Annotated in this window: 177 protein-coding genes and 1 tRNA gene (2 of these 178 cut by a window edge); 64 read left to right on the top strand and 114 right to left on the bottom strand. The window is 57.6% G+C overall.

The window, feature by feature from the left end:
* The 3 genes from nuoK to IPM61_07445 all read left to right on the top strand — a co-directional run.
* Positions 1-209 carry the 3' portion of an NADH-quinone oxidoreductase subunit NuoK gene (gene nuoK / locus IPM61_07455; protein MBK8911152.1) on the top strand. Its footprint begins 100 nt before the window's first position, so the window shows 209 of its 309 coding nt (coding positions 101-309); its start codon lies off the left edge, out of view; the stop codon is at positions 207-209.
* Between the two features lie 118 nt (positions 210-327).
* A complete protein-coding gene (locus tag IPM61_07450) occupies positions 328-1,368 on the top strand; it encodes a flippase-like domain-containing protein (GenBank protein ID MBK8911151.1) in 1,041 nt (346 codons plus the stop codon).
* Positions 1,369-1,386: 18 nt separating this feature from the next.
* Positions 1,387-1,875 (top strand): GAF domain-containing protein, encoded by a 489-nt coding sequence (locus tag IPM61_07445; protein MBK8911150.1) that lies wholly within the window; start codon positions 1,387-1,389, stop codon positions 1,873-1,875.
* Between the two features lie 5 nt (positions 1,876-1,880).
* On the opposite strand, the gene IPM61_07440 is transcribed toward IPM61_07445, so the two are convergent.
* From IPM61_07440 to IPM61_07430, 3 genes are all read right to left on the bottom strand, one after another.
* A complete protein-coding gene (locus IPM61_07440; protein MBK8911149.1) occupies positions 1,881-2,246 on the bottom strand; it encodes a hypothetical protein in 366 nt (121 codons plus the stop codon).
* A 61-nt stretch (positions 2,247-2,307) separates the two neighbouring features.
* On the bottom strand, positions 2,308-2,754 hold the full coding sequence (locus IPM61_07435; GenBank protein ID MBK8911148.1) for a hypothetical protein: 447 nt from the start codon (positions 2,752-2,754) through the stop codon (positions 2,308-2,310).
* A complete protein-coding gene (locus IPM61_07430) occupies positions 2,738-3,517 on the bottom strand; it encodes a TIGR04255 family protein (protein MBK8911147.1) in 780 nt (259 codons plus the stop codon). The genes IPM61_07435 and IPM61_07430 overlap by 17 nt, the downstream gene beginning before the upstream one ends.
* 83 nt (positions 3,518-3,600) lie before the next feature.
* Here IPM61_07430 and IPM61_07425 point away from each other — a divergent pair, with 83 nt between their 5' ends.
* Positions 3,601-4,410: a metallophosphoesterase family protein gene (locus IPM61_07425; protein ID MBK8911146.1), complete on the top strand. Its 810-nt coding sequence runs from the start codon at positions 3,601-3,603 to the stop codon at positions 4,408-4,410.
* Between the two features lie 151 nt (positions 4,411-4,561).
* Positions 4,562-5,371 carry a hypothetical protein gene (locus IPM61_07420; GenBank protein ID MBK8911145.1) on the top strand — a complete coding sequence of 270 codons (810 nt, stop codon included), beginning with the start codon at positions 4,562-4,564 and terminating at the stop codon, positions 5,369-5,371.
* Positions 5,372-5,470: 99 nt separating this feature from the next.
* Here the strand turns inward: IPM61_07420 and IPM61_07415 are convergent, their stop codons facing one another.
* From IPM61_07415 to IPM61_07400, 4 genes are all read right to left on the bottom strand, one after another.
* Complete coding sequence (locus IPM61_07415) at positions 5,471-6,442, bottom strand: hypothetical protein (protein MBK8911144.1); 972 nt, start codon at positions 6,440-6,442, stop codon at positions 5,471-5,473.
* Positions 6,443-6,486: 44 nt separating this feature from the next.
* Positions 6,487-8,130 (bottom strand): glucose-6-phosphate isomerase, encoded by a 1,644-nt coding sequence (gene pgi / locus IPM61_07410; GenBank protein MBK8911143.1) that lies wholly within the window; start codon positions 8,128-8,130, stop codon positions 6,487-6,489.
* 136 nt (positions 8,131-8,266) lie between these two features.
* Positions 8,267-8,998, bottom strand: coding sequence for a hypothetical protein (locus IPM61_07405; protein MBK8911142.1), 732 nt, complete (start codon positions 8,996-8,998; stop codon positions 8,267-8,269).
* Positions 8,999-9,062: 64 nt separating this feature from the next.
* Positions 9,063-11,219 carry a peptidylprolyl isomerase gene (locus tag IPM61_07400; GenBank protein ID MBK8911141.1) on the bottom strand — a complete coding sequence of 719 codons (2,157 nt, stop codon included), beginning with the start codon at positions 11,217-11,219 and terminating at the stop codon, positions 9,063-9,065.
* Positions 11,220-11,304: 85 nt separating this feature from the next.
* Here IPM61_07400 and IPM61_07395 point away from each other — a divergent pair, with 85 nt between their 5' ends.
* On the top strand, positions 11,305-11,442 hold the full coding sequence (locus tag IPM61_07395; protein ID MBK8911140.1) for a hypothetical protein: 138 nt from the start codon (positions 11,305-11,307) through the stop codon (positions 11,440-11,442).
* 16 nt (positions 11,443-11,458) lie between these two features.
* On the opposite strand, the gene IPM61_07390 is transcribed toward IPM61_07395, so the two are convergent.
* Complete coding sequence (locus IPM61_07390) at positions 11,459-12,823, bottom strand: lytic transglycosylase domain-containing protein (protein ID MBK8911139.1); 1,365 nt, start codon at positions 12,821-12,823, stop codon at positions 11,459-11,461.
* Between the two features lie 363 nt (positions 12,824-13,186).
* Here IPM61_07390 and IPM61_07385 point away from each other — a divergent pair, with 363 nt between their 5' ends.
* Positions 13,187-13,639 carry a hypothetical protein gene (locus tag IPM61_07385; protein ID MBK8911138.1) on the top strand — a complete coding sequence of 151 codons (453 nt, stop codon included), beginning with the start codon at positions 13,187-13,189 and terminating at the stop codon, positions 13,637-13,639.
* Positions 13,636-14,787 (top strand): phospholipase, encoded by a 1,152-nt coding sequence (locus IPM61_07380; protein MBK8911137.1) that lies wholly within the window; start codon positions 13,636-13,638, stop codon positions 14,785-14,787. The genes IPM61_07385 and IPM61_07380 overlap by 4 nt, the downstream gene beginning before the upstream one ends.
* A gap of 97 nt (positions 14,788-14,884) precedes the next feature.
* Here IPM61_07380 and IPM61_07375 read toward each other — a convergent pair whose 3' ends face one another.
* The 8 genes from IPM61_07375 to IPM61_07340 all read right to left on the bottom strand — a co-directional run bounded on the left by IPM61_07375 (position 14,885) and on the right by IPM61_07340 (position 22,735).
* Positions 14,885-15,382: a histidine phosphatase family protein gene (locus tag IPM61_07375; protein ID MBK8911136.1), complete on the bottom strand. Its 498-nt coding sequence runs from the start codon at positions 15,380-15,382 to the stop codon at positions 14,885-14,887.
* A gap of 72 nt (positions 15,383-15,454) precedes the next feature.
* Positions 15,455-16,537, bottom strand: coding sequence for a hypothetical protein (locus tag IPM61_07370; GenBank protein MBK8911135.1), 1,083 nt, complete (start codon positions 16,535-16,537; stop codon positions 15,455-15,457).
* Complete coding sequence (locus IPM61_07365) at positions 16,534-17,100, bottom strand: sigma-70 family RNA polymerase sigma factor (protein ID MBK8911134.1); 567 nt, start codon at positions 17,098-17,100, stop codon at positions 16,534-16,536. Before IPM61_07365 ends, IPM61_07370 begins: the two co-directional genes overlap by 4 nt.
* Before the next feature lie 127 nt (positions 17,101-17,227).
* Complete coding sequence (locus IPM61_07360; GenBank protein MBK8911133.1) at positions 17,228-18,064, bottom strand: hypothetical protein; 837 nt, start codon at positions 18,062-18,064, stop codon at positions 17,228-17,230.
* Between the two features lie 61 nt (positions 18,065-18,125).
* Complete coding sequence (locus tag IPM61_07355; protein MBK8911132.1) at positions 18,126-18,824, bottom strand: DM13 domain-containing protein; 699 nt, start codon at positions 18,822-18,824, stop codon at positions 18,126-18,128.
* Between the two features lie 43 nt (positions 18,825-18,867).
* Positions 18,868-19,071 (bottom strand): hypothetical protein, encoded by a 204-nt coding sequence (locus tag IPM61_07350; GenBank protein MBK8911131.1) that lies wholly within the window; start codon positions 19,069-19,071, stop codon positions 18,868-18,870.
* Positions 19,072-19,247: 176 nt separating this feature from the next.
* Positions 19,248-20,651, bottom strand: coding sequence for an HD domain-containing protein (locus tag IPM61_07345; GenBank protein ID MBK8911130.1), 1,404 nt, complete (start codon positions 20,649-20,651; stop codon positions 19,248-19,250).
* Positions 20,652-20,794: 143 nt separating this feature from the next.
* A complete protein-coding gene (locus IPM61_07340; protein ID MBK8911129.1) occupies positions 20,795-22,735 on the bottom strand; it encodes a CocE/NonD family hydrolase in 1,941 nt (646 codons plus the stop codon).
* Positions 22,736-23,125: 390 nt separating this feature from the next.
* On the opposite strand from IPM61_07340, the gene IPM61_07335 reads away from it, so the two are divergent.
* From IPM61_07335 to IPM61_07315, 5 genes are all read left to right on the top strand, one after another.
* Entirely contained in the window at positions 23,126-26,398 is a 3,273-nt protein-coding gene (locus IPM61_07335; protein MBK8911128.1) for a choice-of-anchor D domain-containing protein, read from the top strand.
* A gap of 202 nt (positions 26,399-26,600) precedes the next feature.
* A complete protein-coding gene (locus tag IPM61_07330) occupies positions 26,601-27,374 on the top strand; it encodes a lamin tail domain-containing protein (GenBank protein MBK8911127.1) in 774 nt (257 codons plus the stop codon).
* Positions 27,375-27,394: 20 nt separating this feature from the next.
* Positions 27,395-27,913 (top strand): hypothetical protein, encoded by a 519-nt coding sequence (locus tag IPM61_07325; GenBank protein MBK8911126.1) that lies wholly within the window; start codon positions 27,395-27,397, stop codon positions 27,911-27,913.
* A gap of 134 nt (positions 27,914-28,047) precedes the next feature.
* The gene (locus IPM61_07320; GenBank protein ID MBK8911125.1) at positions 28,048-29,577 is read left to right on the top strand and encodes a peptidase S10; all 1,530 of its coding nucleotides are present in this window, start codon (positions 28,048-28,050) and stop codon (positions 29,575-29,577) included.
* 110 nt (positions 29,578-29,687) lie between these two features.
* Complete coding sequence (locus IPM61_07315) at positions 29,688-32,441, top strand: TonB-dependent receptor (GenBank protein ID MBK8911124.1); 2,754 nt, start codon at positions 29,688-29,690, stop codon at positions 32,439-32,441.
* Positions 32,442-32,618: 177 nt separating this feature from the next.
* Here the strand turns inward: IPM61_07315 and IPM61_07310 are convergent, their stop codons facing one another.
* Entirely contained in the window at positions 32,619-34,490 is a 1,872-nt protein-coding gene (locus tag IPM61_07310; protein MBK8911123.1) for a chloride channel protein, read from the bottom strand.
* A 157-nt stretch (positions 34,491-34,647) separates the two neighbouring features.
* On the opposite strand from IPM61_07310, the gene IPM61_07305 reads away from it, so the two are divergent.
* Positions 34,648-35,301 (top strand): TetR/AcrR family transcriptional regulator, encoded by a 654-nt coding sequence (locus IPM61_07305; GenBank protein ID MBK8911122.1) that lies wholly within the window; start codon positions 34,648-34,650, stop codon positions 35,299-35,301.
* A gap of 190 nt (positions 35,302-35,491) precedes the next feature.
* Here the strand turns inward: IPM61_07305 and IPM61_07300 are convergent, their stop codons facing one another.
* From IPM61_07300 to IPM61_07245, 12 genes are all read right to left on the bottom strand, one after another.
* On the bottom strand, positions 35,492-35,809 hold the full coding sequence (locus tag IPM61_07300) for a cytochrome C oxidase subunit IV family protein (protein ID MBK8911121.1): 318 nt from the start codon (positions 35,807-35,809) through the stop codon (positions 35,492-35,494).
* Positions 35,810-35,909: 100 nt separating this feature from the next.
* The gene (locus IPM61_07295) at positions 35,910-36,491 is read right to left on the bottom strand and encodes a cytochrome c oxidase subunit 3 family protein (GenBank protein ID MBK8911120.1); all 582 of its coding nucleotides are present in this window, start codon (positions 36,489-36,491) and stop codon (positions 35,910-35,912) included.
* Between the two features lie 97 nt (positions 36,492-36,588).
* Positions 36,589-38,250: a cbb3-type cytochrome c oxidase subunit I gene (locus tag IPM61_07290; protein ID MBK8911119.1), complete on the bottom strand. Its 1,662-nt coding sequence runs from the start codon at positions 38,248-38,250 to the stop codon at positions 36,589-36,591.
* A gap of 45 nt (positions 38,251-38,295) precedes the next feature.
* A complete protein-coding gene (gene coxB / locus IPM61_07285; protein ID MBK8911118.1) occupies positions 38,296-39,294 on the bottom strand; it encodes a cytochrome c oxidase subunit II in 999 nt (332 codons plus the stop codon).
* A gap of 148 nt (positions 39,295-39,442) precedes the next feature.
* On the bottom strand, positions 39,443-40,309 hold the full coding sequence (locus IPM61_07280; protein MBK8911117.1) for an SCO family protein: 867 nt from the start codon (positions 40,307-40,309) through the stop codon (positions 39,443-39,445).
* A gap of 65 nt (positions 40,310-40,374) precedes the next feature.
* On the bottom strand, positions 40,375-40,824 hold the full coding sequence (locus tag IPM61_07275) for a hypothetical protein (protein ID MBK8911116.1): 450 nt from the start codon (positions 40,822-40,824) through the stop codon (positions 40,375-40,377).
* Entirely contained in the window at positions 40,817-42,079 is a 1,263-nt protein-coding gene (locus IPM61_07270; GenBank protein ID MBK8911115.1) for a hypothetical protein, read from the bottom strand. Before IPM61_07270 ends, IPM61_07275 begins: the two co-directional genes overlap by 8 nt.
* 1 nt (position 42,080) lies before the next feature.
* Complete coding sequence (locus tag IPM61_07265; GenBank protein ID MBK8911114.1) at positions 42,081-42,719, bottom strand: cytochrome c; 639 nt, start codon at positions 42,717-42,719, stop codon at positions 42,081-42,083.
* A gap of 11 nt (positions 42,720-42,730) precedes the next feature.
* Complete coding sequence (locus tag IPM61_07260) at positions 42,731-43,237, bottom strand: DUF3341 domain-containing protein (GenBank protein MBK8911113.1); 507 nt, start codon at positions 43,235-43,237, stop codon at positions 42,731-42,733.
* Positions 43,238-43,364: 127 nt separating this feature from the next.
* Positions 43,365-44,816: a polysulfide reductase NrfD gene (nrfD, locus tag IPM61_07255; protein MBK8911112.1), complete on the bottom strand. Its 1,452-nt coding sequence runs from the start codon at positions 44,814-44,816 to the stop codon at positions 43,365-43,367.
* Complete coding sequence (locus IPM61_07250; protein MBK8911111.1) at positions 44,809-47,943, bottom strand: TAT-variant-translocated molybdopterin oxidoreductase; 3,135 nt, start codon at positions 47,941-47,943, stop codon at positions 44,809-44,811. The genes nrfD and IPM61_07250 overlap by 8 nt, the downstream gene beginning before the upstream one ends.
* Before the next feature lie 146 nt (positions 47,944-48,089).
* A complete protein-coding gene (locus IPM61_07245; GenBank protein MBK8911110.1) occupies positions 48,090-48,752 on the bottom strand; it encodes a cytochrome c3 family protein in 663 nt (220 codons plus the stop codon).
* A gap of 403 nt (positions 48,753-49,155) precedes the next feature.
* Between IPM61_07245 and IPM61_07240 the strand changes: the two genes are divergently transcribed.
* Entirely contained in the window at positions 49,156-49,995 is an 840-nt protein-coding gene (locus IPM61_07240) for a hypothetical protein (GenBank protein MBK8911109.1), read from the top strand.
* Between the two features lie 78 nt (positions 49,996-50,073).
* On the opposite strand, the gene IPM61_07235 is transcribed toward IPM61_07240, so the two are convergent.
* The gene (locus IPM61_07235; protein ID MBK8911108.1) at positions 50,074-51,648 is read right to left on the bottom strand and encodes a methylmalonyl-CoA mutase; all 1,575 of its coding nucleotides are present in this window, start codon (positions 51,646-51,648) and stop codon (positions 50,074-50,076) included.
* Between the two features lie 58 nt (positions 51,649-51,706).
* Here IPM61_07235 and IPM61_07230 point away from each other — a divergent pair, with 58 nt between their 5' ends.
* The gene (locus IPM61_07230; GenBank protein MBK8911107.1) at positions 51,707-52,219 is read left to right on the top strand and encodes a cupin domain-containing protein; all 513 of its coding nucleotides are present in this window, start codon (positions 51,707-51,709) and stop codon (positions 52,217-52,219) included.
* Positions 52,220-52,243: 24 nt separating this feature from the next.
* On the opposite strand, the gene msrA is transcribed toward IPM61_07230, so the two are convergent.
* Positions 52,244-52,831: a peptide-methionine (S)-S-oxide reductase MsrA gene (msrA, locus tag IPM61_07225; protein ID MBK8911106.1), complete on the bottom strand. Its 588-nt coding sequence runs from the start codon at positions 52,829-52,831 to the stop codon at positions 52,244-52,246.
* Between the two features lie 415 nt (positions 52,832-53,246).
* Here msrA and IPM61_07220 point away from each other — a divergent pair, with 415 nt between their 5' ends.
* The 3 genes from IPM61_07220 to IPM61_07210 all read left to right on the top strand — a co-directional run bounded on the left by IPM61_07220 (position 53,247) and on the right by IPM61_07210 (position 56,268).
* The gene (locus tag IPM61_07220) at positions 53,247-54,659 is read left to right on the top strand and encodes a hypothetical protein (protein ID MBK8911105.1); all 1,413 of its coding nucleotides are present in this window, start codon (positions 53,247-53,249) and stop codon (positions 54,657-54,659) included.
* 35 nt (positions 54,660-54,694) lie between these two features.
* Complete coding sequence (locus IPM61_07215; protein ID MBK8911104.1) at positions 54,695-55,198, top strand: HAD-IIIA family hydrolase; 504 nt, start codon at positions 54,695-54,697, stop codon at positions 55,196-55,198.
* A 122-nt stretch (positions 55,199-55,320) separates the two neighbouring features.
* Complete coding sequence (locus IPM61_07210) at positions 55,321-56,268, top strand: hypothetical protein (protein ID MBK8911103.1); 948 nt, start codon at positions 55,321-55,323, stop codon at positions 56,266-56,268.
* A 49-nt stretch (positions 56,269-56,317) separates the two neighbouring features.
* On the opposite strand, the gene IPM61_07205 is transcribed toward IPM61_07210, so the two are convergent.
* From IPM61_07205 to IPM61_07195, 3 genes are all read right to left on the bottom strand, one after another.
* Positions 56,318-57,424: a VWA domain-containing protein gene (locus tag IPM61_07205; protein ID MBK8911102.1), complete on the bottom strand. Its 1,107-nt coding sequence runs from the start codon at positions 57,422-57,424 to the stop codon at positions 56,318-56,320.
* 172 nt (positions 57,425-57,596) lie between these two features.
* Positions 57,597-58,211 (bottom strand): hypothetical protein, encoded by a 615-nt coding sequence (locus IPM61_07200; protein MBK8911101.1) that lies wholly within the window; start codon positions 58,209-58,211, stop codon positions 57,597-57,599.
* A 22-nt stretch (positions 58,212-58,233) separates the two neighbouring features.
* Positions 58,234-59,706 (bottom strand): rhomboid family intramembrane serine protease, encoded by a 1,473-nt coding sequence (locus IPM61_07195; GenBank protein ID MBK8911100.1) that lies wholly within the window; start codon positions 59,704-59,706, stop codon positions 58,234-58,236.
* A 244-nt stretch (positions 59,707-59,950) separates the two neighbouring features.
* Between IPM61_07195 and IPM61_07190 the strand changes: the two genes are divergently transcribed.
* Both IPM61_07190 and ppk1 read left to right on the top strand, forming a co-directional pair.
* Positions 59,951-61,438, top strand: a complete 1,488-nt coding sequence (locus IPM61_07190) for a CHRD domain-containing protein (protein MBK8911099.1) — start codon at positions 59,951-59,953, stop codon at positions 61,436-61,438.
* Between the two features lie 219 nt (positions 61,439-61,657).
* On the top strand, positions 61,658-63,742 hold the full coding sequence (gene ppk1 / locus IPM61_07185) for a polyphosphate kinase 1 (GenBank protein MBK8911098.1): 2,085 nt from the start codon (positions 61,658-61,660) through the stop codon (positions 63,740-63,742).
* Here ppk1 and IPM61_07180 read toward each other — a convergent pair.
* The 4 genes from IPM61_07180 to IPM61_07165 form a co-directional block, all read right to left on the bottom strand.
* A complete protein-coding gene (locus IPM61_07180) occupies positions 63,739-64,818 on the bottom strand; it encodes an adenylate/guanylate cyclase domain-containing protein (GenBank protein MBK8911097.1) in 1,080 nt (359 codons plus the stop codon). The two genes, ppk1 and IPM61_07180, sit on opposite strands and share 4 nt — an antisense overlap.
* A gap of 39 nt (positions 64,819-64,857) precedes the next feature.
* Positions 64,858-67,482, bottom strand: coding sequence for a BamA/TamA family outer membrane protein (locus IPM61_07175; GenBank protein MBK8911096.1), 2,625 nt, complete (start codon positions 67,480-67,482; stop codon positions 64,858-64,860).
* 163 nt (positions 67,483-67,645) lie between these two features.
* Positions 67,646-68,560, bottom strand: a complete 915-nt coding sequence (locus IPM61_07170; protein ID MBK8911095.1) for an SdiA-regulated domain-containing protein — start codon at positions 68,558-68,560, stop codon at positions 67,646-67,648.
* Between the two features lie 135 nt (positions 68,561-68,695).
* Positions 68,696-74,200 (bottom strand): hypothetical protein, encoded by a 5,505-nt coding sequence (locus IPM61_07165; protein MBK8911094.1) that lies wholly within the window; start codon positions 74,198-74,200, stop codon positions 68,696-68,698.
* A gap of 76 nt (positions 74,201-74,276) precedes the next feature.
* On the opposite strand from IPM61_07165, the gene IPM61_07160 reads away from it, so the two are divergent.
* On the top strand, positions 74,277-74,420 hold the full coding sequence (locus tag IPM61_07160) for a hypothetical protein (protein MBK8911093.1): 144 nt from the start codon (positions 74,277-74,279) through the stop codon (positions 74,418-74,420).
* 201 nt (positions 74,421-74,621) lie between these two features.
* Here the strand turns inward: IPM61_07160 and IPM61_07155 are convergent, their stop codons facing one another.
* From IPM61_07155 to hpnC, 12 genes are all read right to left on the bottom strand, one after another.
* Entirely contained in the window at positions 74,622-81,512 is a 6,891-nt protein-coding gene (locus tag IPM61_07155; GenBank protein MBK8911092.1) for a hypothetical protein, read from the bottom strand.
* Between the two features lie 70 nt (positions 81,513-81,582).
* Positions 81,583-82,158, bottom strand: coding sequence for a T9SS type A sorting domain-containing protein (locus tag IPM61_07150; GenBank protein MBK8911091.1), 576 nt, complete (start codon positions 82,156-82,158; stop codon positions 81,583-81,585).
* 770 nt (positions 82,159-82,928) lie between these two features.
* Positions 82,929-83,567 carry a peroxiredoxin gene (locus tag IPM61_07145; protein MBK8911090.1) on the bottom strand — a complete coding sequence of 213 codons (639 nt, stop codon included), beginning with the start codon at positions 83,565-83,567 and terminating at the stop codon, positions 82,929-82,931.
* Between the two features lie 94 nt (positions 83,568-83,661).
* Positions 83,662-84,135 carry a hypothetical protein gene (locus IPM61_07140; protein MBK8911089.1) on the bottom strand — a complete coding sequence of 158 codons (474 nt, stop codon included), beginning with the start codon at positions 84,133-84,135 and terminating at the stop codon, positions 83,662-83,664.
* 129 nt (positions 84,136-84,264) lie between these two features.
* Positions 84,265-85,581: a hypothetical protein gene (locus IPM61_07135; GenBank protein ID MBK8911088.1), complete on the bottom strand. Its 1,317-nt coding sequence runs from the start codon at positions 85,579-85,581 to the stop codon at positions 84,265-84,267.
* Positions 85,582-85,754: 173 nt separating this feature from the next.
* A complete protein-coding gene (locus IPM61_07130; GenBank protein MBK8911087.1) occupies positions 85,755-86,894 on the bottom strand; it encodes a glycosyltransferase family 4 protein in 1,140 nt (379 codons plus the stop codon).
* A gap of 43 nt (positions 86,895-86,937) precedes the next feature.
* Positions 86,938-87,360 (bottom strand): acyl-CoA thioesterase, encoded by a 423-nt coding sequence (locus tag IPM61_07125; protein MBK8911086.1) that lies wholly within the window; start codon positions 87,358-87,360, stop codon positions 86,938-86,940.
* A 2-nt stretch (positions 87,361-87,362) separates the two neighbouring features.
* The gene (locus IPM61_07120; GenBank protein ID MBK8911085.1) at positions 87,363-88,298 is read right to left on the bottom strand and encodes a methyltransferase domain-containing protein; all 936 of its coding nucleotides are present in this window, start codon (positions 88,296-88,298) and stop codon (positions 87,363-87,365) included.
* Positions 88,299-88,308: 10 nt separating this feature from the next.
* Positions 88,309-89,409, bottom strand: a complete 1,101-nt coding sequence (locus IPM61_07115; protein MBK8911084.1) for a hypothetical protein — start codon at positions 89,407-89,409, stop codon at positions 88,309-88,311.
* A 141-nt stretch (positions 89,410-89,550) separates the two neighbouring features.
* Positions 89,551-90,918: a glycosyltransferase family 39 protein gene (locus IPM61_07110; GenBank protein ID MBK8911083.1), complete on the bottom strand. Its 1,368-nt coding sequence runs from the start codon at positions 90,916-90,918 to the stop codon at positions 89,551-89,553.
* A gap of 38 nt (positions 90,919-90,956) precedes the next feature.
* Complete coding sequence (hpnD, locus tag IPM61_07105) at positions 90,957-91,877, bottom strand: presqualene diphosphate synthase HpnD (GenBank protein MBK8911082.1); 921 nt, start codon at positions 91,875-91,877, stop codon at positions 90,957-90,959.
* A gap of 150 nt (positions 91,878-92,027) precedes the next feature.
* Positions 92,028-92,906 carry a squalene synthase HpnC gene (hpnC, locus tag IPM61_07100; GenBank protein ID MBK8911081.1) on the bottom strand — a complete coding sequence of 293 codons (879 nt, stop codon included), beginning with the start codon at positions 92,904-92,906 and terminating at the stop codon, positions 92,028-92,030.
* A 159-nt stretch (positions 92,907-93,065) separates the two neighbouring features.
* Here hpnC and IPM61_07095 point away from each other — a divergent pair, with 159 nt between their 5' ends.
* Positions 93,066-96,647, top strand: coding sequence for a TraB/GumN family protein (locus IPM61_07095; protein ID MBK8911080.1), 3,582 nt, complete (start codon positions 93,066-93,068; stop codon positions 96,645-96,647).
* A 57-nt stretch (positions 96,648-96,704) separates the two neighbouring features.
* Here the strand turns inward: IPM61_07095 and IPM61_07090 are convergent, their stop codons facing one another.
* From IPM61_07090 to IPM61_07070, 5 genes are all read right to left on the bottom strand, one after another.
* Positions 96,705-98,129 carry a hypothetical protein gene (locus tag IPM61_07090; protein ID MBK8911079.1) on the bottom strand — a complete coding sequence of 475 codons (1,425 nt, stop codon included), beginning with the start codon at positions 98,127-98,129 and terminating at the stop codon, positions 96,705-96,707.
* A gap of 832 nt (positions 98,130-98,961) precedes the next feature.
* Positions 98,962-99,495 carry a dTDP-4-dehydrorhamnose 3,5-epimerase family protein gene (locus IPM61_07085; protein MBK8911078.1) on the bottom strand — a complete coding sequence of 178 codons (534 nt, stop codon included), beginning with the start codon at positions 99,493-99,495 and terminating at the stop codon, positions 98,962-98,964.
* Positions 99,496-99,520: 25 nt separating this feature from the next.
* Positions 99,521-99,943: a hypothetical protein gene (locus tag IPM61_07080; GenBank protein MBK8911077.1), complete on the bottom strand. Its 423-nt coding sequence runs from the start codon at positions 99,941-99,943 to the stop codon at positions 99,521-99,523.
* 17 nt (positions 99,944-99,960) lie between these two features.
* Positions 99,961-100,779: a 3-methyl-2-oxobutanoate hydroxymethyltransferase gene (gene panB / locus IPM61_07075; protein ID MBK8911076.1), complete on the bottom strand. Its 819-nt coding sequence runs from the start codon at positions 100,777-100,779 to the stop codon at positions 99,961-99,963.
* Positions 100,780-100,893: 114 nt separating this feature from the next.
* Complete coding sequence (locus tag IPM61_07070; GenBank protein MBK8911075.1) at positions 100,894-101,661, bottom strand: hypothetical protein; 768 nt, start codon at positions 101,659-101,661, stop codon at positions 100,894-100,896.
* A gap of 147 nt (positions 101,662-101,808) precedes the next feature.
* Here IPM61_07070 and IPM61_07065 point away from each other — a divergent pair, with 147 nt between their 5' ends.
* Positions 101,809-102,501, top strand: coding sequence for a cyclase family protein (locus IPM61_07065; GenBank protein ID MBK8911074.1), 693 nt, complete (start codon positions 101,809-101,811; stop codon positions 102,499-102,501).
* Positions 102,502-102,607: 106 nt separating this feature from the next.
* Here IPM61_07065 and IPM61_07060 read toward each other — a convergent pair whose 3' ends face one another.
* From IPM61_07060 to IPM61_07030, 7 genes are all read right to left on the bottom strand, one after another.
* A complete protein-coding gene (locus IPM61_07060) occupies positions 102,608-103,066 on the bottom strand; it encodes a 50S ribosomal protein L9 (protein MBK8911073.1) in 459 nt (152 codons plus the stop codon).
* A gap of 117 nt (positions 103,067-103,183) precedes the next feature.
* Entirely contained in the window at positions 103,184-103,660 is a 477-nt protein-coding gene (locus IPM61_07055) for a single-stranded DNA-binding protein (protein MBK8911072.1), read from the bottom strand.
* A gap of 214 nt (positions 103,661-103,874) precedes the next feature.
* Entirely contained in the window at positions 103,875-104,285 is a 411-nt protein-coding gene (rpsF, locus tag IPM61_07050) for a 30S ribosomal protein S6 (protein ID MBK8911071.1), read from the bottom strand.
* 128 nt (positions 104,286-104,413) lie between these two features.
* A complete protein-coding gene (locus IPM61_07045; GenBank protein MBK8911070.1) occupies positions 104,414-105,013 on the bottom strand; it encodes an aminoacyl-tRNA hydrolase in 600 nt (199 codons plus the stop codon).
* Between the two features lie 63 nt (positions 105,014-105,076).
* Positions 105,077-105,688, bottom strand: coding sequence for a 50S ribosomal protein L25 (locus IPM61_07040; protein ID MBK8911069.1), 612 nt, complete (start codon positions 105,686-105,688; stop codon positions 105,077-105,079).
* Positions 105,689-105,780: 92 nt separating this feature from the next.
* Complete coding sequence (locus IPM61_07035; protein ID MBK8911068.1) at positions 105,781-106,713, bottom strand: ribose-phosphate pyrophosphokinase; 933 nt, start codon at positions 106,711-106,713, stop codon at positions 105,781-105,783.
* Between the two features lie 105 nt (positions 106,714-106,818).
* A tRNA-Gln gene (locus IPM61_07030) sits at positions 106,819-106,890 on the bottom strand.
* Between the two features lie 193 nt (positions 106,891-107,083).
* On the opposite strand from IPM61_07030, the gene IPM61_07025 reads away from it, so the two are divergent.
* Positions 107,084-109,015, top strand: coding sequence for an ABC transporter ATP-binding protein (locus IPM61_07025; protein ID MBK8911067.1), 1,932 nt, complete (start codon positions 107,084-107,086; stop codon positions 109,013-109,015).
* A gap of 840 nt (positions 109,016-109,855) precedes the next feature.
* On the opposite strand, the gene IPM61_07020 is transcribed toward IPM61_07025, so the two are convergent.
* The gene (locus IPM61_07020; GenBank protein MBK8911066.1) at positions 109,856-112,081 is read right to left on the bottom strand and encodes a hypothetical protein; all 2,226 of its coding nucleotides are present in this window, start codon (positions 112,079-112,081) and stop codon (positions 109,856-109,858) included.
* Between the two features lie 85 nt (positions 112,082-112,166).
* On the opposite strand from IPM61_07020, the gene IPM61_07015 reads away from it, so the two are divergent.
* Positions 112,167-112,469, top strand: a complete 303-nt coding sequence (locus tag IPM61_07015; GenBank protein ID MBK8911065.1) for a hypothetical protein — start codon at positions 112,167-112,169, stop codon at positions 112,467-112,469.
* 219 nt (positions 112,470-112,688) lie between these two features.
* Here the strand turns inward: IPM61_07015 and IPM61_07010 are convergent, their stop codons facing one another.
* The gene (locus IPM61_07010; protein MBK8911064.1) at positions 112,689-114,578 is read right to left on the bottom strand and encodes an ABC-F family ATP-binding cassette domain-containing protein; all 1,890 of its coding nucleotides are present in this window, start codon (positions 114,576-114,578) and stop codon (positions 112,689-112,691) included.
* An 834-nt stretch (positions 114,579-115,412) separates the two neighbouring features.
* Between IPM61_07010 and IPM61_07005 the strand changes: the two genes are divergently transcribed.
* From IPM61_07005 to IPM61_06995, 3 genes are all read left to right on the top strand, one after another.
* The gene (locus IPM61_07005) at positions 115,413-118,010 is read left to right on the top strand and encodes an AAA family ATPase (protein ID MBK8911063.1); all 2,598 of its coding nucleotides are present in this window, start codon (positions 115,413-115,415) and stop codon (positions 118,008-118,010) included.
* Between the two features lie 198 nt (positions 118,011-118,208).
* The gene (locus IPM61_07000; GenBank protein MBK8911062.1) at positions 118,209-118,706 is read left to right on the top strand and encodes a hypothetical protein; all 498 of its coding nucleotides are present in this window, start codon (positions 118,209-118,211) and stop codon (positions 118,704-118,706) included.
* A 200-nt stretch (positions 118,707-118,906) separates the two neighbouring features.
* Positions 118,907-119,728: a hypothetical protein gene (locus IPM61_06995; protein MBK8911061.1), complete on the top strand. Its 822-nt coding sequence runs from the start codon at positions 118,907-118,909 to the stop codon at positions 119,726-119,728.
* 112 nt (positions 119,729-119,840) lie between these two features.
* On the opposite strand, the gene lexA is transcribed toward IPM61_06995, so the two are convergent.
* The 3 genes from lexA to IPM61_06980 are packed head-to-tail and all read right to left on the bottom strand — an operon-like array spanning position 119,841 to position 121,847.
* Positions 119,841-120,482 (bottom strand): repressor LexA, encoded by a 642-nt coding sequence (lexA, locus tag IPM61_06990; GenBank protein ID MBK8911060.1) that lies wholly within the window; start codon positions 120,480-120,482, stop codon positions 119,841-119,843.
* Positions 120,483-120,535: 53 nt separating this feature from the next.
* Positions 120,536-121,060 (bottom strand): DoxX family membrane protein, encoded by a 525-nt coding sequence (locus tag IPM61_06985; protein MBK8911059.1) that lies wholly within the window; start codon positions 121,058-121,060, stop codon positions 120,536-120,538.
* Between the two features lie 49 nt (positions 121,061-121,109).
* A complete protein-coding gene (locus IPM61_06980) occupies positions 121,110-121,847 on the bottom strand; it encodes a rhodanese-like domain-containing protein (protein MBK8911058.1) in 738 nt (245 codons plus the stop codon).
* A 181-nt stretch (positions 121,848-122,028) separates the two neighbouring features.
* Between IPM61_06980 and IPM61_06975 the strand changes: the two genes are divergently transcribed.
* Together IPM61_06975 and IPM61_06970 are read left to right on the top strand one after the other, a co-directional pair.
* The gene (locus IPM61_06975) at positions 122,029-122,424 is read left to right on the top strand and encodes a cytochrome c5 family protein (protein ID MBK8911057.1); all 396 of its coding nucleotides are present in this window, start codon (positions 122,029-122,031) and stop codon (positions 122,422-122,424) included.
* A gap of 46 nt (positions 122,425-122,470) precedes the next feature.
* Complete coding sequence (locus IPM61_06970) at positions 122,471-124,114, top strand: VCBS repeat-containing protein (protein ID MBK8911056.1); 1,644 nt, start codon at positions 122,471-122,473, stop codon at positions 124,112-124,114.
* 34 nt (positions 124,115-124,148) lie between these two features.
* On the opposite strand, the gene IPM61_06965 is transcribed toward IPM61_06970, so the two are convergent.
* On the bottom strand, positions 124,149-125,162 hold the full coding sequence (locus IPM61_06965) for a D-alanine--D-alanine ligase (GenBank protein ID MBK8911055.1): 1,014 nt from the start codon (positions 125,160-125,162) through the stop codon (positions 124,149-124,151).
* A gap of 250 nt (positions 125,163-125,412) precedes the next feature.
* On the opposite strand from IPM61_06965, the gene IPM61_06960 reads away from it, so the two are divergent.
* Positions 125,413-126,345: a CoA transferase gene (locus IPM61_06960; GenBank protein ID MBK8911054.1), complete on the top strand. Its 933-nt coding sequence runs from the start codon at positions 125,413-125,415 to the stop codon at positions 126,343-126,345.
* Between the two features lie 73 nt (positions 126,346-126,418).
* Here the strand turns inward: IPM61_06960 and IPM61_06955 are convergent, their stop codons facing one another.
* Both IPM61_06955 and IPM61_06950 read right to left on the bottom strand, forming a co-directional pair.
* Complete coding sequence (locus tag IPM61_06955) at positions 126,419-127,963, bottom strand: hypothetical protein (protein ID MBK8911053.1); 1,545 nt, start codon at positions 127,961-127,963, stop codon at positions 126,419-126,421.
* Positions 127,964-128,120: 157 nt separating this feature from the next.
* Positions 128,121-131,699, bottom strand: coding sequence for an SBBP repeat-containing protein (locus IPM61_06950; protein MBK8911052.1), 3,579 nt, complete (start codon positions 131,697-131,699; stop codon positions 128,121-128,123).
* 722 nt (positions 131,700-132,421) lie between these two features.
* Here IPM61_06950 and queA point away from each other — a divergent pair.
* Positions 132,422-133,459: a tRNA preQ1(34) S-adenosylmethionine ribosyltransferase-isomerase QueA gene (gene queA, locus IPM61_06945; GenBank protein ID MBK8911051.1), complete on the top strand. Its 1,038-nt coding sequence runs from the start codon at positions 132,422-132,424 to the stop codon at positions 133,457-133,459.
* Between the two features lie 27 nt (positions 133,460-133,486).
* On the opposite strand, the gene IPM61_06940 is transcribed toward queA, so the two are convergent.
* Positions 133,487-133,942, bottom strand: coding sequence for a GTP pyrophosphokinase (locus IPM61_06940; protein ID MBK8911050.1), 456 nt, complete (start codon positions 133,940-133,942; stop codon positions 133,487-133,489).
* Positions 133,943-134,122: 180 nt separating this feature from the next.
* Positions 134,123-134,557, bottom strand: a complete 435-nt coding sequence (locus IPM61_06935; GenBank protein MBK8911049.1) for an OsmC family protein — start codon at positions 134,555-134,557, stop codon at positions 134,123-134,125.
* Between the two features lie 113 nt (positions 134,558-134,670).
* Between IPM61_06935 and rnhA the strand changes: the two genes are divergently transcribed.
* Both rnhA and IPM61_06925 read left to right on the top strand, forming a co-directional pair.
* Positions 134,671-135,159 (top strand): ribonuclease HI, encoded by a 489-nt coding sequence (gene rnhA / locus IPM61_06930; protein MBK8911048.1) that lies wholly within the window; start codon positions 134,671-134,673, stop codon positions 135,157-135,159.
* 114 nt (positions 135,160-135,273) lie between these two features.
* A complete protein-coding gene (locus tag IPM61_06925) occupies positions 135,274-136,092 on the top strand; it encodes an FKBP-type peptidyl-prolyl cis-trans isomerase (GenBank protein MBK8911047.1) in 819 nt (272 codons plus the stop codon).
* A gap of 99 nt (positions 136,093-136,191) precedes the next feature.
* Here IPM61_06925 and IPM61_06920 read toward each other — a convergent pair whose 3' ends face one another.
* The gene (locus IPM61_06920) at positions 136,192-136,623 is read right to left on the bottom strand and encodes an OsmC family peroxiredoxin (protein MBK8911046.1); all 432 of its coding nucleotides are present in this window, start codon (positions 136,621-136,623) and stop codon (positions 136,192-136,194) included.
* 21 nt (positions 136,624-136,644) lie between these two features.
* Positions 136,645-136,974 (bottom strand): hypothetical protein, encoded by a 330-nt coding sequence (locus tag IPM61_06915; protein ID MBK8911045.1) that lies wholly within the window; start codon positions 136,972-136,974, stop codon positions 136,645-136,647.
* A gap of 36 nt (positions 136,975-137,010) precedes the next feature.
* Between IPM61_06915 and IPM61_06910 the strand changes: the two genes are divergently transcribed.
* The 5 genes from IPM61_06910 (at position 137,011) to IPM61_06890 (ending at position 143,384) form a co-directional block, all read left to right on the top strand.
* Positions 137,011-137,157, top strand: coding sequence for a hypothetical protein (locus tag IPM61_06910; protein ID MBK8911044.1), 147 nt, complete (start codon positions 137,011-137,013; stop codon positions 137,155-137,157).
* A gap of 70 nt (positions 137,158-137,227) precedes the next feature.
* On the top strand, positions 137,228-140,401 hold the full coding sequence (locus IPM61_06905; protein ID MBK8911043.1) for a hypothetical protein: 3,174 nt from the start codon (positions 137,228-137,230) through the stop codon (positions 140,399-140,401).
* A gap of 257 nt (positions 140,402-140,658) precedes the next feature.
* Positions 140,659-142,044 carry a cytochrome P450 gene (locus IPM61_06900; GenBank protein MBK8911042.1) on the top strand — a complete coding sequence of 462 codons (1,386 nt, stop codon included), beginning with the start codon at positions 140,659-140,661 and terminating at the stop codon, positions 142,042-142,044.
* A gap of 307 nt (positions 142,045-142,351) precedes the next feature.
* Positions 142,352-143,065, top strand: coding sequence for a hypothetical protein (locus tag IPM61_06895; protein MBK8911041.1), 714 nt, complete (start codon positions 142,352-142,354; stop codon positions 143,063-143,065).
* Between the two features lie 34 nt (positions 143,066-143,099).
* Positions 143,100-143,384: a hypothetical protein gene (locus tag IPM61_06890; GenBank protein ID MBK8911040.1), complete on the top strand. Its 285-nt coding sequence runs from the start codon at positions 143,100-143,102 to the stop codon at positions 143,382-143,384.
* 105 nt (positions 143,385-143,489) lie between these two features.
* On the opposite strand, the gene IPM61_06885 is transcribed toward IPM61_06890, so the two are convergent.
* From IPM61_06885 to IPM61_06835, 11 genes are all read right to left on the bottom strand, one after another.
* Positions 143,490-143,753, bottom strand: coding sequence for a GlsB/YeaQ/YmgE family stress response membrane protein (locus tag IPM61_06885; GenBank protein ID MBK8911039.1), 264 nt, complete (start codon positions 143,751-143,753; stop codon positions 143,490-143,492).
* Between the two features lie 3 nt (positions 143,754-143,756).
* Positions 143,757-144,365, bottom strand: a complete 609-nt coding sequence (locus tag IPM61_06880) for a DUF4126 domain-containing protein (protein MBK8911038.1) — start codon at positions 144,363-144,365, stop codon at positions 143,757-143,759.
* 69 nt (positions 144,366-144,434) lie between these two features.
* Entirely contained in the window at positions 144,435-144,812 is a 378-nt protein-coding gene (locus tag IPM61_06875) for a LysM peptidoglycan-binding domain-containing protein (GenBank protein MBK8911037.1), read from the bottom strand.
* A gap of 288 nt (positions 144,813-145,100) precedes the next feature.
* Positions 145,101-147,362: a polyribonucleotide nucleotidyltransferase gene (locus IPM61_06870; GenBank protein ID MBK8911036.1), complete on the bottom strand. Its 2,262-nt coding sequence runs from the start codon at positions 147,360-147,362 to the stop codon at positions 145,101-145,103.
* 249 nt (positions 147,363-147,611) lie between these two features.
* Positions 147,612-147,881, bottom strand: coding sequence for a 30S ribosomal protein S15 (rpsO, locus tag IPM61_06865; protein MBK8911035.1), 270 nt, complete (start codon positions 147,879-147,881; stop codon positions 147,612-147,614).
* 93 nt (positions 147,882-147,974) lie between these two features.
* Positions 147,975-148,898: a bifunctional riboflavin kinase/FAD synthetase gene (locus tag IPM61_06860; protein ID MBK8911034.1), complete on the bottom strand. Its 924-nt coding sequence runs from the start codon at positions 148,896-148,898 to the stop codon at positions 147,975-147,977.
* Positions 148,899-148,931: 33 nt separating this feature from the next.
* A complete protein-coding gene (gene truB, locus IPM61_06855; GenBank protein MBK8911033.1) occupies positions 148,932-149,633 on the bottom strand; it encodes a tRNA pseudouridine(55) synthase TruB in 702 nt (233 codons plus the stop codon).
* 86 nt (positions 149,634-149,719) lie between these two features.
* Positions 149,720-150,118: a 30S ribosome-binding factor RbfA gene (gene rbfA / locus IPM61_06850; protein MBK8911032.1), complete on the bottom strand. Its 399-nt coding sequence runs from the start codon at positions 150,116-150,118 to the stop codon at positions 149,720-149,722.
* 159 nt (positions 150,119-150,277) lie between these two features.
* Positions 150,278-153,328 carry a translation initiation factor IF-2 gene (gene infB / locus IPM61_06845; protein ID MBK8911031.1) on the bottom strand — a complete coding sequence of 1,017 codons (3,051 nt, stop codon included), beginning with the start codon at positions 153,326-153,328 and terminating at the stop codon, positions 150,278-150,280.
* 213 nt (positions 153,329-153,541) lie between these two features.
* Positions 153,542-154,885, bottom strand: coding sequence for a transcription termination factor NusA (gene nusA, locus IPM61_06840; GenBank protein MBK8911030.1), 1,344 nt, complete (start codon positions 154,883-154,885; stop codon positions 153,542-153,544).
* A 135-nt stretch (positions 154,886-155,020) separates the two neighbouring features.
* On the bottom strand, positions 155,021-155,497 hold the full coding sequence (locus IPM61_06835; protein ID MBK8911029.1) for a hypothetical protein: 477 nt from the start codon (positions 155,495-155,497) through the stop codon (positions 155,021-155,023).
* 481 nt (positions 155,498-155,978) lie between these two features.
* On the opposite strand from IPM61_06835, the gene IPM61_06830 reads away from it, so the two are divergent.
* Both IPM61_06830 and IPM61_06825 read left to right on the top strand, forming a co-directional pair.
* Positions 155,979-159,038 (top strand): T9SS type A sorting domain-containing protein, encoded by a 3,060-nt coding sequence (locus tag IPM61_06830; GenBank protein MBK8911028.1) that lies wholly within the window; start codon positions 155,979-155,981, stop codon positions 159,036-159,038.
* A 158-nt stretch (positions 159,039-159,196) separates the two neighbouring features.
* The gene (locus tag IPM61_06825; GenBank protein MBK8911027.1) at positions 159,197-163,204 is read left to right on the top strand and encodes a PAS domain S-box protein; all 4,008 of its coding nucleotides are present in this window, start codon (positions 159,197-159,199) and stop codon (positions 163,202-163,204) included.
* A 34-nt stretch (positions 163,205-163,238) separates the two neighbouring features.
* On the opposite strand, the gene IPM61_06820 is transcribed toward IPM61_06825, so the two are convergent.
* A complete protein-coding gene (locus IPM61_06820; GenBank protein ID MBK8911026.1) occupies positions 163,239-166,745 on the bottom strand; it encodes a hypothetical protein in 3,507 nt (1,168 codons plus the stop codon).
* 82 nt (positions 166,746-166,827) lie between these two features.
* Positions 166,828-167,349 carry a GrpB family protein gene (locus IPM61_06815; GenBank protein ID MBK8911025.1) on the bottom strand — a complete coding sequence of 174 codons (522 nt, stop codon included), beginning with the start codon at positions 167,347-167,349 and terminating at the stop codon, positions 166,828-166,830.
* A gap of 126 nt (positions 167,350-167,475) precedes the next feature.
* Here IPM61_06815 and IPM61_06810 point away from each other — a divergent pair, with 126 nt between their 5' ends.
* The 6 genes from IPM61_06810 to IPM61_06785 all read left to right on the top strand — a co-directional run bounded on the left by IPM61_06810 (position 167,476) and on the right by IPM61_06785 (position 173,770).
* Entirely contained in the window at positions 167,476-167,829 is a 354-nt protein-coding gene (locus IPM61_06810) for a hypothetical protein (GenBank protein ID MBK8911024.1), read from the top strand.
* The gene (locus IPM61_06805) at positions 167,750-168,778 is read left to right on the top strand and encodes a hypothetical protein (GenBank protein MBK8911023.1); all 1,029 of its coding nucleotides are present in this window, start codon (positions 167,750-167,752) and stop codon (positions 168,776-168,778) included. Before IPM61_06810 ends, IPM61_06805 begins: the two co-directional genes overlap by 80 nt.
* Before the next feature lie 248 nt (positions 168,779-169,026).
* Entirely contained in the window at positions 169,027-169,314 is a 288-nt protein-coding gene (groES, locus tag IPM61_06800; protein ID MBK8911022.1) for a co-chaperone GroES, read from the top strand.
* A 129-nt stretch (positions 169,315-169,443) separates the two neighbouring features.
* On the top strand, positions 169,444-171,072 hold the full coding sequence (gene groL / locus IPM61_06795) for a chaperonin GroEL (protein ID MBK8911021.1): 1,629 nt from the start codon (positions 169,444-169,446) through the stop codon (positions 171,070-171,072).
* Between the two features lie 259 nt (positions 171,073-171,331).
* Complete coding sequence (locus IPM61_06790; protein MBK8911020.1) at positions 171,332-172,804, top strand: T9SS type A sorting domain-containing protein; 1,473 nt, start codon at positions 171,332-171,334, stop codon at positions 172,802-172,804.
* A 234-nt stretch (positions 172,805-173,038) separates the two neighbouring features.
* Positions 173,039-173,770: a hypothetical protein gene (locus IPM61_06785; protein ID MBK8911019.1), complete on the top strand. Its 732-nt coding sequence runs from the start codon at positions 173,039-173,041 to the stop codon at positions 173,768-173,770.
* Positions 173,771-173,897: 127 nt separating this feature from the next.
* Here the strand turns inward: IPM61_06785 and IPM61_06780 are convergent, their stop codons facing one another.
* The 3 genes from IPM61_06780 to IPM61_06770 form a co-directional block, all read right to left on the bottom strand.
* Positions 173,898-175,748 (bottom strand): S9 family peptidase, encoded by a 1,851-nt coding sequence (locus tag IPM61_06780; GenBank protein ID MBK8911018.1) that lies wholly within the window; start codon positions 175,746-175,748, stop codon positions 173,898-173,900.
* A gap of 65 nt (positions 175,749-175,813) precedes the next feature.
* Complete coding sequence (locus tag IPM61_06775; GenBank protein MBK8911017.1) at positions 175,814-176,719, bottom strand: tetratricopeptide repeat protein; 906 nt, start codon at positions 176,717-176,719, stop codon at positions 175,814-175,816.
* A 73-nt stretch (positions 176,720-176,792) separates the two neighbouring features.
* The gene (locus IPM61_06770) at positions 176,793-177,431 is read right to left on the bottom strand and encodes a glycosyltransferase (GenBank protein MBK8911016.1); all 639 of its coding nucleotides are present in this window, start codon (positions 177,429-177,431) and stop codon (positions 176,793-176,795) included.
* 1,037 nt (positions 177,432-178,468) lie between these two features.
* Here IPM61_06770 and IPM61_06765 point away from each other — a divergent pair.
* From IPM61_06765 to IPM61_06755, 3 genes are all read left to right on the top strand, one after another.
* Positions 178,469-178,699: a hypothetical protein gene (locus tag IPM61_06765; GenBank protein ID MBK8911015.1), complete on the top strand. Its 231-nt coding sequence runs from the start codon at positions 178,469-178,471 to the stop codon at positions 178,697-178,699.
* A gap of 186 nt (positions 178,700-178,885) precedes the next feature.
* Positions 178,886-179,920: a hypothetical protein gene (locus IPM61_06760; protein MBK8911014.1), complete on the top strand. Its 1,035-nt coding sequence runs from the start codon at positions 178,886-178,888 to the stop codon at positions 179,918-179,920.
* An 87-nt stretch (positions 179,921-180,007) separates the two neighbouring features.
* Positions 180,008-181,543: a hypothetical protein gene (locus tag IPM61_06755; protein MBK8911013.1), complete on the top strand. Its 1,536-nt coding sequence runs from the start codon at positions 180,008-180,010 to the stop codon at positions 181,541-181,543.
* 94 nt (positions 181,544-181,637) lie between these two features.
* On the opposite strand, the gene hutU is transcribed toward IPM61_06755, so the two are convergent.
* The 5 genes from hutU to IPM61_06730 all read right to left on the bottom strand — a co-directional run bounded on the left by hutU (position 181,638) and on the right by IPM61_06730 (position 189,574).
* Positions 181,638-183,332, bottom strand: coding sequence for a urocanate hydratase (hutU, locus tag IPM61_06750; protein ID MBK8911012.1), 1,695 nt, complete (start codon positions 183,330-183,332; stop codon positions 181,638-181,640).
* 111 nt (positions 183,333-183,443) lie between these two features.
* Positions 183,444-185,423, bottom strand: a complete 1,980-nt coding sequence (locus IPM61_06745; GenBank protein MBK8911011.1) for a hypothetical protein — start codon at positions 185,421-185,423, stop codon at positions 183,444-183,446.
* A 205-nt stretch (positions 185,424-185,628) separates the two neighbouring features.
* Positions 185,629-187,734, bottom strand: a complete 2,106-nt coding sequence (locus IPM61_06740; GenBank protein ID MBK8911010.1) for a T9SS type A sorting domain-containing protein — start codon at positions 187,732-187,734, stop codon at positions 185,629-185,631.
* Between the two features lie 210 nt (positions 187,735-187,944).
* Positions 187,945-188,610 carry a diheme cytochrome c-553 gene (locus IPM61_06735; protein MBK8911009.1) on the bottom strand — a complete coding sequence of 222 codons (666 nt, stop codon included), beginning with the start codon at positions 188,608-188,610 and terminating at the stop codon, positions 187,945-187,947.
* A 352-nt stretch (positions 188,611-188,962) separates the two neighbouring features.
* On the bottom strand, positions 188,963-189,574 hold the full coding sequence (locus tag IPM61_06730; protein ID MBK8911008.1) for a hypothetical protein: 612 nt from the start codon (positions 189,572-189,574) through the stop codon (positions 188,963-188,965).
* 111 nt (positions 189,575-189,685) lie between these two features.
* Between IPM61_06730 and IPM61_06725 the strand changes: the two genes are divergently transcribed.
* Positions 189,686-190,123 (top strand): transposase family protein, encoded by a 438-nt coding sequence (locus tag IPM61_06725; GenBank protein MBK8911007.1) that lies wholly within the window; start codon positions 189,686-189,688, stop codon positions 190,121-190,123.
* Entirely contained in the window at positions 190,108-190,512 is a 405-nt protein-coding gene (locus tag IPM61_06720) for a transposase (protein MBK8911006.1), read from the top strand. The genes IPM61_06725 and IPM61_06720 overlap by 16 nt, the downstream gene beginning before the upstream one ends.
* Here the strand turns inward: IPM61_06720 and IPM61_06715 are convergent.
* Entirely contained in the window at positions 190,478-192,133 is a 1,656-nt protein-coding gene (locus tag IPM61_06715; protein ID MBK8911005.1) for a DUF4071 domain-containing protein, read from the bottom strand. The genes IPM61_06720 and IPM61_06715 overlap by 35 nt on opposite strands.
* Before the next feature lie 186 nt (positions 192,134-192,319).
* On the opposite strand from IPM61_06715, the gene IPM61_06710 reads away from it, so the two are divergent.
* Positions 192,320-194,074, top strand: coding sequence for a cation:proton antiporter (locus IPM61_06710; protein MBK8911004.1), 1,755 nt, complete (start codon positions 192,320-192,322; stop codon positions 194,072-194,074).
* A gap of 27 nt (positions 194,075-194,101) precedes the next feature.
* Here IPM61_06710 and IPM61_06705 read toward each other — a convergent pair whose 3' ends face one another.
* From IPM61_06705 to IPM61_06665, 9 genes are all read right to left on the bottom strand, one after another.
* Positions 194,102-194,473, bottom strand: coding sequence for a hypothetical protein (locus IPM61_06705; GenBank protein MBK8911003.1), 372 nt, complete (start codon positions 194,471-194,473; stop codon positions 194,102-194,104).
* Between the two features lie 110 nt (positions 194,474-194,583).
* Entirely contained in the window at positions 194,584-195,078 is a 495-nt protein-coding gene (nusB, locus tag IPM61_06700) for a transcription antitermination factor NusB (GenBank protein MBK8911002.1), read from the bottom strand.
* Between the two features lie 109 nt (positions 195,079-195,187).
* Positions 195,188-196,252, bottom strand: a complete 1,065-nt coding sequence (locus IPM61_06695; protein ID MBK8911001.1) for a Glu/Leu/Phe/Val dehydrogenase — start codon at positions 196,250-196,252, stop codon at positions 195,188-195,190.
* Between the two features lie 159 nt (positions 196,253-196,411).
* Positions 196,412-197,332: a YdcF family protein gene (locus tag IPM61_06690; GenBank protein ID MBK8911000.1), complete on the bottom strand. Its 921-nt coding sequence runs from the start codon at positions 197,330-197,332 to the stop codon at positions 196,412-196,414.
* On the bottom strand, positions 197,298-197,465 hold the full coding sequence (locus IPM61_06685; GenBank protein MBK8910999.1) for a hypothetical protein: 168 nt from the start codon (positions 197,463-197,465) through the stop codon (positions 197,298-197,300). Before IPM61_06685 ends, IPM61_06690 begins: the two co-directional genes overlap by 35 nt.
* Positions 197,466-197,490: 25 nt before the next feature.
* Complete coding sequence (locus IPM61_06680) at positions 197,491-198,297, bottom strand: ABC transporter ATP-binding protein (protein ID MBK8910998.1); 807 nt, start codon at positions 198,295-198,297, stop codon at positions 197,491-197,493.
* Positions 198,298-198,434: 137 nt separating this feature from the next.
* Positions 198,435-199,757: a TolC family protein gene (locus IPM61_06675; protein MBK8910997.1), complete on the bottom strand. Its 1,323-nt coding sequence runs from the start codon at positions 199,755-199,757 to the stop codon at positions 198,435-198,437.
* Positions 199,750-202,911 (bottom strand): efflux RND transporter permease subunit, encoded by a 3,162-nt coding sequence (locus IPM61_06670; GenBank protein MBK8910996.1) that lies wholly within the window; start codon positions 202,909-202,911, stop codon positions 199,750-199,752. Before IPM61_06670 ends, IPM61_06675 begins: the two co-directional genes overlap by 8 nt.
* Positions 202,908-204,020 carry an efflux RND transporter periplasmic adaptor subunit gene (locus IPM61_06665; GenBank protein ID MBK8910995.1) on the bottom strand — a complete coding sequence of 371 codons (1,113 nt, stop codon included), beginning with the start codon at positions 204,018-204,020 and terminating at the stop codon, positions 202,908-202,910. Before IPM61_06665 ends, IPM61_06670 begins: the two co-directional genes overlap by 4 nt.
* Before the next feature lie 363 nt (positions 204,021-204,383).
* On the opposite strand from IPM61_06665, the gene IPM61_06660 reads away from it, so the two are divergent.
* The 3 genes from IPM61_06660 (at position 204,384) to IPM61_06650 (ending at position 209,667) form a co-directional block, all read left to right on the top strand.
* Positions 204,384-207,254 carry a TonB-dependent receptor gene (locus IPM61_06660; GenBank protein ID MBK8910994.1) on the top strand — a complete coding sequence of 957 codons (2,871 nt, stop codon included), beginning with the start codon at positions 204,384-204,386 and terminating at the stop codon, positions 207,252-207,254.
* A gap of 72 nt (positions 207,255-207,326) precedes the next feature.
* A complete protein-coding gene (locus tag IPM61_06655; protein ID MBK8910993.1) occupies positions 207,327-208,910 on the top strand; it encodes a fibronectin type III domain-containing protein in 1,584 nt (527 codons plus the stop codon).
* Between the two features lie 178 nt (positions 208,911-209,088).
* Entirely contained in the window at positions 209,089-209,667 is a 579-nt protein-coding gene (locus tag IPM61_06650) for a hypothetical protein (protein ID MBK8910992.1), read from the top strand.
* On the opposite strand, the gene IPM61_06645 is transcribed toward IPM61_06650, so the two are convergent.
* Positions 209,643-210,092, bottom strand: coding sequence for a low affinity iron permease family protein (locus IPM61_06645; GenBank protein MBK8910991.1), 450 nt, complete (start codon positions 210,090-210,092; stop codon positions 209,643-209,645). The two genes, IPM61_06650 and IPM61_06645, sit on opposite strands and share 25 nt — an antisense overlap.
* 111 nt (positions 210,093-210,203) lie before the next feature.
* Here IPM61_06645 and queC point away from each other — a divergent pair, with 111 nt between their 5' ends.
* Positions 210,204-210,890 (top strand): 7-cyano-7-deazaguanine synthase QueC, encoded by a 687-nt coding sequence (queC, locus tag IPM61_06640; GenBank protein ID MBK8910990.1) that lies wholly within the window; start codon positions 210,204-210,206, stop codon positions 210,888-210,890.
* 31 nt (positions 210,891-210,921) lie between these two features.
* Here queC and prmC read toward each other — a convergent pair whose 3' ends face one another.
* The 7 genes from prmC to IPM61_06605 all read right to left on the bottom strand — a co-directional run bounded on the left by prmC (position 210,922) and on the right by IPM61_06605 (position 222,243).
* A complete protein-coding gene (gene prmC / locus IPM61_06635; protein ID MBK8910989.1) occupies positions 210,922-211,848 on the bottom strand; it encodes a peptide chain release factor N(5)-glutamine methyltransferase in 927 nt (308 codons plus the stop codon).
* Between the two features lie 24 nt (positions 211,849-211,872).
* A complete protein-coding gene (locus IPM61_06630; protein MBK8910988.1) occupies positions 211,873-212,361 on the bottom strand; it encodes a DUF488 domain-containing protein in 489 nt (162 codons plus the stop codon).
* Positions 212,362-212,404: 43 nt separating this feature from the next.
* Positions 212,405-213,304: a DNA adenine methylase gene (locus tag IPM61_06625; GenBank protein ID MBK8910987.1), complete on the bottom strand. Its 900-nt coding sequence runs from the start codon at positions 213,302-213,304 to the stop codon at positions 212,405-212,407.
* Positions 213,305-213,307: 3 nt separating this feature from the next.
* The gene (locus tag IPM61_06620; GenBank protein ID MBK8910986.1) at positions 213,308-214,210 is read right to left on the bottom strand and encodes a hypothetical protein; all 903 of its coding nucleotides are present in this window, start codon (positions 214,208-214,210) and stop codon (positions 213,308-213,310) included.
* A 122-nt stretch (positions 214,211-214,332) separates the two neighbouring features.
* A complete protein-coding gene (locus IPM61_06615; GenBank protein ID MBK8910985.1) occupies positions 214,333-217,608 on the bottom strand; it encodes an ATP-binding protein in 3,276 nt (1,091 codons plus the stop codon).
* Between the two features lie 78 nt (positions 217,609-217,686).
* Positions 217,687-220,806 carry a hypothetical protein gene (locus tag IPM61_06610; GenBank protein ID MBK8910984.1) on the bottom strand — a complete coding sequence of 1,040 codons (3,120 nt, stop codon included), beginning with the start codon at positions 220,804-220,806 and terminating at the stop codon, positions 217,687-217,689.
* A gap of 150 nt (positions 220,807-220,956) precedes the next feature.
* On the bottom strand, positions 220,957-222,243 hold the full coding sequence (locus IPM61_06605) for a T9SS type A sorting domain-containing protein (GenBank protein MBK8910983.1): 1,287 nt from the start codon (positions 222,241-222,243) through the stop codon (positions 220,957-220,959).
* Positions 222,244-222,599: 356 nt separating this feature from the next.
* On the opposite strand from IPM61_06605, the gene IPM61_06600 reads away from it, so the two are divergent.
* The 6 genes from IPM61_06600 to IPM61_06575 all read left to right on the top strand — a co-directional run bounded on the left by IPM61_06600 (position 222,600) and on the right by IPM61_06575 (position 230,500).
* Positions 222,600-224,417: a T9SS type A sorting domain-containing protein gene (locus IPM61_06600; protein ID MBK8910982.1), complete on the top strand. Its 1,818-nt coding sequence runs from the start codon at positions 222,600-222,602 to the stop codon at positions 224,415-224,417.
* A 153-nt stretch (positions 224,418-224,570) separates the two neighbouring features.
* The gene (locus IPM61_06595) at positions 224,571-226,400 is read left to right on the top strand and encodes a M61 family metallopeptidase (GenBank protein MBK8910981.1); all 1,830 of its coding nucleotides are present in this window, start codon (positions 224,571-224,573) and stop codon (positions 226,398-226,400) included.
* Positions 226,401-226,443: 43 nt separating this feature from the next.
* Positions 226,444-227,235 (top strand): E3 ubiquitin ligase family protein, encoded by a 792-nt coding sequence (locus IPM61_06590; protein MBK8910980.1) that lies wholly within the window; start codon positions 226,444-226,446, stop codon positions 227,233-227,235.
* 56 nt (positions 227,236-227,291) lie between these two features.
* Positions 227,292-228,206, top strand: a complete 915-nt coding sequence (locus IPM61_06585) for a hypothetical protein (protein MBK8910979.1) — start codon at positions 227,292-227,294, stop codon at positions 228,204-228,206.
* 195 nt (positions 228,207-228,401) lie between these two features.
* Complete coding sequence (locus IPM61_06580) at positions 228,402-229,073, top strand: TIGR04283 family arsenosugar biosynthesis glycosyltransferase (GenBank protein MBK8910978.1); 672 nt, start codon at positions 228,402-228,404, stop codon at positions 229,071-229,073.
* A 119-nt stretch (positions 229,074-229,192) separates the two neighbouring features.
* Entirely contained in the window at positions 229,193-230,500 is a 1,308-nt protein-coding gene (locus IPM61_06575) for a radical SAM protein (protein ID MBK8910977.1), read from the top strand.
* A gap of 143 nt (positions 230,501-230,643) precedes the next feature.
* Here the strand turns inward: IPM61_06575 and IPM61_06570 are convergent, their stop codons facing one another.
* A protein-coding gene (locus IPM61_06570) for a T9SS type A sorting domain-containing protein (GenBank protein ID MBK8910976.1) crosses the window boundary here: on the bottom strand, positions 230,644-230,686 show its 3' end. It continues 2,309 nt past the right edge of the window; 43 of the gene's 2,352 nt are visible here — the last part of the coding sequence; the start codon falls outside the window, past its right edge; it ends in the stop codon at positions 230,644-230,646.

Raw genomic sequence — 230,686 nt, 5'->3', positions numbered from 1 at the left:
TCATGTGCATCGAGCTGATGCTGAACTCCGTCAACCTGACGCTGGTGGCGTTCAGCCAACACATGGGGGATATGGCCGGGCAGATCATGGTGCTGCTGGTGATGACCGTGGCCGCTGCCGAGGCCGCCGTTGGCTTGGCGATTGTGCTTGCGCTGTTCCGCAACAAACAGACGGTGTACGTTGATGAAGTCAACGTGCTGAAGTGGTGATCGCTTCGGCCGCCGCCGCAAGCCCTGCGCCACGCCGCACACCTTGAACAATGCAAAAGGGGATCAGACCTACCGTCTTCCCCTTTTTTGCGTTTTACTATCCGACTCCAACAACCACATGGCTTCCTCCACCAAAACCCGACATCTGCTGAACCTTGCTGTTGTTCTGGCAATCCTTGCTGCGTCGCTTTGGTTCGCGCTGCGGGGGGTGGAGTGGGGGGAACTGTGGGGGAACATCGCCCGCATCAACCTTCTGTGGATTCTTGTTAGCGTTGCCGTCACCATCAGCTCCCATTTCATCCGTGCCGAACGTTGGCGGATTCTGATTCCTGAAGGGAACACGGTGGGAAGATTCAACGCCTTCTCGGCAACGGTGATCGGCTACATGATGAACAACATCATTCCGCGCTCCGGCGAAGTGATTCGCCCCTGGGTGCTGGCACGGCGCGAGCAACGCCCCTTCAGCCGGCTGCTTGCAACGGTGCTGGTGGAACGCATCCTTGACGGGCTTGCGCTGCTGCTGATCTTCCTGCTGCTGCTGGTTGTTTCCCGCCAACAGTTGGAGAATCTGCTTCCCGGCTACACCGCCACCGGAATCCTTCTCACCCTTTCCATCCCGATTCTTGGGCTGATTATCCTGGTGGCGCTGGCGGTGAAGACCACGCTGGGGACAACCATGGTTGCATGGCTGTGCCGCCGGTTCCCCGGCAAACTGACGGCGAAGCTGCAGGAGATATTCCAGGAGTTCCGTTCCGGCGTGAACTTCAGCGGCGCGCGCGGCGGGATCATGATCTTGTTGTGGTCGCTTCTGCTTTGGGTCTTCTATGCGTTCTCCATCTACTTTGGCTTCCTTGCTTTTGGCTACGACCAACGCTACGGGCTGGGAATGGGGGCAATGGTGACAACGTTGGCCATCACCACGGTGGGCATCACGATTGCCCCAACACCCGGGGCGTTTGGGGTCTATCACCTGTTTTGCCGCACCGCGCTGGTGACGCTCTATGCCGTGGGTGAGTCGGACGCGGTCTCCTTTGCCTTGGTGATGCACGCCGCGCCATATTTGGGGACGATTCTGATCGGCGCGCTGCTGATGCTGCGCGAAGGGATCAGCTTTGGGGAAGCCACCCAACACACCAGCCGCGACACAGCCAACGGATAACCGACTAAGCAAACAATCATGGTGGAATTACACGCTATCCACGCCGAATCCAAAACGGAGTTGTACACCCTGCTTGCCCAGCAGCTGCGGGCATTGCTTGAGGGGGAGCGGAACCTTGTGGCGAACGCCGCAAACGCCGCCGCGCTTCTGTTCCACACGCTGCCGGATCTGAACTGGGCAGGATTCTATTTTCTTGATGATGGCGAGTTAGTGCTGGGGCCGTTCCAGGGGAAGCCGGCGTGCGTTCGCATCCCGCTTGGGCGGGGCGTTTGCGGAACCGCTGCCGCCGAACAGAGAAGCCAAGTGGTGGCGGATGTTTATCAATTCCCGGGCCACATTGCTTGCGATGCCGATAGCCGTTCGGAGCTTGTGGTTCCGGTCATCAACCATGGGGAACTGCTTGGGGTGCTTGATCTGGACAGCCCCCACACCGGGCGATTCGACGACGACGACCGCGCCGGGCTGGAGCAGATTGTTGGGGTGTTTGTTGCGGCGTTATCGTCGTAGGGGGCTTATCGCCGATTTGGCGAGCCGGGGTCGGGGACAGGCGTGGCGGATTGCGCCAATTGCCGCGATATCCCGTCGGTGAAGTTCCCCGTTATCAGCGCATGGGCGGCGTTGTCGGGAAGGGGATCGGGAAGGCAGTGAAGCCCCAGGTTTCGGGGGCACGAAGCGGGCAGGCTGTACAAGCGGAATCGGGACCGATCCAGCACCGAGGCCTCATACGTCGTAAGCCGTTCAACATCTACCGACAACCCGTTCTCCCCTTTCCGCAGCTTGAATGCAAACGAAGTAATTGACCCATCGGCTTTGATGTAGCTGGGGTTGGTAAACGGGACGCGGCGCAGCAGGTTGTCGGTATCGTCAATGGCATTCAACAGAAAATATCTGGCAAGAGAGTCTCGATTCAGAATGATGCCGACGAATGGTTAGCGGCCCTTACGTCCGAAGCAGTTCATGCACCCCATGCAGGGTAGCGGATTCATAGTCAAGTTCCCCGTTCTTGAACCTTTTGTATTCCCCCCGCCCCTCCTCATCAAAGTAGATTTCAACCGAGCATTCGCCAAGCCGTAGCTCCACAACAATTTCGCCGTTGGGTCCCGGCGCAACGAAGTACACACCCCTTCCGGCTTTGTCCAATTGCTTCACAAGATTGATTGCCTTGCTGATAGCTTTTTCGGAAGGTTTGGCGGCTCCGTAGCTATCCCAATTTTCTTCCAGTTGGCGGAACGAATGGAGGGATTCGATCACCTTCCATGCGTTGCCGGAAATCGTTTCTTTATGGATGGTGGCGCTATCCATCCAGCCCTGCCGCACTTGGCCGTGATAGGCCGAAGAAACCGAGTGAGGATTGCGCAACTCCCCGATGCTAAAGGAAGGATTCATAAAGTTCTCCCTGGGTCATATTCTTGAAAAGATTGCTTGCTGTGGCGTGGGCGTACTGGCACCATTCCATCACGGAATCCACAACGTGCGGCGTCCCCTCCCAGGATTCGCATTGGTTTCGGTGGACGGCGGTGTGCCACATCAATGCAGGGTTTCCGGTACGGTTGTTGGTCGCGCTTTGGATGGAGCAACGGAGCGTTGAATCGTGATCGAGCTGGTATCCAAAATCCACCTTAACGTCGGCAAGCTCCTGCTGATCGTGTATTCCAAATTGAAGGTTCACCCGCAGCTTCTGCAAGTGGTGTAAAAAATCCGCAGCATCGGGGAGGTCAATCGCATCAATGTACAGGAGCTTCACCTCCGCCAACGTTGGCGTGTTCTTGTAGCTTTCCATCAGCTGATCCAACGTTTGCCGGATCAGCGGGCAAAAACTCCGTTCCCATTCATACCCCTTTCCATCCTCGTTTACGGTGATGATGCACGGACCGAACTGAACAAGCGGGAACTCATCCTGGGCGTGCCAGAACTGATGGACAATTTGATCGGTAAGGAAGGAGGTCGGTACTTGATCCGGCACGATGCGGCGGTGGAAATGGAAACCATGCCGCTCCAATCGCTCCGATAATCTTCCCTGGGCCAGCTCAAATCCTGTGTCGTAGGAAGGGCGCGATTGCTTGCTGACATCAGGCTTCCAACGCGCCTCGAACACCACCTCCTGCAACGGAGGTTTCTGAAGTTTTGAAGGATGTTGGCTGTTGTTCATTGCGGGCAAATATAGCCACAAACCAAGCTGTTGCACCAGGATAACGCAGGTCCCTTTCTGTGCCAATACGGCTGTGGCCAGCAATGCCGCCCACAAGGCTTCCGGCAAGTTCGCCCGGCGCGGTGAACGCTCGCCGAACCAAGCATCGAACATATTTTCGCGCCCATGAAACTCATCATCTTCACCGATACCCACGCCAACTTGCCGGCTACCTGCAGGCGGTGCTGGGGGTGGCCGCGCGTGAGGGGTACGACGAGATCATCCACACCGGCGACGCGCTCTGCATTGGTCCGCAGCCCTCCGAATGCCTGGACCTTCTGTTGCGCACCCCGCGACTTACCTGCCTGATGGGAAACCACGATTACTACTTCGCCCACGGCATCCCCACCCCACCGCCGGCGTGGATGAGCTTGCCGGAGCTTCAGCACAAGCAATGGACCTACGCCCAGATTTCCCCCACGCTGCGCCGCGACGTTGCCGCCTGGCAATGGACCGCCCACCGCGAAGTTGCAGGGGAGCGGCTTGCATTCCTTCATTACGCTTTGCGGCGTAACGGAATCGGCTTCCGAAGGATCATACACCAACCAACGGCTGATGAACTGGACCGGTTGTTCGAAGGGGTGCAGGGTGAGGTGGTCTTCTACGGCCACCACCATCCCAGCGACGACCAACGCGGGCGGGCGCGGTATATCAACCCCGGGTCGTTGGGTTGCCACCGCCATGCCGTTGCGCGGTTTGCCGTGGCGGAAGCCGTTGGCGGGACCTGCCGGATCACGCTTCGCCAGGTTCCTTACGACGACACTTCCCTGTTCCAAGCCTTCGGCCAGCGCAACATTCCCGAAGCGGCCTTCATGCAAAAGGTCTTTTTCGGCGGGCGCAACGGCGGCGGGTGATGTTTCCGCAAGGGGTGACGTTATCAAGCTGTGCTGAATGGTGCTTCGGCAAAAGGTGCAAGCGTATATTTGCCCCTTCGTTGGTTAGCCTTCCCGCATCCGCAAGCAAGCGCAAGCCCTCTTTTCCCAAACTCTTCCAACAACCTTACCGATGACCGATCGCTTTTTTACACGACTTGCCGGGGCAACGGCGGGGATCATTTTGGCCGCCACGCCGTGCGCGTTTGGCCAGTCCTCCGACCCATCGGAGTTCATCACCGAGTTCCCACGAATGGGGATTGAGGTTGGCTTGCCGATCGCCTCGCAAAGCGGAACCTACGCGGTGGGATGCGGCGTGTTCAACGAAGGGTCGGACCTGGGGTTGTTCCTTGCCGGAGCCTACGATTACCCCCTTACCCGGCGCGAGGGGTTTCGGCTGGAAGGGCTTGCGGGCTTCCATTTGCGGACGCTGAACAGCAGCTACGACTCGGCCGAGGCCACCACAATCCGCACCGGGGCCAATCAGTTCATCGCCCGGGATGTCACCTACTCCAATTTGGGGGATGCCAGTTTTATTCAGTTCTCGTTGCTTCCTTCGGTCAAATACTATCCCTTCCGTGCCTTCTACGTTGGGGCGGGGATTGGCCTGAACCTTACCTTCAGCGCCAGCACTTCCTACTCCAAGCAGATCGTCACGAAGGTCGTGACCGACAACACTGGGAAAGCCACCGAGGTCTTCTATCCCCAAGGAGAAACGGACGACCCCTACACGAAGGAATATCCATCGGAAGACCCCGAGAACGTTGCCGGAGTGGTGTTCGATGGAATGGTCTATGCGGGCTACGAATTCACCATCTACAAACGCCTGAAGGTTGGTCCACGCGTGGCATATCTGCTGCCGCTAACCGCAACCATCACCGACCCAGAACTGAAACTGAGCGCGATTGTCGCGACCCTGGGGGTGCGCTACTCGCTGCAGTAGCAGGCGCGCCGAAATAGAAACGAAAAAGGGAGCCAATCGCTGCGTTGCGATCGGCTCCCTTTCTGTTTGTACTCCATTGCCATCCCTCTATCGCCAGCGTTATGGGCGATTTCTTGCGGGGTAGTTGTGCCGTTGCTCCTCCGGTATTCCGTCGAACGGATCCGGCGGCGGGTCCATCACCACGTTGGGGAAAAGTTTGGTTTCGTAGCCGTCGAAATCGCGCGCCCACTCCTTGTGGTGATAGACGCAAACCGGCAAACAGGCCGAGCAGTAGTAATGCTTGGCGAAGTACGGGAAACAGCGCCCGGTGTCAACCTTATAGCGATCGTTCCCCAAGTGATCTTTCCCCGCTTCGGGGCTGCGGTGGTCGGGGATTGCGTTGGCGGGGCAGTAGATGCGGCAGGCGCGGCACTTGTCGCAGAATGCCGCAATGCCGGCATCAATCGGGCTGTCGGTGGCCATCGGAAGCGTGGTGGCGATGCTCCCCATGCGGAACAGCGGCCCAAGCCTGGGGTGAATCACCGAGCCATGCCTTCCAAGCTCACCAAACCCGGCCTTTAAGGCTATCGGGATATGGAGCAAATTGCTGTCGCCGATTGGATGCTCCACGTTGCAACCGTAGCCGATGCTTCGGATATACTCCGCCAGCTGGATCACCGTTTCCCCCAGGTCGTAGTAAATCCGCATGCACTCAATCGCGGCCTCGCGGGAAGGGACCGTCTGGAATGCGCGCCACCGCATCCGTTTGGCCAACGCAATGGCGTGCGTTTCGCTGATGCTGCGACCACGGTATAAATCGCTTGGCTCAATCAAGCAAACCCCAACAGCGTCGGCCCCGAACTCCGTTGCCTTCTCCTTGATATGCGCCGCGGCCTCCTCCGGCGAACCAAATTCCTGGCGAACCGCGGCCACCGGCCCCTCGCAACGCGGGTACTGCTCGGTCTGGATTTTGTGCAGATACTCCTGCACCTCCGGCACGTGAATCGTCCGCCCGCCAACGCCAGCATACCATTCATCCCAGCGGAATGCCGGGGGGGAATCGGAAGCGGAAAGGATAGGAAGTTCAAGCATAGAAATTGAAGATGGAGTTGGAAATGGAGTTGCCCGTTTGTTGCTTACCACGTGCCGTTGATGACCAGCTCAATCAGCCCGTTGGTGGAAGCGTCGTGGGCGGCGGAAGGCGCGGCGGACCGCAGCTCGCGAAGGATTGTTCCGGCAAGCTGCTTCCCAAGCTCCACCCCCCATTGGTCAAAGGAGTTGATGTTCCAGATAATCCCCTGCGTGAAAATTTTGTGCTCGTACATCGCCACCAGCATCCCCAACGTGTGGGGCGTTAGGCGGCGTATCAGGATGCTGTTGGTGGGGCGGTTCCCCGGGAAAACTTTGTGCGGCAGCAATTCCTCAATCCGCTGGGCCGGGGTTCCGCTGGCCTGCAACTCTGCGCGCGCTTCTTCGGCTGTTTTCCCCCGCATCAGTGCCTCGGTCTGTGCCAAAAAATTGGCCATCAGCATCTGGTGATGCTCCCCCGCTGGGTTCAGCGTCTGGATAGCAGCGATAAAATCCGCCGGAATCAACTTGGTCCCCTGGTGGATCAGTTGGTAGAATGCGTGCTGCCCGTTGGTGCCTGGCTCACCCCAAATAATTGGGCCGGTGGAGTACTCCACGCGGTTCCCTTCGCGGTCCACCCCCTTGCCGTTGCTCTCCATATCCCCTTGCTGGAAATATGCCGGGAAGCGGTGCAGATATTGGTCGTACGGCAGAATCGCGTGCGACTCGGCCCCGAAAAAATTGTTGTACCACACCCCCAGCAATCCCAGCACCACGGGAATATTCTGGTGGAGCGGCGCGGTGCGGAAATGCTCGTCCATCTGGTGCGCCCCCTCCAGAAGCTGCGTGAACCCATCCATCCCAACCGACAAGGCGATGGATAATCCAATCGCCGACCAGAGTGAGTACCGCCCGCCAACCCAATCCCAGAATTCGAACATATTGGCAACATCAATCCCGAATTTTTCCACCTCGGCTCCGTTGGTGGAAAGGGCCACGAAATGCCGCGCCACCGCAGCCCGGTCCCCCGCCGATTGCAGGAACCAATCGCGCGCCGTGTGGGCGTTGGCCAGCGTCTCCTGCGTGGTGAAGGTCTTGCTGGCAATGATGAACAACGTCCGCTCTGGGCGCAACTGCTTCAGCGTCTCGGCAATGTGGGTCCCGTCCACGTTGCTGACAAAATGGAGGCGAAGGCTTGGCAATGCGTAATGCTTCAGTGCCTCGGTCACCATCACCGGCCCAAGGTCGGACCCCCCAATTCCGATGTTCACCACGTCGGTGATGGTTTCGCCGGTCCACCCTTTCCACTGGCCGCTCCGCACCGATTCGGTGAAACTGCGCATCTGCTCCAGCACGCGGTTCACCTGTGGCATCACATCGGCTCCGTCCACCATGATTGGGCGGTTGGAGCGGTTGCGAAGCGCAGTGTGGAGCACCGCCCGCCCTTCGGTGATGTTGATCTTTTGGCCGGTGAACATCCGCTCAATCCATTCGGGAAGGTCGCGCTGGCGGGCAAGCTCCAGCAGCAACTCCATCGTCCGCTGGGTGATGCGGTTTTTGGAGTAATCCAAAAAGAGATCGCCATGGGAAAGGGTGAATCGGGGGAACCGCGACGGGTCCTCCGCAAACAGTTGGCGCATGGGAACGTCGCGCAGTTCGGCATGGTGGCTGGCAAGCGCCTGCCAAGCAGCGGAAGAGGATGGCGTGGACATAACGATTGGAGCCTTAGCAGAAAGCAATGGAAGGGGAAATCTTCCTGGCAAACGGTCCTGAGGCTTCGGGCCGTTTGCCAGGAAGGATGGAAAGGATCAAGCACCAGCAAGCGATGGAGTTCAGCGGAAGCCGGAACTATTTATCGCCCTCATCATCATCGCCCAACGAACGGCTGCCGAACAAAATGGCAGCGCCCACTTGAAGGTAGCGCATCCCTTGCTCGCCATCATCCTGGGTGAACAGGTTTGCAAGGTTGTAGCGTGCGCCAACATCAATCGTCACCTCGCCCAGGGCAATGTCAATGCCTGCGCTCAATGCCGCGCCGAACTCGTTCTCCCCCGCCGCAGCGTTGTTGATGGTGACGCTGTTGAGCTTGTCGGACCCGCTCACGAAGGCGTAGGTCCGGTTGACAAAGGTGTAGGAAAGCTGCGCGCCGGCATAGGGGATAATGACTTTGGACGGGAAGGTAAACTGCACCCCGGCATTCAGCGGAACAAGGGTGGTGCCAACCTCGAACGTCGCCTGGGCAGTGCTGTCGGGGTTTACGGCAAGGTCGGTCAGGACAACATCTTTGTTTTGGAAGTAGGTGTAGCTAAGGTCCCCCGTAATCTGCATCACCTTCCCCACCGGAAGGCGGCCACGGACCGTGCCGTACACTCCAATCGTTCCGGAAACATCGCCCACGGCGATGCTATCCTTCGCAAGCAAATCAGCCAACGAACCTCTGGCTTGCTGGACGTTGTCGCCAACCGCGGCCAGGCCGGCCCCAAGCCCAATCTGGGCCGATGCTGCCGAAGCGGTCACGGCAATTCCAACGGCGGTTCCCATCAGGCGTGCGAAAACGTTGCTCATGTTCATCATCATCATGTGAATCTCTGGTTTGTTCAAGGTTGTTCAACGGAAACGTTCATCACGAACAGTGCCGCCCGCGCTACGGTTGCTGCTGCAACACCATCTGCATGGAGGGACGAAGGTCCCTGATTTCCGCCATTGCGCGGGCGCGGTTCAGCACCTCGGTTGCGCGGCTTTGCTGGTATTCCTGCCGATAATGTTCGGCGAACTCCGGCCCGTCGCGGCGGTAATCGGCTTCGCTGGGGGCACTTTTGTACTCGGCCCTAACGAAGTAGTAGCCCCATTTCCCCCGAACCGGACCGGCCACCCCACCCCCTTGCACCGTTGCAACCAACGAATCCAAAATTGCTGGATCCTCATCGGGTGGCGCGTCAACGGTTTTGTCTTGAACAAGGAAGATTTCGGCCATTGGCGCGATCTCACGAATTGGACCAATCAAAGTATTCCATTTCAAGGAGTCTTTCAGCTGCTCCACCCGGGGCCGAAGCATCTCCATTTTTTTATCCAGCTTGGCAAATGCCGTGACGTAGCGTGGGAATTTCTCGAAAGGGGGAAGCCCCGGCTGGCGAGCCTCGACCACTTGCACAACGGCAACCCGATCGAACGGGAGCGCGAAGATACGCACATCCCCCACCGCCGCACCGAAGGCAAACTCACCAACGGCCAAGATATCGCCGTACTTCTGCATCCGCTCAATCGTGGAGGTGTCGGTGACAACGCCGCGATACCGTGAGCGCAACTCCAACTGGATTGAATCAACCCCGCTGCGGGAGCGGAGCGCGTTGGCATAGCGGCGTGCATCGGCAAGGGACCGCTCCATTGCTGCCGCCGAAATGGGCAAGGGGAAGCGGAGTTCACGAATGCGATACCCTTTGTTCGAGCGTTCGGAAACGCGAAGAAGGTGATACCCAAACGACGTTCGCACCGGCCCGGCAACCTTGCCCGGCTTGGCTAAAAAGCAAACGCTGTCGAACTCATGGATCATCTTCCCCCGCCCGAACCATCCCAAATCCCCCCCAATTTTCGCGCTTCCGTCCTGGCCGTAGATTCGGGCGGCTTGGGCGAACACCGAGTCCTCGGTGATCTTCTCCTTCAGCTTCATCATCAGCGAAAGGATTTCGCTGGTTCCGGTGGTGTCGGTTCCGGCGTTGGCGCGAAACAAGATGTGGCGCGCTTTCAGCACGGTGTCCCGCTTCGGCTCAATCCCTTCAATGAAGAGCATCACAATCTCTCCATTCCGCTCGAACGGTCCCAACAGCTGGCCAACAGATGAACCAGCAACGGTATCGGCAAACTCTGGCGGAATCTGCGCAAGGCTGATGGCTTCGTTGGGATAGCGCCCCGGCAGTAACCCCGCAGCAATCGAACGCACCACTGCCGAACGGCGTGCCGGCGTTGCCTTCCGAATTGCCTGCACCACCGAATCCACCGTTTTGCGGCGCGTTGCGGTGTCGGCGGCTAACGGCTCCACCGGAAGAATCAACGTCCCGATGGAACGCGCCGCAGGGAAGGTTAGCTCCGGTTGATGCGCCCCGTACCACGCACGCGCTTCGGCCTCGGTAAGGGAAACAGCACTGTCGGAAATGGTGGAGTGATAGACCCGAACGAACGATCCGTTCAGCAAGGTTTTGCTGGCAAAGTAATGGTTCTTGATCTGCGTTTCCGTCAGCGGTTGTTCCTTGTAAATGGCCTGGACCAGCAGTTCGCGGGTGCGGGTGTTCTGCACGTAGCGGATCACTTTCTCAAGGTCCCGTTTCCAGTTGGCGATCATCTGCTGGCGGTTTTGGCCGGGCTGCGCAAACTCGGTGATCTTCTCGGGGTTCATGGCCACCTTGCGGAACCGCTCTTTTTGGTACACCCCTTGTTCATCCACAAAAGCAGTGCGGATAAAATCGGGGGGGGATTCGATCATCCGTTGGATTGCTTCGCTGCGGGCCACAACAACGCCCCGTTTCTCGGCTTCCTGGCGAACAAGTTCTTCATCAATCAGGCTAAGGAAATACGCGTCGTCGGTCACTTGGTCAATGTTTTCTGGCTGACCTTGTTCGCGCTGGGCCATGGCGTGATCGTTCAGCAGATCAAGGTACCAGTCGGCAGAAATTTCCTTTCCGTTGACGATTGCAATTGCACGATTGGCGTTCGGTTCCCCCTCCGCCCCATTCCCGTCGCGCTGTTGTGCTGCGGCGGGGATGGATAGGGAAATGGCAAACAAGAAGCAGAGCAGATATCGAGCCATCGGGCTGTTGTTTGGTAAAAGATTTCGTGATCGCGTGCCGGCAAACGCCGCCACCATTCTAACACAGGAAACTGAAGGAAAGTTAGTGAAAACAGAGAAGGGAAGGGGAAGGGAAAACAATGGAGCCGAAACGGAGCAAGATGCTCCCCTTCGGCTCCATTTCAACTCCATTGCAATCGGCGGGAGCAATCCCCTGCTTGGCCTTGCTGAATCGTGGCGATAGGGGGTCCAACGTGGATTCACCCTTTCCCCGCTTTCTCCTTGTAGCGGTCCATGATCCTGCGGACGTAGGTGCGAGTTTCGGGGAAAGGGGGGATTCCGCGGTACTTCATCACGTTGCCGGGGCCGGCGTTGTAGGCGGCCAGCGCCAGCATCACATTTCCGTTGAACTGCCGCAGCATCAGCTTCAGATACCGCACGCCCCCTTCCAATGATTGGTGCGGATCGGCGGGGTCGGTAACGCCCATTGCTTCGGCGGTGGTGGGGATCATCTGGGTTAGCCCCATCGCGCTATCCACCGAGATTGCCCCCGCGTTGAAGTTCGATTCCTGTTGCACCAGCGCGGCAATCAGGAATGGGTCAATCTCATATTTCCGGCTCATGCGTTGGATTGCATCGCCGTAGGGAACCTGCCACGTTAGCTCGACCACGGCATCGGGACCCTCGGCCACCAAAAAATCGCGCGAGCGGAAGGCCCGCTCCTGCACGGCGATGCTGGTTTTTTGCAGGTAGTTGGTGCGCTTGCTTCCGCGCTTTCCGCCATGGCCAACCGTTGGGTTCCAGATCATCACCGACACGATGGTGTTGCCAATGCGGTGCACGCCCCGCGCAATCGTTAGCCGCCCCCCCGTGGCCGAGTCGGCAAGCGCCACGGTCCGCACGGTGAACGGAATCCCGTACGTTCCCCGATACCACTCCACCAACGACTCCAGCGTGGAATCGCTGGCATATTGCCGCCCGATTGTGGGATCATCAATCCCTTGCCATGCCACCCGAACGGTCCCGTTTTTCCCTTTCAATCCAAATGGTGCAGCAAGCAACGGAGCGCGGTTGGGGGAGTTTAGGATGCGGTGATATTCCGTGCCGGGCATCATCCCGCGCCACGCAGCGGTGACAACGCCCAGGGCTTGGGTTTCCTTATCAATGGCTGTTGAAAAACGAAGCGGCGCGGGGGATGAAGGTTTGCGTACTGGGTGGGTTTCTTCGGCCAGCGGAGCGGAGCGGGAACCACCAGTTACCGGGGCCGAAGCAGAATTCTTCATTACCTCAAGCCATAAGTTCCCAAACTCCTGCGGGACGTGCTGGGCCGCAACCTTGCCAACGGAAAGCAGCGGCAACAGCAGGCCGCAGCACAACAAGCGATAGATCGGAAAAGTCATCTGGTTCGTGTTCATCATGTTCATCGGTGCCGGGGGGCCTTTATGCTCCGGCGCAGCTTGGCGGGCTTGACGGCAATCAGGCTCCGTGGGTTTCCTGCCGAAGCCGTTCGTTGCATTCCCTTTTCCCGTGCGAACGCCGCAGCGGAATCGGCTACGTAACTGAAAGGACACCCGGCATCTCCACATCCTGACGATTGCCAGCCCGTGGCACTTCCCCACCTCCATTCAATTGCCCCCTTCCAATAGGTCAGGCAAACGGTGCAACCAACAACGCGCTTGCGCCAATTGGTATTGCAAAAAACGGCTCCCAAACTACTAGCCGTTACGAAATTTGGAAAGGGGGTGAATCTGACGGTTTGTGAGCGGAGCTGGGCCGGCACGGGCGTGGTTGCCATGCCGTTATCCATCATCGCCAGCAGGGTTGGTAGGATAGTTGGCAATCGCCCATGAAACTCTATTTTCGGCACGGCTGGTTGCTGCCCGGGGGTGTGCTTGCCGCGCAAACATTCCAACATCCATTTCCGTTGTGGTGTGGCGGCTGAGTGTTGTTATGCCAGCTGCGCCAAACGCACCGAACAATCCATTGCTATGAACACCGACATCTGGGTAGATCGCCTGTACGCCGACCCCTCACTGACCGACAACCTGCAGGACAACGATGCCGAACGCCTGCTCAGTTGGACCGAATCGCAACTCATGGAGTGCGACAGCGACGGAGCCGCACGGCAACGGATAGAAGCCATCCGGCTGCTGAACCATTACGTGGGCCAGGGGCGACCCTTCGACGAGCTATTTCTTGCGCTGAAAGCGAACACTCCCGAACTGCACCCAGCGACCACAGCCGAGCCATTGCAGAGTGCCGACCCCAACCTGCTGGAGCAGTACCCCATTGCCAATGAAGCCCCCAGCGAGGCAGTAGAGATCACCGGGGAGGACGGCTCCACCGGCGATCAACCTGCAGGTAAATCCAACAGCCGCAACGCATCGAATCCAACGGACGGTTCTTCCGCCGCCGACTTCATCACACCCACAGATCAATGACCTCTTCACGACGGAAAATCATCACGATCATCGGCCTTCTGCTGCTGGCAGTAAGCGTGCTCACGTTTATGGAACGCCGCCGCCGCGCTGCCCAGAACCAACTTGGCGGAAACAGCAAGGAGGCAAGCGGAACCAAGACATCGCCCACCAAACCGAACCCACCCGGCGACGCAACCGGGCCGTTGCTCCCCGATGGTGATCTTGCCATTTTCTTCAGCGACACCTACGCCAACGACCCCACCGTTGGCCAGGACGATCCGAACAACATTGATCGCCACCTTGCCGCGCTGTTCGGCACGGCGCGCAAGACCATTGATGGAGCGTTTTTCGAACTTGAGTCCAAGCGGATTGCCGACGCGCTGATTGCTGCGCACCGGCGCGGCGTGAAGGTTCGGCTGGTGACCGATAGCGATTACGAAAACAACGAGGAGATGCGGGCGGTGGTGGCCGCCGGAATCCCGGTGATCTTCGACGGGCGGTCCGCACTGATGCACAATAAGTTTGCGGTCATTGACGGCGCAACGGTGTGGACCGGGTCCTACAACATCACCGACAACTGCGCCTTCCGCAACAACAACAACGGGTTGATGATCCGCTCGGAGGAGCTTGCCGAGAATTACGCAACGGAGTTCAAGGAGATGTTCGTGGCGAACTCCTTTGGCGCACGCTCCCCATCGGAAACGCCGCACACACAGGTGAAGGTGGGAAGTGCCACCATCTACAACTACTTCTCCCCGGAGGATGACATCCCCCCAAAGATTCTCCGCTACCTCAGCATCGCAAAAAAAAGCATCCATTTTATGGCCTTCAACTTCACCGATGGAACCATTGCCGAGGCGATGATCGAGAAGGAGAAAGCAGGGGTCCAGGTGGAAGGGGTGATTGAACGGCGCGGCGCGGAACGCTCGGTGATGGAGCAGTTGCAAGACGCAGGAATCACGGTGCTGAAGGATGGGAACAAGTATGTGATGCATCACAAAGTCATCATCATTGATGGCGAGTGGACCATCACCGGCAGCTACAATTTCACAGGGTCGGCAGCGACGCAGAACGACGAGAACATCTTGATTATCCGCGACCCATCGGTTGCGAAAAAATTTGAGGAAGAATATCAGCGGGTGAAGCAAATGGCGGAAGTCCCAAGCTAAACTGGGGGTCCACGCAACCTGTATCCACCAAAGCACCGATGCCGCTGGGAACGTGGCATCGGTGCTTTGGTGAAGAAGCGGCAAGAATCGCGAAGGATCAGGCCAGATATTTTTTGGGGAACTCGAACGCCGCAAACCGTGTGGTTGCTGCGGCAAGCTGGTTCCACTGCTCGGCGGTGGATTCCAGCCGCACGATTCCGCAAGTCGGGATGTTCTCAATCTGCGGCGCGCCAAGCTGGTTGGCCAGCAACGTCATGCCCGGGTTGTGCCCAAACAGCATCGCCACCGACACGGTTTCGGGCAAGGTTGCGGCCACTTGCAAGATTTCCCCGCTGCTGGCATCGTACAGCCGTTCGGTAATCATCAGGTCGTGCAAGGGGTATCCAATTCCTGCGGCAATCATCCGTGCGGTGGTTAGTGCACGGGCGGCGGGGCTTGCCACCATCAGGTCGGGGCGCAGGCGTTGCTGGGCAAGAACCTTCGCCATAAACTCCGCATCCCGATGCCCGCGCGCATTCAGCGGGCGCTCGAAATCGCTAAGCTCTGGATATTCCCAACTTGATTTAGCATGGCGGCACAGGAACAGCGTTTTCATGGTTCGGGAATCGTGGAAATGGCTGGCTTGGCGATTCGGCAACGGTTGCTTATCGGGGAAGCTCCATGGCTTCTACACGTTGATTCCATCAAGCATTTTTTGGATGTCGGGCGCAATGGCGGAAGCGATGTTCATGCTTTGCTCGGTTGATAGCTGGCCCACAATAAACGCAAGGTATTTCGCGGTTTGGAAGCCGGTGACTTCGTAGTCTTCCAGGTTTTGCAACCGCGCTTGGAACAGCAGAATGCCTTGTATCGAGCGGGTGTTCTGGCCCGGGTCTTCCGGCAATGTGTCGCCTGGGAGTTTTGGGGTAATCGCCAGCGAGATGATCTGATCGTTTTGCCGCAAAATAAGGTGAACAAACTTGCGTGTTCCGGCGTGGCACCGGTGCCCCACCACAACCTCCCAATCCTTGACATGGCTCCGCAGAATTGGGAGCAGCTCTGCGTAGGGACCAAGCCGTTCGATCATCTCCTCGGTGGTGTAGCGGCGGCTGCCATACTTATTCTGAACGGCGCAGAAGATGTGGTCATCCAACCCCATGTTCAAAACTTTCCGGAGCTGAGCCGAATGCTGGGCCGGTGGCGTTACGGCAATTTCTGGCGCGGTGGGGCCAAGCCGCAACAGCCCCCAAATCCCGAATGCCACCACCACGGCTGCCGCTGCGGCGTAGGTCCACCGTTGCCATCGGTTCCCAATCCTGATGATCTTGCTAGGCTGCGGTTGCGCCAGGCCTGCTGCCGGTTGGTCCGCTTCCCCTTCCTGGCGCAATGCTTGATGAATGCCGGAGCGAAGCCCCGAAGGAACCGGTTGTTGCAGCACCGCATCCTTCAGTCGGCGATGCAGCGGATCGGGCAACGGTTCAATTTCTTGATCGCCCATTTTTTGATTGCCCGCGGCTTGATCGCTTGCGGGCAATTCTTCCCGCAGCCGTGCTTGCAGCCTTGTGGAAAATCCCGCCGGTACGCCAACCCCCTTCACCGCCGTTGCAACCCGCGCCCGAAGTTGCCGCGTTTGTTGAACGTACTCCTTCCATTCCGCAGCTTCGGCCATCAGTTGTTCGGCCTGCTGGCGTTGCTGGTCGGTGGCTTCGTTGGCAACGTAGGCATCCAGCAGAAGGATGATCTCCTGCGGCGATAATGGTTGCTGGTTCATGCTTCCCCCCTGCCGGGCGGCATCGCGCTGTTGGCCACACGTATTCCGTACTCCTTTGCCACGTCCGCCAGCCCCGTGCGCAGCAATCCGCGCGCGCGGCTAAGCCGCGACATCACGGTCCCGATTGGGATTTCTAAAATCTCGGCAATCTCGCGGTAGGCAAATTCTTGAACATCGGCAAGCAGGATCACTTCGCGGTATCCCACGGGGATTTTTTCCAACGCTGCAAGGATGTCTTCATCGCGGATATGCTCGGCAGATACGGCTTCGGGGGTGGGAACTTGTGCAAGGATTTCATCATCCACCGCAACAACTTTTGCGGTGGACCGGGCGCGGTGGTAGTGGCGGATTTTGTTGAACAGAATGGCGAACAACCAAGCCCGACAATTGGTCCCTTGCTGGAATTTATGGAACGACTTCCACGCTTGCAGGTAGGTCTCCTGCACCACGTCCTCGGCATCGGAAACGGACCCAACCATGCGCGATGCGGTTCTGAACAGATCGTTCAGATGGGGTATCGCTTCGGCCTCGAAATGCTCAATGCTGTCATTTGGCTTTGCCACGTAACGGACTCTCCCAGTTGATAAGTTGGGCAAAGGTATGGCAATGCCGCCAAAAGAGTGATATGAGTATTCAACACTCCGCACAGGCGTTGTTCCGGTGGTGGTGGTTGGCACCATGGCCAAAGGGCTAGAGTTTCAGGAATATGCTGGCCGAGAATATTGGCGCGGCAAGGGTGTTCCGCGCCCACGTTGCCGATTCGACCCCGATAGCAATCCCTGCCGATTCTGTCAGCTGCAGGTTTGCCTCGGCACCGTAGGAAAGGTATCGCTGGTTGCTTGCAAAGGCGATGCTGGGTTCGGTGCTTGCGGCGTTATCCCCCAACGAACCAACGCCCTGCACCCGCCCAATCAGAAGGAGGTTGTTAAGAACGTTCCAACCAAGCTCTGCGCCAAAGGTCCATTGCTCGGCAAAACCTTCCGTGCGGTGGTTGACCCCAACATCCGCAGCGGCATACAGGGGGGCGGGGTAGAACGAATGCCCGGCTTGCAGCGATAACGACTGGTTGAACTCACCATCGCCCGTCACGGTTCCATCGGTTGCGGTGGCGTTGCCGGTGGGAAGCCCAAGCGTTAGCTGCGCGGCCAGCACCGTGCTTCCTTCCTGAAGGATGCCGAACCGTGCTCCCAGATTGATATCGCCAATGTCTGTGCGTTCGTGTCCGGGCGCAAGCTCCAGCCCGGTTCGGTTGCTGACTTGGCGGTTGATGGTGACGCGCTTCACCACCGGCACCGAAGCCACCCCTGTCAACCAGCTGGTGAAGCCATACTCACCGTAGATGCTGGCGGTGAAATCTCCATACGTGGGGATGTTGACCGGCGTTCCCGTGGAATCGTATCGCTGCGGGGCGCGAAGCAATCGCCCGCCAAGTTTGAAGTAGCCGTGGTCGGTCTGCTGGGTCCATCCGCCGGCAACGGCAAGCGCAGGAATCAGCATCCACAACAGAATCTGCACAACAGCACGCATGATGACACCATCAGTGATTAGTGAACGATAGATACCAGCCATGACCTCACCATGACCCCGGCTACGACTTGCTCAACATCCCGGCACCAAACACCACTTTGAACGGCACGCAATAGACGATCACGTAATCGTAGGTGGACAAGGTTATTCCCGCCGGAACATCGTAGCGTTGCGCGCCGCTGGTTGATTGCAGCTTGCCAAGCGAAATGCCTGTTTTGGGATCGAGCGATTGCGCAAGGAACACCTCCAACTGTGGCCCTCCCTGGCTGCGGAAATCATCGGCAAACATCAGTGTGGGCTTTCCTTCGGCGTTCTCCTCCAAGATCACCGTTCCGCGAGCGGTGTCGGCGGCGATGGGGCCAGGGATCAGCGTGGTTGTCCGCCGCCTTGTTTGGGTTGGGTCCGCCACCACGCGAACCTGGGCACTGTTGCTTGCAATGCCATTAGCGGTGGCCACCACCGTGGCGGTTCCCACCCCGTTGGCCGTTGCCAGCCCATCGCTGCTCACCGAAACGATTGCCGTGTCGGAACTGTGCCACGCCACCAGAGCATTGGCAACCGCCGCGCCGGTGGTGTCGTGGAAGGTGGCGGTGAATTTCAGCGTTTGGCCGGTTTGCATCAGCACGTCGGCAGGAAGAAGCACCCCCCGCTGGGCAACCGCCGGCAAAGGATCGTTCACAATATCCGTTCCCACACAGCTCTGCATCAGCAGGGCCGCATGGAACAGCATCGAGAGCGCAAAAACTTGTGCAACGTTCATGGTGAGAATCAGAGAAATGGATGGAGTAATAGATGGAGTAAGGCTATCGGGTGGCCGTTCCGGTGGGCATCGTGGAAGATTTATTTTCCAGCGAATAGACCACATGGTCGGAAGCCGCAGCGGGAATCGTTGATAACAACGGCTTCAAGCCAAACGGAGCGGGACCGTTATCGGGAACCGGCTCGATACTGAAGCAGCCACCAACCAGAAGCGCGGCAGGTGATGGAAGTACAATCAGTCGTCTCATGGAATATCCTCCAGTGAATGATGAGTTGGAAGGCCTCGCCCTGTGTATCGCTCCATCGGCTAGCCATTGGCGGCCAGCCGATAAAGAAGAGGCCCAACAATTCCATTCCAACTGCCGAAGGAATTATTCCTGAACTGCTTGTTTTTTTTTAGAGGTAGGAAGATTTTTTCGCGGCATTATGCCAGCGCGTTGATAACAAACGCAAGCGCAAACGCCACCACCGAAATGATAATTCCATAGAGGAAGATGGTGTAGCCCTGGCGCAGCAGCTTGTACTTCGCCCCCAACACGCGACCCAGGTAGTAGATGTCTTTAATCATCGTGCCGTACAAGTAGTCGCGGTCGTTCATCATCTCCCGCACGCCGTAATCGAAATCGCCGAGCTGGACGTTGTAGAAGTTGCCGAAGAAGAGCAGGTTCACCCGCCGCTGGTGAACATCATCGGTGGTGAACGTCCCCGAACTCACCTGCGGGCGTGTGGAAAGCACCGCAAACACAATCGTCGTCACGGATGATGCCAGCAACATCAGCGTGGGGATAATCAGGTACACGTTGTTCTCCAGCTTCGCCGCCAGCACCGAAAGCACGATTGAGATAATCAGCGTGTTGATGCTGATAAGGACGCTGGCCTTGTCGTCGGCCATTTTGCTCAGGTTCATGTGATTCTGCGAAGTGATCCTGAACATCGTCTCGATCCCACGCTCTGGGCGTTTTGACTTCTCTTCTTTCAGCCGCAACTTCTCCTGCTCAATCCGCAATTTCTCTTCATCGCTCAGTTTGGCCGGCGGCGCAACGGCGGTTTTTTGGGCGTGATCTTTGGCGTGATGTTTATGCGGTTTTTCGGCGGCGATTACCCCAGGCTCCGCTCCGGATTGGTTCCCGGATTGAACGCTCGGCTGGGCAACTGGGGGATGCGGATACGCCGCATCAAGCGCGGCAACAAGGCTTTCCGGAAGCGTGGTCCCGGGCTCCGTTTCCAACGCTTTGTGGATTCGCTTCTGCACTTTTTCCACGTTCGCCTTCTTCCGTTCCTCGAACTGGGTGCGGGCGTAGTGGGTATAGAAATGATGGCCGGCAAGAAACTCCAGATTGTTCTTCAGCCACTCAAATTCCGTGTACGTTTTTTGCAGATGCACCCCCCACTCGGCCCGAAGCCGGTCGGCGGAGTCCATGTAGCCTTTTCGGCCAACGTGGCTAAGGTCCGCATCGCACAGCACCGACTCCATCAGCGTTTGCGGGTGCGATGGATACTTGGTGGCCAAGATGCACCGCTCAACAAGGGCGATGTTTTGCTCCGGGTAGCCGCGCTGGGCCAAGAACTCACGCGCCATGTTCGCCCCGGCCGCTTCGTGGTCGTTGTACACCTGGGTGTAGCCGGCATCGTGGAACCACGCGGCAACGGCAAGAATCTCCCGGTCCTCCTCGTTCAATCCCTCACCAATGGCAATCTCCGAAGCCGCCGCCACCACGTCCAACGTGTGCTGCGGGTTATGGTAGGTAAGGGTGATGGGAAGGCGCTCGGCAAACAGCTGCTGGATATGCTCTGCGGCCTGCGCAACAATCGGCGAAGTAGTAGCCATGGGAGGTTTCTCAAGAAGCTCGTGCAACACACACTACGTGAAGTAGCTGACAAGAGATTGCGCTGAAGATAACCAGACAAACGGAGTTACCGGCCACCGGCCCCGCCGCAATGCTCCGCTTGCCGCTTCCGTTGTTTACTCCATCACTCCACCGCCAGTTGGCGCACGGTGTATTGGCCGCCAACCACCAGCACGCAGTACCAACTTCCCGAAGGCAATCCCTCGGTGTTCAGCTCCTGCCGATGCTCCCCTGCCTCCATCTCCTTATCAAGAACCGTTGCCTGCGTTTTGCCCGCGGCATCAACAAGCATCAGCTTCACGCGGTCGCGATGTTTCAGGGCGAAGCTGACGGAAGCCTTGCTGGCGGCCGGGTTGGGAAACACCACCATTTCGTTCCCCTGCTCCGCCGCCGCCGGTTCGGCTCCAACGCCCGAGGCCAGCAGCCGCCCGGGAATTTTTAGGGAGGATGGAGTTGTGGGGTGATGGCCCACGCTGATTTCTGCAACCAGCGTATCCCCCGGCTGATACAGCGGGCCGCCCGTGTTTGGGTTAAGATCGTAGCGGGGGAAGTTGCTTCCGGTGATGACAACCCGCAGCTGGTGCCCTTTCAGGAATGTTGTGGCAAGGTTCTGCAGCTGGACCGTTACCGGATAGGCCTGTCCCGGCTTGATGGCCGATGTATCCGCCGGGCGGTATCCATCGCGGAACCGCATCCGGCGGATGGTTTGCACAAGCAGCACCGAACGCCCGTCGGGATACACATCCGTCAACCGGATTGCCAGATCGGTATCGGTGCGGTCCGCCACCACATAGGCTTGCAAGGTGATTGCCCCGGTAACTTCCAGGTTCCGCTCCAGCGTTGGGGTGCTGAAGGTGAGCGCGTCCCCCCGCAGCTCCACCGGGCGTTGATCCTGCGGTCCTTTCAGCCCCTGCACGCCAGGCAACAGCAGCCGCGCCCCGCCCCATGTTGGCGATGGGTCGCGTGGGTTGTAGTCGAAGCTGGACGACGCTGTATTGGCCCCGCCACCGCTTGGAGGATCGGGGCGAAGCGTCCGGTCCGGGTGGAAGAAGAGTTCGATGGTATCAGCATTTTGAGCCAACGCCTGCCAGCTTTCAATGGCGTGCCATTTGTTCTCCCCCATCTGGTAGTAGCTCACGGGCGGGGAAGCGGTTTGGCCGTTTTCAATGCCGCGCAAGTAGTGGTCGAAGAACCGCAGCGCGGCGGCATTGGCAACGCCGGTAGCATCGGGGAAGGTGAGGATGCCTTGCTCGGATTTATCAACGCCATCGTGGGCCCATGGCCCCATGATAAGCCGGTGGGCATTGCGGACCGCCGGCGCGCCACGCTGGCGCAAATCGGCAAACGCCCGCAAGATGTCGTCGGGGAAATGGTCGAACCACCCGCTGACAAGCAGCATCGGCACCGTGAAGGAATCGGGTTCATCGCTGCCGCGCTCGACTGTGGTCCAAGTAAGGTCGTTGGTGGGGTGCGCCAGAATCAGCGACGTTGGCGTGAAGCCCAGTTTCTCCAACGTCTCCGAATGCTCCTTTCGGTACACCCCACCCTCGTAGAAATCCCCGTACTTCGTCTTGAAATCTTTCACCAACGGAACCGCACAAAGAAGGTGTGGCGGGTGATGTTTTGCGGTCATAAACTGAATGGCTCCCAATGCCGATGGCCCCCAGGTCCCGACCTTGCCGTTGCACCAGGGTTGGGCGGCAATCCATTCCACCGCGTCGTAGCCGTCAAGCCCGCGATCGTAGCCGGTGACGGCAGCGTCCTTGCTTCCGTAGAAGCCGCGCCAATCCAGCGTGACGTAGTTGTAATTGGCACTGTCGTAAGGGAACGATGCCCCACCAGCCTGGGAAGGAATCCCCACAGAAAGCCGGTAAAAAAATTTGTTGTAGGGGGTTTGAATCAGGATCACCGGCTTTGGCGTGGTGGCGTTGCTGGCGTACAAATCGGCGGCCAGCATCTTGCCGTCGCGTGTGGGGATTTGGATGGGGGTGTAGGGGCGTTCAGTTTGGGCAATAAGGGTTGTCGCCGAAATCAGCAACAACAGGGCTGGAAGCAAAGCGTTCATCATCTCACCTTCCTAATTGGTTTGTTTGATAGTGCGGTAAAAGTAGGAAGAAGATGGAGGCAAAAAGGGATGCGTCGGTTCCCGTGCATTTTCAGCCTTCAGCATGAAGGCAGCAAGTTTTTTTTGATTCATTGATAAATGATGCTTGCCCACCACAACCACGATGCGGCAAATTGATATATTGCACTTCGACTACTCCTATTTTTACTTTTTCTGGATGGTCGGCGGTTGCATTGTTTTTTCCTTCCCTTGCCTTCCGGTTTGCCGAACTCCGAAGGCTTCGCGCTCTCACAATTCCGAATTGAACACATCATGGCATCCATGCTACTGAAAGGCAGTGGGTGGGTGCTGTACTTTTCACATTAATAGATCTGTAGGAGAAAGCCCCCCATGAGCAGACATTACCGCTGTTTGTTTGGCGTATTGGCCGTGCTGTTGCTGCTGCCGTGCGCCACGTTGTTCGCAACAATGAAAGATTACTCATTCGCATCGGGCACAGGGACCGATACCGACATGGGCAAAGGGACAACGATTCTAAAAGCCGGAAGCAGCAACACGTCGTCGGCAGTAACCGACATTGGCTTCAAGTTTGAACTTGATGGAGTTGTGTATTCCCAATTCTCCGCAAACGCTAACGGCGTGCTGGGGTTGGGGAAATCTGCCGTGACTTCGGCAAGCGATGAGATTTTTGAAAAAGCCAGCACCTACCCACTGCTTGCTCCGTTCTGGGATGCTGGGACGTTGGTGAACACAGGGGTGACGTATCTGCTAACAGGTTCCCCTGGCAAGTATGTGCTGACGGTTCAGTGGGAGATTCGACCAAACGGGGTTCTTACCAAAGCGGATATGATCCGTTATCAGATCCGCTTGTACGAAACCACCAACCGCATCGAGTTCTACTATGCTTCCATGACGATGAAGCAGGTTCCAACAACCGCTGCGCGTATCGGCATTGCCGGGGCAAGCAACAACTTCTTCAGCCTTTATTTTGATAAGGGCGGCAACCCGGCGTTGGATTACTCCGCATCGCAGAAGGTGAATATTGCCAACACTTCCATCAGCAACGGCACATTATACACGTTTGACCCCACCTACTGCGGAACCGTCGTGACGGGCGATGTTGCCCAGGGGGGGACCAGCGGGATGAAAAATGGTGACATCCTGATGTCGGCAATTAGCCTTCAGCGTGGGGTGTCCAAAGCGTATCTCCCGTTTGAGATTCGCACGGCAACCAAGTGCTCGCAAACCACATTCACCTTTGCCGTCACCGGTGCCAATGCTTCCGATTATGTGGTGTCGCCCTCGTCCATCTCTCTATCACCCGGTAGCGGTGTTTCGCCAACAATCACCTTTACCCCCGGGTGTGTTGGAACACGCACCGCCACCATCACAGTAACCGGAACGAACGGATTTAAGGCCGCCTACACCTTGAATGGAACAGGGAACTCCCGAATTACCTGGACCGGTAATGTTGCCAGCGGTGGCGTGTCGCCGTTAGGTGATGGCGCGAAGCTGCTTGTGGGGCAGGGAACCCCGTACGGAACCACGCGAACCTTCACCCCGTTCACTATCCAGAACACAGGAACAGTGGTTGGCGCGAAGTCTGCGGTTGTCACCTACACGCTGACCGATCCAACCAAGCAATACTCGCTGAACGTTGCGGCGGTTTCCTTGGGGAACAACGGGATCAACACGCCAATCATCACCTTTAAGCCCAATGGGTTTGGCGTGCAGACCGCACAGCTGACGGTGAACGCCGATTGCGAAGTCCGGACGTTCACCCTTAACGCCACCTCAACCGGCGCAGGAGGTGAATTCCGGATCAACGGCGAAGTGATCAACGAGAAGTCGGACCTGTTCGTGAAGACGTTCGCCTGTTCCGGCGAATCGGTGAACTCCTTCCAGGTAACGGTGCGGAGCTTGGGGAACGACCCCTTGGTGGTGAACGGCATGCAATTCTTCCAGACAGATTCGTTGTATGGGCAAGGGATGCCGGCTAACCCACTGCTCCGCACATCACAAGGCGCGCCAATCGCAATGGCCGATTATTTCGTCACCGATGCTGCTGGCGTGGCACCGGCATCAAGCAATGTCCCCATGCAGTTCCCGATGGTTCTGAACCCTGGGGAGTCGCAGACCTTCTACCTCAACTTTGTCCCGCAACGCCCCGGGAAGCGCCTTGCACGTGCATTTATCGCCACCAATGCGGTGAACTTCGTTGGGAAATCAACGGCCAACGTTACCACCAATGGCTTGCTAACAGTTGATATGTTCGGCAAGGGAATTGGAGCGTGGCTGGCAGCCGATGAAGAAGGGAAGCCGCTTACCACGGTGGCGTTCGGCAACACGATGATTGGGAAATGGCGCGACACCACGTTGACCATTGCCAACGCCGGCGTGTGCGACCTTCGCATCAGCCGCAACGCCTTCCGCATTGCCAGCGGCGACACACGCGACTTCCAAATTATCGAAGGCCTTACCGGCGCAACCATTGATCCCAATGAAGACAAGTATGTGCTGGCTCCGGGCGAATCGGCAACGCTGTCGGTTCGATTTACCCCTTCCCGCTCTGGGGCACGCAGGGCAACCATACTGCTGCAATCCAACGACTCCACGCTTCGGATTCCCGGGCTTATTGAAGGCGGGGCCTTCTACTGGGACCTGAAAGGAACCGGAGCAACGGGAATCGAAGCTCGCGACATTACGATTGCCCCGGCAGTCATTGATGGGCCAGCAGCCGAGATGCCAACCGGCACAGTGATGTTTGAAAACACCAGCACCGAGTTCCTGACGATTACGGGCATAACCATCGCGGGAGCCGATGCAGCCGAATTTGCCATGGATCCAAACGCCCCGTGGCCTGCGGTTCCGTTCCAGATGATGCCTGGTGAGGCACTGAACCTTTCGGTGGTTCATACACCGATTGCGGGAAGCACCCCCGGCCCCCGCTCGGCGCAGATAGAAGCAACCACTGCCAGCGGTGATAACATCATTGTGGCCATTATCGGCCAGGCCGTCACGCGCCAGCTTTCTGCCGGCCCGGCCACGTTGTTCGATAACATCTCCGTTGCTGTTGGCAAAGCAGTGCGGCGCAGCGTGATGATTACCAACATGGGAACCAGCCCCGTGAAGTTGGGAACCACCACCATCACCGGCCCAACCGCCACCGATTACACTCTGGGGCGATTGCCGCGAACCATACTTGCACCTGGGCAATCGGAGTATTTGGAGGTGACCTACCGCCCGTTGAACAAAGGCACCAGCAATGCCGTGCTGACCATCAACAATAATGGCACCGGCGGGGCAGTAACCGTGCAGCTTGGCGGAACCGCAACCCAGATTGCCCCATTTGTGGAACCCGCCACCGGAACCAGCGGAGCCGACGAACCGATGACGCTGGGGGGAGCAATGCTTTGGCAAAGCACACCCAACCCCGCACGCGATGTTGTGGAACTCCACTATCGGACCGCCGCCGCTGGCGATGTGGTAATCACACTGTACGATGCCAATGGCCGCCAGGCAATGACCATTGCCCAAGGCATGCGCGACGCCGGCCAGCACGTGGCCCAATTCTCCGTTAGCAACCTTGCAAACGGGGTGTACCGCTACTCACTTACAACCAATGGCCAGACGCTGACCGGCGCATTGAGCGTGGTGAAGTAAGCGGAAACGCCAAACAACCCCGGGGCACAGAGTTCGCAAGGAAGAAGGGCATTCCTTTTCCCACTGCGGCACTCTGTGCCCCTGCTATTTCCCCCCGTTGGGTCATTGTAATTTCTTGCCGATACCCGCTGGCGTTCTGGTCCTTGGTTCGTAACATTGCACGGCAAGCCCTGGATCCATCAATCGCAGCAAGCATTCTTCCATGCGAACCTTCTTCTGCTCCGCCTTGTTGGCATTGCTGGCATACACCGGCAATGCTCAGGTGATCGTAAACGAATTCATGTTCAACCCCACCGACCCCGCGAACGAATGGGTGGAACTGTACAACCCAACGGCCACCGCAATCAGCGTGAACGGTTGGACGATCGAGGATTCCGGGGGAACCCCAGCAACGTTATCGGGAAGCATTGCGGCGGGGGGATACCTTGTTGTTGCCCGCAATCGTTCCACATTCCTTGCCGAATACCAGAACGTTGATGCGGCCTGCGTTATCGAAGCAACATTCCGGCAGCTCAATGATGGCGGCGGGGACCGGATCACCCTTCGCGGCGGGACAACCGATGAAGAGGTTAGCTACCGAAGCAAATGGGGGGAAGAAAAAGGGAGGTCCTTGGAGAGGAGAGGGGTAGATTTTCCCGCAAGCGATTCCGCAAGCTGGTATCCATCAACGGCAGCCGAACGCGCCACGCCATGCCGCGCCAACAGCACTCCATCCGGTGCTTCGTTCGATCCCCCAACACTCCCCTTCCTGCTTCGCTACGACCGCAGCAACCACAGTATCACGGTGGCGTGGGAAGCGGGAACATCCCCCCTTGCGATTGCCACGTTTACGCTAACTGGGGAAAGGAAATCGGTGGTGCGACCAAGCATCGGAAGCAGCCTGGCCCAGATTCCTGTGGCCGAACCAGGGCTGCGGATTGTGGTGGCAACGTGGCAGCGCGGCCAGCAGCAAACCCAGCTGGTTCCTTGCTTTTAGAACAACATCCAACAACAACCATGACTGAATCTTCCAACCCAACTCCTATCACCCCTGCCGCATCGGAATCATATCTTACCGAGGGTCCGTGGCAGCGGAATCGCCCATCGGTGCTGGTGGTTGCCTGCAGCGACGGACGATTGCAGCAGAACTTAGATGACTTCCTCCATAACTCACTTGGCATCATGGACTACGACCGCCTGTATGCCCCTGGCGGCGGCGGTGCGTTGGCCGCCAACGGTCCCGACTTGCTCCGCAGCGATGCGCTTCGCCACGAGTGCCAACTGTTGCTGGAGGCGCACGACATCAGCGACATCTACTTCATGTTCCATGGCCCATCGGAAGATGGACCCGAGGAATCCCTTTGCGCCGGGTATCGCCTGAAATTTCCTTCGGCAACGGCGCAGGAGGTTCGGGAGCAACAGCAACGGGATGCCGATGAGCTTGGCGCCCTTGATTGGGGGGCGGATGTGCGGCTTCATGCCTACCGCTGCGAAGTCCGCCCCGACGACCGCGTGCAGTTTGTGCGGCTCCTGTAAGAAGCCATTCTGATAGGAACAACGTTCCACCGCCGCTTGCCGGGCCGCTTGCCAGCAGCTGCGCCATTTGCGCCCATAGTTTTTCCAACCGAACATCACACAGAAACATCACTTATCCGAACGGGGAACCGACCATGCCGGAAACAGAACAATCAACCACACCACAACCGCCAACGCCCGCTGCCCAATCCGCCGCTGTATCGGAACCAACCGACCGACTTGTCACCACCCACCACACCATCCAGATTAACGGCCAGCCGGTCCGCTACTCCGTCACCGCCGGCACGATGGTGCTGAAAGATGAGGTGGAGGAGGAGAAAAAGGAGGGGCAAACGCCCAGCAACCAAAAAGCCAAAGCGGAGGTGTTTTTCATTGCCTACACCCGCAGCGACATTGCCGACACAACGGCCCGCCCGGTGACGTTTTCCTTCAACGGAGGCCCCGGGTCCTCCTCGGTTTGGCTCCATCTGGGGGTGCTTGGTCCGCGGCGCGTGGTGCTGGATCCCGATGGCCGCCCCCTGCCCCCGCCATACCGCCTAACCGACAACGAGTACTCCTTGCTTGATTGCAGCGACCTTGTGTTCATTGACCCCGTCAGCACCGGCTACAGCCGCCCAATGCCTGGGGAAAAATCGCGGGAGTTCCATGGGTTCAAACGTGACATCGAGTCGGTGGGGGATTTTATTCGGTTGTACGTTACCCGCTACCAGCGGTGGGGTTCGCCAAAATTTCTGGCGGGGGAAAGCTACGGGACGCTGCGGGCTTCCGGGCTTGCCGGGTATCTTCAGGAGCGGTACGGGATGTATCTGAACGGGCTGATGCTGATCTCCTCCATCCTTGATTTCCAGACGGTTGCGTTTGGGGCAACGAACGATCTTCCCTACCTGTTGTACCTGCCGACCTACGCCGCCACGGCATGGTATCACGGCAAGCTGGGCGATGAACTCCAAAACCGCACGGTGGATGATCTGCTGCGCGAGGTTGAGGAGTTCGCCATTGGGAAGTATGCCCTGGCGTTGCTGCGCGGGTCCACGATCCCCCCCGATGAAGAAGCAGAGATTGCTGCACGGCTGGCGGCCTACACCGGGCTTAGCCAAGAATATATCCGCCGAAGCAACCTGCGGATTGACATCTTCCGGTTTGCAAAGGAGCTGATGCGCGCCGAAGGCCGAACGGTGGGAAGGCTGGACAGCCGGTTCACCGGGATTGACCGCGACGGCGTTGGGGAACGCCCCGAGTACGACCCCAGCATGGCCGACACCACCGGCCCGTTCACCGCAACCATGAACGATTACCTTCGGCGCGAGCTGGAGTTCCACAGCGACCTTCCTTACGAGATACTGAACCCGAGGGTCTGGCCCTGGGACTACTCCGATTTTGAAAATCGCTACGTGAACACTGCCGAGACTTTGCGCCGCTCGATGACCATCAACCCGCATCTGAAAGTGTTTGTGGCCAGCGGATATTACGACCTGGGAACCCCCCATTTCGCCGCCGATTACACCTTCCACCATCTGGGCCTGAACCCCGCGCTGCGGAACAACATCACCATGAAGTACTACGAAAGTGGCCACATGATGTATATCCACCAACCTTCGCTTGTGGCAATGAAGCAGGACCTGTTGGAGTTTGTGCAATCGGGGACCGGCGGCGGGGGCAACTAAGCCCCCGGCCGCTTCCGGGGCGTTGCCCGCCACGCACGCAGAATCTATCTGGGCCAATCGCCATTTCTTCCCGAACTATCAACCGTCACGTCAATCAGCAGGAGTTTTGCATGAAGCCTTCCATTCGCCATGCCTTTCTTCTTTCCTTCTTCGCGCTTTGCTGCTGCGCCCAACTGGCCGCGCAAACGGGATCGCTTACCGGGCGCATCACCGATGCCGAATCGGGGAAACCGCTGTCGGGCGCAACCATCCGCCTTTCCCGAAGCGACGCGGCGGCGCGGCAAATCGGCGCAATCAGCGGGCCGGATGGATATTTCACCGTGAAGTCGGTGGCGGCGGGAACGTACAAGGTGGTGATCACCTTCCTGAGCTATGCCGCGTTCGAGCAGACGGTGGAGGTGAAGCCTGGCCAGGCAACACTGCTGAACGCCGCGCTGGCGCAAAACATCATCAGCAATAACGAGGTGGTGGTCTCGGCATCGCGCCGCCCGGAGAAAGCGACCGCGGCCCCGGCATCGGTCTCGGTGGTGGGTGCGCGGCAAATTCAGGAGCGCCCTTCGCTGACCTCAATCGAGCATATCAAAGGGGTTCCCGGGGTGGACATCGTGCAGTCGGGGTTGGTGCAAAGCAACACGGTGCTTCGCGGATTTAACAACGCCTTCAGCGGCGCGCTGACGGTGTTGACCGATAACCGCATTGCCGGGGTCCCATCGCTTCGGGTAAACGCCTACAACTTCATCCCGCTGGTGAACGACGACATCCAGCAGTTGGAGATCATCCGGGGCCCGGCCTCGGCACTCTACGGTCCCAACGCGGCGAACGGGGTGTTCCACACCATCACCCGCTCCCCGTTTTCATCGGCTGGGACCTCCATCTCGCTTACCGCTGGCGAGCGGAACGTGCTGCAAGGGACGGTGCGCCACGCGGGGACGTTGGGGGATAATTTCGGTTATAAAATTTCTGGGCAATACATGCGGGGGGATGATTGGGGATACACCGACACCGCCGAGACCTCCGCACGCGCCGCCTTCCTTGCCGACACGAACAACCGCGGGGTGAACCCCGACACGCTAAAGATTGGATTGCGCGACAGCACGATTGAACGAATCGGCGGCGAGCTTCGGCTGGATTATATGCCGATTGAGGACCTGACACTGATCTTCGCCACCGGACTGAATCAAGCGGTCAACAATACCGACATGACCGGCGTTGGCGCGGTCCAAGCAAAGAATTGGCAATACAGCTACTACCAGCTGCGAACCCTGTACAAGGACCTGTTCTTCCAAGCATTTCTGAACAAAAGTGATGCGGGCCAGACCTATCTGCTCCGCACCGGCGCGCCGATTGTTGACCGCTCCACCATGTTCGTCACGCAGCTGCAACATTCCTATCAGTTGGCTCAGGCCGAGCGGCTTACGTACGGAGCCGATCTTCAGCTTACCAACCCGATTACCGATTCCACGGTGAACGGGCGGAACGAGGGGGACGACGACATCAGCGAGTTCGGCATCTACCTGCAATCGGAAACAAAGCTGATACCGGAGATGCTGGACCTGACGGTGGCCGGGCGGTTCGATAAACACAGCCGTTTGGACGACCCCGTTATCTCACCCCGTGCGGCGTTGGTGTTTGCTCCGCTGAAGGATCACACCTTCCGGCTGACGTACAACCAGGCCTACTCGGCACCAACCACCAGCGAGTTATTTCTGGACATCATCGCCGCCAGGACGGAGCTGTTCAACGTGCGTGCGGCGGGGGTTCCGCAGTCGGGGTACAACTTCAGTTTTGATGCATCGGGGCAACCAATCATGCACTCCTTTCTTGCGGATCCATCCCAGCCACTTTCCGCAAACGATGTTGGCGCAATCTGGGAAGGGTTGAAGCAAGTGTTGATTGCCAACTTCCCCGACACTGCGGTGCAGTCGGTAATCCGCCAGATTCCGGTCCCGCCGGCGGGGGCGGTGAAAACGGAGCTTCGGGCGGTGAACCCGGCCAACGGAACGTTCGTCAGCTTCGACCCCGCAAGCATCGCAAACCGGGTTCCCACCAAACCAACGCTGACCTCCACCATCGAGCTTGGCTACAACGGAATCGTGGCCGATCGTGTGGCCATTAGCTTGGACCTGTACCGCTCCCACTACACCGATTTTGTTGGGCCATTGCAGGTGATTACCCCCTCGGTTTTTCTGGAGCAGCAATCGCTGGAAGGGTATCTGACGCAGGTGTTCATGGGGGCCGGGCTTCCCGAAGGTCAGGCGAAGTTGTTGGCGGGATCGTTTGCCCCGCAAGTCTCGGGCATTCCTGGCGATACGCTGTTGCGAGGGGTTCCGGTGGGGACCGTTACTCCAAACGAAGTGAACGACCCCACGGCGGTCTATCTCACCTACCGGAACTACGGGGACATCACGTTGTACGGCTATGATCTGGGGCTGCAGGTTGCGGTGGCCGAAGGGTTGGAGGTGAAAGGGAGCGTCTCCTACGTTGACAAGAATTTTTTCCGCAACCTTGATGGCGTGGCCGATTTGTCGTTGAACGCACCGAAGTTCAAATTCTCGGTCGGGGCCGAGTACCGCAACGCCGATCTTGGGTTAAGCGTCCGGTCCTTGTTCCGCCATGTGGATGGATTCCAAGTCAACAGCGGCGTCTATTTGGGGGAGGTTCCAGGATATTCCGTGGTGGACCTGAATGTTGATTATGAGCTTCCCTGGGTGGAAGGCTTAAAAGCAACCGTCACCGCCCAGAACCTGCTCACCTTTGTTGAAGGAAGCGACGCAAGCCCGTTCAGCCAACGCCACAGCGAGTTTATCGGCACCCCAGGGCTTGGGCGGTTGGTGCTTGGGCGGTTGTCGTATTCGTTCCGGTGAGGTTCCCCCCGTCCATTCTTGGATAGGAACCATCCGAAAGCCCGCCAACGGAGCCGCGCCCCCTCCCCGCCTCCCCCAATTCTGGGGGAGGAGCTGACACAGAATGACCCGGGCAGCAGAGAACAACGAATCTTTCTAAAGCCCATTTTCCCCCAGCATTGGGAGGAGTGGCAGCCATCATTTTTTTGGCTTGATAAATGATATGAGTTTCTGCCCTTGGACAAGCATTTTCAGCCGCCGCCTGTTAAGGGAGATATGGGCTTGCTTCTTCTCATTTTCATCAACGCCATTCCGGTACACCGACAGGATATGCTGGTAGGATAAAATGCCGCTAATTTCTTTGCCGGAGATTACTGGAAGGATATCCACATTTTCTTTGGCCATTGTTTCCACAGCAATTTTCAGCGTGTCCTCGGGGTGGACGCAAAGGTTTCTCCGTTTTACCAGTTCACCCACTTCTTTGTCGGCATGGTGATGCAACCCGAACAGCGTGGTTGAGCTTAGCAGCCCTCGATACTCCCCATCCGTATCGGCAATGATAAAATAATTGGTTTGCAGTTCGGTTTCTTGCTCAAGCCAGCTTCGCACTTCGCCGATTTTCATCTGGCTGCTAATAATTAAGCCGCTATCGTTCACAAGTTCTCCGACCCTTGTTTTTTCAAGGATATCAGGTTCGTAGGAGTGTGGGGTGAAGACACCGCGACGGGCTATTTTCTCGGTCATAATGGTGTTATCCATTAAAAAATAGGAGACAAAATATGCCGAGGTGCAGGTGGCCAGCAATGGCAATAATGCGTTCACCTGGCCAGTGGTTTCCAGGGCGAACACAATGGAGGTAAGGAACGCTCGGGATGCCCCGGCAAACATTGCCGACATCCCAACCACAGCCGATAGCGGGATTGAAATACCGATCTCAGGAAACCACGAAGCTCCTACGCTGCCAGCCAACGCACCTACCGCACCACCAATGGTCAGCAGCGGAGCCAGCGTTCCCCCTGAGGTTCCGCTTCCCAACGAAATAGACCACGACAAAAATTTAAAAATGCAGAGTGATAGCATCACCTGGATCGGCAAACTACCGGATAGGATTCCTGTGATGTTATCGTATCCAACACCTAACGTTCTTGGCTCGTAAAATCCGATTACTCCAACGGCAATCCCCCCAATCGCGGGCCACCATGCCCAATGGATAGGGAGTTTTTCAAACAGGTCTTCAATCCAATAGACTATTTTGGTTGCGCCAATGGCAAGCAGCCCAATGCCAAGCCCCATGATGCTGTAAAATAGAAGCGCAAAATTGGAGGCCGCTTCTACATTCACATTCATGGGGAACACAACGCCTTCTTCAAATAGAAAATGGTGGCCAGCTGCGCCGGTAATGCAGGCCAATGCAACTGGAATAAATGAGCGTGGCGAAAATTCAAACAGGAGTAATTCAATCGCTAAAAATATTGCCGCAACTGGGCTGCCAAAAATGGCCGCCATCCCTGCCGTTGCGCCGGAAGCCAGCAAAATTTTCCGTTCGTTTGGGGTAATCTCCAAGATTTGGCCAAGCGTAGAACCAAGCGCGCCCCCTGTTGCGATAATCGGCCCTTCCGCGCCAAATGGCCCTCCCGTTCCAATGGAAATAGCTGATGAAATCGGCTTCAGGAACGTGATGGAAGGCTTTATTCTACTTTGGTTCGTAAGGATCTGCTCCATTGCTTCCGGGATGCCATGCCCACGAATTCCTGCTGACCCATAAAAAGCCATTAAGCCAACAATAATGCCGCCAATCACCGGAATAATCACCACAAGCCAGCCATAATTATTCTGGGCAGGGCTAACGGATTCAATGGAAAAATTTCCGTAGAAAGAGATGTTGGTGATAAGGTCAATTAAATGAACAAGAACCTTTGCAATAAGGCTGATGCAGGCGGCTATCACTACGGCAAAGAACGACAGCCTGAATAATTTTCTTTTATCATATTTCTTCTTTGACGAAACGTTTTCCCTTTGCAGCGTGGAGTCTAAGGAGGTGGATACTGGTATTCCCTTGTTGAGAGTCATGTTGTTTATCGGTGTAAAGCAAGGATCAAGAACGTTTGCAGGAGAGGGGTGATATTCTATCCAAAAAGAAATTTTACTCAACAGAATCAGGCTGCTGCGGGATTAGCACGCACGGCTGCTGAGCAACACACAAGCAGATTTGTCATTGACAAAAATAATGAGCATCTTTGTCATTGACAAGTTATTTTTGCAAAAAAGTATGAGCACACAACAACGCATTGTCGCCAAAGCCCTTGAGCTTTTTAACGAGAAAGGGATAGAGTACGTAGGGATGCGGGAGCTTGCCGCCGCCCTTGATACCAAGCTGGGAAACATCACCTACTATTTTCCCACAAAGGAGGATTTGATTTTGCAGGTCACCATGGATCTATCCGAAGCGAATGCTGCGATTTTACAGGAGGATGAGAAGATGACAATCCAATCGTACCTGCAGATGAGCCAGCGGCATTATGAATGCCAATATCAATACCGGTGTATTTTTTTAAGTTTTGTCCATTTACGCAAGCAGTATGAAAAGCTATCCGATATCTATCGGCGGGGGGAGGATTTGCGCAGGAAAACTGTCTTGAAAAATCTTGGATACCTGACCCAGAATAAATATCTACGGGGGCTGACTGCTTCCGAAAGCACGTTCTTAACATCGGCAATATTACTGCTATCCCGCTTTTGGATTTCCGAGGCAGCCATCTCCTACGGCAATTTGAAGCCGGCGGAACAAATCCGGCACTATATTGGAATTTTGGCCAACATCCTTTCCCCCTATTGCTCAGCGAAAGGCAAAGGCCAGTTAGCAGAATTTCTTGATGGATAGAGTCTGGTTCAAAGCACCGCAAAAAAAACCAGTTATTCTTGCTTATTGGGGAGCAATCGAACAACCCGACAGGCGACTTTCGCCGCCAGAGCCATAAAAAATGCCGCCTTGCTGAACAATGTTGTCCAGCAAGGCGGCATTTGTTTTGCGTTGGTTGGGGGCGGGCTATCTATCTCTACTTATTCGTGCTCTACTTATTCGTGAACATCACCCAGCCACGGCTGAAATAATCGGCAAGGGTGATTACCAGCATCAGAACCAGCCACAGGATGCTGGCCCCGCCAAAAATCCACGTTAGTTTACTGCTCCATTTCATGTGCATGAAGTAGAGCACCACCAGCATCATTTTGGTGAAGGCGATGGAAAGGGCCACAATAATGTTCAACCCTCCAATCCCTGTTGCGTGGTCCAGATCAAGGTACGCAATCAGCACCGTGACCGCTAACAGAACCATCAGCAGCAGGAAGATGGTGTAGTATGTTTTTTTGGGTACAATATGACCGGACATAGCTCTTTCTCTCGGTTCGGCTTGGTAGAGTTCTTCGGTAGTTAGTTCGCGTCTGCTTCTATCGGGATTGTTGCATGGCTGTGCTTAGCACGGTTCCGCATCAATGATGAGGTGGTTGAATCAGATAGAGCAATGGATAAAGGAAAATCCAGACGATATCCACAAAGTGCCAGTATAACCCGGTGATTTCCACTGGGATGTTGTATTCCGGCGTGAAATCCCCCCGATTTGCTCGTTTAATAATCCAAGCCACCAAGCCAATCCCCACCACCATGTGCAGCCCGTGCAGGCCGGTCATCACAAAGTAGAGGAACAGGAACATCTCGGCCCCGCCGGCATAACCTGGGTTTTCCGTCCAGTGGAAATTGAACCCTGGGAACAAGCCATCGTGCCACTTGTGTGAGTATTCAAAGGCTTTCACGCCCAGGAAGACCGCACCAAGAATCATGGTGAGGATCAGGAAATTCACTGTTGCTTTCCGCTTCCCTTCCTGGGCCGCATGAACGGCCATTGCCATGGTGAGGGAGCTAATCAGCAGCACTCCGGTGTTCACGCCGCCAAGAATCCAATCCAAATGGCCACTTGCGGCAACCACTGCATCGTGGTATTTCCAACGGAGGAAGGTGTAGGCCAAGAACAAGCCGCCGAAGAACATCACTTCGGTGACCAAGAACGCCCACATACCCAGCGAAGCGGACTCGTGCTGCTGGTTCAGATCATCGAACTGGTGAGCCAGACCGTGGGGATGGCTATGACTGTGCGCCACGTTCTATTTCTCCTTATTTAGCGTGTTTTGCTTGTTGAAGTGCGGCTTGATACGCCGATTCTTCCGCTTCGGCATCGTAAGCGTAGGCTTCTTCGGTGACAATCGGCGTTGCGTCGAAATTGAGGGTTGGCGGCGGCGATGCCGTCTCCCACTCAAGCCCCTTGGCTCCCCAAGGATTTGGTCCGGCAACTGGACCAAATTTCAGCGACCAAAGCAGATAGAAAACCGGCATCATAAACCCAATCGCCAGCACCGATGCGCCTGCGGTTGACAGAACATTCAGCACCTGATACTCAGGCGGATAGACATGATACCGGCGCGGCATTCCCAGATAACCAAGGATGAACTGCGGGAAGAACGTCAGGTTAAAGCCAACATAAATCAGCATGGCCGATAGCTTCCCCCAAAACTCTGGATATGTTCGCCCGGTCATCTTTGGCCACCAGTAGTGGATTCCGCCTAGGTAGGCAATCACTGTGGCGCCAACCATCACGTAATGGAAGTGGGCAATGATGAAATAGGTGTCGGTGATATGAACATCCAAGCCAAGCGCGGCGCAGAACAGCCCCGTTAGCCCGCCGATTGCGAACAAGCCGATAAACGCCAACGCGTAGAGCATCGGGGTTTCGTAGCTGATGGAGCCTTTGTAGAGGGTTGTGGTCCAGTTGAACACCTTCACTGCCGAAGGGATCGCCACAATGAAGCTGAGTAGCGAAAAGATGATACCCGCATATGCCGACTGCCCGCTCACGAACAAGTGGTGGCCCCACACAAGGAAGCCAAAAATTGCGATGGCCAAGCTACTGAAGGCAACGAACGAATACCCGAACACCCGCCGCCGCGAGAATGCCGCGATCAGCTCGCTGATAACGCCCATGGCAGGAAGAACCATGATGTACACCGCTGGGTGGCTGTAGAACCAGAACAGATGCTGGAATAACACAGGGTCACCACCCAAATTTGGATTGAAGACCCCTACACCAAACACCCGTTCGGCAGCCAACAGCACCACGGTGATAGCAATCACCGGTGTGCCAAGCAGCATCACCAAGCTGGTGGCATATTGCGACCACACAAACAGCGGAAGGCGCGACCACGTCATCCCGGGCGCACGCATCTTGTGGGTGGTAATCACAAAGTTCAGGCCCGTTGTGATGGAGCTAAACCCCATGATAAAAATCCCCAATCCGGTCAGGAAGACGTAGGATTGAGAGTAGCTGGTGCTGTATGGCGTGTAGAAGGTCCAACCAGTGTCCACCCCACCCATCAGCATTGCCGATAGCGTCAGCAAGCCACCGATCATATAGAGGTACCAGCTTAGCAAGTTGACTTTGGGGAAGGCAAGATCCCTGGCACCTATCATAATCGGCAACAGGAAGTTCCCAAGCACCGCTGGAATTGCGGGGATCAGGAACATGAAAACCATCACAATCCCGTGCGCGGTGAAGGCACGGTTGTACATCTCCGCCTCCAAATCGGGACCCGGGGTTAGAAGCTCGATGCGAATAAGCGCAGCGAAAATGCCCCCAAGAGCAAAGAAGATCGAGATGGAGATCAGGTAAAGGATAGCGATCCGCTTGTGGTCGCCAGTGAGTAACCACGACTTAATGCCTTCCTGGGCATTGATGTAGGTGGTCTTCGGCATTTCGAAGACACCATTGGTCGCGCCGGGCATTGCGGTTGGGGTTGTTGTTGATATTGTGCTTGCCGTTTCCATGGGTTATCGCTTGCCGGTTGGTGTCAGGTTCTGTGCGGTTGCGCCGCTTCCTTGCTGTGCCTTGATGTAGGCGATAAGGTTCATCACCTCCTCCTCCGAAATCTGCCCTTTGAAGTTCGGCATTACCGCCTGATATCCCTTCACAATTTTCGCTGATGAATTAAGGATGGACTCCCGCATGTAATCATCATCAGCCTTGACTTTCTCGCCGTTTTGCAATTCAACTTCCGACCCGTACACCCCAGCCAACGACGGGCCAAGCGTCCCGGACGCACCTTGATGGCAGGTCTGGCAGCCATATTGTGTGAAGAGCCGTTCCCCGGCTTGTGCTGGTGTCTCGCTGGCATCGGCGGTGGCTTGGCCTGCGGTTCCGCTGGCGGCACTGGTCAGCCAGCGTTCGTACTCGTCGGGTTCCATCACAATCACCTTGCCGATCATCAGCGAATGCTGCATCCCGCAGTATTCAGCACAGAAAATGTGGAATGTCCCGGTTTTTGTGGCGTTGAACCAGACGTTGGTGTATCGCCCGGGAAGCACGTCGGCTTTGGTGCGGAAGGCGGGGAAGAACAGGTCGTGCAGAACATCCTCGCTGGTCATTGTCACCTTGATATTCCGCCCTTTGGGGACGTGAAGCTCGTTCACTTCGCGTTTCCCTTCGGGGCTTTGGAATTTCCACATCCATTGCTTGCCGGTGGCAAAGTACTCCACAGCATCGGCCGGTGGCCGCACCTGTTCAAAGAAGATGCTGGTTGCCCAGCCGAAGATAACCAGCGAGATAGCCAGCGGAACAACAATCCACACAGCCTCTAGCTTGTGATCGGTGTCGGGGGCGTTGCTGCGGTCGGCCACCTTTCCACGCTTGTATTTCACAGCGAATACAAGGATGAGCACGAAGATCAGCAGGGTAAAAAACGCCGTAAGCCCCCAGAGGAACAGGTAAAGCGCATCCACTTTTTCAGCAATCGTGGAGGCCTGTTGCGGCATTAAGGGAAGTTCCCACAGCATAATTTGGTGTATTAGTCAGTTGTCAGTTGCAAGTGAAAATCCTTCGTCGTTGGCCATTAGCAAAGGAACCCTTACTAATCGCCAGTTATACCAACCACCAATCTCTTCTTCGCGGTGCTCTGCGCTTCTTTCAACCCCTTCTTCATCAATTTTTCATGGTTGATCCTGTTTTCATTGCCCGCAGCAATGCCGGATCATCTATTCGTGTTTTGCGTTCGCGGCGTTTTAGGATCACCACCATTGTGGCCACCCCGATCGCCATCAAGATGGAGCCGCTTTGCAATGCCTTCCGTATCGAGAAGCCATACTTGGCTGTCAGCGGATCGTATTCAAAGCAGAGCCAGATCAATGGCTCAATCGGCTTGCCAATTTTTTCCTTCAGGGCATCGGCAAGGGTGCGCTGCAATTCGTTTGGCGCGAACTCCACGGTGTACTGGTAGCCAGCAACTTTTCCGGCAGGCGTTAGCACCATGATCCCCGCAGCGTGGGCGTATTGGCCAGAGGCTGTGTCGTACAGATACCGGAAGCCCACCGAATCGGCAACGCTACGGATTGCGGCTTCATCTCCGGTCAAGAAGTGCCAGTTTGCCGCGGCCCCCGCACGCTCGTACTCCGTCAGGTACGCCCCTTTTTTCTGCAAGGCCAGTGCCGGCGTTTCTTTGGGGTCAATGCTGATCGTCACCAAGTCGAAATCTACCCCAGGCTCCTCCTTCATCACTTTCAGCGATTTCACCAGCCCGTTCAGCACCTGGGTGCAGAGCATCGGGCATTGGTAGTAGACCAGCGTGAGGATAACCGGACGCTTCCCCAGATACTCCCCCAACGTTACGCTCTTTCCGTTTTCATCACGGAAGGTGAGATCGGGGCGAACCTGCGCGCCCAAGCGTTGCTCGATATTCACCTGCTTGGCGTACTTGTTCCCGGGCTGCGGCGGCGAGCCTTGCGCAAGCGTGCGCCCAACGCCAACCAACAGCAAAAGCCAAAGAACTGCTATGCGAAACACCGTCTTCATGATATCACCATCGTCTCTAAAATGGCCTAATTCATAATTAGGCTTTGGTGTGTTGGACGGTGTTCTTACCGTCCGCCGTTGCTCTCGCCAGGTTCGTAGGTTGCGGCATGTTTCTTTGCCGCAGCACTATCCACCGGAACGGAGGGAAGGCCTTTGGCGGCCAGTTGTTCAATGGCCACCTCAATGGGAACATGGGCTTTGTTGCTGGCTTTATCCACCCAACCATAGCCGTTCACCAGGGAGTCTTCGTGGGAGCGGAATGCTTTCAGGTCGTCGTAGGCATGGGTTTGCAGGCGTGGTTCTTTCATCACGCGCACGGTATCGTACACCGGCGAGCGTGCCACGTCGGCTTTGGCGGCGCGCATCTCCAACAACTCCATAATTCCCCACATCAGCACCATAACGATCCCCACGCCGATAAACAGAATCGCCATGAACTTGGCAACAGGCTTAACTTCGATATCCGACGACTCGTGGATATGCTCGTCGGTGGAGTGGTCGTGATGATTAGCCATGGATTCCCTCCTTTGCCATCGGTGTGTCCTCAAATCGTGCGGCGTCGGCTGCGTCGGCGTGTTCGATGCGATGCCATGCGTCCTCCAAGCGTGGATCCCACACGGTCATCAGCGTTTTTCCTTTCAGTTGTTGGCAGTAGTAGGTCAGCCAAATTCCGCCGATTGCCAGCGGCGCGGCAAGGTCCAGCCAGTGGAAGGAAAACGTTGAGCGGAGATGGGCCGGGGCAATCAACCAGAACAGGTCAACGAACCGCATGAACAGCATCCACAAAGCAACCCCGAACAAGAGTTTCGGGCTTCGCTTCACTTTTTTCGAGAGGAGGATAACCCAGGGAAGGGCAAAGTGAAAGAAGACCAACCCCCAGCCGATTGTTCCCCATTCGTTGGCCATGCGGACAGCATACCACGGGGTTTCCTCGGCCACGTTGCCGGACCAGATAATGATGAACTGCGAGAAGGAGATGTACGCCCAGAACATCGTCATGGTGAACATCAACGTTCCGTAGTCATGGAAAATGCGTGGAGCAAGGAAGTTGCTAAGTGGACGAGTGGCGCGGAACTTCACCACTAAGCCGATGGTAACGGCCAACGCCGACAAGGCCGCGCTGCCAGCGAACAATATGCCGTAGATGGTGCTGAACCAATGCGGCTCCAGCGACATCATCCAGTCCACCGCAGCAAATGTTCCTGTTAGAATAATCAGCAGCAACGTTACTGCGCTCAGTTTCTGGACTTTGCCAAGGTTCTTCGGGTCGCGGTTCTCTTCGATCTGGCGATTCAGCTTGATCAAGTAGAAACCGAGGCCTGACCAGAGCGCGAAGTAGAACACCAACCGAATAATGAAGAACGTTTCGTTCAGGTATGGGGCTTTCTGCTGAAGGATATGATCTTTGGCAACCACATCGGCATGGGTCCATTCATACAAACTGTGCATCCCAAAAATGATTGGCACAAACAGCACCAACATCAGTGGAAGCGTCCGCACGCCGGTCTCAAGGAAACGGCGAATGGTGAACCCCCACGCGCCGGAGACAGTGTTGTGGAGGGCATACAGGGTGAACATCCCTACCGAGATAAGCACCCAATAGATATAGCCCAGCAGATAGGAGCGATAGAACTGGTCGGCATCACTAATGGCACCCACCACCAGCAACGCCACCCCAACCGCCGCCGCCGCAATGGCTTTTTTCTGCAAGCCATTGATGCCCGGCTGGACGTTCTCGTCGTTTGCGATTGCGTTAAAATTACGAGCCATGTTATTTCTTTCCCTCCAGTGCCGCTTGTTGCTCGGCGGTCAATTGGGAGGCATCCATGTTTTGGCTGAGCTGCAGTGCCTTGATATAGGCAGCGATTGCCCAGCGATCCTTCACCGGCACGCGCGAGGCGTAGCTGTACATCACGCCGAAGCCGTTGGTGATAACGTTGAACACATACCCCGGCGGAGCGGTCCGCAGGCGTTCTTCGTGGAACGATGGCGGGGCCTTGAAGCCGCGCTGCACAATCATCCCCTTCCCATCGCCAAGCCTGCCGTGGCAGGGGGAGCAGAAGACGTTGAACTGCTCATGGCCGCGAACCAGGACTTCACGCGTGACGGGCATTGGGAAGGTCCAGGAAAGATCGCTGGTGGCCCATTGGGCCGGAACGCCGGACGCAGCACCCGACGCGCCACTATCGCCAGCAGGTTTTGCTGCGCTGGCGGGGGCTTTGCCGGTGTAGAGTTGGTCGTCCAGCTTCATGTGGCCGCGTGCAACGGTTCCAGCAATCGGCTGGCGCGCGCCAAGCGCATCGTCGAAGAAATCGCTTTTTGAAAGCGGCTTCACTTTTGGCTGATCGTACATCTCCTGGCAACCCGTAGCAATCAGGGCCAACAGGAGAAATGGTAGAAGGTGTCGCATGGTTGCGTTCATTAGTGAGGCACCTCCGCAAGGCTTTCTGGCTTCAAGGATTCCAAGAACTCCCAGGTCCGTTGGCGGTCGAATTTGGGGTCGGTTGATTCGATAGCAAGGAAGAACCGGTCGGTGCTGGCGCGGGCAAAGCCTTCAACGTTGAAGACCGGATGGTACGGCATCGGGAGCTTGTTCAGAATAATCATCCCGAAGACCGCTGTCAGCACCGAAAACAGCACCGTGGTCTCGAAGGTGACAGGGATGAACGACGGGATACTGAACATGGGCCGCCCACCGATGTTCATCGGATAGTAGATTACCGCAGCCCAATACTGCAGTCCCATCCCGAACACTGCTCCGGCTAACCCTCCGCAGAAAATCCCCCATGGCAACTTGGTTTTGAACCCAATAGCCTCGGTAACTCCTTCCACAGGAATTGGTGAGTAGGCATCCATCTGGCGGTAGCCCGCTTTGTTTGCCCGTTGCGTTGCATTAAGCAGTGCCTCGGAGGTCGCGAACTCCGCCATCAGCCCGTAGATCGGGGGTTGTGTTGCTGGCTCCATGATTAAAAATGTAGTACTCAGTTGTCGGTTATCACGCTTTCTCCGCCGCAGCAACGCCGTTGCAGCCTTGCTGATGGACCATTTTCTTGTTTTAGTGCTTCCCGTGTTTGGAGTGTTCGATGTGAACAAGCTCGCGAATCTCGGAAACAGCAATCACCGGCAAGAAGCGAACGAACAAGAAGAAGAGCGTTAGGAACAAGCCGATGGTGCCAATGTACGTGGCCCAGTCATAGAACGACGGGTTGTAGTAGCCCCATGCCGACGGCATGAAGTCCCGATGGAGGCTGATCACCACAATCACGTAGCGCTCCAGCCACATTCCAACGTTCACCACGATGGAGATGCACCACAGCCAGACCGTGTTGGTGCGGAATTTCCGCATCCAGAGAAGTTGCGGGACGATGCCGTTGCAGAAGATCAGTGCCCAATATGCCGGCGCATACGGTCCGGTCATCCGGTTCCAGATCATGTACTTCTCATAATCCGCCGCGCTGTACCACCCCATAAACGCTTCTTGGGAGTATCCATACACCACAATCAAGCCGGTGGCCAACATCACTTTTGCCATGTTGTTCATGTGGCGCGGGGTGATGTAATCCTCCAGCCCGTAGTATTTCCGAAGCGGTATGCCAAGCGTCAGCACCATTGCAAAGCCGCTGAAGATTGCGCCGGCAACGAAGTACGGCGGGAAGATTGTGGCGTGCCAGCCTGGGATCTGCGACACAGCAAAGTCAAAACTCACGACGGTATGGACCGACAACACCAGCGGCGTTGAAATGCCGGCAAGGATCATGTAGATGGTGGTGTAGCGTTTCCAGTGAACCGCCGAACCGCGCCAGCCAAGCGATAACGCGCCGTAGATCATCTGCTTGCCCCGCGTGGTTGCGCGGTCGCGCAGCGAAGCAAGGTCAGGAATAAGCCCCACAAACCAGAACAGCAGCGACACCGTCCCGTAGGTGGAAACCGCGAACACGTCCCACAACAACGGCGAACGGAACTGCGGCAGCAAGGCCATTGTGTTCGGGAAGTACGGAAGCAGCCAGTAGAACAACTGCGGGCGACCCAAGTGGAGAATGGGGAACAGTCCCGCGCAAGCCACTGCGAACAGGGTCATTGCCTCGGCAAAGCGGTTGATCGAGGTTCGCCAGTCCTGGCGTAGCAGCAGAAGAATGGCAGAAATCAACGTACCAGCGTGGCCGATACCGATCCACCACACAAAGTTGACAATAGCAAAGCCCCACCCAACCGGGATGTTGATACCCCAAACCCCAATCCCCTTCACCAGCAGTACCGTCACTGCGTACAGGAAGAGCATCAGGAGCATGAAGGCAATGCCGAAGCCGACAACCCAGCCCTTGCTGAACCCTTTGCGGAGCACCAAGTTGCTGATCTTGCCAGTGACGGACTCGTAGTCCTTCGCCCCCGGTCCCAAGACTGGGAAGTTGGTTTGGTCTATCGTGGCGGGGACTTCGTTGACCGTCACAAGCTGTGCGCCCCGCTGCGTCGGCAGTGTTGTTTGTTCTGTCTGGGTATCGTTAAGCATGGCTGTTCTCGGTCTTCACAGGCTCGGCCAATTCAGGATTCGGGTTACGGATGCTTGCCAGATAGCTGGTGCGTGGCTCGGTGTTCAATTCTTCCAGCATACGGTAGTTCAGCTTCGACTTCTTCATCTCAACCACTCGACTCTTCGGGTCGTTCAAGTTGCCGAAGGTGATCGCGCCGGTTGGGCAAGCGATTTCGCAAGCGGTCTTGATCTCACCATCGTAAATGGAACGCCCTTCCCGCTTGGCATCAATGCGGGCATGGTTGATCCGCTGTACGCAGTAGGTGCATTTCTCCATCACACCACGGTTCCGAACCGTCACGTCGGGGTTCCGCCCCAACTTGACCACCGGGGTCTTCTCATCGGAATATTGGAAGAAGTTATAGCGGCGAACTTTATACGGGCAGTTGTTGGAGCAATACCGCGTGCCAACGCAACGGTTATAGACCATGTCGTTCAACCCTTCGTCGCTGTGGACGGTGGCCCCCACCGGGCACACCACCTCGCACGAGGCGCGCTCGCACTGCATACATGGCACGGGCTGATAGTGAACCATCGGGTTGTCCAGCCCGCCTTCAAAGTAGCGGTCAACGCGGATCCAGTGCATCTCGCGCCCCATGAAGACTTGATCCTTCCCAGCTACCGGAATGTTGTTTTCGGCTTGGCAGGCAATCGTGCAAACGTTGCAGCCGATGCAGGCCGTAAGGTCAATCGCCATTCCCCATGCATATCCCCTGTACTCGTATGGCTTGTAGAGGGAGATTGGGTCCTTGACGTGCTCCATCTCCTTCACAAAATCTGGCTGCTTCTGGAACTGGTCGTTGGTTCCGTAGCGATAAAGATTCCGCCCTTCGATGCTGGAGTGATCTTGCGTGGTGACAAGCTGGTAGAACTCCCCCGTCTTCCGAAGCTCCAACCCAAGCCCAAACCATGGGGCGTTGGAGGTCCGGAGCTTGTAGGCATTGAACCCTTGGTTGGTTCCAACGCGCCCGGCACGCTCGCGGCCATAGCCCAGATAGACCGTCACGCTTTTATCGGGATGGCCCGGCAGCACCCATACCGGACCGGTGACGATGCGCCCTTGATACGCTAAATCAACAACGTCAAAATTCTTCAGCCCTTGCTCCTCGGCTGTTTTGGGGCCGATAAGAACTGCGTTATCCCACGTCAGCAGGCTTAGCGGTTTTGGAAGCTCCTGCAACCAACCGTTGTTGGCATACTGGCCATCGCGGATGTTCGGGTCGGGGCGGAAGTTCAGCTCCATCCCAGCCGATGTGTACGGAGTTGGCGGGGGGATTTGAACCGCACCAGTTCCAGCGATTGTCGAAGATGTCGGCGCGGGCGTGCTTGCCGGTGCCGCTGGCGCGGGGGCAGCCGTATCAGCTGCCGGCGTTGCAGGCGCGGACGGTGCGGGTGCTGGTGTTGCTGCCGGTGTGGTAACTCCAGATTTCATCATCTCTGGCTTCACCAGCCCATCGTTCAGCACAATCTGCCAGCTTTTCTCGAAGTCACCGGTAAGCCGTTCTTTCCAGAAGTTGCGGACGATTTCGTAGCCGTTGGGGCTGGCATCCATCATCATCGCCAGCAGTTCATGGACCGATTTGGAATCGTACAACGGCGCGATCAGCGGCTGGACAATCGTTGTTGTTCCGTCGAAGGCGCGGGCATCGCCCCAGGATTCCAGCGCGTGCGACATCGGCAAGTGCCAATGCGACAGCCACGAGGTCTCGTCCTGGTACAAGCCCAAGTGAATCCGCAGCCCCACTTTCTCCATTTTTTTGGCGAAGTCAAGATCCGCCGGAGCATCATAGACGGGATTGGCACCGATGACAATCAGCATCCCCACATTCCCAGCATCCATATCGGCGGCTAATTGGCGCATTGCCTCAAGCTGGTCGCCCTGGACGTTTTCAACAGGCTCGATGTAGTTGACGGTGGTGCCAATGTTCCCCAGTGCCTGGTTGATGGCGTGGGCAACCACGTGAACCGCCGCTGGTTGCGATTCGCCAGCAACAACAAGGCTGGCTCCGCGATTGGCTTGCAGGTCCTTGACGGCTGCGTCAATCCATTTTTGCCATTCTGGTTTTCCGTTGGTTGCGGCCGCGCCGGCAACGCCAAGTTTGCTGGCGATAATCCGCGCCACGCTTTCAATCTCGCTGGCCATAGTTGGCAAGCGGTGATCGGCTTTTGCGCCGGTTAGCGTTGGCGAGCTTTCGGCAACGTACAAGCGATTCATCGGATCCCCCGGCTTGCGGACACGGCGGCCATCGGCAAAATGCCGGGCATAGCGGACACTTCCGGGCATTGCCGTCAAGAAGTCGCCATCCAGCGAAAGGATAATTTTGGCTTTGTCGAAGCTGTAGTTAGCGGCGGCATCGCGACCCAAGGCCATGCGCAATCCGGCACGGGTGTTGTGCTGGCCGGCGGCATCGTACTGGATCCATTTGGCTTGTGGGTATTGCGCCATTAGTTGGCGCATCTGCTCCCCTAATGTTGGCGATGCGGTAGTTTCGCTAAGGATGCGCAGCCCCGCTCCCCCTTTTGCCTTTTGGACTCCGAGCTTTGCGGAGAACTCATCGGCAAATGTTTTCCACGTGGAGATTTCGCCACGATTGATGACCGTTTGGGAGCGGTCGGGGTCGTACATCCGCAGGATTTCCGCCTGTGTGAAGGCATCGGTTGCCCCCAGGCTTGCGGGGTGGTCCGGGTTGCCTTCAACTTTTGTTGGGCGGCCAAGATGGCTTTCCACCAAAACGCCGGTGGCATATCCCCCCAGGGTTAAGGCCGTTGCGTAGTAGAGCGGCTTGCCGGGGATGATCTGTTCCGGAGCTTTCACAAACGGCACGATCTTCTCATCCGGTTGCTTGAAGCAGGCACTTACCCCGGCCAGTGCCACCGAAGCCCCCATCACTTTCAGGAAGCTGCGGCGGGTAACGGGGTCCAGCATCTGGTCCGCACCCGACGGGAACTCATGCTTGATGTGATCCTGGAATTCCTTGGTTTCGGCCAGTTGCTCCAAGCTTTTCCAATACTGTGGGCCGCGATTTTGCGTCAGTTTCTCGCGGATTTCGGCAAGGTCAACCGTGGATTTTATCCCGACCTCCGTGTGGTCATCTGCCTCTGGCATGTGGTCCTGGGCATTGATGACCGGCAAGGAGAGTCCGTTGAACTCGTGGTTATGGTCGGCGCTCATGGGCTGGTGTTGCTGGAAGTTTGCATGGTCAGCATCGGCGGAATTGCTTCCGTTGTGATGCGTTGAACCGGTCCTCAAAGTTATCGGTGGCAGATGGAGCAGTTGGTAAGCTGGGCAACGTTCACGTTGTACTGTTTCACCAGCTTCTTCCCCAGTTCAATCTGATCTTCGCCGGGTGCTGGTTTCCAATTCATATCGAAAACGTGCTCGCGCGGGCGCAGGTATTGTTCTGGGTTACGGTGGCAGTTCAAGCACCAATCCATCTGCAAGGTGTTGGTTTTCCAAACCATGGGCATTTTATCAATCTGCCCGTGGCAGGTTGCGCAGCCAACCCCTTTGGCAACGTGGATGCTGTGGTTGAAATAGACGAAGTCGGGAAGGTCGTGAACGCGGGTCCACTCAATCGGCTTACCAGTGCGGTAGCTTGCGCGAACCGGCTCCAGCATTGGAGCATCGGGAAGCACTTGCGAGTGGCAGGTCATGCAGGTTTCGGTTGGGGGAATCCCGGCAAAATGGGATTCCGTCACCGAGGTGTGGCAGTAGCGGCAGTCAATGCCGTTTTGCCCCACGTGGCGAGCATGGCTGAAGGGGACCGGTTGCTCGCGAGCAACGTGGACGTTCGTGAAGTAATCCGAACGATTGTACGCAAACAGGAAGAACACCAAGCCAATGACTAATCCACCCACGACAAGGATAGAAAGCCGGGCCATCATGTTGCTGCTGCGATGGAAGATCTGCGACATCTCGTGCCTACATGCAGTTGTTGAGTGCGACGGTTCTGAGTATCGGACAGAGCCGGAGATTCCCCTGCACAGGGTCAATAACCAACCGCCCTGCTTTTTAGCGGGGGCGATTATACGGAACCCGATTGGTCTGAACCCTGACGCAGGTCATGTTTTTGAAATCATCACCCCCTAACTTGCGGTTGCCCGCCCCCTGCGGCTTTGATGATGATGGTAGGAATGGGGCGCAAGATTACAACATCTTCATGTTGTTTTGCAAGCAATAAGTTCTCTTTTCCGTAAAAAAACTTTGTTGAGCGTACCTCTGTTCAAAGAAAGGCCGATTTTAGCCGCACTACAAGGGCCCTGCCGAACCGCAGAAACTTTCGGCGCAACCGCGCCAATCTCCAACGAATAAACAACCATGAGCAACACCGAACCGACCTCAAAAACAGGCGTAACCTACTGGGATTACATCCAACTGGATCAGCTCCTTTCGCTGCAAGCCCCACGCACCACCGCCCACGATGAACCGATGTTTATCATGGTTCACCAAGCATTCGAACTCTGGTTCCGGTTGGCGATTTATGAGCTGCGCGGCGCGATTGCCGCGCTGGAATCGGGGAACACCCAGCAAGGGATTGCACTGCTGAAACGGGTTTCGGTGATCCTTCGCACCGCCCACGCAGGGTTCGACCCGTTGATGACCATGACGCAGCAGGGCTATGCCGAATTCCGCGACGCGCTCCGCCCGGCAAGCGGCTTCCAGTCATCGCAGTTCCGGGTGATGGAGATTCTGTTGGGCATCCGCCAGGTTCCATCGGCTGATGATGCGGCAAAAGAGCAATTCCATTGGGAAGTTGTGGCGGCGCAAGCGGGGGAGACGTTCGTGAACTTCATGGCGCGGTATCACCAGGAGCTGCTGGACATTTACAACGAGTCGCGCAGCAACAACCTGCGCGCCCTGATGCTGCGGCTAACCGAAGAGGGGACGGGAAAAACAGGGGTGGAGGCCTATCGCTACTTGGGAGCCCACCGCGCCCAGTTGCCAGAACTTGCCGCACTTGCCGATGCCGGGCGCGACCTGCAAACGGCGTTGCTTGACTTCCGCCTAAGCCACCACAAAGTGACGGTGTTCACCATCGGCGACGCTGCCGGCACCAGCGATGCCCACAACCCAGTCCACTCCAGCTGCGCCGGATACCTGCTGAACGTCATCAAGGAGCAATCCACCATCTTCCCGGAGTTGGAAGCTGGGATGTAGCCGTTGTAAGTGCTTCAGCAACGATTCTGAAGATTAAGGTTTGGGGGGATTCAGCAATGATCCTGGGGATTGCTTTCTCTATTCCTCATACTCCCCCCAAACCTTCCGCAAGGTGTCGGAAATTTCCCCAAGCGTGGCGTAGGATTCCACGGCGGCAAGGATGTTCGGCATCAGGTTTTGGCCGCCATCGGTGGCCGCCGCGCGAATTGCGGACAACGATTGCTCAACCTGGGCCGCGTTGCGCGATGACTTTGTTCGATGGAGCCGCTCGATTTGCTTGGTCCGTAGCGCGTCGTCAACGTGCAGGATGTCGGTGAAGGGCGGCTCTTCCATTTGGAATTTATTCACCCCAACCACCACATCTTCGCCACGCTCCACCCGCAGCTGGGCCTCGTATGCCGATCGCGCAATTTCATCCTGGATAAACCCCGACTCGATGGCCCGCACCGCACCGCCAAGCCGCTCAATTCGCTCCATGTACTCCGTTGCTTTTTCCTCAACTTGGTCGGTCAGATACTCCACGAAATAACTTCCCGCCAACGGATCCACCGTGTCGGCAATGCCCGACTCGTAGCCAACCACTTGCTGGGTCCGCAGGGCAAGGCGTGCGGCGTTTTCGGTGGGCAATCCCAACGCTTCGTCGAAGCCGTTTGTGTGCAGCGATTGCGTGCCGCCAAGCACCGCAGCGGTGGCTTGCAACGCCACCCGCACGATGTTGCTTTCCACCTGCTGGGCCGTTAGCGTGGACCCCGCCGTTTGCGAATGGAACCGCAGCATCATGCTTCGCGGGTCCTTGGCGTTGAACCGCTCCTTCATAATCCGCGCCCACATCCTGCGTGCGGCGCGCAGCTTGGCCACTTCCTCAAAAAAGTTGTTGTGGATGTTGAAAAAAAAGCTGAGCCGCGACGCGAACTGGTCCACATCCAACCCAGCATCCACCGCGGCTTGGGTGTAGGCCACGGCGTTGGAAAGCGTGAACGCCACCTCCTGCACGGCGGTCGAGCCGGCCTCGCGGATGTGGTATCCGCTGATGGAAATCGTGTTCCAGCTTGGAAGCTCGCGCGAGCACCACGCGAACATATCGGTGATTAACCGCATCGAGGGGGCCGGGGGATAGATGTACGTTCCCCGCGCCGCGTACTCCTTCAAGATGTCGTTCTGCACGGTCCCGCTCAGCTTGGATAGGTCCGCCCCCTGCCGCTTGGCCAGTGCCACGTAGAACGCCAGCAAAATGGATGCGGTGGAGTTGATGGTCATCGAAGTCGAGACGTTCTGCAGCGTGATCCCATCGAACAACGTCTCGATGTCGGCCAGCGAATCAATCGCCACGCCAACCTTCCCCACCTCACCTTCGGCCAGCGCGTGGTCCGAATCGTACCCGATTTGGGTTGGCAAGTCGAACGCCACCGACAACCCCGTTACCCCTTGCGAAAGAAGGTAGCGGTAACGCTGGTTCGATTCCTCGGCAGTGCCGAACCCGGCGTACATCCGCATTGTCCACAGCCGCGAGCGGTACATCGTGGGATAGACCCCGCGAGTGAACGGATACTCCCCCGGCCCCGGTTGCCCACCGCATTCCGGGGAGGAAGCAAGGTATGGGGGGATGATAATTCCTGAGTCGGTTGCGAATTGCGGCTTGCGTTCTTGTGCCATGATTGCTTAGTTGCAGGACATCGTTTTGGAAAAACCGTCAACAGATACCACAGCCCAGATGACCACTGCTGAAGATTGGATTGCCCACCTGCAGCTTGCCCCCCACCCCGAAGGTGGATACTTCCGCGAGACGTACCGCTCCCAGGAGCTTGTGACCCCAGCGGCCAGCCGATACGCCGGCCCGCGGGCAGCCTCCACGGCCATCTACTTTCTGCTTCGTAGCGGGGAAATCTCGCGGCTGCATCGGCTTCGGTCCGATGAGGTTTGGCATTTCTACGCCGGGTCATCGCTGACGCTGCATCTGTTGTTTGCTTCGGGAAAATACGAGACGATCCGGCTTGGTGATGCTGTGGCGAACGGTGAGCAATTGCAGGCGGTGATTCCGGCGGGGTGCTGGTTTGGCGCAACCGTCAGCCGCCCCGGCAGCTTCACGTTGGTTGGCTGCACCGTTGCCCCGGGGTTCGATTTCCAGGACTTTGAGATGGGCAGCCGCGCAGCCTTAACACAACAATTCCCCCAGCATCAAGAGCTTGTTGCGTTGCTCACCGATGCTGGGGGAATGGGAAGCTGAACCTAAATCTGGCGGGCGATTAGATTATTGCGCCGTCGCGTTTTCCTTCTTCAACTTCTCCCCAAACACCTTCCTGAACTTCTCCACCTTCGGCTTGATGACGAAGTTGCAGTAGGGTTGGCTGCCGTTCAGGTTGTAGTAATCCTGGTGGTAGTTTTCGGCGGCATAGAAGGTGCTGAATGGTGCGATCTCCGTCACAATCGGCGACTTGAACGCGCCGGATTCGTCCAACTTCTTCTTGTACTCCTCGGCCAACTCCTTTTGCTGATTGCTGTGGTAGAAGATTGCCGAGCGGTACTGCGTCCCAACGTCGTTCCCCTGGCGGTTCAGCGTTGTGGGGTCGTGCGTGGACCAGAAGACTTCCAGAAGATCCTTGAAGCTCAGCTTCTGGGGGTCGAACACGATCTGGCAAACTTCGGCGTGCCCGGTGGTTCCGTCGCACACTTGCTTGTAGGTGGGGTTCTTCACCATTCCACCACTGTAGCCACTGGTGACGGAGACCACGCCATCAAGCTGTTGGAACACTGCTTCCACACACCAGAAGCATCCGGCACCAAGCGTTGCGGTGTCAAGCCCTTGCGGCGCGGGGGGATTGTTCTGTTGTTCGTTCATCGTTGTTGTTACGGTTCGGATTGTCTGCATGGTTTGCTGGTTCCCGTGGTTGCTTGGGGCGCACCCCAGCAGCAGCATTGCTACCAGCGGAAGGATTGAGTAAAACATAGCGTTTGTTGATTGTTCTGCATGACGCGGGCGGATACGGGTTTCGTGTTGGCGGATTGCCCCCTTGCTGTTGTGGCCCGGCCTGCACTGGCATGATCTACGCGCCAGCCCGCCCATCCGGTTTTTCACCACACGGTTTGCAACCCGCCCACCCATATTCCACACGTGCCGGCGTTCTATTCCAACACAGGGATTCCGTCGGGAATATTGTCCATCCCTGTGCCCCGCCGTTCCTGGCTTGGAGGACGGCAGTGCGGCCTTATCCAACCGCGTTGTTGCTCCTTGAGAATCCCTATTTTAGGCCACCATGAAACACACCGTCTCCGAACAAGCGCTGGCGTTGGTGGAAAAACGGCTTCCCACGTTGGGGGGCAAACTCACCCCACAGGACGCAGCAACCGCCACCGGTGTCACCGTTGACGAAGCCCGCGACGCGCTGGCGCGATTGATGGAACTGTACGTCACCCGCGTCACCCACGACGACCAGGGGAACTTGCAATTTGCCTTCGAGATGCCGCTGCGCCAGCGGGGCACCAAAACCGCAAAAGAACGCTGGGCCGCAATCCGTGAACGCCTGTGGCGCGGGTTCAAAATCTTCTTCAAGATTTGGATTGGCCTGATGGTGATCGTCTATTTCGTGGTGATGCTGGTGGCACTGCTGGCGTTGCTGATTGCCCAAAGCTCAGCATCTAGCAGCGACGACCGCGACGACAACCGCAGCAGCAGTGGGATGATTGGCGGATTGTTCCGCGTGCTGTTCGAAGGGTTAGCTTGGTCCACGTGGGCGCGGGCCACCCCTGCGGGCTATGACTTCGACGAACATGGATACCGCTACCGCACCGTGCAAACGCCACGCGGCGCAAAGGACCCCAAGAAGAAATCGTTCATCATTGCCATTTACGACCTTGCCCTTGGGCCGGAGCGTGCGCCGTCGGATCCGTTGGAGAACGAACGTGAAGTTGCGGCGTTCCTCCGGGCCGAGCGTGGTGTGCTGACCCCCGCAGAAGTCGTTGCCCTTTCCGGTGGAACCATCGCCGATGCCGAGGAACGGATGGCCGACTATCTGGTCCGGTTCGATGGCGAACCAACCATCACCGACGAAGGCGCGGTGGTGGGGGAGTTCGACAGCTTCATTAGCGGGACAGCCGCGAAGGATGCCGACGTGAAAGTGGTCAATTACTGGGATGAATTCGAGGCTCCATACGAGCACAGCGGGAACACCCCGGGCCGGAACGGGATCATCATCGCGATGGTGCTGTTCACCCTGGCGATGGGTGGATATTTTCTGGCCGCTGGCCTTGCTGCGTTCGGCGGCTCCATCCCTTTTTTCCGAACCGGTGCGGCCAGGTTTTTACTGGGCTATCTGCCAGTGGCGTTCTCGGTGATCTATCTGCTGGTGGCGCTGCTTCGGCTGCCCGGCGTGCGCCGCCGCCAGGCCGAGCGGCTGGAGCGGAACCGGAAGAAAAAAGTGATGCGGGCAATCTTCCAGGGAAGGCTTTGGAACGCCACTGCGGATCAGGTCTATTTCACACTGGTCTCGCTGGGGGATAAGGAACTAAACCGCGACACCGTGGCAACAATCCTGGGAACGTTGGTGTTAGAGCTTGGCGGCAGCGTTGAACTTGGGGAGAATGGGGAAGGAATCTACAGCTTCCAACGGCTTCAGCGGGAGTTCGAGGCGGCGGAGAAGATGAGGGCCAGCAGAAGGTTGGGGAGCTGAGGTACGTTCCATTGACCGACAACCGAATATTCCCGATGACTTCTTTGAACCAACGCGCTTCCGCAATCAAGCTGCTGCTAACCGACGTTGACGGTGTGCTGACCGATGGCGGCGTTTTTTACGGCTCAGAAGGTGAAGTGATGAAGCAATTCAATATCCGCGACGGAATGGCGGTGGAGCGATTGCGCGCGGTGGGGATTGACGTGGGGATCATCACCGGGGAACTCTCCCCATCGGTGGCGCGCCGTGCCGAGAAGCTGGCCATTGACCTGCTCTATCTGGGCTGCAAGGATAAACCGGCTGCGTTGCGGCAAGTCATGGCGCAGCGCGGGCTTGGGGCGCAGCAGATTGCCTTCATTGGGGACGATGTCAACGATCAGAAGATCATGGAGATGGTTGGAATAACCGCAGCCCCAAGCGACGCGCTTCCGCAGATTCTTGCCATTGCCGATTACGTCTGCCACCGCCCCGGGGGGCATGGCGCATTCCGTGAGTTTGCGGAGCTTCTGATTGCCGCACAACACTCCGGGGCAGGGTAGCCAGCACACGCCCTGCTTCGCAAAGGGAATCTCCTGTTCCTGCTGTTCGTCATTGTGCGTGGCGCGTACTATCCACGCACCCAAATATCAACAAGCGTTTCCGACATTCTTCTTCCAGAACCATGACCGTTCGCCATTGCATTGTTCCCCTTCTCTTCTCCATTCTTTGGATTGGGGCGTTGGCCGCACCATCATCGCTTGTTGCGCAAGAGATCGAGCAGGACCCGCCAGCTCAGCCCGACACCGGATTCACCCCCGATTGGGATTGGTCGGCGGAGAAGTTCATGGCGAATGAGGTGATCTACGCTTTCGGCGGGCAAAAAAAATGGAAGGATAAAAGCTGGAACATTGCGTTCGATGTGGTGGCGATTGTGAACAAGAAGGAAGTGGAGCGGTACAGCTACCAGTGGAATCGCTCCACCGGCCAATGCATCGCCAGCGGAAAGATCCCCGATGGCCGCCCCTGGCAGGTGAACTTCAGCGATGTGACCGCACGCACCGGAACCGCCACCGTTGGCGGGAAACCAGTGCTGCAGAGGGAGCTTCCAGGAATTCTTCAGATGACCGCCAACCGATTTAACGATCACCTTCGCAGCATTCTCCTCCCCTTCTTCCTGCTTGATTCCGGGGTGGTGCTGATGATGGGGTCCGACACAACATTGCCCAGCGAACATTCATCGCCAGGAGAACTTGGCGCAGGAATGCCAAGCGGCGGAACGATGCAAGGGGGAGGAATGCCAGATGGAGGAATGCCAGGTGGAGGGATGCCGGGTGGAGGAGGAATGCCGGGTGGAGGCAGGCAAGGCAAGATCACGGCGCTGATCGCCGAGTTCACACAAGACTCCCTTCAGCCTTCACTCTACACACTCTACCTTGACAACAACCGAGAGGTGAAAGCGGTGAAATCGGAGCGAGGGGATCAGAAGCTGTTTTTATGGTGGGATAAGACCAAGCGGTTTGGCGACATCCGATTGCTTATTCCCATCCGCCAACAAACTCTGGACCGCAGCGTGACCTTCCAGTATGAGAATATCAACGTGGGGAAATTTGAAATCAAGGCTGATGGATAGGCCGATAGGGTGCATTTCAAGCAGACTCGGCCCCGGTGCACCGGAACCGCTACCGCGAGGTGAATTTCTTCCGGCGGTTGCGGATGTAGTCCACAAACACCGTCTCCCCAAGTTGATTCAATCCTGAGTAATAGGCCCGGCCACGATTGGCTTTGGTAAGCTCCTCCACGAAGTTCACCAGATAGGGGTCGCGGGCAACCATGAAGGTGCTGATGGTGATCCCTTCGCGGCGGCAGGCCACCGCTTCGTCCAACGTTTTGTTGACAATCCGGGAATCCAAGCCGAACGAATTTTTGTAGAGCCTTCCCGACTCCTCGAACATCGCCGATGGCTTCCCGTCGGTCACCATAAAAATCTGCCGATTGCCGCTCCCCTTCCGTTTCAGCAACTGGCGTGCAAGCTGCAACCCTGCGCGGGTGTTGGTGTGGAACGGCCCAACGGTAACGAACGGCAGTTCATGGGGGCTTACCTCGCGAGCCTCATCGCCAAACAGCACCACGTGCAGGCGGTCCTTGGGGTAGCGTGTCATCACCAACTCACTTAACGCCAACGCCACCTGCTTCGCCGGGGTGATCCGGTCCTCGCCATACAGCACCATCGAGTGGGAAATGTCCAACATCAGCACGGTGCTGACGCTGGTGGTGTGCTCCATCTCATGCACCCTGATGTCCTCCTCCTCCAACCGGAATTGCTCCAAATCGCTCTCCCGCTTCAAGGCATTGCTCAGCGTGCTGGTGGGGTCAATCTGGCTGGTGTGGTCGCCGAACAGGTAGTTCCGCAAGTCCCCCGCTGGCTCAACGCCGGAGCCGATGTGCGGGGTGTTGTGTTCCCCCGGGCTGGTCTTTTTCAGCGAGGTGAAAATCTCCTGCAACGCATCTTGGCGGATCCGTTGCGCGCCGCGTGCGGTCAGGTCAAAATCGTTGTTCCCCTCCCCTTCGCGGATCAAGCCTTGATCTTTCAGGTGGTCAATGAATTCCTGCATCGTCATCTTCCCCAGGATGCCGTATTGCTCGTCAAGCTGGCTCATCCAATTCAAGGCCTCGTCAACGTCTCCGCCGGTTTGCATCAGCAGGTAGCTGAACAGGCGAAGCAGTTGCTCAAGGCGATCCTCGTGTTCCTCTTGTTGGGCAATCCATTGGGAATAGCGAATCAGCATGGTGGGTCGGTTGGTAAAACGGTGGCAGCCAAGAAGCCGATGGATGGATAGAAACCGCCACCATCGCCGGTGGCCAACCGTGGGAACGAATGAGGTGGGGGGATTATTGAACTGGCCACGCAGCCCCGGCGTGGAGGGGGAAGCGATTTCCCCCCGCGAACGACATCCATATCTACCACATCGCCGATGCCAACACCAACCGCAAAATTTCCTCCATCGCCTTGGGGTCGGCTGGGTCGTTATCGCTGAAGGTTAGGTTGGCAATGGCGCACTCGTACAGGCGCGTTGCGGTGAAGAAGACGGCAACGCGAGTAAGGGTTGCCCCGCCGTCGGTGGTGTAGGAGTAGGCAGCAAAGCGGCGTTTCCCAAGCTCGAATTCCTCCACCAGCCCCTCCATCCGCGCCCGCGATTGGCTCCCTTTCCAACGCCGTTGGAAACTGATCTCGGCAAGCCCTTTCAGCCCGCTGGCATCGTAGGCGGCGCGGACGTTGTTGTCCATCGGGATTTCGCCGACCACCAGCGACATGGTGTAGCTGGGGTCGCACGCCACGCTGAACACTTGCGGGGTTTGCAACTGCTCAATATCCATCGTCACCCATCCCACCGGTATCTTGACGGTCATGTCCCCCGCTGGCGAATGCACAGCATCGGCAGAAAGCTGCACAAGCGGCGGAGCAACAACAACGGTATCCACTGGCTTCACCGTTTGCTGCGGCGAAGGGCATCCACCAAAGGCCAGCGAACAAGCAAGCAGAAGAAGAAGGAAGAAGCGATGGAACAACGGCATAGCAAAGTAATGTGAGTACGGCTCAATGAGCTTCAGCTTCGGAAACCCGCTCCCCGGCGCGGATTGGAACGGCAAGGAAATTCTCGCGCGGGACCACCGGGCAGGAGTACTCTGGGTTGTAGGCACAGTAAGGGTTGTAGGCAAGGTTGAAATCAATCACGTAGTTGGCCGCCGCTGCGGGCTGGGCAGTTAGGTCAATGTAGCGTCCGGCCGCGTAGGTTTCCGTTCCGTTGGTTGCGTCCTTGAACGGAAGGAACAGGTGTTCCGGGTGCTCCGCCGACTGATACGCCGTCAGCACACACTCCTTTCCATCAACCACAAAATGGAATTGGCCATATCGCAGCATTGGCCGCGGCTCCCCGGTGGTGGTCATCAGGTTCACCGGCTCTGGGTTTGGGAACTTCTCCAAGCGCGCAGCTACCGAGAAATCAGCAGCGGCGGGATAGTACTCTAACCCCTGGAATCGCGCCCGAACCCGCTCGGTAAGTGGCGAACCACGCTGCCGGAATCCGCTATCTTTTTCGGCGCGGTAGCGTTCCAGCCCCGGAACGTCGTACTGGCCACGCGGCGTTTGGCCGGGTTGCGAATGGGTTTGGGAATCTGCCATCACGACCTCTCCTTTTTTGGATGTGGAGGCTTCCTTCTGGCATCCCACAACCATCCCCAGAGCAATGGCAACGCCGCACCCGCGCAGCACCACACGCCCGATGAACCGATATGCAAAACTGAGTTGATTCACTAATGATTCCCGTGGAAGAAGGGGAGCCAACTTACTGAAAGTTCCCCAGCTAATTTCCCTGCGGCCACGCACGTTTACCAACCCGCGCCGCGTGGCCGCCAGGGGTTGGCGTTGGTGTTCGCCCGCAGTGCCGCCAAGCAGGAAGGCAAGGATGATCCCAGCCACGAATCCGCCCGCGTGGGCGGCGTAGGCAACGCCGCCGGTTTCTTGGGTGGCGGAGATGGTGGCGAACGTGGCAAGGAACTGCTGCAACGCCCAGAACCCAATCATTGCCCAAGCGGGAAGGGTGATAACAAAGAAACCGATCAGCACGTTCACGCGGTTCCTTCCGAACATCACGATGTACGCCCCAAGCACGCCGGAAATTGCCCCCGAAGCCCCAACTGTGGGAATGCCGGACCCAGCATTGAACGCAAAATGTGCCGCGTGCGCCGCCAAGCCGGTAAGCAGATAAAGCAGAACAAACCGCCCGCGCCCCATCCGGTCCTCCACGTTGTCGCCAAACACTTTCAGGAAGAGCATATTCCCGATGATGTGCATCCATCCGCCGTGCAGGAACATGGAGGTCAGCAGCGTCTCGATCCGTTTCCCATCCAGCACAAGCTCCGGAACTGCCCCCCAGCGGTTGATAAACGCTTGGAGTTGCGCCCCCTGCAGAAGCTCGAACAGAAAAACGATGACGTTCAGGAAGATCAGCAGGTAGGTGATAACCGGAGCCGAACGGATGCTGCTGTTGTCGTCGCCAATGGGAAGCATGGGCTGTTTGAAAAAATTGAGTTCACCGCGTGGCCACACGCCGCACGCCGCACGCCGCAAACATAACGAAGCAACAGGGGCGAACCGAAGCGGAAAAGAAAAAGCACGGAACGGCAAGGATGAGCTTGGGCTTGATTTGCCGCAGCACTCAGGTTCCGCAACCTCCCGGCAAGGGAATGTGTTATTTTCCCCCCGCTTTTTCCCCGGCCATATTCTACAACCAAACTTCTTGGAGAGTCTCCACATGATTCAACCTACCATCTGCACAAACTGGCCATGCCGCACGCTCGCGCTGCTGTTGTTGCTGTGTGGCCTTGCGCTGACAGCATCCGCGCAGCAAGCCTTTGTGATTACCCACAAGGCAATCCTATCAGGGGAGAACGAGGTTCCCGCCACCACCAGCAAAGGGTATGGCATTGCCAATATGAAGGTGGATTATGCCACCATGAAAATGGAGTATCGAATCACCATCACCAATCTTGGCGAACCAGTGACCGGGGCGCATTTCCATCTGGGTGAAGCCGATTCCACTGGGCCGATAATACACCCAATCACGTGGCCTTCCGATGCCCAAACCGTTACCGGAACTTGGCAGATGACCGAGGAGCAGGTTTCGGAGATTGAATGGGGAGGAATCTACCTGAACATTCACACCGCCACCCATCCTGCCGGGGCAATCCGCGGTCAAGCGGGTAGGTTTGCGAACGGCCAGTGCCTGATGTTCGGAGCATACGAAGTTCCACAGGTAGCTACCAACGCAATGGGTAATGCCGCACTGATTATTGACCCAGCAGCCCGCACCGCCGTGTACGCAGTCTTTTGGCAAGACTTAAGCGGCCCAGTAACCATGGCGCATTTCCACCGCGGCCCAGTGGGGCAGAACGGTCCGGTTATCACACCAATGACCGTGTTTGAAGGGAGCGTAGCTGCCGGAATATGGGCGGACCTCACCGACCAAGACTTGAACGACTTGGCCAACGGCAAAATCTACATGAACGTCCATACCGAGGCCAACCCCGACGGCGAGATTCGCGGACAGGTGCAGGTGGTTGAGAGCTACGGCGTTGCGCTTTCGCCGCAGAACGAATCCCCCGCCGTCACCGGATCGAACGCCATGGGAACCGGAGTTGTTGGAGTGACGCACCAGGTGAATGGCAGCTACAGCGTTGAGGGGGATTTTGTTGTTCATGGAACCACTGGTCCAATCACCATGGCGCATTTCCACCGTGGCGGCGAGGGGAACAACGGGCAGGTTATCAGCCCCTTGGTGAAGAACGACACCACGCCAGAACATTGGGAAGCACCAGCAGGCCTGACCCTTGAGGCCGCCGATATGGAGCGGCTACGCACTGGGCGCGTCTATGCGAACTTCCACACGGAAGCAAACGGCGGGGGCGAAGTTCGCGGGCAGTTGATTGCAGCAATCAATAACTTCTTCCCAACGGCCCCCACCGCTGCCCCCCAGGAAATCAGCATTGCCATGGGGTCAACGCTGGCGGCGATTGTTGACCGCAGCAGCAACCAGCTCCGGTTCCGCATCGCCAGCGGCCAACGCACCGATGGCGCAACCATCACGCTGTTCAACGCGCTGGGCCAGCGGATTGCGGCAACCACTGTTGATGGCGACGTTGCGGCCATCCCACTCCATCAGCTTCCCGGCGGGGCGTACTTCGCACGGCTGGAGCGCGCCAACCAAGTTTTGGGCATCTGCAACGTGGCGGTGGTGCGGTAAATCTTTGCCAGATTTTTGAGTTCGGAAGCCTGCTGAAGTTCGCTTCGGCAGGCTTCGCTGTTTCTTGCCAGCAAGATTGGCAAGATTCTTTGCCGGTGAGCAATCTGCGCCGTGATGGTTCCCGTATTTTGTGCGGTCCACACCGGGTTGCTCGCAGGCCAAACGCCAGCGCGTTCTCCGGCCATCCATTCTTCATCTTCTTCACGCTGAGCTTCTGCAATGGCAACGCCATCAACCTTTCTCAATCGTGACCGCAGCTGGTTATCGTTCAACCAGCGGGTGCTGCAGGAGGCCGCCGACCCCACCGTCCCGCTGTACGAACGGCTCCGTTTCCTTGCCATCTTCTCCAGCAATCTTGATGAATTTTTCCGCGTTCGGGTTGCCTCCATCCAAGCCCTGACGCACCTGAAGCATGGCGGCACCAAAACGCTTGGCGATGACCCGTCGGAGCTTCTTCGCCGAATCCACAAAACTGTGGACCGCCAGCAGGAGGAGTTCGGGGCGATTTTCCACGGCCAGCTCCTTCCCGCGCTTGCCGAGCATGGGATCACCTTCCCTCGGGCGGAGGAATTGTGGGATGAAGCACGCGCCCAGGTCCACGCCTATTTCCAGCAAAGCGTTCTTCCGCATATCCAGACGCTGCCGATGGAGTTGGGGGAAGCCGCGCCGTTTCTTCACAATAAGGGGATCTACTTTGCGGTGCAGCTTGCCCCGCCCGATTCCACCCCTCACGATTCCGCGCCGTTGTGCTGCGTGCTGGTCTCCATCCCTTCCCCGCCGCTTCCCCGTTTTGTTCCGCTTACTTCGGCGGATGGGAACGCCCACCCGTTCATTGTGCTGGATGACGTTGTGCGGCTGGGGCTGCCGGAGCTGTTCCCGCAGCAGCAGATCGTTGGGGCTTGGTCGGTAAAGCTCACACGCGATGCGGAGCTGCACATTGATGATGAATTTGAAGGCGACCTGGTGGAAAAAATCCGGAAAGGCTTGCGCCGGCGCGCCACCGGAACCCCGGCCCGATTTCTGTTCGATGCGGCAATGCCGAAGCCAGTCCGGCAGGCCCTCCGGCAGCGGCTGCAGCTTGGGAAGGAGGAGATGATTCGCGGCGGGCGATACCACAACTTCAACGACTTTTTTACGCTGCCGAATCCAATCGGCCCGGCGTTGGAGTATCCTCCGCTTCCGCCATTGCCATCGGCAGCGTTGGACCGGGCACAGGCGATGTACGACGCGATTGCACAGCGGGACCATATCCTCCATTTCCCTTATCACTCCTACCACTACGTTGTGCGGTTTCTTCAGGAGGCCGCGGTGGACCCCAGCACGCAAGCGATCTTCATCACCCTGTACCGTGTTGCCAGCAACTCCGGAGTGGTGGCCGCGCTGGTTGCTGCGGCAAAAGCAGGGAAACGGGTGGCGGTGTTCGTGGAGGTGAAAGCCCGATTCGACGAGGAAGCAAACCTGCAATGGGCCGAAGAACTTACCGAGGCCGGGGCGGAAGTAATCTGCAGCATGCCCGGCATCAAGGTCCACAGCAAACTGCTGCTGGCCGAGCGGATGGAGGCAGGGGAGACAAAGCGGTATGCGTATCTGAGCAGCGGCAATTTTAACGAGAAGACGGCGCGGGTTTACACCGACCACGGGTTGTTCACTTCCGCTACGGAGATCACTGCCGAGGTGCGCCAGGTTTTCGCCTTCTTGATGGGGGAATTGCCGCAGCCAACGTTCCGGCGGCTGCTTGTTGCCCCCTTCACCATGCAGAAACGATGCAAGGAATTGGTGGACCGGGAGATTGCGGCGGCGCGGCGGGGGGAATCGGGGAAGATTGTGCTGAAGCTGAACAGCCTTGAGGAGCCATCCATGATCCAGAAACTCTACGAGGCGGCAATGGCCGGGGTGGAGATTGACCTGATTGTGCGGGGCATCTGCTGCTTGAACCCTTCGCTTCCCGAACTCAGGGGAAGGATTCGGGTTATCAGCATCGTGGACCGTTTTTTGGAGCACGCCCGTATCTACATTTTCGGGAGCGGTGCGCGGCAACTGCTGTTTGTTAGCTCCGCCGACTGGATGACGCGGAACCTACGCCGCCGCGTTGAGGTTGCCTTCCCGATAGATGACGAGGCCATCCGCCAACAGCTGTTGGCGATGATTGAGTTGCAGCTATCCGACACCCAAAAAGCACGCCGCCTTGACGGGAAGCTCCAAAGCCATTACGCCAACAACGCCGCCGCTGCTCTCCGCTCGCAAGCCGAGGCCTACGCGATGGTGGAAAGGGCGGAACAGCCCCCGGGCACCGGAAGCAATTAGGGATTTGGCTCACGCCGCATCGTGAACAACTCCACCGGATGCTCCTTCCCCCGAAGCTGGATGCTGCCGATTGCGTGAGGCTTCAACTCGGGAACGGAGGGGAGCCGCTCCAGCAGGTCCCCGGACAGAAGGATGTTGACCCCGAACCCGTTGCACTCCGCCTGGATGCGTGCGGTGGTGTTCACCGGGTCGCCGTGGAAGGCGATCTCCTTTTTCACATCGCCAATCTCCCCAATAATCACCGTGCCGTAGTGGTACCCGGCCTTGAACTCCGGCACAAACCCATACTTGGCGATGTAGGTTTCGCGCAGTTCCTCCATCTGGTCGGCAATGGCAAAGAAGCAGCGGATGCAGTTGGCATCGTGCAGGCCTTTGGCCATTGGCCACGTCACCACAATCTCATCGCCAACGTACTGGTAAATCTCCCCTTTGGCCTCGATGATCGGCTCGGTCAGGTCAAAGAAGCAATCGTTGATAAGCTGATGGAACGGAAGGTGGCCAATCCGCTCGGCGATGGTGGTGCTGGAACGCATATCCAAGAAGAGGAAAATCCGCTCCTCTTCAATCGGCTTGTGGTAACGCCCGGTGAGGTAATTCAGCAGAACGTTTTGGCCAAGCAGGCGGTTGATTTGGCGCATGAAGTTGATGATGAAACTCCCCACCACCGCAAACGCCAGAATCGCCCAGAACTCACCATCCACCAGGAACTCCATGAAGCCAGGGTCGCCAGAAATTTCGGTGAGGGGAATGCCGTAGCGGACCAACCGGTACGCCTTGATCTCCAGAATCACCGTCACGCTGACCAGCGTTGCGTAGAAGAGCGACCGGAACAGCAGCACCGAAAGGAAATTGAGCTTGCGGAAGCGAACTTGGAAGACGTAGTTCTCGAACATCGCCCCCACGCCGCCAATCACCATGCCGTTGATACAGCCATTGAGCAACGGGCCAAGATGCAGCCCTTGCAGCAGCAGCGCAAACAGCAGGCCAAGCGTGGCCCCAACCCCGCCGCCAATGGCAACGCTACGGGCCTTCCGCAGCTGCCGCGCACGGCGGTTGACAGCGATCATCTGCGACATGGAATTTGCCTTGGATAGGTTGATTGATCTGCAGAGAGCTTAGAACATAAACCCTGCGGTGAAATAGATACCGCCATCTTCCGATTCCGACTTGGCATAGCCCACGCTGAAAACGTTCTCCGGCGAGACCGGGGCAACCCACAACCCGCCGCCAACCGCCCGGTGGAACGTGTCGGATTTTTCCCCCGTGACAAACACCTTCCCCCCATCGGCACTCAGGAAGAAGCCGACGTAATGGGGAACCAGCAGCTTCAGTTGGAACAGGTAGGCCCGCAACTCGGCATTGGCAAAGGCCGATGCGTTCCCGGCAAAACGGTTTTTATCGAACCCGCGCAACGTTGAGGTTCCCCCCAAAAACGCAGCCTCAAAAAATGGATACTCACCCCAGATATGCTCGCCGCCAGCACGCAACGCCAGCGTCATCGGCATAAGCAGTTTGGCCGATAGATAGAGCCGCGCATCCCCCTGAATGCGGACCATGTCATCGCGCAGCTTCCCAATCTTTGGGCTGTAGGAGCCTTGCAAGTTCAGAAACAGGCCGCGGGTGGGGAAGGCCTGGCTGTTGCGGGTGTCAATGCTCAATCCGGCGTACAGTTTGGGGATGCTGATATCCTCGGTTCCGTACACCGGCACGGGCTGCGTGCTCAGGAATGTGGAGTCGTTCTGGTCATCCTTGTCGGTAAGCTCCGTGCGGATGGACCGATACTCGGCTCCAAGATAGCTCTCCGTTGTTGTGGCCAACGGAACCCGAAGCTCCGGGCGGAACGAATACTGCACCTGGCGGAGCTTGTAGAATCCGTCATCGGCAAGCTGGCGGTTGAACGGTGTCTCGTTCCCAATCCCAAAAAACTTCAGGACCTCTAGCTCCGAGGCCCGTGCGTTCATGCTGAAATGCGTGCCCGGGATCAGCGTGTAGAAATCGCTGGTGAACTCCGCGGTGAAGCGGTTCACCGTGGCATATCCAGCACGCAGGTCCAGCCGATAGACGTACGGGTCGGCATCGAATCCGAACTTATACAAGATTGGGCCGCCGCCAGCAATCACCCCCTCGTCGCTGTTGTAGCCGTAAACGGGGCCAAATCGCCAGTCGTGCCCGCGGTCCTCAACGGGCGGCTCGTACTTCAAGGTGTCGTTGGCGGGGGCGGAGCGTGCGCGGCTGGTGTAGCAGGTGCTGCTTCCTTCCACCACGGTTGTTTTCTTCCCTTCGTCGTAGAAGTAGGTTTTGATTTCCGCATCGGGGATTGGGGTGATGCTGAGGAAGTAGCCGTTCACCTGCGAGCTGTCAATCAGCTCATCTTGGCCGTCGCCGGCCACCACCCGAACGATTGGACCGCAGTTCGCTTCGCCGCGGACCACGGATTTGTCGTCGCCATCAAACAGGAAGATGCGAAGCTCGCGGGTCTCGCTGTTGTTGAACAGGCGGTGGAAGAAGGCTTCCCCCTCCTTCTTCTCCCCCGTGGCCTTGTCCCTCTTGAACATCCAAACCTCGGTGGCGGTGTCGCCGTGGCGTGCCACCTGCAAATATTCCCCTTTATCGCTTCCACGAATCTCCACCACCTTCGCCATGTTCACGTAGAACTCGGTTGCGGCTGCGCGGAACCCGTCGCGCCGTGCGCGCAGGGTGGCGGCAAGGGTTGCGCCCTCCTTCGCGTACATCTCCGGCGGCATTTGGCGGACGGCGTTGTCAAGCACTTGGTCGGTCAGCTTGCTGGCAACATCGTTGGCGATGGAATCCCAGGTTGGGCGATCAATGGCGGAAAGGAACTTGCGGTCCAGGTAGCGTCCGGACCAGGTGAGGTCCGTGATTTTGGGATACTCATCTTCGCACCCTTCTAACTGCGCCACCGCCATTTCGGCCACCGAAGGGATAAGCCCATCGTAGCGGCAGAAGGCTTGGTCGCGGTCGCGTGGGATTGGCCGCCAAAGTTTCTCGCCACGCTCGCGGAAGCGTGCCCACTGCCACTGGTCCACGTGGCGGTCCCAATCGCCCATGAAGATATCCAGCAACCGCGCACGAAGGAAGGCGCGGGAATCCACTTGGTTGTCGTTGTCCTCCTCCAAACGGCGGAAGAATTTGTAGGTGGTGACGATTTTATCGGCACCGGCAAAGCCTTCTTCATCATCTTCGGCGGTGGGGTTTTCCTCCAGCATTCCCAGCAGCCCGCCGAAGTCGGCGCGGAACTCTCCAAGCCGTTCATCATCGGGAAGCACAACGATTTTTGGGGAAGTGTTCAGCACTCCTTCGGCATCAAGAATTGGCGCGGCAACAAGCGGGGAAACCGGGTTCGAGGTGCTGATAAGGTCCTGCACGATGTCGGCCACGATGGACTCCTGCAATTCCTCCGGCAGCACTTTTTTGGGATTTTTGTTCAGCGAGCGGAACTTGTACTCGCGCCCATTGGCGGCAGCAAAGCGGAGCGATTTTGTCTGGAATCCCCCGCCACGTTTTGTTGGTTTCAATCCGCCGGCAAAGGTGGATAGATCAAGGACATCCACCTCGATCTCGGTTGCCCAAAGGTTCCGCCACAAGTCTCCAAAAAAGAAGCGATGGGCACCGCCAGCGGCGTACTCGGGGCCGGGGATTAATCGCACAGTTTTTTTGGCGGGGGCTGCTGGTTGCTCGGTTTGGGCCGTGGCAACGCTTGCCGCAATAAGCCAGCACATCAGCCGGGGAAAGGAACGGAGCGGAGAGCGTGATTGAAGCCACATGAGCTGTTCCAAAGGATATGATAACGCCAGGGAAAGGACGGGGGAAGGATGCCGAAAGGAGTACGAAGAAGGGACCGGGGAAGATTGCGCGGAAGCGAACCGAAGCACCCGCCGTTCCCTACGGAGCGGAGCGTGACGGATAGAGGGCGATGGTGGGTTGCTGGCCGCGAGCCTCGTCGCTAATCAGCAGCGTGCCATCGGCAGCGAAGGTGATTCCTTCGGCTTGGCGGTGAAATTTATCGAGCTTCACCTGGCCCAGAATCGTCCCTTCCGGCGAAACCTCCACCACCGATTTCCCTTCGGCAGCAACAATGCAGAACGTGCGCGAGCGGGGATTGAACTCAATGCCAGAGGGATTGAATTCGCCGCCGCGCGCGCCATCCAGCAGTTGAGCAATTGGAAGGAGGAAGCGGGGCTGGAGGATCAACTTCATGGAGTCGAGCGAGAAGGCATAGACGGCTTTCATCTGGTCCAAGCCTTTGCCAGCGCGCTCCTTGCAGGCCAGTAGAAGGGAGTTGGTGGCGGGATCGTAGCAGAGTCCCTCAACATCGTTTTTGGTGGATAGTTCGGTTGGGTATTCCGTGACGGGAACTGTTTCGTCGGGCTTTCCTTCGGCAAACTCAAAAACGGCACCGGCACTGGTGGTGATAAAGAACCGTTTTCCCACAATCGCAATCCCCTCAAAATCTTTATCTGCCCCCTTCCCGCCCAGCTGAAACTGTTTACGGATCGCCCCGGTGGCCATGTCTATTTCGGCAATGGATCCATTTTCGTCGTTGTGGGTAAACAGGCGGTTATCGGGGGTGATGGCCAGCCCCGAGATTTCGTCCAACTCCGCCGGAAGCGTGAGAACGGTGGCGGGGGCATTGAAATCATACATCGCCAATGCCGGCGAAGTGACCGCCGAAGGGGATGAAGACCGCGATGACGAAGCAGGAATCTGTTTGGGTTGCTTGTCGCCATTGCCGCCACCGCAGCCAGCAAGCAAACAGAGCGTGAAAAGGGGCGTGTGGAAAAAGCGGATTGCGTTCATGCTGCGAGTATAGCGAAGCGTAGGGGAGCAGACAAGCAATCCACCAGCGGAAAAGCAAAAAAGCAGGGGATGAAGAGAAATTCTCTCCATCCCCTGCTGAGCATCGCTGCGCGGGAAAGCGCAGGAATTGTCGGATTACAGGTTGCTCATCGGCACCCAGCCACCAAGTGCTGAGATATAGACGAACTGGCAACCGCGCCACGGGCTGATGTTGAAGCCAACGAACGGTGCGCCCGTGCCGTTGACCACACCAAGCAGACCACCAACACCTTGAGCCAGAGCATCAACGTCGCCGTTATAGACCCAGATGGTTTGGCCATCCTGCAAGCCTGCTGGCAAGGTGACGGAGAAGGTGCTGGCCGCGACACCGTTATCCTGAACGCGGATGTAGGCATCATCAAGCTGGACGGTGTAGTTGGCGTTGACCGAGCGATATGGCATCACGATACCACCGCGATTGACCCACAAACCACCTTTGTTTGCGGCATCGTTCGTGGTGATATAGACACCGCTACCGTTTCCGGTGGCTTCGAAGCGGCCAGCCAAACCAGTTCCTGCTTGCGTTGATTGAACCGCAGCACCAGTGGCAGCTGGGTTTGTCAAGGCAACATCAAGGCCTGCGTTTCCGATTGGGAACGGGAAGGCATCTTGGCCAGCAACACTGCCGGTGTTTCCAGCCGACTGAACACGGACGATCGTGTTGGCGTTTGTTGGCTGCGTGTTATCGAAATGACCCGAACGACCCGCGCCAGTGTTGGAGGCTATCACCGTGGTGCTGCCTGCCGCGCCATTTGCCGAAGCAACAACCGCATTCCCCAATCCACCGGTAGCATCCACTTGCAAGGCATTGCCAGCATTTGCGTTGCTGTTGACCCATACCGTTGAAGCAGTGTTCGCAGGGTTGTTATTCTGGAACATGCCCGAACGACCCGTGCCATTGGTTGCAACGTTGACACCGGTGCCGGTTCCATTCATCGTCAGGTTCACCCCATCTCCACTTCCCGTAACCGTGCCTGCGAACGCATGGCCGTTACCCGTGCTCGAGGTAACACCTGCACCCGTTCCGCTGTTCACCGCTGCAATCGCTGGGGCACCATCCGTGTTCGTTGACAAAATCGTCGGCGCTGCGCCGTTCGACGTTGCCTCCAACGCATTCCCCAGACCACCCAGAGTGTTGTACACGAAGTTCGTCACATCCCCTGCACCTCCCAACTGCGTCAAGCTAAACAACGCTGCTGCGTTCGTTGCCGTCTGGCTGAACGGTATCACCAACTGATCGGCCGTTGGATACCCCCATGCCACCGTCATCGGAACTCCCGCTACCGAAATCAAGGCTTGATCCGGTGCCGTCGCCAATGCCCCCTTGATGTCTATCGGCTCGATCGTTGCATCCACGATGTGCGACGTGTTCACGCTGTTCGGACCCATGTCCGCCAACGAGATCGTCCCATCGATGATGTTCGTGCTTGCGATGCTGTTTGCTGCCATGTCAACGTTCGCAACCGTCCCATTCTGGATGTCTGCGCTCGTCACGCTGTTGTCCATAATGTCCGCTGCCGTGATCGTCTCGTTCATAATCTCCGTCGTCGTCACCGCATCCGGCGCGATCTCGCTCGTGCCGACTTGATCGGCTCCGATCTCGCTAGCACCCACCGCATCTGCTGCGATCTCCGCGCTGCCTACCGCATCCGTCGCGATCTCGCTCGAGCCAACGGCATCTGCCGCAATCTCCGCTGCCGTCACCGCATCCGTTGCGATCTCGCTGGTGCCGACTGCATCGGCGGCGATCTCGCTGGAACCAACTGCGTCAGCAGCGATGTCTGCTGCGGTGATCGTCTCGTTCAAAATCTCGGTCGTCGTCACTGCATCCGGCGCGATCTCGCTGGTGCCAACGGCATCGGCTGCGATGTCCACGCCCAAGATCGTCTCGTTCAAGATATCCGCACTGCTTACCGAGTTGTCAGCGATCTCACCTATGCCAACGGAGTTGTCACCCATGTCGGCCAGCGTGATTGTGTTGTCCAAGATGTCAATGCTTGCGACGCTGTTGTTCACGATCTCATCCGAGGCTACCGCGCCCGTGCCGATGTCGGCCAACGCGATTGTCTCGTTCAAGATTTCAACCGTCGTCACTGCGTCCGGTGCGATCTCGCTGGTGCCGACCGCATCCGCGGCGATCTCGCTGGAACCCACCGCATCTGCTGCGATCTCCGCGCTGCCTACCGCATCCGTCGCGATCTCGCTCGAGCCAACTGCGTCGGCGGCGATTTCGCTCGAGGTAACTGCATCGGCAGCAATCTCGCTGGTGCCTACGGCATCAGTGGCAATCTCACTCGATCCGACTGCGTCAGCTGCGATGTCTGCTGCGGTGATCGTCTCGTTCAAAATCTCGGTCGTCGTCACTGCATCCGGGGCGATCTCGCTCGTGCCAACGGCATCGGCGGCGATGTCCACGCCCAAGATCGTCTCGTTCAAGATATCCGCACTGCTTACCGAGTTGTCAGCGATCTCATCAGGCGCAACGGAGTTGTCACCCATGTCGGCCAGCGTGATTGTGTTGTCCAAGATGTCAATGCTTGCGACGCTGTTGTTCACGATCTCATCCGATGCTACCGCGCCCGTGCCGATGTCGGCCAACGCGATCGTCTCGTTCAAGATTTCAACCGTCGTCACTGCGTCCGGTGCGATCTCGCTGGTGCCGACCGCATCCGCGGCGATCTCGGCTGATTGCACCGCATCCGTTGCGATCTCCGCGCTGCCAACCGCATCCGTCGCGATCTCGCTCGAGCCAACGGCATCGGCGGCGATTTCGCTCGAGGTAACTGCATCGGCAGCAATCTCGCTGGTGCCTACGGCATCAGTGGCAATCTCACTCGATCCGACTGCGTCGGCAGCGATGTCTGCTGCGGTGATCGTCTCGTTCAAGATTTCAACCGTCGTCACTGCGTCCGGGGCGATCTCGCTGGTGCCGACTGCATCGGCGGCGATGTCAATCGCGAGAATCGTCTCGTTCTCAATGTCTAGGCTCGTGACGGAGTTATCAGCAATCTCGGCGGTGCCAACGGAGTTATCACCCATGTCAGCTGCGCCGATCGTGTTGTCCATGATGTCATCGGTCGTCACGCTGTTGTTCACGATCTCGTCCGATGCCACCGCACCCGTCCCGATGTCAACCAAACCGATTGTCTCGTTAGTGATGTCAACCCCAGCCACCGTGTTGTCTGCAATCTCGTCCGAGGCGACTGCGCCTGTTCCGATGTCGGCAGTGGTCAGAGTGTTATCCATGACATCCAAACTCGTCACGGAGTTGTCCACGATCTCTGTCGAACCGACCGAGTTGTCACCCATGTCGGCCAACGTGATCGTGTTGTCCATGATGTCAATCGTCTCGATCGTCTCGTTCATGATGTCAATACCCTGGATCGTGTTGTCCATGATATCGGCACTCGTGATCGTGTTGTCCTGAATGTCGTCCGTCGTGATCGAGTTGTTCAGAATATCAATCCCGCTAATACTATTATCAGCAAGGTCTTCGCTGGTAATCGTATTGTTCATGATATCAATACTCTGAATCGAATTATCCAGAATATCCTCGCTGTTGACCGTGTTGTCAATGATCTCATTCGTGCCGATTGAGTTATCGGCCATGTCATCAAAGCTCACCGTGTTGTCGGCGATGTCAATCGAGAGAATCGTGTTGTTCTGGATGTCCAGACTCGTGATATTGTTGTCCACGATCTCGGTGGTGCCAACGGAGTTGTCACCCATGTCAGCCAGCGTGATCGTGTTGTCCAGAATCTCGGTGGTCGTCACCGCACCGGTGGCGATGTCGCCGGCAAGGATCGTCTCATCCAAGATGTCCGCACTGGCAACGCTGTTATCGGTGATGTCGGCACTGCCAACCGTGTTGTCGAGAATATCAGCCGTCGAGACCGTGTTATCAGCGATGTCTTCCGACAAAATCGTGTTGTTCAGAATGTCGTTCGTCGCAACGCTGTTGTCGGTGATGTCCGCGCTGTTGACCGAGCCATCAATGATCTGCGATGTGCCAACCGAATTAGCAGCAAGGTCTGCTTGGCTAACGGTGCCATCCATGATGTCAATCGAGGCAACGCCGTTGTCCTGAAGATCAAGACTGGTGATGCTGTTATCCACGATCTCAACGGTGCCAACGGAGTTGTCCCCCATGTCGGCAAAGGTGATCGTGTTGTCTTGGATGTCCTGCGTTTGGATGGTGTTGTCTAGGATGTCCTGACCTTGGATGGTGTTATCCAAGATGTCGGCACTAGCAACGGTGTTATCCAGAATGTCAATGGACTGAATTGTATTGTTCTGGATGTCGGCGGAAGTGACATCGTTGTCAATGATCTGCACGGTTCCGACGGAGTTCGGTCCCATGTCAATCAAGGCAATCGTGTTGTCCAAGATGTCAATCGAGGCAACAGTGTTGTCGCGAATATCAATGGATTCAATGGTGTTATCCATGATGTCCACCGACTGGATGGTGTTATCCTGGATGTCCACCGACTGAATGGTGTTATCCTGGATGTCCACCGAAGCAACCGAATTGTTCAGGATGTCAACCGAGGCAACGGTGTTGTCCTGGATGTCAGCACTGTTTACGGTGTTGTTAATGATCTGCTCGGTCCCGATGGAGTTGTCGGCCATATCCTCTTGCTGGATCGTGCCGTTCAAAATGTCCACCGATGCCACGCTGTTGTCCGCCAACTCCGGCGAGCCTACCACCCCCTCATCGATCTCAGGAAATGGATACAATCCCGTCAAGTCTCCACCGGCCGGGCCGCCAGGCGTTGGGTTCCCCCAAATCAACTGAATCCCATCATACACCAGCGTCTGTCCCGTCGAAACTCCCGCCGTGTTGAACTTCACCGTCGTGATCGAACCATCGGCGATCAGGTCGTTGTTGATCGCACCGGCTGCAATCTGGCTTGTTCCCACTGCCCCGTTTGCGATCTTCGACGTTGTCACCGCGCCGTCGGCGATCATTGATGTCTTGATCCCCTGATTCGCTACTTCCAACACCACGTTCCCGGTTGCGCCACCACCGGAAAGACCCGGTCCTGCGGTTACGCCGGTGATCGTGCCACCACCCGCTGCGCTGTTCGCCCACGTCACGTTCCCGCCAGCATCCAGCGTCAGAACCTGACCCGATGCACCACCCGCGCCGCTCAGCTTCTGTAGCGTCACTGCGCCGTTGGCCAGCTTCTCGGTCGTCACTTGACCATCAGCCAGCTGATCCACAAACCGCGAACGGAATGCGTACGGCGAGCTGGTCAGCTCTGTCCGCGATACCGTCGTCCCGTTCACCTCGATCTCCAGCCAATATGGCTTATCGAACGGCAACGTCAACGGTGTCGTGCTTCCGATCAGCACGTTGAACAACTGTAGACCGCCACCGGCGGCCGTCAACCCAACACCGGTGTGGGCTTCTTCATACAAACACGTCCCACCGGTGGCCACATCGAAAATGCGAAACTTGAAGTTCGCGCTTGTCGGGTTGCCGGGAATCGTAATCATCCCTTGATAGGACATCTTCTCCGGTATCTGCGCCAGAGCCGCATTCGTCAACAGCAACGCGCCTACCGCTGCTGCCGGGACTAGTCCGAAACGATTGTGCATGTGTTCTCCTGATCGGATAGTAACGGTTTAGTGTTTATCTCTATGTTGTTTGTGCTATTCGTACGCAAACGTGGGAATGGAAATGCTTGAGCAAAGATTCAAGCAACGGCAAGTAACGTCAAAAACCGTGCCGCCAGGAGATTTGAATCCCCTGAAAGACGGTAAAAACGCCGAAAGCATGGCAAACTGGGGTATCAATGAAGCATTACTGGAAGAATGAACGAAATGGAATCGTGATATTCATTCCCATAACGTGAATTTTTGCCACATCAAACAATGTGGCTCAGCAAAGCGGGCGCAATATGAAGGTTTTTGTTGGTTTGGGCAAGCGTTCACAACAAGAATAGGCCAAGAATTTTATGTAAAAAAAATGGGGTGCAGTAGAACTGCACCCCATTTGTATTACCCTGATATTGGGTTATTAGTTAAGCGAGAACCAAGCTGTGCCATTCCAGACGTAGGTTATGCCTTGGCCTTGGCTTGGTGTGTTATCCGCAGTTCCAGCTACTGGACCGCCAACAACTGCGCCATCAGGATCGGATGTGATCACTGTGATCGTTTGGCCTGGAACAAGGCCAATTGCGCCACCAGGAAGGGTGACATTAACAGGATCGGCAGCTACTCCATTATCCCCTGCATCCCAGATCATGTACTCAGCAACCAATGCGTGTGGCTCGGCTCCAGCATTCACTGGGGTACGTGCATATGATTGCACATAACCACCGGCGACAACTTGGATGGCTTGACGCACCGTTGGGAAGATACCTGGTGCAGGCGGAACCTCGTTGGTAAAGCCAGCATTGCGGAACGTTGGCGCAGTATGCGTTGGTGTTGTTGCGCTAACTTGGCCAGCAACCGAAATCAACAAGCCGTTTGCAAGGTTATCAGCACGCATCACACCAGCCCAACCGCCAACTGGACCATTAAAGCCGGTATTACCAAGGTTGTACCCCATGATACCTTTACCGTTCTGGTTCAAGCCGCTTGGCATTCCGGCTCCACCGGTCAGCACAGCACCCAATACACCAGCAGTAGAAACCGACAACTGTGAGTTGACACCCGTTGCAGATACATCCTGCGGGCTGTATTGATTACCGCGCACACCGTTGTTATTTGTTCCGGCCGGAAGACGGCTTGCAGCATCGCCCTCGATAGCATGGCCACCACCTAAGGTAGATACCATCAAGGTTGATTTGTTGTTGGCCGTAGTAGATATGAAGTTGTTGTTTGCATTCTCAATGTAAACAACATGGCCGCGACCATAGGAGCGAGCATAAATTGCCGAACTATCATTGCCATACTGGAAGCCAGCTGGGTTATTGCGTCCATCAATTTCTGCGCGGATAGCATTCGCACCTTGAACTTGGAACAGGAACGGAGCCGTGTTGTTTTCATTATAGCCACCATTCTGCGTTACCTGAAGTACCGATCCTTTGTAAGGATGTGCCGGTACTCCTGGCGCGCCTGGTGCAGCTGCTGCAAACCCAGTGCTGCTCCGCATGACGACTGTCGTGTCGGTATAGGCATCAGCAGAGTTTGTTGTGCTGAAGAAGCCAGCACCACCCATGGATGGATGAACAGCGTGAACCATGTTACCAGTGTTGGTAGCATTGGTCGTGGTTGCAAACAACCCGTTGCCAGTATTGCTGTTCGTTGTCACGTTGACAACGTTTGCACCGTTGGTTGGCTGAGTGACCTCAAAGATACCAGCACTTGTTGCCAAGCCATTCCCTGCGTTCACGTTACGAGCGCGGATGCCGTTGCTCGTTCCTTGTTGCTCCACGTACACAGCGTCATCGTTATGTGTGTTGCCACCCACAACGGCCCGTGCCACAAAACGTCCGGCATTGCCGGTTGTTCCGAAGTGCTCGCCAAACACTGCATTACCGGTGTTTGTTGAGTTGGTTGTGGCATAGACACCATTGCCGCGGTTTGTCGGTGTCAGGATCGTGAAGCGTCCGGCGTTGCCAGTGTCGGCACTGACGGTACGCGAATCCAGACCGTCCATGTCGTTCAGCGTGTTGCTCATGAAGATGTTCACCCCATCGCCACCGTCGTCAGTGGTGCCGTTGTTGTTCATCACATCAACAGCATTGCGGATGTTGTTCGGGTTAAAAATCTCGAAGTGACCAGCGCGACCACCACGGCCGCGGTTGATACCTTCAATAGCATCGCCTTCGTAGGAACCAGCAACCAGTTCATCACCGGCATTTGGTGCAATGTTGCCACCAGCGATGTCAATGCTGTTCAGTTGTCCCAGAACCGCACGCACACCGTCGCCGTCCTCGGCACCGTTGATCAACTTCACGTCAACACCTGCGCTGTCTGGACGAACGTTGCCGTCGCTCTGGACATACACAACTGTGTTGGAATTCGTTGTCTGGCTGTTGTAGAACTGTCCACTGCGACCTGCGCCACTTTGCAGAACGTTGATGCCGCGGCTGGATGCATCACCATTGGTATTGACATCAATGCCGTTGCCCGAAGCTCCAGTGGATGTCACCGCAAGCGCTGCTGTGTTGGCAGCATTGCTGGCAATTTCAACCGTGTTGTTTGGGTTGGCAGCGTTGTTGTTGGTAAACGCACCCGAACGACCCGTGCCTGTTGGAGTTGTTGTAACGTTGACACCAGTGCCAGATCCGTTCATCGTCAGGTTCACCCCATCTCCAATTCCTGCAACCGTGCCTGCGAACGCATGGCCGTTACCCGTGCTCGAGGTAACACCTGCACCCGTTCCGTTGTTCACCGCTGCAATCGCTGGGGCACCATCCGTGTTCGTTGACAAAATCGTCGGTGCTGCGCCGTTCGACGTTGCCTCCAACGCATTCCCCAGACCACCCAGAGTGTTGTACACGAAGTTCGTCACATCCCCTGCACCTCCCAACTGCGTCAAGCTAAACAACGCTGCTGCGTTCGTTGCCGTCTGGCTGAACGGTATCACCAACTGATCGGCCGTTGGATACCCCCATGCCACCGTCATCGGAACTCCCGCTACCGAAATCAAGGCTTGATCCGGTGCCGTCGCCAATGCCCCCTTGATGTCTATCGGCCCGATCGTTGCATCCACGATGTGCGACGTGTTCACGCTGTTCAGATCCATGTCCGCCAACGAGATCGTCCCATCGATGATGTTCGTGCTTGCGATGCTGTTTGCTGCCATGTCAACGTTCGCAACCGTCCCATTCTGGATGTCTGCGCTCGTCACGCTGTTGTCCATAATGTCCGCTGCCGTGATCGTCTCGTTCATAATCTCCGTCGTCGTCACCGCATCCGGCGCGATCTCGCTCGTGCCGACTTGATCGGCTCCGATCTCGCTAGCACCCACCGCATCTGCTGCGATCTCCGCGCTGCCTACCGCATCCGTCGCGATCTCGCTCGAGCCAACGGCATCTGCCGCAATCTCCGCTGCCGTCACCGCATCCGTTGCGATCTCGCTGGTGCCGACAGCATCGGCAGCGATCTCGCTCGAACCCACGGCATCAGCAGCGATGTCTGCTGCGGTGATCGTCTCGTTCAAAATCTCGGTCGTCGTCACTGCATCCGGGGCGATCTCGCTCGTGCCAACGGCATCGGCGGCGATGTCCACGCCCAAGATCGTCTCGTTCAAGATATCCGCACTGCTTACCGAGTTGTCAGCGATCTCATCGGTGCCAACGGAGTTGTCACCCATGTCGGCCAGCGTGATTGTGTTGTCCAAGATGTCAATGCTTGCGACGCTGTTGTTCACGATCTCATCCGAGGCTACCGCGCCCGTGCCGATGTCGGCCAACGCGATTGTCTCGTTCAAGATTTCAACCGTCGTCACCGCATCCGGCGCGATCTCGCTCGTGCCGACTTGATCGGCTCCGATCTCGCTAGCACCCACCGCATCTGCTGCGATCTCCGCGCTGCCTACCGCATCCGTCGCGATCTCGCTCGAGCCAACGGCATCTGCCGCAATCTCCGCTGCCGTCACCGCATCCGTTGCGATCTCGCTGGTGCCGACAGCATCGGCTGCGATCTCGCTCGAACCCACGGCATCAGCAGCGATGTCTGCTGCGGTGATCGTCTCGTTCAAAATCTCGGTCGTCGTCACTGCATCCGGGGCGATCTCGCTCGTGCCGACCGCATCCGCTGCGATGTCAATTGCCAGAATCGTCTCGTTTTGGATGTCGAGGCTTGTGATCGAGTTATCGGCGATCTCGGCGGTGCTAACGGAGTTATCACCCATGTCGGCTGCGCCGATCGTGTTGTCCAAGATGTCAATGCTTGCGACGCTGTTGTCAACGATCTCATCCGATGCTACCGCGCCCGTGCCGATGTCGGCCAACGCGATCGTCTCGTTCAAGATTTCAACCGTCGTCACTGCGTCCGGTGCGATCTCACTTGTCCCAACCGCATCTGCTGCGATCTCGCTCGTGCCTACTGCATCAGCAGCAATCTCCGCGCTGCCTACCGCATCCGTTGCGATCTCGCTTGAGCCAACTGCGTCGGCGGCGATTTCGCTCGAGGTAACTGCATCGGCAGCAATCTCGCTGGTGCCTACGGCGTTATCAGCAATTTCAGCTGAAGTAACTGCATCGGTAGCGATGTCGGCTGCGGTGATCGTCTCGTTCAAAATCTCCACTGTCGTCACTGCGTCCGGTGCGATCTCGCTGGTGCCTACCGCATCTGCGGCAATGTCAATCGCGAGAATCGTCTCGTTGGCAATATCCAAACTGGTCACGGAGCCATCAGTGATCTCAGTCGAACCGACTGAGTTATCACCCATGTCGGCTGCGCCGATCGTGTTGTCCATGATGTCATCGGTCGTCACGCTGTTGTTCACGATCTCGTCCGATGCCACCGCACCCGTCCCGATGTCAACCAAACCGATTGTCTCGTTGGTGATGTCAACCCCAGCCACCGTGTTGTCTGCAATCTCGTCCGAGGCGACTGCGCCTGTTCCGATGTCGGCGGCTGCAATCGTCTCATCTTGAATGTCGAGGCTGGTCACGGAGTTGTCCACGATCTCTGTCGAACCGACCGAGTTATCACCCATGTCGGCCAACGTGATCGTGTTGTCCATGATGTCGATCGTCTGGATTGTCTCGTTCATGATGTCAATACCCTGGATCGTGTTGTCCATGATATCGGCACTCGTGATCGTGTTGTCCTCAATGTCAACACTCGTGATCGAGTTGTTCAGAATATCAATCCCGCTAATACTATTATCAGCAAGGTCTTCGCTGGTAATCGTATTGTTCATGATATCAATACTCTGAACCGAATTATCCAGAATATCCTCGCTGTTGACCGTGTTGTCAATGATCTCATTCGTGCCGATTGAGTTATCGGCCATGTCATCAAAGCTCACCGTGTTGTCGGCGATGTCAATCGAGAGAATCGTGTTGTTCTGGATGTCCAAGCTGGTGACATCGTTGTCAATAATCTCGGTGGTGCCAACGGAGTTGTCACCCATGTCGGCCAGCGTGATCGTGTTGTCCAGAATCTCGGTGGTCGTCACTGCACCGGTGGCGATGTCGCCGGCAAGGATCGTCTCATCCAAGATGTCCGCACTGGCAACGCTGTTGTCAGTGATGTCGGCACTGCCAACTGTGTTGTCAAGGATGTCGGCGGTCGAGACCGTGTTATCAGCGATGTCTTCCGACAAAATCGTGTTGTTCAGAATGTCGTTCGTCGCAACGCTGTTGTCGGTGATGTCCGCGCTGTTGACCTCATTGTCAATGATTTGAGCACTACCGATAGAGTTGGCAGCCATGTCCACCTGAGCGATCGTGCCGTTCATGATGTCAATGGAAGCAACCGAATTATCGGTGATGTCAAGCGTGGAGACGGATCCGTCAATGATCTCGTTCGTGCCGACGGCGTTGTCGCCCATGTCGTCGAACGTGATCGTGTTGTTTTGAATATCCTGGCTCTGGATCGTCTCATTTTGGATATCAATGCCTTGGATGGTGTTATCCAAAATGTCGGCACTAGCAACCGTGTTGTCCATAATGTCAATGGACTGGATCGTTTCGTTCAGGATATCGAAGGAGGAGACCGTGTTGTCAATGATCTGCACGGTTCCGACGGAGTTCGGTCCCATGTCAATCAAGGCAATCGTGTTGTCTTGGATGTCAATCGAGGCAACGGTGTTGTCCAAGATGTCAATCGAGGCAACCGAGTTATTCAGGATGTCAATCGAGGCAACCGTATTGTCCATGATGTCAATGGACTGAATCGTGTTGTCTTGAATGTCAACAGACTGAATGGTGTTGTCTTGAATGTCCTCGGAGAGAATGGTCTCGTTCTCAATATCAGCCGAGGAGACAGTGTTGTCAATGATCTGCGGCGAACCGATGGAGTTGTCGGCCATATCCACCTGCTGGATCGTGCCGTTCAAAATGTCCACCGATGCCACGCTGTTGTCCGCCAACTCCGGCGAGCCTACCACCCCCTCATCGATCTCAGGAAATGGATACAATCCCGTCAAGTCTCCACCGGCCGGACCGCCAGGCGTTGGGTTCCCCCAAATCAACTGAATCCCATCATACACCAGCGTCTGTCCCGTCGAAACTCCCGCCGTGTTGAACTTCACCGTCGTGATCGAACCATCCGCGATCAGATCGTTGTTGATCGCACCGGCTGCAATCTGGCTTGTTCCCACTGCCCCGTTTGCGATCTTCGACGTTGTCACCGCACCGTCGGCGATCATTGACGTCTTGATCCCTTGATTCGCTACCTCCAACACCACGTTCCCAGTCGTCCCGCCACCGGAAAGACCCGGCCCTGCGGTTACACCTGTGATCGTTCCACCGCCCGCTGCGCTGTTCGCCCACGTCACGTTCCCGCCAGCATCCAGCGTCAGAACCTGACCCGATGCACCACCCGCGCCGCTCAGCTTCTGCAGCGTCACTGCGCCGTTGGCCAGCTTCTCGGTCGTCACTTGACCATCGGCCAGCTGATCCACAAACCGCGAACGGAATGCATATGGCGAGCTGGTCAGCTCCGTCCGCGATACCGTCGTCCCGTTCACCTCGATCTCCAGCCAATATGGCTTATCGAACGGCAACGTCAACGGTGTCGTGCTTCCGATCAGCACGTTGAACAGCTGTAGACCGCCACCGGCGGCCGTCAACCCAACACCGGTGTGGGCTTCTTCATACAAAAACGTCCCACCGGTGGCCACATCGAAAATGCGAAACTTGAAGTTCGCGCTTGTCGGGTTGCCGGGAATCGTAATCATCCCTTGATAGGACATCTTCTCCGGTATCTGCGCCAGAGCCGCATTCGTCAACAGCAACGCGCCTACCGCTGCTGCGGAAACGGGGAACAATTTTCTTTGCATTCGTTTGTCTCCTTCGAGTGTTCTCTAACTATACTTTTTTCAGAATCTTTCTTCGGTAGTATTGCGCGGATTAGCGCATCAGTGTCATTACGCCACTCTGCTTCATGCCAACGTTGATGGCAGTGCCATCGGTTGGCTGCAGTTCAAGCGTGTAGATGTAGGTGCCAGAGGCAGCTTCTTGATCGCTAATGGTCATGCCATTCCAAGTTACCTCTTGCGAACCAGGCTCCACCGTAGCGTCCATTAGGTCGCTAACAAGTTGGCCTGACATATCAAAAATGCGAAGCCGTGCTTGGCTGCGCTGTTTGACATCGAAGTAAATGGTGGTGGTTGTGTTAAAAGGGTTGGGGTAGTTGCGAAGCCCGGCAACACCCGCTTTTGGCTCATCTGGAGCGGCACTTGGGCCGTTTTGGGGGAACGGAACCCAGAAGCCGAGATATGCTGTTTTACCGCTGCCTTCGATCGTACCGACGGCAGTTTGGCCAATGGTACCGAACAGCGTCACGGGTCCCGTGCTTACTGTGGCGCCTGAACCGATCACGGACCAGCGGATTTGCGGCTGTTGCGCGTTCGCTTGTCCACCAACCAGCGTTAGAACTGCCATCAGCAATCCCAACGTCAGCGATCCTTTAAGGATACGTGTCATGGTGCTAACCTCTGTTTTGGTGTGTTTTTATTGTTTTTACTTAGGCCCTTTCTATTGCTCTGTTAATCTGGTAAGGATACCGGCTACGGGTGCTGGCCTTACCATGTGGGGCGCAAATATGAATGATTTTCTTCTTCCCTGCAACCTTTCTTGCCGAAAATTCATGTCCCGTACGGCCAAGAATTCGGTGAATCGTTCCATTGCAAAGGTTACAATATCCGGGAAGCACTGCGCTTTAGATAAGAGTTATCGCGGTTACGCCCGTGAGCTGCACACCAGCAATACCTTCAATTGGCAGGAGCTATGGATGGTAGGAAGTAGGTTGTTCTTTGCGGCAATCCAATGATTGGTGATTGTTTATTGAGCCATATCCCGGAACGGCAATGCCTTGCCAAATACCAAGAAAGGTTCTTTTCCCCGCTTTGGGACACCAAAAGCTATGCCACCACAGGAAATAGCCAAGATAACAGCGATTTCATCCCTCTCTCCTTTTTTACAGCGTGAATCTTTGTCACGCCACGTGAAGACATTGCATGGGAAAGTGGTTGTAATCTTGTACAATGATCGGGTAGGAGTAAGGCTTTCAGTGAAAAAACAATGTCAGTTCAAGTGTTTTATCAAATGAGATAGGATAGGTAGGGGATAACAGCACATAGTGGCAGATTCTACTGTACCACCCCTAATAAGAACGTGGCAAGCACGGCCGCTTGCCACGTTCTTATTAGCAATCACTTCGGCTGAGACCCGAGAATTACTCACGCCATTGCTACCTACTTATTCGGCTGTGGGGTAACGCGCAGGTATGGCTTTAGCTCGGTGTAGCCTTTGGGGAATTTTTCGGCAAGAACTTCCGGATCGGTCAGTTTTGGAGAGATAATCACATCGTTGCCATCCTGCCAGTTCGCTGGGGTGGCAACGCTGTAGCGGTCGGTGAGCTGCAAGCTGTCAATCACCCGCAGGATTTCAGCGAAGTTCCGCCCGGTGCTGGCTGGGTAGGTTAGCATCAGTCGCAGCTTTTTGCTGGGATCAATGATAAACACCGAGCGCACGGTTTGCGTGTCGTTTGCGTTTGGGTGGATCATGTCGTACAAGTCGGCCACGCGGCGATCGCTGTCGGCCAGCATCGGGAAGTTCACCGCTTGCCCCTGCGTTTCTTCAATATCACTCATCCATCCTTTATGATCTTCTAGGCTATCCACGCTAAGCCCTATGGGTTTCACGTTGCGTTCGGCAAACTGGCTTTGCAGTTTTGCAACTTGCCCAAGCTCGGTGGTGCACACCGGGGTGTAATCGGCAGGGTGCGAGAAAAGCACCACCCAATTATCGCCTGCCCAGTCGTAGAAACTGATGGTGCCTTCCGTTGAATCCTGCGTGAAGTCGGGAACGAAATCCCCAAGTCGTAATGCCATGTGCAAGCTCCGTTAGTTGATATGGGAAAAAGTAGAGTTCGCAGGAAAATTACAAGCCTGCCGCTCTGTGTGCTGTAAAGATTTGGCAGCACTCCTACTCTGCCTCCGATTCTTTGCTATGCCCCGCCGCCCAAGCACTCACCTTGCGGTGGAATTCCGCAATTGCTCCCGCCGGCGGCGAAGTACTCCATTGCACTCTGTGGCTTTGCTCCCCTTGCTGAAGTTCCACATACCAGTTCATATTTCCCGGATCGTTGTAGTCCACTTGTTGGAACTTCATCTCATCTATCACCCTGAAGAACCCCTCCACTGAATCAGCATCAGTGAACAGGATGATTCCAGTATCGCGCCCCCCTGCCGGAGCCGACCAAGCATACACTCGGCCATCGGAGCATATCCGATAGCCACGATAAATCCCGGTGAAGCCCCCACCAGAACCGATAATCAGCGTGCGCACTATCGCAGAAGCAGTATCGGCCTTGCGGCCACTCGTCTGCTGAACATCAGAGTTAGCACTGCACGCAACCAATATGGCCATCAGCAAAGCAAGCATTGCAAGCATCTTCATAGCGTTGAAAAATTTGCGGCAAAATAGCGAAGCCCTGCTCTGGAACGAACAAGGCCTCGCTATTGATAGAACGACTCTCATGGAACAACTGGGCAGTTGCCAGCCCTCCCCCTTCAACAACTATCTTCTTTAGCGCGGAATTGTCCGGCGCACCGACGAACCTTGCCCTTCCTGCTCGGCAGGCATTACCATCATCACTGGCATAGTAGATGCAGGATCGCCCACAACTTCCTCAGTTTTGTATTTCTGCACCGAGGGGCTATCTATTTCTACTTCCACCTGTTTTTTGCCACGGACAGTGGATTCCACCGGAGCTTGCCCGACGACGACAGCTGGCGCTGCAGGCTCGGTTGCAACCGTCGGCGCAACTATTATACGACGTGGCTTGGAGAGTTCGTTTGAAGCTGGTTTCGCTTCTATCTGAACAGTTGACTGCCGAGCAGGCATCCGATCTTCGCTTTGCTGGAAACGGCGCGGCTCCGACGTTGTTGGCCCAGTCACCACCGTTGGGTTCCCTGGCTGCTGCATAGTCTGCTGTGGCGAATGTTCCACCACAGGAACCGTCCGCCGTGGTTCCGATTGAACTCCATCATTCGCCGTCGGCAAAACCACTGGCCGCTCGGGACGGTACACTGGCTCCTCCGTCCGCCGCGGCTTCGATTGAACTCCATCGTTCGCCGTCGGCAAAACCACTGGCCGCTCGGGACGGTACACTGGCTCCTCCGTCCGCCGCGGCTTCGATTGAACTCCATCATTCGCCGTCGGCAAAACCACTGGCCGCTCGGGACGGTACACTGGCTCCTCCGTCCGCCGCGGCTTCGATTGAACTCCATCGTTCGCCGTCGGCAAAACCACTGGCCGCTCGGGACGGTACACTGGCTCCTCCGTCCGCCGCGGCTTCGATTGAACTCCATCATTCGCCGTTGGCAGAACCACCGGGCGTTCGGGACGGTACACCGGCTCTTCCGTCCGCCGCGGCTTCGATTGAACTCCGTCGCGCTGCGTATCCGCTCCATTTCCTCCAGCATCGGTGCGTCGCGCCGGCTCGTCATTGCGATTCGGTTGTGGGGCTGTTGGGACGTAGATCACGTAGGGATCATGCGAACCATACCGCCACGGATAATTCGCAGGGTAGTCGGTGGATCGGTAGTCGCATTCATCACGGTACATAGGGGAGGTGGGATGATGCTCAACCCTGTAATTATCACTCTGCTGGCAATGCTCAATCGCGGCATTACTGTAGCTGGTGCTGTGATAGTGGTTGCAGCTACCATCGGCAACGTGATGCGCCGTTTGATTGCTGGAAGCAGCACGGATCGTAGCCGAGGTAGCGGTTGGGTCTTCGGCGTAATGGTTATGGGTGGTGAGCGTTACACAACCGCCAAGCGTAAGCGCAAAGGCAGCCCCCAACGGGAGCACAAAGTGCGGAACGAGATGCTTGTTCATGACGCAGTCTCCAAAAAATCATACGTGGACGAATGGTTAGTTTAACAAGCAGCCGTGCGTAAAAAAATGCCGGTTTTCCAAAGCAGGCAGCAGGAATGCACCGGATGACAGGGGGAGGGAATCAGAGGTTGAATGGGTCGAAGAAATTATCTGAGAAATTATCTAAAGGCATTTCACTCAAACTTTTTTCTTCTTTGGATTGCCTTCTGCAAAGCGTTCTCAAATGCGGAGTATTGCCGGCCAGCATCGTAGGCCGAAAGCACAAATTGGCGGGAATTTTTTGCCAGCTTCTGGCGCAGCAATGGGTTGCGAAACAGCCGCAGAATAGCGTCGGCAATCGCTTGAGGATTCTGTGGTGGGATCAGCAATCCGCGCTCTTCATGGACAATAATTTCCGGCACCCCGCCAGCATCGGTTCCGATGCAAGCCACCTCCATCGCCATTGCCTCCTGCAACACCATCCCGAACGTTTCGGAGTGGGAAGCAAGAACGAACAGATCAAGGGCAGCATACACCGTGCGTGGATCGTTGAGGAATGGAGAAAAAATAACACGCTCGCGGAAAGGAAGTGAATCCCGCAAGGCACGTAGCTCAACCGTATATTCACCAACATCACCAAGACGCTCGCCCACCACAATCGCCCATAGGTTCTCACGAATGTTCGGCTCTGCATCCCATGCAAGCCGTAGCCCATCAAGAAATTCCCGTTGCCCTTTCCCCCGATTAAAACCGCCAACAATTCCTACTAAAAACGCACTCTCAGGAATGCCAAATTCTGCACGTGCATTTGATGCAGAAAAAATATTTGGAGAAAAATGATTCGCATCTATTCCGTATGGGATAATTGAAATTTTTGCCGGATCAAGTTTTGTTAATCGGATAAATTGATCGCGCTGACGCTGGGTGATTCCAATGCATCCATCCAAACGACGATACACCCAATTGTGAAATGGATCTTTTTTTCTTTGCCCAAATTGCATTTGCTGATAAAGCACCACCGCACGTTGCCCGCCTGCCGCAAGCATTGCGGTGCTAAGGTCGCGTGTGCGGGCAACCAACAGCACTTCTATCCGCTCGCGGTTTAGAATCTTGCGGAGTGCTTGAGCGGCAAAAAAATCAAGGTAGGAGAATCGTGGTGTTATGTCCGCAACAGGAAGGCTCAATCGCTTTGCTTGCTCAAGGATTGCAGGGGAATTCGGCAGGATGGAAATTACATGGTGGCCATGCTTCTGCAGCTCCGCAGCACGCCGAAGCGTTGCCAGCTCAAGCCCGCCAACCGTTGCCGAAAAACAGATAGTAGCAAGACGCAGCAAAATGCTATTCGCAAGTGGTGAATAATGGGTAAAATTCGTTCTATCAATCCCCGTCGCCGGAATATCGCGCCAAACGCTCGCGAAGCAGGTCGGGGATAGGCATCTTTTTCTTGTCGTGGATTCCGACGGTGACTAAACGGCAGTATCCTTCCGCCAACAGAACGTCGGTCCCAGCACGCATAAATCGGAAGGAAATCGTGAAAGAAGTCGTTCCCCAATGGCTGACCCAAATAGAAATTTCCATAAAGTCATCTAACAACGCAGGGGTTTTATAATTGCAATGATATTCCGCACGAATTGGGAAGCATTGCAAAGTCTCGAATGCAGCCGAGTAAGGGAGATCAACCGAGCGGTACATTTCTGTCTCGGCAATTTCAAAAAACCGGATGTACGCGCCGTAGTAGATAATTTTTGCAGCATCGCAATCAATCCAACGGACACGCTCGGTAATACGAAATGAAGGCATTATCAAGTTCGGTTAGTATCTACGTTATTTTTCCGGAGCACCACGCGTAGCTCAACCACTCCAAGATCTTCTACGGAATATTTTTGAAATCGTGGAGCAAGATGAAGTTGCTTTAATTCCGATAACTCGGACGCTGTGGCCGCAATTATTTTCTCCTCATCCACTCTTAATCCGGCTTCATGGAATAGCCTGATATAATCAGAATAACGGAGCCTGTTTTGGTACACTTGGCTGTTGTTCACAACCGTCCACATGGGATCGGAAAATTTCAAGAAATTGAACATGGTGATGGACTTATCAAAAAACCAATAATGATCTTTTGGATCAATGATAAAGCTGATAATTCCAGTAGGTTTTACCACACGACTGCTTTCGGAAAGGATTGCAGGAATATCCGCTGCGGGAATATGCTCAAATACTGATGTTGTGGTCAGCACGTCAATGCTGTTGGAATCCAGCCCCGTGGCGCGGGCATCCATTGGGGCGCGGTACGTAATGCCAAAACGGGAACGGAGATCGGCGGTGCTGGTGATTGGCGTGGGGTTTATCGGCTGCAATGCTCGCCCTGCCATCTGCTCCAAGGTGTCATGGTGCTTTGCAAGGCGTTGCAGCGTGTGGTTGATTAACTCCGGCTTAAGATTAAGGCGAATATCCGCAATCACCTGCTCCCTTACGCCGTGCATCACGTACATCAGCGGTGTCAGCATATCCCACCCCGCCCCGAACTCATAAAAAGAGAGATCACCAAGCTCCCGGCCCGCCATGTGGTGCTTCAGCACAGCGCAGTGATGGAGCGCGATGGTGATCTTATCAAAGAAATCTTGATCGGAAGAAGGAAGGGTTCGGGTAACATGGCGCTGGAACGCATAGTTAAGCCGATGCCCACCCGGAATGCCGCTAAACATTTTCTGCAAAGCAGCTTTTGCAATCCACTTCATGAAGAGGGGGTTATTGAACTGAGTTAGCATTAACGAACTGAACCGCGCGCACCACTCCCCCTGGAGAAAGTGGCGCATACTCGGTGGCATCCGCCAGCAATCGGCGCAGGGTTCCCGACGCGGGGTCGTAAACATACACCATGCTGCTGTAATAGTCGGCACCAAGCACGCGAAAATCCCCCGCCAACCATAATGGATAGACCCCACGGCCAGCCGTTTCGGCCAAAGAAATTCCGATAGGAGTGGCAATGTAGAGAAGGTAATCCTTTGTGCGTGCCGCAAAGTTCGGTTCCTTGCCGATGTACTGATCGAGCGATGGGACCTCGATGCTGACCACACCATCCACCGCCATTGTGGAGAGAAGGATGTAGTGGAGCTCAGGGTGAACGTCGTCATCGGGAATGGTCGGGTCCGTGCCGGGGTTGCCCGATGTTAGCACCACCATCTGCTGGCCATCGGGGTTGCCAAAAATGTAGATTGGCGCGGTGGGCATATCCAGAAGATGCTCAATTGGATACTCCCCTCCGTTGCTGCTAAGCACCGCAATTTTTGCCGTGCCATCGGGCATCACCATCCCCACAAACACCTTGTTTTTTACCGTGCCCACCGCCGTTGGATTCCCCGGAAGCGGGATTGTGCGGGCAATGCTGTGGTTGACGGCATCTATCAAGTAGAGGTTGTTGGATCCATAGCAGATCCCCCATGCCTGCGAGACGTTGCTGAAAGCCATGCCGCACAACGCCCCCGCCGCGCCGTTCGGGAATCCGGTGATTGTGGCAATCAACTTGCGAGTTTTCAGCTCCAGCACCGTGATTTCCCCCAACGAACGGTGGTGCAGATACAGCCGCTCGTTTGCCTCGAACACAGCATCAATCGGTTTGCCGAGGGGCGCGCCATTGACCGCAGAATATTCCCCAGGAGTGGAGGTTTGGTTGGCTTCGTTGTATCGGGTAAGATCATCGCCGCCGCTGCTTTCTACGGCCACCACTGCCATCTCATTTCGGTCCCCACTTTGGGGATCAATCACATCGCTCCCTTTGCCGGAGCAGGAGGCAACCAGCAGCGTAACAGCAGCAAGCAACAGCAATCGGGCGGCAAGGATTGTGGGCATTGGAATCGTTGGTATAAGTACGTAAGTGTTCAGCGTTTGGCACGAAGTATAACCCGCGCCATTGATTCAGCCAACACATGGGCAAGGGGATCGTTTCAGAAAGCACCGGAAGAACCACTGAACGTTCGGATGGCTCCGATGCTACCGCAGCGCAATCGCCCAGTAGCCATACTCAATCTGAACCAAGGCAAACAAGGCAACCGCAGCCCAGAACCACCGCCGCTGAGCAATCTGCGGCCACCGCATCCGCCATGATTGCAACGCCCATCCCCAACCCACACAGGCAATCGGCAACAACAGGAACACGACAGGGAAGTGATACGTCCCCGCAGCAAACGCCAACATGTAGGGAACCTGGTAGCTGATGGCCATCACAAGAAGCAAAGGGAGTGCGGGGGATGCGAACTGATCCCGCGCAAAGAACAGGCCAAGCAAGACCCCTATCATCACAATCACATACCCACCCGCTTCCAGCGATAGCGGAACCAAGAGCTGGAGGTTCGACAGCTGATACTGGTTCTGTATCTCGCGCGAGAGCATGTAATCGAATCCCCAGAAGGCACGAATGCGGCTTAAGGTTCGCCATGCGGTGATGCCCGGATGATCTATCACATAGTTCACCGCTTCCCTCATCATTGCGTTCCGTGCATCGGGAAGCTCGCGCATACGGATTAAATACTCACGCACCTCCGGTTCCATCAGTGCAAAATCATCGGAGGCTAAGTGGCTTGTCTTGTAGTGGTGGGTGTACTTGCAGTTCCCAACCAGCACGTTACTCTCATCTTTCGTTGAGATGCTCCACCCGGCACCGTGCTGCACGTTGTGGTACATTGCCGGCATCACCAGCAGCCCCGTCCCGACCAAAAAGAGTGCAGCCCCGGGCATCAAGGATTTCCGCGTAGCAATTGCCGCAGGCGTTTGCTGGTCACGAAGCCGCCAATACGCCACCGCAGCCACTATCGCCAACGCCGGAAGCAGGCTCATCGGCGAGGCTCGCGTCACCGCTGCAACCCCCAATGCTATGCCCGCTAACAAGTACCACACCAACGCTCCACGCCGGTACGCCAACATCAGCCAGTAGGCAGCGAACAGCAATCCCACCGCCGTTAGGTGCTGGCTGTAGGTCTGCCCAGCCATCAGAAACGATGCCGGATAGAGCGCCGCCATCCACCCCGCTATCCTCCCTTTTCGCTCATCGTTCGTGGCCTGGGTTGCCACCAGTATCACCCCGTACACCATCAGCACCAGCAGCAGGATATTCGTCACCCTGGCAACCGCCAAGCTCTGGCCAAACAGCGTGTAGGCCGCGGCCAAAATGGAGGGCAAGGCCGGGGGCCAGTAGAAGGGTTCGGTGCCGGGGAAGTTCGCGGACATGGCAATCGCCTGTTTGGAATATCCGGCGGCATCGGAGCGCAACGGCATATCGGCAAACAGCACAAAGGCAATCAGCATGTACCCCACAAGCGTACAGCCAAGGATTAGCAGGGTCTGTTGATGATGAGATTTCAAGAGGCCAAACGTTGATGAAGAAGCAGGTGGGCCGGGCGTTACGTCGCGGCTGATTTCCGGTTGGTCAGCACGCGAGTTACCAGCCAGAGTTTGAAGGCAATCCAAAGTTTGTGCGGCGTACGGACCGAGATTTTCCGGCGGTAGATATCGAACTCATTCAACTCAATCTTCTCCAGCATCCGGTAGTAAATCGCGTCCATAATTTCGGCGGCGAACATTGTGCGGCGTTCATCGGGGCGAAGCGCGGCGCGGGCGCGGCCATAATATTCGCGGGCGCGGCGGGTCTGGAATCGCATCAGCTCGATAAACGGCAAGGTGTAGCGGTTTTCCAGCAGGTCGCTTTCGCTGTATCCAAACGCCCGAAGGTCCTCCAACGGCAGGTAGATACGCCCACGCTCGGCATCCGATTTCACATCGCGCAGGATGTTCGTCAGCTGCAAGGCAATCCCAAGATTGACGGCATACTCCTTGGTCTCTTCGTACTTGTAGCCAAAAATCTCGATGCAAATCAGCCCCACCACCGAAGCAACGCCGTAGCAGTATTCCCGCAACTCCTCGAACGTCTCATAGCGGTTCTTCACTAAATCCATCTCCACTCCATCAAGTAACGTCAGGAAGTACTGCTTCGGAATCTTGAACCGCTTGACCGCTGCCGAAAGCGAACGGGTGATGGGGTGGCGCGACTCCCCGTTGTAGCATCGCTCAACCTCTGCACGCAGGCGGTTCAGCCGCTCCCGTTTCCGCGCAATCCGTTGTTCGGGCGCGGCCACTGGGGTCCCTTCTTCGGCAACGTCATCTTCATCAATAATGTCATCGGCGTAGCGGCAGAAGGCATAGACCGAGTGCATCGCCTGCCGCTCGTCGCGCGGTAGCAATGAGAAGGAGTAGTAGAAGCTGGTCCGCGATTGCTGCGTGACCATTGCTGCATACTCATTATCAATCACTGCAAGGTTGCCCATTGTCTGCTGCCCAAAAGAAATGCTTGGCGCGAAGATACAGGATTTATTGAGGATGGGAAGCCGCCCCACCGAACCGCAAACGTGGCGGGGTATCTGCGCCACCACCGTTTGCCGGGGCAAACATTTGCGGATCGGATCACTTATGGGGGATCACCTTCCCACAAGCAGCCTTGCCGCATCCATTTTGCCCAGCGTAGGACGCACGGCCACGGTGTTGTAGTTTGCCAGCCGAATCTTCCTTGCGATTGCCAACCCGCCGCGCACCGTCAGCGTAAGTTCCCAGCGCAACCGGCGGTGGGGAATCAGCGGCAGCAATGCGCGACCCTCCCGTAACAACCGCCCTGCGTCTTCGGTTAGCTGTTTTATCATTTGTTGGCAATTGGGGGCGCAGCATCCGCGCCGCAGGTGGTCCGGCAAGCAGCCGAACGATTGCAAGATTTCGCGCGGGATATTCAGGCGCCCCCGGGGAATATCCACCGAAAGGTCCTGCCAAAAATTCACCAACTGCAGACCCGTGCAGATCATGTCGGAAAGCCGAACCCGTTCCGGGGTGGCCAAACCAAACAGGTGAAGCACCAGCCGCCCAATCGGGTTGGCGGAGTGGCGGCAGTAGAACAGCAGGTCCGCCATTGTGGCGTAGCCATCGTTGCGCGCATCCATCCGAAACGCCGCCAGCAAATCGCGCAGCAGCTGCACCGGAATGGAGTGCTGGCGGATGGTGGCCGCAAGTGCCGTGAACACCGGGCCACTGGGGTTTCCGTTACACGCATCGTCAAGGTTTTGCTCCCATTCATCAAGCTGCCGCAGCCGCTGCTCGGGCGGGGCATCCCCTTCGTCGGCAACGTCATCTGCCGCACGGCTGAAGGCGTAAATGGCGCAAACGTGAGGCCGCAATCGCTTGGGGATCAGAACCGAGGCCACGGGGAAATTCTCGTAATGCCCACGCGCTATCTGTTGGCAGTGGGCAAAGGCTTCGTCCGTTCCCCATTGCTTTGCCTGGGGCGGCGTTGTGTGGTTGGTCGGTTCCATTGTTGCGGCAAACTACTGCGGCGAAGTACCGCAGCAAACTGCAAAGGGCAACCGTGCCCAGAGTGCGGCACGCGCAGCCGCTGCGATTGCAGCCCTTCCGTTTTGGTGTAAGTTTTACAAGGCACGCTCCGCCATAGATATTCCCGAACAGCAACTCCTATGCGACTCTACCATTCCTCCCTTCTTCTTGCAGGCCTGCTTTTTGTTTTCTCCGTTACTATTTCCCAGCCGGGAAATCGGGCAGCCGATGTGACGCAATCCAACAACACCTTGCTGTGGCGCATCAGCGGCAATGGGGTGCGCCAGCATTCATATTTGTTCGGAACCTACCATACCCGTGACCCCCGCGCCTTCCAGTTTACCGACTCTATGGTGGCGGCATTCAACCATTGCACCGCGTTTTTTGGCGAGCTTCACCTTGATTCCGCCGTGCGCGATTTCTACCAACACTATTGGTCCGAAACCCTGCTGGATATCGCCGCATTGTTCACCTCGGCCACCTCTGGAACCCACCGCTTGGCCGCACGGGATTCCACGTGGGAAATGACGCTGTTTAGCAAGGAGGTTGAGCTTGCTGCCGGGGCATATCCGGTCTTCCTTGATGCGTGGCTGTTCCGCCATGCCGAGTTGCAAGGGAAGCGGGTGGGAGGATTGGAGGATTTAGCAACGCAGTTGAAAGAGTTTATCCCCGACTCGATAGCGGCTTGGCGCAGAAGCGATTTGGCGGAAGAAAGCGCAAACGGGGGAAAGAGCAGAAAAAATCACAGAGGATTGGCCATTCGATTCCTGAGGTATATGCAGGAAGGGCAGATAGCGTTTTACCAAGATCAAGACATTGAGAGCATCGAGCAGACATTCAATTGGGCAAGGGAAGCGCACGGGCGCAAGGCGGTGGAGGTAATGTTAGACGACCGCAGCCTGGGCATGGCCAACCGGATTGACTCGCTTGTTCAGATTGCCCCCAGCTTTGTGGCCGTGGGGTGCGCGCATCTGCTGGGGGAGAAGGGGATCATTGCCATCCTGCGGAAAAAGGGCTACACCGTCACCCCGGTTCACTCGCAAAAATCTGGGGCAACCATTGCCCACGACACCGCACGGTTGGTTCGGGCCGATTGGCAGGCCTACCCCGTGTTTCACCAATCGGCCACGGTGGAGCTTCCGCTGGAGCCGGTGGAGCTTCCGCCCGCCGCAAGAAGTTCCGGCGGATGGGGCGGGCGGCTTGCCATTGCCTCCGATGCCGGAACAGGCGTGAACTACTTTTTGGCCCAGCTGACCCTTCCTCCCCACCGGATTATCACCGATTGGCCGGCGCTGATGCAGGCTTCCCTTGCCGGTTTTGCCGACAGCAGCACCCAGCTTACTATCACCCAAGTCCAGCCCGACACCGCCGCCGGACCGAACGCCCTTGCCGTGGCCGCAACCAGCAACAGGCTTCGCGCCCGGCTGATGATGCGCGACGGCCAACTCTATCTGCTCCTTGCCATCACCGATACGAACCTGGCGCAGAAAGGGGATGCCGAGCGGTTCTTCCGTTCTTTCCGGTTTGCCCCAACGCCGGCAAGCCGTTGGGAGCCGTTAGCGTTCGACACCGGGCGTTGCCACCTGCAGTTCCCAAGCAATCGCCAAATCTTCTTGACTTCGTCCGACGAGTCAAACCTACCCCAGCAAGGAGCCGTGGCCGTGGAGAACGGAACCACCTTCACGATCACGGTGGAGCAGGTGCCAAGCTACCAGTACTTCCAAAGCGATTCGGCGCGAATGGTGAGTAAGATTTTTGCGATTCGGTCCCAGAACCGCGCTTCCTTTCCCACCATCACTGCTGACTCCGCAGCGCTTGTTTCCGGTTTCTTGCAGCTTCGCTTTGCCATGCAAGCGGACGGAGGGGGAATGCGGGGAAGCATCCTGCGGAAGGGGACTTTTGAATATCTGCTGACGGCCAGCAACCCCAGCGCAATGCCGTCGCAAGCCAGTGTTGATAGTTTCCTTGCGTCGTTCCAATTGCTCCCCCCGGCTCCGATTCAGTGGGAATCGTTCTCCAGCGAGGTGCTTGGGTTCAGCGTGGATTTTCCAGGGGAGCCGGAGATTGCCGAGCAGACCAACAATGCCCGGCGGTATGGCTCGCCCAATGATGAAGCAACCGCTGTTACGTTCCACGATATGCGAAACGGCGGCAAGTACACCGTGGGGGCTCTGCTGCTGAACCAGTACGCCCGCTTCCTTTCGACGGACACGCTGTTCCGCAGCGAAGTTCAGGGTTTTTACAGCAAGGACTCCATCCTCTCCAGCATGGAGATTGCCAGCAGCAATGGGAACGTTCGTGAGTATATCTACGGGCAACCACAGAACGTTGTGGCCACCCGCTACCGGCTGGTGCAGCAGGGGCGGCACGTGTTTCTGATTTCCTACTTCGGCAGCAAAAACCAGCTGCACGACTCAGCGGTTGATCGTTTCTTTGCCTCCTTTCAAGCGCATCCAACCAGCACCGAACAATGGGAGATGGCAGCCGACAAAGTCCCACAATTTTTCGGCGATCTTCTTGAAGAAGAATACAGCGGACCCGCCAGCACATTGGCCGAAAGAAGCGACGTAACGGAGTTGTTGAGAATGGAGCCACACCATACGCCCATTATCTATTCCACGATTGATTCTTTGCTGGCTGCCGGCTGGGCCAGCGAAGCCGAGGAAGCGGTGGCGGCAAACATCATCACGTGGTTGGAGGAGGTGAACGATACCGCAACCACGCAGTTTTTACGGGAGCGATACAGCGATTTCCCGAGCGAGCCGCTGCGGGAAGCTGTGCTTAACACGCTGATTGCCCTTGGCTCAAGGCAATCGCTGCAAGCTCTTTCCGAACTGCTGCAACAATACCAGCCCGATGGCAATCGCCTGCGGTGGCTTGCACGGGCAGGCATTGACAGCGGAACCACCGGGGTGATGTATCCCGGCATTCTAAGCCTTGCGGAACTTGAACCTTACCAAGAAGCCCTGTACTGGCTAACCTTGAGGGCGTTGGATAGCAATTTGATCTCCCTCGCCACGCTGGCCCCGCACCGCACGTTGCTGCTGCGGAACTTCCGCAACCACCTTGCAGAGTTTGTTCGATTGAACAACACGCAATCGAGCGAGAATAGCAGCGCTGGCGATGAAGCAGAACTGAATGAGGCGCGTTGGAACGTTCGATGGAAACTGCTGAACTTGGCCAATTACCTGAGCCGCCTTCCTGCGGTGGCGGATGTTGATTCGTTGCTGCGGGAGTGCGCGGCGGTAAGCGATCCCCAGATTGCGGCGGCGGCGGCAATCGCGCTGTTGCAGCACGGGGTGGAAGTGGATACCGGGGTGCTGCAACGCTACGCCACCCCACTGGAAAACCGCACGTGGCTGTACCGTTGGATGCTGGGCAGCGGGGTTGCCGAACATTTCCCCGCCGAATTCAAGAACCCGACTTCGTTTGCCACAAGTAGCCTTGCGGAGTGGTTCGAGGCGGAGGATGGAGTTCCCGCCATTATTGAATTGATTGCCGAACGAAGCATCCGCTGGAAAGGGGTGGTATCCGTTGGATACTTGTTCCGATTCACATGGGACAGCACCGCAGCCAGGGCAAACTGGAGCCGCGGGCTGGTGGTCGCAAACGCCGCAACGCAGCCCGACACCAACCCCACCATCCTTACCGACTATGATGCATTGGAGGGGCTAAGCGTGGATGAGCAGTTCCGGTATTTTATAGAGGTGATAGGAGAGTAGCTGTTGTATTTTCCCCAGCGATAGGTTGCGCTGGGAAATGGGTTGGCCAGATAGGGGTTATTCTTTCTCCATATCAATCCCAATCCCCCGTTCCCGTGGCGAGCGGATAAACAGCCAGTGGGTGTTGTCGGCTGGTTTGCGCGCCCAGGGGATCGCATTACTGTTCGCCTCGTGAAGCTGATAAATATCCTTTCCGCCAGTATCCAGGAAGATGCCATACGATTGGATGTCATCGCGGAAGGTGTAGAATGGGGGGTAGCCGCTGGCCCCTCCTAATGGTGGGGTGTCGCTCCAGCCATCGGTAGCCCCCACTTTCAGCGTGTCCATCATGTACAGATCGTTCCCGGCGGCATCCCACAACAGGGCAAGGCTGCCTAAATCGGCAGAGCCGCCGGAGTGAGTTTTCAGGTAATACTGGTCGTTGCCAGTGCCATTGATTGCAATCCCGATGCTTCCATCGCGGGCGTGGCCCAGATATTGATTTACCGCCTGGGTGTAGCCAACGGCGTACGCGTCATCCCCTTCGGCATCCACGTTGCAGCCAATGGCAAAATGGGCAGCGGCACCAATGGAGTACTTGCCGCTGCGCCACGTATCGTTCCCGCGCCGATCCTCGCAAATTCCTACGCCCCACCAGTAGCCGCAACCTTGCGCCCATACCGGAGCCGAGTAGTAATCATCCCCGTCGCCATCGGCCAACGCGCCAACGCCGCCGGCCAGACTGTGGCCATCCCCCAAATCGGCGCGGCGGCCATACCCGCACCCCTGCGACATCGCCACCGATTGGTTCAGATAGATTGGCGTTGGGTTCCCATCGTCGCGGGCAATGTAGCGGTCGTTCCCGGCAGCATCCACCAGCAGCGCGGCCCCCAACGTTGACCCCATCCCTTGCGATTGCTGGGCGCAGATATACTCATCATCCCCTGACCAATCCGAGAGCACCGCCGCGCCAACGTGGGCAGCGGCTTCCCCCCAGGACCTATCCGTTACGTAGCGGTCGTTCCCGGCCATATCCATCAGCATCCCCGACCCGTACCACGCGCAAGCAATGCCCGACTCGCCCACGCGATAGCTATCATTCCCCGAAACATCCGTTAGCATGGCTACGCCAAACAAGCCGCAGGCTAACGATAGGGTCGTGTCGCTATCGTACACGTCGTTTCCGGCAAGGTCCACCAGCAGTGCCGCCGGTTCGCGGAAAGGGATGGACACGGCTTGGCGGCCCAGATAACGATCATCGCCGCCGCAATCCACCGTAAGGAAGCACGGGGTTCGCACCGTGTCGGCGTTGCTGCCCAGGATGCGAATCACCCCCAGCGACGTAGCGATCTCCATCCCTTCTACCTCCCGCATCGGCTGCGATGAATCACTTTTTTGGAACTCGGCAATGGCATTGCCAAGATGCGTGGCAAGCAATGCCGAACCAAATGCCAGATACCGCCGGTCGGTAGCGCGTAAGGCTTGGAAGGTGCCGCTGCGCAAGGTGGCAAGCTGGCCCAATCGGTCCTCGGCCCAGGGGGCGCAGCAAAGGCGTACCAGTCATCTACGGAGGAAGCGGAGTCCAGCCCCGAATATCCAAACCATTGCTGGCGATTGAACGCTGCGGAAATCCACGGCTCCGACTCGCGGATGCCAAGCAGCAACCGGACCAGCAGTTTCTGTAGATGCGGGGGATACTGGCCAAAGGCAGCCACCGAGGCGATCCCGTGGTACTGCTCCATCAATCGCTCCCAAACCGCAGCAGCAGGAAGCGAGTCGGGGAAACCGGCAACGCCCCACGATTCTGCCGGAGCCATTGGCAGCATCCGCGCCGCAGAAACGTCGGTTACGCCGTATGCCGTGCGCAGCAACGATGCCGCATCCTTGTGATTATCCAGCATATTTTTCGACAACGCTCCGGAGAACCGGGGGACGGTGCGGCCATTACGGAACAACGACCACACACTCCGCAGGACAAATTCATCGGGGCCATACCCGCGCATTTCATCCTCCGAAAAACCGAACGGCTTGGCGTGCCCCGCAGTGGTTGTTATCAGGTTCCAGATGGAATCGGGAATCACCAACTGCTCACGGCTGCTTTGGCTGCGTGCCGGTTCGGGCATCGAAGCCATGATGAGCAGGAAGAAGAACATGGCGGCGGCAAACGGCATGGATGCGTGCGGTTGTGGTTTGTGGATCCCGTGCGCGGCAAGCGATTCTGCACGTGCGCGCAATCGCTTGCCGGCGGATGATCGGCTTGTTGTGGAAGAAGAATGAAAGAACGGCAGGAACAATCTGGAGGAAATTTTGCGCGGCGCAACGGCTCGCTTCTTACTCACCCATTCCTCGGCTCCCACACCTCAGGGAGCACGCAATCCCACGGGAACTTGAACTCGTCGGCGGGGTCGTAGGGAAGGGTTTGGAAGTTCACCACAATGGTTTCTGGTTGGCTTAGGGCTTTCCAGCCGTGCATCACCCCGGGCGGGATAAGGATCAGCGCGGGGCGTTGGATGCCGATGATGAAGCTGTTCACTTCCCCAAACGTGGGCGAATCGGCGCGGACGTCGGCGCACACCACTTGCATCTTCCCCCGCGTCACGGTGAACTGGTCCGTGTGAAGCTCATGCAGGTGCCAGCATTTCACCACGCCGTAATCGGTTGCCGACTGGTAGGCGTGTTGCGGAACCGCCAGCCCTTCTGGCTCCACCCAGGGCAAGCTCCATAACTCAATCACGTCGCCGCGCCCATCCACTATTGTTTTCAGCGGCTTGAATTTCACCCCATCAATCGTTGGGCCGTGGAAGGTGGATTTTTGGCGAAAAGGTATGTGGAGCAGGTCCTCCACCGTAATCTCCGATGGTCGTTTCATGGCGGCAATATAAACCGTCCGGCTGTCAATTATTGCTTGCCCCTTCCTGAATCCAAATCGCGATCCCCCGGGCTTGGTTCTCCGTCAACGGAGGCTCGATGCGGGGATGGAGCACGGTGACACCACGAATCGCCAACCGAAGGGTGCTGCGGGTGGAGTCGTTCGGGCGGACCATTCCCGGTTTTTGGAACAGATCGGCGTAGGTTTCCAGCCGCAATCCGCCGGCTTGCGTGTAGCCGTCGTGGCAGCCGCTGCTGGTGCAGCTAAGGTCGAACAACGGCTGCACGTGCTGGCTGTAGCTAACGTTTGATTCCGGGAAGACGATGTCGCGCGGGTCGGTAATCACTCCGTTATCGCCACACCCAACCACGCCCGCAGCAATCGCCACGGCAAGCGCGGCAAGCAGCAACCGAACGGTTGTTTTGGGGAGCGCAGGGTTGTTCGTCATGCCTGAATAACTCTCAATTAATAGCTCTCATTTTCATTCGGGAAGGTGCCGGCGCGGATGTCGTCGGCATACTGGCGTGCGGCATCGCGGGCGCGGTCGGCAAACTGCTCGTAGCGGCGGACAAAGCGCGGGTTGAAATCAACGGTTAGCCCCAGCATATCGGCGTACACCAGTATCTGGCCGTCGCAGCCGGCGCCGGCGCCGATTCCAATCGTTGGGATTGTTAGCCCGCTGGTGACGCGCTGCGCAAGCTCGGCAGGGATTTTTTCCAGCACAATGCTAAACGCCCCGGCCTGTTCCAGCGCGTGGGCATCGCTGATGATTTTCTCGGCTTCTTCTGGAGTGGTTCCGCGCGGGCGGTATCCGCCGTACTGGTGGATAGATTGCGGCTGCAATCCCAAATGCCCCATCACCGGAATTCCGGAAGCGGTCATCCGGCTGACGGTTTCGGCGTACTCAATTCCCCCTTCCAACTTCACCGCGCTGGCATCGGTTTCCTTCATAATCCGCCCCGCGTTGCGGAACGCTTCGTCCACCCGAACTTGGTAGCTCATGAAGGGCATATCGGTGACCACCATTGCCCGCTGCACGCCACGTGTGGTGGCTTTGGTGTGGTAGATGATCTCATCCAACGTCACCGGAAGCGTGGTCTGGTGACCCTGGACCACGTTGGCAACGGAGTCGCCAACCAGCAGCACATCAATCCCTGCCTCATCAAAAATTCTGGCGATAAGCGCGTCGTAGGCGGTTAATGCCGCAATGCGCGTCCCGTTCCGCTTCATTTCCTGAAGCGATCGGGTGGTGACGCGTTTGATTGCCGATGGAGACGATGTCATGGGAAAACGATTTATGGTCAGTAGTGTGTGTGTGGACAGGCCATGGCGGAAGCAACCGGGATAGGAAGCGGCCAGCGTGCGTTATCCTGCCGCCTACTTTCGCTTGTTCTCTTTTTATCGGAACACCTCCGCAAAGCCTTGTTGAAGCCCGTGGGCAAGCTCGGTAAACGTGGGGACCGCACCGCCGAACACCTCCGATAACGTCGCCGTTCGTTGGCGAAGGATTTCGCGCATCCGTTGCTGGCGGGGCGCGTCGGTGGCGGCGGTTAGCAGCTCAACAATTTCAAGATGAGCATCGCCAATCAGGATGGACCCATGTTGCAGCAGAACATCGCCATAGCGACGCTGGGCCGAACCCGCCAGTTTCCGCCCTTGCCACATCAGCTCGCTTAACGCCGATGCGCTGAAGCAACTGGCCGATTCATCGGTGGCGTAATGCTCACGGAAATCGGGCTGCAAGCGGTTGAACTGAACCCCTTCGGCCCCCAATATCTGGAATCCACGGAGCAGCGCCCGGTTGATTGCGGCGTAGGTGTCGTGCACCCCTCTTCCCTTCCCCATCATCGCCACGGCATAGGTGATCTCCTGGGCATGGAACACCGCGCGCCCGCCGGTTGGGCGGCGCACAATCCCATATCCACGGCGTTCCACCTGGGGAACGTTGATTTGGTCCAGGCGTTGGTTGTAGCCCAACGAAAGGGTCCACGGGGAGGAGTAGCAACGCAATCGCGGAACTCCATCGGCGGCGCAATCGGCGGCAATCTGTTCGTCGCGGTCCATGTTCCATTGGCCGCCCCCCTCAGGTTCAACCAGCCAGATCCACTCCTCCGCAGGCTTGGCGGCGGCGGGGATATCGGCAGGCGTTGTTGCGGTCTCTTCCATTGGCGAACAAGTTAGCCCAACAATGCGGCATCGGCAAGGGGGGCAAAGGGCGGGAAGCCATCAGCATTCATTTTGGAACGGCCAATGGCCTTCAGTTTTTAGCTTCGCACTCCAACTCTCTCTCGTGCGGTCTCCAACAGCAATGCCATGAATCCTTCAGCCAGAACAATTCTTGATCTAACACAAACGCTTGCCCCCGGTATTCCAATTTGGCCGGGCGACCCTTCGGTGGCGATTGATCCGGTGGCAACCATTCCCGATTCTGGATACTTGCTCCACCAACTTCAGCTTGGCGAGGCCAGCGGGACGCACTTCGCTTGCAGCGCGCATTTCGCCACGGATGGAGTGACGATGGAGGCCTTCCCAGCCGAGCAACTGATCGTGCCCGGGGTCTGCATTGATGTCCGCCAGGCGGTTCTGCACGATTCAGATTTTGAGCTTACGGTGGATTGGATTCAGCAATGGGAGAAGGCGAATGGAAGCATCCCTGAGCGTTCGGCGGTACTGCTTTGCACGGGGTGGAGCCGCCACTGGCATTCCCCCGAACGCTACCTTGCACCGCCCACCCCGGGCTACGGCCTTGCCGCCGCGCAGATGCTGGCCCAGCAGCGCGGCGTTGTTGGATTGGGGATTGACACCCACGGCATTGACCGCGGAAGCGATACCACTTTCAGCGTCAACAACTACTGGCTGCACGGGGGGCGGTTCCATCTGGAGAATCTGACGAATTTGGAATCGCTTCCGGCGGCGGGGTTCATGTTGTTTGTGGGGGCGTTGAACATTGCCGGCGGAGCGGGAAGCCCGGCGCGAGTGCTGGCGATGGTGGGAAGCAATTGGTAGAACGATCGGTGGCGGAAGAAGGAAGGAAAAAAAAGCCGCCCTGAACAGAGGGGGAAATCTCTGCTCAGGGCGGCAAAACATCGGTGCCGAATCGGCACACTATGGCTTACTGAACTTCTGCATCCTTATCCACCACAAACACCTTCAAGGTGGCGGTGACGTTGGTGTGCATTTTCACCGGAACGTCGAACATTCCAAGCTGTTTGATTGGCTCTTCCAGCTGGATAGCGCGGCGGTCCACGGTGTGGCCCTGGCGGCCAAGTTCATCGGCAATCATGATTGCGGTAACGGAGCCGAACAAGCGATCCCCTTCCCCAACGCGCATTGGGATGGTGATGGAGACCGACTCCAAGCGTTCGGCTTGGGTGCGTGCTTCGGCTTCCAGTTTGGCTTGCTGTGCGTCGTAGCGTTTCTTCTCCGACTCGATGGCACGCATCGCGCCTGGCGTGGCGCGGTAGGCAATCTGGCGTGGGATCAGGAAGTTGCGGGCAAAGCCGTCTTTCACTTCCACCAATTCCCCGATGGTTCCCAGATTTTCATAGTTCTGACGAAGTATAACTTTCATATCTCTCTTGCACTGCGTAGTTGATAGTTGCTTGGTAACGGTGTGGAAGGAAGGTTCCGCCGGGAATCGGCGGGGCGAGCATTCTCGCCAGGGATCTTCCTTGCCACGGTATCGTTGTTATGGTTCCCGTTCGGGGGAGCCGTTAAGGTTGCTGCGGGGCGTAAACTGCTCGTCGTAATCGGCTTCGAAGACGCTGAATTCTTCTTCGCTGTCGTCGTACTCGCTTCCGTCGCCAACATCGCTTAGGCGGCGTTTGTTCAGGAATTGGATACGCCGCGCTTTGATCTCGACGGTTGAGCGTGTGTTCCCTTCTTCGCTGGTCCAGGTGCGGCTTTGCAGCTCCCCTTCCACCAGCACCGCGCTTCCTTTGCGGAGTTTATCGGCGCAGCTTTCGGCCAGCCGGTTCCATGCAACAATGCCAACGTAGCAGACATCTTCCTGCCACTGGTTATCGCCGCTGCGGAATTTGCGGTTGCTGGCTATCGAAAAATTTGCCACCGGAGTGCCGTTGCGCGTGTGACGAATCACCGGGTCCTTGGTGAGGTTGCCCGCAATCAGCACCGAGTTCAATTCTGGCATTCTCATGTCGGCCATACAGCGTGGTCTCTCCTTGCTCTTCAAAGATTCGTGCATCAATTCAGGACTGAACAACCGCTCTAGCGTGGCTGTACTGCTTTGGCGTACAAGAACCCATGGCGCGGTCTATGGGTCGGTGGCAATCGTGGCAACGCCCGGAAGGATCAACAAGCAGTGGGGCAAAGATAGGAAGTTTACCGCCAGCCGCTTCGTTGTTTTCCCGATGCTTTTTTTAGTCTTCGTCATCAACATCGCCAGCTGCGGCGGCTTCCTCGGCGGCGCGTGCGGCGGCTTCGGCAGCGGCGGCTGCGGCGTGTTTCTCCTTGGCTTCCTCGCGCCGCTGCAAGTCGCGCTGGCTGAATTGCAGAATCAAATGGCGCATCACGTTCTCCTCAATGTGGAAGAACCGCTCCAAATGGTGCACCATCTCCCCCGGTGCCTCGACGGCAAATTGGATATAGTAGCCGTTGTTCTTCTTGTCAATTGGGTAAGCCAAACGGCGGCGGCCCCAAACGTCGGTGTTTTTGATGGTTCCACCGTGGCGGCTAATCATCTCCACGGTTTGGTCCACGTACGGCTTCACCTGGTCATCTTCCAACATTCCGTTGTAGATCACCGTGATTTCATAATGGTTGTTGTTCACCTGATACTCCTATGGTTAACGTTTCGCTTGTTTTTTGTGTACGCTAGCCCGGCAGAATTGCTGCCGGGCAGGAGAGAGAGAGCAAAAGGGGGCGGAGAATCGCAGGCTGGCAAACTCTCTGTTGATTGCTACCCGGCCACCGTCCCTCGATTGTTGTGCAGCACCATTGCCCGCTGGGTTCCTTCGGCAGCCCAGTCCAGCATTGCGTCGCGGGCCTGAAGGATCATTTGCTGCACCGCTTCTTGCTGCTCGGGGGGGAAGGGAGAAAGGACGTAATCGGCCATTTGCCCCGGCCCGAATTCCCTTCCGATACCGCACCGCAACCGCGGGAAGTCACGCGTTCCTAACTGATAGATCAGCGATTCCAACCCGTTGTGCCCCCCCGACGACCCCGACGGCTTTATCTGAATTTTCCCGACTGCGAATTGGAATTCATCAACAATCACCAGCATATCGGCTGGGAGAAGGTTGTAGCGTTCCAGCAGTTGGGCTGCGGCTTGCCCGCTATTGTTCATGTACGTTGTTGGCTTTGCCAGCAGGCAACGCTGGCCGCGCCAATCGCCAACGGCTTCCCAGTAATCGCCGCGCCCGGGCTTCCATTCCAACTTCATCCGCTCGGCCACTGCCTCCAGTGCCATCCATCCGATGTTGTGGCGCGTGGCCGCGTATCGGCTGCCGGGGTTGCCAAGTCCAAGCAGAATGCGGGTTGGGGCTTGCGGCGTAGGCATCGCGCGGGGGGAAAAGAGTTTGAGTGTTCAATCGCCACGCCCACGAAGGGCGCGAAGCCTGAATTATGCTTTCTCTTTTCCCTTGGTGATCACTTCCGGCTCGGCTGGTCCCGCACTGGCTTCGGTTTCGGTGCGTGGCGCGGCAATTGCCACCACCGCAACATCGCCGCCGGTGACAAAGGTCCCTTTTTCCAACGTCATGTCGCTAACGTGGATAGATTCGCCAATGCCAAGGTTGGTGATGTCAACGTTGATGTGATCCGGCAAATCCTGCGGCAAGCACTTGACCTCGACCTTGTGAAGCAGGAACTCCACAATGCCGCCGTCGCGCTGGCCGATAGACTGGCCAACGATGTTAACGGGAACTTCAACGATGATTGCTTCGTCGGCGGAAACGCCCTGAAGATCGAAGTGGACCGGACGGTCGGTGATGGGATCGAAGGAGATGTCTTTCAGGATGCAGGTTTTCTCAACGCCGTCGTCAAGGCGCATCCGTACAAGGTGCGATTCGCTGGTGCGGATCAGTGGGCGCAGCGCAAGCTCGTGCGCGGCAACGGCGATTGGTTCTTCGCCATGGAAGTAAAAAATGCCCGGGACAATGCTTTTACGGCGCATTGCGCGTGCTTCGCTTCGGCCCGGCGTGCGGCGCTGGGCTTGCAGAAGAATTTCGTTCATGCTTCGGTTCCTTGATTGGTCAAGTACGTGATTACTGAACGAACAGAAGGATCGTGTTCCCACCAACGGATCGCTGGTGCGTTCCCCCTGTTCTAATCAATGTCAAATAGCTTGGAGATGGATTGATTTTCGTGGGTCCGGATAATTGCTTCGGCAAAGAGCTTGGCAGCGGACTTCACGACGATTTTTGAGGACCCCTGCCGTATCGGCAGCGTGTCGGTAACGATCAATTGTTCCAATGGTGCGGCTTCTATCAGCTCGTAGGCTTTTCCGCTTAGCACCGGGTGGGTGCATGCCCCATAAATTTTCTTTGCGCCGAACTTTTTCAGCGCGTGGACGGCGTTGGTGAAGGTCCCGCCGGTGTCAATCATGTCATCCAGAATCAGGATGTTTTTCCCTTCCACCTCGCCCACCACGTTCATCACTTCGGCAATGTTTGGGCGGGGGCGGCGTTTGTCAATAAACACCAATCCGGCGTGAAGCCGTTTGGCGTAGGCCCGCGCAAGTTTCAGCCCGCCAACATCGGGCGAGGCAACCACAAGGTCGGGAAGTTCCAGCTTGCGGAAATGCCGCGCAAAAATTGGCGCGGCGTACAAGTGGTCCAACAGAAGGTCAAAGAACCCTTGGATCTGCGGGGCGTGCAAGTCCATTGTTATCACGCGATCCGCACCGGCTTCGCTGATAAGGTTGGCGATCAATTTTGCGGTAATCGCCACCCGTGGCTGGTCCTTGCGGTCCTGCCGGGCGTAGCCGAAGTACGGGATCACCGCCGTGATGCGCTTTGCCGATGCCCGCTTTGCAGCGTCAATCAGCATCAGCAATTCCATCAGATTATCGGAAGGCGGCTGGGTGGGCTGCACGATGAACAGGTCTTCGCCCCGAATATTCTCATCATACTTCACCCAAATTTCCCCGTCGGAGAAATTGCGGATTTGAACCTTACCAAGCGATGTTCCCGCGGCTTTGGCAATGCGTGCCGCCAACGCAGGGTTGGACCGTCCGCTAACGATTTTGAATCCGGGCATTGAAGAACTAGTTCGCGTTGATGCGGTTGGAGATCAATCGCTCCGTCGCCACTGGAGATTCCCCCACAAGCAGAAGTTCAAACAGATTGCAATGACGCAGTAGAGTTGAGGCGGAAGGATTCGAACCTTCGAATGGCGGCTCCAAAGGCCGCTGCCTTACCACTTGGCGACGCCTCAATACACACACCCGCTTGGGGCATGCTTCCCAAAAAGGAACGGCAAATATACACGCCCGCACCAACGTAGAAACGTGACGAGGTGCAAAAATTTGGAGTTGAGGCTGCGGCACGCGTGTTGGCCGCCGCCACACGGCAACACGCAACCGCCCGGTTGGCCGTCATTGGGGGCGTTCAATAACTGCCTGACCTCCATGATCCGACCCAACCGACCCGCCTTCGTTCCCCCTTCGGCACACCAGCAACAAGCCAAAGAAAAACCTGGCTGGCGCGAACGCCGCCGCGCACTTCGGTACGTCCCGGCGTTGCTCCGCATGGTGTGGCAAACCCACCGTGGCTACACCACCACGATGCTGCTGCTGCGGGTTGTCCGCGCATTCGTTCCGCTTGCCACGCTTTGGGTTGGCAAGCTGATTATTGATGCCGTCCTGCAGATGACCAAGTCGCCAAACCCCGATTGGGCATACCTGTGGGAGCTGGTGGCGTTGGAGCTTGGGATTGTTGTTGTTGGGGAATGGCTTGCCAGGGCATCATCGCTGGTGGAAAGCCTTTTGGGGGATTTGTTCAGCAACCACACCAGCATTCGGCTGATGGAGCACGCCGCCACGCTGGACCTTTATCACTTCGAGGACCCCGAATTCTACGACCGGATGGAGCGCGCACGCCGCCAAACCGTTGGGCGCATCGGCCTTGTTGGGCAGATTCTTTCCATGGGGCAAAACGCCATCACGCTGGTTTCGCTTAGCGCGGCAATCGTCAGCTACAACCCGCTGCTTCTGCTGTTGCTGGCGGTGGCGGTGGTCCCCAGTTTCCTTGGGGAAACGCATTTCGCTTCGTTGGAGTACTCACTCCTCTACCGTTGGACCCCGGAACGCCGCCAGCTTGACTACCTCCGCTACGTTGGCGCAAGCGATGAGACCGCGAAAGAGGTCCAAATTTTCGGCATTGCCCCCTGGCTGATTGAACGCTACCGAACGCTTGCCGACACCTTCTACGACCAGAACAAACGGCTCTCCATTCGCAAAGCAATGGTGGCTTCGCTCCTTTCCCTGTTCAGCACGATTGGCTACTACGGCGCGTACGTGCTGATTCTGGTGAGGGCCGCCGAAGGCCTTATCACCATCGGCACGCTGACGTTTTTGGCCTCGTCGTTTGCGCGCAGCCGCGACCTGATTGGCGGGCTGCTGATGGGGTTCAGCGGCATTGTGGAGCAGAGCATGTACCTGAAAGATCTGTTCGAATTTTTCGAGGTGAAGCCAACCATCACCGCGCCAAGCAACGCCCCGCCGGTCCCGCAGCCAATCCGCGAAGGGTTCACCTTCCAGGACGTAGGATTCCGCTATCCCGACAGCGAACGTTGGGCGGTGCGCCATCTCAACTTCTCGCTGAAGCCAGGCGAACGGATTGCGTTGGTTGGGGAAAACGGAGCGGGGAAAACCACCATCACCAAGCTGCTGGCGCGATTGTACGACCCCACCGAAGGGCGAATCCTGCTGGATGGACGCGACTTGCGGGAATACGACGTTGCTTCGGTTCGCCGCGCAATCAGCGTCATCTTCCAAGATTTTGTCCGCTACGATTTCCGGTTCGATGAGAACATTGGCGTTGGCGAGATTGAGCAGGCAAAACCTTATTTCTCGCAGCAATCATCCGCAGGGAATGGGCACGCAACCGGGGTGGCAGCAAGCGCAACGGCAAACGGGAATCCAATCCCCGAGGCCGCACGCAAATCGCTGGCCGACACCTTGCTGCCGCGCTTTGCCGAAGGCTACGGGCAGATGTTGGGAAGGCGGTTCAAGGATGGAGTGGAGCTTTCCGGCGGCGAGTGGCAGAAGGTGGCGTTAGCGCGGTCGTACATGCGCCAGTCGCAAGCCTTGATTTTGGACGAACCAACCGCCGCCCTTGATGCCCGCGCAGAGTATGAGGTGTTCCTCCGGTTCTCCGAGCTGGTGGCTGGGCGAATGGCCATCATCATCTCGCACCGTTTCTCCACCGTCCGCATGGCCGACCGGATCATCGTGTTGCAGAAAGGGGAGCTGATGGAAGAAGGCTCCCACGCGGAATTGATTCAACGCAACGGGCTGTATGCCGAGCTGTTCCATCTGCAGGCCGAGGGGTATCGGTAGCCGGGTGAGTTGGGGTTGATAGCCGCCCCGACTAAGTCGGGTTGCTAAAAAATAGGGTAGCCGAAGGTCTTTAGCCTTCGGCGGCTAACTTTCCTCTGCCGATCCCTACTCACCTCCACCCTCACTCGGCAGGCTAAAGACCTGCCGCTACCGGCGAAGCCGCCGCTCCGTGACTCGACTTCGAACAACGCCAAAGCAACTGACGGAGAGGGGGGGAGCAAGAAGGAGGTAGCCGAAGGTCTTTAGCCTTCGGCGTCTAACTCTCCTCTGCCGATCCCTACTCACCTCCACCCTCACTCGGCAGGCTAAAGACCTGCCGCTACCGGCGAAGCCGCCGCTCCGTGACTTCCTTCCCGAGCAGGGTAGCCGCCCCGACATCCGTCGGGGTTGGTAAAAGGTCTTTAGCCTTCGGCGGCTATCCATCCTCCGCCCGTTCCTACTCAACCTCACCCCCAACCCCTCTCCGTGACTTCGTTCCCGAGCAACGCCAAAGCAACTGACGGAGAGGGGAGCAAGAGAAAGAAGAAGGCGAAGCCTTCGCCGCGAAAGCCCTCCCCTGCCCAGCGGGGGAGGGTTGGGTGGGGGTGATACGAGGAACGGTGAGACCTACTAACCCGCCACCGCAGCAAGCCCCCTCCCCGCCTCCCCCAATTCTGGGGGAGGAGCCGGCAGTGGTGGCGTGAGGTCCAGAGAGAAAAAGATCAATAGTAGAAACCCTTTTCCCCCCAGCATTGGGGGGACGCGTAGCCGCTTGCGGCGAAGCAGGGGGGCGCGACGGAATCAGGGCGAAGCCGCCCGCTCCTACTCAACCTCCCTCGGCCCCGACAGAGGTCGGGGCCGCTACCGCTGGATGACCAACGGCAGCAACCGTGGCGGTTCGTTCCCGCCAAACTGAACTTCGATCAGATACCGCCCGCTTGCAAGGCCCGAGACTTCTATCGGCAAGGTGTGTTCGCCCGCTTCCAGATGTTGCTCGCCAAGCAGCGGCTGTTCTTCCCCTGCCATTGTCACCGCCGCCACACGCACCTTTGATGCCGATGCAAGACGCAACCGCAACACCGTTCCCTCACCCTTCAGAATGTTTTCCCCCAGCCGAACCGATTCCACTACCGTCGGAGCCATCGCCACGCCGGTGGTTGGTTCTCCCCCAATCCGCCACCGGCCAGCTTTGAGGTCATCCAGCGACACGAAGTAGATGTAGTTGTCATCGCGTTGGAATCCCCCGTACGCAATCGAGCGCACCGACACGAACGATTGACCCGAATCGGTGGAGTACCCCAAACGCCCTCCTGCACGCATGTACGCCCGCGCTGGCGATAACCAAAGGACGCTTCCCCATTCGCGAATCGGCGAGTGGGATTGGGCCGTTTCCCACGTCCCACCGTTGTTCCCCGAGTAGTAGAGCGTCCATTTGTCGTTGCTGGCAAGTTGGTCCGGCGCAACCGCAACAACATGGCCGTTGCCAAGCACGGCAAGGGTTGTGGGGGTTGTTCGGGTTGGCTCGGTTAGGTCCTGGGTTGTCAGCCATGATGCCCCGCCATCGGTGCTTCGCAGCAGCTCCCCTTTTCGGCCAGCAACGCCAATCTGGTTATCAATCATTTGGGTGATGAGCATCGGTTCTTCCGAGCGGAGTTCCCACGTTCTCAGCGTGTCGGTGCTTCGGTAGAAACGGTTGTTCATGGAGATGTAGGCCGTCAGCCGCTCGCTGTTTTCAATGAACTGAATGCGGCTGTTGAGAAGGGATGCCGAATCGTAGGTTCTTGTCACCTGCCACGTTTGCCCGGTGTCGCGGCTTTCGATCATGCAGACGCGTTGCGGGCTGGTTGGGCTGGTTTGCGTGGCAATGGCCATCACCCACTCTGGGTTGCGGGTTCCGTTTGGCCAAGCAATGTGAGAGATGTTGACGACTCCGTTCGGCAAGGCACCGGGAATATCCCGCAGGTCGCTCCATGTCTGCGCCGAATCGCTGCTCCGCAGAAAGTGACCCGTTTCTGTCCCTTGCAACAGAACCCCATCGTGAACACCGCCGCCGGTGTAGAAGCCGAAGATACCGTTGTCCTTCCAGGAATATCCTCCATCCGATGTCCGAGCAAAGGAGGTTTGTGGTGTTGGCCAGCTTCCAGCAAAAGTGAACCAATGGAGCGTATCAACCGGCCAAAACGCGCCAACGCCATAGGGGATGGAGGATGGTTTCCACGTGCGCCCTGCGTCGGTGGTTTGGGCGTTGCTGCCGATAGCATAGCCATTCGGGAAAAACCGAACCGTCCCCCAATGCACCCATTTCAGCCCTTCTGTCCGGTCCCACGTTTTCCCGCTGTCGCTGCTTCGCAATGCCACCCCAGCATTGGCATCCCACGCCACCATCAGGTCATGCCGCAGCAGCGTGAGGTTTGGATAGAGCGGAATCCGGTGCACCGTTCCCGAACGCTTCGCAAGGTCCATGACCCATAGATAGCCGTTGTCCCGCTCATCGGTCAGCGTGACGTACAAGGTGCTGTCAACAATTCCCAAGAGTTTTTTCCAAACGATGGAGTTCGGCGAGCTTGCCACCGGAACCGCTCCAAATAGTGTTGTGTCGCTGACAAGGTTGTAGCGGAACACATTGTTCGAGTCGTTAGGATCAACCTCTTTTCGTTCCTCCAAAGTATCGGTGAATATCCAGGTGGCTCCGCCATCGAGAGTAAACGCCAATCGTGTTGGGCGGTAGGCGTACAAAGCAGCCATCACCTTTGGCAGCCCCGCGTTGCTAAACGAGCCGTAGGCGATCGTCTGCGCCGAGTCCGTTCCCCGAACTCCAATTCGTTCCCACGTCCTTCCGCTGTCGCTTGATCGAAACCCTGATTTGCCAATGGCCCATGCCCCCTTCTGTTCATGGGGGAAGGGAGTTTTATCTGCCCAGCGATGCCATGTTGCTCCGGCATCTTTTGTTCGATAGACCCCTTGCCCTGCGGTGTCGGGGTACTTTCGGCGGCTGTACAACAACCAATATCCCGTCAACGAATCGCTAAAAAACAGTGGACCAAAACCGTAGTAGCGGACGTAGAATGTGTCAACGGCAAATGGCATTGAGAACTCTTTCCATCGCCCCGTGGTGTCCATGGGTTGCGCACGGAGGGTTGTGGTTAATAGCAGGATTCCCAATACTGCGGTGATGATTACTCCGCTCTTCAATACTTGGGTGTGTATGGGTAGCTTCAAAAACTTTGGCTGGATACCTCTGGCATTTGGTGATCTCTGTTCCATAGTGAGGGAGAATAAGTGGGAGGAAGATATTGCGTGGCGCAATCAACTGCGCATCATCAGCAACGGCAAGCTACGCCATGCTGTTTTTTCAATCAAGGGGATATTCCGAGGGTTCAGCAAAAAGTGTGCGGTTATCACCAACCCGCCAACGCAGCAAGCCCCCTCCCCGCCTCCCCCAATTCTGGGGGAGGGGCTGGCAGTGGTGGAGTGAGGTTCAGAGAGAAAAAGATCAATAGTAGAAACCCATTTCCCCCCAGCATTGGGGGGACGCGCAGCCGCTTGCGGCGAAGCAGGGGGGCGCAAGGCAGCGGCAGGCTAAAGACCTGTTATCAATCCCGACAAAGGTCGGGGCCGCTACCGGCGAAGCCGCCGCTACCGTGCGGCTCCAACTAAGCCAGAGTTGATATAAAGGCCTTCGGTCTCCATTCCCCTATGCCAGTTCTGCCAGTTGGCTCCATCGCTCCATGCGTTCCTCAAGTTGGGCGGTTAGCTGGGCCAGTGCTTGGGCCAATGCTTGGGCTTGGGTGTAGTCGGCGGTGGAAAGTTGCTGCTCGATCTCGCGCTTCTGTTGCTCCCCTTGCTCAATCTCCTGCTCCAATCGGTCCAGCTCCTTCCGCTCCTTGTAGCTGAGTTTGCGCGGGGCATTTTGGGGGATCGCGGCTTGCGGCTCTTCGGTTCGCGGTTTCGGTTGGGGAGTGGTTTCGGCGGCGGCAGCAGCGGCTTCGCGTTCCTGAATCTCCAAGAAGGCCGTGTAATTCCCCGGGTACTCCCGAATCGTCCCATCTCCTTCAAATCGGAACAAGTGGTCCACGGTGCGGTCAAGGAAGTAGCGGTCGTGGCTTACCACAATCAGCGTTCCGCCAAATCCATCTAGATAGCTTTCTAAGGTTTGCAGGGTGGGAATATCCAAGTCATTCGTTGGCTCATCCAGAATCAGCACGTTCGGGACCGACATCAGGATGCGGAGCAGATAAAGCCGCCGCCGCTCCCCTCCGGAAAGTTTCCCAATCGGCGAGTACTGCATCCCGGGCGGGAAAAGGAATCGCTCCAACATCTGGCTTGCGGTGATGATGCTTCCATCGGCAGTGGTGATGTTATCGGCCACCTCGCGGATATATTCAATCACCCGTTGCTCATCGTTCAAGGCGCGGCTCTCTTGGTCGTAGTAGCCAATAACCACCGTCTCCCCAACGGTGATCGTCCCTTCGTCCGGCGTTGTCCTTCCGCTGATGATCTCCATCAACGTGGTCTTTCCGGTTCCGTTCGGGCCGATAATTCCAACAGACTCGCCAGGCTGAAGGATGTGGGTGAAATCGCGCAGCAACCAACGCCCGCCGTACTGCTTCCCAACGCCGTGAAGCTCCACCACTTTGCTCCCCAGCCGCCGCGAACCAACGGCAATCTCCAGCTCCTCCTGTTTCCGTTCGCGTGGGGCGGCCATCAGTTCGTTGGCGCGGTCAATGCGGGCTTTCTGTTTGGTGGTGCGGGCTTTTGCGCCGCGCCGCAGCCATGCCAGCTCTTGGCGGATCAGCATATCCCGCTTGTGGCCCTCAACTTCGCGCCGCGCCGCTTCCTCCTCTTTTTGGGCAAGGTAGTATCCGTAGTTCCCGGCATAGGCCTGGACCTTTCCGCCATCAAGCTCGATGATGCGGCGGGTGACGCGGTCCAGGAAGTAGCGGTCGTGCGTCACCAGCAGCAACGCGCCGGCGAACCGGTCAAGGTAGCGTTCCAGCCAGTTGATGGTGTCGGCATCAAGGTGGTTGGTGGGTTCGTCAAGGATCAGAAGGTCGGGGCGTTCAATCAGGGCGTGGGCAAGCGCCACCCGCTTCCGCTCCCCCCCCGAAAGCGTCCCCATCAAGGCCGCCGTGTTGGTGATTCCAAGCCGGTCCAGGATGATCTTCGCCTCGGTCTCCAAGCTCCATCCCCCCGATGCTTCCAACTGCGCTGCAAGGTCGGCCACGCGTGCCAGCAGTGTTGGGTCATCCCCGTTGGCGGCAAGTTGTTGGCAGGCGGCTTCGTACTGGTGCAGCTGTTGCATCACCGCAGTGCTGGCGGCGAAGATCGTGTCCAGCACGGTGGCTTCGGGGTTGAACGGGGGGTTTTGGGAAAGGTACCCCACCACGGGGTTTCCGCTGAACATCACCCGCCCGGTTTCGGGGGGTTCCTGGCCGGCAATCACCCGCAGCAGGGTGGTTTTGCCGGACCCGTTCGCGCCAATCAGCCCCACCCGCTCGCCAGCTTCTATCGAGAAGGTGACACCGCTAAACAGCGGCTTAATGCCGAAATCTTTTCCGATGTTTTCTAGCCCAAGAATAGTCATGGCGGCAATCTACATTCCCTCCCCCAATTCAGCGGCTGCTGCGGAAGTCTGTTACGTGGCGGGGGGGCCGATTTCTCCGGTGCATGCAAGTAGGGTAGCCGGTGTTAGATTACAAAAGGCAGAACCATTGGCAGAGCAGATGAACCGATAGCTTCATCTGCCCAACCAAGGAGAGCTTCGCCATGAAATAGAGCAACCACTGAGGAAGGCAGGCGAAGAATGAGGCTCAAATTCAAAGGAAATGGAGGATTGGGCAGTGGATGGCTTAGCAGTTTGCAGAGAAAAAATAGACCCTTGCAGAGAGATTGCAGAGAGATGACTCTCATATTCAAAGCCCAAACCTACCACACTGCTGCCATAGAGGTCATAGAGATAGTGGTTGCCTGTTTCAAAAGCAGATGCTCTTGCCGGTGAAAGAATTGAAGAGGCTGAGTTCCCCTAATTCTGGTTTGGCATTGCGCAAAGCAAGTGAATACACCGTATGCCTATCCCCCCCATTTTTTTCTAAAACTCCAGCAGTGCTTGGCTGTATATTGAGGCGCGGAGGGGGGGAGCAGTGGCAGAAAGATTTTTTGGGGGATGGTGTTACCAAGCTCTGCGGGCCGTGTCCCTGCCCCAGAGTGTGATGTTTCGAGAGAAAGAGGTCCCGAACGTCACTGCTGAAAAGAGGAACAGGGGGAGGCATCCGGGGTACGCGGCTGCACTGAATTTCCGGTTCAAACGTTAATCAGGGTGCATTGAGGGGAAGAACAACCACAAACTTCACGCCATCGCCTGCCACGCCGCCAATCAACCAACATTGCGGAACGGGCGAGGAAGGATCAAGAGAGAGCAATGGATCAAGGCAATTTTTCCAACCGAGTCAACGATGTTATCCGGCTTAGCCGCGAGGAAGCATTGCGCCTGTGCCACGATTACATCGGCACCGAGCATCTGCTGTTAGGCATCATCCGCGAAGGGGAAGGGATTGCCGTCAAGATTCTCCGTAATCTTGGCGGGGACCTTTTCAAAATCAAAAAAGCTATCGAAGACACCGTCCGCTCAACCGGCGGGACGCTCACCATCGGCAATATTCCACTAACCAAACAAGCCGAGAAGGTGCTGAAAATCACCTACTTGGAAGCGAAGCTCTACAAAAGCGACGTGATCGGCACCGAGCATCTGCTGCTGTCGCTGCTTCGCGACGACGACAACATCGCCGCGCAGATTCTTAGCCAGTTCGGCATCACCTACGATGCGGTCCGGCAGGAGCTTGAGAATATCCATTCCGGCAAAACCCCGGGCAGCCCAGAGAAAGGGGCCAGCAGCGAAAAAGGACGCGGCGGGAAAGAACGCCAAGAACGGGTGAAAACCCCGGTGCTGGACAACTTCGGTCGCGACCTTACGAAGCTGGCCGGGGAGGAGAAACTGGACCCGGTGATTGGCCGCGAGAAGGAGATTGAACGGGTGGCGCAAATCCTTTCGCGCCGTAAAAAGAACAATCCCGTGCTGATTGGCGAACCTGGTGTTGGCAAAACCGCCATTGCCGAAGGACTAGCACTCCGGATCGTCCAGAAAAAAGTCAGCCGGGTGCTGCACGACAAACGAATCGTCACGCTGGACCTTGCCGCGTTGGTGGCCGGAACCAAATACCGCGGCCAGTTTGAGGAACGGATGAAAGCGGTGATGAACGAGTTAGAGAAAGCAAAAGATGTGATCCTGTTCATTGACGAGCTTCACACGATTGTTGGCGCGGGGGGGGCAAGCGGATCGCTGGATGCCTCCAATATGTTCAAGCCGGCGCTTGCCCGTGGCGACATCCAGTGCATCGGCGCGACGACGCTGGACGAGTACCGCCAGTACATCGAGAAGGATGGCGCGTTGGATCGCCGGTTCCAGAAAATCATGGTGAACCCGCCATCGGTGGATGAAACCATCCAAATCCTTTCGAACATCCGGCAGAAGTACGAGGAGCATCACAACGTCCGCTACTCCGACGAAGCAATCAAGGCGTGCGTCCACCTTTCCGAACGCTACATCACCGACCGGTTCCTTCCCGACAAAGCGTTGGATGTGCTGGACGAAGTTGGGTCCCGCGTGCATCTTGGGTCCATCGTCGTCCCCAAACATATCCTTGACCTTGAAGGGAAGATTGAGGACGTGAAGCAGCAAAAAAACCAGGTGGTGAAAAGCCAGAACTACGAAGAAGCCGCGCGCCTTCGCGATCTGGAGAAGAAGCTGCAAGCCGAGCTGGAATCGGCAAAGGAGGATTGGGAGTTGACCGCAAGCGAGCGGGTGGTGGACGTGAACGAGGAGAACGTGGCCGAGGTGGTGGCGATGATGACCGGAATCCCCGTGACGAAAATCGCCCAAGAAGAATCCGCCAAACTGCTTCGCATGGCCGATTCGCTGAAGCAGCAAGTGGTGGGCCAGGACCAAGCAATCGAGCAGTTGGCAAAGGCAATCCGCCGCGCCCGCGCAGGGCTGAAAGATCCAAACCGCCCAATCGGTTCCTTCATCTTCTTGGGGCCAACCGGCGTTGGCAAAACCGAGCTGGTGAAAGCCCTTGCCCGCTACCTGTTCGACAGCGAGGAGGCACTGATCCGCATTGACATGTCCGAGTACATGGAGAAGTTCTCCGTAAGCCGCCTTGTGGGCGCGCCGCCGGGATATGTGGGCTACGAAGAAGGGGGCCAGCTTACCGAGAAGGTTCGCCGCAAACCATACTCCGTGGTTCTGTTGGATGAGATCGAGAAGGCTCACCCGGATGTGTTCAACATCCTGCTGCAAGTGCTGGACGACGGCATCCTGACCGACAGCTTAGGCCGCCGCGTTGATTTCAAAAACACGATCATTGTGATGACCTCCAACGTTGGCGTGCGCGACATCAAAGCCGGTGGGCCAATGGGCTTCACACTGGCGCAGGAACGCGACAAGTACGACGAGATGCGCTCCACCATCGAGGAGTCCATGAAGCGGTTGTTCAACCCAGAGTTCCTGAACCGTGTTGACGATGCCATCGTCTTCCGCCAGCTTACGCGTGAGGATATTTTCAAGATCATTGACATCCAGACGCGGCAGCTTCTGAAGCGGCTGAACTCCATGAACCTGACCGTGGACATTGATGACCACGCCAAGCTCTTCCTTGCCGAAAAAGGGTACGATGAGAAGTACGGAGCACGCCCGCTGCGCCGCGTAATCCAGCGGTATATCGAGGACGAATTGGCCGAGCTGGTGCTGCGCGGGGAATTCACCGAAGGTGGCCACGTCCGCATCGGCTTCGACGTTGAGCATGGCACGCTGACATTCAACAAAGCTGCCGAGGCCCAGCTGGCCGCACCGGAAGCCACGCCCGAGCCGGAACCAGTTGCCGAGCCAACCCCCACGGAGCCAACGGCGGAGGAACCCCCGCCAACCAAACCAACCCGCCGCCGCAAAGGGAACACCGAATAAGCGGAAAACGTGGTTGAATCGAAATCAAAAACCTGGGCGCGCATGGCACACGCGCCCAGGTTTTTTGTTAGCTTGCGCCCCGCTACCATGTGAGATACCTGCCCGCAACACCGATGAAGTAAGGACACCGCGCCGCTGCCCAGCCATCAACATCAACGAACTTCAGCAAACCATCCAATAACTGTCCACACTCTCCGCATGAAACTGCACCGCATTCTTCCTCTCCTGCTCCTGTTGGGGTTTCTCACCGTCGCCGCACCCTCGGCATTTGGCCAAGTACAGGGATATGGGCTTGGTCCCAAAATCGGGTTGTATCTGGATCAAGGGCGATTGATGGTTGGGGGCTTAGGAGAATTCCCCGTTGCCGCAAATACCTTTTTCGAGCCTGGGGTCGAGATCGTTTTCGGGATTAAAAACACCACGCGCCTTGTTGCGGATCTGAATGGCCGCTACACCTTTCTTGTGAAAGGAGCTTCCATCGAGCCGTTCATCTTAGCAGGCATTGCTGGCCGCATTGATCTTTACGAAGCAACAGGGCAAACCTTTACCGACACCGGCTTCCGGCTGAATCTTGGCGGCGGCGTGACGGTAAACCCGCGGTCGCTGATGCAACCCTGGGCCGGCGTTAAAATCTTCCTCCTTGATGACACCGGCACCGACTTAGCATTGCAGGGCGGGGTGAATTTCTACTTCTAACCCCACCCCCACCGATACCAGAAAAAAGAGGAGCGGACACTTTTCTAGGGTGTCCGCTCTTTTTTTTTTCGCGTTACCGCCCGAGCAGGTTTTCGTGACCGCGTGCCATTACCTTGTTCCCCACGTTACAACAACGGCATCCCGAAAGCGGATGCCACAATGAAACCAATGACCACAACCACGAAAAGGAGAACACGAGAATGAACGTCTGGAAAACCATCCGCACTGCGTCCCGCGTCACGCCGCACCTTGCTTGCTTTCTTGCACTGTGGGGGCTAAGCGGAACCGCCGCACAGTCGCAGTTTGCCGTAACCGGGGCCGCGCTTTCTGCCGATCCCACAAGCTACAACGGACCTTGCCCCGGGGTTATCAAGTTCAACGGGAAGATTGCCGCAAACGGGCAGGGAACTGTGAAATATCAGTTTATCCGGAGTGATGGCGGGGTGGGGGCGGTGCAGACGCTGGTCTTCACCGGCCCGGGGTCGAAGCCGGTCAGCACCACATGGACGTTGGGGGGGCCGTCGCTGCCGGAGTTTGCTGGCTGGGAAGCAATCAAAATCCTTTCCCCCAACCCAATGGAATCCAACCACGCGGACTTCAAACTGGTTTGCGCAAACACCACCAAGCCGCAGCGGACAAAGCAGGCCGACATCACCAGCAAGCGCGGAATAAAAGTGGGGAACAAGTTCGCTGCATGGGGTGGCACGCTAAAACTGGACAAGACCGACGTGTACTTGGAGTCGAACGGCAATTATGCTTTCAACATCTCCTACGATGTCGTCAACGCTGGAAGCGTGAATGCTGGCCCGTTCGCCAACCGGTTCCGCTCCGACATGGGAACACTGATAACCCAGCAAACTGCCGTCAGCGTCAACGCCAGCTCAGCCGAGCAGATCAACACGCAGGGGTATCTGCCACAAGGGGATCACATGTATAAAATGTCCCTGGACGACGGCAACGTGGTGGCCGAAAGCAACGAAGGGAACAACACCTTTTCGGTGAGGATCATCTTCAACCCATAAGCCGATTGGGTACGGAGTAGGATTTCTGAGAGGGGAACAGCAAGGTCCCGCATTTTGAGGAGGTGCGGGACCTTGTTCTATTTTTTGCTCCGCCCGATTTGCCCTGCCCGATTTACGGGGATGATGATCGCTTCACCACCCGCAGCACCCCTGTCACCTCACCCATAATCTGCACATCCTCCATCTCCGCCATCCCCAATTTTGGATAGTAGCGGTTGGCCGATAGAAGGTGGTGGCCATCGGGGCTGCGGCGGCGCACAACTTGGTCGCTTCCAACAAGGGCAAACACTAACGCACCGCTTGGCGGGTTCGGGTTTTGCTGAACCACCACGTAATCCCCTTTCAGGATTCCCTCCTTGTCCATTCCGTCGTCGGCCACCACGGCAAGGAAGGCGTTGCCGGTGGGAACAAGCTGCGGGTCCAAGGCCAGCACCCCTTGCGGATTCAGGAAGATGGAGAAGGGATTGGAGGCTTCCCCTTCGCCAACAATCGGAAGTTTCTTCACCCCTTTGCTTTTGGGGTCGGCTGGGGGGGCTTGGTCCGTTAGGGCAATTCCGCGAGCGGTCCCGCGGCGGCGGATGATGTAGCCTTTCCGCTCCAACACGTTCAACAGATCGTTCACCCCGTTGGTGGATTTCATCCCGAACTTCGCCCCAATCTCAGGAATCGTCGGCGGCGCGCCTTGCTGCTGGATGCAGGCGCGGATGAACTCGTAAATCTCATTTTGCCGAGGCGTTAACGATATGCGAACCACAGAAATGAAGCCTGAAATATGGACGATACAGAAGCCAACGCGGCGGCCCCCCCTTAGGATTGCCAGTTTCGGTTGAGCGTGCGGTCAAGGCTGAAGTAGGAGCGGGGGAAGTAGATCAGGAAGATGGAGGCCGCAAGCAGCCCCAAATTTTCCAGCACTTTTGGCCAGCCGACTTTCACCCCACCCTCGCCGTTGGCGTTGCCGAAGCAGCCGCAATCAATCTCCAACCCCTGCGCCATTGCCCAAAGCACCGCGCCGATAAACAGCAAAAGCAGCGCACTGCTCAGCAACGCGCTTCCCCGCACCGCCACGCCAACAATCAGCATGATGCCGATGGTGATCTCCACCCAAATAAACAGGAGCGCGGCAATGTTCACCAGCGAGAGCGGGAGCAATCCGTAGTTGTAGATATTGTGGCCGAACTGCTCGATGGCCCCTAACTTCCCCGCCCCCGCAATCAGCATCACAAACCCCACCAGCAACCGCGCAGCAAGGGAAACGGCTTGCGCCCACGCGGCATCTTCCGGCCTGGGTTCTACCGCAAGTGGATCGGTGCCGGCGGATAGGTAATCGTTCATTGGTTCTTGTTGTTTTCGTGCTTGGATTGCTTGTTCAATGGCTGCTTGATTATTTCGTGACCAGCGGGTAGCCACGCTCGCGCCACTCGGCTTCGCCGCCGGTATAAACCACCACGCGGGTGAAGCCCATGGCCACCAAGTTGTTGGCAAGCTCGTGGCTTAGCTCGCACAAGCCGCCGTTGCAATAAACCACGATCAGGGTGTTCAGATCGCTGGCGGGAAGGTCGTTGATATGATGGCGAAGCTCTTCAGGGAAAATATTAATGGCCCGTGGGATATGCCCTTTGGCGTACAGATCCGCCGGGCGTGCATCTATCCAGAACCCTTTCTTCCGGTCGAACAGCATCTTGGCTTGGTCGGTGGTGATCTCCTTCACCGTCCCTTTCTGCACGCTCTCCACCTCTTTCACCTGCGCTTCGGCGGCTTGCTTGGTGCTGTCGGCAATGGCTTTGCGCACAGCCGACACGGAGTCTTCAATCCGTTTTTTCTCCAGGGCTGCAAGTGCGGCCAAGCTATCTTGATGGCGCTGGGCCGTGCTGTCGTGGATGGCCGTGTCGCTGGGAACGGTGGAAGAAGTGGACGGAGCAAGGGGCGCGCCCAGCGTGGTGTCCCCGCCAAGAAGCTCCTCGTTGCTGATTGCCGGCCCCTGCGGCATGGTCCGGACCCAGGGCACGCCAGTGGCGGAAAACCAATTGAACCCAATGGCAATGATAACCGCCGCAAGCAGCAGGCCACGTGCTTCGCGCACGGCCTTGAGCCACGGATTGGTGGGAATGTTTTGCGTCATCTGGAGAGTTGATGAGAAGTTGATACCGGTGTGCGCCGGGAACCGCTGGCTGAAGAAAGGCCGCTGCATGGACGCAAAACCCCGTTGGGACATTGCCTGCCAGAATCCATACCAGCCAAAGCAGCCGCGGAAAACTTACGCAGGCCGGTAATTTTTGCGATCCCTTATTCGTTTCTTTGGCATGAAGATACTGCGTCCTACTCTGTTGGTGGCATTTGCGGCCGCAATCGTTGGGCTGGCGGCGATTGCCGCCAGCCCAATGGTTCGCCCCGGTCCCGTAAGTGAAGCTACGGACACGATGGTTACGCCGCCAACACCACGGCCCACGCAGCAGCCAAGCAAAGGGGAAGAAATCTACCTGCTTACCTGCCGTATGTGCCACGAAACTGGAACGCAAGGCGCGCCCCGATTGGGAAATCAGGAGGAATGGAAGGAGCGATTGCCCAAAGGGCGCAAAACCTTGCTGAAGCATTCGCTGGAAGGGTTCGGCGCGATGCCGGCCAAAGGGGGCCACGTGACCTTGACGAAAAAGGAGGTCTCGCTTGCGCTCAACTTCATGCTTGCGAAACTGCGGTAAGAACCACACACGCACACACACGAACATCACACCGAACGCCTCACTCATGCCAATTCTACCTCCTGCCGCCTACCCTGTTCGTTCGGTCATCGCAGCCGGTGCGTTGCTTGCCGTGATTCTGTTGGCTGCGGTTGGGATGCCCGCCCCTGCAACCCAGACAGAGCCTGCGGCCGCCACGCCGCGCACCCCTTGCAATGCCTGCCACGAAGAAGCCACCGCCACCCGCGTTGGCGATGATCCCAAAAACTACCTGAACGCCAAAGCAGCTTTAAGCAAACAAGCGTGGGCAAAAAATATCCACCTATCGCTCCGCTGCGGCGGATGCCACCTTGTTCCCGAGCCAGAGTTGCTGGAGCGGGAGAGTTGGTCCGAGGCGATGCAGCACATGATGACCGTCCTTCGCGATCGCAAAATGGCTAACTACAGCGACAGCGTCTGGTTAGAGGTGCTTCACTACTACTACACCTTCAGCCCCCAGCACCAGCCGCAGCTTGCTCCCGATCCGAAGGCATCGCCGATAGCGTTTTCCGCGCAGCCAATGGGCCAAGCGATTGACACTTCCAGCCGCCCAGCTATCGGCCATGTTCAGGTGGTTGATCTGGACCGCAATGGCCAGAACGACGTGCTGGTGTGCGATGCCGGTGGCGAGCTGCTTTCATGGATTCACCGCGTTGGAACGGCCTGGCGCGAGGACACCATTGCCCAGCTGCCGCACCCGGGCCACGCCACGGTGTTCGATTTTAACGGCGATGGCGCGTTGGACATCGCCGTTGGCTGCATCGGCAGTATGTCGCCAACGGATGCCCCGGTTGGCACGGTTGGATTGCTGATCAACGACGGCGCGATGAACTTCAAAGGGAAGGTAATTCTTGACTCCGTTGGCCGGATTGCCGACGTGCAGCCGGGGGACCTTGACGGCGACGGCGACACCGATTTCTCGGTTGCCGATTTTGGATATCTGAACCGCGGCGGCATTGGCTGGCTTGAGCAAACGAAACCTGGGGAATTCCGGTACCATTCCCTCACAAGAAAGGCCGGGGCCATTAACGTTCCGCTGGCCGATTTGAACAGGGATGGCCGGCTGGACATCGTGGCGGTGACGGCCCAGGAGCACGAGGAAGTAGCGGTGTTCCTGAATGGGAAGAAAGGGTTCAAAGAGACGATCATCGCAAAAGCTCCAACGCCCAGCTACGGATCATCGGGCATTCAACTGGTGGATATGGATCGCGATGGCGATCTGGACATCCTGTACTCCAACGGCGACAATCTGGACCTTCCCACAATTGTGGTCCGCCCGTATCACGGGGTGCAATGGCTGGAGAACAAGGGGAAACTGAAGTTCGTTGCCCACGATCTTCTTCGATACTACGGAGCCTACCGCGCCGAAGCCACGGACCTTGATGGCGACGGCGACACCGACGTGGTGGCCAGCAGCCTGTTCAACGATTGGAGCGACCCCCACCGCGCAAGCCTGATCTGGCTGGAGAACAACGGCAAGCAGAAGTTCACCGGCCACGGCATTGCCACCGCGCCAACCCATCTTCTAACAATCGCCATTGGCGACCTGAACAATGATCGCCTTCCCGACATCGTTGGCGGGGGGATGCACCTGTTCCCCCCGTACGACCGGCTGGGCCGCGTCACCCTTTGGCGGAATGCTGGCTACAACAGCAGGCCCGGAAAGCGATAAAGGCTTTCGCGCCATGCCGCGCCCCTTCGATTCTTCACCCCTCCCTTTTCGACAGCTGGATAATCCGCTCGCACAGTTCTTGGTAGCTCATCCCTGCCGCCGCCGCCGCTTTGGGAACAAGGCTGGTGGCGGTCATTCCCGGAAGCGTGTTCACCTCCAAGCAGAACGCCTGGCCGTTGTTATCCAATCGGAAATCCACACGGCTGTAGCCGCTGCAACCCAACGCAGCGTGGGCACGCCGCGCAAGCTCCTGGACCTCCTCGGTCAAGCTGCGGGGCAGGTCCGCTGGGCAGAAATATTCCGTGCGTCCGGCGGTGTACTTGTTCGCGTAATCGTAGATGCCGCTCTTGGGGCGAATCTCCACAATCGGCAACGCCTCCTCCCCCAAAATCGCCACCGTCAGCTCGCGCCCGGGGATGAACTCCTCGAACATCACCGTTGCTGAATAATGCCCCGCTAACTGGAACGCAGGCTCCAACCCGTCGGCATCGGCAACGATGGAAAGACCCACCGTCGAGCCGCCATCGTTTGGCTTCACAACCACGGGGAAATCGGTGTACTGCTCAACGCGGTCCCGAAGCATCGCCGCATCTAACTGGCCCCGGGTGGCCTGGAACCAGCGTGGCGTGGGGATGTCGTAATGCTCCATCACCCGCTTGGCCATTGCCTTATCCATCGCCAGCGCGCTTGCCAAAACGTTGGACCCGGTGTAGGGGATTCCGCGAAGCTCCAGCAAGCCCTGCACGGTTCCGTCCTCCCCCGGCGCGCCGTGCAACGCCAAAAACGCAACGTCAATATCCTGCGGCAACGATTGCACCGCGGTGATAATCGCGTTGTTGTTGAAGCTGGCCAGCTCCGCGTCGTCAGGGGCCAGTTCGGTGGGGAGATGGAGGTTGCTGAAGGAGGTTAAAGCATCGGCTCCACGGGCGATATCATACAGGCGGACGGTGTGGCCGGCGGCAATCAAGGCCTCGGCAACGCCTTTGCCGCTGGCCATGGAAACATGACGCTCGGGCGAAGTGCCGCCAAGCAAAACAGCAATGTTCATGCGTGTGTGTGCGTGTGATTGAATGGAAGGTGTGCGTAAAGCTACAAACTTGCCTAACTCTCGCGCTGCCGCCGCAAGCGTTACCGGCCTGCTGGCTTCGCACGCGCTCCTCACCACCGATTGTGCCAAGCAGGGAACCCGAACAAGCCCGCAAAGCAACGATCCAGAAGGCTCTCCGGTTTTTTGTACTTTCGCCCGCAGCCAATCCAGAGGGCTTGGCGATTGAACGTATCAGCATTCCCCGCTTGGCATGACGATTATTGACCTAACGTGGCGGCTTCCCGGCCCGCTGGCAACTTACTACCTGGCGCAACAAGGGATGGAGGTGGTGAAATATGAGGACCACCACCACCGCGACCCGTTTCTGAAATGGGGATGGGACCCCGCTTTTGCCGAGGTCTATCGCGCCTTCCAGGCCCCGAAACAGCTTCGGCTGATTGACTTCGGCACCGCCGCCGACGTTGCCCAACTGCACGAAGCAATCCACCAGGCCGATGCCGTGGTGATGGGGTTCCCTCCGCGAGTGGAGGAGAAGTTGGGGCTAAGCCCCCAAGCGATTGCGGCAAACTTCAGCGGAGTCTGCTTCACACGCTTGGGTTTCCGCCCGGGCGATGACCACTCGGCCCATGACCTTAACACGCTGGCGCAAAGCAACCTGCTGAAGATGCACATCCTTGACCGCACCGATGACATCATCGCGCCGCCATTGCTTCCCGTTACGGGGATGTTCTTCAGCTACCATATCGCCGTCACCGTGCTGGCAACGGTGATTCGCCAAAAGGGCCAGCAGGAGCCAATCCAGAACTGGTGCTACTTGCAAGACGCGGTGGATCAATCTACCAATGCCTACTACCCCGCTCCCCTGCAAGCACGCACCCCGGCAACCTTCCTCCACAACGGGCGATTCCCCTGCTACAACATCTACCGAACTGCCGATGGCGGATACCTTGCGGTGGCAGCGGTGGAGCCAAAATTTTGGGAACGTTTCCGCAGCTTAACCGGGCTGACGATGCTGGGGGATGACGATGGATTATCGCACGGGGAGCGCGCCGCCCACGTGAAGCAACTGATTCTGGAGGTGGTGAAAAGCCGCACCACCCAGCAGTGGCAAGAAATCTTTGCCGGACACGACACCTGCGTTGATTTGGTGGAACCGTGGGGGAGCGAAACCAACGGCGATTAGCTTCCAACCAACGCCCGCTTACTCACTCACCCGGTTCTCCACCTCACGTTTGCGCGTGCGGCCCGCATGCTGATTATCGAGCCACCACCAGCGGGAGCATCTTCTGTTCCTTTCCAACACGGACAACACAGGTGAACGCGCCGGAAGGGAGGTCCTTCGGCAGCGCGATGGCGTGATCCCCGGCGGGAAGAAGCGTTGCAGCCAGCGGGACGGCAAGGATCGTTCCGGTTGGGTCGGCAACCAGAACCTGGACCGCAGCGGGGGCGGGAAGCCGCAACGCAAGGGAAGCGGAGCCGTGGGAAGGATTGGGGGAAATCGCCGCAGCAAAGGAGCGGAGTTCGGCAAGCTCTTCCACCGCCGTTGTGGGGTCCTTGATGATTCGCAGCCGCGCCGGCCGGGTGGTGTCGGCTCCGCACTGGTTGCGGAACACAACGCGGTACAAGGCTCCGCTATCGGTGGCAGCAATGGCGGATGTTTTCAGGCTGGTTTCCACCCGCCCGTTTGCTTCGGTACGCGTGCTGTTGGCAAACGGGACCCAGGTTTTCCCATCGTCCACGCTCCCTTGCCACTCCACTTCCGGCAACGGCAGCCCATACGATGCGGCGCTGAAGGAGACCAATCGCCCCTGGTTGGCGGCGGTGTCGCGTGGGTTGGCGGCCACGGTTGGCTGGGCATACAGAACGAACGTGGTGTCGGTGGTGTCGCTCACGATTGGGTTGTTCGTCAGCTGCACCCGCACGCGGTAGTTCTGGCTGGGAGCTTGTTGCAGCGTGGTGTTCCACGTGTAGGTTTCGCTTTGCAGCACGGTGGCCAACGACTTCCACGTTCTGCCGCTGTCGGGGGTGTACGTCAGGGCGTACTGCGGTTGCCCGGTGAACCCTTGCAGCTTCCAGCGGATGGTGATTGGCTGGCCGGCGCAAGTAACTTCGCCGCCGTTTGGTGTGGTAATCTCCAACCACGTCACGGTCAGCTTTGCGGATTTGCTGGTGTCGGTTCCGCATTGGTTGGTGAATCGGGCGCGGTAGAGGTTTCCATCCATTTTGGCATCAACGTAGTAGAGCGTCAACTGCTCGGTCTCCACCCCCACGGCCTGATTTCCCGTCACCCGTTTCCATGACTTCCCGGTGTCGGCGCTTACCTGCCACTCCACTGCCGGCTTTGGCCACCCGCTGGTTTGCGCGGTGAACACAGCGTGGTTGTTAACAGGGATGGAAACGTCAATCGGCTGCTGCGTTGGCGTTGGTGGGCGGTTGATGCGGAAGCTGCTGCTGGTGTCGGCAAGCCCGCCGCCGTTGCGCCGGACGATAATGCGGTACATCGAATCGGCCTTGATGTTGACCGGCACTATCCATTGGTAAGAAGTCCCAGTCACCCCCGGAGCAATCACGTTGTAGATCACCCCGCCATCGCTGGATAGCAGAATATCGAACGTCTGGCCAGCGTTTACCGTGTCCCACGTAATCGTCTGGAAGGCACCGGCGCACCATTGCGTGCCAGGGCTGGGAGCGGTGATGGTAATCGTAGAATCTTCTTGGGCAGATACCGCTACGGAAGAGAGAAGCAGAAGGAGAAGCAGAAGGAAGCATTGCCGGAAATGGAGCATGGTATGTTGCAGCACAGAAATGATTGATTGGTTGAAATACTGACCTTCCAAAATAACCCGCCAGAGCGGTCGTGCGGAAGTCACGGAACGTTGCGTAACCAGAACACAACAAAGAGCCAAGCCGTTACCGGCTTGGCTCTTTTGCTGTCAACAAGGATTTCGAACTCTATCGCTACTTCACGATCTGCACCTTCACCGTGCGGCGTTGGTTGCCGAACAGCAGGGTGCAGGTGTAGGTTCCGTTTGGCAGCCCGGCTCCATCAACCGTGAACTGATGCGCGCCGGCATTCAGCTCCCCTTCGGCAATGCGGCGGACAAGGCGGCCGTTCACGTCGTTCAGCAGCACGCGGACTTTTCCGCTGCGTGGAAGGTTCATCGCCACCACCAGATCGCCCGCCGCTGGGTTTGGCGAGGCGGAGATGGTAAGGCCGCTTGTGCCAGCATCCATATCATCAACCCCCGATGGATTGAACGAATAGACAATCAGCGTTGCCGGGGCGGTGGTGTCGCTTCCGCACTCGTTGATAAAGATTGCCCGATACATGGTTCCGCTGTCGGCAGAGTTTGCGCGTGCCAAATCGAATTGCGAACGGACGCGACCCAAGTCGGTGATTGTGCGTGCGCCGCCATTAACGTTCGTCCACGTCTGCCCCTTGTTGGTGCTGATCTGCCACTGCACTTGCGGTTCCGGCAATCCACCGGCTTCGGCAATGAAGGAGGCTTTCTCAAAAAGCTCAACCGATGTGTTGCTTGGGTTGCGCGTCACCACTGCTTGACCGTTAACGGTGAAGTTGGAGTCGCTGATGTCAATCACCGCGCCGCTGGTCAGCGTGACGCGAATGCGGTATTCGGTGCTTGGTGCAAGGGCACGCGGCAGCGTCCACTTGTAGTCGTTGGCAAGGATGCCGTTGACGATGGTTGCCCACGTCTTGCCGCCATCGCTGGATGCCGCAAGGTTATAGACCGGCGAGCCGGTGTAGTTGGCAAGCCCCCAACGGATATTCATCGTGCTTCCGGTGCAGAATTTCTCCCCACCATTTGGTTCCAACAGCGTCAAGCCAACCACCGTCAGCGATGCGCTTGTCGTGGTGTCCGATCCGCAAAGGTTGCTGAAGACCGCACGGTAGATCGTTCCGTTCTGGCTCACTTGCAGGTTGTGCAGCGTCAGCGTTGGGCCGGTTCCGTTCGGGACATCGGTCCAGGTTTGGCCGCCGTCGCCGCTTACTTGCCACAGGGCCGTTGGCGCAGGAATGCTTGCCGAGCCAGCAAGGAAGGTTGCCGTTCCGCCAGCGGGTTGCACGGTGTTCCCGGGCTGCAACGTGATTTGTGGAAGGGAGCTGATCGTGAACGTCATATCCCCCAAGTCGCTGTAGGAACCCAGCACTGGGTCGCCACTTTCTTCCACCCGCACGCGGTATGCAATGCCCGCCTTTTGGGTTTTGGGAATCGGCCATTCGTAGAAATGGTCACGCACTTGCGAGGCCAGCAAGTTGTACGTCTGCCCGCTGTCGCTGGAGATATACACGTCGAATGCTGGGATGCCGGAGCTTTCCCATGTGATCTGCTGGGTGGTTCCGGCGCACCATTGCTCAAGCCCGTTCGGCGAAGTCACCAGCACGCCCGGGAGCTTTGTGATGAACACATCTTTCTTGTCGCCGAAGGTGGTTTGGTAGGCTCCTTCGGTGGTGGGATATGCCGTCGAGCGGGTGTGGCCCGTCACGTAAATGTCCCCCATTTTGCTGACGATGATTGCGGTTGCGGTGTCCGCTTCCTCGCCCCCCAAGAACGTGCTGTACAGAAGCCCACTTCCATCCTGGGTCAGCTTCGTGTAGAAGGCATCGCCTTGATAGTTGAGCGGGTCCTCGCCGGTGGTTTCAAACTCGCTATCGTAATCGCCGATGCGCACCGGGAAGTTCACCGATCCGGTGAATCCGGTGATGTAGGCATATCCACGGCGGTCCACGTAGATTCCGGTTCCGCCGTCGCCGGTAACGCCGCCCAAGTAGGTGCTGTAGGCAATGGCCGTTCCGGTGGGATTGAACTTGGTCACGAAGGCATCGCCGTAGGTGTTGTTCGGATCGTTGCCAGCTTGGTTATCCTGGAACGCTTTCTGGGAGGTTGGATAGTTCAGCGAAACCGTCGAGCCGGTGATGTACGCGCTGCCGTTGATGTCAACCGCGATGTCTTCCACCATATCGTTGGCCGTGCCGCCGATTAACGTGGAGAACTCCATGCCGGTGCCGGCTCCGTTCAGCTTCGTGACGAACACGTCGCGCGCGCCGCTCACGGTGTTGCGGTAGGCTCCCGCAGCCGAAGGGAAGCTGCTGCTGTCGGTGGTTCCGGTGATGTAGGCGTTGTTGCTGGCATCCAGCGCGATTGCCACACCGCGGTCGCTTCCGGTTCCCCCGATGAACGTGGCATACGCGCGGGTTCCGCCAGCGGTCTCCAACTTCAAGGCAAAGGCATCGGTTGCGCCGCCGCCATACGTTGGTTTCCAGAATCCCGTGGTGTTTGCAAACCCTGCGGTGCAGCTTCCGGTGATGTAGGCGTTGCCAAATTGGTCAAGAGCGATGTCGCTTGGCGTGGCGCTCAGAAGGTAGGTGCTGTAGGCCGGGGCAGTTCCGTTTGCGTTCAGTTTCAGCACAAAGCCGTGTGTTCCCGACGTTGGCGGTGTGGTCTGGTACGCACCGCCGGTTGTTGGGAAGTTCGTTGAGCTTGTGGTTCCGGTGATGTACGCATTGCCGCCGCCATCAACTTCAATTCCGTAGGCGATATCCTGGCCGGAAGCACCGATAAAAGTGGAGTAGAGGAGCGTGTCCCCCGCGGCACTGATTTTTGTGACGAACGCATCGCGCGAGCCGCCACCATACACCGCCGAATAAGCCCCAACCGATGTGGGATAGGTGGTGGATTGGGTCATGCCGGTGATGTAGGCATTCCCCGCCGCGTCGGTCTTGATGTCCCACGGCGTTTCCATCTCGCTGGTGGCGATGTAGGTGCTGTACAGCAACGGGTCAATCACCAGTGGTTTGGTGCGGTCGTAGCTGCCAAGCTGGAAGCCGAGCGTGCCGTCGTCGTTCTGGCGGAAGGAGCAAGCAACTGGCTGCTTCACGTCGCCCACCATCTGGTAAGCGAACAGCCCACCCTGGTGGATATTGATTCCAACCGAGGTCTGATAGACCGCTTCGCCAGCGCGATTTACCGTGACATTTCCGCTTCCTTCGTAGGCGATTTTCACAACCGATGGGTCGCCACCCGCGCCAACAATCAGGTCGTAGCGGGGCTTCCCTTCGTCCAAGTAGAAAATGGCTTGAACCTTCTCATACAGGCGGCCAATGGCCATTGCGCTGAAGCGGCGGACGTTGGTTGCCCATGCCGCAGGGTCATTCCCCAAAAGGTAGTTGAACGTTCCCGGAAGCGGCCCCATGCCAACGGCTTGCGCACGGTTGCCCGCCCCCACAAACTTCATCTTCACCACTTCCCCCTCCACCTCTGTTTGGGCTGCTGGGTTGACGCGATAGGCATCGTAGGTGATGCCGTCGTTGTGGATCCAATAGTTCAGCCCCGGGGTTTGCATCAGATAGCGTGCTTCGGCGGGCCATTGACCCCGGTTCTCGATGTAAGAAAGCCGTGCCGATTGGGCAATCAGTTGCGGCGTGTGGGCGGTTGCCCCGCCCTGCTGTGCGGTTGCCGATGCCGACACCATGACGGCAAGAAGCAATCCAAGAAGAGAAAGTCTCCGTGAGTTCATCAGATGTAGTCCTCGCGTTGTGTGCTATGTGTCTCTGCGTTCGTTGTACAGTTCATGGCAGCGAATCATCGTAAGTTCAGATCGGGAGCGTGTGCTTGCCAACGCCGTTTGCAGGCCGGCACGATAGTAGGCAGAATTTGCTGCGCGTACAATATCCGGCGAATTTCCTAATTCATTACCGTATGTGCAAGGATAGGAGCAAATGAATTGCACGCTGCACAGTTCGTTGCGGTTCGGAAACCAACAACCTAACACCAAACTTCCCATGCTTCAACGCCTTCTTCTACTTCTGATGATAATGCCGGCCACCGCCATTGCGCAGCCCACCGACCCCTTGTTACGCCGTGCCGACGATGTCCAGAAATGACTAGTGCAAGCCATCAGCTACAGCAAAAAGGTGTTCGCATGAATAGTAAAAACGGAAGAGGGAAGGATTTCATTATGAGGAATTTTATAGAAGGGTTGGGGATGAAATAGAGATTTTTTTGAAAGTATCCCCGTTTTTACTTTGCAACGTGCGCGAATGCACACCATTTTCAGCGGCCTCTCCGTTGCGTTCCCCCTATCTGATTTTGTAACTTCGCACGTTCGTTCCTACCAAAAGGCGTTGGTGGGGTCGTAACGCTGCTACGAGCCGAACCATAACAGTCGCTCAGAAGCGTCCCACAGTACCGGCCAAACCTGCACGCCTTGTTCTACCTACGTTTACGGATCGCGCTTCCATGAAATTATCCGACTTCCGTTTCACTGCCCCAAAGTCTGCAACCGCAAAGTACCCCGCCGACCCCCGCGACACCTCCAAACTGCTTGCTCTGGACCGAAAGACCGGTGAGATGAGCGACCACAGCTTTGCCGACATCGTGAGTTTTTTCAAGAAAGGTGATTGCCTGGTGGTGAACGAATCGCGGGTGTTCCCGGCACGGCTGATTGGAAAGAAGGAGAAGACGAACGCGCAGATTGAGGTGATGCTGCTGCGGGAGCTTTCGCAGAAAGATGCCCTGTGGGATGTGGTGGTTGACCCGGCGCGGAAGGTCCGCATCGGCAACAAAATCTACTTCGACGACAACAAGCTCTACTGCGAAGTGATTGACAACACCACCTCGCGCGGGCGCACCGTTCGGTTCAACCACACGGGCGATCTGTTCAAAACGATTGAGCGGATTGGGCTGATGCCGCTTCCCCCGTACATCGGGCGGGAAACCGTGGAGGACGACCGCGAATACTACCAGACGATCTTCGCCAAAACAAACGGGTCGGTTGCCGCCCCAACCGCTGGGCTTCACTTCACCAAAAAATTGATTGCCCGATTGGAACGCAAAGGGGTTCGCGTTGCCAAGATCACGCTGCACATTAACCGCTCAACGTTCGATCCGGTGGAGGTGGAGGATTTGACCAAACACAAGATGCACTCGGAGTTCTATGAGATTACCCCAACCGCTGCCGAGACGATCAACAAAACCATTAAGGCCAAGGGGAAGGTGTTCGCCGTGGGGGCTTCGGTGGTGCGGGCGTTGGAAAGCTCGGTGCTGACATCGGGGACCGTGAAGCCGAACCGTTCCTGGACCGATAAGTTCATCTATCCCCCATACGACTTCAAGGTTGTCAACCGCCTTATCACCAATTTCCACCAGCCGGAAAGCACCGTGCTGATGATGGTCTGCGCCTTTGGCGGGCGGGAGAAAGTGCTGAAAGCCTACAAGTACGCTGTCAAAGGGGGATACCGTTTTTACAGCTATGGCGATGCCATGCTGATCTTGTAAAAGCGGCAACGTCTGCGCCCCGGGTATCTATCGGCTATCCATCGTCTCATTGTCCATGCCGCCGTGCAAGCGTGCCAAACGCTGCCAAGCACGGCGGTATTTTTCCATCCTTTCGGCATCCTTCTGGCCCATCGCCCGATTGCTTCGGCGAACATCCATGTTGTCCTCAAGGTCGGCCAGCTTCACCGCACGCGCCAACGGGTCCGGCGCAATCCGCTCCACAAAGTCATCATAACGCTCCCCAGCGTGGCGGGTAAGGCGTGCCACAGCTTCCACAATCTGCTCGGAGAATCCTTTGCGGCGCAGCGCGGCAAAAGTGGTGTGGCCATCCTCGACAACGTCGTGGAGCAGTGCCACGGTTTTTTCTTCAATCGTCCGGCAGCGGCCCATCACCCCAAGCACATGAAGGATGTAAGGCTGGCGGTATTTATCGGTTTGCCCCCGATGCCCCTTTGCGGCAATCTCCACCGCCAATTCAATCATCTGCGCCGGGGTTAGCTGCTTGCGTTTTGGTTTTGCAGCTTTTGCTGGTTTCGCTTTGGCCGTGCTGGAAGCGGTTGCCACGGCAGCGGCAGGTTCTTTCTTTTTTTTCACGGTGCGATTGGCCATTGCTCTCTCTTCCTCTTTCTGTCTCCGGAAAACTCTTTCAATAACAGTGGCGGCTTAACCGGTGAAGCCTGGCAATGCCGGCTCGCCAAAGCTGACGGTATCCACCATCTCCACCCCGCTCTCCAGGGTGCGATGCACGGGGCAGCGGGCCGCAATCTGCCGCAGCCGCTGGCGTTGAAGTTCATCGAACGTGCCGCCGATGGTGATCTGCGAAACAATCCGCTCCACCTTCGGGGAACCTTCTTCCGTTTGATGCCGTCCAAACTGATATTCTGCTTTCACCCAATCTATGGCGATCCCTTTGTGCTGGGCGTACATCCGCAGGGTGATCAGCGTGCAGGCGGCAAGGCTTCCCAGCAGGAGTTCGTAGGGGGACGGTGCTGTGTCGGCCCCGCCAACGCTGGGGGGTTCGTCGGCAAACCACTGATGCCGCTGGTTGCTGACCTCAACCCTGTATCCGCTGCCAAGTGTGGCTGTGACTGATGCCATGCAATAATCGTGATATTCTGGATGAGTTTTGGGAACTGCTGTTGGGCTGCAATGATACGAAATGGGACGGCCTTGATGCGATGCGGTTCGGCGATTGGGCTAATTTTGCGGGCATGAGCAAACCTTCCCACGTCATCATCTACACCGATGGCGCGTGTTCGGGGAACCCCGGCCCCGGCGGCTACGGCATTGTGATGATGCATGGCGACCACCGCCGCGAGCTTTCGGCCGGATACCGCCAAACAACCAACAACCGAATGGAACTGCTTGCGGTGATTACCGCACTGCAAACCTTAAAACGCCCGTGCGCGGTGACGCTGTACAGCGATTCGAAATATGTGATTGATGCCATCACCCAACGCTGGGTGTATGGGTGGCAGCAACGCGGCTGGCGCAAGTCCGATAAATCGCCTGCGCTGAATGTTGACCTGTGGGAACAACTCCTCCCGTTGCTGAAACGCCACACCGTCACCTTCCAATGGGTGCGTGGCCACAACGCCAACGTGGAGAACGAACGCTGCGATTACCTTGCCGTGCAAGCCGCAAAACAACCGGAGCAGCACCTGCTTCCCGACGAAGGCTTCCGCAAAGAACCAGCGTAGCCGTTGCCCCGCGTGGCTTCCGGCGCAGAATAATTTCAGAATAGAAAGAACCGAACGACCGTTCAACAACAAGAACACCGAACACCAATCGCATCAACCATGAAAAAAAATTGGATGGCACTGCCAGCACTGCTTCTGCTGCTGGCAACCGCGCCAGCAACCGCCCAGAAAGGGGGGACGCCAGCCGCAAAAACTGCCCCGCCGCTTCAGCTGAAAACCATTGCCGACAGCGTGAACTACGCGCTGGGAATCAGCTTCCTGACGAACCTTCGGCAGCAGGGGGTCAATGCCCAACCCAATTTCATCATTGCCGGCATTAACGATGCCGCCAACGGCAAAACCGCGTTGACCACAGAACAGGTTCAACTCCTGATTGCACAGCTGCAACAAGCACTTGCCCAGCAGCAGCAAGCAAAACAGCAAGCCCAACAGCAGGGAGGAACCGCACAACAGACCCAGCAAGGGGGCGGGCAATCCACTGTTGGGCAATCGGCGCAGCCGGCAGCACCGAAGCAACAGCTAACGCCGGAGCAGATTGCGGCAAATAACAAAAAGCAGGGCGAGGCATTCCTTGCCGAAAACGGAACCCGCCAGGGAATTATCACCCGCCCCAGCGGACTTCAATATGGAGTAATCACCCAGGGGACCGGCGCAACTCCAAAAGGCACCGACAAAGTGACGGTCCACTACACCGGAATGCTGCTGGATGGGACCGTCTTCGACAGCTCGGTAAAACGCGGGCAACCGTTCAGCACCTATCTGGGGAATGTGATTGCCGGATGGCAGGAAGGGGTGCAGCTGATGAAGGTTGGCTCCAAATACCGATTCTTCATTCCCCCACAGCTTGCGTACGGAGCCAACGGAGCCGGCGGAGTAATTGGCCCGAACGCAACGTTGGTGTTCGACGTGGAGCTGCTGGGGATTAACCAGTAACCACATTCGCCACGGACTTTCAGCACACTGCCGGAGTCGGGATCGAACGATCTCGGCTCCGGCAGTGCTGTTTTCCGGTGCGGGCTTTTTCCTGCACGATTATCCCACCAGCGTCACCGTCAGCTCCCAATTGGGAATTGCGGCAAGCGCGCGAGAGACCGGACAGTTTTTCTTGGTTCCGTTGGCGATCTCCTCCAACTGCTCCTGGGTGATTCCGGGAACGTTTGCTTCGGCCCGCAGCCGCACGGTGGTGATGCTGAAGCCGCCATCCACTTTCTCCACAGTGACGTTGGCCACCGTTGCCACGCTGACCGGGGCATATCCCGCGTTCCCCAAGTCGGCAGAAAGGGCCATCGAGAAGCAGGCAGCTTCGGCGGCGGCCAGAAGTTCTTCTGGGTTTGTTCCCACTCCTTCCTGGAAGCGTGAAGTGAAGTTGTACTGCCCCTCGAACGCCCCTCCGTCCAGTGCCACCTTCCCATTTCCCTCTAGAAGATTGCCGTTCCAAGCGGCTTGTGCTGTGCGTGTTGGCATTGCTCTGGTGCTCCTGTCTGATTAGCTGGTTTGTAGATGATGGTTGCTGAAGTGGCTTGCGTGCCAGCAACTGGCCATAATATACACGAACAACCCCACCACCCGCCAAGGGGTACGAAGATTCACCGCTCCCCTCCATCCATCGGCGTCCTTGCCTTCCGCTCCCTGTTGTTTTTGCACATCGGTGATTCGTCCATTTTTTTGAAAAAATCCCCATTTCTGCTCTTTACTTGCTCTGCTTCCAAAAAAATCTTTCCCCCTTCCCCCTCTCTTTAAGCCCTTTTTAAGTCCGGCGGATAGCGTGAAAGGTGTTGATGATCTGCTGCCCAACAACGCGCTGGTCATCGCCAACAGAACCTGCAAACGCAACTCAACAACAAACCAAATATGAACGCCGAACTGAACCTCCCAACGCTGTTCCGAATGCTTCTTGGCCTTGCGCTTTGCGTGGCCGTAGCGGGATTGGGCTTGTATCCCTTCGCCCAACAAGCCGATGACTCATCGGAAGACCTTGACAACTCCATCGCCGGATAACGAACAACGACAGCAGTCCATACACACAAACGCTTGCATCAACTAACCGCACACACAGGAGAACTGCACCATGAGAACGAACCGAAACCACAACGCACTGGGGCGGCCAATTGCCCTGACGCTGCTGATACTGGCAGCGCTGCTCTGTTGTTTTACCCCAACATTCGCGCAGGCGAACAACTGCTTCACCGACACGATTCGGGTGAACACCGGATGGAACCACGCCACCAACTCGCTGGACCCGGTTGGCGCGCAGACAGCGTATTGGACCGTGGTCTCGGACCCATCGGCCAGCACCACCGAACCGCGCCCTGCATCGGTTATCACCAAGTACTCGTCATGGTGCAACCCGCTGGCGAACTCCCAATGGCTTAGCTCCTACCCATCGGCCAGCAACGATGCCAACGGAACCTACATTTTTGACGACACCCTCTGCATCTCGCCGGAAGTTCAGAAAGCCCAGGTTCATCTGGAACTGTTCGCCGACGACTACGCACGGGTCTATTTCAACGGCGTGCAGATTGGGACATCGGCCCCCAGCTACGGGTTCCTGTGTGGCAACAAAGCCATCATCAACGTCTCCGTTCCAATCACCACGTACAAAAACGTTCTTCGTGTGGAGGTGCTGAACACCAGCAGCGTGGCAATGGGGTTTGATCTTTCCGGCTACATCACCGCCCCCGGCTTCTCGGTGGGATTAACCAATCCAAACTGCTGCTTGGAGAAAGGGAGCATTATCGGAACCAAGTTCTTGGACAAAAACTGCAATGGCAAGTGGGATGCCGGCGAACAAGGGCTTCCAGGATGGACGATTACCGCCACCAACGGCACCAACACCTACACCGCCGTCACCGACGTGTTTGGCAACTACTACCTGAACGGCCTTCCCCCGGGCAGCTACACCGTCAGCGAAATCCAGCAATCGGGCTACACCCAAACCTATCCGGTTCCCAACAACTACACCATCACCGTTGCCAACGGCCAAGTTGTCAACCACATTGATTTTGGCAACTGCCCCAAGCCATCGGAACCATGCTTCCAGATTACTGAGCAGCAGGTGAAATGCACCACGATTCAAGGAAGCACCATCCCCGCCTACTCCTGGTCCTTCTACATCCGTAGCCTGCGGAACTGCTCGGCAACGCAATCGGCCAGCGTGTCGGTGGTTAGCCCTGCGGGGGTCAGCTTCTTCCCAGGCAGCTTCAGCGTCACCAACTCCTTCACGCCGCAATCGCTTACCCTGCATGGCCCCGGCGCAGTGGCTGGCGCAACCGTCACCTTCGCAATCAAGATTTGCTGCCCAAGTGCCGACGGCACGGTGCAATGCTGCGAGGACACCATCAGCATCAAGCTGCCCGAGTGCCCGCCGCAACGCTGCGCCATTGTGGAAGCCGACTCCGTGAAATGCATCACCGACCCAGCAACCGGAACGCAGCAATACGTTGCTTGGCTGACCGTGACCAACTTGGGCATTGCGCCAAACGCCGAATGGCTTACGCTGAACGCATCGGGCGTGACCTTTGTGCCGAACCCAGTGAACCTAAGCGCGCTCCCGATTGGTGGCTCAACCAGCGTTGCCGTCAACTTCACCGGCGCAACGCCAGGACCGCTGACCATCTACGCTACGCTGTGCGACAAAACGCGCCAGTACTGCTGCCGCGACTCGTTCCAGATTAAAGTGCCGCAGTGCGAAATCCCAATCCCTGATTGCTGCAACGAGTTCCAGAAAAAATTCTGGAAGCTTTCAAGCTCGGCATCGGCAAACGGTTTTGCAACCATCAACGGATTCCTTGCCGCAGGGCCGGCTCCAATCGTGAAAGTCTCGGCAACGTTGGTTGACGCTCGCATCAACGGTGTGCCGGTGGTTGGGCAGTTCATCAACCCGGGCAACCATATCAACTTTGTTGGCGGGACCATCCCCTTCATGCACGAGTTCCTTTGGGTGAACAGCCCGTACACGAACCTTGGGGTCCCAACGCCGTTCCAGTTCCGCTTGCGTTTCCCGGCCAAGCCGTGGTACCAACGTCGCGACGTTATCAGCTACTGCGTTCGGGTTCGCTACACCGACATCAACTGCGTCACGTGCGACACGGTGATCTGCTTCAAGCGGACACGCTACGGATGGATTATTGCCGACCCAACATTGACCCACGGCCTAAGCAATCAGAAAAACAGCAGCAGCTTCTTGGGAAGCAACCAGCCCACCGTGGCCGGCCAGCTTACCGGCGACAACAGCGGATCGTTGAACATCAACTTCCCGCAGGCCCCGGCCGAACTTGGCGGAATCACGTACACCGGAATCAGCATTTCGGCGAACGACCTGACGATCAGCAGCGCAACCGAAACGGAACGGAGCATTGTTGGAACGCAAGAGTTCGACGGCACGCAACGCTTCAACTTTGTGGCAACCCCGGGCCAGACCGCAGCGTTCACGATGGACTACGCCAACTTGAACGGCGCAACCAGCGCGCCGCACCGGGTGACGTTCCACTACGTGCTGGCCGACAGCCCAGAAGACACCTTGCAAGAAGAGATTGACCTCACCTTGCGCCGTGGCCAGCTAAGCGGTGGGGACGTTGTGGAATCGGCATCGGTTGGCCTTAGCGACCTGAAGACCTACGCCATCCACCTTACCAATGCCAACGGTTCCAAGGAGCCAATCGCACGGGTGGTGATCGAGTCGGTGGAGGGTGCGGAGATTGTGGCTGTTGGCCCAACCGCCAACCCAACGCACGCCACGCTCAGCTTTGGCACCAACGATGGACGGAACTTCGTGGCCGAGACGATGACCAGTGGCGAGGAGCTTGCCAGCGGCGAATCGCACAAGCCGATCTACCTGACGCTTGCGAACGTTGCCGAGGGTGCAACCATCCGGTTCACCACCTACAACGCCGATGGGGCGGTGATCAGCAATGGTGAGTTGAGCTTGCAAGGGGGCGCAACATCGGGGATTGAGGCAACCGGCGACGACGCACACACAACGCTGCTCCGCACGGCCTACCCGAACCCCACCAGCGGCGAAGCAACCATCGAGTTTGCGTTGCCACGCAGTGCCGACAACGTGACGATGGTGCTAAGCGACGCAGCCGGGCGCGAAATCTCACGCCCAATCAACAACCAAAACCTGAGTGCCGGAACGCACGTTGTGGGGCTTGACCTATCGGACCTGCCAAGCGGAACGTACCGCTACACACTGCGGGTGGGAACAACCATCGAGACAGGAGCTGTGCAAGTGGTGAAGTAAGGAGTGGAAGGGATGGAAAGAAAGGAAGGGGAAGAGAGGGAGGGAAGGAGCAACACCTGTTGGATTGAACTCCTGCAAGAGAACCAGGCAAAAGGTGGCCCGCAAAGAATCCCCTTTCTAACAACGCCAAGCCTTCTTCAGCGAAATGCTGAGGGAGGTTTGGTGTTTTTTATTGGTGGTGATAGATACTGGGCAGGGGGGTAGCACGCCGTGATCTGGCAGGTCTTATATTTCCACACCATGTTGTGAACTCTCTTATGCCTAATTCCACTACTCAATCCCGCCCCCTGCCTCGCGGTCCGAAAGGGCGGCCGTTGGTGGGGATGCTGCCGCAGATGCGCCGCCGCCCGCTTCAGTTTATGGCCGAGCTGGCGCGGACCCACGGCGATGCCGTCCAGGTGAAGATTGCCCACCTGCAAGCCTGCTTGCTTAGCCACCCCGACCTTGTGGAGGAGGTGCTGGTGACGCAGAACCGGAAGTTCATCAAACCGCTGTTGCTGAAGCAGGCGGCCCAGGTGCTGGGGAATGGATTGCTGACCAGCGATGGTGAGTTCTGGCTGCGCCAACGCCGCCTTGCCCAACCCGCTTTCCACCGCGACCGCATTGCCGGCTATGCCGAACTGATGGCCACCTTCAGCGACCAGATGACCGACCGCTGGCGCAGCGGCCAAGCAATGGATATCCACGAGGAGATGATGGGGCTGACCTTGCAGGTTGTTGCCCGCGCACTGTTCGGCGCCGATGTCTCGGGGCAAACGGAGGCGGTTGGGCGGGCGCTTGATTTGGCGATGCAGCGGTTCACCGAACGGCTGAGTTTGATGCGGCTGTTCGACCAGTTTCCGCTCCCCAGGAACATCCGATTTCGGCAACGGCAGCGGGAGCTGGATGCGATCATCTACGGCATGATTGAAGCCCGGCGCAAAAGCCAGGCGGAAGGTGATGATCTTCTTTCGATGCTGCTTCACGCTCAGGACACCGACGGCAGCCAGATGACCGACCAGCAACTTCACGATGAGGTCATCACCCTGTTTTTGGCTGGGCATGAGACCACGGCAATCGCTTTAAGCTGGACCTGGATGCTGCTGGCCAACCACCCGGAAGCGGAAGCGCGGCTTCACAAGGAGCTGGACCGCGTGCTTGGCAGCCGCCCACCAACCTTTGCCGACATTCCGAACCTTCCGTGGACCGAGATGGTGGTGAAAGAATCTATGCGGCTGTATCCGCCGGCGTGGCGCGTGGGTCGGCAGGCGTTGGAGGATTGCACGATTGGCGGCTATCACATCCCCAAAGGGATGCAGGTGGTGGCAAGCCAGTGGGTGATCCACCGCGACCCGCGCTGGTACGCACGCCCGGACGATTTTTTACCGGAGCGTTGGCAGGGGGACCTTGCGCGGCAGCTGCCGAAGTTTGCCTACTTCCCATTTGGTGGCGGGCCGCGCCGCTGCATCGGCGATGAGTTCGCGAAAATGGAGGCCGTGCTGATCCTTGCCGCCGTGGCGCGAAGGTTCCGGATAGCGCTGGCCCCGAATCAGCAGATTGACTACTTCCCCAGCATCACCCTCCGCCCGAAGCATGGGATTCAAGTTCGCGTGGAGCCGAGGATAGCGGCCCCGACCTCTGTCGAGGTAGCGGCAGGTCTTTAGCCTGCCGAGTAGGTTCGGGGCAACCACCGAACACGCGGCGGTTGCGATGGCACGGGAAGTTTCTGATCCTGAGATTCGGAAAGCAACGCCCGGTTCGCGAGCGTCCCCACGTCCCGACAGAGGTCGGGGCGACTACCCCAATTCTCACCTCCCCCCCGAAGCCTCCCAAGAGGGGGAGCCGCGCACATGGATTCTTGAAAGACTTGTTGCTCCATCATTTCAGTTTTTTTGATACATCACCAACGCCGTGGCGCGGTGTATCTTGCGACCCTTGTTCCGTGGCCTTTAGCACTTTCCCGTTTTGACCATGCCATACACGATTGACCAGTTAGTGGACGACCGCAATCGCGCACTGTACAACGAAGTAAACGCCCGGCTTCCGCTGCGGCTGGAAACCAGCACCATTCCCTACTGGGGGTCCCAGTTCGGCGAGGGCACGGCCACCATTGCGATGGTCCCAACCGAGCATCCGGTTGCCAGTTTCACCCACGAACTCCTCCATCTAAAACTCCGCTTGGATGGCTTGATCCGCCCAACCGCGTTTACCGCTCGGCAGATTGAGATGGATACGGTGAACTTTTTCTACAATGAGTTGGCGCACCACAAGATGTTCCCACTCTTTTTGGACATGGGGTTCCAGCCCAGCGAGTTCTACAGCCAGTTGGACACGGCCCAAAGCCATGACCTTCTTTCGATTGACCTTGCCCGACTGCGGATGCGCCGCAGGGCCGAGCGTTCGCTTCTGGCCGGGTTGGATGTTGCCCGCCCGTACATGCTGATCTACGCCCCGGCAGAGCTTCGCGCCAGCATGGTTCGCTACGCCCAGCAGCTTGACGAGCTTGCCGACCGCCGGTTCCTGCGGATGCTGGACGAGACGTTGATTGAGTGGATAGAGACCGACACGTTGGATATGCGCCGCACCCTGGCCCGCATCTACCACGCCTGCGGCATTGCCGATGTTGGCTTCGGCTTCGATGCCCAGGGGGCCGACATGGTGCTGGCTCGCGAAGTGATGGCGTAGCAATCTTTGTACTCTCCGGGTCCAATTCTCTGCCATGATGCAGGTCAATTTCAACGGGCGCAACGTACGCAACCCCATTGCTCGGATGGTGATGGGGGCGGTGGTGGTTGTGGTGGTGGTTCTGCTGCTGCTGTTGTTGCTTTCGGTGGCGGGGGTGGCGTTGGTGGCTGGCGGCGTGCTGCTGCTTGGGCTTGGAGTTCGCCGGCTTTTGCTTGGGGGAAGATGGCAAGGGAGGAAGCAGGCCAAGATTGAAGAAGCGGAGGTGATAGAGTCCATCCAGAAAACACCGCAGGAGAAGGAGCAGAGGTTGTTGAGGTGATGGAACGGGACGCGGAGCGGGGAATCGAATAGTTCGCAAAAAGGAGATCGGTGCCGGAACCTGTGATGTTCCGGCACCGATCTTTTTTTGGGAGGGGAAGCCTTGCTACGCCGTGGTTTGCGCGCTCTTCCCCTTAACCAGCCGATAGATCCACAGCAGCAGCAATGCCCCAAGGATAGAGGCAATGAACCCGGCAGAATCGCCTTCTGGGTACAGCCCCAGCAATCTTCCCAAGAATGTTGCCGCCACCGATCCCGCAATGCCCAGAAGGATGGTGACGACAATGCCACCCGGGTCCTTCCCCGGCATGATGAGCTTTGCGACCGAACCGGCAACCAAGCCGATGATGATCGTCCAGAGAATCCACATTGTTTACCTCCGAATGGTGTTGTGTGATATGCTGTTGACCTCTGTTGCTGGTTTCCGGCGGAAGAGCAATCGGCCAGCAGCACGGATAAGAAGCACGATAAGAAGAACCACCAGAAGCAGCGTCACCACCGGAACAATCAGTGCCATTGTTGAAATGGTGACGGCCCCGGCAAGCTCGGCAGTGGCAAGGAACGGATTCCCCACCCCCGCCGTTGTTGCCGATGATTTTGCCCGCAACGCCACGGTGGTTCCCTGCACCACGGTTGCCGCCCCGCCCCCGGCCACCACGGCCAATCCCCACCGGATAAATTCGGGCAGATCCACCATTGCCCCGGCAGAAGCCACCACCCCGGCAACCATTGCCGCCGGGGTTGCGATGGTGTCCAGAAGGTTATCAAACCACGGGATGTAGTAGGCCAGCACCTCGGCAGCGGTTGCTGTTGCCAACGCAATAAGCGCTGGCGTGGTTCCCACCCACGCAAAACCGCTCCCCAACGATAGCTGCCCCGTGGCCGCAGCAATGCTCATGGCCAGCAGCGGCAGAAACACCCGGAAGCCACACGCCGCGCTAAGCCCCAAGCCAAGCGCAATGCTGATAACCGATTCTGGCATAGATGGGAATGGATAGATGTGAAAAGCAAGGAGCGTTGCCCCGCAGGTAGTGCGCCCGCCCCAGAACGGCTACTTGCTGGGGATTTTCAGTTGCTGCCCAACGCGGATCACATCGGGGTCGGAAAGCTGGTCGGTGTTGGCGTTGAAAATCTCCATGTAGCGATTGGGATCGCCGTAATGGGCTTTCGAGAGTTTGGAGAGTGTGTCGCCCGGGCGGACAACATACACACCGTACAGATCCGTGTTCGCCACGGCGATGTCCGCCTCCACTTCGTTCTCCCAGTTCTCGTAGGTTTTAATCTTATCCCACAAACGGTCCTTGTCGTACTGGTACGCAGCGGTTCCGCTGATGCGCAGTTTCCCCCCTTCCTCCTTCCAATTACCGTTCTGTACGTTCAGTTCAACCCCTAAGTCAAGGAGCGATTGGTACTTTTCTTGTAGCATGATGATGCCTCCTGAATGAGTGTCTTGGCTCCGTTCTCCTTCGGCTGCTGCCTATGCAAGCCGACGGCGTTACCACAACGCAGCCTTCGGGGAACTTAGTTCCCTTCCCCCAGAAAACAAAGCAATGGAGCACGGGAATAAAGGAGGGTGATAAAAAAAACGCAGACCAATGGGACAAGGGCGCGGGATGGTATCACACCAAACTAAAGTGTTCCGGCATCACAAAAACAGAACGCCCGGCAACATTGCTGCCGGGCGTTCTGCGTTTCATGGTTTGGGTTTGCCTGCGGTTTATCGGCGGCGGTCGCCACGGTCGCCGCCGCGGTTGCCGCGATCATCACGGTTGCCGCCACGGTATCCACCGCGGTCGCCACCGCGACCACCACGGTCGCCGTCGCGGCGTTCGCTCCGCTCGCGTGGTTGCTCTTCTTCCATTCCCTCTGGCCGCGGCAGCAATGCTTTGCGGCTTAGGCGGAACTTCCCGTCGTCCTGAATCTCCACCAGCTTCACCTCCACGCGGTCGCCAACGGAAAGGACATCTTCCACATTCTCCACGCGGTGATGGTCAATTTGGGAGATATGGAGCAGCCCGGTTTTGCGCGGCAAGAACTCGATGATTGCCCCCAAGCCTTCGCGAACCTGGGTCACCTTTCCGCGATAGACCTTCCCCGGCTCCGGCTGCTCGGTCAAGGCGCGGATCATCTCCACCGCCTTCTGCGATGACTCGCCACTGACGGCGGCAATCACCACGGTTCCATCTTCCTCGATGCTGATCTCGGCCCCAGACTCGGCCACGATTCCGCGGATCGTCTCGCCGCCGCTTCCAATCACCGCGCCGATCATCTCCACAGGAATTTGGATGGTGGTAAGCCGTGGCGCAAATGGCGACAGGTCCTCGCGGACTTCGCTAATCGCCTCGGTCATCTTCCCCAGGATGTGCAGGCGGCCATCGCGGGCTTGGTCCAGCGCGCCACGCATCACCTCAAGGGAGATTCCTTGAATCTTGATATCCATCTGGCAGGCGGTGATGCCGTCGGCGGTTCCGGTCACTTTGAAGTCCATGTCGCCCAGGTGGTCCTCATCCCCCAAAATGTCGGAAAGGATCGCCACGCGGTCGCTGTTCTCATCTTTAATCAGCCCCATGGCAATGCCAGCAACTGGCTTCTTGATCGGCACGCCGCCGGCCATCAGCGATAACGTTCCGGCGCAGACGGTGGCCATCGAGGAGGAGCCGTTCGACTCCAAAATGTCGGAGACGATGCGGATGGTGTAGGGGAATTCGGTTTCCTCAGGGAGCATCACTTTCAGCGCGCGTTCGGCAAGGTTGCCGTGGCCGATTTCGCGGCGCGAGGTGCTGCCGAACCGTCCCGTTTCGCCGGTGCTGAAGGGGGGGAAGTTGTAGTGGAGCATGAACCGCTTTTCATACTTGGGGAGCAGTCCATCAATCAGCTGGCGGTCGTTCTTGGTGCCAAGCGTCATCGAGGTGAGCGATTGGGTTTCGCCGCGTGTGAACAGTGCCGACCCGTGGGCGCGCGGAAGGATGTCAATCTCGCAGGTGATGCCACGGATTTCGTTGGTGGCGCGCCCGTCCAGCCGCTTGCCGTCGGTCAGGATCATCTCCCGCATCACCTCCGACTCCAGATCGTGCAGGACGCTTCCAACGATTTTATCCACCTCCAATCCGGCATAGTCTTCGCCGCTGAACTGCGCGGCGACGGCTTCGGCGACTTCTTGGCGCAGGGTGCGGTAGCGTTCTTGGCGGCCTTCCTTGCTGGTGGCCTCGCGGGCGAACGTTTCCAGAGTGGTGGTGGAGCGTGTGCGGATAAATTCTTCAACGTCGGCAAAGGTTGTTTTCTCCGGCATTGGCAGCGGGGTGACTTCGCATTGGGCAACAAGCTGCCGCTGCAAGTCGTTCAGCTGGCGGATATGCTCGTGGCCGAACTCCAACGCCTGGACGAACAGGTCCTCGCTAATCTCCTGGCATTCCCCTTCCACCATGACGATGGAGGAATCGGTCCCGGAAAGGGTGATGTCCATCATGGAGTTTTCAAGTTGGGCAAAGGTGGGATTGATGATGAACTCACCATCCACATAGCCCACGCGGACGTTGCTGACCGGGCCGTTGAACGGCATTCCGGTAAGCATCAGCGCGCAGCTTGCGCCCACGGCGGCCACCACATCGGAATCGTTCTCTTGGTCGAACGAATAGACGGTGCAGATCACCTGTGTTTCGTAGGTCCACCCTTTGGTGAACATCGGGCGGATGGGGCGGTCAATCAGGCGTGCGCTTAAAATTTCCTTTTCGCTGGGCCGGGCTTCCCGTTTGAAGAACCCACCCGGCACTTTTCCGGCAGCGGCGAATTTCTCGCGGAACTCCACCTGCAACGGCAGGAAGTCAATTCCTTCGCGGGGGGTTCCCGCAGCAACGGCAACGGCCAGCACCATCGTGTCGCCGTAGCGGGCCATTACGGCCCCGTTGGCAAGTTTGGCAAAGCGGCCCGTCTCAAGGGAGAAGTTTTTCCCCCCGAACTCGATCTCGACAGATTTCATCATGGCAACATCCAGAAAGAGAAAATGGGTCTGCGGCACTCATCACCGCAGTCGGTACGTATGTGTTGGTTGTGTTATGCGTTCTACACGATTCAGCCTTTTGGGCGGCGGTGCAGCAAGCGTGCTGGCGGGGAATGGCCGTTTGGGATCGGCCCCACAATAGCTTCCCCTGAAAAGCGCACAAGGGTGGTTCCTCTTTTGGGACACCACCCTATTTGTGTGCATTGATCTTGCAGACTCTGCCCGGCTGGATTACCGGCGGATGCCTAACTCGGCAATGATTGCGCGGTAGCGGTTGATGTCAACTTTCATCAGATAGTCCAGCAGCGAGCGGCGCTTGCCCACCATTTTCATCAGCCCACGCAGGGAGTGTTTGTCCTTGCGGTTCTTCTCGAAATGGGGGTTCAAGCCGGAGATGCGTGCGGTCAGCAAAGCAATCTGAACTTCTGGTTTGCCGGAATCGCCGGCATGGTCGCCGTATTTCGCTACGATCTCGGCGGTGCGCTCTTTGGTCAAAGGCATGGTTGCTACGTCGTTTGAATTGTTAGATCTATGTTGTTGTTGAACTCTTGCTACGTTCTGCCCGGGTTGATACCGAAGCGTTGTTGATCGGCCTCAGGCCGCTGCTTGGCAGGTTGCGCGGTCGCGCTCCAACTGCTGTAAGAACTCATCTACCGAACTGAACTTTTGTTCAGAGCGGGCAAACTTACATAATTCGACCGTCACAATTTGGTTATAAATCTCTTCAGCGAAGTTGAACAGGTTCACCTCAATCGTTCGCTGGGTGGCATCGGTGAATGTTGGCCGCACCCCAATGTTCCCCATGCCGCGATGCCACACGCCGCCAACCTCCATCCGAACGCAGTACACTCCGTTGGCCGGGATCAGTTTGTTGGGGTTGATTGGGCTGATGTTCGCTGTGGGGATTCCCAGCTTCCGCCCCCGCCCGTCGCCCCGGACAACCGTACCGGAAAGGGAGTAGTTGCGCCCCAGATACTCCGCGGCTTTTCCCAAATCCCCCTCGGCCAATGCGCGCCGGATTTTTGTGGAGCTGATCGTTTCCCCGGCAACCACCAGCGGGCCAATCTCCGTCACCCCGAACCCATGTTCCGCGCCATATCCCCGCAGCGATTCCGCATTCCCTTTGCGATCCTTTCCAAATGCGTGATCGTGGCCAACAATCATGTGGGCAATGCCAATCTGCGATTCTAACTGCTCCACAAATTCCTCCCACGGTGTGGCCGCGAACTCCCGCGTGAATGGGATCACCACCACCGCATCCACCCCCAAGCGGCGGAATTGCTCCTGGCGTTCCTCGATCGTTGTCAAGATGTCCACCGTGGTCCCATGCCGGCGGATCACCTCCTGCGGGTGCGGGTCGAACGTGATGACCACGCTGCGCCCGCCACGCTCCTTTGCCGCTTGGGTCAATGCCCCAATCACCTGTTGATGCCCACGGTGGACCCCGTCGAACGTCCCAATCGTGAGGACGCTCAAAGGGTTGTGCGGTATTTCGGCAAGCGAACGGTAAACGGTCATGCTGTCATCACAAAACGGTAAGAGCAATGCGGGCTATTCCTGGGGGCTTTGCGGCTTGGTGTCCGCCAAAAGGTTCCTCAGTTCCTCCATCGTCAAGGCATCCTCAACGTGGAAGTTGCCGCTTCTGGTGCGGCGCAGCGCGGTCAGATGCGCGCCCGATTCCAACCCCCGCCCCAAGTCCCGTGCCAACGCACGGATGTAGGTCCCTTTGGAGCAGACGATGCGGAACTCAACTTCAGGAAGATTCACCCCGGTAATCTGGAACTCCCGCACGGTGATGCTGCGGGGTGGGGCCTCCACCGCAACCCCTTTTCGCGCCAGCTTGTACATCCGCTGCCCGCCGATTTTCCGCGCCGAGTAGCTTGGCGGCGATTGAAGCTGCTGGCCAATCATCCGTTCGGCACCTTCGCGGACCAACGCCTCGGTTAGGTGGGCGGTGGGGCTGGTCTGCGTCACCATCCCCTCGGCATCGTCGGTGTCGGTTTCTGCGCCAAACAGGATTGCGCCGGTGTACTCTTTCTCCTCGGCTTGAATCTGGTCGGCAAGGCGCGTGGCTTTCCCCACACAGATTGCCAGCAATCCGGTGGCCATTGGGTCCAGCGTGCCGGTGTGGCCCACCTTCTTGATGTTCAGCATCCCACGGGTTTTTGCCACCACGTCGAACGAGGTCCACGTTGCCGGTTTGTCAATCAGCACAATCGCTCCGGTGGCCTCCCATGCCTCCCGTTCGTTCAGCAGCGCGGCGGTTGCGCGGGCGATAATCGGAACGCCAAACGGTGGTGGCGTTGGTTCGGCAGCCGCAGCGTTCTTGAAAGATTCGCTCACGGGGTGGGTTCGTCCGGGTTATTCTGGGAAGCCGGGGCACTTGATGCACCATTCGATGCTGGGCGGACGGAGTTCAGCAACTCGGTGATTCGCTCAACCGCCTCGAACGTATCGTCGCGGTAAAAACGGAGTTCGGGGATAGCTTTCATGCTTACCAGCCCGGTCAGTTTTTTCCGGAACTCCGGCATATGTGTGTTCATCCGCTTCACCAGCACATCAGGGTCGGTGGTGTTGCGGTAGATGCTGACATAGACTTTGGCGATTGAAAGGTCCGGGGTCATCTTCACCGATACCACGGTAATCATGCCGTCCAGATATTCCGGAAGGTTCCGTTGGAAGACTGTGGCCAGTGCCTCGCGGAGCATTGCTCCAACACGTTCGGTGCGTATTGACATCGGGAATCGGTTATCGTCTTGGGGAAGTTGGTTCAATTGCGAATGGTGATGCCGCAGTGCGGGGAGCCATGCTTGGCAAGGAGCAGCATCCGGTTCTGAACAAATCCGACCAGGCGGCAGCGCTTTCCGCCTGGTCGGATTGTTTTTTTGATTTGGGGATTATGCCGTTCCGGCAGTTTCCAATTTCCGTTTGACTTCCACCATCTTGAATGCTTCGATCACGTCGCCTTGCTTGATGTCGTTCATGCCATCAAGGGTGATGCCACACTCGTAGCCTTGCTCCACTTCGCGAACGTCATCTTTCAGGCGGCGTAGCGATGAGATGGTTCCGGCGAAGACCTCCAGCCCATCGCGCAGCAATCGCACTTTGTCGCTTCGGATAATCTTGCCATCCTGCACGTAGCATCCGGCAATGGTTCCAACGCGGGAGATTTTGAAGATGTCGCGGACCTCCACGGTGGCCGTCACCACTTCCTTGAACTCCGGTTTCAGCATCCCCTCCAACGCGGCGCGGACCTCGTTGACGGTGTCGTAGATGATCTGGTAGGTGCGGATTTCCACCCCTTCGCGCTCGGCCAACTTGCGGGCCTTCAGGTTCGGGCGAACATGGAAGCCGATGATAATGGCGTTCGAGGCGGTGGCCAACAGAACGTCCGATTCGGAAATTTCGCCCACTGATTTCATAATCACCGTCACCTGGACCTCTGGCGTGGAAAGGCGGAGCAATGCGTCGGCAAGTGCCTCCACCGATCCGTCCACGTCGCCCTTGATAATCAGCGGCAGGTTCTGCACGCCGCCACGGGCTATCTGGTCCGAAAGCTCGTCCAGCGTTAGGTGGCGACCCTGCTTGAACTCCTGCTCGCGGCGCACTTGTTGGCGGCGAGTAGCGATCTCGCGCGCGTCGCGGTCGTTTTCCGTCACCACAATTACGTCGCCAGCGGTTGGCGGGCCGTCGAAGCCCAGAATCTGCGCTGGCTCCGAGGGGCCAACTTGATGCAAGCGGTTGCCGCGCTCATCCATCATGGCGCGGACGCGCCCGTAATGGTGGCCGGCAACGAAGGCATCCCCAACTTTCAGCGTTCCTTTCTGCACCAGGACGGTTGCCACCACACCTTTGCCACGGTCAATCTCCGATTCAATCACCACACCGCGCGCTTGGCGGTCGGGGTTGGCTTTCAGGTCCAGAACCTCGGCTTCCAGAAGGATTGCGTCGAGCAGTTTATCAACGTTCAGCCCCTGGCGTGCGGAGATTTCGACGCACTGATATTTCCCGCCCCATTGCTCCACCAACACCCCGCGGTCGGCAAGCTGTTGCTTAATGCGATCGGGGTTGGCATCGGGCTTGTCAATTTTGTTGATGGTGATAATCATCGGCACGTTGGCGGCTTGCGCGTGCGAGATAGCCTCCAACGTTTGGGGCATCACTGCGTCGTCGGCAGCCACAATCAACACCACGATGTCGGTCACCTGGGCACCGCGGGCGCGCATGGCCGTGAAGGCTTCGTGGCCCGGGGTGTCAAGGAAGGTGATCTTCCGTTTGTCAGGAAGCGTCACGCTGTAGGCACCGATATGCTGGGTGATGCCGCCGGCTTCGCCCGCCACCACGTTCGCGCTACGGATATGATCCAGCAAGGAGGTCTTGCCGTGGTCAACGTGGCCCATGATGGTAACGATTGGGGCGCGTTGCTTCAGCGTTTCCGGGGCATCTTCGGTGTCGGCAAGGGAGTCCTCGGCAAACTCCTCGGTGAACTCCACGGTGAAGCCAAACTCATCGGAAACCAGCTGGATGGTGTCGCGGTCCAGGCGTTGATTGATGGAGACCATCAGCCCAAGCCCGATACACTTGCCGATCACCTGGCTAACATCCACGTTCATCAGGTTGGCAAGCTCGGCCACGGTGACGAACTCTGTCACGCGCAGGATTGTTGCTTCGGCACTTTCGCGATCGCGGCGTGCTTGCTCGCGTGCTTCATGGGCAGCGCGTTTGTTCTTGCTATGCTGCTGCCGTCCGGAGCGCGTGTTATCCCCCATGCGTGAGAACGTCTGGCGCAACTGCTTGTTGACCTGGTCGCGATCAACCTCAACGCTGGCCCCTTTGCGTCCGCGTTTGCTTCCGGCTCGGTTTTCGGGTTGGCTTGTGTTGGTCCGGGGGGTTGTTCCGGTTGCAGTTTCTGTGCTGCTTGTGTTCCGCGCACGCGCAGCTTCGGCGTTGATATCAATCGCCTTGCCGCGGGTACGGGTGCGGGTGCGTTTCTTGTCCTTGTCCTTGTCTTTCTCTTTTTCCTTCTTTCCGCCGATATCAATTTTCCCAAGCACCGTCAAGCCTTGCAGCTTTGGGGGGGCCGAAACAAACCGGGCCCCTTGCTCACCTTCCTCGGAAACAACCGGTGGTTCGGGTTGAGGGGTTGGTTCGGGTTCGGGTTCTGGCTCGGGAGCCGGGGGTTCTTCGGTTTCGCGGCCACGCATGGCAATGCGGCGAAGCTCCTCAATCCGGGAGCGGCGAGCATCTTCCAGTTGGGCTGCACGCTCTTCCGCGCTGATCGTTGGGGCGGCTGGCTCGGCATCAGGAACAGCCTCCACGGACGGCGCAGCTGCTGGCGGTGTGGACGAAGATGGAGGTGCGGGAACTGGTGCAGCCGGTGCTTCCGGCGCAGGGGTGGCCGTTGCTGCTGCTGGGGCATCGTCGGCCTGAGCAGGCGAAGCAGTTGCCACCGTTGGCGGCACGGCGGGGGCTGTGGTTTCGGCCACGGGGGGAACGGCCACCGGTTTGGGAGCTGGGGCTGCTGTCGGGACCTGCGTTACCACGGGGGTTGGTGGCTCGGGCTGGGGCAATGGCTCCGCTGTTTCGGCGGGCTGCGGTGCGGCAGCAACAATCGCTTCAGCCGGTTCTTCGACCCCGGTACCCTGAGCCTCCTCTTTTTCTTTGCCTTCCTTTTTCTTTGAAGCCGTGGTTTCGTCTTTTGGGCGCACACGCTTTTCGTGGTAGGCATCCACTTTTTTGCGTTGCTTCTCAATCTGCCGATGCTCTTTCTCGAATTTATCCATGACAAGGTCGTACATCTCCTGCGACAGTTGTTCTGTCGGTTTTGGGGAGATGTCGAACCCTTTGGCGCGTAGGAATTCCGAGATGGTTTCCTTACCGATATTCAGTTCGGCAGCCACCTTGAAAAGCCTATAGGTTGCGCTCTTTGCTGTTGTTGTTGCAGGCATTCAGTTGTTGATAATTCGGAAAGAGCTAACAAATGCCGTGGGGGCATCTGCTTCTTCGGGTCCGCTTGCACAACCCGCACAGTTTCGTGGCATTGATACGCCTTTGGCCACCGAGGCCTTTGAACTGTGGGAAGCCGCTTGCAGCCATGCGGCCTGGTAAGACGACCCATGATAAGGAATCGTGCCAAGTGCCAGCGGTTGCTGGCACTGCGGTTATTGCTCTGTTGATCCCCCTTGCTCCGGAGCTTCGGCAACGGGAACTGGGCGGATGTCAATGTCGCGCAGTTCATCTTCTTCGAACTCTGCCATCATGATTCGGCGCAGTTCTTCCAGCTTCTCGGGCGTCATTCCTTCTAGCGATAGCAGCGTTGCTGGGTCGGCTTTCAGGAATTCTTTGGCCGTCTCAATCTCGGCCTCGATCAGCAGCTTGAACAGGTCGTCGCCAACTTCCTCGCGGAACTCCACCAGCTCGATATCCTCGCCACCTTCTTTCACCAGCGAGATGGAGTAGCCGGTCAGCTTCATGGCCAGGCGGACGTTCTGGCCATTTTTGCCAATGGCCAGCGAGACCTGGTCATCAGGGACCACCACGGTTGCGGTGCGGGTTTCGGTGTCAATGGCAATCTCCTTCACTTTTGCCGGCTGCAGTGCCCGCGTGACGAACTGCTTGACATCGCTGGACCACGGGATCACGTCAATATTCTCGTTGGCAAGCTCGCGGACGATGGAGTGGATGCGCACCCCTTTCATGCCAACGCAGGCACCCACCGGATCAACGCGCTCGTCAAGGGACATGACGGCCACTTTTGCGCGCTCGCCTGGTTCGCGGGCAATGCCTTTAATCTCGATGATGCCATCGTAGATTTCTGGGATTTCAATCTCGAACAACCGCTGCAGGAATTGTGGGTCGCTGCGGCTGATAACAATCTCCGGCTGCCCCTGCCCTTCGTGAACCCGAACCTCTTTCAGCAAAGCGCGGATGGACTCACCTTTCTTGTATCGTTCGCGCCAGATCTGCTCGTTGCGGGGCATCCGCATCTCCACCTTGTTGTGCATCACATACACATCATTGCGGCGGACCTGATAGACCTCGGTGACGATAATCTCCCCCACTTTTTGGCTGTACTCGGCCACCACGTTATCGCGCTCAACTTCCCGGACGCGCTGGCTTAAGGTTTGCGCAGCCATCAAGATCATCCGGCGGCCAAAGAACTCGGAAAGGTTCTCAAGGTTCAGCTCGGTTAGGTGTTCGTCGCCAATCTCGTACTCCTCCTTCTCTGGGTTGGCTTCCTCAAGGGAGATTTGGAGGTTGGGGTCCTCAACCTCCGCAACAACTTCGCGCAGAAGGTAGATTTCGATATCCCCTTTGTCCATGTTGACGATGATGTCGAAGTTGGAATCTTGGCCATACTTCTTGCGCACCATCTGGCTGAAGGTGTCCTCGATGATTCCCTGCAACAGGTCGCGATCAATGTTTTTCTGGCGCGCCATTTCGGCGAACGCTTCAATGATCAGCTGCTTATTGATGCTTGATTTGGCTGATTTTCTCTTGGCCATGACGTTAGACGTTAATCGTAAACGCTTTGCGGGATTGATTCGGTTGCCAGCCTGCCGATAGTAGGCTGCCAGCGCAGTTGGCCCGATTGGCCCACGCTGAGTGATATGAAGTATTCTTGCAGGCTGCGCAGCTTGCTACAGTTCCGGCTCAACAATTGCTTGCTTCACGTCGGCAAGGGGGATTGCCAATTGCTCGGCGGTGTCGCGGCGGCCGGCGCGGCGGGTCAGGATTAGCCCGGCGGCGCTTGCTTCAGCAAGCCGGAAAATTTCGGTGCGGATGACCCCTTCGGCATCTGCATACTGAAGTTTTAGCAGCCGACCAACGTTTTTCCGATACTGCCAATCGAACTGCAACGGGCGATCCAGCCCGGCGGAGGAGACCTCCAAACGGTAACGCCCGGCGATTGCGTCTTCGTGCTGGTCCAGCAAATCGCCAACCCAACGGCTAAGCTCAGTAAGGTTATCCAGCAGCACACCTTGCTCGGAGTCCACAATCACCTCCACCACTGCAGTGTTCCGCTGCCCGCGCCTGCGAAGCTCCAGCAGCACCATTCCGCGCTGCTCGGCCTCTTGCCGGATCATCTCTTCGATATGGTGCGGGAATCCGCTCATTGCTTCGGGTTATTCCAAGCCGTGAAGGGCCTGCGGCATACGCCCCCAGACCCGTTGGCAATGGTTTTTGCATTGCCTTCCCCCCGTGGCCTTGATGCCTTCCCGCCGAAGGGAAACCACCAAGCCGCCGTCCTTCCTTTACTGACGGGGGAAAAAAAAGTGGGCACGCGTTTCCGCCCTTGCCCACTGCGAAAGGAGTGCTGCAAAGATACGCCTGTGCCGCGAACGGATGCAAGAGGGGAAGGGGGAAAAGAAGGAACGTTACGGGTTGAGAACATTGGTTGGGCATGGCAGAAGTTGCCGTAACTTTGCGCTTCCTTCGGTGGTTGTATGTTCCGGCAGTTCCCTTCCGTTACGTCCGCTTAGCACCGCAGCACGATAGCCCATCCGGCAACTGGCCGCCGCCAACAACCGGCCCTACGCGGCTATCACACACACAAGGCTCATTACTCAGTTTAACTATACCGCAACAGGTTCTTCCATGCGCAGATTTCTACAACTCCATTTTGGCTGCTTGCTGCTGCTACTGCTCGCCGTTTCGCACGATGGAGCGGCGCAAGGGCGGCGTATCAGCACCTTCCCGTACAACCAATCCTTTGGGTTCGTTACCGCTGGCGTTACGCAATTCCCCACCACCGATGTGGATGGAGGTGAGTTCGTGGCCGATGACTCGACTGCCACAACGTGGACGACTACACTCAGTGCAGCAGGGCTGTACAACGCTGGCGGGAAATTGAGGATCCAAACCGTAAAGGCTAACCAACAGCAAGGGTTTGTCTGGCATGGCGACTTCAGCAATGCCAATGCCGATAGCATTAGCATTGGTTGGAATAAGGTGGTGAACGGCTCAGTCGGAACCCGAACAAGCGAATTGAGGATTGCCACAAATGGAGGGAGCGGGGGAACGTTCACTGATGTTCCCGGAATAACGTGGCCAACGTTCGACAACTCCATCACTTCGCAAGCGGGTATTCTAAAAATCAAACTCCCGTCGTCGCTTCATGGAAGCTCCGATCCCCGGATTCGCATCTACGTTTACCACGGCGGAAGCGGAAGCGGAAACCAACCACGGCTTGAGGTTGATGACCTAAAAATCACCACCACCTGCTTGGGGCCTGCGGCGGCGGCGTTCGATTCGGCGGGGGCACTTGGCACGCAAAACCTGTGGCTCTATTTCAAAGCCGGGCTCCGCACCGACTCGATGCTGGTGATTAAACGGCAAGGAACTTCCGCGCCAACCGCTCTCCCCGCCGATGGCACACGCTACGCCGCCGGGCAGGGGCTGAATGGGACCGACACGGTGGCCTTCTGGGGCCCGGCAAGCAAAGCGCGGATTTACGTTGCTGGGCTGAAGGACTCCACCACGTACCGGTTCACCATCTACGGCTGGCGCGAATGCTCGGCCACGTATTCGGTGGGGGACACGATTGCCGCAACAACGCTATCGGGGTGCACCGGAACGCCAGATAAAATCACGAACATCACCGCGCCTCACGTTGATTCCACAACTGTTCGCTTCGACTTCACCACCGGCACGCGCACCGATACCGTGCTGATTATCCGCCGTAAAAATGCCCCCCCGGGCTTGGGTCCTTCCCCCAACAAACGGTACTTCGTTGGGCAGATTATCGGGCTGGATAACATCGTCGTCTATTTCGGTCCGCCAACCACTCCGGTAACGGTCATCGGCCAGCAATCGGACTCGACGTATGTGTATTCATTCTACGGGTTCCAATCGTGCAATGCCACCTACAACGGCATTGGGTCGTTGGATACCGTGCGGATGCGCTGCACCGGGCGCCCGCTGAATGTCTCGTCGCTTAGCAGCCGCTACAAAAGCTCCAACAGCGTTGGGCTGCAGATTTCACTGACCGGATTTGCCGACCACTACGTTGTGTTCCGCGACGGCGGCAATGGGCTTCCGCCAACGCTGACCAATGGAACCGAATACCCCGTGGGAGCAATTGTTGGCGACGACACCGTGAAATACTACGGCACAAGCCGCCGCCCAGCAATCACCGGATTGCCGCCGGCAACTGCGGTGAAATTTTACGCCTACGGCGTGCGCCAGTGCAACTACACCTACTCAGCCACCGGCGGAACCGTTGCCGACACAACAAAAGCCGCCTGCGCATCCACCCCCGACCTGCTGAATGTGCAAGGCTTGGAGATCGTTAAAAACGTCACCGACACCTTGCAGCTGCGTTGGCGGAAACTGAGCGGGGTGGATAGCTTCGTGGTGGTTGCCCGCATTGACTCCACCCCAGGCTACGCGCCGCGCAATGGCTGGCTGTACGGCAAGACCGACGAGTTCGGCGGGGCCTACGTTTTGGCAACGGTCCCGGCAACCGATACGCAGGCAACAATCCTCCGATTGCCAAGCAACACCGCGTACTTCCTGCAGATTTACGGAATGCGCGCCTGCGACCTGGGCTACAGTTTCAGCTCGGCCACGTTGGCGTTTGCCACGCCGGGCACACAGGTCTCGCAGCGGTTTGCCGTGCGGGCCAAAACCTTGCCAAGCCTGAACTTCGGATATGCCACCATCACCTTCACCAAAGCTCCGCTTGCCGATGGCAGCCTGCTTATCACCCGCCGCAGTGGTCCTCCCGGCCCGGGAACCCGCGGCCTGCCCTTTTTCCGTGCGGGGAAATCGCCGGTGAATGTGGTGAGCGATTACCGCTGGTGGAGCTTTAACCGGGTGGGGCTGGATAGCTTCCTCTATGATATGCGGCTGGATATCAGCGGAATCCCAGGGGTGAAAGACCCGAATGATTTGGAGATTCTCTACCGCCCGCATCCCGATAGCGTCTGGCTGGACATTGTGACATCGGCCCGGGAGATTGGCGACAGCACGCTGGTTCTGCGCTCCAACAATCGCTACTTCTTCAGCGATTATGCGATTGGTGCCAACAGCAAAAACAACGTGCTTCCCGTGAAGCTGATCTCCTTCACCGGATACGCCCGCCCGGGCCAAGCCACGCTCCGTTGGCGCACCGCCGGGGAACTGAACACGCTGGGCTTCCGGGTCCACCGCGCTCGGGTGGGGGCAAACGGGAACGCTGCCAACGAAGCCCTTGTTGCCGATTACATGACCGATAACCGCTTGCGCAGCCTGGGCAACACCAACGCCGAACGGGAGTACGCACTGCTTGACAGCGACGATGCCTTGTTCACCCCGGGCAACTACCGCTACCGATTGGAGGAAGTGACGGTGGACGGGACAATCGAAGACGTTGGCGAGGTGATGGTGGAGGTTCGGGAAGGGGCGATCGGCACGCTGCGGCTTGCCCCGATAACGCCAAACCCAACCAACGGAGCAATCACCCTGCGCTTTGCTTTGCCGGAGCCGAGCAACGTCCGCGCAGCGTTGTATGACCTAACCGGGCGTCAGGTTCGGACGTTGGTGGCCGAAGAGCAAATGGGGGAAGGGATGCATACCGTTGCAGTGGTTGCCGATGGCCTTCCGGCAGGAACCTACTACTGCCGATTGGTGTGCAACGGCCAAACAAGAATCCAACCAGTGGTGGTTACGCGATAGCGCACCGCTGGGCAGCTTCAACGCCGCCGTTCGGGAGTTCCCCCGGACGGCGGCATTTTTTGTTGATGCTGGGAACCATGCTGCGATACCGAACCAACGATTCCGTTACTTTTGCGCGTTCGACAATCCCATCTGTCCGGTAGCCTACTCCCTTGCCAATGAAGGTCCCTTTCCCAGCCAACGAAGCCGAACGCCTTGCCGCACTGCTCCGCTACGGTATCCTGGATACCGAAGCCGAACAGGTGTTTGATGACTTGGCCGCCCTTGCGGCGCAGGTCTGCCAAACGCCAATCGCATTGCTGGCCCTGGTTGATGCCGAACGGCAATGGTTCAAATCGAACATTGGCTTGGACGGGATCAGCGAAACCAGCCGCGATGCTGCTTTTTGCGCCCACACAATCCTTGACCCCAACCAGCCACTTGTTGTTCCCGATGCGTTGCTGGATGAGCGGTTTGCCAACAACCCATTGGTGGCAGGGCCGCCAAGCATCCGGTTTTATGCCGGCGTGCCGCTTCTTACCCCAGATGGTTTCCCATTGGGAAGCCTTTGCGTGATGGATCGCTCCCCCCGAACCCTTACCCAGGAACAGATTCATGCCGTGGGGATGCTCAGCCGTCAAATAATCAGCCAGCTTGAGCTTCGGCGGGAGCTTACACGGCTTGGCCGCAGCGAGCAACGCTACCGGATGATGGCCGATTTGTCGGCAGATATGATTACCCGCCTGAACCTTGATGGGACCTACACCTATGCTTCGCCAGCTGCCGTTGCTGTGGTGGGATATCAGCCGGAAGAGATCATCGGGAAATCGGCAATCACCTTCATCCACCCCGACGACATTCAGCACCTTATTGAGGTCTATCAGCGGGGGGAAGGAAGCGAGGATTTGGTGCAAACCTACAGCTACCGTTTCCGCCACCGCGAAGGGCATTGGGTATGGCTGGAAACCGCCAGCCGAGTGGTGCTTCACCTTCCCAGCCGCCGCCGCGAGATTATCGCCACCTCACGCGATATCACCTCGGGCATTGAAGCCGAGCAGACCTTGCGCGAAAGCGAGGAACGCTACCGGCTGTTGGCTGAAAACAGCTTGGATATGATAAGCCGCCATGCGTCCGATGGAACCTATCTGTATGCCTCGCCAGCAAGCGAAAAACTGCTGGGATACCCTCCGGATCAACTGGTCGGAACTTCCCCGTACGACCGCATCCACCCCGATGACATCGCCATGGTGGCAACCGCCCATGCCAGGGCTTTCGAACAACGCGAAATCGTTACCGTTACCTATCGGAAGCGGCGCAACGATGGGGAATACATTTGGGTGGAATCTTCCGGCAGCATCCTTAACGATCCACATTCGGGAGCAGTGAAGGAATTCATTTGCACCACGCGTGACATCACCGAACGGAGGCAGGCCGAGCAAGTGCTTCGCGCAAGCGAAGAACGCTACCGCTCGGTGGTTGCGGTCCTGAACGAAGGGGTGATGGTGATTACCGCCACAGGCGAAATCACGGCGTGCAACGAGGGTGCCCAAGCAATTCTTGAAACCCCAGCCAACCAGCTGATTGGCGACAATATTTTTGTGAGAAATCACGGAGCCATCCATGAGGATGGCTCCGAGTTTCGGAATGAAGAATATCCGGCCTACCTCACCGCAACCACAGGGGAGCCCTGCACCAATGTTTTGATGGGACTCCGGCGCCCGAACAACAGGGCGATCTGGATTATCCTTAACTCCCAACCGATCTTCGATGAGAACGGAACCACCCCTTCCGCCGTTGTGGTCTCGTTCATTGATGTCACCGAACGGAAACGGGCCGAGGACGAGCTTCGCGCAAGCGAGGAACGCTACAAATACCTTGTGGATCATGCCAACGACGTTATCTACCGCGCCAACAGCGAAGGGCGGTTCACGTTTGCGAACCCAACGGCTGCGCGGGTTTTGGGATTCCAGCTTGATGAGTTGATTGGGAAGCATTACCTGGACCTTGTTGCACCCACCCACCGCGACGCTGCCAAACGCTTCTACCTGAAGCAATTCATCTCCCGGACGGTCAACACCTATTACGAGTTCCCCTGCTTGATGCAGGACGGCAGAACCACCTGGTTTGGCCAGAATGTTCATTTGATTCTTCACCAGGGGAAGGTGGCAGGGTTCCAGGCGGTGGCCCGCGACATCACCGAGCGGAAACACGTGGAGGAAGCATTGCGCGAAAGCGAGGAACTGTTCCACACGGCATTCGACTCCGCGCCGATTGGCATCGCGCTGGTTTCCATCGAGGGGCATTGGCTGCAAGTGAACCACGCACTGTGCAAGATTGTTGGCTACAGCGAGGAGGAACTGCTCCGCACAAACTTCCAAAGCATCACCCACAACGACGACTTGGAAGCGGATATTGATTTGATTTACCGAACCTTGGTTGGCGAAATCCCCGGCTATCAAGTTGAGAAGCGGTACACCCACAAACAGGGGTATCCCATTTGGGTTCTGCTCAACGTTTCCCTTGTTCGGGATCCGCAAGGCAAGCCCCTTTACATCATCTGCCAAATCCAGGACATCACCCCCCAAAAGCAGACGCTGACGGAGCTTGCCGAAGCCCGCGATGCGGCACTGGAATCCACCCGGCTGAAGTCGCAGTTTTTGGCCAACATGAGCCACGAAATCCGCACCCCCATGAACGGCATCATCGGCATGACCGATCTGCTGATGGCCACCACGTTGGGGCCAGAGCAACGGCAGTTTGCCAGCACCATCCAAGCCTCGGCATTGGACCTTCTGACCATCCTGAACGACATCTTGGACTTCTCCAAAATTGAAGCCGGAAAGGTCAGCTTTGAGAATATCCCATTCTCGATTCGCGGGGCTTTATCCAATATCACCGACCTGCTGTGGCAGCGCGCACGCACCAAAGGGATTCGGCTTATCACCAGCGTCGCACCAGAAACCCCCGACAACGTTCTGGGGGACCCCGTGCGGCTGCGCCAGGTGCTGAACAACCTGCTGAGCAACGCCATTAAGTTCACGGCATTTGGCGAGGTGGTTGTTCGGGTTGGGGTGCAGGATCGGCAGCCGGGGGTGGCCACCATACGGTTCGAGGTTTCCGATACTGGAATCGGAATTTCCAGCGACGCGCTTCCGCATCTGTTCACCCCATTTAGCCAAGCCGACAACTCCACCACCCGCAAGTATGGCGGAACCGGTTTGGGGTTGGCCATTTGCCAACAGTTGGTGGAGTTAATGGGGGGGACCATTGGGGTGCAAAGCCAAAGCGGAACCGGTTCCACCTTCTGGTTCCTGCTAACGTTTCCGCTGGCATCGGAGGAACGGATTGGGGCGAACGGGGTGGCAGCTGCAGAAATTGGGCAACCTGCGGTTGCAGGGGAACCGCTACCCACCGTTGCCCCCGGCGTGCGGGTTCTTGTGGCCGAGGATAACCCGATCAATCAGCGGGTGACGCTGGGGCAGCTTGCGAAACTTGGGATCCGTGCCGACCTGGCAAACAACGGCGTGGAGGCATTGGACGCGCTGGCACGAACCCCCTACGACCTTGTGTTTATGGATTGCCAGATGCCGGAGATGGATGGCTACCAAGCCGCGCGCGAAATCCGCCTCCGCGAAGGTTCCCGCCATGCGATTATCATTGCCCTTACCGCCGATGCCATGTCCAGCGCACGCCAGGAATGCCTTGATGCCGGAATGGATGACTACATCGCCAAGCCGATCCAGATGGACAAGCTGCGGATTATCCTGGACCGGTGGATTGGCCAAGCCCCCGTTTCCATGGCCCCCAACGCCGCCGACAATTCCAACGGCGACCTTCAGCCGTTGGACAAGGACGTGATCGAGAGCCTTCGCGCATTGGGGGGGGAGGACAACAAGGGGATTTTGGGAGAGTTGATTGACCTGTTCCGCGCCGACATCCCGATTGCCCTTGCCGAGCTTCGCGACGCGCTGCAAAACCACGACACCCTTGTTGCCGCCGGGCGCATCAGCCACCGGATGAAGGGGAGCAGCGCAATACTTGGAGCCGTCCCCCTCTCCGAAGCGTTGCAAAGCATGGAGGAAGCGTGCCGCCGCGGCGAGCGTGCCACCGCACTGCTGATACTTCCCAAGATTGAAGAGCAGATTGCAACCGTAATCCAGGCACTGCGGGTCGAGCAGCAGCGGTGAGATTTTCATGCTGCCATTTGCGGCGTGGGGTGGGCTATCCGCCGGCCAGCATCACCAACGCCCGCCCGATGATAGCGCCCCCGTTGGACCGCAGCGCCACCACGTAGTTTCCGGCGGGCAATCCCGCCGTTGGCCAGCGGTCGGTATAACTGCTGGCTTCGCAGTGCCGGTTGGCAACTGGCATGGCAATCTTCCGCCCGATCATATCCCACAACTCCAGCGTCACGGTGCCGGGCGTGCGTAGCTGCCAGCGCACCACAATCTGGCCAGCTTGGCTCCATGCTTTCACTTCGGCCTGATACTCACGTTCGGCAGCAACGCCGGTTGCCACTTCTGCTGTTGTAAAGTTCCACGTTGGGGACCACTGGCTTCCCCCCAAGCGATTGCTTCCCATCACGCGCCAATAATATTTCTGGTTGGTTTGCAATCCGCCGTAGCCCAGCTGCGGAACCAGAACGGTATCGGCATCAATCAGCGTGGTGGAAAAATCGGCGGCGGTGGAAAGCTGCACCCGATACCATGCCGCGCCGGGAAGGTCGTTCCAATAAAGTTTCCGCGTGGTGGGAACCGCAAGCGAATCGTCCGCTGGCGAAAGGAGCGCAGGGCCAGCCGAAAGTTGCGGCGTTGCAACCTCCACCGAATCCATCACCCCTGTTCCAAGATTCCAATACGTCCCCGTTGCCGATTGCTGAAGTCGCAGCGGGCGCACCAGATAAACATTCCGCCCATCGGGCGCGGCAAGGTCGTAAAACGGAGGGCCGGAGATGGGGGATTCCGTCAGCCGGACGAACGGGCTATCAATGGAAACCGCACGGTAGATATGCCACCCCTGAACGCTGTCCTGAATGCCACCGCCCGGCACGGTCCACTCCAACCCCACCAACGGACGCAGTGCGGGGGTGGAAGCCAAGCATCCCACCGCCGATGGCACCACGTGCAGCCGCAGCGTTGGATCCCCCATTAAGGCGATATGAACGCCGCGAGCGTACAGGGCGTTCCCCGGGATGTACCCGCTGCTGTTGTTCTGGGTGCGCCGCACGCTTTCGCCGATTGTTCCCCCCATTCCCATCGGGTGAAAGAACCAGTTCGGGGCGTTGCCGGCCCAGCAGACCGCCAGCGAAGGAGCAATCCCCCCCAACGGCATCCGAAGCAACGTGTTCTGCGCCCGATTCCAATCGTAGAAATTGTTCCCGTACAGCAGCGTGAAGGTGCTGCGGAACGGCTGCGAAGCCCAAAGGCTGCTGGTCAGCCGGTTGATCCCGATCACGGTATCGCTGCCCCGCCCGCCGGCGTAGCTGAACAGATAGGCACTGTCCTGAAGCTCGCGCAGATACTCCCAATTTCTTCCCGACTTCACGCGATTGCTTCCGAACAACGCCCCCATGTTGCGGAGCGCATTGGCCGAGACTTCCGGCTGGATATTGTCGAACGAAGTCTCCACATATCCCCGCTCCGGAATCTTCCCCGATGCCCCGGTGCGGAACTGGTGGTTTGCGGCAAAGTACCGTTTCAGCAAAGCGGCCTCGGTTGCTTCAAACGCCGGAAGATTCCCCAGCGAAAGCCGCCCCACCTGCAACTCCACATCCGACGGGAGTTCCGATTGGTCGAACTTCCCGTCGCCGGTGATGTTCGGGGTTTGCACGCCATTCCCTTTGGCATCATAGACGATGGAGTCGGTCCAGCCCCCGTCCATCTCGCCGAAATAGACATCGGCGGGCTGCGCGCCAATCCGCTCGGCAACGCCATCGGGGGCAAAATCGCCGGAGTAGGCGGGAAGGAAATTGCCAACGAACAGCACCGCTTTCAGGGTTGCTGAATCGGCGCGGTAACGGGCAATGATGGTGTCGCGCATGGCCGCCGGGGGAAGATCCGCACGCTGGAGCGTGGTGGAAACCTGCCACCCATCGCCAACAAGGTCCGCACGGAATTGCTGCAGTTCAGCGGCAAGTTGCGGCGCAAGGCTTTCCTCAACAATCACCAAAATCTTCCCGCGCCGCTCCACCGCCGGAAGCTGAATGCCCGCGCTGGCATAGCCGTGGCCCGTTAGCACCGGCGTGGTTTTCAGGATGCGATACTCATACTGCTTCCCAACCTGGACCGGCGCGTGTTCCCACGATGTTGCCCCGCCAGGAAGCTGAGCAAGCTGGCTCCACGGCTGGTCCGGCGCGGTCCGCACCGCCACGCTGAACCCCGTTGCCAGCGAATCGCCAGGCCAATGGAGGGTGATGGAAGGGGGATTGCTGCTGACGGTTGCCGTGGGCATCACGGCAAAATCGCGGCCAACGGAGCGGTCAATAATCGTGAAGTTGGCGGCACTGCTGTCGGCATTGGCTGGGTTGGCCACGTCGGTAATCCGAATCCGGCATTGCTTCGATGGAGTGTTCGGAATGCTCCAGGCGTAGCTTCCGTTGGCGGCGGGCGTGTTGCCAACCAGGGTGGACCATTTGCTTCCTCCATCGGTCGAAAATTCAATGCGGATATCCGACACCCCTTTGGCCCCCCACGTGATTGCCCGCTGCGACCCCACGTCCCAAATCTGGCCGCCATTGGGACCGAACAGCAGCAGCGGTTGCGGGGCATCGTAGCGTTGGTAGCGGATGATTGTCCCGCTATCGCCAACGGCAACGCCAACGGTATCGGTGAAGAAGCTGACGGAGTAGAGGTTGCGCGGGGTGGTGGAGTATTCGGCGTTCCACTGCGCGCCGTTGTAGCGGATCACCGTGCCGTGGTCGCCCACGGCCCAGCCGTTGCTGGGGGAAGTGAAACACAGGCTCCATAAGTCGAACCCGGTTCCGGAATTTATGCTGCGCCATGGGGTTGCGCCGCGGTCGCGGGTGGTTCGGATAATTCCTTTTGCCCCGGCAATCCATCCGGTGTCGGATCCGGTGAACCAGACGGCATAAAAGTTTGTGCCGATTGGGGCGGTGGTGTTGGTTTGGGGAATCCATTCGTCCGCCAGGTTCACATTCTTCATCAAGGCTCCGGTTCCGGGGTTGGCGGTGGTCCCAACGGCCCAGCCGGAAACAGGAGTTTGAAAATGGAGATTGGTGACCGTTGGGGCGGTGACGTTGGTCATTGGCTGCCAAAGCACGCCGCCGGTATTCGTGCGGAGGATGGTGTAGTTTGCGCCGCCAACCCAGCCGGTGGTGGGGCTGCTAAAAAAGATTGTGTGGAAAGCCTGCGTTGTTCCAGTAACCTGCCGGTTCCATGTTGCGCCGCCGTTGGCCGTTGCCAGCACCGTGCCGGAATCCCCCGCGGCCCACCCCTTGATGGAGTCGGCAAAAAAGACCGCACGGAGCTTCACGGTGGTGGTGCTGTTTTGCTGGGACCAGGTTCGCCCGCCGTCGGTGGTTTTCAGGATTGCGCCGTTATCGCCAACGCACCAACCGGACCAGCGGGTGGCCATGAACACCCCATTCAACGAAGCGGTTGTTCCGCTTGGCTGCAAGGTCCATTGCTGCGCGTAGGCGTGGCCGAAACACCCCCAAAGCAGGGCAACAAACGGCAGCAGGAAGCGGAGAGAACTGTGTGAAGGGGACATGAGCGGAACTTCTGATTGAGAGAGTGTGCGACTGAGAGAGAGAAGAATGCACGTGCAACCACGCCGCCGCCGGCATAGCCATCTACCGGCTTAGAGATTCCTGACGCAGCACGGCTTGGATGAATTTAGCTTTGCCGTCGGTGTAGGCGGCGCGGTCATGGGGGAATTGGGCGGCAAGGTCTTCTTTCAGCTGCTGGTATTCGGCCAGCAGCGTTGGGTTGCGCCGAAGGTGGTCACGGAAGGGAACCAACGTATTCCATTGGTACTGGCCCATCACCACCAGATGAAGGTGATGCGTCCGGAGCGGCACTCCACGGGTGAAGTAATGCCGCTCTGGCAGTCCGTTCTCCCCTTTGTACTCATACCCCAAACCCGCCAGCGGGGCCACGCACGCCGGCACAAGGTCCAACGCCGCCACGCCAATTGCGATGTCAAGAATGGGTTTGGCCGCAAGGTTCGGCACTGCCGTGCTGCCAACGTGCTCAATGGCCAGCACGTAGCTGCCAATGGCCGCAGCGATACGCTCCCGTTCGGCGGCGAACAAGGTTTCCCAGGCGGGATCATAGGGGACGATCTGCACAATTCCGGTTTTAAGGCCAAGCATGGCGCAATTTAGCAAGAACAGAGAAGCACCACCGAGCAACTATTTCGTCAAGATAGCAGTAGGCTTTTCACAAGTAGCACAAATGCTTCAACGGTCTGCACCCGCAACCTTATTCAGGAAGCCATTATGCACACTTTACCTTGCCGGACTGCCATTGCCAGCGCATTGCGTGGTTACTCCATTGCTGGCATTCTTGCTTGTTGCTTGGGGGCAACAGCCAACGTGGCCACTGCCCAGTGGCAAACCATTCCTTTCCCCCAAACGGATATTCATGGACAAGTGCTAGACCTCACCACAATCTCCCTTAGCACCCCCGATGTGCTGTACATTGGTGGGGGTGCGGCCAATAACGGCGTTGTGGTGGCTACCCACGATGGCGGCAAAAGCTGGGGCTACATTGATGCTGGGCCATTGGTCCTCCAGAATTATCCTTGGCCAAAACGGGACAGGCTACCTTTGTGGCCGCCGCACCGATGCTGAAGTCGGGTTCATCGGGAAAATTTTGGACGGGGAAGAGGATAAGTGGGAATTCTGGTACACAGCCCCACCGGTGTATGTGGCGGACATTGCCACCCCCGCGCCCAACACCATCGTTGCCGTTGGCGACAGCGGCTATGTGATTGCCAGCAGCGATGCCGGGAAAAATTGGGCAATCCTTTCCACTGGGCGCTCCGAATCGGTGCAACGGATCGTCTTCCCCGATGCTGCCACCGGGTATGCACTTGCGGGAACACCCGGAACCGTGGTGCAGCCAAACCTTGTGATGAAATGCGGCGCAGGGGGAACGGGATGGTCGCTGCTGCATGAGTTCCCCGAAACCACCGTGCTGCACGGCTTGGCGTTTATCAACCCCGAAATCGGCGTGGTGGTTGGCAAGGATGCCACCGGAGCGGTGATTTTAAGAACCACCAACGGCGGGGTCAACTGGGAACAAGTGCATCACAATAAGTGGGGGCAGCTCACCGATGTCCTGTTCGTAAACCAAACGGAAGGCTACGCGGTGGGAACCGATGGCCTCATTTTCCGAACAGTGAATGCTGGCGCGACGTGGACGGCCGAAGAAGCGGGAAGCACCAACGACCTTTCTGCAATCAGCAGTGCCGGAAGCACGTTGTGGGTGGTGGGGGAAAACGGAACCGTGCTGCGGCGTGCGCTCCCCTCGGCAGCTCCGTTTGCCGACCGTACGACTCCATCACTCAGCATTGCCCCCCACCCGGTGGAATCGGTTTCCAAAATTCAGCTTGGTGTGGCCATGCCGGAAGGGGCGCAGCTCACGTTGATGGATATGCTGGGTCGCGCCGTCGCCCAATTCCCGGTGGATGCCGAAGGGAACGCCTTTATTGATCGCAGCGGGCTGCCGGCTGGGGTCTATCAGTTCGTTGCCGGCGCAGGGGAACGGTCCCGAACCGGAACAGTGGTTATGCGGTAAAGCCCGGCATCAGCAGTGAACACTTTCGCGGGGGCATGAGCAATCATGCCCCTTTTTCGTATCACTCCGCCCAGAACTCCCCTTTCTGGCTCCCTCTATTAACATCTCCTAACCTCACCTTGCTTGACATCCCTTTGGCAAGGGGGCTATCTTTGCAGCCGTCTTAGCACTCTCCTATCAAGAGTGCTAACACCACAGCTATCGAATCATCAACGCACAATCCTTGTTTAATCTTAGGAGACAAGACCATGGAACTGACACCGCTTAGCGATCGCGTTCTTGTGAAGCCCTCGGCAGCCGAGGAAGTCACCAAGGGTGGATTAATCATCCCCGACACCGCAAAAGAGAAACCACAGCGTGGCGAAATTGTAGCTGTTGGAACCGGCAAAACGCTGGAGAACGGCAGCATTGTTCCCCTTAGCGTGAAGGTTGGCGACAGCGTCCTATATGGCAAGTATGCCGGCACCGAAATCAGCGTTGAAGGGGTGGATTACCTCATCATGCGCGAGTCGGACATCTTCGCTATCTGCAAATAATCGCGCCGATTCAGCAGGGTGGTTGGATTGGCCAGCCACCGGAATCACTGGCGCACGCCAGCCCCCAGCGTTGCTGGCGCACGAACAACCGTTTTTTCAACATCAACACTATCCACAGAGATAACCACAATGGCTAAACTCATCGAATTTGAGAGCGAAGCCCGTGCCGCGCTGAAGCGTGGCGTGGACCAGCTTGCTAACGCCGTGAAAGTCACGCTTGGCCCAAAAGGGCGCAACGTTGTGATTGACAAAAAATTTGGCGCGCCAACCGTCACCAAGGACGGCGTTACCGTTGCCAAGGAAATTGAGCTTGAGGACCCCATCGAGAACATGGGTGCTCAGATGGTTCGCGAAGTTGCCAGCAAAACCAGCGACGTTGCCGGCGACGGAACCACCACCGCCACCGTGTTGGCCCAAGCCCTGATCCGCGAAGGCCTGAAGAACGTCACCGCCGGTGCCAACCCAATGGACCTGAAGCGTGGCATTGACCTTGCCGTTAGCAAAATCGTTGGCGGATTGAAGGAGATTTCACGCGAGGTTGGTGGCCGTAAGGAGATCACCAACGTCGGCACCATCTCCGCCAACAACGATTCCACCATCGGCGAACTGATTGCCGAGGCAATGGACAAGGTTGGAAAGGATGGCGTTATCACCGTTGAGGAAGCTCGCGGAACCGAAACCACCATGGATGTGGTGGAAGGTATGCAGTTCGACCGCGGCTACCTTTCCCCATACTTCGTCACCGATGCCGACACGATGGAAGCCGTGATGGAGGATCCGCTGATCCTGATTCACGACAAGAAGATCAGCTCGATGAAGGACCTTCTCCCAATCCTGGAGAAAGTTGCTCAGTCGGGCCGCTCAATCCTGATCATCGCCGAAGACATCGAGGGTGAGGCATTGGCGACGTTGGTGGTAAACAAGCTGCGCGGCACGCTTCGCGTTTGTGCGGTGAAAGCCCCAGGCTTCGGCGACCGCCGCAAGGCCATGCTGGAGGACATCGCAGTCCTGACCGGCGGAACCGTCATCAGCGAGGAGAAAGGCTACAAGCTGGAGAACACCACGTTGGAGTACTTGGGTCGCGCCAAACGCGTTGCCATTGACAAGGACAACACCACCGTGATCGAGGGTGCCGGCGAAGGTGATGAGATCAAGCGTCGCATCAACGAAATCCGCGCCCAGGTTGAGAAGACCACCAGCGACTACGATCGCGAGAAGCTGCAAGAGCGCCTTGCGAAGCTCTCCGGCGGCGTTGCCGTCATCAAGATTGGCGCAGCAACGGAAGTGGAGATGAAGGAGAAGAAAGCACGCGTGGAAGATGCCCTGCACGCAACCCGTGCCGCAGTTGAGGAAGGCATTGTTCCTGGTGGCGGCGTTGCCTACTTGCGCACGCTTTCGAAGCTGGACGGCGTAACCGGCGAGAACGAGGACCAAAACATCGGCATCCAGATTGTGCGCCGCGCCGTGGAAGAGCCGATCCGCCAGATTGTTGCCAACGCCGGCCTGGAAGGCTCGGTGATCGTTGCCAAAATCAAAGAAGGAAGCAACGACTTTGGCTACAACGCCTACAACGACGAGTACACCAACTTGATCGAGGCTGGCGTGATTGACCCAACGAAGGTTGCCCGCGTTGCCTTGGAGAACGCCGCATCGGTTGCTGCACTGCTGATCACAACCGAGACGACGATTGTTGACAAGAAGGACGACAAGGCCCCGGCAATGCCGCCGCACGGTGGCGGAATGGGCGACATGTACTAAACTCTACTACTCCAATATGGAGTATTTACCGCAGGGGCGCGACGTTTCGCGCCCCTGTTGTGTTTCTTGGGTTGTGCACACGGTGTGGTTGGGGCTATCTTATAAGCCGTCTGGCAAGCAACATTCCCCCACTCCTTGCAAGGATTCACGTAACTTCTGGGGCTAACGGCGGGTCTTTATCGCACACTTCCCTGCTCTAAGGCTCCCTTGCTTCCATCCTAACTGGCAATCCGTACAACTCATCATTCAGAGGTTCATCATGGCCACATGGCTCCGTTCTGCACAACTGTTTTTGCTTCTGCTGCTTGTTGCCGCAGCGGCTCCTTCGCTACTATTCGCCCAGGGGGGCGAGACTCCAATCCGCATCCCCCCGGCCGTAGCTGGCCGCGATGGCAAAGTATTGATTGGCATCGGTCGCGGGGTAATCTACAAGTCAACGGTGAAGCCAGATAAAAGCATGGTGCTGGAAGATTCGTTGAAAGCCGGCCAAGCAGGGCTGCCCGATAGCTTGGATGGAGTTTGGTACTTCGATATGCCCCGCCCAGGCGATAAAAACTATGTGATTGGCCTTGCCAGCTACAACGACAACGGCGCAAAAAAATACTGCCTAATCCACAGCAGCGACTTCGGAACCTCATGGACGGTAACGAAGCCCGCCGCACTTGCCGACGAACAGTTCACCGTCACCAGCAATTTCTGGCTGCAAGGCTTGGCCAAGATGTTTTGGTTGAAGGATGGCATGCACGGCTGGATCTACGGCAAAAAAGGGATTGTGGCCACCACCGATGGCGGCGCAACATGGCAAGTCCAACTGAAGACCGCAGCGGATCCACGCGAAGGGTTCAACGAAGGCGTCTGGGCACTCTGCTTCCGCGACGCACAGAATGGGGTGGCAGCCATTGGCATCCCGGCATCCATGAAATTCAAACGGAGCGTCAACGGCGGAGCGTCGTGGGACAATGCCGCTGGAAGCGCCCCCGAATTGCTGCGCGTAAACCAGATTGATTGGGTGGATAACTACGAGTTCCGCGCCTTCTGTTTTGACCGCAACCAGCTTTCGAACAATGGCTTCTGGTACTTCTCTGCCGACGGGACGCAATGGGGAGCCTCCAAACGGATTTACAACATCGTTCGCGAGCAATCCTACATGAGCGAGATGTTCTGGTTGGGTCGGCATCACGGATTCATGGTGCTACGCAGCGGCGACATCTTCCGCACCAACTACAGCAGCGATGTCACCTACTACCCTGGCCGGAATTGGACAAAGGAGCAAGCTGCTGATTCCGTTGCCTATCCCATCCCTGCAAGCGGCGGATCGGGTTGGGGACAGAAGACCATTTTGATGAAAGATCAAGCCGGGAACGACATCTTCGTTCATGCCAGCACCCTCCGCCCCGATGGCAATATCTATCGCCTGCTGGCGTGGGGTATCCAAGTGCTGGCCAGCACCCCAATTGACCCGGCATTCACCAGCGAACTTGGCCTAAGCACCTATCCAAACCCAACATCGGGAACAAGCCAACTCCAATTCCACCTTGCCGCGCCGCAAGCCGGAACAGTGGTTGTGGTGGACCCGTTAGGACGCGAAGTCCTGCGCCGCCAGCTTGGCGTAATGGATGCAGGAGAGCAACGTGTGGAGTTGGATGTGGCCACGCTTCCTGCCGGAATGTACCGCTACATCCTTCAGCTTGGCGAGCGCCGCGCCGGTGGTGCGGTGGTGGTGGCGCGGTAAAAAAACCTCATCCCTTCTATCGGTCTTCAAGCCGCACCCTGCGTGTTCACGCGCACGGTGCGGCTTTTTGTTTCCGCACAACACCCCGTTACCTGTCGCCCCGCAGTTGGCGCGATTTGTACGGGAACGGCACGCAGCGCAAGGCCACTAAGCCCCCACGCGATAGCACACAAGAGAGGGCGCACGTCAAATAGCAGCCCACATTTTTAACAACGTGAACAACGGAGAACACCGATGAGAACAGGACGAACGATTGTGGCGGCACTGGCCGCGCTGGCCGTAGGGATCGGTTCGGTGGCGATTGCCCAGCCCAAGCCAACCCACAAACCCGACCCCAAACGCCAAGAAGCACGCCAACAACTGCGGCAAACAATGCTGGATTGGACCCGCACCGCCATCATCCCCACCCTCAACCAATGGAAAAGCCAGCTTGACGCGGCGATGTCGGCAGAAGATTTGGCAACGCTGAACGGCCTTCGCAGCCGGGCCGCCGCACTTCGTAAACAGGCGATGACCCACCGAAGCGGAATGCACCAAGCATGGCAGCAAGAAGATTACACCGCCCTGAAAACCCATCGGGATGCATTGCGGGGGATGCGCGAACAACGCCACACACTGCTTGGCGAACTGAAGCCGCTGGCAATCAAATACCGCACAACCCTGCAGCAGATTGGGGAAACCGCACGGCCACAAGCAGAGCAATGGAGGAACGAAGGGAAGCAAAAATTGGAAGAATGGATGGCCGCCCACGGCGAGGAACTTGGCGACCATCCGTTGGGCAGGGGAAGATTCCAACACGGCATGCCGTGGAAAGGATGGGGGAAGATGTTTGGAATGGGTGGTGAGATGCGCAAAAAAGTAGCAGCCGCACGATTCATGCTCTGGAATGGCGATGATTTCACCCGCGACATTGAACAGGTTATGCCGCACGAAAAGGGAGCAGAAGATGACTTCAATTTGAAGTGAGCAGCGTTGCTCAACAGAGAGAGAGAAGAGAGAGAAAGAACAGGAAGAGGAATACCGGCAAAGCCAGTATTCCTCTCTCCGTAAAAAAAGCCATCCGATATTCGCGGTGACGGCTTCTGCTTTTGGCTTACTCCTCGAACCTTCCCCCCAAATGCTCGGCCAGGAATTTCTCGGCAGCAGCGTAGAACCGCAGGCGGTTTTCCGGGCGGACAAACCCGTGCCCTTCGTCGGGGAACAGCATGTACTGATGCGGAATTCCTTTTTCCACCATTGCCGCCACAATCTGCTCCGATTCGGCCTGCTTCACTCGGGGGTCGTTGGCCCCGTGTGCAATCAGCATCGGGATGCGGATCTGGTCAACCCGGAACAACGGCGAACGGGAGCGAAGGAACTCCGCCTCCGTTTCTGGATCCCCAACCCGCTCGTGCATCTGCTTAATCATCGGCTGCCAGTATGGTGGGGTAGATTCGATGAAGGAGATCAAGTTCGATGGGCCAACAATTGCCACGGCACAGTGGAAGAAATCGGGGGTGAACGTTGCCCCCACCAGCGAAGCATATCCGCCGTAGGAGCCGCCATAAATCGCCAGCCGCGACGGGTCCACCCAGCCTTGATCTATGGCCCAACGAACCGCATCAATAAGGTCGTTGTGCATCTTCCCACCCCATTCTTTGTTCCCCGCGTTTAGGTAGGCTTTTCCGAATCCGTTGGAGCCACGGTAGTTCACCTGCATGCAGATGTAGCCACGGTTTGCCATCCACTGCGCCTCGGGGTGGAATCCCCAATCGTCGCGAACCCACGGGCCGCCGTGGACGTTCAGCACCAGCGGCAATCCCTTCCGGTCCTGCCCCGGCGGAAAGCTGATATATCCATGGATCACCATCCCATCGCGTGCGGTGAATCGGAACGGCTCCATTGTGGCCAACGGATAGCTGCTCAGCTCTGGTCGTGGCTGGAACAGCAGCGTTGTGGTTCGGGTCGAGCGGTCGTACAGGTAATACCCTCCCGATCCATCGTCGGCATCATAGCCCACAACCCACAGCCGGTTTGCGCTGTCGCGGGATAGGATGCTCAGCTCCCCCCGGTGCTGCGCTTGCAGCGTTGCAAGGTCCTCCCGAACAGCCTCATCCAGCACCTCCCATTCCAGCCGTTCCCGCAAAAATGCAGCCGCCTCAACCACGTTAGTTTCAGGGTTGATCAACTCAGAACGGATATCATATTCAGGGTCTTCGGCCAACACTTCCCGCTCCCCCGTGGCAAGGTTTATCACCACTAATCGGGAGGCATTTGCTTCGCGGGGATCGTTCAGATATAAGGACTGGTTATCGTTGGTGAAGCCAACCATGCCGGAGGACCAAGCCTCCTCCATCGTCCAAGTTAGCAGCGTGCGCCACGGGTCGTTTGGGGTGTCGCGAACCAGCAGTTCTTGCCCTCCATCAGCGGCGGCAGCAACGGCGGCACGGATAACAAACTCATTGTCGGCCAGCCACCCCAGTACGTTGCCGGGGTTCCGCGCAGCAAGCTCTAACGCTCCGGTGCGAACGTCCAGATACCAAGCATCGTGAAGCTGGGGGTTATCGCGGTTCATAGTGATCAGCAAACGATCGGGGAACAGCTTGTTTCTATCCAATGGGTGCGCCTGAACGCCCTGGAATGGAGTAAGCTCGCGGACCTCGTCGGTATGGATGTCCACGGCAAAGATGTGCCAGTTTTCATCGCCGTTGCTATCCTGCAAGTAGATCAGATACTCACTGTTCTGCGCCCAAAGGAACGCGCTGATTCCCCGCCCCGTGTCGCGGGTTAGGGGGCGCATTTCCTCCCCCAACAGCCCTGTCCAAAGGTTCATCACCCCGTCAACCGGCGCAACCCACGCAAGCCGAGTTCCATCGGGCGAGATTTGCGGGCTTCGTTTTTCGGGATTGCCGAACAGCAGTTCGCGCGGGATAATTTGGGTGATGGTTTCTGATGGCTGGTCCATAACGCTGTTATGATAGATTAGTTGGTCTGTGTGTGTGTGCCTGTTTCTTACCCCTTCCCGCCTCTCTATTTCCCTTCCCCCAGTTGCTGAAGCCGCTGCAATCGCGCCCCCTCGTTTGCCTGCATCCACGAGTCTTCCGATAAAAGCTCATAGGCCCCCGCAAAGTATTCGCGGGCTTCTTCTTTGCGGTCCAACGCCAGCAAGCATTCGCCCAATTCTTCAAAGACGTATCCATCGGCGGCAAACCCACGCTCGGCGCGTTCCCGCTGCACCTGTTGCTGCATCGCCAACGCTTCTTCCACACGCCCCAACGAGCGGAGGGTGCGGGCAACGCACCATTGGGCAATCATCAGCCCTTCTCCGCTCCCCATCTGGTTGTGCCACTCCACGTTCCGCTGGAAGTAGCGGAGTGCTTGGTCGTAGTCGCCCAGGGTGTGCCACGTCCAGCCGATGTTGTTTGTTAGCGAGCCAATCCAGCGGCGGGCGGTGGGGTGGTTGCTTTGTTCGGCAAGCTGGTAGGCTTTCTCATTCCAGGCCAACGCTTCTTCCGGCTTCTCAACAATGGCCACCATGTGGGCAGCATCCACGGCAAGGTCATCTTCCCCGGCGGCATTCCCTTCCTCCCACGCTTGCACAAACAACGGGCGTGCCTCGGCTGGGGTTCCCGATGAATTGAACACCCGCCCGCGCTCCAGCAAATAGCGAAGCCGAGGGCGGGCTGGGGCATCGGCAAGCAATGGAGCAACGATATCTAAGGTGTCGTGGGCATCGGCAAACCGGCGTTGCAGCCCCTCGCAACGGGCAATTTGGGTCAGCAACTCCAATCGGTAGGATTCGTTCCCGGCAGCCTCCACTTGGGGCAGAAGTTTACGGAACCGCTGCTCGGTGTCGGCAGGGCGATTGTAATTCCACAACTGCTCAATTTCGGGGAATGGGGATGATGGTGACGATGATGATGATGATGAATCCATAGGTATGAATCGAATGCTGTGAACGGAAGCAGAACGGGGGGCTAACGCCGCAAACATAGGGAAAGGATGCGGGCTATTCTACTCTGCTGACTTCTTTGTACAGATTCAAGAAGTCGGCACCAATCTTCCCAACGCTAAACTGCTGGCGAACAAGTTCTGGTCCCGCGTGCAAGGCCTGCACGGCGTGCGCGTCGGAAGAAAAGGACTGCACCAACGCCGCCGCCATTTGTTCGGCGTTCCCTGGATGGACCTGGCGCACAAGGTTTGGGGGAAGTTCCGCAGCGATTCCAACCGAAGTGGCCACCACTGGCATTCCGGTGGCAAGGGCTTCCAGCACCACCATCCCCTGGGCTTCGTAGTGGGAGCCATGCAGCAGAAGGTCGCAGCGTTGGAAGACGCGCGGCATTTCGTCGTCGGGAACAAACCCCAAGAAGTTTGTGGAATCGGCCAGCCCTGCATCGAAGGCCATTCTGCGCACGCGCTCCATTTCCGTTCCGGCCCCGGCAACCTCCAGCTGAAGTTCCGGCAACCGCACGCGAGCAATGGCCACCGCACGCAGCATTGTTGGATAATCTTTCAGGGGGATCATCGAGGAAGCAACCAGCACGCGATTCCCCGTGCGAAGCGATGCCGGGGCAAACGCCCCAAGCTCCACCCCCAGCGGCATCGGCAGGATGCGGCGGCGGTGGGGGGGATGGGGCAAGTTCAGCAACCCAGCGCGAGCCTGCGGTCACGGCGGTTGCGCGGCGCAACGTGGCGGCCACGATCCACCTTCCCCGGCGGGTCCGCTGCGCCCCGTAGCCGAACTGGCCAAACGCAGAGAACTCCCCCCCCAGCCACGGAAACAATCGAAGGGATTCCCAACTGCTGGGCAATGCGGCTTGCAAGAAACCCCGGCTCGGTTGCCCAAAAAGCATGAACCAGCTGGAACGGGCGGGCCGCCGAGCCGGGCCGTGGAGCTTCCGGTTGCTTAGCCCAACCACCGTTGCCCCCGCCGCGCGCCAGACTCCACGCCGGAAAGGATAATGGCAACGCGTGGCATAGGCAGGGGGAACAAATTAGCACCGCAATCGGCTTCCGCTAACATTTCCGCTGTTTCCTGTGTTAGCAGAGTACGGGGAACGGCGATAGGTGAGAGGAAGAGGAGGCAGGATTCTTTTTTATCGGGCGATGTAACAAACGGCGGCGCGGCTGTGTCTTTATGGCACGCAGTACTCCTCCAATCCAATTCAACACAAGGCAACAGCGATTATCGAATCCTGATTACTCGGTTACAACACTACGGTCTATCCGTCCCAACGGCGGCGCGTTTGCGGGAGCAAGGGTGCAGCCAGTAACCAGCAGATCAGCATTCGGGAACGCCTTGTGGGCAATGTCTCAGCCGAATGCAATCCATTCGGCTTTTTTCATGCCCAATTTCAAACAGCTGGGCTTGAAAAGGCGATCAATCAATAACAGTTCAGAGAAAAGAAACGGGAGAGGAAGGAAATGGATACCCTGCTTTGCACAGCAATCGTACGCAACCAGATGGAGCAGAACACCGGAGCACGCGCATAGGCCAACCGATACCATGAGCACACACGTGGGTGTGAAGCAATCACTCAACTGCACACATTGAACAGGAGGATCAATCCAATGTCAGCAACAACAGTTCGTTCACGAATTAGGATGGCACAAATGGCACTGAAAGAACAGAAGGAAGCCCCGGAAGAAATCCGTGCCGATGATGGGTTCACCAGCACCCCGGAAGTGCGGCTGAATCCATTGGGGGATTTTATTGATGATGACACGTTCGCGCTGCTGCAGCAGCATCGGCTGTTCGATGCCAAATCGGTTCGCGATTTCCAGATTCGGAAAACCTACCGCGAGATGCGCAAAAAGATGACCGCCAGCGACGCGTTAGATAAGCTGCAAGAACTGCATCCCTACCTGCAGTACGACACGATCCGCAAGATCGTGTACATGAGCAAGGCTTCCTGAATCCGTTGTAACGGTTCAGACACGCCGATGCCCCGTCCGCCTAACGGGGCATCGGCTTTTTTTTAGTTGGATGAAAAAATCTCTCTCTTTGCCTTGTTTCTCCCCCACGCGATTCCCTATTTTGCTCCCCGTCTGCCCCCCCTAACATCCACCACATCTGCGTAGTGGTGTCTTATTTGTTCATCATTGCTTGCAACCACTGCAGGCAGCTTTTCCACATTTATCCATTATCACGGAGTTCACCATGAACAGCGTCCACATCCTGCCACACACGGCACACGGCACACGGCACACGGCAAGCCAACACAGCGTTCGTTATGGAGGTTACTGCTAACGCTTGTTTTTTTCGTTGTCATCGGTCATCAGGTAGTCGCGCAGCCTAGTGGAGGCAGCAGCGATTGCCGCGAGGAGCAAGTCAACTGCACAGCACCTTGGCAGTATGGCTACTTTATAACTACCATCCCAGAATTTCCTTCTTGCCCGCTAACAATTAATTATCGAGTACGGGACTGCGGGTTGAACACGTTCTATTATCAGTTGTTCGATATTGACTGGCAAATTCCTGACATCAATAATCCGAACGATCCATCAAACCCCTGCTATGATTTGCACAATGCTTATACCAGCAGCTTTGACCAAGATCAATTCCTTCAGCAACTCTTCCATTCAGCATTGAAGCGGTTGGCCATCCTGCTATTCGATCAAAAATTTATCCTTGCACAAAATGCACTTGCGTTAGATCCAAACAATCCTGATCTACAACAAGATTACCAGAGTTTTCTGTGCCCGAACGGCCAGAAAATTTTCCGCGCCACGTATGCAACGTGCATGGCCGTGCTGACCAGAAACATACCTGTTGAATTTCACCGTATTGATACTTCTGGTGGGAAAAAGGATGCCCAGCCATTCGCTTCTACGCCTCCGACCCCTCAAGTGCCTGTGCGAATTTCGAACCGGTATTACTCATGCAATGGCGAAGTTCAATGCTGCTTGCGTGAATTTAAGATCTGCTATGATGTTTCGCAGCAACGCCAAGTGTTTAGTTGGCAGACTGCTGTTCCCTCGGGTGCTGACATCTGCCCGATAGATCCACCCGACGCAGAAATTATTCGGCAATCAAATCCCGGGGCACGGCTGGGACCATGCCGCCCATATTGCAACGAAAGTGAGTTCACGCCTCCAAAGAATGCACCCGATTCTCCTGGGTTAAGCAAAAAATAGTCGCGCCTATGCCCGTAGGGAATACGTGATATTCCCTACGGGCATTATTATGCTAAGGAATTTTGAACTACCGCAAGGAGTACTACCATGAAAAATCATCAACCGAGCAGAACCTCACCTAACCGCAAGTGCTTATCGAATATCATTCCGCTATTTGCTGCAATGCTTGTGGGAATCATCATTGCAAATACCACTCTGCACAGCCAAGAAATACGATGGGAAAATATGTACATGGAGCCCAGCCCTCACCCACAAGTATCGGACTTATATTACAACGGCATGGAGTTTGTGCAAGATGTCAATGGTGATATCTATGTCTGGGGGGAGACTGGCGCAGGGTTTACCTCTGCAGTCAGCCGAATAGGTGAGTATGGAACATTATTCTGGAGTCGGAAATTTGGAGATACTGTTTCTGATTTTTTGAATGCTTTTCTTTCCGATGCTCGATGGGTTAAAATCGTGGATACTACCGTAGTAGTATCATGCAATTACTATCCAATAATAATGACTGATTTTGCGTATTACCAGAAAGTAGTATTGTCAAGAGAAGGAAATATGCTTGATACTTTTATAAGCCGGCAAGTTCAAGTTCCTGGCAAATCGTATAGTCTTGGTGTGAATTCACATTTTTGCCAAGCTCCAAATCAAAATGAATTTATCGCTATCTCTACTTCGGAAAGCGTAGGAACACGATTTAAACGTATCCGAGACGATGGCTACCAGCTGCAATACAAGTATTACCACCAAAATACTCGACCATACTACGAAGCACTTGGCCTAACCCCAATTGCCCATAACCGATTTATTCTGCGTGGCGACCGCACCGAGTCCGGCCAATTTCGCCGACCCTTCCTTGCTTGCTTCGATAGCTCCGGCACTATCCTTTGGGAACGTATCCCTGCCGACACTGCTATCCCCTACACCTACTGTGCTGGCTTGGCACCAACCAACGATGGAGGCATGCTCCTGAGCGTCAACCCCTTTGTCCAAACTGGCAAGCAATGGAAGTCAGCCCCCATCCTCTTCCGCCTCGATTCTTTGGGCAATACTCTCTGGAAAAAAGAACTCTCCTTCGAGACGGACTATGCACAATTAACCGCCATTGAACCCCTTCCCGATGGTGGCTTCATGGCTGTTGGATACACCGCCATGTTCCGACCGAATCGCCGAACTATTGACCAGAGCCGACAATATCCGCTGATGCTCCGATTGGACGCTGCCGGAACGATCCGTTGGCGTACATCCTGGTCCGGCTCCGACACCGGGAAGTTGAACGCCGTTCACCAGCTTCGGGATGGAACGTTTGGCGTTGTGGGTTTGCGGTTCCCGCACCTGTACGTTGCCAGCATTGCCGACATTCCCACAGGAGTTGAGCCTGCCGCAGAAGAAGGGCAAGCCCTTCGGATCATAATGGCTGCGGGCCGTCGGCAATTGCAGGTTGATGGAGCAACCGGGAAAGAGATCACCGTCAGCGTAGTAGATATGGTGGGGCGTGTGGTGTTGCGCCGCAGCATCGCCGCCGGAATGGGTTGGGTGTCGCTGGAGGAACTTCCCCCCGGAGCCTATGTTGCCGTTGCCGAATCGAATGGCGTGCGAGCAAGCACCCTGGTGCCGATTCCATAATGTTGACGCTGCTGATTGCTCAAAAACAGCAATCGCCGCATGAGCATCCAGGCTTCATGCGGCGATTGTTTTTTGCTTCGGATGGAGCTTGCCCTCACCCCCGATTCAGCATCGGGATATTGATGCCGAATTGCTGGGCGTTGCGGGCGGCGCGTTCGTAGCCGGCGTCGGCGTGGCGGAAGATCCCCATTGCGGGGTCGTAGGTCAGCACCCGCGACAATCGCGCATCAGCTTCCGGTGTGCCGTCGGCCACCACCACCATTCCGGAGTGCTGCGAGTACCCCATCCCAACCCCGCCGCCGTGGTGGAACGAGGTCCACGTTGCCCCACCCATTGCGTGCATCGCAAAGTTCAGCAATGGCCAGTCGCTAATGGCATCGGAGCCATCCCGCATCCCTTCCGTTTCGCGGTTGGGGCTGGCAACCGATCCGCAATCCAAATGGTCGCGGCCAATAACGATTGGCGCGGAAACGCGTCCGTCGCGGACCATCTGGTTGAAGAGCAATCCCGCTTTCTCACGCTCGCCATATCCCAGCCAACAGATCCGTGCCGGCAATCCTTGCCATGCAATCCGCTCCTGGGCCATTGCCAGCCAGCGGTGGAGCGGGGCGTTGTCGGGGAACAGCTCCATGATTGCCCGGTCCGTTGCGTAAATGTCCTCCGGGTTGCCCGAAAGCGCCACCCAACGGAACGGCCCCTTGCCGTCGCAGAACAACGGGCGGATGTATTCCGGCACAAACCCTTTGAACTCGAACGCACGGCCAAACCCTGCTTTCTGGGCCTCGGCACGGATGTTATTTCCGTAATCGAACGCCACCGCCCCCGCATCTTTCATGGCAACGATTGCCTCCACGTGGGCGCGTACCGACTCGGCGGCGCGGCGCAGATATTCATCGGGATCGGCGGCACGAAGCGCGTCCGATTCCTGCTTGGAAAGCCCGGCAGGATAGTATCCGTTCAGCAAATCGTGGGCAGAAGTTTGGTCCGTGACGATGTCGGGAATGATGCCGCGCCGGACCATTTCCGGAAGCACCTCGGCGGCGTTCCCCAGCAGGCCAACCGAAAGCGATTCGCCACGCTGGCGGGCCTCCTGAAGCATCGCCAACGCTTCGTCAAGGTTCGTGGCTTTGCGGTCGCAGTAGCGGTCGTGGATCCGTTTGTCAATCCGCCATTCATCAATCTCCACCGCCAGCACCGTCCCTTCGTTCATCGTGACGGCAAGCGGCTGCGCGCCCCCCATCCCGCCAAGCCCAGCGGTGACGGTCAGGGTTCCCCGAAGCGTTCCGCCAAAGTGGCGTTCGGCGCAGGCAGCGAACGTCTCGTAGGTTCCTTGCAATATCCCCTGCGTGCCAATGTAGATCCAGCTTCCGGCGGTCATCTGGCCGTACATCATCAGGCCCATCTCATCAAGCTGGCGGAACTGGTCCCACGTTGCCCAGCCCGGCACAAGGTTGCTGTTGGCAATCAGCACTCGGGGCGCGTCGGTGTGGGAGCGGACAACGCCCACCGGCTTCCCCGATTGCACCAGCAAGGTTTGGTCCGGCTCCAGCTTCCGCAGCGATTCCAGAATGGCATCGAAACACTCCCAGTTGCGCGCGGCCTTCCCCAACCCTCCGTACACAATCAGCTCGGACGGACGTTCGGCCACCTCGGGGTCCAGGTTGTTTTGGATCATTCGGTAGGCCGCTTCAATCTGCCAGTTGCGGCAGGTAAGTTCGGTCCCGCGTGGGGCGCGAACGGTGCGGTTGCTGGTGCGTGTTCCACCGGCGGCGGGAAGTGTCTCGGTCATGGCATTGCTCTCCTTCAGTTTGTTCCGTAGTTGCGCCGAAATTATCCGTTTGTTGGCGGGCAGCCAAGCCAGGCCCCTACGCTGTGACGATCTTGAACAACGCCCGCAGCGTCAATACACCCACAACGGTGCAATGGCCCTGTCCCCTTGCGCCCCCTCCACAAGCAGGAACGCCGCGCCGGGCGGAAGCTGGCCGGCATCCAACCGCAACCGATGCTCGCCAGGGTCCAACCGCTGCGGGCCAAGGCGTTGCAGCTCCCGTCCCGCGTAATCAACAATGCGAATTTGGAGTTCATCGGCCTGGGCAACGGAAAGGGTAAGGGTTGCTTCTGCGCCCGGGACCAGCAGGTTCGGGGAAAGATGGCACGCCAGGGCGGATGGAGTTTCTGGAATCGGAGCCGAGGATATCCCCCCAGTGGTGAACGTCAGCAGGCCGGCCCAGCGGGTGACGGTTCCATTGCTGGCGCGAAGCCGGACGTAATAGCGCGTGTTTGGGCGCAGCCCGCCGAATGTGTAGAAGGTGTCGCGAAGGTCGCCTTGCGTGATCGTGGTGGGGCCGGAAAATGTTGGGAGGTTATCAATGATCAGCATGTACGACGTTGCCCCCTGAACCCGCTGCCACCGTATTGTTGTGGGGACTTTCACCCCGGTTTCTTCGTTGGCAGGATAGAGCCATTGGGGAATGGCAAGCTCAACGGCGGTGTCGGGAACGCGAATCACTTTTATTGCCGACCAGTCGCTGGTGTCGTGGTCGTTTCGTGCCCGCAGGCGCACCTCGTAGCGCCGCCCAAGCTCACGCGGGACGGCTTGCGCGGTCGTGTCCAGCCCGTAGCGGGCAAACCACGGCTCGTTAAAAATTTCGGGGTTCGCCACGTTGTAATCACCGGAGGTATCCCCCACCTCAATGTCGTAGAGCGTGGCCCCGGTGACTCTTTCCCATTGCACCGTGAACGATGCGGCATCGCCCCGCCTGATTGGATGCACCAATGGCGGGCGCAGCCGCGTGCGCCCTGTGAATTTGCAGACGTATTCATGGCGTGCAATCGCCATTGCTTCCGATGGGTGGCGTTGCGCAACTTTTTTTGCCACCGATCCTTCAGCTGCGATGCTTGCTGGCAGATACTCTTCCGTCCACTCCGTTCCCCCGTCGGTTGTTCGTATGAAGGTGGGGTAGTTCAAGGCCACAATGCCATGCTCCGAATCGGCAAAGTCAATATCCACAATGTCCCATGTTAGCCCCAGCGTGTCAATCGTCACCGCCCATGTTGCGCCGCTGTTTTCGGTCCGCAGCAGAAGGTCCCCGCGACTTCCTTCGGTCCAGGCAAAACCGTTTTGTGGGGTGGTGAAGATCATCTTCCGCACCGTTGCTGGCATTGCCCCGATCTTCTCCCAATCGCTACCGGCCCCGGCCAATCGGTAGATATCCGTGCTGTTGGATTTCGACTTCTTGACGGCGATGCGGACATCGTCCCGACCAACAGCCGCAACGCTCAGGATCTCCGTCACTCCTGCTGGGATTGGGAGCGGGGTCCATGTCATCCCGCCATCGGTGGTTTGTTGCAGGTCATCGGTTCCGGAGGTGGTGCCGTATGTGTGCCGGATTGCGATGCCGTGCGTGGAGTCGCTCATGGAGCAGGAGGTGAACACCTGGTCCTTCCCCAACTCCACGCGGAACCATGATGCCCCGCCGTTGGTGGACCCAATCACCACGCCACGCCGCGACTGCCATTGCGTAAGGTCGCTGGTGATGGAATCAACCAGCAGAAGGAACCGGCTTGCGGTTGGGTGCAGCAGGTCCACAATCCGCGACGATTGCCCCAACGAATCTTGCCAGATGTTTTTCCACGTTGCCCCGCCGTCGGTGGTGTGGCGCAGGTAGAAGGGGCCAATCCACGGGTTCATTTGCCCAGCAACCACGTAATCGCCGACCCCGGCAGAGGCAATGTGCGAAGGCTCGGTACGAACGGTCCCGGGAATCCGGCCATCCACCACAATCCACTCGCCAATTTGTTGGGCAAGCAAGGGGGAGAAAGGGCACAGCAGCAACAGTGAGAAATGGAAGCAGAGTCGGGAGAATAACGGCGTTGGCATAGGCCCTCCGAATCAAAAAAAGAAGTAGGGACTGGCGCCGATCATGGGCAATCGGTGAACGCCGAAAAGTTAGGGAAGAGCAAGGAATTATCGAGTGGGCTGCGGCTTCGTTGAAAGAGAATTTTTTGGAGCCACTCCGGAAAATGAAGAACCGAGGATCATCATTGCGTGACCCTCGGTTCATTGCCAACAAGCTGTTCTTTTTTTACGGCTTCACAAACTTCTCCGTGACGCTTTCTCCACCGCTGGTAAGCCGGTAGAACCAGACGCCGGATGGAAGCTGGCTTGCATCAACCACAACGGCATGGTCCCCGGCGTCAACGTCCCCTTCAAACAAGGTTTTGATGGTTGTGCCAAGTGGGTTCACAAGCTCAATCACCACATGGCCCGGGCGTTCCAGCGTGAAATGGATGCGGGCATCGGCAGTGACCGGGTTGGGGTAGGCCGCAAGTTTGAACGTGTTGATGAACGCCCCCGGCGCGTTGCTTGTTTGGCCAAGAACCTCGGCAGTGGTGGCGCGCATCAGGCCGCTTCCCCAGGTGCCCACAAACAAGTGGTTTCCGGCGCTGGCAATGCTCATCAGCCATGTTTTTTCCGGCAGCCGGTCGGTGAAGGTGGACCATCCTCCGTTGTGCCACATCATTCCCGCGGTGGGGTGCTCCCCCAATCCCACAAAGAACTCCGAAAGCACCACTGCCGACTGGCCAACCGAAGCAATCGCAAGGATTGCGGATTCACCATCCTTCAGGATCGGCTCCACCTCCCACGTTTTTCCGCTGTCGGCGGAGCTGTACAACGTGTCAACGTTGCCCAAGTAGAATTGCCCCGCAGCGGCGGCGGCAACCGGGCGGTAGGACATTCCATCAATCTGCAAATCGCTTGCTTGCCAGCTTGCCCCTGCATCGCCGGACCAGTAGGCTGCCGACGCGGTGACGGCAATCACGCTTGTTCCCTGGGCAGCAATGGCGTTAATGGGGACCGGGGTTTGGTCGTTGTTGGTGGGCAGCCCTGCCGAGGCACGTTGCCACGTTGCGCAGCCATCGGTGGAACGCCAAACCCCCACGCTTCCGCCGTTGCCTGAGGAGAGGTAGAAGACTCCATCGGCGGCGGCAATACCGGTAAGGTCCAGCAGCGGTTCGGGAAGGTTGGTGGTGGCGGCGGTCCAGGTGATGCCGCCATCGCTGGAACGGGATAGGCCCGGGGTGCCGTAGTTCTCGTGCAGCGCCAGCACCGTGTTCCCTTCGGCAACCATCTGAAGGATTGGGGTGGCAAACGTCTGCTCCCACGCCATTCCTTCGTTGGTGCTGCGGAAGATTCCGGCGGGTGCGGCGGCCAGGATTGCATTCCCCACAGCAACAATATTCTTGATGGAATGAACATTCAACCCAGCGTTGATTGCGGTCCAGGATTCTCCATCATCGCCCCCGCTTAACACACCGCTGGCGGTGGCGGCCCACAGTTCGCCAACGATCTCGCTGTTGGTGGTGGCAAGCTGCGCGTCGCGCTGGGCCAGCACCCGCTGCCATGTTTCCCCTTTCAGTTTATAGACCCCATGCGTGGTGGAAGCAAACAGCCCTTTGTGTGTGGCAATCAAGTCGTTCATGATGAACGACTGGGTTGGCAATCCGGTGTTGACCTGGTTCCACGTGGCCCCGCCGTCGGAGCTGCGGAAAATGCCATCGTTGAAGTAGTAGATGGTGATAACCCCATCGGTCACTTCCATCCGCGAGGCAATGTTGGTGGAAGGGTAGGTGGCAACCGCATTGCTCCATTGCGTGCTGTCGGCATGTATTCGCCGCAGGATGGCTCCGGATTCACCAGTCGAGAGGCCGTAAACGTAGGCTCCATCAGCATCAATATCCATCATGTAATTGTTTGGGCCAAATGCGGCGATTGAGTCCCAGCCGATCCCGCCATTGGTGGAGCGGAACAGGGCCGTGCGGTCCGAAGCAATCAGCACGTTGGACTTCCCTTGCAGCCGCACGATGCTCATGATTGAGCGTTCAAGGCCGGTCTCCTGCCACGTCTGCCCGTTGTTGGTGGAGCGGATCAGGTTGCCGAAATCGTCGGCATAGTAGGCGCCGCCAATGCAGAACACCTGCAAGGCGTTCATGGTGTTGAGCGGGCTCCAGTTTGCGCCGTCGCTGCGGAAAACTTTGCCAAGATCGTTAATGGCGATTGCGCTTACCCCGCGCACTGCCAGCGAGCGAATTTCGCCCCCGGAAGGACCCGGCAGCTGCGTCCATTGCCCCAACATCGGGGTGGAGATGCCAAGCAGAAGTAGCAAGCGGAACAGTATTCGTGTGAACATGGTGGTGGTTTTGGTTGTTGGGTTTTGGGTTGTTGGGTTTTGATCCATTGGACGTGATCGGCGAACCGTAATGAGTGATGATTGGTGGCGAAGCAAGCTCTATCCCACTCTGGCCCCGGCTGTTAGCCGGTAGGGAGGGGGGAAAGGCCCGTTGCCGTTCCCCCCCCCTACCACCAACGATTGGCGAAGGTTGCTGGGGTGTGCCTTCTGTTACTTGCTTGCCATTGGCCCCTGTGGCGGCATGTATTCCGGAACCTTGTTTTTAACCGGAGGGATTGACTTCAGATAGGCGAACACCGATTTCAAATCCTCGTCGGTCATATGCTTGTAAACATCCCACGGCATCGGCGGCATAATCGGGCGCGATCCACCGAAGTGCTTCCCTTCTCTTATCGCCAGCATGAAGATCTGCTCGCTCCAGTTTCCAAGCCCGGTAGTGGTGTCGGGGGTTAGGTTCATGGCGTAGGTGATGCCCCATGGCCCGGCGTAAGCGGTTCCGGTCATCGCGGCGGACATCATCCCCCATGGGCCATCAATTTTTGGTGGTGTTGGAAGTACGACTTCCTCTGGGTGGCCGGCTAACATTCTGGCCATATCCTTCTCCGGCCCTTTCGGGCCCATTTTCACTGGCGTGTGGCAATCGTTGCAGCCGCTAATCGTGACCAAGTACTTTCCGCGCTCGATGCGGGAAGCGTGTTGGCTTGCGGAGTCTGGGGTGGGGGTTGTGGCAGTTGTTTGTTGTGTGGCCTTGCTTTCCCCCGTTTCTGCTTTGCCGCAGCTAACCATTGCGGCCGTGACAAGCGCGAAGCAAGTAAGAATGATCGCTGTGGCAATCATGTCTCGGATATTCCCTTTTGTGGTGGTGTGTGCTGGCATTGTTCTTCTCCTTCCTGTGTGCAATTATTCTATTGGTTTGATGTTCTGCTGCCGTCATGCTCGATTGTTCGGCAACGCTTGCAACATCGCTGGCAAGGTGGGTGAGGCGGTTCACCCCAATGGGTGAGAGCGAGGGATGATTTTTTGGGGAGATCACCCCCACACCCGGGAAGCAGACGAGAAACGGAAGAAAGCGGTACAGATGGTGGAAGCGGCGGCGGCAGGCGCAGGCGGCTATGGCCTATGCGGTGGGGTGAGAGGAAGGAAGAGGGAGGGGAGCGTGAGTGAGTTTAGCTCCGAAGAGAGAGGGCGCAAAAATTAGGAGGGAAGAGGAGCGCGGCAGCCCCCCCCCTCATCCTCCAATGCTTCTCCGCACCAGATAGGTCGGGAAGGTGCCATGCTCCTTTGCCAACGGGGTTTGGCCAACGTAGTCGCAGGTGAACTCGGTGACGCACTGCGCAGCGGCCAACGCCGCAAACGCCTGGCTAGCATACACCTGCCCGGGCGGGGTGACGGGTTCGATACGGGCGGCGTGGCTTACTTGGCTGCCGATGTAGTTGGGGTTCCCCGTCACCGGGTCAATGCAGGAATAGACGGGGCCGGCGTGCAGGGCAATCCGAAGATTGAGGGTGGAAGGAAGGTCGCGGGTTGCCCAATCAACCATGCAGATTCGTTCGTACAACTCCAGGGCAAACAGCCCGGTGGCGCGCACGTCGGGGAAGACAAGGTACAGCCCGTCGCCCCAGGTGTTTTGCATGATTGGTTTGTGGTTGGAGTTGCGAACCAGGTCGCCAATGTCCCCCAAGAAATTTCGGATGAACAGCGGCAACTCCTCCTCGGTCAGCTTGCTGAAGCTGACGGCATCGGCAAACAGCATCCCGATCATCTCGGCACGAAGCCCATCTTCTTCTTCCTCTTCTTCATAAGCCTTTCCCATCACAACGGGCTTTGCTTGTTCGGCCATGTGGTTGCTGCGGCGTGCTTGTTGGGCAAGCTCATCCAAACGAATAATAGACCTCTTTCAAAAGTCTAGATTACGGGTTATGTTTGGGGTCAACCAATATAAGGAAGAAGGATGCGCTACGCAGAGATTTGTGATCGTTCACCGGAACAATTTCGACGCTTAACGGGTGTGTTGCCGACAACCTTCGAGGCAATGCTCAAGGTCATTCGTGCAGCACGGCGAGAGTTTGGTCGCCCACCGAAACTGGTGTTGGCCGATCAGCTGTTGTTGACGCTGCTGTATTGGCGGGAGTATCGAGCGCAATATCACCTTGCAGCGGATTTTGGGATCAGCGAACCGACCTGCGGCCGGATCATTCGGCGAGTGGAGGATGAACTCACCCAGAGCAAAGAGTTTCAATTGCCGCAGCGTCCGCAGCCGCGAGGCGGGGACATAGAATTTGCCGTGATCGTGATCGATGCGACAGAAAGCCCGATTGAACGGCCAAAAAAAAGCAAAGGGAGTACTACAGCGGGAAGCGTGGATGCCACACAATCAAGACGCAGGTAGCCATGGCGTTGGGAAGTCGTCGGATCCTCAAGACAGAGTTTGGGGTTGGAAGCCAGCATGATTTCTCGTTATTGAAGCAGTGTGTGGGTCGGGGGTATAAGCGATTGTTGGGGAGTGGGAGTTGTTGGATGGCGGATTTGGGATATCTGGGGTTATCGAAGATCCAGAGCAACGTATGGTTGCCGCACAAGCGGCGGAAGGGGGTAGCATTAGGGGATTGGGAGAAGGAGGAGAATCGTGAGCATTCGCGGAAGCGGATCGTGATTGAGCATGTGTTTGGTCGGTTAAAGGTGTTCAAGATCATAGCGGAGAAGTATCGAAATCGTCGCAAGCGATTTGATGTGAGATTCAACCTCATCGCCGCCATCCATAATTTTGAACTCCCTTGAAAACTACTTTTGAAAGAGGTCTAATCTCAATATCCCGCCCTGCCAACCGCCAGTGGTCAATGCTGCTGGCGGTGCCGCCAACCCCATCGCCGTTTTTCCCATCCCACACCGCAAACGGAACAAGCCGCGTTTGCAACTGCTCGGACCGGATGGTGGCCAATCCATGCAGCAGAAGGTTGGTGTACTCGAACGACATGCTTCCCCCCATCATCTTTTGCAGCGACGCTGTTTGCACCTCGGTTGCTTCGCGGCAGATGCGGTCGAACCGTGCCTCCCAATTCCCTTCGGGCCGATAGCCCACGCTGTCTTCAATGAAATTTTTCCGGTTGTAGGGAAGCACCACGTGGGCCTCGCCCCCAATCTCCAGCACCGCTTCTTGGAACAGAATGTCCGACCCACACGCCAGCGATGAGTAGCCGATACCGCAGTTCAAGGCAATCAGCCGCTCGCGGATTGCTTGTTTTACTGGCCCCTCCAGCTCCGGCGGGAACCGGGGGATTGGGCGGTCCTCACGGTCAATCATGTGGCCGGCAAACACCACAACGGTGGGCAGCTGGAAATACTGGTCAATGATGTGGCGGTCCAGCTGCAAGTGGTCCATAATCAGCCAGGCGTTGCGGCGCGTGCTGTTCAGATTCCCGTACTTCCCGCGGCCAAGCTGGGCGGCTTGGCCGTACCATCCGCCCGCTTCTTCGATGTCTCCATGAATCAGCGCGGCTTCGGCAAGGGTGGCAATCAGCCAGTAGTTATTGGCGGCATCGGCGGAGCTTTCGTACTCCTGCATGCACATCTGGTGAACTTCCTGCGCTATCGTCCGGGCGTGGTCCGTATCGTTGGCCAGCAGCGCAACGGTTGCAGCGTTAATTCCGGTGTAGTAGCCGCGGTTCAATCGGTAGGCTTGGAAATAGTACCCGAACGATTGCTGCAACTGCCGTTGCCGTTCTTCTGGGTCCCGGGCTTGTTGCCACAGGTCTTTGTGGGTTCGGGCAAGCAGCCCCAGGGTCTCCTCGTCGGTGTTTCCTTCCTGATGCAGTTGCAGCAGTATGGCGTTGGCTTTGTCGGTTGCTCCGCTGCGGGAAAGTGCCAGCGCGTTCAGTTGGCGCATTCGCACATCGGTGGGCCAATACTCCAGCCCCTCGCTGACGACATCGTAGGCAAGGATCGGTTCGCCAAGGTCAAGAATTCGCTTGCCAAGAATCCGGTAGATGTTCGGGTAGCGCGCCCATTGCTCCGTTTTCCGCGCACGCCATAACGCCAGCAACGACCCCAAATTCCCCGCCGAAGATTGCGCAAGCTGCTCCAGAATAATGTTCGGCTCCTCGGCCTCCGGCTCCTCCTCCTTGTGGTCATTGGCTTGCGGCTGCAGCGTGTAGCCCAGCGCCACCACTGCACGCAAAGCATCAACGGCGCGGGCAACGGCTTGGGCGCGTTCCTCCTCATCAAGGTCGTCGTACAGATCGGCTTCGGATTGGTAGTGGGAAGGGTGATCCCTGGCAATAACCGATTCCGCCACCCACAGCTGGGGTGCCGAGCGAACCAGCTGTTCGGCAAGTGCGATGATCCGCTCAAGCCATTCCTGGTTCAGCAGATCGGTGCCGGCGGTATGGGGAGTTGATGGCATAATAGGGGCGCAAACTACGCCACGGAACGCGGGCACGCAAGCAACGGGAACGATCTTCTTTCCTCCCAACTCTTGCTCAACTTCCTGAGAATGCCGTTATTGGGTCTTCTGCTCCGATGCTTCGGCAGGAACAGGCCGAATGGCGCGACCTTCCCTCTCTCTCTCTCTATCTCTCAATACCATTTCATGCACGGACACACCGACCTTCTTGCCAGCATTGGCATCTGCGTGGCTGCCGCCGCAGTGCTTGCGTTCCTTGCCCACCGAACCAAACAACCGCTGATCCTTGCCTACCTGCTTGCCGGGGTGCTGATTGGCCCAGAGGTTGGGTTCAAATTGGTGGAGGACCGCGACAGCATCCACACCGTTGCCGAGATTGGATTGATCTTGCTGCTGTTCATCATCGGGTTGGAGATTGACCTGAAGAAACTGCTTGCCGCCGGCAAAGCCGTAATCTTTCCCGGCATCTTTCAGTTCCCAATCACTGTGGGGCTGGGGTTGGGGTTCTTTGCGCTGTTGGGGTATGGAATGGGCCAAGGGAACTTCAGCCTTCTCTACTTGGCGATTTGCGTGGGCCTAAGCAGCACCATGATTGTGGTGAAACTCCTGTACGACAAGTTCGAGCTTGACACCCTGCCCGGGCGCATCACCCTGGGGGTGCTGGTGTTCCAGGACATCTGGGCAATCCTTGTTCTGGCCCTGCAGCCGAACTTGCTGAACCCAGAATTGCTCCCGCTGCTGAAGTCCGTTGGCATGGGGATTTTGCTGGTGGCGGTGGCGCTGGGGGCAAGCAAGTATGTGCTTCCGGCACTCTTCAAATCGGTGGCAAAGTCGCCGGAGATTGTGCTGGTGGCCTCGCTGGCGTGGTGCTTCATTTTGGCGGGCGCGGCAAACTACGCGGGCCTCTCGCGGGAGATGGGAGCGTTGATTGCGGGGGTCAGCATCAGCACCTTCCCGTACAACTTGGACGTGATCGCCAAGGTCCTCAGCATCCGCGATTTCTTCGTGACCCTCTTCTTTGTGGCGTTGGGGATGCAGATCCCGATCCCAACTGCCGAGATGATTATCGTGGCGTTGGCGGCTTCGCTCTTCCTGATCCTCACCCGTTTCTTCAGCGTCTTCCCAATCCTGTACCGCCTGAGAATGGGCCACCGGGTCAGCATCATTCCTTCCATCAACTTGGCGCAGATCAGCGAGTTCGCCATTGTGATTGCCTCGCTGGGGTTGGCCTTCCAGCATATTGATAGCGGCATCGTCAGCATCATCATTTTCATCTTTGCCTTCACCTCCGTTGGCTCCACCTACCTGATTGGCTACAGCCACCGGTTGCAGGGAACAATCTCCGGCTGGATGAAACGCATTGGCCTGAAAGACCTGGACGACGGCAACCCGAACGCCCACGAGGAGGAAGAAGGAAGCCACGCCGAACGGTCCATCATTATGCTTGGATTTTTCCGCCAAGCCAGCGCGCTGTTGCATGAGTTGGAGAAGCAATCAAGCGATGACGGGCGAAGCCCACTGGTGGAGAAGTTGCTGGTGATTGACTTCAACCCGCAGGTGATTAACGAGCTGAACCGGCGCGGCGTGGCCTGCCTGTACGGCGACGTTGCCCACATGGACACGCTGCAACACGCCCATATTGACCACGCCGACCTTGTCCTTTCCACCATCCCCGACACCATCCTGAAAGGGACCAACAACACCCGGATTTTGCGGACAGCACGCCAGCTATGCCCCCACGCAGCGGTGATTGTTGCTGCCGACCGCATCAGCCAAGCGTTGCAACTGTACGAAGCTGGTGCCGATTTTGTGTTCGAGGTTCACGTCTATTCCGCTTCGCAAATGGCAGGGGTGATTGAGCAGGGCCTGCGCGAAGGGTTCGAGGATTTGCGTGCAGCGGCATTGGAAGAACTGCGCCAACGGAACGAGGTGCTGGGATAACCGCGCCGCGCCCCCTGGTGGCAGCGGCTACTGCCAACGGAATCGGAAATCGCTGATGGTGGTGTCGCGGCTGGTGGCGGTAAGCTGGCAGAAGTAGGAAATCTGGCGGTTGTCGGCAAAGGTGATCCGGTACTGAAGGCGGTGATGCTCCACCCCTGCGGTGGATTCGTCGGACGCAACCTCGTTGCTGACCAACTCAACCGAAGCTGGTTGGCTGCCGTTGAAGTACGCAACCACCGCCGCAAGGGAATCGGAAGCGGCCAAGAGTTTTGCCTTGCCGCTTACGGCCCGGTCCATCATCTGCGTATCCTGCTGGATGACGCTGTGCAAGAACTGCCGGGCAATGCTATCCACCGGCGACGCGCCCCGGGTGTACTCCGGATTGGAGCAGCCGGACACCAGAAGCAGCAGCAGTATGAAGTGTGGAAAACGCAAAGGAGAGGGAGACAGAGAGAACGAAGATGTTCGGGCAGTTTGGTTTGCGTGCGGTTGCGCGGCGAAGGCTTGGTTTATTCGTGATCGAGCAATCCCCGCCCCGATTTTTTGAAGCGGCCTTCTTTTTTCAGTTTGGCTATCACACCATCCAACACACCATTCAGGAATATCCCCGATTTATCGGTGGAGTAGCGTTTGGCGATTTCAATCACCTCGTTAATCGTGACGCGGGCAGGGATTTCGGGGAAGTACAGAATCTCGGTAATCGCCATCCGAAGCAGAACTTTATCAATGGGGGCAATCCGGGAAAAGTCCCAATTCTCCGCCAGCGAACGGATGATGGCATCAAGCTCGGTAAGATTGTTGACAACCCGACGCAGCAGGTCCTGGGCAAACTCCATCAGCACGCTGTCGCCTTTCAATTCTGGCTGCACAATCTGCATTGCCAAAAACTCCACTGGTTCCCCGCCATGCTCACGGCCAAGCTCGTGGGCATACAGCGTTTGCATCACCCGCTCGCGCACCAATCGCCGCGTGGCGGGTGTGGGTTGGATGTCGTCGTCGTTCATCAGCGAGTATGTTGTCAAAGGGGTTGTTCGGTTAATGGTTGTCGGAAAAAGGCGGAGCGGCGGATGGGAAGTTGGGGGGCGGATAAGCAATCACCCGCCCCCACACTTTTTACACGTGCCGCTGTTTGATATGCCCGATTGCGTTGATTCGCTCTTCTGCTAAACGATCGGATGCCTCAACGGTTAGTATCCCCTGGGCTTCGCTTACCTTCAAGATATTTTCCACGATTCCATAGATGCTTTCGGCGCGGAGCAGTGCCCGCTCGCGCGAGTAGCCTTCAAGCTCCAACGCCACGTTCATCAGCCCGCCGGCATTAATCACATAATCGGGGATATACAAGATTCCACGCTCGCGCAAGATTGGGGCGTGGCGTGCGGGGTCGTCCAGCTGGTTGTTGGCCCCGCCGGCAATCACCCGTGCGTGAAGCCGGGGGATGGTGTCGTCGTTGATGCAAGCCCCCAACGCGCATGGGGCAAAGATGTCGCAATCAACGTCGTAGATCGCTTCCGGCGCAACGGTGGCAACGCCGTGGTCGGCCACCAACTGCTGGACCTTGTCGTCGTAGATGTCCGACACGGTGACCTTTGCCCCCTCGTGAACCAGATGTGCAATCAAGTGGCTGGCGACGTTCCCCGCCCCTTGCACCGCAATTTTGCGCCGCTGCAGCGAGTCGTTCCCGAACGCTTTTTTCGCTGCCGCTTTGATTCCATGATAGACGCCGTAGGCAGTGAACGGCGAGGGGTCGCCGCTTCCCCCGGCACTGTTCACCCCGGTGACGTAGTTGGTTTCCATCCGCACCCATGCCATGTCGGCAACGGAGGTCCCAACGTCTTCGGCTGTGATGTAACGCCCCCCCAACCCTTGCACAAACCGCCCGAACGAACGGAAGAGAGCCTCGGACTTATTGCGGCGCGAATCGCCAATAATCACCGCCTTCCCTCCCCCCAAATTCAGCCCGGAAATGGCGGCCTTGTAGGTCATCCCACGCGAAAGCCGCAGCACGTCCTCGCGCGCGGCGCTGTCGGATTTGTAATGCCACATTCGGGTTCCCCCAAGCGCGGGTCCCAGCGTGGTGTTGTGAATAGCGATAATTGCCCGCAACCCAGAAACGGGGTCCGAGCAGAAGACCACTTGCTCGTGGCCATACTCTACCATTGAATCAAGAAGAGCCATGTTGGAAATCGGTTATCGGTTATCGGTTGCCGGTTAATGGGCCCAATCCACACACTGTTGGCGGATCAATCAGGAACGGTGCATACTCTGATTTTTTTTCACCCTTAGGTTGACCCGTAGGCTTGGCCTTCAGGTTTGTCATTCACACAGGTTGCACACTCAGCTTCCAAACATCCAGTAAAGAATCAGCGCAAGGCTTTCGCGGACGTGATACAGAACCAAATTTTGCGGCCCCAACGGAGATTCGGAGGAAACGCCACGCGCCTTGATTCCGTTGAAGGCGCAGATTTCCAATGCCCGTTTCAGATGGAACTGATCGCTGACGATAATGAAGGTGTTCCACCGCTGCTTCTGCATCAGCTGGTCGCGAATGTACAGGATTTGCTCCACCGTGGAGTTGGTGTGGGCCTCCATCACAATCCTTGAGGGATCCACCCCCAACGCCACCAACGCACGGCGCGCAACTTCGGCTTCCGGCAGCTCGCTTGGGGCGCTTCCCCCGGTGACCACAAGGAACTGCACAACGCCATCGTTCAGCAGGTCGTAGCCACGGTTCACCCGTTCGCGCAGGACCGGGCTTGGCCGGTTCCCGCTCCAGACCGCCGCGCCCAGTATCACCCCGGCATCGTACTGCTGCCGTGGGACCTCATCCACCTGTGGACCGATTGGGCTGGTCAGCACCATCGCAATCACCACCACCAGCACTGCGGCCATGATGCCAACGCCCAAACACAACGTGAAGAACGCCTTCCGCCAAGCGGAAACTCCATTCCGCAGCGGACGCAACCACACGGCAAACCCCGCCAGCGCGAACGCTTTCGCCCCCAAGTATCCGCCGAACAGATATGGCTGGCTGGCCGGGGCAATCATCGGCGCGGCCAACAGCGCGGCCAACGTGACGATCGAGGTTCCAGCAGCCGTTGCGGCCAATCCGCGCCGGTGCAAATGGCGCACGCACGCCAACGTCAGGAACAGCAATATAAACGGCAATGCCAGGAAGAAACCATAAACGTTTGCTTCACGGGTAAAATCGAACAACTGCGGCTCAAGGCGTTGCGCGGTGTAGCGAAGGCTCGTCATCTGCAACATCGCCCCGAACTCCGCCACCGCCGCCAACAGAAATAACCACCACTTGCCCGCTGACGAGGATGCTGATGGTGATGCTGGCGGCGACACTGGCAATGGCGACGCAGAACGATTCTTCCCCATCCATTTCCAACGGAGTGCTCTTTTCTCCATCACCTCTGTTCCCCTCCCTCCCCCGGCAGAGCATAGCGATACTGGACCGCAGGGCGTTCGCCGTAGGCGTTCGGCTGCACTTGGACCTGGACCCCAAACGCTTCGGAAAGGGGTTCGGGGCGGAGCACTTCTTGGGGCGTTCCTTGCATCAGAACGCGCCCATCCGACATAATTGCAAGGGAGTCGCAAAAGGTGGAGGCAAGATTGAGGTCGTGGATCGAAGCAACAACGCACAAGCCGTTAGCGGTGGCGCGTTGGCGAAGGGTGGTCATCACGCTTACTTGGCGGGCGATATCAAGGTGGGCGTTTGGTTCGTCCAGCAGCAGCGTGCCGCACCCCTGCGCCAGCGATTTGGCAACCAGCGCACGCTGAAGTTCCCCGCCGGAAAGCTGAGTAATCGGCTCGTGGCGCAGCGATTGAAGGTCCATCAAGGCAATGGCTTCCTCGGTGGCGGCGATATCCGCCTGGGACTCGAACCCGATAGCAAGGCTGCGGTGGGGAAGCCGCCCCAGCATCACCAATTGCTCCACGGTGTAGCCAAACGCTGGGGCGTAGCTTTGCGGGACCCAAGCAATGCGGCGGGCGCGTTCGGTTGGGGTGTAGGATTGCAGCGGTTGGCCATCAAGCAAAATGCTCCCTTCCTGGGGGGGAAGGATGCCGCACAGAAGTTTCAGCAGTGTGGTTTTGCCGGAACCATTGCCGCCGATCAGCCCAACAAGCTGGCCATTGCTGGCAGCGATTGTTGCCCGTTGAATGCCAAAGCGCCGGCCATACCGAAAGGTGATATTGCTCCCCGAAATCGCCATTGGCGGCGAAGTTAGCAGAAAATGGGAACCCACGCGGGAACCGGGCGATTATTCCTGAGCCAGAACCGGGGCAATGACCCGCTGACCCAAACGCCCGGTGGCCCCGCATTCCACAGCTTCTATCCGCCGCTGCCGGGCTACTTCAACCGCCCGCTTAATCGCAGCAGGTCCACTTGGCTTAGGTAGGCATCATACTGCGCGGCAAGCAGGCGCCAGCGGGCTTCGGTTACGGAGGTTTGCGCCTGGCGTAGCTCCAGCGCGATCACCGTCCCAACGTTGAATCGCTCCTGGGCAATCTCCAAACTCTGTTCCGCAATCCCCACGTTTTCGCGCTCCAACTTCACCAACTCCAACCGGCTGCGCCACGTGGTGAATGCCTGCGCCAGCTGGGAAGCCACCGCACGCTCGGCATCCTGATACTCCACCTCCGCTGCCTCGATTGCAATCTGCGCGTTCTCCGTTTGGCGGCTGGTGTTGAACCCGTCGAACAGGTTCAGCGATGCGGTTGCGCCGTAGGTTAGCCCGTTGGTGGTGCTGCTGCTGATGAAGCTGGCTTCGGCACTGCTTCCGGCAATGTTGTATCCCAGGCTTAGCCCCAATCGGGGGTAGTAGCCGGCGCGGGCTTGGTCCATTCCCAAACCCGCAAGCTGGCGGGCAATCTGCGCCGAACGCAAGCGGCGGTTGTTGGCCAGTGCTTCCTGGCGAAGCAGGTTCTCATCAAACGATTCATCCAGAACAACGGTGTCGGGAACGGAGAAATCGGCGGCGGGATCGCGGGCAAGCAGAAGGTTCAGCGCGGCTTTCGCGTTCCGCAGCATCGCCTCCTGGCGCAAGGCTGCCGAGCGGTCGCTGTTCAAATCAACCTTTGCCGGAAGAAGCTCACGTTTGGAGTTCTCGCCAACCTCATACTTCATCTCCACCAACCGCAATCGTTCTTCGGACATGGCAACCGACTGGCGCAGCACCCGCAACTGCTGCTGCTGGCGTTGGACGTCGTACCAGGCCACCGCCACCCGCCACGCAAGGTCCTCGGCCACCGATTCCAATCCGGCGTTGGCAAGCTCCTCCCGCTTCTGCAGCTGCTGGTAGGTGTTGAACATTCGGAAGCCATCGAACGCGGTCCAGCTTACCCCAACGCCGGCGTTGTAGTTGGTGGCGGTTGCCCCGCTGCGGCGCACCACTTCCCCGGTGCGGTACTCCTGGTCCGTGTTGGTGACGCTTCCGCCATAGCCGGCGGTGGCATCAACGCTTGGCAGGAATCCGGCGTTGCCACGGGTGGCATTGTTTTGGGCAATCGCCACGTCGGATTCGGCAAGGCGGATTGCGGCGTTGTTCTGGCGGGCAAGCTGCTGCGCTTGCTCCAGCGTCAAGATTTCTTGCGAACGCACCGTGGCTGGCATGGCGCACAGGCCGGTAGCAATGGCCGCCACCGCAGCAATCAAGCTCCAGGGTTTACGCATCGTAGCCCCCTCCTTGCCGGGCTGCAAGCACCGGGCGGGGAAGCGTGGAAACTCCATTCTGTGGTGGAGTGGGGCCGTTGGGCGTTGCGTCGTCGGGCGTTGCGTCGTCGCGCAGGTGAAGTTGAACGTGTTTGCGGGTTAAATAGGAATAGATTGCCGGGATAACGTACAGCGTCAGGAAACTGCTGAAGATCAGCCCGCCAACAACGGCAATCCCCATCGAGACACGGCTTTCGGCACCGCCGCCAAGCGCAAGGGCAATGGGGAGCGTGCCAAGAATGGTGGAGAAACTGGTCATCAAGATTGGGCGGAACCGCGCCGTGGATGCGTCAATAATCGCCTCCATCACCTTCAGCCCATCCTCCTTCCGCTGGTTGGCGAACTCCACAATCAGAATGCCGTTTTTTGTCACCAATCCCACCAGCATGATGATCCCAATTTGGCTGAAGATGTTCAGCGTTTGGCCGAAGTACCACAGCGAGATCACCGCCCCGGCCAGCGCCAACGGAACCGTCAGCAGAATGATGAACGGGTCGCGGAAACTCTCGAACTGCGCGGCCAATGTTAGATACACCAACACCAACGCCAGCAGAAACGCAAACAGGATGGTGGACGAGCTGTCGGCAAAGTCGCGGCTGCTTCCGGCAAGGTCCGTGCTGAAGGAAGGGTCCAGCGTGCGTGCGGCAATCGCCTGCATTGCCTTGATCCCATCGGCAATGGTTTTCCCGGGCGCAGGGTCCGCCGAAACCGTTGCCGAAACGTAGCGGTTGTAGCGGAACAGCTGCGGCGGGTTGCTTTGCTCGGTCATCGTCACCACATTGTCAAGCTGAACAAGCTCGCCGTTGCTGGCGCGCACGCCAAGCGAGCGAAGGTCCAGCGGCCTCATCCGGCTTTCTGGCGTAAGCTGGCCAATCACCTGGTACTGTTTTCCTTCCTTGATGAAGTATCCAATCCGCTGCTCGCTTAAGGCCAGCTGCAAGGTCTGCGCAACGTCCATCACCGAGACGCCCAGCGTCCGGGCTTTCTCGCGGTTGATCTCGATCCGCAGCTCCGGCTTGTTGAATTTTAGATTAACATCCACAAAGCGGAAGGCGGGGTTCTTGCGGGCTTCCTCCAAAAATTTGGGCAACGCTTCGCGCAGCTTCTGAAGCGTTGATGCCTGGATCACAAACTGGACCGGCAACCCAGACCTACGGTCGCCAATGGTTGCTTCTTGCGCGGCGAACGCCCGCGCGCCGCTCAGCATCGGAAGGGTGCGCGCCAAAAGGTCGGCGATTTGTTGCTGGGTGCGCTGGCGCTGGTCCGGGGGTTGCAGGATCAAGTTGACAAACCCCATGTTGTTCGACCCGATAAACCCGGGTGAGGTGACGGTGATTGCCGCCGAGCGTTCGGGGATGCTGTCGGCAATCAGTTGCTCCAACTCCTTCATGTAGCCTTCCATGTAGGTGTAGGTTGCCCCTTCCTGAGCAAGGGCCGTAATCCTCATTCGGCTGCGGTCCTCAAGCGGGGCAAGCTCCGATTTCAACCCGCTTCCCAGCCACCACGTGATCGCGGCAATGGCAAGGATGATTGGGACCGCAAGCCAGCGGTGGCGCATGAAGGTCTCAAGGCTGTTGCGGTAGCCGGTGGTCAGCTTCTGGAAGAACGGTTCGGTTGCGCGGTAGAATCGGTTGTGCGCCCCGGACTTGATGATCCGCGTGCTCAGCATCGGGGTCAGCGTTAGCGCAACAAACGCGCTGATAATCACCGACCCAGCAACCACCACGCCGAACTCGGTGAACAACCGCCCGGTAAGCCCTTCCAAAAACAGGAGCGGCATGAACACCGCCGCAAGGGAGACCGTGGTGGCAATCACCGCAAGGAAAATCTCCTTGGCCCCGGCAATTCCTGCCTGCATCGGGGGCATTCCTTGCTCAATTTTGGCGTAGATATTTTCCAGCACCACAATGGCATCGTCCACCACAAGGCCAATCGCCAGCACGATTCCCAGCATCGTCAGAACATTGATGGAGAACCCAGCAACCGACATGATGAAGAACGTTCCGATAAGCGAAACCGGGATTGCCAGCACGGGGATAATCGTGGTCCGCCAATCGCGCAAAAACAGGAAGATGATGCAGGCCACCAACACAAACGCAATGCCGATGGTCTCCACCACTTCGGTGATAGATTGGCGGATATAGACGGTGGTGTCGAACCCGATGTCAATCTTGATATCATCGGGGATATCAGCCTTGATATGCTCCAATCGCTTATAGACCTCATCGGCAATGGCCACGTTGTTGGCCCCCGGTTGCGGGAAGATTGCCAGCCCCACCAACGGGGTCCCGTTGCGGCGCAAACTGGTGCGGATATTCTCGGCAGTAAGCTCGGCATATCCAACATCGCGCAGCCGCACGTTCCTTCCTTTGGCCGAGCGGAGAATCAGGTTATTGAACTGCGCCGGCGTTTCAATCCGCCCTTGCGTCCGCACCGAAAGTTCAACGCTGTTCCCTTCCACCTTTCCGCTGGGAAGCTCCACGTTTTCGGCAGCAATCGCTGCGCGAATGTCCTGCGGGGTAAGGCCGTAGGCAGCAAGCCGCGCGGGGTCGAGCGAGATACGCATGGCATATTTCTTCTCCCCCCAGATATTGATCTCGCTAACCCCGGGAACAGTTTGCAACTGCTCCTTGAAAACATTGTTGACGATGCCGTTGATGTCCAACGGGTCGCGGGTCGCGCTCTCGATGGTGATAAACAGGATTGGGTTTGCGTCGGCATCGGCTTTGGCAACGGTGGGGGGGTCCGCATCGGGGGGAAGGTTCCGCACCGCACGCGAGACACGGTCGCGGACATCGTTTGCGGCGGCCTCAAGGTCCTGGTCAATGGTAAACTCCACGGTGATCTGGCTGCGGCTGTCGCGGCTGGTGGAGGTGATGGCCCGCACGCCGGAGATACCGTTGATGGAGGCTTCCAACGGCTCGGTGATCTGCGATTCGATCACATCGGCATTGGCCCCGGCGTAGCTGGTGGTGACGGTGACGATTGGCGGATCCACCGCCGGATACTCCCGAACGCCAAGCTGGAAGAACCCGATAACACCAAACAGAACGATGATGATGGAAAGAACAATGGAAAGCACCGGGCGGCGGATGCTGACGGTGGAAAGACTCATGGCTGCCCCCCTTGCGCTCCGCTGGTGACCTGGGTGAACCGAAGCCCCGAACCAGGCCGAACCGACAGCACACCGCTGGTGATGACGGTGTCGCCGGGCTGCACCCCCTCCAGCACCTGCACCATCGCATCGGTGCGGACGCCGGCTTTAATCGGTTTGGGAACCGCTTTCCCATCTTTGGCGATGAAGACCTTCTGCCCGTTGGCTTCTGGGATCACCGCCTCGGCAGGGACCAGCAACGCCGCCGCACTGCTTCCAACAGGAAGGGAAACCTGCGCAAAAGCCCCGGGCTGAACTTCGCCATCGGCGTTTGGAGCCTGGGCCCGCACCAGCAATGTTCGGGTGGTTGGGTCAATCATCGGCTCGGAAGCAAACACCCGCGCGCGGAACCGCTGGTCGTTCCCCTGAATCGTGAACGAGACTTCGGTCCCGGGTTCCATCAGCCCCGCATAATGCTCGGGGACGGCAAACTCCACTTTAATGGGGTCAACGCTGTACAAGGTTGCGATTGGGGTGGAAGGGGAGATATAGCTTCCATCGCTGATGGCGCGCAAGCCGATGCGCCCGGCAAACGGTGCACGCAGCTCGGTGCGGGCAATTTGGGCGCGGATCAGCTCAAGCTCGGCAGTGGCGGTGTTTAGCTCGCTTGCGGCCACGTCATACTCCGCTTGGCTGACGGCTTCCTTTTGCAGAAGCTGGCGTTGGCGGCGTTCTTTGGCGGCCAGCAGTTCCTGGCGGTAGGTGGCTTGCTTCAGCTGGGCCTGCAATTCTTGGTCGTTGATTTTCACCAGCAGCGCCCCTTTGCCCACGAGCCTTCCCTCGCTAAAATTCAGGCCCACCACCCGCCCCGACACCTCGCTGCGAAGCTCCACCGACTCGTTCGCGATGATCGTTCCCGGGACCATCATCCCCCCATCAAGATTCTGCTGGGAAACCACAAAGCCTTTCACACTCACGGCTTGCCCGCCCCCTTTCTGCCCCCCCGAAGCCCCCGCCGAAGCGATTGCTGCTTCTTCTTTTTTCAGGGAGATGATTTTGGGGATAGCTAAAGCAGCAACGCCAGCCAGCACCACGGTGCCGATGATGATTCGTTTCGTCAGTTTGGTCATAAGGGAATTAGGAGAGCGTAGAGAGAGAACGCAAGAGGAGCTATCTGAAGTAGCACGCGATGGTTTCCTGACGAACGGGAAGGGTAGGGATTATGAAATACAGTTGTTGCAACAAGAAAACAGATTGCATCGGCGTAAAAATGGTGCGTGCGACTTGCTGCTCCAAGTCAATTATTAGCGTTAAGAATCCTTAATAACGCCCAAAATTTCCACTTCTGCGTTACCATCACTTAACATCCTTCTGCCACTCTTCCCATCAGTTTTTGCAGCCATTATCATTGCATTGCCACGGCGTTACCAGCACCAAATCTGCTCCCGTTTTGGAGTAGCTGTGCGGCGGGCATCGTTCTTCAACCTACAATTATGAAATCAACACATCTGCCTTTCTACCTTCTGATTGCTGCAATCGCATTGCTTGCGGGGAATGCCACAGCACAACAAGCATCGGTCAATGGGATCATTAATGGCCGGGTAGTGAATGACGCAACCGGCGAGCCAATTATCGGCGGTTCGGTCGCGGTTCAGGGAACGCGGCTTGGCGCGTACACCAACGTCAACGGCTATTACACCATCCGGAATGTTCCGGCAGGGACATACACCTTAAAAGTGACCAGTGTGGGATATGCCACCAAAAGCATTGAGCAGGTGAAGGTAGATGGCGGGCGCACAATCCAGCAGGATATTGCACTCTCGGTCAAGACGTTGCTGAAGGATGAAGTGGTGGTGGTTGCCCGTGCCGACCGTCAATCGGAAAGTGCCGCGCTGATTGAGCGAAGACGCTCGGCTACGGTCAGCGATGCGATCAGTGCCGACCAGATCAGCAAGGCACCCGCAAGCGATGCAGGGGATGCCATGAAACGGGTCACCGGAGTCTCGGTGGTTGGCAAGAAATATGTTGTGGTTCGCGGCCTAACCGAACGCTACAGCGCAACGCAGTTGAACGGTGTGAACCTTCCAAGCCCCGAACCGGAAAAGAAGGTTGTGCCATTTGACTTGTTTCCCGCAGGGCTTATCAGCCGCTTGACCACCATCAAGACGTTCACCCCCGACAACCCTGGCGATTTTGCTGGCGGGTTGGTGCAAATCAACACCAAAGATTACCCCGAATCGTTCCTGCTTAACGCCTCGGTTGGCACAGGCATTAACAGCCAAACACATGGTGCCAACGCTATCGGCTATTCCGGTGGCGGAACCGATTTTTTTGGCATTGATGACGGCACGCGCCAGCTGCCGGGCAACATTGCCCCAGGCCGCCGCCAAACCGCTGCCGAACAAGCCGATCTGCTTTCGCAATTCACCAACAACGTCTGGACTCCACGATCGGAAACTCTCCCCATCAACCAATCCTACAGCATCTCAATTGGCAACCAATTCGACGTTGGGTTCCCGTTGGGCTTTCTTGCTTCCGGTTCGCTGGCAAACAGTTCCAACTACCGCGTGGAGGAGCAACGCTACCCACTGCTTAGCCAAACCAACGGGGAGCAGGATCTACGCTATGATTACGACGTTCAACACGCCGAGCGTTCTTCACTTTGGGGAGGATTGGTGAGTTTGGGCGCGCAGTTTATGCCCGAGCATAAAGTCAGCATTCGTGGGGTCTATAACCACAGCACGGACGATGAGACGCGGAATGCCGAGGGGTTATATAACCAAAGCACCGCCGGCATTATCCGCAATCAACGCCTCCGTTTTTTGGAGCGGGCGTTATGGAGCGGGCAGATTGCTGGCGAGCATTACTTCCCAGCACTTTTCGAATCAAAAATTGATTGGCGGGCAGCAATCAGCCAAGCCAATCGTTACGAGCCTGACAACCGTTCCACCACATACTTCCGTGAAGATGATGGCAGCTACCGTTTTGCCAACAACTTCGGCAGCAACAACGGGCGATTTTTCAGCGACCTGAACGACGACGAATCGAACATTGGCCTTGATTGGAGCATCCCGTTCACGGGGTGGGATCAAGGAAAAGCGAAGGTGAAACTTGGGGGACTGGTCCGCTTGCGCGATCGCCAGTTCAGCGCGCGCCGATTTACCTTCATCACCACCACCAGCAACGATGCGATCTTGACCCAAGCCCCCGAGCAGTTGTTCACGCCGGAGAACGTCCGCAACGGCTTCATGGTCTTTAATGACGACACCCAGCCGAACGACAACTACAACGCCGACGAGAAGATCAACGCTGGATATGTGATGATTGATCTACCGCTCACCACCGGATTGCGGTTTATCGGCGGCGCACGGTATGAGTCCTGGGATCTGAATCTGCTTCCCTTCAACATCGAGACCCATCAGCAAAACACCTCGCTTGCTGTGGATCTCAATCAAACGGATCTGCTGCCATCGGCCAACCTGATTTATCAACTCAGCGACCAAATGAATCTGCGCGGTGCGTTCAGCCAAACGCTGGCACGGCCCGAGTTCCGCGAGCTTGCCCCGTTCCGTTTTGACGATTACCGCCAAAGCACCTACGGCAATCCTTCCCTTGTTCGCACACAGATCACCAACTACGACCTCCGCTGGGAGTGGTTCCCACGTGGCAACGAAGTGATTGCTGCCAGCTTCTTCTACAAAGATTTCAAGAATCCGATAGAGCAGTTCTACCTTATCGGCGGATCGGACATCGCGGTGGAGCCGGCCAACGCAACGATGGCGGTGAGCTACGGAGCCGAGATCGAGTTCCGCAAAGGGCTAGACGAACTGCTGCCGGAGCTTGAGGGCTTTGGCTTGGGGATGAACCTCACTCTGGTCCAGAGCGAAGTCACCTTTGGGGAGAACGACTTCGTCTCCATCTTCGACGGTGTTGGCATCAACCCTTATTCCTCGCAAACGCTCACCAACCGAACCCGCCCTTTGCAGGGGCAATCTCCCTACGTGATTAACGCCACGCTTGGCTACGAAAACAGCAGCTGGGGAACTGGGGTGACACTGCTGTACAATGTGTTTGGGAAACGCCTTGTCGTGGTGGGAACCAACGGCATCCCCGACACCTACGAGCAACCGCAAAACACTCTGGACCTCACCATCGCCCAAAAACTTCCTGCTGGGCTGCAGCTGAAGCTCAGTGCCAAGAACCTTCTGGACAGCGAAACCTTGTACCAGCAGGAGTTCCGCAGTGGCTCGACGATCAATTCGGAGCGATACCTGAGCGGGCGTTCCATCTCCATCAGCCTAGGTTTCAACTTCCATCAATTCGATGAAGAACGTGAGCAGCCGTTGGTCTCTGGCCATGAATAGCCGGTGCGCTCTTTTTCATCAATCACCGATTTCCGATAACCATTAACTCTCTCACAATACAACATCGTAACCATGAAGAACCTGAAACAGACGTTATTAGCCGTGGGCTTGCTTGCGGCCGGAATCATTGCCGGATGCAGCGATGACGACACAGCAACCAACCCAACCACCGTTGATCCGGTGACGAATCTGCGGGCAACCACCGTCACCGACAAGAGCATCGCGTTGGCATGGGACTACGCTGCAACGGCCGACAGCTTCCGTATCTGGCGCAACGGAACCCAACTTGCTTCGGTGGTTGGCACAACCAAAACCTACACCGACAACGGATTGACGGCATCCACCCTTTACACCTACTCCATTGTTGCCGTGAAAGGGGGAACAGCTTCGGCTTCGGCCAGCTTCGGCATTTCCACAACGTTGCCCGGAAGCACCGAAAAGCGTGCAATCCTTGCCGGTAACACCGGCGATAAAGATCGTACGCTAAGCAAGGACACCATCTACACCATCGTTGGATTCTACTTTGTGCAGCCCGGCACCAAGCTCATCATTCCAGCAGGCACACGCTTGGAAGGTGACTTCGAGACCAAAGGGGCGATCATCACCGTTCGCGGAACGAAGTCCCGTTCCAGCGGGCAATTGATTGCACAGGGCACCCCCACCGAGCCAATCATCTTCACCAGCGAAAAACCGGAAGGCCAGCGCGCACGTGGCGATTGGGGAGGCATTGTGTTGAACGGCCTTGCCGACATCAACGTGCCCGGAAAAACTGGAACAGGGGAAGGCGGCACAGGAACCTACGGCCCAGGCGGAGTTGGAACAGCCAAGAACGACGACACATCGGGCGTGTTGACCTACGTGCGGATTGAGTACGGCGGAACCAAGATCACTGCCGACAACGAAGTCAACGGCCTAACCTTGAACGGCGTTGGAAGCGGCACGGTGCTGGATCACGTACAAGTCCACTTCATTGCCGACGACGGCTTCGAGTGGTTTGGCGGAACTGTCAACGGTCGCTACTTAGTTAGCAGCGGCAACGACGACGATATGTTCGACATGGATTTTGGCTACAGCGGCAAGCTGCAGTTCTTGTTCGGTATCCAGGACCCTGACCTTGCCAACCGTGGGTTCGAAGTTGACAACGATGCCGACGGTTCAACAAACGAGCCGTTCACCAGCGCAACCATTGCCAACGTCACGTTGATTGGTGCCGGAAAGGAGAAAGCCAACAACGAAAACAACGATGGCTTGTATCTGCGCCGCAACAACAAACTGAAGATCTACAACGCCATCGTCACCAACTTCCGCTACGGGCTGGTGGTGGATGGATCAACCACAAAGGATAATGCCGACAATGGTGAGTTGTTCGTCAAGAACAGCATCCTGCACGGAAGCGCAGGAGCCTACACGTATGCAAAGGGAACGTCGGCCGATCTTGACCCAATCGCTCAGAAGAACAGCTGGAACATCGCAACAACCGATCCGGCCCTGACAGCCTTAACGTTCACCGCGCCGAACCCGTTGCCAACAAACTTCGCAACCTTGCCCCAGGCGGCACAGCTGCCCAGCGAGTTCTTCCAACAGGTAAGCTACATCGGTGCCTTTGGTCCAGCCACCAACTGGATTCAGGGATGGACCGCCTTCAAGAAAAACTAAGGCGTCTCGCGCTCACTCTTTTCGTCTCCCTCCATTGAACTGGGCGGCAGGGGATAACCACGGCCACAAGGTTGTCCCCTGCTGTTTTTTTTCAGGGAGATGTTTCTCCTTCTGGCACCATCTTCGTCTCACTTTTTTCTTCTCCTCTCTTTCCATTTTTGTGGCTATTCTCTCTGCCATGCCAACACAATCTATGCTTCGCTTATCAACACGATTTCGTTTGCTGATGCTCCTGCTGCCGATGCTGGCGGCCTGCAATCGTCCGCAGCCAGCACCGGTCCCGAACCCTACTGCAATGAAGCAATTTGGGGAGCGGTTAAGCGGTGGCCATCCATCGCCAGAAGCCTTGGTTGATGCCGCCCTGCGTGCATTGCATCAGCGCGACACCGCCGCGCTGATCCGGCTTGCCATTACTCGGCAGGAGTTCAATGGCTCCATCTATCCTGAAATGGGGCGGCACTATCCGGCAGCACGCGACACCAGCCAGCAAGCACGGGAATTCGTCTGGGAGCATCAATATCTAAGCTCAACAAAGGCCATGCTGAAAGGGCTGCGTGCAACTGGAGGAATGCCGCTGCAACTGCTTAGCGTCCGCCATGATGAACGGAAAGATTTTGGGAACTATCAGCTTCTGGAAAACCCCGTGGTGCGCGTTCGTGCGGACGGGGTTGAGAAGGAGCTAACGATGTTTGGCGCAATCGTTGCCATGCGGGGAACCTACAAGCTGCTTTGCTACCGCGAACCCGATGCGGATTGATTGCCGGAAGCTGGTGGGGGAGTGGGTTGGGGATGCCCTTCAGGGCCTGCGTGGCGGCGGCCATGGTGCTCCCGCTCGGTGCTGATGCGGTGGAATTCCTGCTGAAGGCTTTCAAGCTCTGCATCGCTCATCTCCTCCAGGCGTATCAGCCGATTGCGTGCGTGGCTTTGGGCGCGGATTAGTTCGTCAATCTTCAAGTGCAATGCTTTGGTGTCGCGGTTCTGGGTGTTCTGGATCAGGAACACCATCAGGAAGGTGATGATGGTGGTTCCGGTGTTGATCACCAGCTGCCACGTGTCGGAAAAATTGAACAGCGGCCCGGTAAACGCCCATACGATCACAATCACCGCCGCGACCACAAACGCCCATGCGTTCCCCAGCACCTCGGCCGTCTTCTGCGAAAACCGCCGGAAGAACTCACTCATTGTTGTGTGGTTATATTGGCTCATCGTTTCTCCGAGATTTAGTGGCCAGGCGCACGCCGTGGCAATGGAACTTGTGGGAAGCAACCGTCAACAACCGATCACAGCATTTCTATGAACCTCCCAAGCGACCCACGCCGCGCCGTCATTCTGGTTAGCGGCGGGATGGACAGCTGCGTCACCGCCGCAATCATGCAGGCGCAAGGGTACGAACTGAACTTCCTTCACACCAACTACGGCCAACGCACCGAGCGGAAAGAGCTGGAATGCTTCCATGCCCTTGCCGACCATTTCAACGCCACGCGCCGGCTGATTGTGGATATGCGCCACCTGGGAATGATCGGCGGATCCAGCCTTACCGACACCCACATCGAAGTCACCCCCGCAAACCTTCACTCACGCGAGGTCCCCACCAGCTACGTCCCTTTTCGCAACGCGGGGATGCTATCGGTGGCCGTTAGTTGGGCCGAGGTGATCGGTGCCGGCGCGATTGCTATTGGCGCGGTGGAGGAAGATTCCAGCGGCTATCCCGATTGCCGCCAGGTGTTCTACGAAGCCTACCAAAACGTTGTGGAGCTTGGCACACGGCCGGAGACCACCATCGCCATCGTCACGCCGGTGATCCAGATGTCAAAAGGGGATATTGTGGAGGCGGGAATACGGCTTGCGGCTCCGCTGCATCTAACATGGTCCTGCTACAAAAGTGAGTCGGTGGCGTGCGGGCGGTGCGACAGTTGCGCGCTGCGGCTGCGGGGTTTCCAACAAGCCGGCGCAACGGATCCGATTCCATATCAGGAGTAAGCCCCGAGGCATCGCGCCCCATGCTCAGCGGTTATTTCTGAACCCAGAGTATCCGCTCAATCTTGTCCAAATCGGTCAGCACGGTGATGGTTCGGTGGGGCGTGCGTTCGAACAACTTTCGGACGGTAGCGGCCTGGCCATATCCCAACTCCACAAACATATTTCCCCCTTCGCGGCACAGCAACGGGAACAACTCCGCTAACCTTCGGTGGACCCGGTAGCCGTCGTCCCCATCGGTCAGCGCGGTGTGTGGCTCAAAATCCCGGACCTCCGGCTCAAGGGTTCCAATCTCGGCAGTGGGGATGTACGGCGGGTTGGCAACGATAAGATCAAAGGACCCCAAGTCGCGCATGCGTTCATCATCGAACAGATCAATCTGGTGGAAATCAATGTTGCGTGCGCCAAGCTGCTGGGCGTTCTGGCGGGCAATGGCCAGCGCTTCCGGGGAAATATCAATCGCGGTAACGGTCGTCTCGGGCCGTTCCAACGCCACGGTAATGCCAATGCAGCCGGACCCGGTCCCGATATCCAAGCACCGGAGCGATGCCCCCCGGCGCAACGCCTCCTCCACCAACAACTCCGTCTCGGGCCTTGGGATCAGCACCGCTGGGGTGACGTGGAAGATTCGTTTGTAGAAAGGAGCCTCCCCCGTGATATACTGCAACGGCTCGCGGTTGGCACGCCGGCGCACCATTTCCCGCAGCTTGGCAAGCTCCGTTTCGTTCAGCGGGCGTTCAAATTGCAGGTACAGGTCGAAGCGGTTGAGCTTCAGCACGTGGGCCAACAGCAGCTCCATCGTCAGGCGGGCCGAAGCGATGTTCCGCTTCTTAAAAAAATCGGCCCCCCATGTGATAAGCCGCATGATGGTCCAAAGCTCGGTTTGGGTTGACTGCTGGTTCATGGTGGCAAAATACAACGGGGAAGGAGCGGAACGTTCATCGGCCTGTGAACTCTGCATCCGCAGTTGGGGATTGGTTGCGCGCTACTCCCAGGCGGTGAACAAGTTTGCCGGGTGAATGCGCGATTCGTTTTCGTTGATGATGTGGCGAACCTGGACCCCACGTTCCACCAGCGCATCGGCAACCCAGAAGCGGTGGCAGTGCGTTGGGTCCGCTTCGGCGCACATCAGGGCAATCTGCTCGGTGTTGGCCATGCCCATCACCTGTTGGATTCCTTCTTGGAAGGTTGCGGTGCGCATGTATTCGGCAAACCCACGCGAGCGTTCGCTGCAGGATCGGGCGCGCTCCATCACCTCCTTCGGCGGGCGTTTCCCCCCCAGCGATTCAACATGCTGGTAGCGGATTCCGCTGGTGGCGTAGGCCCGCTGCATCTCCTCGCGGTTGAACTGCGGATTATGCCGTGAGTAGGGGATTGCACGGATATCAATCACCGCCCGAACGCCATACTGTTTCAGCAATTCCATCAACGCTTCCTGCGTGCGGGTGGAATGCCCAACGGTGTAGATAAGCATAGGAGAAGAGTGTGAGTTGAGATTAGGATTTAAGAAAAAAACTTCAACTCTGCCGATTATTTGGCATGGTCAGCCAGTTTAGATTTTTGCTAATCAGCAGTTCGGTCATGCGTGCATGGTGAGTATTTTTCATGGCTATCGTCTGGGTTTGGAAATTATAGTGATGGGCAAGGCTATCAACTTCATCAGCATTATCGTAGGTCATCAGGAATTCCCCTTTCAGCTGGTCGCAGATAGAGAACAGGGAATTATGATCAATCTGGGAGTACGTGTACAATCTGCTGCCAGCCTGCTTTTTTGATGCAGTATAAGGGGGATCAATAAAAAATGAATTATTTGTGTTTAAGGCATACTGCTGCACAATGGGAAGCCCATCACCCTGAATAAATGTTATTCGGTCACGATAGCGTTTAATATCCATAATTCGTCGGCAGAGCGTTGCTGGGTACCAGCGCGACAGCAAGCCTTTGCCAGCCTCTCCCGTTTTTACTAATCCTGCGCCCGGTGCCATAATGCCACCACGATTAACTCGGTTTTTCAGAATTGCTTGAAATGCCTTCTCCCGTTTTGATTCGTACTGCTGCGCAAGCTCTTCTTTCACTGTTTCAAGGGTGATAGCAAAGGACATGATTTTATCGGCCATCCATTCGGGCCCATCAGTATCATGGATAATTGTCTGCCACACGGAAGCAATCTGTTCATCCAATTCAACCATTATCACGTGGTCACTAAGGCGTTCGGCAGCAGCTGTTAGGCTTACAATGCCCCCGCCAGCAAACGGCTCGATAAGCAATTGGCACCGGCTTGGTAAGGAGCCAAGCCACTGCCGTATCCGAGGAATCAGCCATGTTTTCCCTCCGGGATAGCGGAAGGGGCTTCGCTGCGGCACGTTGGCAACGTTGACGACCCGCTCAGTATCTTCCCATAATGATGTTTGCCACATAGCTTATATTCCTGATGAACTATCAATGGTTTCGATATCGGGAGGAAATTTCATTGCTTCCTTTTTACCCAGCTGCTCGCCACGGTCAATGCGATGCTGCAATGTTTCAAGAAAATCTTCCACCTTACCCACCTCAGCTGTGGTAATGCGTTCCAATGCTGGCTTAAATTGTGTGTACACCGTTTTCACCAACTGAAGCTGATATCTATTATCAGAAGGATTATGCACTAAATCATAAATCATCCAAGCGATGTCGGCCTGCGACGGCTCAACTTCTGGTAATAAAGGGAGCGTGGCAAAAAAACTTTGCTGAACTGCAACCGCCATTTTACGTTTCCAAGCGTGCAGGATTCCTCCTTTGTACAGCAGCTGCGGTGCCAATCGTTTTCTTGAAGAAGAAAGATAATCAGGGCGCGGGTAATTAAGTAACGGCCAGTCCATTTCACACCGCTTTTTCGGATCTTCCATGTAATATCGGAACGCCCCGCTGATATTACCGGTGATATATACGGCTTGTATTTCTAAAGCTCCAAAATCTTGTATGCGCCCGTGCTTATCCAGTAAGGCCAGAACGACATCAATATTACCCGCAGATTTTCCATGGCGATCAGGCAATCGCACTTCAGATAAGGAGAGATATTCCGCATTTTCAGGGAAGAAAAACGCAGCAGCATCGGTAACGATCTTCCAATCTTCCCGAAACCTTACTGGGCATGTAATCACTGGGGGCTTGCCACTTTCGGCAATGCTGCAGACACCCAGCGGATCCTTGATACTGTTTTTGGTGCAGCATGGCCCCGTCGAGTTATGAAATGGGCAGAACCTTGCTTTTCGATGCCGGCTGGCATTGTCGGAAAAATTACCAACGGGATAGCCAAAAACTTCAGCTAATGGGTTTGATGGCATAAAGCGTATCCAGCAATGTTGTTAAAGGTTTTGGTGTTCGGCACGTAGCGGGGAATTTATGACCCTGCAAGTTACTGCGCCCACGGTGCTAATCTTAGCATTGATCCTGGCTTTGAATGCCGCTATGCTGCCTCCATTTTCTTCCGAACGTTGGCTGCATCGGCGGGGCGGTCCAGGGCTTCAAGCGCGGCGCAGTACAGATCCCCAATCTCATCATCGCCGGGAAGCATCCCCCAAGCGCGGCGCAGAAGCAGCTCGGCCCCTTCGGCATCCCCTTCGCGCAGGGCCAGCGTTGCGGTCCGCAGCACCACCAATCGCAAACGGTTCTCAAGATCATCGCGAAGCTGCTCGAACACCCCTTCGTACAACGTTGGGAAGGGGACTTCGCCACGGAGAATTTCAAGGGCGCGAAGTGCTGCGTCGCGGGCGCGGGCGGGGTGGGCACGCTGCAAGGCTTTGGCCGCATCGCGCAGCAACCCTTCGGCCTCAATCAAATCAACCCGAAGCAGTTCAAGATTTAGCCGTGGAGTCTCGTGGTCGGTAAGGATTCCGTCGTGCCCCACAAGGTCGCGCAGGCGGTAAATGGCGCTGTTGACTGCGTCGCGCGCCAGCTTGGGGTTGTGGTAATCCACCTCGATTCCGGCCGCCTCCAAAAACTCCTTGCGATCCAACCGCCCCCCCATAAGTTCGTTGGCCACCATCGTTCCCAAAAACGCTTTCTGACGCGCACCGCGTGGCTGCACTGCGGTGGCGTTGGGGTCAGCCGGGCGCACCTCAATCTTCCCCAGCATCGTCACCGATAACCGGTGATCGTGCTTCATTTTCGGTGCGGCAGCACTGTTCCGTTTGGTGGCAATTGCTGCGGCTTGCTTGCGGTAGGCGGCACGCTGCCGAACCGGGAGCAATGCGGCATAATCGCGCAGCAGCAGCAACAGCAACGCATCCAGCCGCCGTGCGGCAAGCCAATCCAGCAGGTTCCGGAATGCAGCCGCAGCGTCCTCCTGCAATGGGTCGGGAAGTGGATGCTTCATGGAGCCAGTGGCCCAATTGCGCGCAACCGCCATTGCGGCGCGGAACCGGATAACATCCTCCAAGCGCACGATCTGTTTGCCCAGCAATGCAAACTCTTCTTCGGCATAACTGATTGCTGGCCGCTGGGTCCCCCGTGCCACGCTGAACACCGTGGGCAGCTGAAGATCGCCCAGAAGCGGCTTGTTGGAAATCATGGTGGAAATCAGATTGCCACGCCCCAAAAGCAACGCCACAGGAAGCAGCTCAAGCATGGCGGTTGCGTCGTTGGCCAGGTCCAATAATTGCTCGGCAACGCAGGTAGCGGTATGCTGGGCAATCCACTCCACGAACTCCTCGATGGTGATTCCCCCCATCACCGTTGTGGCCTTTGCCAGCAACAGTGCGCGGTTGCGGTAGGTGCGCATCATCCCCTTTGCTTTGAAGCCCTCCATCGTTGCCTTCAGCACTGCAATCATCGGCTCAAGTTCGCCGGTCTCCCAGTAGAAATATGGGGTGATGGAATCCAGCACACTCCGCTCGAAATCGGTTGCAGCGGCGGCAATCTGCTGGCACAGTGCGGTGCGGCGGGCAAGCTCCTGGGGGGAATCAAACAGCATCAGCAAGTAGGGGCCAATGTTCACCAGAGCAATGCGGCGGATAGCCTCCGGGACGTGGTCCCCCTCTTGAATCCGCTGATACTCGGCCTCAATGTTGCGGGCAGCCGAATACTCTTGGTTTTCGATTGCAATCTGGCAGAAATCGCGCAAGCAAATGGCGTACAACCGTTCGGATCGAAGCCACGGATACCGCCCCCCCAGGGCCAATGCTTCATCCAACAATCGCCTCAGCGTGGCGGGGTTATCGGCATGGCTCCAGCTTTGTTGGGCAATGGCAATAATGCGGAAGATTGCAAGCGGATCGGGCAACGGTTCTTGCGTCAGTTCCAGCAACCCCCGCAACGCTTGCTGGTGCTGTTGCGAGTCCAGCTCGCGCCGAAGCAACGTCAGTTTCCGGGCCAGTGCGTTGGCGCGCCGCTGGCGTAGCTCCTCGGTGCTGAATCGCCCTGCGTTCGCTTCCAACAGAAGCTCGGCAACCTGCCAAACGGTCAGGGCAAAGGGCCAATCGGCGGTTACGTCAAGCTCGACGGCGATGCTCAGGGCTGTGTCCGTCGCGCAGCGCACGTGCTCCAGCGGAAGGGATTGAAGCAGCAGGTCGCGTTCGGCAGTACCGTTCGGAGGATTGAGCAGCAATCGGAACGGAAGGATGGAGTAAATCGGCACAGCCCCGGAAAGCATCGCCAACACCCCACCAACCGGGAACCGCCCGGCGGAGAGGAACTCACGATGAACCAAGCTGTGGGTAAACGCCCACGGCAGCTCCGCGCTGCGCCCCAATCCCGGCAGCGGACGCTTTGGGGTTGGCAGCTGGTGCAGCACTCCGTTGAACGCCAGCGATTGCACAACCTTGGGGCTTGCAACCACCGTGGCAGCCTCCCCCGAGAAGACTTCGCCCAGCGATGCCAGCTGCTCGGCAACCACCCGCTCTTCCTGGGTAAGCTGGATAGCAAGGCCATTGATTAACGCTTGCGAATTCTGGCGCACCGATTGGCGGAACGTTGGCTCGGTTCCCCAAACTCCATTGTGCCGTTGCTGGATTGCACCCGTACTCACCCCACCCTGCAGCACGGCGCGGATCGCCAGCGCGTTCCCCAACGTTTCGGCGGCAACAACCGCAAGGGTATCGGGCGCGGGCAGCTCGCCAAACAACGATTTCCAGATGATGCCAATCTCCGTGCTGCTTAGCCCTTGCAGCCGTAGCTGTTGCAATGGCTTTTCCGCAAGCACTGCTCTGGCCGGATAATCCAGCGGGCGGGCAGCGGCGCACAGGGCGATTGGCTCATCGGCAATGGCAGCAACCAGCTGCGCAAACTCGCGAAGGGCAGCCCCGGCAAGAAGATGGATATCCTCAACCACCAGCATCATTGGCCGCAGCCGGGCAATGCGGCGCAAGGCATCGGCACAGCCGGCAAGGGTCTGCAAAGTGTTGCCCCGAACCAGGCGATGCAGCCGCGAATCGCGCCCCAGGGCTTGCGCCACCAACGGCGCGATTGCTGCGGTGGATTCCGAGTAGAGCTTCAGCACCACCACCGCCCCGTTGGCCGCTTCAATCTGCCGGATTGCTTCTTGCAGCAGGCTGCTTTTCCCAACGCCCGCTTCCCCCTCCACCAGCAGGCAACGCAGATGATCGCTTTTCAGAACGCCACGCCAGAACTGAACAATGGCCGATACTTCCCCCACCCGCCCGTGGAATGGAAGAACGCCATGGCGAAGAACATCGCCCAGCAGATTCATGGAAGGTTGCGAAGGGTTGGAACGGTCTGTTGGCATTATTCCAGACTTTCTGGCCAGAAATTCAGATTAGAGTTTCGGCGCGGTGTTGATGATTGCACAGCCGGCACGCACGTTTTACTTCACCATCATCATCCACCCGCTTGCCGACCAGTGGCCGCTGGTTAGGCGGTAGCGATACAGGCCGCTGGGCTGCCCGCTTCCGTCCCACGTTACGGCGTAGCGGCCCGCCGGCATCGGGGCATCAATCAAGGTTTGAAGAAGGTTCCCGGCGGCATCGAACAGGTCCAACCGTGTTGGGCCATCAAGCCCCAGCGAGAAGCCGATCTCCGTTGTTGGATTGAACGGGTTCGGGTGGTTCCCCAGAAGCGCGTAGTCCGCCGCGCTGACCTCGATGAACCGCAAGTTTGCCCCGCAGATTGGGTCCAGCGTCACGCATCCCACCGCATCGGGAATCACGGTGCAGCTGTTCCCCACCAACGCCAGCTGCGCCCGCACGCAGGACCGCGTGGTGTTGCGGAAATAGACCAAGAACCCAAGCTCCATCAGCGTTCCGGTGCCGGAGGCGTAGGTGAATGGGTTGGCCGTCAGCAGCACGCGATACCGGCCCGGCTTCCGTTCAAGAACTTGGGCGTACCAACCTTCCATCAATGTTCCGGCAAAAAATTCTTCGCGCAGGGCCATCATCCCATCATCGAACGTGACATCCAGCAGAAGCGAATCAAGCTGCGCTGCGTCCAGCGGATCGTCCAAAAAAATCGGCACGCGCAGGTATGCCCCGGCGCGAACTTGGTAATCGCCAATCCGCAGCCGTGCGGTGCGTGGCGAGGGGTCCACGGCCACGGTGACTTGGTCGCTATCGCTGCATCCCTGGGCGTTGGTTACCCGCAGGAAGTAGGTGGTGGTAAGCGTTGGCCGGGCTTCCGGCGATTGGCAATCGGTGCAGCTTAGGCCGGTGGCGGGGGTCCATTGGTAGGCCGCTGCGGTGTCGGAACGCAACTGCGCGGCATCCCCCTGGCAGATTTGTGTGTCCTCCCCGGCGTTCGCCACAATGGCGGGGTTCACCGCCACCGTCACCGTGTCAACCGATTGGCAGCTTCCCGCGCTTTGGGCGGTCAGGCGGTAGGTGGTGGTGGCCACGGGGCTGGCCATTGGGTTGCGGCAATCGGTGCAGCTTAATCCGGCGGCGGGCTGCCAGCTGTACGTTGCTGCCGCGCCGGTGGCGTTTAGGCGCACGCTATCGCCCAGGCAGATGCTTTGCGGGTCGCCGGCATCCACCGCCAGTGTGTTCACCACGGTCACCAGCACCGTATCAACGCCGTCGCACGTTCCCGGGGCCGAGGAGGTGACGATGTACTGGGTGGTGGCGATTGGACTGGCAACCGGGGCATCGCAATCGGTGCAGCTTAATCCGGTCCCCGGGGTCCAGCGGTAGCTGCTTCCTCCGGTTGCCCGCAGTTGCACGCTTTCGCCAGCGCAGATTGTGGTGGCATCGGGGGTTGCCGTGACGGTCGGGGCCGGTTTGATGAACACCGTGACACTGTCGGTGGCAATGCACCCCGCAGCGTTGCGGGCCTTTAGCCGGTAGGTGGTTGTTTGCCGTGGGCTTGCGGTTGGGCGGGGGCAATCGGTGCAGCTAAGGTCCGCCGAAGCATCCCACTGCAGCGTTCCATCCCCCATCCCTTGCAGCTGCACCACTTGCCCGGCGCAGATAGTGGTGTCGGTTCCGGCACTGACGTTTGGCCGCGGGGCAACAGTGATGGTTTGGAACGTGGTGTCGTGGCCAAGCTCGTCGCTGGCGATTGGCTTGCTGGCAATCAGCCGAACCTGGAAGCTCCCCGGCGTATCGTAGCAGATATTGCGCGGGTTCTGTTCGGTGGATTGGTTGATTCTTGCTCCGTCGAATTGCCATTCCCACGCGGTTGGGTTGTTGCTGGTGCGGTCAATAAAGTTGACGCACTCCCCAGCGCAAATCTCCAGCCGGTCCGGCGCGAACATCGCCCGCGGCGGAAGGCACGCGCTATCGGCAGGAAGGCCGTAGCTGTCAACGTTGTTCGGCAGCCCCCATAACGACTCCATCGTCCCCAACGAAGGCCCGTTGAACGCAAAACCGCACCCTGCCCCGGCCGCGTTTGGGTTGTTGACAACCGCAAGGTGGTTGGCCGCCAGCACAGCGATATAGAGCTTCCCATCCGGCCCGGCAACGATTGAGCCAAGCGAATCGGCCAGCCCCACCACTTGCCGCGAATTGATAATGGCCGAAGGCGCGGGGTTGGAAAGATCAAACTGGAACAGGGTGTCCTTGAAAGGCCGGGGGGTGTTTGCCGGAACGTCGTGGGCGCGGGAGATATAGAGCTTGCTGTTGTTGGGGGAGAAGCAGGCTCCGTAGTCGTATCCATTGCCGTTCAGCAACCGGATGGCGTTGCTGAAGCTGCCGGTGCGATTGTCAAAATCCAGCAGGTCCACAAAGCTGGGGCCGATGACTTGCTGGAAGGCATTCCACAGGACCACCGCGACTTTCTTTCCGTCGGGGGAAGATTTCATCCACCCTTCCGGGCGTTTGATTCCCCCCGGGGAGTGGTCCCCGCCAATTTGGGTCATCACCGTGTCCACAATCCCTTTTGGCGAAAGGCGGAAAGCGTAGAAGCGATCACCGCCGAAGCTATGCGCCAGAATCCACCAATCGCGCCCGTTGCAATGGCGCACCGCCGTCAGCTTCTCCGAAGAAGAAGGGAGCACCACCGTGTTTTTCTCAACAACATCACCCAAGCCATTGTCGGCACTCATATCAATCACCGAAAGGCAGAGTGCTTCGTTGGGGTCGCCTTGGTTCGAGGCCGCAGCAGGAGTGGTAAACAGCGCGTAGCGTTTCCCCGATGGGTCCCCGGGCCAGGGGAGTATCAGCCCACTTTGCACGCTGTTGCGATTGCCGCGCAGCCGGTCCCCGTTCGGCATCTGCTGGTGGTTGCGGTTCCAGACCACCAAGCCATTGGTGTACAGCAGCAGTTGGCCGGTTGCGGGGTCGCTGAAGCTGGCGCCCCCTTCTTCGGTGGTCATCGCCCCGCCATACAGCGGAACGGGGTTGCCGCTGCTGAAATCCAACCCGGCATTTCTTCCGAAGAACCAGTGGTTATACTGCTGCTGGGAATGGAGGAAGGAAGGGAGGAGAAGGAGCGTAATCAACAGGGCAAAACCCCGAATCGGAAGTTGGCGCGAAGGTGCAGGAAGGTTCATCATGGCTGCGGCATATTCAGTTCACAAACGGCATCGCGATGGGGAAGAGTTCCCCGCCGAAAGATACGACAGCCCAACCGCCAGCAGACAAACAAAACGGTGGCACCCTGAAGAAACTCAGGGTGCCACCGTTTGCAGAAATTCAGCACGTGATTACTGCGCTTTCACCAGGGTTTGGACGGCGTTCCAGCCTTCCCCTTCCACGCGGCAGTAGTAGATGCCCGCCGGAAGCTGGCTGGCGTTCCAGACCGCGGTGTACTCCCCGCGTTCGGCTTCCCCTTCAAACAGGGTTCCAACTTCAACGCCCAGCGTGTTGTAGGCCTTAACGGTCACCGGGCCGGGCTGCGGCGCGGTGAACTGGACCGTGGTTTGCGCCACAAACGGGTTCGGCTGGCCGCGCAGCCCAATGGTTGCCGCAGCAATTGCGCGGTCGTTCACCCCGGTTGGTGTTGGAAGGTTGGAGTTCCAGATAATCAGCGCGCCGTCGTCGGCAGTGCCGGAAGCAACATAGCGGTGGTTTGGGGAGACCGCCACGGTTGCTTGCGCCACCGGGTATTCATCGTACGTGGTGAAGACCGCGCCGGTGTTGACTTCCCACACCATCACGGTTCCATCTTGCGATCCGGAGACAAGGTAGCGTCCGTCGCGGGTGAAACTGAGTGCGGTGATTGTTTCGGTATGGCCCACCATCCGGCGGATCAGCGCTCCGGTGGTTGCGTTCCAGAGCTTCACCACGCGGTCGGTCCCGCCGGTGGCAATCACCGCGCCATTTGGCGAGACGGTAATGGCATAGAATGGGCGGGTGTGGGCGCGGAAGCTGGTTACGGAGTCAATCACCGTTGCGGTGTTGAACACCTGCACGTTGCCATCGCCAAACACCGTGGCCACCACGCTGCCATTGGGTGAGCAGGCCACGGCATTGAACGAGCTTTGGGAATACAGCCGGATGCTACGGGCAATCTCACCGCTGGCAATACGCAACAAACGGAGGTCGTAGGTGTTGATGTTCAGCGGCGGTTTTCCAGCAATCAGCGACGACACCGGAACGTAAGGCTGGTCCGGCATCGTGGCCAGCGATTGGCCGAACGTTTGCGGCGCGTATTGGCCGTTAAGCTGGCCGGTGGCGATATCCCACGTGCGCACCAAGCCATTGTTGATAACGGTGAGCATTGCATTGTCGGCACTGAAGGCCAACCCAGTGGCGTAATCGTAGCCGCCAACATCGGGCAACGTCCGCACCAGGTTGCCGGTGGCCACATCCCACACCTTCACCGAATCATAGGGGCCAACGGCGGCCACATATTGGGAGTTCGGTGAGAAGCAGACGCGGCTAACGGTGAACTTGCCCGGCCAGGCCGACCAGTGAATGCGGCTTCCCTGAGCATAGGAAACAACGGCAGCCGCCAACAGGAAACTGAGTACGAAGGTAGTCTTGCGCATGGTTAGATTCTCCCCTTGCATGGCACCGATCCGCCATGCAGAGCGTTGAGCAACGCGGAATGTGAAAAAGGCCGATGCGGATGTGAGCGTTCGCCGCATCAGTTCCACCCAGTGTGGAATCGGGGTCGAAAAATAAAACTCCTTTGGAATACAGCAACGGGAAAGTGCGTCATTTGAGAGAATAATTCTTAATGATTCTTCCGTGCGCCAACCTTGTAGGGTTTGCGGTCAAGATGCAATTTTACCGCCCCTGCTTCTTCCACGTGTGCGGAATCACTGCGGCGTTTCCCACACATCCTGTCTTGCAATACGGCAATTCAACAATACAACCAACCATTTACCGAGGTACGTGTACGATGTCACGGATACTACACCGATTGATCCTTTGGGCTGGGGTTACGGCGGCAATCGCCAACCAGAGCGTTGCCCAAACCTTCGACGACCACAACGACCATGCCGACGAACCAGCTGTTCCAAGCAAAGGAATGTGCGGCACAGCGTTAAACAGCAGCATTGATTGGAAAGCCGCGCTGGAACGCACCAAGCAGGAAGACCCCGAAACCTACCAGTGGATCATCTCCTCGGCAAAATCAAAAAAGGAGATCAGCCAGCTGCTGCGGACTTCTGGGGAATTTGAGTTTAAGATGTACAGCTACTCCACCGAGAAGTATGTAAGAATTTCGGCCTCATTGGTGACCCAGGGAACAAATTTCCGCTTATGGGTGGACGACACCTACGCCAGCGTTATGACTCCATCGGTCGTGGCAAACATGGTGCGTGTTTTTGACAGCGCCACCCAGGGGACTTTAACCCCCATTTCGCGCAATCCCAACCAAGGGTTTATTACCAACGATAAGCAGGTATTTGGCCAGCCACCTCCAAACCGGGCTTGGGACAATGATTCATTAACCGATTTCTTCGTGACCTTCACCGATGGCAACGCGCCAGCGGGTGGCGTTGTTGGCGGGTTCTTTTCCCCTTTGGACCAGGAGGACCCGAACGTTGTGCCAGCATCCAACGGCATGAATATCCTGTACATCAACTACAAAAACGTTGGGGATATTTACAGCCTTACCAGCACCCTTGCCCACGAGTATCAACATCTGATCCACTACGCACGGAAACGCCCAAGCCTGAGCATCTACAACGAAGGCTGCAGCGAGGTTGCCAGCATCCTGAACGGCTATGCTGACCGCAGGGACTTGCTCTATCTGAACAACACGAATATCAATTTATTCCGCTGGACCCGTGTCACCAGCGAGAGCAGTGCGGCGGACGTCCTTGCCGACTACACTCGCGGCATGACTTGGGTGCATTACCTTAGCGAGCAATTCGGCGAACGATTCCTGTATGAACTTGCCGGAGCAACCGTTGACAGCATGGCACGGGTGGACGAAGCCCTCAGCAAAATTGGAAGAACCGATATCACATGGCGTGATGTCTTCAAAGGCTTTGCCGCCGCGCTCTACGCCCAAAGCAATGGCAACGATAACCGCTATAAGTTCAAATACCGGCTGGTCCAAAGCAGTAATTCGCGCGCACGCGCCACCGGCAGTTACAACGGCAAAGATTATCCCGCCAACAACTCCGTTGCGTTGGAGCCATTTGGCATTGCTTACTTTGTGTACAACGACACTTCCGGTGCTGCCAAATTCCGGTTTACGCCAGGGCAAGGCTTTGCAAACAACGATTGCGCGGTGATGGCAATCAATTATATGAGCAGCAGCACCGTGCCGGAAAACGTGCGCGAAATCCCCATCGGCGAAGATGCCCTGATATCGCAAGGCAGCAAGCCGTACCGCCGTGTTGTTATCGCCGTGATGAACATGACCGGACGCGCGCAAACCGTCACCTGGACCACTTCAACCCAGGTGTTGGGGGTGGATAACGAGGAGGCCGCACGCCGCGCTGGCATTGGCTTCACCGGCGTTGCGCCCAATCCCGTTGCTTCCACGGCCACGCTTGGCTTCACCACTGCTGGCTCGGCTCCGGTCAGCATCACGCTGTACGATGCCGCCGGAACAATCGCAGCAACAGTGGTTGCCGAGCAGGCAATGGAACAGGGGGAACACACCATCGTGCTGAACGTGGCTAACTTGCCAAACGGCGTGTACCGCGCTCGGTTGGTCCAAGGTGAGCACAGCGTTAGCCGCTCGGTTGTGGTGCTGAAATAATCTCCACAACGGTGGTATCGTTCAAGTATCACACTCTCCCCTCGGATCAATTCAATCCGAGGGGATTTTTTTCACCCGAACGGATAGCCGCTAAGCTGTGCGCCAAGCCGTGTCACCTTGCATCTGCCAGCTTCCCATTCAACAACTTCTTCCATGCTTCATTACTCGCTTGACCTGACCAACACTTCCGCCCACTTGTTCGGCGTGGCCATCACCGCCAGCACCAACGGAGCCGATTATCTGGAGATAGAGTTCCCCGCTTGGTCACCGGGGCGATACTACATCTACGACTTTGCCCGCAACGTCCAGGAACTTCATGCCGCCGATGCAGCCGGGAACGCGCTTCGGATGGAACGAATGGACAAAGGGCGGTGGCGAATCCACACGGCAGGGTCCCAGCAACTCACCATCCGCTACCGGATGTTTGGCGACACCCTTAGCGGAACCTTCAGCCAGCTTGACGACCGCCACGCCGCAATCAACGGGTCGTCGGTGTTTGGGTATCTGGTGGGAAGAACGATGGAGAAGATTGAGTTGGAGATTACCGCCCCCGCAACCTGGAAAACCTACACCTCGCTGAAAGCCCGCCGCCGCGCCGGACGCAGCGTGTTGGTTGCGGAGAATTATGATGTCCTGATTGATTCCCCGATTGAAGTTGGGACCCCAGTTGTTCGGAAGTTCACCATTGACGGCATCACCTACTCGATAGTGATGGACGTTGCCGGAAGCGAAGCCACACGCGGCAGCAGCCAACTTGCCGAACGCATCGCCCAGTTCGCGAAGGATACCGAGCAAACGGTGGCCGCCTACGTGGCCAGATTCGGAAAGCCGGAGTTCGATGCCTACTGGTTTTTGGTGAACATTGACCCCTACGCGCCAAGCGGCGACGGGATGGAACACCTTGCTTCCACACGGCTGGTGATTAACGGCCACATCACCGAAAGCGACCACTACGACGACCTTGTTGGGGTGATGTCGCACGAGTTCTTCCACATCTGGAACGTGAAACGAATGCGCCCCGCCGAGCTTGGTCCGTTCGACTACACCCGCGAGCAACACACAACGCTCCTTTGGTTGGCCGAAGGGTTCACGCAATACTACGGCCACCTGATGCTCCGCCGCGCCGGGGTCTGGAACGACCGCCAGTTTTTCAAAGAGTTGGCCGCCGAAATCAACCGGGTTGACCGCTCCCCGGGGCGGTTCCACCGGAACCTGCGCGAATCCAGTTTCGACACGTGGTGGGGGGCTGGCGCGCGAAGCCCAATCGCCGCCGCCAGCAACTTCCGCAACACCTACGTCAACTACTATTTCAAAGGCGCGGTTGCTGCACTGCTGCTGGACCTTGAGCTTCGCCGGCTTACCCGGGACCGCTGCTCGCTGGATGATCTGATCCGCGAACTGTACCGCCGCACCTACGCCGATCAGCCAAAAGGGGATTACTTCCTGCAAGGGAACGGCTACACCGAGCGCGACGTCTGCAGCGTTGTTCGGGACCTGGCCGGGGTGGAGGCCGAACTCTATCTGCTGTGGCTGATTGATAGCCGCGAGGAATGGGAGTACGCCGAACCGCTGTCGCGGGTGGGGGTAAGCATCCGGCGCGGACGGGAACCGAAACAGGGGGAACCGGAGCGGCAGCAGCTTTTCACCGGAATGGTGATGCCCGAACGGAAGCATGGCTGCAATGACTTCGTGACGCTGACTAACGTCCTGCCAAACTCCCCCGCCGAAGCCGCAGGCCTAAGCGCGGGCGACACTCTGATTGCAATTGATGGCGAGCGTGTTGATGCCAACACCCTTGCGCTGGTGTTGGAAGCAAAGTGCCCCGGCGACCAGTTGCAGGTAACGGCGTTCCGCGGCCCGCGCCTGCTGACCTTTGCCGTTACAACCACCGAGCGCGACACCCGCCCCTTCCGGATGGAGACAGACAAAGCCGCCACCGCAGCCCAGAAAAAAGCACGGAGGAAATGGCTTGGCGAAGGATAATGTGAGGTAATTTTGCCGGCACACATCAACCAAAGGTATCAGCATGGCATTACTCATCATTGGCATTCTTCTGATCGCGCTGGGCGGGCTTCTTCTGTACCTGCGAACCCGGGCGCAAGGGCGGTTGCTGGAGATAGGCTCCACGCAAACATCAACAACGCAAGAGGTCCGCGAACTTCACACCCAGATTGCTGCCGAGCTTGGCCCCGGCGGGTTCAGCCAAATTGTGGAGCTGAAAGGGGTCCTGCGGTGCGACGCGCCGCTTACTGCCGAACTTTCCGGCCAGCCTTGTGCCTACTACTCCATGAGCGTGGAGGAACGCTACGAGGAAACCTACCAGGAGCACGACAGCGAAGGGAACACCCGCACGGCAACGCGAACCGGCAGCAACATCGTGGCCAGCAACACCCAATCGGCAATGTTCCAGCTGCACGATGCCACCGGCGCAATCACGGTAAACCCAACCGGGGCCGAGGTTCATCCGCGCCAGGTGGTAAGCCGGTTCGAGCCGTTCACCGGCGGGCCGGCGATCACCGTTGGCGGGTTCACGTTGCAGGTTGGCGCGGGCATTGGCGGGCGGCGGATAGTGGGCTACCAATATGCCGAATCCATCCTCCCGCTGGAATCACAACTCTATCTGTTTGGCGAGGCCACCGACACCAGCGGCCAACTTGCCGTGCAGAAGCCTCGCGAAAAAAAGCCTTTCATCATCTCGCTAAAAACCGAGGAGGAGATTGTGCGCGGGGGGCAAGGGAGCGTGAAGTGGTATCTGTACGGAGCAATCGCTGCGTTTGTGATTGGCGCGGGGCTGATCCTTGCTAGGCTGCTGAAATAAGATCACGCGCCGGCAGATTCCCTTCGGTTTCCGCCGGCGCAACAACCTCCATCTGTTTGGGTCATCCCCGCAAACGTCATGCTCTCTTCTCTCCATTCCCCGCGCCGCAATGGCATTCCTTCACCGCTCCCTTGCCAAGCTGGAGCGGTGCCGGAACAGTGCCAGGCGGACCACGGCAGGAAGAAGCCGGAGGCAAAACGATGAGGGAGGAGGGGCGGAGGATGTTCCGGTGGCTGTGGGCGATTCTTTGCGGTTGCACACTCCATCAATCAGCGGTTCAATCGGCGTTGGCGCAGCCATCAACGGTGGTGGTGTACAGCAACGATTTCACCCGTGGCGACACGGCGCATTGGTCCACAACCGTGGCGGACCCCGAGTGGCAACGCCGCGTGCGTGTGCGGTTCACCGGGAACGCAACCCAGCGGGTGCTGGGCGATTTTGGCGACCAGCGCGTCACGCTCCGTTTGCCGCAGCTTCCCCCGCACGACTCCATCACCATAGCGTTCGATTTCATCGCCATCCGTTCCTGGGATGGAAACAGCAGCCTGTATGGCCCCGACCTGTTGGAGTTCAAGATTGACGACACACTGCTGTTCCGGACCAGCTTCAGCAACACCACCTACCGCCAGTCGTTTCCGGGCGAATACCCGGCAAGCCGCCCGGCACGGAGCGGCGCGGCGGCGTTCAACTCGCTGGGGTATATCTGGCGATTCCCCAACCTCTTCTCCGGCCCGATGGACGCAACCTACCGGATTGCCCGAACCATTCCCCACACCGCCAGCCAAGCCAGCTTCCATTTCAGCGTGATGCTGGACGACCCCGGGCAGGACATCACCAACGAAAGCTGGGCACTGGATAACGTCACCGTAACCGCCACCACCGCAAGCCAACCCACAGCCGCCCCGCCGCAACCGCCGCCGCAGCCACCATCGCCATCGCAAAAAAAACGGGAGCCAGCAACCGGGGGGTGAAGGTGAACGGCCACGCCGGGGCCGCCATACTTCCACAATCCGAATCCTTCGGGTTCCCGTAGGTTCTTTCTGCCAACCGCAGCAGGAAGTGGGGATCACACGCCCCAACCAGACTGGGTTGGACAATGGCACGCTATGGCAACCAAGCAATCTTCCTCCGCTCCTTTCCCTCTGGTTTCTATCATCATGCCAGTGATGAACGAGGCCGCAATCCTTGGCCCGCAGCTGGGGCGGCTTGCCGCGCTGCCGCGGACCGAGGTGATTGTGGTGGATGGCGGAAGCCACGACGCAACCCAAGCAATTGTTAGCCTCCACTCCGCCGCGCATCCGAACGTGCGGTTGCTGCAATCGGCAAGGGGGCGTTCCATCCAGATGAATGCTGGGGCGGCGGTGGCCCTGGGGGAGTGGCTGCTGTTCCTTCATGCCGACACAATCCTTCCCCCCGATTCCCACCAACAGCTTCTTCGGATTGCCCACACCGACCCCGAACACCGCGCCGGCGCATTCGCATTCCAGGTGACGGGCAATGCGGGATGGTTCCGCTGGCTTGAGCGTTCGGTTGGCTGGCGGAACCGCCGGATGCGGCTGCCGTTTGGGGACCAAGGGTTGTTCGTTCGCCGCCACTACTTCCGGCAGCTTGGCGGATACCGCGAAGATTATCCACTGATGGAAGATCTGGAGCTTGTGCAACGGCTGCGCCGCGCCAGCGGCTTCCGCATCCTCCATGACTATCCGGTGATTACCTCGGGGCGGCGGTGGGAGGAAGAAGGCTATCTGTTCACCAGCGCACGCAATATCTTCCTGCAACTTCTCTACTCATCCGGCATCCACCCGCGAATTTTAGCAAAGATGTATTGGAAGAAATAACCGCGTGTTGTTAGTTGCGCACGAAGCCAGCGGGGATCAAGAATATCCGCCATCAAGAATGCTCAATCTATCGGCCATTGCCGTGGCCGGTCACCAGCAACCGATTTCCGATAACCGACATGGCCAATCACACAGAACAACCTTTTGGCGGCTGCGGCTGCACCAGCGTCTCGGCCATTGGCGACGAACGCCGCATGGCCGTTTGGAACCGGTTATCGCCGCGGTTCCAAACGCGGCGGCAACTGTTGGGGAACAAGCACTCCATCGGCTGCGTCTCGCTGGAGATCACTCAGCGGTGCAACCTTGATTGCACCCTTTGCTACCTGAGCGAGCTTAGCGAGGATGTGCTGGATTTGCCGATTGAGGAGGTCTATCGCCGCATTGACCAGATTCTGGAAATCTACGGCCCCACCACCGGCGTGCAGATCAGCGGTGGCGACCCCACCTTGCGCGATGAGGAGGAGCTGGTGGCGATTGTCCGATATGCCAGCAGCAAGGGCCTGTTCCCGGCGTTGCTCACCAACGGAATCAAAGCCACCCGCCGGCTACTGATCCGCCTTGTGGACGCTGGGCTGAAGGATGTTGCCTTCCACGTTGACACCACCCAGCGGCTGAAAAAGTACAAGAACGAGGCGGAGCTGAACGAGCTTCGGATGCGGTATATCGAGCGGGTGCGGGGGCTGAAGGTTCGCGTTGTGTTCAACACCACGCTTCACAGTGGGAATATGCACGAGCTTCCCGAGCTTGTCCGATTCTTCGTGAAGAATGCCGATGTGGTGGGGATGTGCAGCTTCCAGCTTGGTGCCGACACCGGGCGCGGCGAGCTTCGCGAAGGGCTTACCGTGACCCCCGACCACGTGCGGAAGATGGTGAACGAAACCCTGGGCGTTCCCCTCAGTTTCGACGCAATGGACATTGGCCACTCAAGCTGCAACCGCATCGGGTACTCGCTGGTGTGCAACGGCAACGCCTACGATCTGTGGGACGACGCGAAAGTGCTGGAAGCGGTGCTGTGCGACGTTCGGTTCGAGGATTTCGAGCTGGACCCCGACCGCATTGCGCGCTCCGTTGCCGGCATTGCATGGAAGCTGACGCGGCAACCGCGGCTGTTTGTTTTGGGGATGGGATTCCTGGTGCGGCGATTGTGGCAGATGCGTCGGAACCTGATTGCTGCCCGGGGGAAAATCCACAAACTCTCCTTTATGATCCACAACTTCATGGATGCCGACAATCTGGACCCAGAGCGGATCCAGAACTGCTCCTTCATGGTGATGACCCCCACCGGCCCCGTAAGCATGTGCCTGCACAACAGCCAGCGGGACCAACATATCACCACCCCGCTCACCATCCAGATTCAAGGGGTGCAAACCACCTTCGACCCACTGAAGCCAGACGTGCGCCAGCGGCTGGCCGCCGAGCAACAGTAGCAGCAGAGTTGAAAGAAGAACGTGTTGGAAGAAGAAAGGGGAGAGAGATGAGGGGCAGAAAATCGAACCGCAGAGGAAGCAACACGCGTTGCTCCCTCTGCGGTTTTCTTTTGCTTCCTTCCCTTTGCTTTCTCTGCTTTCCCTTACCGGAGCATCACCGGAAGCCGCGCAATGGTTCCGTTGCTC

Source organism: Chlorobiota bacterium, from assembly GCA_016710285.1.
Lineage (GTDB): Bacteria > Bacteroidota > Ignavibacteria > OLB7 > OLB7 > OLB7.
This window is presented reverse-complemented; position numbering and strand designations above follow the sequence as displayed.

Excerpts from the sequence above, each read along its gene's own strand:
- IPM61_07450 (MBK8911151.1), top strand. The coding sequence starts at position 328 with ATGGCTTCCTCCACCAAAACCCGACATCTGCTGAACCTTGCTGTTGTT.
- IPM61_07445 (MBK8911150.1), top strand. The coding sequence starts at position 1,387 with ATGGTGGAATTACACGCTATCCACGCCGAATCCAAAACGGAGTTGTAC.
- IPM61_07435 (MBK8911148.1), bottom strand. The coding sequence starts at position 2,754 with ATGAATCCTTCCTTTAGCATCGGGGAGTTGCGCAATCCTCACTCGGTT.
- IPM61_07430 (MBK8911147.1), bottom strand. The coding sequence starts at position 3,517 with ATGAACAACAGCCAACATCCTTCAAAACTTCAGAAACCTCCGTTGCAG.
- IPM61_07425 (MBK8911146.1), top strand. The coding sequence starts at position 3,601 with ATGCCGCCCACAAGGCTTCCGGCAAGTTCGCCCGGCGCGGTGAACGCT.
- IPM61_07420 (MBK8911145.1), top strand. The coding sequence starts at position 4,562 with ATGACCGATCGCTTTTTTACACGACTTGCCGGGGCAACGGCGGGGATC.
- IPM61_07415 (MBK8911144.1), bottom strand. The coding sequence starts at position 6,442 with ATGCTTGAACTTCCTATCCTTTCCGCTTCCGATTCCCCCCCGGCATTC.
- pgi (MBK8911143.1), bottom strand. The coding sequence starts at position 8,130 with ATGTCCACGCCATCCTCTTCCGCTGCTTGGCAGGCGCTTGCCAGCCAC.
- IPM61_07405 (MBK8911142.1), bottom strand. The coding sequence starts at position 8,998 with ATGATGATGATGAACATGAGCAACGTTTTCGCACGCCTGATGGGAACC.
- IPM61_07400 (MBK8911141.1), bottom strand. The coding sequence starts at position 11,219 with ATGGCTCGATATCTGCTCTGCTTCTTGTTTGCCATTTCCCTATCCATC.
- IPM61_07390 (MBK8911139.1), bottom strand. The coding sequence starts at position 12,823 with ATGGAGGTGGGGAAGTGCCACGGGCTGGCAATCGTCAGGATGTGGAGA.
- IPM61_07385 (MBK8911138.1), top strand. The coding sequence starts at position 13,187 with ATGAACACCGACATCTGGGTAGATCGCCTGTACGCCGACCCCTCACTG.
- IPM61_07380 (MBK8911137.1), top strand. The coding sequence starts at position 13,636 with ATGACCTCTTCACGACGGAAAATCATCACGATCATCGGCCTTCTGCTG.
- IPM61_07375 (MBK8911136.1), bottom strand. The coding sequence starts at position 15,382 with ATGAAAACGCTGTTCCTGTGCCGCCATGCTAAATCAAGTTGGGAATAT.
- IPM61_07370 (MBK8911135.1), bottom strand. The coding sequence starts at position 16,537 with ATGAACCAGCAACCATTATCGCCGCAGGAGATCATCCTTCTGCTGGAT.
- IPM61_07360 (MBK8911133.1), bottom strand. The coding sequence starts at position 18,064 with ATGCGTGCTGTTGTGCAGATTCTGTTGTGGATGCTGATTCCTGCGCTT.
- IPM61_07355 (MBK8911132.1), bottom strand. The coding sequence starts at position 18,824 with ATGAACGTTGCACAAGTTTTTGCGCTCTCGATGCTGTTCCATGCGGCC.
- IPM61_07350 (MBK8911131.1), bottom strand. The coding sequence starts at position 19,071 with ATGAGACGACTGATTGTACTTCCATCACCTGCCGCGCTTCTGGTTGGT.
- IPM61_07345 (MBK8911130.1), bottom strand. The coding sequence starts at position 20,651 with ATGGCTACTACTTCGCCGATTGTTGCGCAGGCCGCAGAGCATATCCAG.
- IPM61_07340 (MBK8911129.1), bottom strand. The coding sequence starts at position 22,735 with ATGAACGCTTTGCTTCCAGCCCTGTTGTTGCTGATTTCGGCGACAACC.
- IPM61_07335 (MBK8911128.1), top strand. The coding sequence starts at position 23,126 with ATGAGCAGACATTACCGCTGTTTGTTTGGCGTATTGGCCGTGCTGTTG.
- IPM61_07330 (MBK8911127.1), top strand. The coding sequence starts at position 26,601 with ATGCGAACCTTCTTCTGCTCCGCCTTGTTGGCATTGCTGGCATACACC.
- IPM61_07325 (MBK8911126.1), top strand. The coding sequence starts at position 27,395 with ATGACTGAATCTTCCAACCCAACTCCTATCACCCCTGCCGCATCGGAA.
- IPM61_07320 (MBK8911125.1), top strand. The coding sequence starts at position 28,048 with ATGCCGGAAACAGAACAATCAACCACACCACAACCGCCAACGCCCGCT.
- IPM61_07315 (MBK8911124.1), top strand. The coding sequence starts at position 29,688 with ATGAAGCCTTCCATTCGCCATGCCTTTCTTCTTTCCTTCTTCGCGCTT.
- IPM61_07310 (MBK8911123.1), bottom strand. The coding sequence starts at position 34,490 with ATGACTCTCAACAAGGGAATACCAGTATCCACCTCCTTAGACTCCACG.
- IPM61_07305 (MBK8911122.1), top strand. The coding sequence starts at position 34,648 with ATGAGCATCTTTGTCATTGACAAGTTATTTTTGCAAAAAAGTATGAGC.
- IPM61_07300 (MBK8911121.1), bottom strand. The coding sequence starts at position 35,809 with ATGTCCGGTCATATTGTACCCAAAAAAACATACTACACCATCTTCCTG.
- IPM61_07295 (MBK8911120.1), bottom strand. The coding sequence starts at position 36,491 with ATGTGGGCGTTCTTGGTCACCGAAGTGATGTTCTTCGGCGGCTTGTTC.
- IPM61_07290 (MBK8911119.1), bottom strand. The coding sequence starts at position 38,250 with ATGCCCGGCGCGACCAATGGTGTCTTCGAAATGCCGAAGACCACCTAC.
- IPM61_07280 (MBK8911117.1), bottom strand. The coding sequence starts at position 40,309 with ATGAAGACGGTGTTTCGCATAGCAGTTCTTTGGCTTTTGCTGTTGGTT.
- IPM61_07275 (MBK8911116.1), bottom strand. The coding sequence starts at position 40,824 with ATGGCTAATCATCACGACCACTCCACCGACGAGCATATCCACGAGTCG.
- IPM61_07270 (MBK8911115.1), bottom strand. The coding sequence starts at position 42,079 with ATGGCTCGTAATTTTAACGCAATCGCAAACGACGAGAACGTCCAGCCG.
- IPM61_07265 (MBK8911114.1), bottom strand. The coding sequence starts at position 42,719 with ATGCGACACCTTCTACCATTTCTCCTGTTGGCCCTGATTGCTACGGGT.
- IPM61_07260 (MBK8911113.1), bottom strand. The coding sequence starts at position 43,237 with ATGGCGGAGTTCGCGACCTCCGAGGCACTGCTTAATGCAACGCAACGG.
- nrfD (MBK8911112.1), bottom strand. The coding sequence starts at position 44,816 with ATGCTTAACGATACCCAGACAGAACAAACAACACTGCCGACGCAGCGG.
- IPM61_07250 (MBK8911111.1), bottom strand. The coding sequence starts at position 47,943 with ATGCCAGAGGCAGATGACCACACGGAGGTCGGGATAAAATCCACGGTT.
- IPM61_07245 (MBK8911110.1), bottom strand. The coding sequence starts at position 48,752 with ATGTCGCAGATCTTCCATCGCAGCAGCAACATGATGGCCCGGCTTTCT.
- IPM61_07240 (MBK8911109.1), top strand. The coding sequence starts at position 49,156 with ATGAGCAACACCGAACCGACCTCAAAAACAGGCGTAACCTACTGGGAT.
- IPM61_07235 (MBK8911108.1), bottom strand. The coding sequence starts at position 51,648 with ATGGCACAAGAACGCAAGCCGCAATTCGCAACCGACTCAGGAATTATC.
- IPM61_07230 (MBK8911107.1), top strand. The coding sequence starts at position 51,707 with ATGACCACTGCTGAAGATTGGATTGCCCACCTGCAGCTTGCCCCCCAC.
- msrA (MBK8911106.1), bottom strand. The coding sequence starts at position 52,831 with ATGAACGAACAACAGAACAATCCCCCCGCGCCGCAAGGGCTTGACACC.
- IPM61_07220 (MBK8911105.1), top strand. The coding sequence starts at position 53,247 with ATGAAACACACCGTCTCCGAACAAGCGCTGGCGTTGGTGGAAAAACGG.
- IPM61_07215 (MBK8911104.1), top strand. The coding sequence starts at position 54,695 with ATGACTTCTTTGAACCAACGCGCTTCCGCAATCAAGCTGCTGCTAACC.
- IPM61_07210 (MBK8911103.1), top strand. The coding sequence starts at position 55,321 with ATGACCGTTCGCCATTGCATTGTTCCCCTTCTCTTCTCCATTCTTTGG.
- IPM61_07205 (MBK8911102.1), bottom strand. The coding sequence starts at position 57,424 with ATGCTGATTCGCTATTCCCAATGGATTGCCCAACAAGAGGAACACGAG.
- IPM61_07200 (MBK8911101.1), bottom strand. The coding sequence starts at position 58,211 with ATGCCGTTGTTCCATCGCTTCTTCCTTCTTCTTCTGCTTGCTTGTTCG.
- IPM61_07195 (MBK8911100.1), bottom strand. The coding sequence starts at position 59,706 with ATGCTTCCCATTGGCGACGACAACAGCAGCATCCGTTCGGCTCCGGTT.
- IPM61_07190 (MBK8911099.1), top strand. The coding sequence starts at position 59,951 with ATGATTCAACCTACCATCTGCACAAACTGGCCATGCCGCACGCTCGCG.
- ppk1 (MBK8911098.1), top strand. The coding sequence starts at position 61,658 with ATGGCAACGCCATCAACCTTTCTCAATCGTGACCGCAGCTGGTTATCG.
- IPM61_07180 (MBK8911097.1), bottom strand. The coding sequence starts at position 64,818 with ATGTCGCAGATGATCGCTGTCAACCGCCGTGCGCGGCAGCTGCGGAAG.
- IPM61_07175 (MBK8911096.1), bottom strand. The coding sequence starts at position 67,482 with ATGTGCTGGCTTATTGCGGCAAGCGTTGCCACGGCCCAAACCGAGCAA.
- IPM61_07170 (MBK8911095.1), bottom strand. The coding sequence starts at position 68,560 with ATGAACGCAATCCGCTTTTTCCACACGCCCCTTTTCACGCTCTGTTTG.
- IPM61_07165 (MBK8911094.1), bottom strand. The coding sequence starts at position 74,200 with ATGCACAATCGTTTCGGACTAGTCCCGGCAGCAGCGGTAGGCGCGTTG.
- IPM61_07160 (MBK8911093.1), top strand. The coding sequence starts at position 74,277 with ATGGAAATGCTTGAGCAAAGATTCAAGCAACGGCAAGTAACGTCAAAA.
- IPM61_07155 (MBK8911092.1), bottom strand. The coding sequence starts at position 81,512 with ATGCAAAGAAAATTGTTCCCCGTTTCCGCAGCAGCGGTAGGCGCGTTG.
- IPM61_07150 (MBK8911091.1), bottom strand. The coding sequence starts at position 82,158 with ATGACACGTATCCTTAAAGGATCGCTGACGTTGGGATTGCTGATGGCA.
- IPM61_07145 (MBK8911090.1), bottom strand. The coding sequence starts at position 83,567 with ATGGCATTACGACTTGGGGATTTCGTTCCCGACTTCACGCAGGATTCA.
- IPM61_07140 (MBK8911089.1), bottom strand. The coding sequence starts at position 84,135 with ATGAAGATGCTTGCAATGCTTGCTTTGCTGATGGCCATATTGGTTGCG.
- IPM61_07135 (MBK8911088.1), bottom strand. The coding sequence starts at position 85,581 with ATGAACAAGCATCTCGTTCCGCACTTTGTGCTCCCGTTGGGGGCTGCC.
- IPM61_07125 (MBK8911086.1), bottom strand. The coding sequence starts at position 87,360 with ATGCCTTCATTTCGTATTACCGAGCGTGTCCGTTGGATTGATTGCGAT.
- IPM61_07120 (MBK8911085.1), bottom strand. The coding sequence starts at position 88,298 with ATGAAGTGGATTGCAAAAGCTGCTTTGCAGAAAATGTTTAGCGGCATT.
- IPM61_07115 (MBK8911084.1), bottom strand. The coding sequence starts at position 89,409 with ATGCCCACAATCCTTGCCGCCCGATTGCTGTTGCTTGCTGCTGTTACG.
- hpnD (MBK8911082.1), bottom strand. The coding sequence starts at position 91,877 with ATGGGCAACCTTGCAGTGATTGATAATGAGTATGCAGCAATGGTCACG.
- hpnC (MBK8911081.1), bottom strand. The coding sequence starts at position 92,906 with ATGGAACCGACCAACCACACAACGCCGCCCCAGGCAAAGCAATGGGGA.
- IPM61_07095 (MBK8911080.1), top strand. The coding sequence starts at position 93,066 with ATGCGACTCTACCATTCCTCCCTTCTTCTTGCAGGCCTGCTTTTTGTT.
- IPM61_07085 (MBK8911078.1), bottom strand. The coding sequence starts at position 99,495 with ATGAAACGACCATCGGAGATTACGGTGGAGGACCTGCTCCACATACCT.
- IPM61_07080 (MBK8911077.1), bottom strand. The coding sequence starts at position 99,943 with ATGACGAACAACCCTGCGCTCCCCAAAACAACCGTTCGGTTGCTGCTT.
- panB (MBK8911076.1), bottom strand. The coding sequence starts at position 100,779 with ATGACATCGTCTCCATCGGCAATCAAACGCGTCACCACCCGATCGCTT.
- IPM61_07070 (MBK8911075.1), bottom strand. The coding sequence starts at position 101,661 with ATGGAAGAGACCGCAACAACGCCTGCCGATATCCCCGCCGCCGCCAAG.
- IPM61_07065 (MBK8911074.1), top strand. The coding sequence starts at position 101,809 with ATGAATCCTTCAGCCAGAACAATTCTTGATCTAACACAAACGCTTGCC.
- IPM61_07060 (MBK8911073.1), bottom strand. The coding sequence starts at position 103,066 with ATGAAAGTTATACTTCGTCAGAACTATGAAAATCTGGGAACCATCGGG.
- IPM61_07055 (MBK8911072.1), bottom strand. The coding sequence starts at position 103,660 with ATGGCCGACATGAGAATGCCAGAATTGAACTCGGTGCTGATTGCGGGC.
- IPM61_07045 (MBK8911070.1), bottom strand. The coding sequence starts at position 105,013 with ATGCCTACGCCGCAAGCCCCAACCCGCATTCTGCTTGGACTTGGCAAC.
- IPM61_07040 (MBK8911069.1), bottom strand. The coding sequence starts at position 105,688 with ATGAACGAAATTCTTCTGCAAGCCCAGCGCCGCACGCCGGGCCGAAGC.
- IPM61_07035 (MBK8911068.1), bottom strand. The coding sequence starts at position 106,713 with ATGCCCGGATTCAAAATCGTTAGCGGACGGTCCAACCCTGCGTTGGCG.
- IPM61_07025 (MBK8911067.1), top strand. The coding sequence starts at position 107,084 with ATGATCCGACCCAACCGACCCGCCTTCGTTCCCCCTTCGGCACACCAG.
- IPM61_07020 (MBK8911066.1), bottom strand. The coding sequence starts at position 112,081 with ATGCCATTTGCCGTTGACACATTCTACGTCCGCTACTACGGTTTTGGT.
- IPM61_07015 (MBK8911065.1), top strand. The coding sequence starts at position 112,167 with ATGATTACTCCGCTCTTCAATACTTGGGTGTGTATGGGTAGCTTCAAA.
- IPM61_07010 (MBK8911064.1), bottom strand. The coding sequence starts at position 114,578 with ATGACTATTCTTGGGCTAGAAAACATCGGAAAAGATTTCGGCATTAAG.
- IPM61_07005 (MBK8911063.1), top strand. The coding sequence starts at position 115,413 with ATGGATCAAGGCAATTTTTCCAACCGAGTCAACGATGTTATCCGGCTT.
- IPM61_07000 (MBK8911062.1), top strand. The coding sequence starts at position 118,209 with ATGAAACTGCACCGCATTCTTCCTCTCCTGCTCCTGTTGGGGTTTCTC.
- IPM61_06995 (MBK8911061.1), top strand. The coding sequence starts at position 118,907 with ATGAACGTCTGGAAAACCATCCGCACTGCGTCCCGCGTCACGCCGCAC.
- IPM61_06985 (MBK8911059.1), bottom strand. The coding sequence starts at position 121,060 with ATGAACGATTACCTATCCGCCGGCACCGATCCACTTGCGGTAGAACCC.
- IPM61_06980 (MBK8911058.1), bottom strand. The coding sequence starts at position 121,847 with ATGACGCAAAACATTCCCACCAATCCGTGGCTCAAGGCCGTGCGCGAA.
- IPM61_06975 (MBK8911057.1), top strand. The coding sequence starts at position 122,029 with ATGAAGATACTGCGTCCTACTCTGTTGGTGGCATTTGCGGCCGCAATC.
- IPM61_06970 (MBK8911056.1), top strand. The coding sequence starts at position 122,471 with ATGCCAATTCTACCTCCTGCCGCCTACCCTGTTCGTTCGGTCATCGCA.
- IPM61_06965 (MBK8911055.1), bottom strand. The coding sequence starts at position 125,162 with ATGAACATTGCTGTTTTGCTTGGCGGCACTTCGCCCGAGCGTCATGTT.
- IPM61_06960 (MBK8911054.1), top strand. The coding sequence starts at position 125,413 with ATGACGATTATTGACCTAACGTGGCGGCTTCCCGGCCCGCTGGCAACT.
- IPM61_06950 (MBK8911052.1), bottom strand. The coding sequence starts at position 131,699 with ATGAACTCACGGAGACTTTCTCTTCTTGGATTGCTTCTTGCCGTCATG.
- queA (MBK8911051.1), top strand. The coding sequence starts at position 132,422 with ATGAAATTATCCGACTTCCGTTTCACTGCCCCAAAGTCTGCAACCGCA.
- IPM61_06940 (MBK8911050.1), bottom strand. The coding sequence starts at position 133,942 with ATGATTGAATTGGCGGTGGAGATTGCCGCAAAGGGGCATCGGGGGCAA.
- IPM61_06935 (MBK8911049.1), bottom strand. The coding sequence starts at position 134,557 with ATGGCATCAGTCACAGCCACACTTGGCAGCGGATACAGGGTTGAGGTC.
- rnhA (MBK8911048.1), top strand. The coding sequence starts at position 134,671 with ATGAGCAAACCTTCCCACGTCATCATCTACACCGATGGCGCGTGTTCG.
- IPM61_06925 (MBK8911047.1), top strand. The coding sequence starts at position 135,274 with ATGGCACTGCCAGCACTGCTTCTGCTGCTGGCAACCGCGCCAGCAACC.
- IPM61_06920 (MBK8911046.1), bottom strand. The coding sequence starts at position 136,623 with ATGCCAACACGCACAGCACAAGCCGCTTGGAACGGCAATCTTCTAGAG.
- IPM61_06910 (MBK8911044.1), top strand. The coding sequence starts at position 137,011 with ATGAACGCCGAACTGAACCTCCCAACGCTGTTCCGAATGCTTCTTGGC.
- IPM61_06905 (MBK8911043.1), top strand. The coding sequence starts at position 137,228 with ATGAGAACGAACCGAAACCACAACGCACTGGGGCGGCCAATTGCCCTG.
- IPM61_06900 (MBK8911042.1), top strand. The coding sequence starts at position 140,659 with ATGCCTAATTCCACTACTCAATCCCGCCCCCTGCCTCGCGGTCCGAAA.
- IPM61_06895 (MBK8911041.1), top strand. The coding sequence starts at position 142,352 with ATGCCATACACGATTGACCAGTTAGTGGACGACCGCAATCGCGCACTG.
- IPM61_06890 (MBK8911040.1), top strand. The coding sequence starts at position 143,100 with ATGATGCAGGTCAATTTCAACGGGCGCAACGTACGCAACCCCATTGCT.
- IPM61_06885 (MBK8911039.1), bottom strand. The coding sequence starts at position 143,753 with ATGTGGATTCTCTGGACGATCATCATCGGCTTGGTTGCCGGTTCGGTC.
- IPM61_06880 (MBK8911038.1), bottom strand. The coding sequence starts at position 144,365 with ATGCCAGAATCGGTTATCAGCATTGCGCTTGGCTTGGGGCTTAGCGCG.
- IPM61_06870 (MBK8911036.1), bottom strand. The coding sequence starts at position 147,362 with ATGATGAAATCTGTCGAGATCGAGTTCGGGGGGAAAAACTTCTCCCTT.
- rpsO (MBK8911035.1), bottom strand. The coding sequence starts at position 147,881 with ATGCCTTTGACCAAAGAGCGCACCGCCGAGATCGTAGCGAAATACGGC.
- IPM61_06860 (MBK8911034.1), bottom strand. The coding sequence starts at position 148,898 with ATGACCGTTTACCGTTCGCTTGCCGAAATACCGCACAACCCTTTGAGC.
- rbfA (MBK8911032.1), bottom strand. The coding sequence starts at position 150,118 with ATGTCAATACGCACCGAACGTGTTGGAGCAATGCTCCGCGAGGCACTG.
- infB (MBK8911031.1), bottom strand. The coding sequence starts at position 153,328 with ATGCCTGCAACAACAACAGCAAAGAGCGCAACCTATAGGCTTTTCAAG.
- nusA (MBK8911030.1), bottom strand. The coding sequence starts at position 154,885 with ATGGCCAAGAGAAAATCAGCCAAATCAAGCATCAATAAGCAGCTGATC.
- IPM61_06835 (MBK8911029.1), bottom strand. The coding sequence starts at position 155,497 with ATGAGCGGATTCCCGCACCATATCGAAGAGATGATCCGGCAAGAGGCC.
- IPM61_06830 (MBK8911028.1), top strand. The coding sequence starts at position 155,979 with ATGCGCAGATTTCTACAACTCCATTTTGGCTGCTTGCTGCTGCTACTG.
- IPM61_06825 (MBK8911027.1), top strand. The coding sequence starts at position 159,197 with ATGAAGGTCCCTTTCCCAGCCAACGAAGCCGAACGCCTTGCCGCACTG.
- IPM61_06820 (MBK8911026.1), bottom strand. The coding sequence starts at position 166,745 with ATGTCCCCTTCACACAGTTCTCTCCGCTTCCTGCTGCCGTTTGTTGCC.
- IPM61_06815 (MBK8911025.1), bottom strand. The coding sequence starts at position 167,349 with ATGCTTGGCCTTAAAACCGGAATTGTGCAGATCGTCCCCTATGATCCC.
- IPM61_06810 (MBK8911024.1), top strand. The coding sequence starts at position 167,476 with ATGCACACTTTACCTTGCCGGACTGCCATTGCCAGCGCATTGCGTGGT.
- IPM61_06805 (MBK8911023.1), top strand. The coding sequence starts at position 167,750 with ATGCTGGGCCATTGGTCCTCCAGAATTATCCTTGGCCAAAACGGGACA.
- groES (MBK8911022.1), top strand. The coding sequence starts at position 169,027 with ATGGAACTGACACCGCTTAGCGATCGCGTTCTTGTGAAGCCCTCGGCA.
- groL (MBK8911021.1), top strand. The coding sequence starts at position 169,444 with ATGGCTAAACTCATCGAATTTGAGAGCGAAGCCCGTGCCGCGCTGAAG.
- IPM61_06790 (MBK8911020.1), top strand. The coding sequence starts at position 171,332 with ATGGCCACATGGCTCCGTTCTGCACAACTGTTTTTGCTTCTGCTGCTT.
- IPM61_06785 (MBK8911019.1), top strand. The coding sequence starts at position 173,039 with ATGAGAACAGGACGAACGATTGTGGCGGCACTGGCCGCGCTGGCCGTA.
- IPM61_06780 (MBK8911018.1), bottom strand. The coding sequence starts at position 175,748 with ATGGACCAGCCATCAGAAACCATCACCCAAATTATCCCGCGCGAACTG.
- IPM61_06775 (MBK8911017.1), bottom strand. The coding sequence starts at position 176,719 with ATGGATTCATCATCATCATCATCGTCACCATCATCCCCATTCCCCGAA.
- IPM61_06755 (MBK8911013.1), top strand. The coding sequence starts at position 180,008 with ATGAAAAATCATCAACCGAGCAGAACCTCACCTAACCGCAAGTGCTTA.
- hutU (MBK8911012.1), bottom strand. The coding sequence starts at position 183,332 with ATGACCGAGACACTTCCCGCCGCCGGTGGAACACGCACCAGCAACCGC.
- IPM61_06745 (MBK8911011.1), bottom strand. The coding sequence starts at position 185,423 with ATGCCAACGCCGTTATTCTCCCGACTCTGCTTCCATTTCTCACTGTTG.
- IPM61_06740 (MBK8911010.1), bottom strand. The coding sequence starts at position 187,734 with ATGTTCACACGAATACTGTTCCGCTTGCTACTTCTGCTTGGCATCTCC.
- IPM61_06735 (MBK8911009.1), bottom strand. The coding sequence starts at position 188,610 with ATGCCAGCACACACCACCACAAAAGGGAATATCCGAGACATGATTGCC.
- IPM61_06730 (MBK8911008.1), bottom strand. The coding sequence starts at position 189,574 with ATGGCCGAACAAGCAAAGCCCGTTGTGATGGGAAAGGCTTATGAAGAA.
- IPM61_06725 (MBK8911007.1), top strand. The coding sequence starts at position 189,686 with ATGCGCTACGCAGAGATTTGTGATCGTTCACCGGAACAATTTCGACGC.
- IPM61_06715 (MBK8911005.1), bottom strand. The coding sequence starts at position 192,133 with ATGCCATCAACTCCCCATACCGCCGGCACCGATCTGCTGAACCAGGAA.
- IPM61_06710 (MBK8911004.1), top strand. The coding sequence starts at position 192,320 with ATGCACGGACACACCGACCTTCTTGCCAGCATTGGCATCTGCGTGGCT.
- nusB (MBK8911002.1), bottom strand. The coding sequence starts at position 195,078 with ATGAACGACGACGACATCCAACCCACACCCGCCACGCGGCGATTGGTG.
- IPM61_06695 (MBK8911001.1), bottom strand. The coding sequence starts at position 196,252 with ATGGCTCTTCTTGATTCAATGGTAGAGTATGGCCACGAGCAAGTGGTC.
- IPM61_06690 (MBK8911000.1), bottom strand. The coding sequence starts at position 197,332 with ATGACGAGCCTTCGCTACACCGCGCAACGCCTTGAGCCGCAGTTGTTC.
- IPM61_06685 (MBK8910999.1), bottom strand. The coding sequence starts at position 197,465 with ATGGATGGGGAAGAATCGTTCTGCGTCGCCATTGCCAGTGTCGCCGCC.
- IPM61_06680 (MBK8910998.1), bottom strand. The coding sequence starts at position 198,297 with ATGGCGATTTCGGGGAGCAATATCACCTTTCGGTATGGCCGGCGCTTT.
- IPM61_06675 (MBK8910997.1), bottom strand. The coding sequence starts at position 199,757 with ATGCGTAAACCCTGGAGCTTGATTGCTGCGGTGGCGGCCATTGCTACC.
- IPM61_06670 (MBK8910996.1), bottom strand. The coding sequence starts at position 202,911 with ATGAGTCTTTCCACCGTCAGCATCCGCCGCCCGGTGCTTTCCATTGTT.
- IPM61_06665 (MBK8910995.1), bottom strand. The coding sequence starts at position 204,020 with ATGACCAAACTGACGAAACGAATCATCATCGGCACCGTGGTGCTGGCT.
- IPM61_06660 (MBK8910994.1), top strand. The coding sequence starts at position 204,384 with ATGAAATCAACACATCTGCCTTTCTACCTTCTGATTGCTGCAATCGCA.
- IPM61_06655 (MBK8910993.1), top strand. The coding sequence starts at position 207,327 with ATGAAGAACCTGAAACAGACGTTATTAGCCGTGGGCTTGCTTGCGGCC.
- IPM61_06650 (MBK8910992.1), top strand. The coding sequence starts at position 209,089 with ATGCCAACACAATCTATGCTTCGCTTATCAACACGATTTCGTTTGCTG.
- IPM61_06645 (MBK8910991.1), bottom strand. The coding sequence starts at position 210,092 with ATGAGTGAGTTCTTCCGGCGGTTTTCGCAGAAGACGGCCGAGGTGCTG.
- queC (MBK8910990.1), top strand. The coding sequence starts at position 210,204 with ATGAACCTCCCAAGCGACCCACGCCGCGCCGTCATTCTGGTTAGCGGC.
- prmC (MBK8910989.1), bottom strand. The coding sequence starts at position 211,848 with ATGCAGAGTTCACAGGCCGATGAACGTTCCGCTCCTTCCCCGTTGTAT.
- IPM61_06630 (MBK8910988.1), bottom strand. The coding sequence starts at position 212,361 with ATGCTTATCTACACCGTTGGGCATTCCACCCGCACGCAGGAAGCGTTG.
- IPM61_06625 (MBK8910987.1), bottom strand. The coding sequence starts at position 213,304 with ATGTGGCAAACATCATTATGGGAAGATACTGAGCGGGTCGTCAACGTT.
- IPM61_06620 (MBK8910986.1), bottom strand. The coding sequence starts at position 214,210 with ATGCCATCAAACCCATTAGCTGAAGTTTTTGGCTATCCCGTTGGTAAT.
- IPM61_06615 (MBK8910985.1), bottom strand. The coding sequence starts at position 217,608 with ATGCCAACAGACCGTTCCAACCCTTCGCAACCTTCCATGAATCTGCTG.
- IPM61_06610 (MBK8910984.1), bottom strand. The coding sequence starts at position 220,806 with ATGATGAACCTTCCTGCACCTTCGCGCCAACTTCCGATTCGGGGTTTT.
- IPM61_06605 (MBK8910983.1), bottom strand. The coding sequence starts at position 222,243 with ATGCGCAAGACTACCTTCGTACTCAGTTTCCTGTTGGCGGCTGCCGTT.
- IPM61_06600 (MBK8910982.1), top strand. The coding sequence starts at position 222,600 with ATGTCACGGATACTACACCGATTGATCCTTTGGGCTGGGGTTACGGCG.
- IPM61_06595 (MBK8910981.1), top strand. The coding sequence starts at position 224,571 with ATGCTTCATTACTCGCTTGACCTGACCAACACTTCCGCCCACTTGTTC.
- IPM61_06590 (MBK8910980.1), top strand. The coding sequence starts at position 226,444 with ATGGCATTACTCATCATTGGCATTCTTCTGATCGCGCTGGGCGGGCTT.
- IPM61_06580 (MBK8910978.1), top strand. The coding sequence starts at position 228,402 with ATGAACGAGGCCGCAATCCTTGGCCCGCAGCTGGGGCGGCTTGCCGCG.
- IPM61_06575 (MBK8910977.1), top strand. The coding sequence starts at position 229,193 with ATGGCCAATCACACAGAACAACCTTTTGGCGGCTGCGGCTGCACCAGC.